This is a genomic window from Nocardiopsis codii (genome assembly GCF_036327455.1).
Lineage (GTDB): Bacteria > Actinomycetota > Actinomycetes > Streptosporangiales > Streptosporangiaceae > Nocardiopsis > Nocardiopsis codii.
Genome location: NZ_JAUZMY010000006.1, coordinates 56807 through 238748 on the forward strand (window position 1 = coordinate 56807; position 181942 = coordinate 238748).

Below are 181942 nucleotides of genomic sequence, written 5' to 3' on the forward strand. Positions count from 1 at the left end.
GTGCGACCGTTCCTGGAGCCGCCCGGCGAGCCCGGCCGGAGGCACTGAACCCGCGTCCCGCCCCCCGCCCGGCCCTGTCCGGCAGCGCCGGACAGCGCCGGGCGGAGGAACCGCGGGGCGTCCTCACCGCCCGCGCCGGTGGAGCGGCCGCGCCGCCGAACCGGGCGGGGCTCAGCTGCCGTTCCACCCGCGGGGCGCGGATCCCCGGGTCCACACCGGCCAGCCCGGGTCGCCGGTCCGGACGAACTCCACCCAGGCTCCGTGCACCGCCCCGGCGAGGTCCTGGGGTGCTCCCGGCCCCGTCAGCGCCTCGGCGTCCGCCGTGCCCAACCGGTCGAACACGAACGGCAGCTCCATGCAGTGGGCCGCGCCGAGCCCCGCCGCCGATCCGCGCCAGCCGAACTCGTACACGTGCGTGGCCGCGCCCCGTCGTGCCCGCGCGTCCGCCACCCGCCGCGTGGGCCGCTCCAGCAGCACCTCGCCCAGGACGGCTCCCACCAGCATGCCCGTGCTCATCCCGGGACGCCGGGCGCGCAGCCGTCGCAGGGTCCCGGGACCGATGCCGAAGCGGACCGCGACCGCCGCCAGGACGGGCCGGCGCAGGGCGCGGTCCATCCCGGTCGGGGCCATCCACAGGCGGTGCTCCTCCGAGGTGGCACCCATGAGCAGGTCGAGGTGGTCGGCGGCGCCCGCGCGCAGCGCGTCATAGGGCGACCGGGGCACCAGGTCGCCGTCCACGGCGAGGGAGAAGGCCGGTCCGCCCGTGAGCGGACCGGCCCCGGACGCGACCCGGTGCTGGGCGGCCACCAGGTCCTCGGGGGCGGTCGCGGCGAACGCCTCCCGTGTGGCCGTGATCCCCAGCTCCTCGGCGACCATCCGGGTGATGCGGCCCGCCTTCTCCGGGGCGGCGGCGAGGAGCGGGCCGCTCTGGAGGATCGCGCGCCGCATCAGCCGCCCACCCTCGGGGTGCACGGCCAGCGCGGCGGTGGTGCTCGCCCCGGCCGACTGGCCCCCCGCGGTCACCCGGCCGGGGTCCCCGCCGAACGCCGCGATCTCCCGGCTCACCCAGCGCAGCGCCGCGAGCTGGTCCGCCAGGCCGAGGTTGAGCGGAGCCCCGTCCAGGACGGAGAAGCCCTCGCTGCCCAAGCGGTAGTTGACGGCGACGAACACCACCCCGTCACGGGCGAACGCCGTCCCGTCGTAGGCGGCCAGGGCGTTGGCGCCGCGGGTGAGGGCGCCGCCGTGGAACCACACCAGTACCGGCAGGGAACCGGGTGCGGCCCCCTCCGGCGCCCACACGTTGACGTGCAGGAAGTCCTCGCCCGGGATGACCACGGACGGCAGGATCTCACCGACCGCGCCCTCGTACGGCAGCTGTGGGGCGGTCGGTCCCGGTGAGACGGCTTCACGGACCCCTTCCCAGGGCTCGGGGGGCTCGGGGTGCGCGAACCTGCGCCGACCGGTCGGCGCGGCAGCGTAGGGAACTCCCAGGAAGCGGGCGACGCCGGAGCGGGCCGCGCCGCGCAGGCGCCCGGTGCTCACGCGCGCGGTGACCGCGGCGTCGTCGGCGGTCCGTTCTGTCATGGCGGGTCTCCAAGGGGGCGGTGTGGCCGGAGGGAGATCGTAGGGGAACCCGCCGGTGGCGGCCCCACGCGCCCCGGCCGGTCGGCGGGCCGCACCGGTGGTGGCGCGGTCGTCCGACCGTGCCCGCGCGTGCCGCAGTCCGGCGCAGCCCCCGCGCACCCGCCTCCCGCGCACCCGGGCCGGGCCGTCACCGGGCCCGCGCGGGCCGCCGGGAGGAGCGCGGTCCGTGGACGGCCGCGAACGGGCCCCGCCGCCGCACACAGGCCGCCCGCGCCGGGCCGGGAACGCCGGAGGGCGACCGTGCCGTGCGGCTCCGGTCGCCCTCCGGGGGAGTCGGGCGGGGAGCGTGTCGGCCCCCGCCGTCGGCCCCTGCCTACTCGTCCTTCTTGGATCCGAACATGATCTCGTCCCACGACGGGACGGAGGCGCGGCGGCCGCGGCCCTTGCGCTTGGCCGCGGCGCGGTCTCCGGCCCCGTTGGCGGCGGCCGGGACCGCCGCCGGGCTCGCCGGCGGCTGGTCCGCGGCGCGACGCGGGGTCCCCGTGTCGTTGAGGTCCATGGTGGCGCGACGACGGCGCGCGCCGGGGCGCGGCTGGACCGGGGGCTCGGCGGCGGGCGGCGCACCGTCGGGCTCCCCGGCGCGTGCAGCACGGTCGTCCAGCGGCCACTCGGGCGCCGGACGCCGCTCGGGGCGTCGGTGACGCTCCTCCGGGCCGGGGTCCGCGTACGCGGCGGGCGCCGGCGGTTCGGGTGCGGGACGCCGCTCGGGCTCGGGGCGCCTGCGGAACGGCTCGGGCTCGGCGCGCGGCGCCTCGAAGGAGGGCTCGGGGCGCTGCCCGCCCCGCCGTTCGGTGCGCTCGTCCCGCTCCCACCCGCGTTCGGTGGGCAGGCGCTCCCCGGGACGGCGCCCCGCGGGGCGCTCATCGGGGGAACGGTTCCCGAAGGGACGGTGCTCCTCCTCGTGGCGCCGGTCCGCGGGGTGCGCGTGGGCGGAGCGGTGCTCCTCCGAGCGGTACCGCGCCCCGGGGGCCAGGCCGTGGTCCCGTTCCGGGACGCCGTTCCGGTCGCGCTCCTCGGGGCCGGGCCCCTGGCGGTGGCGTTCGGCCTGCTCCGTGCCGGGGGCGTCGAAGCGCCGCCGACGGTCGTCGCGGACGGGATCGCCGAACCGGTCGGTCTCGGCCCGTGCGGCGGCCGTGGCCTGGCGCAGGGGTTCGTCCAGGGGGTCGTCCTGGACGGCCCGGCGGGGAGGGGCGTGGTCGGGGCGGCGCTCCGCCGCCGACTGCGCGTCCATGCGGGGCAGGTGCGTGGTGGCCTCGCTCCGGCGCGGGGCGAAGGGCGTCACGTTCGCACCGGGGGAGGAGAGCGGCTCCGGGTCCGGGGAGGAGAACCGCGCGGCCTCCTCGTCCGCGGGCGTGACGCTGTTGTGTCTGGGCTCGTACAGCCAGTGGGCGACGCGTTCCTCGCCGCCGTGCACGAACACGAGCTTGAGCTGCCACGAGCGGTCCTCGCGCTTCCACGAGTCCCACGCGGCGTCGCCGGTCTCCAGCTGGTGGGCGCCGATCCGCTTGGTGACCAGGTCCCCGAGAGAGGTCCCGGACGCGGCGTCGCCGTGCGCCCGCACGGTCGCGCGCTGTGCCTGCTGGGCGATGTACTCGCGTTCCTGGAGGACGGGTCCCTCGAACCAGCGGACCCGTTCGATCGGTATGCCGGAGATCTCGGAGATGGCCTCCGCGGTCTCGCCGGACCGGATGCGGGCCTGGATTTCCTTGGGGCGCAACGGATTCTCCACTTCGATCTCGTACTGGCCGAGCCGGGAGAACTGGCCGCGGACTGCGGCGCGGAGACGGTCGTCGACGGGCAGCGTGAAACGGGTTCCACGGCCGGTGCTGGCGAGCACCAGGTAGGTGCCGTCCTCGCTCACGGCCACGAGGCGAAGCTCGTGCATCGCCCTCCCTTTCGCGTCCCGTCGAGGGTAGGTCCCGCGACACGGCCCCCGCGTTCTCCAAGTCTGGTCGGCCGACAACTGTTCGGCCAGTACCGCGCCCGGCATGTCCGAACTGTGTGCCCGCCTCCCGTTCCGTGGCACTGGCCACGGTGGGAGCTGCCCCGGACACCCGGGGTACTCACGGTCGCTTCCGCTGCCAATCTTGGCACGATGACCCTTCGGCGACCGGGAGCGATCGGGGGGAATGTCGCCGATCCCGTGCGAAGGCTCCGCCGTGATGGTATCCCGGGCCTCCCGAATCCCCCCAGGTATAAGAAAAACTCCGATCTCGGGCCGATCTCAGTCCGGATGGATCCTCTCCGGGGCAAACCGACACGCCGAGGTCTATCGGAGAGTGACGCTTCTTATGTCTTGGCGTTACCGGAACTCTGCTGCCCTTAGGCTGAGTTATCCATCTATGAGCGAAATGTGATGTTTGGTGACTATGGGGCTGTATGCCCCACCACACGCGCATCCCGCGAGCACGAGTTCCCGTCGCGCCCCGCGCGGCCGACGAAGGGGGGACGACCGGATGGGTCGGACCGGACACGACGATGACGACGAGACGGAGGAGGGGGGCGGGAAGAAGCGGATCGAGCTGAGCGTCTCCCAGGTCGCGGGAGCGGGAGCCGCCACACTCGCGGCGGCCACCGCCGCCTCCTACCTCAACGTGTACGGCACGGTCGTCGGAGCCGCCGTCATGGCCACGCTCAGCACCCTCGTCAGCCCGCTCCTCCAGCACTGGTTCTCCCGCAGCGGCGAACAGGCCAGGCAGCTGGCGGGGAAGGCGGTCGGGCACACCGACGTCGCCCCGCCCGGGACCCCTGTGGCCCCGGGGGCGCCCGTGGCACCGTTCCCGGAGGAGATCTCCGAGTCCGGACTGCTGCGGGAGGTGTCCGAGGCGAGCTCTCCGACCGTCGTCCCCGACGACTTCGACGCCACCCGCACGATGGTCATGCCCTCGCTGGGAGTGTCCGACGACAGGGCCGGCGCACTCGGCGGCCCCGTGGGCCCCCCGCGGCGGATCGGCGCCCCGGACGGGACCACCCGGCTGCCGTCGGCGGACACCGGGACCGGCGGTTCCGGCGGAGCGGACGGGCGGGAGCGCCGCCCCGCCCGGCGCGGATGGCGCTCGGCGGTGATCCCGGCGGTGGCGGTGTTCGCACTGGTCATGATGGTGATCCTGCTGTTCGAGTTGTTCACGGGGCGGTCACTGACCGCCTGGACGCAGGGCACGGAGGAGCACACGTCCCCCACCCTGCTCGGCGGCTCCAGCTCGGGTCCTCCGGCGCAGGAGAGCGACCCCGAGACCCCTGACACCACGGAGGACGACACCGGGAGCACCGGCCAGGAGCCGGAGACCGGGACGCCGGGGACCCCGCAGCCCGACGACCCCGCGACCGAGGCGCCCGACGACGGCGCCGGTGACGGCGGCACGGGCGGCGACGGCGGCACCGGGGGGACGACCGAGCCCACCGACCCGCCGGTCGAGGAGGAGGACCCCCAGGACCCGGGCACCGAGCAGCCCGCACCCGGGACCGGTGAGGGAGGCGGACAGAACGGGGAGAACCCCGTCCCCGCCCCCGCGCCCCCGGCGGGCTGACCGCCGCGGGCGGAGAGCACGGACGGGCCCCGCGTCGACGCGGGGCCCGTCGGCGGTCCGGGAGTGACAACGCCGTCCGCCCGGGAGCGCCCGGGACGGGCGGCGCACGAACGCTCCCCCCGGGCGCGCGCCCGCGCTGAGCGCCCGCCGCCGCGCGGGCGGCCGGGGCCCGGGCCGTCAGCCGAAGACCCGGTCCAGGTAGTCGTTGCCGAACCGCCGCCGCGGGTCCACGCGGTCGCGCACCGCCACGGCCTCGCCCAGGCGCGGGTAGGCCTTCTCCAGGTAGGAACGGTCGCGCGTGTGCATCTTGCCCCAGTGCGGGCGCCCTCCCACGGACGTGAACACCGCCTCCAGGTCTGCGAAGTACGCCTCGTACGGCGTCCCCTTGTACATGTGCACCGCGACGTACGCCGTGTCCCGCCCGTAGGCGGTCGACAGCCACACGTCGTCGGCCGGGGCGAACCGCACCTCCACGGGGAAGCTGACCCGGTGGTCGCCCCGGTCCACGATCCGCCGGGCCTCGCGCAGCACGTCCACCAGGTGCTCGGCGGGGATCGCGTACTCCATCTCGACGAACCGCACGTCGCGCACCGACGCGAACACCTTGTGCGAGGTGTCCGTGTAACTGCGCGCCGACAGCGCCCGCGAGCTGATCTGGTTCACGGCCGGGACGGCCCCGGGGAACCGGCGGCACACGCGGTTCACCCCCTCGAAGACCGTGTTGGACAGGAAGTCGTCGTCCAGCCACGCCCTGAACCCGGACAGGGGGCGCGACGGGCCCTCCGCGGTGTTGTTGCGCTTGGTGTTGGTGTTCCCGGTGTGCGGGAACCAGAAGAACTCGAAGTGCTCGTTGGCCTCCCGTAGTTCCGGGAGCCTCTCCAGCACCTCGTCCAACGGCATAGGCTTCTCGCGCGCGTGCAGCAGGAACGCCGGGCGCACCGCCATCGTCAGCGCGGTGACCACTCCGAACGCCCCCAGGCCCACCCGGGCGGAGTGGAACAGCTCCGGATCCCGGTCCGCGGAGCACTCCACCACCGAACCGTCGGCGAGCACCATCTCCAGCCCGACCACCTGCGAGGCCAGCCCGCCCGCGTCCCGGCCGGTCCCGTGGGTGCCGGTCTGCACGGCGCCCGCCATGGTCTGCACGGCGATGTCGCCCATGTTGGCCAGGGCCACACCGTGCCCGGCCAGGACGTCGTTGAAGTCGCACAGGGGCAGCCCCGCCTCGACGGTGGCCGTGCCGGCCGCCGGGTCGACCGAACGCACACCGGTCAGGGAGGTGGGGGAGAGGAGGAGGCCGTCGGTGACGGCCACGTCGGTGAAGGAGTGCCCCGAACCGACCATGCGGACCCGCAGGTCCTCGGCGGCGGCCGAGGTGACCGCCGCGGAGACCGCCGCCGTTCCGCCGGGGGCCGCCGTACGTCGCGGGCGCGCCTGGTAGGTGCCCGACCATGTGTGCCAGATCACATCTGTCATGCGGCGACATTACCCACCGGTCACTTGTGCCGCCAGGGGTGCTTCCCGCGGAGGCCCCCCTGCCCCCGGCGAGGTGGGGCCGGGGAGGCCAAGACCACAGGGCGCTGACCCCGGGGGTCGCGCGAGCGGGGCCCGGGGAGCTGGTTTCATAAGGTCCATGAGGCCTTACGACGCGTTTCTGCTGATCTCCTTCGGTGGCCCGGAGGGCGAGGACGAGGTCATCCCGTTCCTGGAGAACGTCACCCGCGGACGCAACATCCCCCGCGAGCGGCTCGCCGAGGTCGGAGAGCACTACTTCCTCTTCGGGGGTGTGAGCCCGATCAACCAGCAGTGCCGGGACCTGATCGCCGCGATCACCGACGACTTCTCCTCCAACGGCATCGACCTGCCCGTCTACTGGGGCAACCGGTTCTGGGCGCCGATGCTCGCCGACACCCTCGCCGCGATGCGGGACGACGGCGTGCGCCGGGTACTCGCCCTGCCCACCTCCGCGTACTGCAACTGGTCGAGCCGCACCGCCTACGAGGAGGACATCGCCCGCGCCCGCGCGGCGCTGGGGGAGGACGCCCCCGAAGTCGACCTGATCCGTCCCTTCTACGACCACCCCGGGTTCGTCGAACCACTGGTGGAGCACACCCTCGCGGCCCTGGACGCCCTGCCCGACGACCAGCGACGGGGAGCGCACCTGCTCTTCTCCGCGCACTCCATCCCCATGTCGATGGCGCAGGAGAGCGGGGGACCGGGGCAGGAGTTCGGCCCCGAGGGCGCCTACGGGGCCCAGTTGGCCGAGGTGGCCCGCCTGGTGGTGGAACGCCTCGACCGCGACCACCCCTTCGAGGTCGTCTACCAGAGCCGCAGCGGCCCGCCCAGCCAGCCCTGGCTGGAGCCCGACGTCAACGACCGCATGGAGGAGCTCGCCGCGGAGGGCGTGCCCGCCGTGGTCGTCGTCCCGCACGGCTTCGTCTCCGACCACATGGAGGTCAAGTTCGACCTCGACGTCGAGGCGCGCGAGACCGCCCAGAAGCTCGGCATCGGCTACGAGCGCACGCTCAGCCCCGGCACGCACCCCGCGTTCGTGTCCATGGTGACCGGCCTGGTCCGCGAGTACACCGGCGAGTCGGCGCCCCGGCGGCTGGGCTCTCTCCCGCGCTGCCACGGCTGCGACTGCTGACCCGCGCGGCCCGCGGGGACGACGCGGACAGGCCCCGGAACCCCGAACGGCTCGCGGGGGCGCGGACGCCGCCCCGCCGCGCGGAGGGGCCTCCCGGGCGCCGACGGCCGCGGCCGTCCACAGCTCCCGGAGGGGCCTTCCCACCGCCACTGCGCCGGGCGCATCCTGGAGTCGGGCCCCGTCGCGCGGTCGCGCCGGGGCCGGGGACGAGCACGGTCGCGGGGCACGCCGGTAGGTTGGGTAAACGCTGCTGACTCCGCCCGTCCGCGGGCCGCCCGCACCAGTGGCCGCCCAGGATCTGCCCGATAGGGTCTCCCCAGATCACGAGTCGACCTTCAGGAGTATGTGTCTTGGTTCGTTCCTGGTATGAGCTGCCGGAGTACGTCCGACTTCGCCGCGTCAACGGTCTGCGCCTCTCACCCGACGGCACCCGTCTGGTCGCACCCGTCAGCGGCCTCGCCCCCGACGACAAGTCCTTCCGCAGCGCCCTGTGGGAGATCGACGTCAACCCCGAGTCCGAGGGCGGGCACGCCCCCAGGCGCCTCACCCGCTCCGCCGCGGGCGAGAGCGGCGTCGGCTTCCTCCCCGACGGGTCGATGCTCTTCACCACCGGCAGACCCGACCCCGAGGCCAAGGCCGAGGACAAGGCGAAGGCCGCCCTGTGGCTCCTCCCCGCCGACGGCGGCGAGGCCCGCCAGGTGGCCTCCCGCCCCGGGGGCGTCGGCCCCTTCACCGTCGCCCGGGACTCCGGACTGGTCGCCTTCACCTCCGACGTCCTGCCGCGCAGCGAGGACGACGAGGAGGAGAAGGAGGCCCGCAAGGCCCGGGCGGAGGCCGGGGTCACGGCCATCCTGCACGAGGATCTCCCCGTGCGGGCCTGGGACAGCGACATCGGCCCCGACCACCCCCGCTACTTCGTCGCCGCGCCGCCTGCCGACGACGACGCCCGGCTCGGCGACCCCCGCGACCTCACCCCGGACGCGGGCATGGCGCTCCTGGGCGCGGGAGGCTCCCTCAGCCCCGACGGCACCACCCTGTACACCGAGTGGCGGGTCCCCGTCGGCAAGGGCGCCCACCGCACCGATGTCGTCGCCGTCGACACCGCCACGGGTGAGCGGCGCACCCTCGCCACCGACCCCGCGTACGACTTCGGGCGCCCGCAGGTCTCGCCGGACGGCGGACACCTCCTCCTCGTCCGCAGCCACGAGGGCGAGTACGACGGCGGGCCGCGCGACGAGACCGTGTGGCTGGTCGACCTGGCCACCGGGGAGGGCCGCGACCTGCTCCCCGAGCACGAGTTGTGGCCGCGCGAACTCGCCTGGGCCGCAGACTCGGACGCCGTGTTCATCGCCGCGGACGAGAACGGCCGCCGCCCCCTGTTCCGCATCGACACGGCCACCGGGGCGGTCACCCGGCTCACCGGTGACCACGGCGCCTACAGCGGACTCAACCCGTCCCCCGACGGCCGGTACGTGTACGCGCTGCGCGACGCCTGGGACGCCCCGCCCGCGCCCGTGCGCCTGGCCTCGGACACCGGGGACGGACAGCCCGTGTACCTGCGCACCCCCGGTTCCGAGCTGACCATGCCCGGCACCCTGACCGAGGTCGAGACCACCGCCGACGACGGCACCAGGATCCGTTCCTGGCTCGTCCTGCCGGAGGAGGCCTCCGCCGAGTCCCCCGCACCGCTCATGCTGTGGGTGCACGGCGGCCCGTACATGAGCTTCAACGGCTGGTCCTGGCGCTGGAACCCGTGGCTGCTCGCCGCGCGCGGCTACGCCGTCCTGCTGCCCGACCCGGCGCTGTCCACCGGCTACGGGCAGGAGATGGTCGGCCGCGCCTGGGGCAAGTGGGGACCGCGCACGTACGCCGACGTCATGTCCGCCACGGACGCCGTCGAGGCCCGTGACGACATCGACGCCGAGCACACGGCCATGATGGGCGGCTCCTTCGGCGGCTACATGGCCAACTGGATCGCCGGGCACACCGACCGGTTCAAGGCGATCATCTCGCACGCCTCCCTGTGGGGCCTGGACGGCTTCAACGGGACCACCGACTACCCGCCGGTGTGGGAGCAGGAGTTCGGCACCCCGCTGGACCGGCCCGAGCGCTACATCCTCAACTCGCCGCACCTGCACGCGGCGGAGATCCGCACCCCCATGCTCGTCATCCACGGCGACAAGGACTACCGGGTGCCCATCTCCGAGGGGTTGCGCCTGTGGCGGGACCTGCTGCTCCACGAGGTGGACGCCAAGTTCCTGTACTTCCCGGACGAGAACCACTGGATCCTCACACCGGGGAACGCCCAGATCTGGTACGAGACCATCTACGCCTTCCTCGACCACCACGTGCACGGCAAGGAGTGGGTCAAGCCCGAACTGCTCTAGTGCTGTGACCGGGGAGGTTCACCGGGTTGGCCCACCCCGCCCGACCCACGCGAAGAGGGCCTCCGGCGCCGGTGTGGAGGGGGACGTCCACCACCGGACCGGAAGGCCCTCGACGCCCCGCGCCACCCGCGCCGACGCCGACGGCCCCGCAGGCGTCCGGGGCGGGCGGGAGCTCCGGGCCGCCCGCCCGGGCACGGCGAGGGAACCGGACGGCCGCGCGGCTGTGCCCCGTCCGGGACGGGCGGGGCACCCGGGGATTCCTGCCCCACCTGCCCGCGGGCGGCGGCGACCCGCGGGCCGCGCCGGTGAGGCCAGGCGGAGCAAGGCCGTCAGGCGACCGTCACGAGAAGCGCGGTCCACTCACCGTGGGGGAACTCCAGGTGCCCCCTGCCCCGGTTGCGGGAGTCGCGGACGGCCGTGGTCGTGCCCTCGGACACCTCGACGCAGTTGGTGACGCCCTGGCTGTAGCTGGATGTGTGCCATGTTCGCTGGTCCTGCTCTCGACGACGCATGACGGGTACCCCTTTCTCTTCGCGGTGCCCCGATGCCGGGGGCCGGTGTGCTCGTGGACTCCCGGGGCGCGGAGATCCGCCGCCGTCGAGCGGTCCCGGAGCGGTGCGGAACATCCGTCGGGTGACGGGGTTCCGCGCGGGCCGGAGCCCCGCGGCGCTGCCGGTCTCCGTGCGTTCTTGTGCGTCTCCGGCCCGTGCGGTGTGCCCGGGCGGTGCGGGGGCCGGGCACCGGGGCACGGCCACTCGTTCGTTCTCATGCCTCCTCCGGAACGAACCGTGCCCGATACGGACGAGGTGATGCGCTCCGCCGCCGGAACAGTGCGGCGTACCGCTGGTCGGTACCGGGTACCGGGTACCGCCCCGGCCGTGCGGCCGGCGGTGAGGGCCGGGCGCGGTGGCCTCCGCTCCGGGGGCCGGCCGGGTACGGCCCGGGGGGCCTGTCCGCGTCCGGGCCGTGCCTGCTCCGGTCCCGGCCCGCGCCTGCTCCGCCCCCGCCCCGTGCCTGCTCCGGTCCGCACCGGAATCCGCGCGGGCCGCCTCCGGCCTCCGGGCGTAGAGTGCGGTTGCGGGTTCCTCGCGGGCGTCGGTGACGCCCCGGACCCGCACCAGCATGCGTACCGGGTACCCGGGCGGACCCGCGTCCGGGCGGAGCCGCCCGGGGCCACGCCACGACGGGGAGAACCACCAGTGAGTACCACCCACGCCGCACCCGACCGCGAGAGCCTGCGCGACCTCGCCGTGAGAGTGGCGGCGGAGGCGGGCGACCTCGCCGCCGAGGGCCAGGCGGGCATCACCGTGCTCGACACCAAGTCCAGCCCCACCGACGTCGTCACCGAGATGGACCGCGCCACCGAGGACCTCATCCGGGCCCGCCTGCTCGCCGAGCGCCCGGGTGACGCCGTCCTGGGGGAGGAGGGCGGTGACGACGAGGGCACCAGCGGTGTCCGCTGGGTCGTCGACCCGATCGACGGCACCGTCAACTACCTCTACGGAAGCCCGGACTGGGGAGTGGCCATCGCGGCCGAGGTCGACGGCGTGGTGGTCGCCTCCGCGGTCAACGTCCCCGCGCGCGGGGAGATGTTCGAGGCGGTCCTGGGAGGCGGCTCCCGCCGCAACGGCGAGACCCTCCAGGCTCCTCCCGCGGTCCCCCTGAACCTCGCCCTGGTCGCCACCGGCTTCGGCTACTTCCCCGAGCGGCGGGTCCAGCAGGCGAGGGTCCTCCTGGAGGTCGTGCCGCACATCCGCGACATCCGGCGCGGGGGATCGGCGGCCGTGGACCTGACGGGTCTCGCCACCGGCCGCTACAACGCGTACTACGAGCGCGGACTCCACGCGTGGGACTGGTCCGCGCCGGGCCTGGTCGCCTCCGAGGCGGGTGTCCGCGTGGGCGGGCTCCGGGGCGGGCCCCCCAGCAACGACCTCGTCATCGCGGGTCGGCCGGAGCTCTACGACGCCCTCGACGCCCTCCTGGCGCCTCTGGGCGCCGACACCGACGGCTGACCCCGGATACACGGAAGGCGCGGTGGGAGCCCGATGCCCCACCGCGCCGCGGTGCCGTCAGCCGTCCCGGTCCGGAGGGATCCGGGCGGCTGTCGTCAGTCGACCTGCAGGCCCCGGGGCCTAGACGCCGGTGTCGAGACCGTTGCGAGCCGCGATGCGGCGCAGGTCCTCCAGTTCCGACGCATGCGTGTCGGCGAGGAAGTCGTCTCCGGCGGCCTGCGCCGCCCGGTACGAACTGTTGGTCTCGTTGATACGGACCGTGATCTCCGCGAGGAACTCGCCCATTGCACCTCTTCCAGGGGTAGGCACCGGGGCACGCCGGTGCGCCGGTGCGGATCCGTTCGCGGACGCCGGAGGCGTCCGCGGACCCAAGTGGTCACGACCCTGTGACACGCGTGCGCGCCGCGGTCCGACCCTCGGGTCGGTGGTCCGTGCGCGCATCCCTTACGTGTACCGCACTGTGACCCGGGTCAAACCACCGCCACCCGTACGTGATGTTTCCGTAATCCGCTCCGGTGTCCGGGTCGTGCTCCGCAGGGTGGGAACGACTCCGTGGAGGGGAGTCCGGGGCGAGGGCCCGGCGGTGCCCGTCCGGCCATGGTCAAGGCCGGGGCAAAGGTGTCCCACGACACATTTCCCTCCGGGGTCTTGCGCTTACTTGGTCCTTATTCTTCATGTGTCAGATTCAAGATGTGCGGGGTTGGGTCGCTGCCGACGGTTGGGGGATTCGTCGGCGGCGGCTCCCCGTGCGCGAGGGGGCTGTAAAGCTCCCGGCTCAGCGCCCGTGGTCACACGGGGGTGAGGTGGGCGGCCGGTTCGCGAAACCGCCGCGACGGGTTTACCGTCTCCTTACCCCGGCTGTGAAAGAACGGATGACGCGGCCGGGACCAAGAACGCCGCTGCCGGTGTGTTGGGGGATGCGCCGGCAGCGGCCCCTTTTTTTCCAGGTACCAACGCTTCAGAGGAACAACGTGCGCGTACTCGTGGTCGAAGACGAACGAGTCCTGGCCGACGCTGTGGCGGTCGGACTGCGCCGCGAGGCGATGGCCGTGGACGTGGTCTACGACGGTGACACCGCCCTGGAGCACACGGCCGTCAACGACTACGACGTCGTCGTGCTGGACCGGGACCTTCCGGGCACCCACGGCGACGACGTCGCCCGCACCCTCGTCAACGAGAGCTACAACGGCCGCATCCTGATGCTCACCGCCTCCGGCGGTGTCCAGGACAAGGTCGAGGGACTCACCATCGGAGCGGACGACTACCTGGCCAAGCCCTTCGCCTTCGCGGAGCTCATCGCCCGCGTACGCGCGCTCAGCCGCCGCTCCGCGCCGCCGCTCCCGCCCGTCCTGGAGCGCCACGACATCACCCTCGACCCGGCCAACCACCGCGTGTACCGCGGCGACCGGGAGATCCCCCTCACGCCCAAGGAGTTCGCCGTGCTCCAGGTGCTCATGCGCGCCCAGGGGACCGTGGTCAGCGCCGAGGGGCTGCTGGAGAAGGCCTGGGACGAGAACGCCGACCCCTTCACGAACGTCGTCCGCGTCACCGTCATGACGCTGCGCAAGAAGCTCGGCGACCCGCCCGTGATCCAGACCGTGCCCGGTGCGGGGTACCGGTTGTGAGACCGGGGGAGCGTCCCGAGCCCGGGCAGGTGGAACCCACCAGCCCGGGTGACACCGGGACGTGGCGCCGACTGCACTCCACCTCGCCCAAGGGCGAGGCCGTGGAGCGCTCCGCGGCCGCCGACCGGGTCCACCGCTTCACCGACAACATCAGCCTGCGCGCGCGGCTCACCCTCATCTACGGGATGCTGTTCTTCGCCGCGGGCTCCGTGCTGGTCCTGGTCAACTACCTGGTCGTGGCGGTCCTGCTCAACGCGCTCCTCGCGGAGGAGACCGCCTCCGAGCTGCTCGCCCACAGCTACCTCATCGAGGAGGTCCTCACCCACGTCACGCGGTTCTCGCTGCTGGCGCTGTTCCTGGTGGGGCTCCTGGCGGTGGCCCTGGGGTACGCGGTGGCGGGGCGGGCCCTGTCGCCGCTGCAGAAGATCACCCGCATCGCGCGCAGGCTCTCGGAGCGGTCCCTGCACGAGCGGATCGCCCTGTCTGGCCCCGACGACGAGATCCGCGAGCTGGCGGACACCTTCGACGGCATGCTGGAGCGCCTGGACCGGGCCTTCGACGGCCAGCGGCGCTTCGTCGCCAACGCCTCCCACGAGCTGCGTACACCCCTGGCGATCAACCGGACCCTCCTGGAGGTGGCGCTCAGCGCCCCGGACGTCTCCGCCGACCTCAAGAGCGTCGGCCAGACCCTCCTGGAGACCAACGCCCGCCACGAACGGCTCATCGACGGCCTGCTCTTCCTCGCCAAGAGCGACCGCGAACTGGACGTCCGGGCCAGGGTCGACCTCGGTGAGGTCGCCGGGACGGTGCTCAGCCAGCTCGGCGGCGACCTGTCCGGTTCCGGCCTGTCCCTGCGCCAGGACCTGCGTCCCGCGCCGGTGGTCGGCGACCCCGTGCTGCTGGAGCGGCTCGTCGGCAACCTGGTGGAGAACGCCCTCAAGTACAACGTCGAGGAAGGCGAGATCACCGTCCGCAGCGGCATGTACGAGGGGATGCCCGCCGTCCAGGTGGAGAACTCCGGCAAGGTCATCCCCGCCTACGAGATCGAGGGGCTGTTCGAGCCGTTCCGACGTGGCTCCAGCGACAGGGTCGGCTCCGGCCGCAGCGCCGGTCTGGGCCTGTCCATCGTCCGGTCTGTGGTGCGCGCCCACGAGGGCGTGGTCACCGCGTGGCCGCGTGCGGGCGGAGGGCTGGTCGTCACCGTGTGCCTGCCGGTCGTGCCCGGGGAATCGGGCGAGCGGCGCTGATCCGCGCCCGGAACCGCCCTCGAACCCCTGTGGCGCCGACTGTTCCGGCCCGCGCCGGGGTCCGGGCGCCGCCCCCCGGAGAATCCCGACGGGGCCGGGGGTCGGGGCCAAGCTGCGTTCGGGCGGACTTCGTGGTATCTATACGTGTCCGAAGACACGCCCACCCGTGTCACGAGCGTCGCGCTCGGGTGGGTATGCTTCCCCGGGCGTGGACACGGAGGGAATCCCTCCTGACGTGGGCATGTCTTGGCTTTCGCCCGCCCCTGGGGGAGTGCTTCGCGCTTTGTCCGGAATGGGCGGAAGCGAGTTTTCCAGGTCTACGAGGCGCTCGACGTTGGGTAGTACACAGGGGGCCGACCCTTGGCGCAGCCGTCACATGTGGCCGCCATCGGTCACGATCCCGTGAAATCACTGCTCACCTGTGGACAGTGGCCCGGGAGGGGACACGGTTCACCGACATCGGGAAAACTCATCGGCAGATCCGGGCACAACGAAGGTCTCTCAAGCGTTACACCCGCGCGACGAGGCACTGAACGAGGGGGATGGAGTTAGCAGAGATGGCCACCGACTACGACAGCCCGCGCAAGACTGACGAGGACATCAACGAGGACAGCCTCCAGGAGCTGCAGGCGCGGCGCGTGGACAAGGGCACCGGCACGATCGACGTCGACCCCGACGAGGTCGCGGAGGGCATGGAACTGCCCGGTGCCGACCTGTCGGGCGAGGAGCTCGCGGTGCGCGTGCTCCCGCGTCAGGCCGACGAGTTCACCTGCTCGCGTTGCTTCCTTGTGCACCACCGCAGCCAGCTCGCCGAGCAGCGCGCCGGTCAGTTGGTCTGCAAGGAGTGCACCTGAGTCGACGGGGCGGCCGCTGAACCGTCCCGTCCGAGGGGACTCCCGGTCCGTGACGAGCGGACCCCGCCGCGACTCGACGCGTCCCTCACCGGGGGCGCGTCGCGCGTACCGCCCGGACGCTCCCCGCCCGTCCGGACGCGCGGCCACCGGGAGAACGACGGCGGACGGCCGACCACACACATGGGTGGTGCGGTCGGCCGCCCGCCGCCGTCACGGGGCGCCGGGCGCCCTGGGCCTCAGGGCTCCAACTCCTTGGGGCCGGCGCCGACCAGCTTCGCCCGGGCGGCCCGCACGGCCAGCACCCGGGCCACCTCCACGCCCACGCCGGCCATCACGGCCCAGCTGAGGGCGCGGCCGAGGCTCACGTCGGGGGACTCCAGGTCCGTGGGCGGTTCCTCGCCGGTCACGCGGGTCCAGGCGAAGTTCAGGGCCTTGCGCATCACGAACTCCGCCGCGATCCCGGCCGCGAACCCGACGAGCGCGGGACCGACGTCACCGCCGTCCTTCTTAGACATGTGAATCGTCCACCGTTTCCGTTGGGTGTACGAGGGGGTGCGACGGGCGCACGTCCCTCATGTGCGTACGGGGTGATCCTTTCATGCGGACCCCCTGAGGACAGGATACCCCCGGGGGGTGTTTTTCTCCCGTTGTGACGTCCGGAAACCCGGAGCGATCACGGCCACGGGAGCACTACCATTGCCCCATGACCAACCGCTCTCATTCCTTCCGCATGCCCGACAAGCCTTCGCTGGACGGTATCGAGGCGAAGTGGGTCGACGTATGGGATGAGTCCGGCGTCTACCACTTCGACCGCACCCGCAGCCGCGAGGACGTCTTCTCCATCGACACCCCGCCGCCCACGGTCTCGGGGTCGCTGCACATCGGCCACGTGTTCTCCTACACGCACACCGACACCGTCGCGCGCTTCCAGCGCATGAACGGCAAGGCCGTCTTCTACCCGATGGGCTGGGACGACAACGGCCTGCCCACCGAGCGCCGCGTCCAGAACTACTACGGTGTCCGCTGCGACCCGTCGATCCCCTACGACCCGGAGTTCGTGCCGCCGGCCAAGCCCGACCCCAAGCGGCAGGTCCCCGTCTCCCGGCGCAACTTCATCGAGCTGTGCGACACGCTCACCGCCGAGGACGAGAAGGTCTTCGAGTCCATCTGGCGCACGCTCGGACTGAGCGTCGACTGGCGGCACACCTACGCCACCATCGACGACAACTCGCGCGGCACCGCCCAGCGCGCCTTCCTGCGCAACCTGGCCCGCGGCGAGGCCTACATGTCCGAGGCGCCCACCCTGTGGGACGTCACCTTCCGGACGGCCGTCGCCCAGGCCGAACTGGAGGACCGCGAGCGCCCCAGCGCCTACCACAAGGTCGCGTTCCACAAGCCCGACGGCACCCCGGTCCACATCGAGACCACCCGCCCCGAGCTCCTGGCCGCCTGTGTCGCCCTGGTGGCCCACCCCGACGACGAGCGCTACCAGGACCTGTTCGGCACCACCGTGCGCACCCCGGTCTTCGGCGTCGAGGTCCCGGTCCGCGCCCACCGCCTCGCCGACCCCGAGAAGGGGTCCGGCATCGCGATGATCTGCACCTTCGGTGACACCACCGACGTCACCTGGTGGCGTGAGCTCCAGCTGGAGACCCGGCCCATCATCGGCTGGGACGGCCGCATCATCGCCGACCCGCCCCGCGGCCTGGAGTCCGGCGCCGCCCGCGAGGCCTACGACTCGCTCGTCGGCGCCACCGTCCACACGGCGCGCGAGCGCACCGTCGAGCTGCTCCGCGCGAGCGGCGACCTGGTCGGCGACCCCAAGGCCATCACCCACCCGGTGAAGTTCTACGAGAAGGGCGACAAGCCCCTCGAGATCGTCACCACCCGCCAGTGGTACATCCGCAACGGCGGCCGGGACGAGGACCTCCGCGAGCAGCTGATCGCACGCGGTCGCGAACTCTCCTGGCACCCCGAGCACATGCGGGCCCGCTACGAGAACTGGGTCGGCGGCCTCAACGGCGACTGGCTGGTCAGCCGCCAGCGCTTCTTCGGCGTGCCCTTCCCCGTCTGGTATCCGCTGGACGCCGACGGCAACCCGCGCTACGACGAGCCGATCCTCCCCTCGGAGGACCAGCTGCCGGTCGACCCCAGCTCCGAGGCCCCCGCGGGCTACACGGAGGACCAGCGCGGCCGTGCCGACGGTTTCATGGGCGACCCCGACGTCATGGACACCTGGGCCACCTCGTCCCTGTCCCCGCAGATCGCCTCCGGGTGGGAACGCGACCAGGACCTGTTCGAGCGCGTCTTCCCGATGGACTACCGCCCGCAGGGCCAGGACATCATCCGCACCTGGCTGTTCGCCACCGTCGTCCGCGCCAACTTCGAGAACGGCACCCTGCCCTGGAACACGGCCGGCATCTCCGGCTGGATCCTGGACCCGGACCGCAAGAAGATGTCCAAGTCCAAGGGCAACGTCGTCACGCCGCTGGCGCTGCTGGAGAAGTACAGCTCGGACGCGGTCCGGTACTGGGCGGCGAGCGGTCGCCTGGGCACCGACACCGCCCTGGACGAGGGCCAGATGAAGGTCGGCCGGCGGCTGTCCATCAAGATCCTCAACGCCAGCAAGTTCGTCATGTCCGTCGCCGGTGACGGCGCCACGGCCGACCCGGCCCAGGTGACCGAGCCGCTCGACCGGGCGATGCTGGCCGCGCTCGCCGAGGTCGTGGAGGACGCCACCGCCGCGTTCGCCGCCTACGACCACACCCGGGCCCTGGAGCGCACTGAGCGCTTCTTCTGGGACTTCTGCGACGACTACCTGGAACTCGTCAAGACCCGCGCCTACGACACCGGATCCGCCGAGGGCGCCTCCGCGCGCGCCGCGCTCCTCGTCGCGCTGGGAGCCCTGCACAAGCTGTTCGCGCCCTTCGTCCCCTTCGTCGCCGAAGAGGTCTGGAGCTGGTGGCAGGAGGGCTCGGTGCACGCCCAGGCCTGGCCGGACGCCGCCGCCTACCGGGCCGCGGCCGCCGACGGCGACCCGGTGGTCCTCGCCGCCACCGCCGAGGTCCTGCGCGCCATCCGCAAGGCCAAGTCCGAGGCCAAGCTGTCCATGCGCGCCGAGGTCGAGCACGTCCGGGTGTCCGGCAAGCGGGTCGAGTCCGCCCGTGCCGCCACCGGTGACATCGCCGCGGCGGGCCGTGCCGCGGGGATCGACTTCCAGGCCACCGACGACACCGACCTCACCGTCGAGGTGACCCTGTCGGAGGCTTCCGAGGGGTAGTGGCGGAGCCGCGGCCGAGCGTCGCGGAACCCGGGCGCGACGCAGCCCGGGCACAGGGGCGGGGCCGGAGTCGATCCGGCCCCGCCCCGTCGTCGCGGCACCCCGGCGCGTCGTGCGCGAACCGGCGGCGCCGAACACCGGGGCAACGCCCGGAGGGCGATAGGCTCGATCGATGTGAGTACCACTGCCCCGGAAGGCGGCCGGATCCCGATCACGGTCCACCGCCTGGACCCCGGCCTCCCCCTGCCCGCGTACGCGCGTCCCGGTGACGGAGGGGCCGACCTGTACACCGCGGTCGACGTCGTCCTCGCCCCCGGCGAGCGCGCGACGGTCCCCACGGGTCTGGCGATCGCCCTCCCCGACGGGTACGCGGCCTTCGTGCACCCGCGCTCCGGCCTCGCGGCGCGCAGCGGCGTCACCATGGTCAACGCGCCGGGCACGATCGACGCCGGGTACCGCGGTGAGATCAAGGTGATCCTGCTCAACACGGACAGGGACACCCCGGTGAAACTGACCCGGGGCGACCGGATCGCACAGCTGGTCGTCCAGCGGGTGGAGCATGCCGTGTTCGTCGAGGCCGACTCCCTTCCGGAGTCCGCCCGGGGGACGGACGGTTTCGGTTCGACCGGGGGCCACGCCGCACAGCGGTGACGGCGCCCACCAACCCCGGTGCGATCCCGGGACCAACGGAATCGGAGAGGTGAAGGCGTGTTTGGACGCCGCCGCAAGAAGCGGGACAACGAGACCGACAGAAGGGGAACGGAGGCCGGTCCCACCAGGGGCGGGGCCGCCGGAGACGTCTCCTTCGGCAACGAGGTCGAGCCGGAGGGCCCACGGGACCAGCCGGCCAAGGACGCGGACCGCTACCGTGCCACCGGCCCGTGGGACTCCACCGAGAACGCCCCCGAGGCCGGCCGTATGGACCTGGGCAGCATCCGGCTGCCCATGGAACAGGGCACCGAGATCCAGGTGAACGTCGCCCAGGATGGCAAGGGCAAGCAGAAGATCATCGGTGTGACCCTGGTGCGCGGCAAGAGCGCGCTCCAGGTGCAGCCCTTCGCCGCCCCCAAGTCCTCCGGACTGTGGGACGAGATGCGCGAGGAGCTGCGCGAGCAGGTCGTCAAGCAGGGCGGCAAGGTCGAGGACCACGACGGCACCTTCGGCCCCGAGCTCAAGGCCCTCGTCCCCGTCAAGGGGCGCACGACCGAGGACGGCAAGCAGCTCGCCCAGCGGGTGCGCTTCATCGGCGTGGACGGTCCGCGCTGGGTGCTGCGCGGTGTGATCCGCGGAGACGGCGCCTCCAAGCCCGAGGTGATGGCCGAGATCGAACAGCTCTTCGCCAACATCGTCGTGGTGCGCGGAGACCAGCCGGTTCCGCCGAACGAACTGCTCCAGATCACCGTGCCCAAGGAGATCCAGGACCAGATGGCCCGGGCCGCCAAGACGCGCGCCGCCCAGCAGGCCGCCCAGCACGGCAACGCCGGGCGCTCGCCCAACGGCGCCGCGCCGGACACGGCCGGGCCCGCCGTCCCCGGCGACGCCCCGAAGGGCTCCGGGGAGTCCTGACCCCGACCCCGCGGAGAGGTGCCGGGGACGCCCCGTAGTCTTTGCCCCATGACAGAGACGACGGAGAAGAGCGTTCCCCGGCCGCTCCCGGAGGACTGGGACCGGGTCCTCGCGGTGGTCGCGCACCCCGACGACCTGGAGTTCGGCAGTTCGTCGGCGCTCGCCCGTTGGACCGGGCAGGGCAAGGACGTCGTCGAGCTTCTGGTCACGAAGGGTGAGGCTGGTATCGACGGCCTCGCCCCCGAGGAGTGCGCGCCGCTGCGCATGGCCGAGCAGCACGCCTCCGCCGCCGCGGTGGGGGCGTCCACGGTCGAGTTCCTCGACTTCCCCGACGGCACCCTGGAGTACGGGCTGCCCCTGAGGAGGGCCGTCGCCGCGGCGGTCAGGCGGTACCGGCCCGAGGCGATCGTCTCCATCAACTTCCGCGACCACTTCGCGGGCGGCGGCGGCTTCAACCACGCCGACCACCGGGTCCTCGGCCCCGCACTGCTGGACGCGGTCCGCGACGCCGCCAACCGGTGGGTGTTCCCCGAGCTGAAGGAGGAGGGCCTCGACCCCTGGTCGGGGGTCCGCTTCGTGGCCTTCGGCGCCTCGCCGCGCGCCACCCACTACGTGGAGCTGAGCGAGGCCGACCTGGCCGCAGGGGTCGCCTCACTGGACGCGCACGCCGTCTACCTGTCCAACCTGGACGGGTTCGACCAGAAGTCGTTCCTGCCCGAGGCAGCGGCCCGGGCGGGCGCGTGGGCCGGGGTGCCGCTCGCCACCGCCTTCGAGGTCTTCGAGGTCTAGGGAGCGCCTTCCGGAAGGCTCCCGAGGTGGTGGGGGCCTTCCGGGCGGTCTCCCGCAGGACACCGTGCGACGCACGGCCGGGCGGTGCCGCACGAGCGCGGAGCCGCCGCGGGAGGAGGTCCGGCGGACGCGGTCCCGGATGCGGCCGCCACGCCCCGGGCGCTACGGTCCGGCCTCCGGCGGGCGGACACCCCCGGTGCTCCGCACACGCCCTCCGCGACCCCGTCGGTCCCCGGACGGGCAGCGGGGTTCCGACCGGCGCCGGTTCCGGTACCGGGTTTCCCGGCCGTGCCGCCGAACGGCGGGTTCCCGGCGCGGCTCGCGGTGAGCCGACGCCACCAGCACAACGACAGCGCGTGTCGCAGGACACGCACGCCCGGTCCCCCGGGCGCGAGCCCGAGGAGGGGCACGACGTGACCAAGGAAGTACAGCACCCGCCCCGGCGGCGCCGCTGGTGGGTGGTGGCCGCAGGGCTCCTGGTCGTGCTGCTCGCGGCCTGCGCGGCCTTCCTCGGATGGGCGCTCTCCCCGTACCCGGCCGAACCCGCGCCCCTGGCCGCCGCGGAGGAGAACCCGGACGTACGGGTACGCGACGCCGGGGACGCGGTGGTCCTCGAACCTGCCCGGGACGCCACGGACACCGGTGTCGTGTTCTACCCCGGCGCCAGGGTGGAACCGGAGGCCTACGTCGCCTCGTGGGCTCCGGTGGTCGCCGACACCGGGGTCACCGTCGTCATCCCCCGGCTGCGCCTGAACCTGGCCGTGTTCGACGCGAACCGGGCCGACTCCGCCGTGGACGCGGCCCCGGACGTGGAGACCTGGTACGTGGGCGGGCACTCCCTGGGCGGGGCGATGGCGGCGACCTACACGGGCGGCGACCCCGCGCCCGAGGTGGCAGGACTGATCCTGTGGGCGTCCTACGCCACCGAGTCGGCCGGTCTGGACACCCGGGACGACCTCCGTGTCCTGGCGGTCGCGGGCGGCAGGGACGGGCTCACCACCCCCGCGGAGTTCGAGGAGAACGGCCGGCACCTGCCCGAGTCCGCCGAGTCGGTGGAGGTGGAGGGGATGAACCACGCCCAGTTCGGCGCCTACGGCCCCCAGAGCGGGGACGGCGAGGCCGTGCTGTCGGACGAGGCGGCGCGCGCGGAGCTGGCCGAGGTCACCGGCGCGTTCCTGGCCGCCGGCACGGATCCGCGGTAGCCGCGACCGGGGCCGCCCGGCCCCGGAGCCCGTCCCCGCTCCCGGGGGTCGCCCGGTGCGGGCACTCCGCGCCTTCCCGGCCCGCCCGTGTCACCGCGCTCCCACGGCCGTCCGGTGGCGCAGCCCCCTGGGCCCGACGCAGGTCCGCCCGTGGCCCGCCCGACCGGCCGCGCCACCCCGCGGGCGCCCGCGGCGGTCCACCGCGGGCGGCCGACCGGGCTGCGCCGGGGGAGCGGGCGTCAGGAGGCGGGGCCGGGGTCGACCGGGTCCGCGATCCGCCCGAGGAACAGGATCGACTCGCCGCGGCGCAGCACGAACACGAACGGCCGGTCCACGGTGAACCTGATCGGTCGGAGGGGGACGGACGCCGCACGCAGCATCATCACGGCCGTGGCGGCGGCGCCCTCCGCGCCCTTCTCGTCCACCTTCAGCACCGACTGGTGCAGGATCTCGTCCACCCGGAGGGGTTCCTCGCTGATCCCGTCGAATCGGGCCTCGTCCGTGACCATGTGGCGCACGCCCACGGAGCCCAGGGGCTCCAGCAGGGAGGTGTCGGTCTCCACGGCGAACCGGGGCAGGGCCAGCTCGACCTGTTGGGACGAACGGCCCCGGTAGAGGTCGGCCAGAGCGGACGCCGACAGCGGGGGAGGGGTGTCCGCGGCCTCGTCGGGGAGCAGCACGTCCAGGGTGAGGCCGTGGTCGCCCTCCAGACCGACCATGCTCCACCCCTGCGCCCGCGCGTGGGGCAGACGGGCCGACCGGTGCATGGTGGGGACGTCGCGCTTTCCGCCCGGGGCGTGGAACGGCCGGTCCCGGGTCAGGCCGGCCTCGAACGGGTCGGACCAGACCACCTTGACCCACAGGGCGTTGACCAGGAGCAGGCGCACGTCCGCGCTGATGCTGCCCGCGGGCAGCAGCTCGTCGATCAGGCCGTGCGTCACGTCGGCGACCTTGCCGTTGACCCTGGTGCGTACGCCCTCGGCGTCGTTCTCGAAGTCGGCGCCCTCCACCTCCGCACTGGGGCGTTCGCCCACCCGCGCCCGGAACTCCGCCCGGACGGGGAGGTCGGCGGGCACGTACAGGCCGTTCAGCGTGGCCAGGTCCGGGCCGCCGTCCGCGGCCACCGCGGCGTCCAGGGCGTCCAACAGCCCCTTGGCGTCGGTGCCGAGGAGGGACTCCAGCTCGGCCAGGGTGCGGCCCGCGGCCCCGGTGGCGAGCAGCGCCAGCACCGTCCCCACCGAGTGCGGTGACCACACGTGCGAGGCGCCGGGCCGGACCAGCACGCGGTCGAGGGCGGCGGCGAACTCCAGGTGGTCCGTCCGAGGGGGCGTGCTCTGCTGCATGGTGTTCCTCGCGTAGGCGCTCCGGGTGCTCTGGCCGCCAGCGTACGTAGTCGCGCCGACACCCGCCAGCGCCCGCGGGTCCGCCCGGACCGGCCGGCGCGCGGGGAGACCGCGGAGTCCGCCGTCCGCGAAGGGCCCGCGGTGAGAAGTCGCACGTGACAAGCCCGCGCCAAGCATGACAAAGGCGGACGGGGCGTGGAGGGCAGGCGGGGCGTCCGGCCCCGGAGGCCGTGACGCGTCCAATAGTGTGGGAGACCATGGCCGGCGGAGCCGCGCGGGAGAGGCCCCGCGGAGCGAAGGCCACCGAGGACAGACCGGACCGGGAGCAGGATGACTGAGCAGCAGCGGGCAGCCGGGGAGGCCGCCCCGGCGGCCGGGGCGGACGACACGACGGAGGCGCCCGCACGGGACGGCTCCGCCTCGGGCGCGTCGGTGCCCGAGGCGGCCGGTGAACCCGCGGCGCCGGAGGCCCCGGCCGTCACCGAGGACACGGTCGAGGCGCTCGTCCGCTCCCAGCTGTCCAAGGCACTGGGCGGGAAGCGCGGCATGGTCGAGGCGGCGATGCCCACGCTGACCTTCACGCTCTCCTACGTCATCGCCTCCGACCTGAGGCTGTCGATCACCCTCGGTGTGGTCGCCGCGCTGATCCTGGGCGTGGTCCGGCTCGTCCAGCGCTCGTCGGTGCAGTTCGTGGTCACCAGCCTGTTCGGCATCGGCATCGCCGCGGTGTTCGCGATGCGCAGCGGCAACGCCGCCGACGCCTTCCTGCCCGGGATCATCTACAACGCGGTCTACTCCGTGGTGCTGAGCCTGTCGGTCCTGGTCCGCTGGCCCGCGATCGGCCTGATGATCGGGCCGTTCATCGGGAACAAGGAGGACTTCACCTCCTGGCGTGCCAACCCCGCGGTCGTCAAGCTGGCCTCACGCCTCACCTGGCTGCTGGTGCTGCCCTGCGTGGTCCGCGTGCTCGTGCAGTACCCGCTGTGGATGGCCGACACCTACGGGTGGGCCGACACGTTCGGCCTCCTCGGGCTCTCCAAGATCGCCATGGGCTGGCCGCTCCAGGTGGCCGCGTTCGCGGGCATGGTGTGGGTCCTGGCGCGCGGCCGGACGCCGCTGGAGGACTCGGAGGCGGGCGCGGCCGAGGGCGGCGTGCGCGAGGCCGGCGCGTAGTCACGGCGGTCCCGGCGGCCCGCGGCCCGCACCTGTGGTGTGCGCGGCGCGGGCCACCGACGGTTCCCAGTGGTCTCCCCGAAGGGCCGCTCCCCCGGGGTCAGGCGTTCCCGGGGTCGTCCACCGGACCCAGCAGGGTCTCCAGGGGGCCCAGCGCCTCGGGGTCGGCCAGGAACACCACCGTGTTGCCCACCGACAGGGTCCGGCCCGGGTCCGGAGGGCGCACCCCGCCGGGGCCGAGGACCGCCACCAGCGCGACGCCCTCCGGCAGCGCCCCGGTCAGCTCCGCCTCCGAGGCGCCCGCGAAGGGGCTGGCGGCGTGCAGCACCGACTCGGCGATCTCCGCGCCGGGCAGCGGCGGCAGCGTCCCCTCCTCGTCCGGGTCGTCGGGGACTCCCTCGACCAGATCGGCGATCAGCCTCGGCGGTGACACCGCGAGGTCCACGCCCCACGTCTCGTTGAACAGCCACTCGTTCTCGGGGTCGTTGATACGGGCGATCACCCGGTCCACGTCGAACTCGGTCTTGGCCAGCAGGGACACCACCAGGTTGACCTTGTCGTCGCTGCTGGCCGCGACGACCACGTCGAAGTCGCCCAGACGGGCGTCCTCCAGGGTCGCGAGCTCGCACGCGTCGGCGAGCAGCCACTCCACCTGGGGCAGGTCGTCCAGCCCGATGGCCCGGGTGTCCCGGTCGATCAGCAGCACGTCGTGGCCGCTGCCCGCCAGCTCCTTGGCGATGGAGCGGCCCACGCTCCCGGCGCCCGCGATGGCGATCCGCATCTCAGCCACGCCCCGTCTCGTCGTCCGGCGCTTCCGGTGGGCCGGCCTGCCGTTCGGGCAGGGCGACCGGGTCGCGGCCGTACCCGACCACGTGCAGGACGTCGCCCTCCTCCAGGCGGTCGCCGGTCGCGGCGAGCACGATCCTGCCCCGGCGGGCCAGGTACACGACCCGCGCCGAGGCGGCCTCCTCCAGCTCGCCGACCCTGCCGCCCGACCACCCCGGCGGAAGGGGCACCTCGTTCATGGCCAGCGTCCCGGACGCGTCCTGCCACTCGGGGCCCGCGGCGAGCTGGTCGTCGCCCGGCACCATCCGGCGCAGGAAGGCGTCCGCCGTCCACCGCACCGTGGCGACGGTGGGGATGCCCAGCCGCTGGTAGACCTCCGCGCGGCGCGGGTCGTAGATCCGCGCCACCACGTTCTCGACCCCGAACGCCTCGCGGGCCACCCGGGCCGCGATGATGTTCGAGTTGTCGCCGTTGCTGACTGCGGCGAACGCCCCCGCGCGGTCGATCCCGGCGGACTGCAGGACCTCCCGGTCGTGCCCCACGCCGCGTACCGCGTACTTGGAGACGGAGCCGCGCAGCCGCCGGAACGCCTCGGGGTCCTGGTCGATCACCGCAACGGTGTGCCCCAGGTCCACCAGTGTGTGCGCCAGCGTGGATCCCACGCGGCCGCACCCCATGATCACGATGTGCACCTCGCCCGCACTCCCGTCGAGACAGCCGCACGCTGTGGTCCCGCGTGCCCTCACAGTCACACCTTGGCACACATCGGTCCGACGCGTGCGAGGGCCCCGGCCCCCGCGCACGCGCCTGAACAGCGCGGGCGGTACCCGGAGACGGGTAGATTGGGGACGCTTGGTGGCTGTGCGTGCAGGGTCACCCGGAACGTGACCCGACCCGACCACCCAAGGACGTAGCGATGACCCGCGTGGGCAATGAGTTCGAGCTGACAGTAGACGACGTGGCGCACGGGGGCTGGTGTGTGGGCCGCCACAACGACCAGGTCGTCTTCGTCCGGCACGCCCTTCCCGGGGAGCACGTCCGCGTCCGCGTCACCGAGGAGACCACGCGGTTCCTGCGCGGCGAGGCGGTCGAGGTGCTCAGCGCCTCCCCCGACCGGGTCGAGGCCCCCTGTGTGTTCTCCGGCCCCGGCAAGTGCGGCGGTTGCGACTGGCAGCACGCCTCCCTGGAGGCGCAGCGCCGGCTCAAGGGCACGGTCGTCGCCGAGCAGCTGCGCCACATCGCCGGCATCGAGCGGGACGTCGTCGTCGAGGAGCTTCCGGGCACCCCCGACGGCCTGGGCTGGCGTACGAGGGTCCGCTTCTCCGTGGACACCGACGGACACGCCGGACTGCGCCGCCACCGCTCCCACGACATCGAGCCGATCGACCGCTGCCTCATCGCCCACCCGGGCGTGGCCGAACTGGGCGTCACCGACGTGACGTGGGAGGACACCAAGGACGTCGAGGCCGTGGCCTCGTCCAGCTGTGCCGACCGCGCCGTCGTCGTCACGCCCACCAAGGCCAGGCTGAGCACGATGCCCGACCTCAAGGCGTCCAGCGCGGTGCTCCGCCGCTTCAAGGGCGGGCGCGTCCAGCAGGTGCGCGGACGCCGAGGCGTGCGCGAGACCGTCAACGGCCGCGAGTTCCGCGTCAGCGCGGGCGGCTTCTGGCAGGTCCACCCGGCGGCGGGCGAGACCCTCACCGACGCCGTCCTGGCCGCCCTGGAGCCCAAGCCCGGTGAGACCGCCATGGACCTGTACTGCGGCGCGGGGCTCTTCACCGGAGCCCTGGGCGACGCGGTAGGTCCGGAGGGCCGCGTCCTGGGCGTGGAGAGCGGCGCCGAGGCCGTGCGCGACGCCCGCTACAACCTCAAGGACCTGGAGCAGGTCCGCGTCGAGCAGAACGACGTGGCCGCGCAGCTGCGCGAGTGGGCGGACGTCCGGGCCGACGTGGTGGCCCTGGACCCGCCCCGGGCGGGTGCGGGGACCAAGGTGGTCCGGTCCATCGCCGGGACGCGGCCCCGCAAGGTCGCCTACGTCTCCTGCGACCCCTCCACGCTCGCCCGCGACCTCGCCGAGTTCGTGCGGTCCGGGTACAAGCTGGTGGACCTCCGGGCGTTCGACGCCTTCCCGATGACCCACCACGTGGAGTGCCTGGCGGTGCTGGAGCCCGTCAACCCGGCGCGCCGCCACCGCGAGGAGCAGTAGGCCCCGCGGCCCGCGCCAGCCGGGTTCCCGCTCGGGGGCCCTGCGCCCGTGAAGCACGACCCGGCCGGACGCCGCCCGCCGACACGGAAGCCCTCGGAGACACTCCGGGGGCTTCCGCGCGTCCGTCGTACAGTGAGGGCGGTAACGCGGTCGGAACGAAGGGATGGCACGGGCCATGGCACACGACACGAGGGTCCCCGGGCCCGACCACCCGATCACCGTCGAGCCCACCGCGTCGCGGGTCGTGGTGCGCGTCGGCGGGCTGGTCGTCGCCGACACCACCGCGGCGCTGACCCTGCGCGAGGCGGACTACGGCCCCGTCCAGTACGTTCCGCTCGCCGACATCGAGCCCTCGCTCCTGCGGCGCACGCAGACCTCCACCTACTGCCCCTTCAAGGGGACCGCCGCCTACTACACGATCGCCGTGCCGGGCGGTGACGAGCTCACCGACGCCGTGTGGACGTACGAGGAGCCGTACCCGGCGGTCGCGGAGATCGGCTCGCACGCCGCCTTCTACCCCGGCCGTGTCGAGATCCTGGTCGACGGCCGGGCCTGAGGACCGCGTGCCGGGGGCCCGGAGCGCACCGCTCCGGCCCCCCGGCACCCTTTCGGGTCGGGGCGCCGGGACGGTTCCGTCCCTGATGGTCGTCCCGGGCCCGTCGAACAGCGGGTGCCGTCCCTGGGCGCCCCTCAGCCGCGGCGGCGGCCGGGCGCGCGCAGGACGGCCAGTCCCAGGGCGAGAACGGCCAGCCCGGTCCAGGAGACCGCCGACAGCCGCTCACCGACCACCAGCACCCCCAGAAGGGCGGCCACGGCCGGCTCGGCCAGGGTCAGCGTGGTGGCCACCGACGCGGTCGTGTGCCGCAGCCCGTGACCGAACAGGCGGTAGGCGAGGAACACGGTGAACACCGCCAGGTGGAGGGCGACCAGCGCGCCGTTCACCGTGGCCAGCCACGCCGTTCCGGTCGCCAGCACCACGGGCAGGACGGCGATTCCGCCGCCGGCGAACAGAGTGCCCATCACGGCGGGGGAGGAGTGGCCCCTGCGGATCAGGCGTTCGGCGACGAGCGCGTAGGCGGAGTACGAGAACCCGGCGGCCAGCGCCAGCAGCACCCCCGACGGGCGCACCGCCGACCCGCCCCCGCCGAGCTCCGAGCCCAGCACGAGGACCGCGCACCCCAGGACGGCGGCGGCCGTCGCGACCGTCCACCGGGCCGTGGGCCGGCTCCGGCCGGTCAGCCAGGCCAGCAGCCCCGAGAAGACCGGTGCGCTGCCGAGGGTGATCACCGTGGCGACGGCGACCCCCGCGTTCGCCACGGCCGGGTAGAAGGACAGCGGGTACCCGGCGACGGCGACGGCGCCCAGCGCGAGGGTCCAGCGGGTGGACCGGTCGCTGCGCGTCAGGAGGGCGACGGAGCCCCGGCCGGTGAGGAACAGCAGGAGCCCGCCCAGGACCAGGCCCGCCGCGCCGACGGCGGCGGCGGGGGCGCTCGCCGGGGCGAAGGAGCCGGCGGTCCCGGTGGTGCCCCACAGGACCGCCGCGGCGAGGATCGGCAGGGGCCCCTGGGTCAGGGGGGTGCGGGCGGCGGGGGCGGAGCCGCGGGTCGGGGACCCGGACAGGGGGAGGGAGCGTTCTGGCACGGTGGATCCTTCGTCGTCGTGTGTTTCGGCGGTGGCGAAACGGGCGCACGACGGTCGGCGCCCCGGGTGCGTTCACCGGGGGTCGCCGTTCGGGCTCTCCGACGGGGTCAGGAAGAGGGGTGTGTGCGCCCGGTCAGGCGCACAGCGGCGGAAGCACGACGTGCCAGTAGGGGTTCTTCACGGTGCCATGCTAGGACGTCGCCCGCCCCGGACCACGGGCGGGGTGTCCCTGCCGTGGTCCGGGAGCCGTCCTAGACCTCGCCCGAGCCGTCGTCACCCGTGTCGCCGGGGCCGTCACCGTGCTTGCCGCGACGGGCGAGGTACAGGGCGGCGCCGCCCCCGCCCAGGGCGAGGATCCCGGCGGTGACCAGGCCGGTCAGGGCTCCGCCCGTGAGGGGCAGCCCCGCGGGGCCGCTGTCGCCGGCGTCGCCGCCCTCCGGGCTCTCGGCCGCCGCCGGCTCGTCGGCGCCGGTGGTCCGGCCCCCGTCGTCGGGGGCGTCCTCGGCTCGGACGTCCGTGTCCTCGGTGCTCTCCGTGCCGTCCGCGCCTCCCTCGGCGCGCTCGCCGCCGCCGGAGTCGTCACGGCGTTCGTCCGGACGGGACCCGGAACCGTCCTCCCGGCCGGCGGAGTCGTCGCCGTCGTCACCGGCTCCCTCCCCTTCCCCGGTCGCGGTGGACTCCCCGCCTGCGTCGGAGCAGTCCACGGCGAGGGCGCCGAGCGTCAGTTCGAACAGGGCGGCGCCGTTCTCGGTCGCCCTGACGACGGTGGACACCTCTCCCCGGCCCTCGGAGGAGTCGTCGGGCTCGTGGGTCAGGACGGTGACGTCGGCGGTCGTGTCGCGGCCGGGGAGGTCGACGGTGGCGTTCACCTCGGGGGCGTCGGCCGTGACCGGTGTGCCGAAGACGCTGATGACGCGGTCGTCCCCGGTGGAGCTCCCGATCCGGTTCTCCCAGGTGAGGTCGCCGGAGAAGTCGCACCTGAGGGAGTTGTCCAGGGTGGAGAACCGGACGGCGGGCTCGTCGTAGCCGGGCAGGTCCAGTGTGAAACCGCCGCTGACGGCCGCGGTCGCCTCGGCGCGCCCGCCCCCGTCCGCCGTCGTGTTGACGCGCGACTCGACCGGCCCGTCGAGCCCCAGGAGCGCGCTGACTCCGCGGGTGTCCGCCGAGAAGTCGGCGGAGGGGTAGTCGTCGCCCACGTCCGACCCCACGTAGATCCTGCCCCAGGACCCCTCCGTGACGGTGTCGCCCCCGTCGTGGGTCAGGCTGACGAGGGTGCTGCCCGCAGCGGCGGGGAACGCCTCGTCGGCGTGGGCGGGGACGGTCGAGCCGAGGGCCAGAAGGGCCGCTCCGGCGACGGCCGCGGGGCGTGCGAGACGCGTGAGAGAACGGGGAACAGACAAGGGACGCACCTTGCTCGTGGGAGAGAACAACCCCAAAGGGAAAGAGTCCACGAAAGCTGACAAACATCAACAATTCGGACATTCGCGAGTGTAGTCGGCCCCCGCAACCACGCGAAGCGCATCACGGATTTTGTGGTGCGGTTAATAATCCCTGGTCAGATTGGGTGTGGCGCGGTAGGCGGTGACCGAGGCGCACCGGTCACGCACATGTCGTTCCGTCGGTCGTGAAGGCGTAGTAGCCACGTTCCAGTTCGGGGAACATCCGGTCCCAGTCCGCGGTCGTCGGGATCCTGTGCGCGGATCCGCGCAGCGGGATGTCCAGGAGTTCCGCCAGGTCCTCCGTGCGCCCCCGGGGGGAGGACAGCGGTTCCCAGTGGTCCTGGAGGACCGCGAACACCCGCTCCTCGGGCAGTGCCAGGAGCGCGAAGAGCACCTCCAGGTCCTGCTGCGAGGGGGCGTACTCGCCGATGAGCGTCCCGCTCCAGGTCAGCCGGTCGACTCTCTCCGCCTCCGCGTCGAGCCCGGCCATCCACGCGGCCAGCAGAAGCCTCGACTGCCCGTCGGCCCGGCACATCCTCTCCCAGAGGGGATCCAGGCCGAAGAGGGCGAGGGAGGCCTGGGACAGCATCTCCAGGCGCCACCACGGCTCGTCGGTGAAGCGGAAGTCGTAGACCACGACCCTCGACGCCGGAAGCCCGGACGGGTCGCGGTCGAACCGCGAGCTGTCCTGCCACACCACGGGGATGTCGTCCGCCGCGGACTCCGGGAGAGCGGTCACGACGGGGCCGAGGACGGAGTGCCAGTGGTCCACCCACGGTTCGTAGCCGGGCATCGGGCAGTAGGTGATCCCCTCCCGCGTGCGGCACGAGGCCGCGTCCGCGCCGTACAGGAGGCGGTCGGGCACGTGGTCGTCCCACGTGTAGGTGCTCATCCCGTACCCGGCGGTTCCCGCCGCCCCGGCGAGCAGTACCAGCGCCACGCCGGAGGTCGCCGCCCTCGACGCCCTGCGCCGGGTTCCGGCCAGGGCCAGCACCAGCAGGCCCAGGACGAGCAGCCCCGCGTACCCCGCGTACAGGTGGACCAGGACGGAGACGGTGGGGGAGTGGAGCGGGAAGGGGTCGACGGCCATGAGGGCCAGCGACTGCACCCTGGCGAAGACCCTGTCCACGCTCTGCGCCGTGTCGAACGCCGTGATCGAGTACAGGCTGAAGGTGGGTACGGCCAGTGCGATCAGGAGCAGGGGCGCGTACGAGCGGGTCCAGGCCACGAGCAGCATCGATCCCGCGGGGCCGATCAGGACAACGACGAACGGTGTCACGTGGGAGAACGGGTGGACCAGTCCCACCGGCGTCTCGGGGTACTGCCACGCGCCGAACGCCATGATCGCCGCCACGCACGCCCAGCCCGCCAGAGCGCTCCCCGCCCCCACCGCCAGGTAGCGGCCCACCGGCCCCACCGGGCCGACGGGGCTCTGCCCGTAGCGGATCTCGCGGATGGCGGGGAAGGTGACCGCGGCGAACAGCCCCACGGCCACGATCAGCGCCGACGCCACGCGGGAGTCGTACAGGTCGGGCACGGTGTGCTCGATCGGCTGGCTCGTGGTCGAGACGGTCAGGACGGCGGTCAGGGCCAGGGCCACGAGCAGGAAGGGGTTGAGGAGCAGCCGCAGCGCCGTGAACCACGCCAGCCGTCCGAAGGTGGCGGCGAGCCGGGCGGCGGACGGGGCCCGGCCGATCAGGGGGGCCTGCGCGGCGGCTCCACCGCCCGGACGGCCCGTGCCGCCGGGCTCCGCTTCGGGCGTGCCGGTGGGGGCTCCGCTCATCGGGTGCCCTGCTCCAGCCCGAGGCCCTGGTCCACACCGGTCAGCAGCAGGTAGGCGTCCTCCAGGGTGGGCTCGACCGGGACGAGCGACGCGTCACCGGACGCCGCGCCCGCGCCCCCCGGCGGCCGGTCGGCACCCGCCACGGTGAGCACCCGGTACCGGCCGTCGGCCAGCCGCCAGGCGGTGTACCCCTCGCCGGGGTGCCCTCTCCTCTCCCAGACGTGGCCCCGCGCGCGGTCGACCAGCTGCCCCGGGGTGCCGTCGAAGATGATCCGGCCGCCGTCCAGGCAGAGCACGCGCTGGCACAGGGCTGCCACGTCCTCGATCTGGTGGGTGGACAGCACCACGGTGCTGTGCACCGCCAGTTCCGAGACCAGGCCGCGGAACCTGATGCGCTGCTCCGGGTCCAGGCCGATGGTCGGCTCGTCCAGCAGGAGGAGCTCGGGGTCGCCGAGCAGGGCCGAGGCCAGGCCGAGCCGCTGGCGCATGCCGCCCGACAGACGGCGCACGCGGCTGTGGCGGCGGTCGTAGAGCCCGACCCTCCGCAGTCCGCGCCTCACCTCGTCGTGGCGCGCCCTGCGCCCGCCCAGCTCCTTGAGCACCGCCATGTAGTCCAGCAGGCCGAACGCGGTGAAGTACGGGTAGAACTCCGGGTTCTGCGGCAGGTAGCCGAGCCGGCGCCGGATCTCGGTGCGCCCGGCGGCGCGCTCGGGGCTGCGGCCGAGCACGCTCACCTCGCCGCGGGTGGCCTCCAGGTCCGTGGCCAGGCACCGCAGCAGCGTCGTCTTGCCCGCCCCGTTGCGACCGAGCAGGCCGGTCACCCCGGGTCCCAGGTCCAGGTCCACGCCGTCCAGCGCGGTGCGGGCGCCGTACCGGCGTACCAGGCCCCGGATCCGGACGGTGGGGGAGCCGGCGCCCCCCGCTGCGGAGGTGCTCATGCCGTTCTCACACGCACGAGGATCGCGCCGAGCAGTGCCGCCAGCGCCGCCGCCCACCATGCCTGCGCCTGCGGGGCGAGCAGTTGGAGGGGCGTCGCGTGCTCGGAGACGATCATGGCCCCCAGGGCGATCAGCCACGCCAGTCCGACGACGGCGCTGGCCGCGCTCAGGTGCACCCAGCGGCTGAGCACGAGGGAGCCGGCGACCAGGGTCAGTGACGGCAGGAGCCAGAACGCCGCGGTCCACGGAGTGGAGGCCGAGGGGAGCATGAGCGCCGCCGCGGCGCACAACGTCAGCGAGGGCACCAGGACCGCGCAGGTGCGCAGGAACAGCAGCCGCTGGCCCGCCATGGGCGTGACGGAGGTGAGGGTGTGGGCCGGGTCCACGCCGCGCCCGTAGGCCAGCGCCACGCCCACCAGGGGCACGATCGGGGCGGTGAAGGTGAAGACCAGCGATCCCCGCGGCAGGTGGTGCGCGGCGAACAGGGCGGCGACGAGGACGACGACCGAGGCCAGGAGCCAGGCCCGGTACAGGCTCGGTGTGGCCGCGAGCAGCTTGGCGGTGCCCTCGCGCAGCCCCAGTGAGGCCAGGAGGGTCTCGACCAGGCCGCGCCGGGGGCGGTCCACGACGTCGCGCAGCCCCGCCCAGCTGTCGGCCAGCCAGGCCTCGTCGCCGGGAAGCAGGTTCCGGCAGGGTGCGCAGTGCATGATGTGGGCCTCCACGGACATGGCCGTGACGTCGTCTGCTCGGTGGGTCGCGTACTCGTGTGCTTGGGCAGGGGTCAGGTGCCAGCTCATGTCAGTGCCTCCCGTAGGCGCGCCTTGGCGCGCATGACCCGTGTCTTGACGGTTCCCTCGGGGATCTGGAGGATCTGCGCGGCCTCCCGGACGGTGAGCCCGTCCAGCACGGTGGCCTGGATGGCGGAGCGCAGTTCGGGCGAGAGGGAGTGCAGGGCGGCGCCCAGGGGCCCGTGCTCGATGTTCAGCAGCACGGTGTCCTCCGCCGAGGCGTCGCCGATGGTCTCGTAGGGTTCGGTGTCGCTGTCCGAGATCCACCTGTTGGCGCGTTTGCGCAGTTGGGAGATGAGCTGACGGATCGCGATCGTCCACAGCCAGGCCCCCGCGTCGGTGTCGCCGGGGCGGGGCGTGAACGACCCCGCGTTCCTCCACACCGCCAGGAAGGTCTCCTGGAGCGCGGCGTCCAGCTGGTCGGTGTCGGAGCACCGGTAGCGCAACCGTGCCCTCAGCCAGGGCGCGTGTCTGCGGTGCAGGATCTCCAGGGCCTCGGTCTCGCCCAGGGCGATGGCGGCCAGGAGCACCGGGTCGGTGCTCTCGGGGCCGTAGGAGGGGGCGCGGCGGCGCGCGCGGCGGAGCAGCTTCACGTGGAGGGCTATCGCGGTGGGGGTGCGGATCGGTTCTGCGGTGCGGGAACGGGCCCGGACACGCCATTTCGACGGTACCCGCGCGGCGGCTTCGGTCTGGTCCCCGGAGTGGGAGAAAATGGGGCGTATGCGCCTGAGGATCTTCCTTGAGCCCCAACAGGGGGCCACCTACGAGGATCAGCTCGCCGTCGCCAAGGCCGCGGAGGACCTTGGTTTCGACGCTCTGTTCCGATCCGACCACTATCTGCACATGGGTGACCGTGCCGGAGGCCTCCCCGGGCCCACCGACGCCTGGATCACCCTGGCGGGCCTGGCCCGGGACACCTCCCGTATCCGGCTGGGCACGCTGATGACCGCCGCGACCTTCCGCTACCCCGGCCCCCTCGCCATCACCGTCGCCCAGGTCGACCGCATGAGCGGCGGCCGTGTGGAGTTCGGCTTCGGCGCGGGCTGGTTCGAGGAGGAGCACGCGGTCTACGGAATCCCCTTCCCCGCCTCCGGCCGCGAGCGCTTCGACCGCTACGAGGAGCAGCTGGACATCATCACCGGCCTGTGGTCCACGCCGGTGGGCGACACCTTCCGCTACGAGGGCAAGCACTACCGCCTGGCGGAGGGGCCCGCCCTGCCCAAGCCGCTGCAGGGGCCGAGGCCCCCGGTGCTGATCGGCGGCACCGGCCCCAAGCGCACGCCGCGCCTGGCGGCCAAGTACGCCGACGAGTACAACGTCCCGTTCTCGCCGCTGGAGGACACCGAGGCCGCCTTCGAGCGGACCCGTGCGGCGGTGCGCGACTCCGGCCGGACCGCGCCGATGGTCTACTCGGCCGCCCAGGTGCTGTGCGTCGGCCGGGACGAGGCGGAGATCTCGCGCCGCGCCGGGCGGATCGGTCGCGAGGTCCCGGAGCTGCGGGAGAACGGCCTGGCGGGGTCGCCCGGCGAGCTGGTGGACCGGATCGGCCGCTTCGGTGCGGCCGGTGCCGAGCGCATGTACCTCCAGGTCCTCGACATGGCCGACCTCGACCACCTGGAGCTGGTCGCGTCGCAGGTGGTGCCGCAGCTGGACTGAGAGGATGGGGCTCGTCGGGGGGTGGTCGCCCTGCCTGGACCCGCACCCGATAACTTGATATCGAGATACAAGTTAGATACCTTGACATCAAGATAACAGCGGGGGTCCCCCCGACCCGCAGCAGGTTCCGGACGTCCGCGTCGGCGTGTGATGTCAGCCGCTCGGCGGCGTCCGGCCCGGAACATCGAGGGCGCCCGCGGCAGGCGGGCCGCCTGGCCGGTGGCGAGTGGTGTCGCTGCAGGTCACGGTGGTCCTGATGGAAGCCGGAGACAACGGAGGTCACCCCCGCGGTCCTCCGCTCCCGGGTATCCGGTCAGGGCGGCCTCAACAGGTCCCGCACCCGCCCGATGAGGCAGGATGCTGGGGACAAAGTGGCGAGATCAGGAGGCAGACACCGTGTCCACGAACAGCTTCGGCGCCCGTGACACGTTGCGCGTTGGCGACGAGTCGTACGAGATCTTCCGTCTGGAGGCCGTGGAGGGCTACCAGCGGCTTCCCTACAGCCTGAAGGTGCTGCTGGAGAACCTCCTGCGCACCGAGGACGGTGCGAACGTCACCGCCGAGCACATCAGGGCCCTGGGCGGCTGGGACGCCAAGGCCCAGCCCAGCCAGGAGATCCAGTTCACCCCCGCGCGGGTGATCATGCAGGACTTCACCGGCGTTCCCTGCGTCGTCGACCTCGCCACCATGCGCGAGGCCGTCCGCGACCTGGGCGGCGACCCGGACAAGATCAACCCGCTCGCTCCCGCCGAGCTCGTGATCGACCACTCCGTGGTCGTCGACCTGTTCGGAAGCCCCGACGCCTTCGAGCGCAACGTCGAGATCGAGTACGAGCGCAACTACGAGCGCTACAAGTTCCTGCGCTGGGGCCAGACCGCCTTCGACGAGTTCAAGGTCGTCCCGCCCGGCACCGGCATCGTGCACCAGGCCAACATCGAGCACCTGGCGCGCGTCACGATGAACCGCGGCGGCCAGGCCTACCCCGACACGTGCGTCGGTACGGACTCGCACACCACCATGCAGAACGGCCTGGGCATCCTGGGCTGGGGCGTGGGCGGCATCGAGGCCGAGGCCGCCATGCTCGGCCAGCCGATCTCCATGCTCATCCCGCGCGTGGTCGGCTTCAAGCTGACGGGCCAGCTCAAGCCCGGCACCACCGCCACCGACCTCGTGCTCACCATCACCGAGCAGCTGCGCCAGCACGGCGTGGTCGGCAAGTTCGTCGAGTTCTACGGCGAGGGCGTCTCCTCGGTGCCGCTGGCCAACCGCGCCACCATCGGCAACATGAGCCCGGAGTTCGGCTCCACCGCCGCGATCTTCCCGGTCGACGACGAGACCATCCGCTACATGCGCCTGACCGGCCGCTCCGAGCAGCAGGTCGCCCTGACCGAGGCCTACGCCAAGGCCAACGGCTTCTGGCACGACCCGTCCGTCGAGCCCGAGTACTCCGAGTACCTGGAGCTCGACCTCGGCGACGTCGTCCCGTCCATCGCCGGGCCCAAGCGCCCGCAGGACCGCATCGCGCTGTCCGACGCCAAGACCACCTGGCGCCACGACATCCGCAACTACGTCCAGGACGGCGCCGACGAGGCGGGCGAGGAGTCCTTCCCGGCCTCCGACGCCCCGGCCCAGACCGCCAACGGCGCCCGGCCGCACAAGTCCGTCAAGGTCACCATGGCCGACGGCACCGAGACCGAGATCGACCACGGCGCCGTCGTGATCGCCGCGATCACCTCCTGCACCAACACCTCCAACCCCTCGGTCATGCTGGGCGCCGCCCTGCTGGCCAAGAAGGCGGTGGAGAAGGGCCTGTCCCGCAAGCCGTGGGTCAAGACCTCCATGGCCCCCGGCTCCAAGGTCGTCACCGACTACTACGAGCGCTCCGGCCTGACCCCGTACCTGGACAAGCTGGGCTTCAACCTGGTCGGCTACGGCTGCACCACGTGCATCGGCAACTCCGGCCCGCTGCCGGAGGAGATCTCCCAGGCGGTCCAGGAGAACGACCTCGCGGTCTCCGCGGTCCTGTCCGGCAACCGCAACTTCGAGGGCCGGATCAACCCGGACGTCAAGATGAACTACCTGGCGTCGCCGCCCCTGGTGGTCGCCTACGCCCTGGCCGGCTCGCTCGACGTCGACATCACCACCGAGCCCCTGGGCATCGGCAACGACGGCGAGCCCGTCTACCTGGCCGACGTGTGGCCGACCGCCGAGGAGATCCAGCAGGTCATGGACTCCGCGATCGCCTCCGACATGTACGAGTCCGCGTACTCGGACGTGTTCGCCGGTGACGACCGCTGGCGCTCGCTGCCCACGCCGACCGGCAACACCTTCGAGTGGGAGGCCGAGTCGACGTACGTGCGCAAGCCCCCGTACTTCGACGGCATGGACACCACCCCGTCCCCGGTCACCGACATCTCCGGCGCCCGCGTGCTGGCCAAGCTGGGGGACTCGGTCACCACCGACCACATCTCCCCGGCCGGCGCCATCAAGCCGGGCACCCCGGCGGCCGAGTACCTGAAGTCCAACGGCGTCGAGCGCCGCGACTTCAACTCCTACGGCTCCCGCCGCGGCAACCACGAGGTGATGATCCGCGGCACGTTCGCCAACATCCGCCTGCGCAACCAGATCGCGCCGGGCACCGAGGGCGGCTACACCCGCGACTTCACCCAGGCCGACGGCCCGGTGTCGTTCATCTACGACGCCGCGCAGAACTACGCCGCGCAGGGCACCCCGCTGGTCGTCCTGGGCGGCAAGGAGTACGGCTCCGGCTCGTCCCGCGACTGGGCGGCCAAGGGCACCAGCCTGCTGGGCGTCCGCGCGGTCATCACCGAGTCCTACGAGCGCATCCACCGCTCCAACCTGATCGGCATGGGCGTCCTGCCCCTCCAGTTCCCGGAGGGCCAGTCCGCGGACTCCCTCGGCCTGACCGGTGAGGAGACCTTCTCGGTCACCGGCGTGACCGAGCTGAACGAGGGGCGCGTGCCGAGCACGGTCAAGGTCACCACCGACACCGGAGTGGAGTTCGACGCCGTCCTGCGGATCGACACCCCCGGCGAGGCCGACTACTACCGCAACGGCGGCATCCTCCAGTACGTGCTGCGCCAGCTGATCGCCAAGTAGGGATCGGCGCCCGGGCCGCCGCCGGCGCCCACCAGGCGCACAGGGCGGGCCAACGGGGCCGCCACCGTCCGACCGACGGTGGCGGCCCCGCCTGCGTTCGGGAGGGCCTTCGCGGGGGCGCGGTGACGTGACTCACGAATTTTTTCCCGGGGCGCGGCCGGTTCCGCGGCCTTCCAGGTCACGGCGCCTCCAGGGTTCCCCCCGGGGGGTGTCGTGCGCGCCGCTCCGCGGCGCCGGAGGGGCGTCGCCCATGATTGCGGCGCGGAGAGCCGGGTAGCGCCCTCGTCGAGGACGAACCGCAATCTATTGCGAAGGACTCGATAGGCAATGTCGGACATCATGGAGACGGTGGAGGTCGACGTCCCGGTGGCGGTGGCGTACGCCCAGTGGACCAGGTTCGAGGAGTTCCCCTCGTTCATGGAGGGCGTGTCCCAGGTCAGGCGCACCGGCGAGACGAGTATGCGCTGGACCGTCGAGATCGCCGGTCAGCAACGCGACTTCGACGCCGTGGTCACCGAACAGATCCCGGGGGAGCGGATCGCCTGGAGGACCACCGACGGCGTGACCCACGCGGGCGTGGTGACCTTCCACCACCTCGCGGAGGCGCGCACCCGGATCACCCTCCAGCTCAAGACCGTTCCGGAGGGCGCCGTCGAGCAGCTCGGTGACAAGTCGGGACTCGTCAAGGCCCGTGCCAAGGGGGACATGAAGCGTTTCAAGGCCTTCGTCGAACCCACCCGGTCCGCGGTCTGACCGTCGCCCCGGGCCCACGGGGCCCGGCGGTGAGGCATCCCGAGGCCCCCGCGCCGCCCACGGGCGGTGCGGGGGCCTCGGCCGTGTCACCTGCCCTCGGACGGTCGTCGGCGAAGGTCCGGACAGAGGGGTGACCGAAACCTCCCGATATGATCCCCGCATGCCCGTCCTCCCCCGGCGCCACCGGCTCCTCCTCGTCCCGGCCGTGCTCGCCGCCCTCGCCGCCACGGGCGCCCCCGCCCTCGCCGAGCCGGGCCCCGCGTCGTACGAGACCCGTGTGACCCCCGCCGAGCACTACGCCTCCCGGATGGCGGACCTGCCCGAGGGCGCGGCCGTGGTCGTGGACGACGCCCTGGCGGGAGAGTACGACCTCGCCGTACTGGAGGCCGACATCCACCGCTCCTTCGGTGAGGTGGGCGTGCCCTACCACGTCGTCGCCGGCCCGTTCCCCGAGTCCCTCGAGTCCCTGTGGGAGCCGGACATGCTGACGGCCCTGCACGACCGGGTCGGCGCCGACGGTCTCTACGTCCACCTCCGCCCCGACAGCGGTGTGGCCGGAGCGCAGGCCTACGGCGTGGACCTCCCGGTGGACCTGGCGGACCAGGTGACCCGCGGGGAACTGGAGTACGGGACCCCGCTCGGGGAGGTGGCGGCCGCGTTCGCCGACGCGCTGACCGCGCCCGAGGCCGACCTCCTGACCAGGAGCGACGCGGTCGTCGCGGCGAGGGAAGCGGGAGAGGACACGCCCTCGGGCTGGGAGGAGTTCGTGGACGACCTCGACCCGGCGCGGTCGGTCGGGCCGGAGAACCTGGGCCTCGTCGTCGGGGGCCCCGCCGGGGCGCTGGTCACGATGGGCGCGGTGTGGGCGATCCTGCGGGTGCGGCGGGGCGCGGGCGCCCGCTCGACGGTGCTCGTGGCGGCCCTCGTGACGCTCGTGCCGTCAGCCGCGGCCGTGGCCTGGGCCCTGGCGCACCTGAACGGGGCGCCCCCGGGACCCCAGGAACTGCCCGACCCCCTGGAGGAGGTCCGCGCCGAGGCGCCGTACGTGGCCTCCACCGCTCGGATCGAGCGCATCGTCCGGGAGATGGGGGACGACCGCCTCTACGTCGACCCGCTCACGCCCCTCCCGCGCGACGGCCTGGCGGAGGCCGCCACACGTCTGGAGGAGGCGTCCCCGCCCGTGCGCGCCGTCGTCCTGCCGATGGCCGAGAGCGACGAGTCCGCCGGCGACCCGTACGTGTTCCTGCACGCCTGGCACCACACCCTGGGGGAGGACGGCGTCTACGCCGTGGTCGGACACGACTTCGAGGCGGTGTCCGTGGACCTCCTCGCCTTCGGGGTGCCCGTCGACGGCTACTCCCTCCAGGCGCAGGTCCGGGAGGAGGAGGCCCCCGACCCCGCCGCCGCGCTGGACACGCTCCTGCGCGAGGTCGAGCGCGGTCACCCCGCCGACGAGGACGCCTCCCCCGCTCCACCCGCGGTCGAGTCCACGCTCCTGGAACCACGGCTCCCGCGCTTCACCGAGAGCCTCCTCCTCGCCCTCCTGCTCGTGGGGCCGGTGGTCGGCGCGTTCGCCGCGGGGATCGTCTGGTGCGTCGCCGCGCTGCTGGGGCGCCCCGGAGCGTCCGCCGGCGGACGGGTCGCCACCGCGTCCCTCCGTCGACGGGCGGAGCGGGAGGTGGCGGCCCTGGCCGGGGAGCTCTCCGCCGGCGGCGCCCTGCCGGACGGGCTGATGCCCCAGGCCGAGGCGGCCCTGATGGTGATGGAGGGGGAGCCGGACGCCCTCGACCTCGTCGGTGTGCTCGTCCTGGCCCGCCGTGCCCGCGCCGCCCTGGCCGACCCCGGAGCCCCCGTCCACGGCGCCCCGTGCAGGGTCGACCCCCTGCACGGTCCCGGTACCGCCGACGCACCCGCCACGTCGGGCCTCGCGCGGGGGCGCGACGGGGCGCGGGCCGAGCGGACGGCGCTCTGCGAGGCCTGTGCCGCCCTCCCCGACGACCGCCGGATGCTCGGACTGCTGCACCTGCGGGGTCCGGACGGGGTGTGGCGCCCGTACCTGCACCGGAGCGATCGGGTGTGGATCCGCCACCGCTTCGGCGCGCACGACCCCGCTCGCATGACCGAGGCCCTGCTGGGCGAGGTGGAGAGGGGGCGGGCGGGGTAGGGGAGTGTCCGAAACTCCCCGATATGATCACCCCATGCCCGGTCCCTCCCGTCTCCGTGCCCGGCTCCCCACCGCGCTCGTCACCCTCCCCGCCCTGCTGGTGATCCCGTTCGCGGCGTCCCCCGCCGCGGCCGAACCCGCCCCGGAGCCGAGCGCGTTCGAGACGCGGGTGACCCCCGCCGAGTACTACGCGGACCTGATGGCCGACGAGCCCGAGGGCGCCGCCGTCGTGGTGGACCCGGCCGTGTCCGGCCTCCACGACCCGGAGGACCTCGAAGCCGACCTCCGCGAGGCCTTCGACGCGCTGGGGGAGCCGTACCACGTCGTCGTCAGCCCCTTTCCCGGGACGGGGCCGGAGTGGGGAGGCCAACTGCTGCCCGCCCTGCACGACCGGCTCGGCGCCGACGGCCTCTACGTGCACCTGCGCCCCGAGACCGCCCTGTTCGACGCGGAGGCGTACGGCGTCCCCCTACCCGTGGACGACGCCCGCAGCGCCCTGATGTCCGACCCGGACATCGACTACGACGCCCCCGTCGACCAGGTCGCCGAGAGGTTCGTCCTGGCTCTGACCGGTTCCGGTGACGGAGGCGCCGCGGCCCCGGCCCCGTACGGGGAGCCCTCGGCGGGCGACCGCTTCGCCGAGGGGTGGCGGGACTTCCTCGACGACCTCGACCCCACCAGCCACAACGGGCCGGGGAACACGGGCTTCCTCGCCGGAACGCTCGGCGGCTTCGTGCTCGGCGGTGGCGGTTACCTCGTCTGGCTCCGCGTCCGACGGGGCGCGCTCGGGGTGTCCGGCGCCGCGGTCGCCGGCGGCACCGCGACGGTGACCCTCGTCCTGGCCGCCGCGGTGTCCCTCGGCCCGCTCACCCACGTCGTCGGCGTCCCGGAGGGCGGCGCCGAGGTCACCTCCCCCCGGGAGGAGGCGTTCGCGTCCCCGCCCTACGTCGTGTCCACGGTCAGGGTGGAGCAGATCGCCCGGGAACTGGAGGAGAACCCCGGGCCCCTCTACGTCGACCCGCGCACCCCGCTGCCCCTGGCCGGCCTGGCGGCGACGGCCGCGCGCCTCGACGACGCGCCGGTACCGGTGCGCGCGCTGGTCCTGCCCCTCGACCCCGCCGACGAGTTCAGCGGAGACCCCGAGGTCCTGGCCTACTCCCTGGCCGCGGTCAGCGGCGAGGACGCCGTCCACCTCGTCGTCGACCACCGGTTCTCCGAGGCGGGGGTACGCGTCTCCGCGTCCGCCGTCGGCCTCGGGAACGTGGACGCCTACGACCTGTGGAACGCCACCAGCGAGATCGAGGAGCCGACCCCGGCCCTGGCCCTGGACGCCGCGCTCGACGCCCTGGAGGGCGTCGAGCTGCGCGAGGGCGCGAACGCGGGGGAGCCCTACTTCATGGACTCCGGCATCGACCCCCCGGGGCCGCGCGTGCCGCGCTACTTCTCCGAGGGCTTCCCCGCGGGGCTGCTGTTCCTCGGTCCGCTGGCCTTCCTGTCCCTGCTCGGCCTGGCCGCCCTCGCGCGGCTGCTCCTCAGCGGGGCAGGGAAGCGCGGGACCAGGGCGGTCGGGTCGCACGCCCTGCGCCGCACGGCACGGCGGGAGAGCCGCAGGCTCCGCGCGGTCCTGGGCTCGGGCCGGGCGGACGGCATCCCCGACGAGCTGATGCCCCAGGCGGAGGCGGTCCTGATCGCCATGGCCCACGACCCGGACGACCTCGACCACGTCGGCGCCATCGTCGTCTCCCGGCGGGTCCTGGCCGCCCTGAAGGATCCCGAAGGGGCGGCGGGCCGACCCCCCTGCCTGGTCAACCCGCTGCACGGGCCGTCCACCACGTCCCTCCGGTCACGGGTGGCCAAGGGGAGGGTGCCCATGTGCGCCTCCTGCGCGCGGGCGGGCGAGGCGGCGCGGGCCGCGAGAGTCCTGCGTGTGCGGGACCGCCTGGGCGGAGAGCTGCGCTACCTGTCGATGGACGACCGCGTGTGGGTCCAGCACCACTTCGGGACGGAACGCCCCACGCGCATGGCCGAGAGACTCCTGGAGGAGATCGATGCCCGCTGAGTTCCCGACCGCTCGGTACACGGTGCGGCTCCTGGCCGCCCTGGCCTGCGCGGGACTGTCCCTGGCCCCTCTGTCCGGAGCGCTCGCCCAGACGGTGGGCGACGCCCCCGCGGCCGAGTCCACCGCGGCGAACCGCTCCCAGGAGATCGCCGACGCCCTGGACGAGTCACCCGTGTACGTCGACCCGGCCTACGCCAACGCCATTCCCGAGGCCGAACAGGAGCGTCTTGCCGGACTCATCACCGAGTCCGACCTCGACCTGTACGTGATCGCGGTCCCCCTGGTGGAGGCCGACACGTGGAACGGCGACGTGGAGGCCCTGGTCTCGGTGGTCCACGACCGCCGGGGAGCGGCGGCCGGCCACTACCTCGCGGTGGACGACGACGTCCACGGCGAGGACTTCGGCGGCGGCTTCACTGCCCACTACGCCGCGCTCGCCTCCTCCTACGGCACCGATTTCGACGGACCGGTGCTCGCCCAGCTGGACGCGGCGGTGGAGGCGGCCCTGTCGGGCGACGCGGAGGCCGCCTACGACGAGGCCGTGGCCGACTACCAGGAGCGCGGGGACACGGACTGGGAAGCGGGGGGCTCCGTGCCGCCCGGCGCCGCGGGCGGCTGGCTGGTCGCGGGCCTCGTCGTCGGCGGCGCGGTCCTCCTGGCGGTGGCCTCGTACGCCCTGTACCGCCGCACGTCCGGGACCCTGGTGAGACGGCGCTCGCGCGCGATCACCCAGCACGCGGCGTTCGCCAACGCGGAGCGCGCGCAGCTGGACGCCCTGGTCGAGCAGGGCGCGCAGGACCTCATCGAGGTCGGCGAGCGCCTGAGCCGCCTGGAGTCCGGCACCGCCCTGGGGGAGAGGGCTCGGCAGCACCTGCGCACCGCACTGGACTCCCGCTCCGCCGCGGCGAGCGTCCACGACCGGATGTCGGGAGGCGGCGCCACCCTGCCCGACGCCGTGGGCGTGCTCGTGCTCCTGGACATGGCGGAGGACGCCATCGACAACGCGGCCAGGGGCCCGCGGGCGTCCGCCGCCCGGCGCCGCCACTGCTACGCCAACCCCTTGCACGGAACCCTGACCAAGGTGACGGCCTGGCGCGAGTTCGGCGGTACCCGCACCATCCGCGTCCCGTTGTGCGAGGAGTGCGCCAAGGCCGTCCGCGGCCGGGTCCGCCCCGTCGTCCTGCCCGCCGAGCACGGGGGCCGGACCGTCCCCTACTACGAGGTGCCCGCGAACGACAGCGTGTGGGCCGCCACCGGTTACGGCACCCTCACGGACGACCTGGTCGAACGCATCCAGCGAGGCGACCACACGCGCAACGTCAGGTCACGCTGACCCCGCCCGCCCCACCCCGCGGAGCCGGGGCGAACGTGCCCGACGGGTCCCGGCCGGAGCCCCGGAACAGGACGGCGAGCGGATTCGGGACAGCCGGAACCTGGCTATAGTTCCCACGTGCCCGTCACGGGCCACCCAGGGGGAACACGACGACGAATCGAGGGCTGGACGGTGGACGACCTCCAGGACCAGGGCGGGGGCGCCGTGGCCGGCCGTACCGCCGGGAACTACCGCCTCGTGCGCTCGTTGGGGCGCGGAGGGTTCGGGGAGGTGTTCCTCGGGGAGGCGCCCGACGGGAGCCGTGCGGCCGTGAAGCTGCTGCACGCCAGCTGGGCGGGCGACCCGGAGATGCGGCGCCGCTTCACCACCGAGGTCGAGCAGGCCCGCCGGGTGAGCGGTTTCTGTATCGCGGCGATCCTGGACGCCGACCCGGACGCGGCGGAGCCGTGGATCGCGACCGAGTTCATCGACGGCCCCACACTCCAGGCCGCCGTCGCCCACGACGGCCCCCGCCGCGGTGTGGAGCTGCACCGGCTGGCGATCTCCACCGCCACCGCGCTGGCGGCCATCCACGCGGCGGGTGTCGTGCACCGGGACCTCAAGCCGGACAACATCATGCTCGCCCCGGACGGGCCGCGGGTCATCGACTTCGGTATCGCCCGCGCCGTCGAGACCACCTCCGTGACCGCCAGCGGCGTGGTCGGCACGATCGGCTACATGGCCCCCGAGCAGCTGGAGGGGGCCAGGCTCACCTCGGCCGTGGACATCTTCTCGTGGGGGTCGGTGATGGTCTACGCGGCCACCGGCAGGGAGGCCTTCCCCGGCCCCACCCAGGCCTCCCGCATCGCCCGCATCCTGGGCGGGGAACCCGACGTCCGCGCCCTGGACGAACCGCTGGCCGGCATCGTCCGCTCCTGCCTGGACAAGGACCCCGACCGGCGGCCCGACGCCACCACCCTCCTCAACCGGCTGATCTCCGCCCCCGCGAACGGAGGACCGGCACCCGCCGACGGTCAGCCCCCCGCGGGAGGGACGGGGCCCAGCGGTGTGGCGCCGGCCGGGCCCACGCGGGTCGCCCCCGACGGGAGCACCCGCGTCGGATGGGACCACACCAGGGTCGCCGGGGACACGCCCCCGCAGGTGGACCCCACGAGGGTGGCCCCGCAGGCCCCCGTGGACCCGACCCGTGCCTACACCCGCATGGCCCCGCCCGCTTCCGGCCCGCACGCGTCCGGACACGCCTCCGGCGCCCACGGGACCCCGCCGCCCTACACGCCGCCCGGCACGCTCTCCCCGCCTCCGTACCCCCCGCCCCACCACCAGGGGCCGGCGACCGGCGCGTCCGGCGCCTTCGCACCGGTGCCGTACCGCGACGGCGGGGTGCCCCCCTACCACTTCCACGGCGTCCGCTTCACCGACCCGCGCGACCTCGCGGAGGCCATGCAGCAGAACTGGAGCTCCGCCGTCCAGGTCTTCCAGGACCCGGCCCAGCGCGCCGCACTGGGCGCCTGGCTCGTCGACGACCTCGGCGACACCGTGCTGGACCGGTCCCTGTTCCGCGGCCACGTCAACAACGACGCCAACCTGGCGCTCGCCTCGTTCATCGCCCAACTGCGCCCCGACCTGCCGCCGGTCTTCCGGGGGCGGGGCGCCACCGTGGCCGAGCTGGGCGAGATGTTCACCGACCCGCGCCCCCTGCTCACCGGTGCGCCCCTGGCCAACGAGATGGTGCTCATGGCCCGGCCGAGCGTGCTCAGGATCCTGGGGTCCCACCACGGGGACGACTCCGGTGCGTTGACCCGCCTCGCCGACCAGCTCGACGGGGCCGAGCGCGCGGGCAACGCCTTCCACGGGCAGCTCACCTCCGAGCTGGACGGATGGCGCTCGGCGCGTGTGAGCGTCAGCGCCGCCCTGATCCTCGCTTTCCTGCTGCACCCGGAGCGGTTGGTGCCGCCCGGTGACGGCGGCGACCGGGGCGTGGGGGAGTGGGTGGACATCCTCTGGGGGCGGGTCCAGAACGCGTCCGCGCCCGCCGACGCCGGGTACGCGGCCGTGGTCTACGGCGCCCTGCCCACGCTGCGGGCGCTGTCCGAGCAGCGCAGGCACTGGGAGGGCCGCCACAGCACGGTGAGCGCCCAGCACGACGGGCTGCGGCGCAAGGTGGACCTCCAGGAGAAGCTGGTGCTCGCGCTGAGGATCTGCCGGTTCGCGCTCCTCGGCCTCCCGGCCGGGCTCGTCGCCGAACTGGCCTCGGTCGGCGACGCCGTGACGGGCCTCCTGGTGTTCGTCGGAGTCGTGGGACTGGCAGGCGCGATCTGTCTGGGGATCGCGGTCCGCGTCGTCTCGGGCGGTCCCGCGCGGCGGCACCAGCGCTACCAGGAACTGAACGGGGTGGCGGTGCAGCTGCCGCAGCTGACGACGGGCGTCACCCGCATCAACGCCGACCTGAGGAAAGCGCGCGCGATCTGCGGGGTGTGACCGGGTCCGCGCCGTCCAGGCTGACACAACAGGAGAGGGACAACCGTGGACGACCCGGGTCGTACCGCCGGGAACTACCGCCTCGTGCGCTCGTTGGGGCGCGGGGGCTTCGGGGAGGTGTTCCTCGGGGAGGCGCCCGACGGGAGCCGTGCGGCCGTGAAGCTGCTGCACGCCAGGTGGGCGGGGGATCCCGAGATGCGGCGCCGCTTCACCACCGAGGTCGAGCAGGCCCGCCGGGTGGACGACTTCTGTATCGCGGCGATCCTGGACGCCGACCCGGACGGGGAGGCCCCGTGGATCGCGACCGAGTTCATCGACGGTCCCACACTCCAGGTCGCCGTGGCGGAGGGCGGGCCGCGCGTGGGTACCGAGCTCCAGCGCCTCGCCGTGGGCACGGCGACCGCCCTGGCCGCGATCCACTCGGCCGGTGTCGTGCACCGGGACCTGAAACCGGACAACATCATGCTCGCCCCGGACGGGCCGCGGGTGATCGACTTCGGCATCGCCCGCGCCCTGGAGACCACCTCCGTGACCGCCAGCGGGATCATCGGCACGGTCGGCTACATGGCCCCCGAGCAGTTGGAGGGGGAACGCCTCACCTCGGCGGTCGACGTCTTCTCGTGGGGGTCGGTGATGGTCTACGCGGCCACCGGCAGGGAGGCCTTCCCCGGTCCCACCCAGGCCTCCCGCATCGCCCGTGTCCTGGCCGGCGAGCCCGACCTCGACGGCGTGCCCGAGCCGCTCAGGGACACCCTCCGGACCTGCCTGCTCAGGAGACCGGAGGACAGACCCGACGCCAAGGTCCTGCTCGACCACCTCATCACGGGCGGCCCCCTGGCCCTCGCCCCCGCCCTCCCCGCCCCGTCGCAGCCGGTCCCCCCTGCCCCGCGGGCCGGCTCCGTGGAACCGGTGGACGGCGCCGTGCACGCCGCTCCGGCGTCCTCGGCGCTGTTGTCCCGCTTCCGCGGCATCGAGGACCTGCGGAAGCTCTTCAACGACCCCAGGCCGCTACTCGCGGGAGACGCCGGGGTCGCCGAGTTCCTGCCGCTGGCCCGCCCCTCGGAACTGCGACTGATGGCGGGGCAGGCGGAGGACGCGGCGCTGTTCGCCCTGGCCAGGGACCTGGAGGAGGGCGAACGCGTCGGAAACGGCTTCGTCCGGGAGCTGACCGGGAGCCTGAGCGGCTGGAAGGGCGACCTCCACCGGGTGGACCCCGCCCTGATCCTGACCTTCCTGCTCAACCCGGGCCTGGCGGTCCCGCCGGTCGCGGGAGGGCTGCAGGGGGTCGGGGAGTGGACGCGCATCCTGTGGACCCGTGTGGAGTACGCCTCCGGTCCCACCCGTGCCGGGTACGCGGCCGCGGTCTACGCGGTGATCCCCACGGTGCTCCGGGTGGCCCGCCGGCACGACCTGTGGAGGGAGCGCACCACGGCGGTGCGGGGTGAGGCCGCCAGCCTGCGGGCGACGGTGCGCAGGCAGGAGGCCTACGCGTTCGGCAAGGGCGTCCTGGGCGTCCTCGGGGTGGCGCTTGCCCTCGCGTCCCTCGTCCTCGCGGGCTGGGGCACGGTCGTCGGGCCGGGCATCCTGCTGCTGGCGGCCGCGGGCTGCGGGATGGGATGGCTGGTGCTGTTCGGCCTCGACGCCCGCGCGCACGGGGTGAGGGAGGAGCGCAGGGCGAGGGTGCGCCGCTTCGCGGACCTGCCGCTGCCCGCCCTCCGTGCCGGCCTGCGGGCCATGGAGGGCGACCTGCGCAGGGCCAGGCAGATCTGCGCGGCCCGGCCGGGGGCGTCCGGCAGGTGACCGCGGCGGCGCACGCCTGAACGCTCCCGGAGCGGCGCCGGTGCAGGTGTGGGACACCGTGCCATAGTGGGCCGGTGCGCAGACGCGGTCCGTTCGGGGGGCGTCCCGTGAACCTCGGGTCGTTCCTGGCGTTCGTGGTCCTCCTCCAGTTCGGCTACCCGGTCACCTTCCACGGCGCCGGCTGGACGGCCCTGTACCTGTTCGCCTACGTGGGGGTCGTCCTGTTCGGGGTGCTCCTGGTGCGCGGGGAGGACGACAGGGCGGCCCCCGAGGTGGTCGCGGGCGCGGCCCTGCTGCTCTGCGCCGGGTGGGCCGGGGCCAGCCGGGGCGACGGGACCGCGATGGTGTGCGTCTTCGTCTCCGCCGGGGCCTTCCAGGTGGTGATCGTGTCCTCGCTCCTGAGGTTCGTCTACCGCCGCAGCCGGACGCACGAGCTGGAACTCATCCTGGCGGCCGTGTGCGTCTACCTGCTCCTCGGCGGCTTCTTCGCCGTGGTGTTCGGGGCGCTGGAGAGCGTGTCGCCGGGCAGTTTCACCGCCCGGGACGGCGGAATCGCCTGGCAGCAGTTGACGTACTTCTCCTACGTCACCCTCGCGACGCTGGGGTACGGGGACGTGGTGCCCGTCTCGCCGTGGGCGCGCACGGCGGCCACGGCGGAGGCCGTCACCGGGACGCTGTTCCTGATCACGATCGTGGGCCGCCTGGTGGGCGCCTACATCGGGGTGCACGTGGACCGGGACCGCGGGGAGAGCGGGTCCTGGGCTGCTCCTCCCGGCGGTCCCGCGGGCCGCGGGCGGTCGTCCGCGGGAGGGCGTGCGGCGCTCGGCCCTGTGTCGCCTCACGGGTGCAGGCGCCGGAGGGGCCAGGCGGACGCGAGCCCGGGGCGCGGAACAGGCCCCGCGCCCGTCGGGGTTCAGGCGGTCGGGGCGGTGGAGCCGGAGGTCCAGGGCCTCGGGGCCTCCGGGGTCGCCAGGGCCTCCAGCCTGGCGGTGACGGCGGTGCGCGCCATCGCGTAGGGGGCGTCCCTGTCGTCCTCCAGGAGGGAGACCGCGTTGGCGGTGTCCAGGAACGCGCGCAACTCGAAGGCGAGCAGGGCGGGATCGGCCCCGGAGGTGAGCTCGCCCAGCTGGCGGGCGTCCTCGGCGGTCCGGGTGAGCAGGTCGCGCCACTCGCGGTGGGTCTCCACGAGGGCGTCCCGGACCCTGCCCGGGCGGGACTCGAACTCGGCTGTGACGGTGTAGAAGAAGCACCCTCCGGAGAAGACCCGGCTCCGGGAGTAGACGATCCAGTCCTCGCACAACCGCCACAGGCGTTCGACGCCGGGACGGGTCCTCAGCGCCTCGCGCACCACATGGCGGACGAAGACCTTCCTTCCCGCCTCGACGGCGGCGAGCTGGAGCTCCTCCTTGGACCCGAAGTGGGCGAACACCCCGCTCTTGCTGATCCGCAGCTCCCGGGACAGCCGTCCGAGGGAGAGCCCGTCCAGGCCCTCCACCGACGCGATGTCCACCGCGCGGTCCAGTACCGCCCGCCGGGTCTGGTCGCCCCGTTGCAGTCGGCCGTCGGTCTGGGTCGTCATGCGGCTTCCTCGGCTGGGCTCGTCCTGCGGGCTGAGTGTGAACGGTCGGTCGAGTACATGACGATCCTACTTGCCCCTTGACGTGAGCGTCGTGCCAAACAAATAATACGATCGTTCGTAAAGTTTTCTGGACGCGGGCCACCGCGCGGAGGAGAGACCACAGTGAACACTGCCCGACTCGTGGGCGCGGCCGTCAACGCCCTCGCCCTGCCCGCCCCCGGCCTCGCGGGAACCCTGGCGCGGCGCCTGTGGGCCGATCCCCGGGGCCTGCGCCCGGTCGCCGCGCAGGACCGCGAACTCCACGGGAGCGCCCGGACGGAGCCCCTCGGGGTCGGGCGGTGGAAGGTCGCCACCTACGCCTGGGGCGACGGCGCCCGCCCCGTCCTGCTCGCCCACGGCTGGCGCTCCCGGGCGGCGCGCTTCGCGCCCGTGATCCGCCGCCTGCTCGAACTCGGCTACAGCCCCGTCTCCTGGGACGCCCCGGGCCACGGCTCGACGGGCGGCCCGGTGGGCACCGTCCTCGACGCCCGGGAGGTCATGCGCCGGCTCCAGGACAGGCACGGACCCTTCGCGGCGGTGATCGGCCACTCCATGGGCGCGCTCTTCGCCGTCCACGCCCTGCGCGAGGGGCTCCGGGCCGACCGGGTGGTCCTGGTCTCGGGGGTGTCGGACTTCGGTTTCCTCGTCGACTACTTCTCGGGTGCCCTCGGACTGCGGCCCCGGGCCGTTGCGGCACTGCGCCGGGCCGTCGAGCGCCGCTACTTCGACGGCGACCCGACCGTGTGGACGCGCTTCTCGGCCACGCACGCCCCGGAGACGCTCACCCAGCCCTTCCTGCTCCTGCACGGAGAGGACGACTCCTACGTCCCGTTCGGCCAGTCGCTGCGCACGGCGTCCGCGCTCGGGGGCCGGGCCCGCCTGGTGCGGACCCGCGGACTCGGCCACAGCGGCATCCTCGCCGACGGGGCCACCCTCGACCTGGTGGCCGGATTCCTGCAGGGTGTTCCCGCACCCGCACCCGCACCCGGCCCGGGCGTTCCCGCCCCGGCCCCGCTCCAGGGCGGCTGAGGAGGGCAGCCGGACACCACGGCTCCTCCGACGGGGCGCGTATCGGTGGGGACCGGAAGACGCGCGCCCCGGCGGAGGCGACCGGACCGGCGGCCGGTCACCGGGCGGGGTTGCCGATCACCAGGTCGGCGTGCTCCAGGGGGCGGTTGCGCTCGTAGAACGCCTCCTCCTGCTCCGCCCACACGCGCCTGAAGGGCGCGTACGACGACGCGTCCCCGCGAGCGTCCAACCGCCGGGAGCGATCGTCGTCGGACGCGGCCACCCAGACCAGCAGGTCCAGGAGGCCGCGTCCGGCGGCGGAGCCCGAGCCGCACCCCTCCACGACGAGGACCCCGCCCGCGGCCACGTCCCCGGGCAGGAGCGTCCACTCCCGGGCGAAGGCGCCCCGTTCCCAGTCGTAGCGCCGCCACGCCGCCGGATCCCCCCGGGACAGCGGCTCCAGGACCCACTCCCGCAGCAGTCCCGGCGCCTCGGCCAACCCCTCCCACCCCGGGTAGAGGTCCTCCATGGGCAGCACGGCCACCGGCCGCCCCCGCCGCGCGAGCGCCGCGCGCAGCCGTGCGGCCACCGTGCTCTTGCCCGAGCCGGAGCGCCCCTCGACCCCGACGACCCGCGGTCGACCTGCGGGGTCGTCGGAGGGGACCGCTCCCGCCAGCGCGTCCTCCCAGCCGTCGTCGGCTGTGCTGATGCGTGGTCCTGTCACGTTCGGACCCTAACGGGCGCGGGAGTGAAGTTCCCGCTTGCGTTCAATGCTTGTAGCATTCCTCGCAACAGCGCCGACGCGCCGAGAGAGTACCGACCACACGGGGGCCACTGGTGACCGACGCCGCAGCGACGCCGGGATCTCAGTCCGCCCTGCGCCAGGCCAACGAACGCCGGGTCGTGGACGTGCTGCGGCGCGACGGCACGCTCACCCAGGCCGAGCTGGCCCGGACCACCGGCCTGTCGGCCGCCAGCGTCTCCAACATCGTGCGCGGCCTGCGCGCCGCCGGGACGGTCTCGGTGCGCGACACCTCCTCCAACGGGCGGCGAGCGCGGGCCGTCACCCTCCTGCGGCCGCCCGGCACCGTCGTGGGGGTCGACTTCACCGCGGACCGCGTCCGCGTCGCGGTGGGCGACAGCGAGGGCAACATGCTGGCCCGCGAGGAGATCGACTACGACGTGGGCTCGGACGCCGACCGGGCGGTGCGCCGCGCGGCCTGGCTGGCCGAGACCACCCTCCAGCGGGCCCGGATCGACCTGGGCACGGTCTCCTCCGTGGTCGCCTCGGTGCCTGGTCCGATCGACCCGGGCACCGGCGCGGTGGGCCACATCTCCTGTGTCCCCCGCTGGGCGGGGTTCCATCCGGCCAAGGCCCTCACCGAGCGGCTGGGCCTGGAGGTCCTGGCCGAGAACGACGCCAACCTCTCCGTCCTCGCCGAGCAGCACCGCGGGGCGGGCATGGGCGCCGAGCACGTCATCCACCTGGTCATCAGCGACGGGGTGGGCGCGGGCATCATGATGTCCGGACGGCTCTTCCGCGGCGCCGGCGGCACGGCCGGGGAGATCGGGCACATCGCGCTGGACCCGCGCGGGCAGGTCTGCAGGTGCGGCAACCGGGGGTGCCTGGAGACCTTCGTCGGCGCGAACTACCTGCTGGACATGCTTCCGCAGCACACCGACGTGGCCCGTGGGCCGGGGCCGGTGCGGGTGGGGGACCTGGTGGAGGCGGCCAGGGAGGGCGATCCCGGCAGCCGCCGGATCATCGCGGAGGCGGGCACCGCGCTCGGCCAGGGGGCCGCGATCATGGCCAACCTGTTCAACCCCGACCGGGTGATCGTCGGCGGGGACCTGGCCGAGGCCGGTGAACTGCTGCTGGAGCCGATGAGCCGGGCGATGGAGCTGGGCTCGCTGGGCAGCGCGCTGGAGAGGCTGTCGCTGGTGCGCGGCGAGCTGGGACGTGACGCGGCCCTGTACGGGGCGCTGCGCATGGCCTCACAGCACGCGAACTGACCCTCCGGGAGGCGCGCCTCCCACCCCGCTGCCCCGCCATCCCGCGACCGGGCCGCGTCCGGCACGCGCGGAAGCGGTGCCGACGCGTCCACCGGTGGTCGGGGCCCCGCCGCGCAGGTCCGCCGGGCCGCCCGATCCGGGGCGATCGGAAGGTGACGGGACGGTGAACCGCGAGGTCACCGCCTGCGGTGGGCCGGTCACGGGTAAAACCCGAAACTTCCTCACGTGGCGCCCCGTGTCCGGGTTGCCGCTCTGGCCTGGGTTTTTGATTCCTTCAGTTCGTGAACTCAAGACTCGTGATGTTTCGGTTATGTGTTCAGGAGTTGACGCCAAGGTGGCGGCGGGGTTTGACTGCACAGCACCACTCGCGAGTTCTTCATTGTGAATCCCCCCGTCATGAGAGGCACCAGCGTTGAGTACACGACGCTTCGCACCGCACCGCAAGGCCACCGCAGGCCTGGCGGCCACCACCGCCGCACTCGCCCTCCTCGTCTCCGGCTGCTCCGGCCTCACCACCACCGGTGGGGAGGGGGAGCAGGAGACCCAGAGCGTGGAGGACGGCTTCCACGTCGGACTCCTCCTCCCCGAACTCCAGACCGCCCGCTACGAGGCCTTCGACAAGCCCTACTTCGAAGAGGCGCTCAACGAGCTCTGCCCCGCGTGCGAGCTCTCCTACGCCAACGCCGACCAGGATGTCGACGAGCAGCAGACCCAGGCCCAGGCCATGCTGACCGACGGGGTGGACGTCCTGGTCCTCGACGCCGTCGACTCCGCCGCGGCGGCCGGCACCGTCAACGAGGCCAGGTCCCAGGGCGTCCCGGTCGTGGCCTACGACCGCCTCGCCGAGGGCGGCGTCGACATGTACGTCTCCTTCGACAACTTCCGGGTCGGCCAGGTCCAGGGCGAGGCCCTGCTCGCGGCCCTGGAGGAGGACGGCAACGAGGACGGCCAGATCGTCATGATCAACGGCTCGCCCACCGACCCGAACGCCGCCGACTTCAAGGCCGGCGCCCACGACGTCCTCGACGGCGCGGTCGAGATCGGCCAGGAGTTCGATACCCCCGACTGGTCGCCCGACCAGGCCAACAGCCAGATGGAGGGCGCCATCACCTCCCTGGGCGTCGACGAGATCGCCGGCGTGTACTCCGCCAACGACGGCATGGCCTCGGGCGTCATCTCGGCCCTGCGCAGCGCCGGGGTCCCGGTCGAGGACCTCCCGCCCGTGACCGGCCAGGACGCCGAGCTCGCCGGAATCCAGCGCGTCGTCGCCGGTGAGCAGCACATGACCGTCTACAAGGAGATCCGCCCCGAGGCCGAGGTCGCCGCCGCCATGGCGGTCGCCCTGGGCACCGGCGAGGACCTCCAGCTCGACGGCTACGAGATCAGCGAGGTCGAGGACGCCAACGGCGAGGCCGTCACCGCGGTCCTCCTGGACGTCATCGTCGTGACCGAGGACAACGTCCTCGACACCGTGGTGGCCGACGAGGTCTACAGCGTCGAGGAGATCTGCACCGACGACTACGCCGACACCGACTTCTGCCAGGAAAACCTCTAGGGCGTGTTCCGTGGATGCTTTCGGTTGACTCGGCGCTTGCGCCGATCGACGCGAGCGGCTTCCGGGCCATCTCTCGCAAGAGGAGTAGCGCAGGTCAGCCCGGGTTCGGCTGTCCAAGCGCAGTCGGTGCAGCGAGAGGCAGCCCGGGGGACGCGAGCCCGGAACGATCCGCGGAACGCGGCCCAGCAGCGGCGCGAAGTCCCCAGTGCGCGGGGGCGGGCGGGAGGAACCCGTACCGCCCCCGGCAGGGACGAGGAGAGAGAAACGAGCGCATGAGCACACCCGTCCTGGAACTGTCCGGGATCTCCAAGACCTTCGGGGCCGTCAGGGCCCTCAGCGAGGTCGACTTCCAGGTCCGGCCCGGCGAGGTCGTCGCCCTGCTCGGCGACAACGGAGCCGGCAAGTCCACACTGGTCAAGGTCATCGCCGGTGTCCACCCCGCGGACAGCGGCGGGGCCATCGAGTGGGACGGACAGCCGGTCGGCATCTCCGCCCCCGCCGACGCCCAGCGGCTCGGGATCGCCACGATCTACCAGGACCTCGCCCTGTGCGACAACCTGGACATCGTCGGCAACCTGTTCCTGGGCAACGAGAAGCTGCACTTCCCGGGCACCCTCGACGAGGTCGAGATGGAGAGCCGGGCCAGGGAACTCCTCGACTCCCTGTCGGTGAGCATCCCCGACCTGCGCGTCCCGGTGGCCTCCCTCTCCGGCGGGCAGAGGCAGATCATCGCGATCGCCCGCTCCCTGCTGGGGCAGCCGCGCGTGGTCATGCTCGACGAGCCGACCGCAGCCCTGGGCGTCGCCCAGACCGCGCAGGTCCTCGACCTCATCGAGCGCCTCCGCGACCAGGGGCTCGGGGTGGTGCTCATCAGCCACAACATGGCCGACGTCCGCGCGGTCGCCGACCGTGCCGTGGTGCTGCGCCTGGGCCGCAACGCGGGGGACTTCCCCATCGCGGAGACCAGCTACGAGGAGATCGTGGCCGCCATCACCGGGGCCGCCGACAACCCGGTCAGCAGACGCTCCGACCGCACCGGCTCCTCGGCCCTGGAGACGGAGGACAACCGATGACACAGCAGACCCACCTCTCCCACGACTCCGGTGACGGGGCGCCCGAGTCCGGCGAGGCCAAGCGCGACCCCCGCCTGCTCGTCACGGCGGCCTCCCCCCGCGGATGGCTCCAGGCGCTCCGCCGCAACCTCAGGGGCGGCGAGCTCGGCCCGCTCCCGGTCGTGGTCGGACTGCTGCTGATCGGCATCGTCTTCCAGTCGATGAACGACCGGTTCCTGTCCCCGCAGAACCTGTCCAACCTGACCGTGCAGATCGCCGCCGTCGGCCTGATGACCACCGGCGTCATCATGGTGCTGCTCCTCGGTGAGATCGACCTGTCGATCGGCTCCGTCTCCGGGCTGTCCGCGGCGGTCCTGGCGGTCCTGGCGGTGAAGTCGGGCCTCCCCGAGTGGGGCGCCATCGTCGCCGCTGTCGGGGTCGGCCTCCTGATCGGACTGCTCCACGGCGTCATCTTCGCCAAACTGGGAGTACCGGCCTTCGTGGTCACCCTCGCCGGCCTCCTGGGCTGGCAGGGCGTGCACCTCTACCTGATGGGCGCCGACGGCACCATCAACACCAGCCCCAGCGGCTCCATCGCGATGCTCACGCAGACCTACTTCGTCCCCTTCATGGGATGGGCCATCGCGGGCATCGTCATCGTCCTCTACCTTCTCGCGGTGTTCACCGTCGAGAGGCGCCGGCGCCAGGCGGGGCTGCCCTACAAGCCCCTGGAGGAGATCCTCTTCCGCGCCGCGCTGCTCACGGTGCCGATCGTCGGCGGCGTCTGGGTGCTCAACCAGTACAAGGGTGTGCCCCTGGCCTTCCTCATCTTCGTGGGCTTCGTGGTCCTCCTGGACCTCGTGCTGCGCAAGACCCGCTACGGGCGGATGGTCTACGCCGTCGGCGGCAACTCCGAGGCGGCCCGCCGTGCGGGCATCAACGTCGACCTGATCCGGATCTCGGTGTTCGGGATCGCGTCCACCCTGGCCGCGCTCGGCGGCATCATGCTGGTCTCCCGCAACTTCGCCGCCAGCGTCTCGACCGGCGGCGGCGCCGAGCTCATGATGGCCATCGCCGCGGCCGTCATCGGCGGAACCAGCCTCTTCGGCGGTCGCGGCAACGCCTACTCCGCCCTCCTGGGCGGCCTGGTCCTGGGCGCGATCACCTCCGGTCTCCTGCTGCTCCAGATGGACACCTCGGTGCGCTTCATGATCACCGCGGCCGTCCTGCTGATCGCGGTCATCCTCGACGCGGTCTCGCGCCGGGGCCGAAAGACCCACGCCCGGGGCGGCGCCTAGCCCTCCTGGGAACCCCTCCCCGTCCGATCCGGCCCGGTCCGGCGCCCCAGGTGCCGGGCCGGGCCCCCGCCGTCCCCGGCTCCCCGGGGCGGCACAGCCCCCGGTGGCGCCGGGACCGCCGGGCCCGGACGCCCTGTGACATGCGTCGCTCCCGTTCCCCGAGACCCGACCGCCGCCCTCCCGGGGCGCGATCGCGCAGGCGGCCGGGCCGCGGCCAGTGAGCCCCGCCCCGGCGCGTCACCGCCCCCGGCGGCACCGCCTCGCGGGTCACCGGGCGTGAGCTGCGCGAACGGCGGCGGAGACCGCCGCGGCCGGGTGCGCGGCAGCCGGCCCCGGGCCGGTTCCGGGCCGGCCGACGGCGCAGAGTCGCAGGTCCCGGCCCTGCGGGGTCGAAGGTCCCACTCCCGGGGGCGGAATCGGCACCCCGCGGGGCGCTGCTAGTTTCGCGGCGCAAGCAACCGGCCGTCGCGGGGCGGGCGCACCACGTGTGCTCCCGCCCCCGCTCCGCCGTGCCCGGACCACGCCGGGGGCGGATCCGCGACCGCGACGGCCCGACCAGCCCGCCCCCGCCGCCACGCCCGCCCCGGAGCCCCCTCCGGCCGTCGGGCCGGGCGGCGGGAGCGTACCCGGGAGAGACATGCGCACGATCCTCGTCGTCGGAGGCGGACAGTCAGGTCTGCAACTCGCCCTCGGCCTTCTGGCCGAGGGCTACGGCGTGACACTGGTCAGCCCGGCCGGGGCGGAGGAGGTCCGCGCAGGCCGGGTGACGTCCGCCCAGTGCCTCTTCGGACCGGCCCTGCGGCGCGAGCGCCGACACGGACTCGCCCTCTGGGACGACCGCGCACCCGCAGTCCGGGGCGTCGGCGTCCACGTCGCGGACCCCGGTGCGGAGACCTCGGAAGCGTTCGCCCGCGGGGCCCACCGCACGGCCGCGCGGACGGGCGGGCGGGGAACCGCGCCCGCGACCTCCTGGGTCGGCAGGCTGGACGAGCCGGCCCAGTCGGTGGACCAGCGGCTCAAGATGTCGGCCTGGCTCGACCTGTTCGTCCGGAGCGGCGGCGACCACGTCAGGCGCCGCGTGGACACAGGGGATCTGGAGCGGTTCGCCTCCGACCGGGACCACGACCTCGTGGTCGTCGCCGCGGGAAGGGGCGAACTCGCCGAGCTCTTCCCCCGCGATCCGCAGCGCTCGCACTTCGACGCACCGCAGCGCTCCCTCTCCCTCGCCTACGTCACCGGCGCCGAACCGCACCCGTCCGGTCCGATCCTCAGCCGGAGCGCCGTCGCCCGCGCGGGGGAGGTGTTCTCCCTGCCCACCTACTCCCTCGCGGGGGTCTGTGACGCCGTCATGGTGGAGGCGGTCCCCGGCGGTCCCATGGACCGCGCCCTGCCGCCCGGCGCCTCCGGGGAGGAGGTCCTCGACGGACTCCTCGACGTGCTGCGCCGTTCCGCCCCGTGGGAGTACGAGCGCTTCGCCCGCGCCCGCCTCGCCGACCCCCGGGCCGCCCTGCGCGGCGCCTACGCACCCGTGGTGCGCGAACCCGTCGCCCGCCTCTCCAACGGGGGCCTGGTCCTGGGCATGGCCGACGCCGTGGTCGCCAACGACCCCATCACCGCGCAGGGCGCCAACATGGCGTCCCTGTGCGCGGACGTCTACCGGCGCGCGATCGTGGACCACGGCACGCGCCCCTTCGACGAGGCGTTCATGCGCTCGGCGTTCGCGGCCTACTGGCGGCAGGCCCGGCAGGTGACCGCCTGGAGCAGGGTCATGCTGTCCGGCCCGCCGCACGTGTGGGAGCTGTTCCGCCTCGCCGCCGGCCACCAGGGGACGGCCGACCGCTTCGCCAACTCCTTCGGCGACCCGGGCGGTCTGATCGAGTGGTTCCTGCACCCCGAGCGGGCGACGGAGTACGCCGACGCCGTCCGGCGCACCACCCCTGCCGAGCCGTCCGGGGCCGCCGTTCCGCCCCGGCGGCCCGCGGCGTTCCGGCGCGGACCGGACCCCCGCTCCACCTGGTCGTCCCATGCTCCTATCTCCTAATCCCGATAGGGATGAGTGAGATGTAACGTCGCTCGGCGTGCCCGTAGAAATCTCAGCAGTCCCGGCCCTCCTGGCCCACCAGGTCTCCGCCTCGGCCGTGCCCCCGGCCGTCGCCCCGGTGCTCGCGGAGTACTTCTCGCCCACCGGCCACGGCCTGCTCGGCGAGTCGGACCTGTGGACGTTCGTCCTGGTGTCCGTCCTCGCGGTCGTGGTCGGGGCGGCGGTCCAGAGCACCGTCGGCCTCGGCCTCGGCCTGGTCGCCGCCCCCGTCATCTCCTTCCTCGACCCCACGCTGATGCCGGGGTCCCTGCTGGTGACGGTCATCGTCCTGCCGGTGCTGACCCTCCTCCAGGAGTGGCGGCACGTCGACTGGCGGGGTATCGCCTGGGGCCTGCCCGCGCGCCTGCCCGGGACGGTGCTGGGGGTGTGGGTGGTCGCCGTCCTGGAGCCCCGCGCCCTCGCCGGGGCGGTCGGCGTCATGGTGCTCGTCGCGGTTGCCCTGTCGGTCCTCTCCCTGCGCGTGCGCATCACCCCGGCGTCGCTCGTCGCGGCGGGTGCCCTGTCGGGTTTCGCGGGCACCGCCACCTCGGTCGGGGGACCCCCCATGGCCCTGCTCTACCAGCACGAGGCGCCCTCCCGGGTGCGCGCGACCCTCGCTGCGTTCTTCCTGTTCGGCGGCGCGTTCTCCCTGGCGGCGTTGACCGTCGGCGGCCAGATGGACGTCCGGACCGCCGTGGTCGGCGCCGCAGCCGTCCCCTTCGTGGTCCTCGGGTTCCTGCTGGGCGGCGTCCTGCGCCGACGGGTCGACGCCGGGTGGCTGCGCGTGGCGATGCTGAGCGTGGTGAGCGTCTCCGCCGCGGGTCTGCTCGCGCAGGCCGCCCTCGGGTGAGCCCGGGCCGTCCGGCGGCGGCCTCGGACCCACGGGCCGTCCGGGGCCTGCCTCGGATACCCTCGGGCCGGGTAGCTGGGCCAACAGTGAGCTCGAAACCGAGTAATGTACGCCAAAACCCGCGATGCGGGTGGCGTTCCGCGCGGCCCGCGCCGTCTGACGGGGGGTCCGCCGTGCGCAGGCCGCCTCCGGGGGCCGCGGCCACGGCAGGGCTGGGCGGGACCCGTGGACGCACACCCATAAACTCGGGTATGTATACCTGCCGGTAGCCAAATCCGGCCCACGTCAGGGGCCCGGGCTGGCAAACTCAACGGACACGCTGGACGAGGGGACTGACGAGACAGTGGCACTGTTCGAGTCGATACACAATCCGGAAGCGCTCAAGAAGCTTCCGGCCGACCAGCTCCCGGCTCTGGCACAGGAGATCCGGGACTTCCTGGTCGACTCCTGCTCCCAGACCGGCGGGCACCTCGGTCCCAGCCTCGGAGTGGTCGAGCTGACCATCGCGCTGCACAGGGTCTTCGACTCCCCGAAGGACCCCATCCTCTTCGACACGGGCCACCAGGCCTACGCGCACAAGGTCCTCACCGGCCGACACGACTTCTCCCTCCTGAAGTCGGAGGGCGGGCTCTCCGGCTACCCCTCCCGTTCCGAGTCCGAGCACGACTTCATCGAGAACTCCCACGCCTCCACCGCGCTCTCCTACGCGGACGGCATGGCCAAGGCCAACGAGGTGCGGGGCCGCAGGGACCGCACCGTGGTCGCGGTCATCGGCGACGGCGCCCTCACCGGCGGCATGGCCTGGGAGGCGCTCAACAACATCGCCGAGCGCAAGGACCGCCGCCTCGTCATCGTCGTCAACGACAACGGCCGCTCCTACTCGCCCACCAGAGGCGGGCTCGCCGACCACCTCGCGTCGCTGCGCATGGCCCCCGGCTACGAGCAGGCCCTGGACCTGGCCAAGTCCACCCTCAACCGCACCCCGGTCGTGGGTCAGCCCATATACGAGGCGCTGCACGGCCTCAAGAAGGGCATCAAGGACGCCATCCAGCCGCAGATGATGTTCGAGGACCTGGGCCTGAAGTACCTCGGTCCCATCGACGGCCACGACGAGCAGGGCCTGGAGAAGGCGCTGCGCCGCGCCCGCGACTTCGGCGGCCCGGTGATCGTGCACTGCATCACCCAGAAGGGCAAGGGCTACGCCCCGGCGGAGAACCACGACGAGGACCAGTTCCACGCACCCGGCCCCTTCGACGTCGCCACCGGCCGGGCCAAGCCCGGTTCCAAGGCCGTCAAGTGGACCTCGGTCTTCGCCGACGCCATGGTGGAGATCGGCGCGGAGCGCGAGGACGTGGTGGCCATCACCGCCGCCATGCTCCACCCCACGGGCCTCAACAAGTTCGCGGACGCCTACCCGGAGCGCATCTTCGACGTGGGCATCGCCGAGCAGCACGCCGCCACCGCCGCCACCGGTATGGCCATGAACGGCCTGCACCCGGTGGTCGCGGTCTACGCCACGTTCCTCAACCGCTGCTTCGACCAGGTGCTCATGGACGCCGCCCTGCACCGCCAGGGCGTCACCTTCTGCCTGGACCGCGCCGGGGTCACCGGCAACGACGGCGCCAGCCACAACGGCATGTGGGACATGTCCATCCTCCAGGTGGTCCCCGGACTCCGCCTGGCGGCCCCCCGTGACGCCGAACGCCTTCGCGTCCTGCTCAACGAGGCCGTCGCCGTCGACGACGCCCCGACCGTCGTCCGCTACCCCAAGGGCGCGGTCGCCGAGCAGGTGGACGCGGTCGGCAAGGTCGGCTCCATGGACCTGCTCCGCCGCGCCGCCGACGACGGCCACGCCAAGGACCTGCTCATCGTCGGAGCGGGCACCATGGCCCAGGTCGCCTGCGAGGTCGCCGACAGGATGGCCGCCCAGGGCATCGGCGTCACCGTCGTCGACCCGCTGTGGGTCAAGCCGCTGGACGACGCCCTGGTCGGCGAGGCCGCCGAGCACAGCGTCGTCGCCGTCATCGAGGACAACGGCCGCACCGGAGCCGTGGGCGACGCGGTGGCGCGCCTGCTGCGCGACCACGACGTGGACGTGCCGGTGCGCACGTTCGGCATCGCGCAGGAGTTCCTGGACCACGCCAAGCGCGACGACATCCTCCGGGAGCAGGGGCTGACGCCCCAGGAGCTGTCCCGCAAGCTCACCGAGACGGTCTCCCGGTACACGGAGTCGCGCAAGTCCGCCGAGGAGCTGGCCGACGAGAACGCCTGAGCGGACACGCGCCGGGCGGCCCCCGCGGGACCGCCCGGCCGCGTCCCGCACGCCGCGGACACCCGGCGATCCGCCCCCCGGACTGTCAGAATGGGGGCATGACCTCTCCCGAGCCCGACCAGCAGGGTCCCGAGGACACCGACGCGCTCCGTGTGGCCGTGATCGGCTCAGGTCCGGCGGGCGTGTACACCGCCGACGCGCTCACCCGGCAGCAGCGGGTCCCGGTCCGTGTGGACGTGATGGACCGCCTGCCCACCCCCTACGGACTGGTGCGCTACGGCGTGGCCCCCGACCACACCAAGATCAAGGGCGTGGCCGGCGCCCTGCGCAGGGTGCTGGAACACCCCGCCGTGCGCTTCGTCGGCGGGGTCGAGTTCGGCTCCGCGCTCACCCGGGCCGACCTGGCCCGCGCCTACCACGGAGTCGTCTACGCCACCGGAGCCCCCGTGGACCGACGCATGGACGTGCCGGGGGAGGACCTCCCCGGCAGCGTCGCCGCGACCGACTTCGTCAACTGGTACTGCGGGCACCCCGACAGCGAGCTGGCGGGGTTCGTGCTCGACGCCGAGGAGACCGTCGTGGTGGGGGCGGGCAACGTCGCCCTGGACGTCGCCCGCATCCTGGCCAAGACCGCCGACGAGCTGCGGCACACCGACATCCCGCAGCCCGTCCTGGACGTGCTCGCCGCCAGCCGCGTGCGCACTGTGCACCTGCTGTCCCGGCGGGGCCCCCTCCAGGCCAAGTTCACCGCGCCGGAGCTGCGCGACCTGCTGGCCCTGCCCGGAGCCGACGTGGTGGTGCCCGCCGACCAGGTGGACGTCGACCCCACCGCCGTGGGCACCGGGACACACGAACTGCGCATGGTCGCCCGGGCCGCCCGCACCAACCTCAGGCTCCTCCAGGAACACGCGCGGAGCGCCCCGGCGGGGCGTGCGCGTACCGTTCGCCTGCACTTCTGGGCCCGCCCCCAGGAGGTCCTCGGAGAGGACCGCGTCACCGGTGTGCGGGTCGAGCACACGCGTCTGGACGACGACGGACGCCTCGTCGGGACGGGGCGGACGACGGACCTGGACGCCGGGATGGTGCTGCGCTCGGTCGGCTACGCGGGCGCCCCGCTTCCGGGGGTGCCGTTCGACACCCGGGGGCGCACGGTGCCGCAGGAGGACGGCCGCGTCCTGGACGGCGGGGGCCGGGTGGTCCGCGGGGACTACGTCGCGGGGTGGATCAAGCGGGGGGCCACCGGGGTGATCGGCACCAACAAGTCCGACGCCGCGGGAACGGTCAGGGCACTGTTGCAGGACGCCCCCGCGCTGCGCGAGGCGGCCCCGGCCCTGGTGCCGCTGGAGCAGGTCCTGGACGAGCGCGGGATCGCGCACAGCGACTACGACGACTGGCTGCGCATCGACGAGGCCGAGGCCCGCCAGGGAGCGGAGCTGGACCGCGGCGAGCGGGTCAAGCTCCACGGCTGGGACGCCTACCGCAAGATCGTCGACGGCTGATCAGGTGACCTCGCCCGGTGCGGCGCCGTAGGTGTTGCAACCGTCCACGGTCTCCTCGGACCAGCCCTGTTCGAGCCAGAACGCCCGGTTGCTCGCGCTGCCGTGGGTGTCGAGGTCCCCGCCGCCGTTGAAGTTGGCGTTGACCGTCTCCAGCGCGTCCTCGTCGCCGCCGGTGATCCCGCGCAGCCCGATCCCGGCCATGCACTCCGCCTGGAGTTCGGTGCGCCGGAGGGTGTCCAGCTCGTCCTCCTCGCTCCCGGCGTTCCAGCGCATGTCGTGCGAGACGTTGAGGATCCCGGTGGCGAACTGCACGTGGTGGCCGTACTCGTGCCCCATCAGCGCGATCCAGACGTTCTCGCGTTCGTCCACGGGGATCTGGGCGCTGAGCTGGCGGACGTTGGGCAGGACCACGGTGATGCGGTTCCAGTCGCTCTCGTAGTACGCGAGCGTGTAGCCCTCCTCCTCGCCTGTGTCGGGGGACTCCCGGGTGACGGTGATCTCCGGGCTCCGGGAGGACAGGCCGAGGTCGTCCATCACCGGCGCCCAGAGCGTGTCCAGGCACTCGCCGGTGGTCGTCGCGAACTCCTGCCACGACTCGTCCGAGCCGATGTCCAGCGCGGGGGTGTCGCAGTCGACCGTGCCGGGCGCCGGGGCGTCGTAGAGGGGGTGGTCGGCGATGTCGATCTCGACGGCGTTGGGCCGGGCGGCCAGCCCCTCGTCGTAGGAGGCGGACAGGTCGGTGCCGGTCGGCGGCGGCTCCTCCTGCGGCGCGGTGGAGACCATGACGATGCTGACGACGAGGGCGCCGACGGCGATCGTGCCCGCCACGGACGAGCCGACCAGGACGCCGAGGCCGCGGCGGCGCTGCCGGGGCTGCTCCCACTGCTGCTGTTGCGGCCACGCGCCGGGCCCGCCGGGCTGTGCGTAGGGGGCCGCGGGTCCGTAGGGCGCGTACTGGACCGGCGGGGCGTGGGGCGGCCGGGCGAGGTTCTGCCCCGCCTGCGGATACTGCTGCCCCGGTGCTCCGTACGGGGCGGGCGCCCCGGGCCGGTGGAAGGCGTGGGTGGTTCCCGGACCCGGCTGGTGCGCGCCGTGGAGCCCCGGTGGACCCTGGTGGGCCTGCGGCCATGACGAGGTCTGCGGCCCCTGCGGCCGCGCCCCCCGGAAGGGGAGGGGCGGCACGTGTGGACCGGTGGTGAGGGGGCCCTGGGCGGGCCGCTCCTCCGAGGGGGAGGGCGGTCGGCCGGTGTCGGCGCCCGGCGCCCGGGCGTCCGCGGGGGGCCCTGCGGCTCCGGGGGCCGCGGACCGGGGCGGGGCCGCGTCGGCCCCGTCCTGTCCCTGGCGGTGTGACGGCGGCTCCTGCCCCTGGAAGGAAACCGGCGGGCCGGGGTCCACCCTGTCGGGGGCCCCGTGGGGAGGGGGGTCTGCGGGGCCGGGCTGGTCGGATCTGGGGGCGTCGTCCCCCTGCAGCTCACCGCCGGGTCGGTTCTCCACGGGTCCGTCCTCGCTAGGGTGCCGGCGCCCACCGGGCCGGGGCGGATCAGCCTGGGCGAATCCGACAAGTTACACAGACGTCCAGTATGGGGCCTAAGAGGGCGTACCGATGGTAGCCGACGTGCTGCTCTCCGGTGGCCGGTACCGGACCCCCAGGCCCGTCAACAGGTTCTGAAGCTCGGACTCGAAGAGTGGTTCCATGTCGTGCATCACGAAATCGAGGTGCTGGAACACCTCCATGCACACGACTCCGTACAGGCGCACCCAGCAGCTGCTCAGCACCATGATCGCCTCCACCGGGATGTGCGGAGCCGAGAAGCCGCAGCTGTCGGCGAAGGCGCGCAGTTCACGGGCGAGCTCGGGGGTGATGCGGTCCCCGTCGGGCAGAGGGAAGCGCTCCTCCGACAGCAGGCGGTCGAAGAGCGTGTAGAACGTGGCGCCGAACCTGCGCCCCGCCTCCAGCGCCGGAGCCGGGTCGGCCTCCGGGTCCAGTCGGGCGCGCGGGCCGAACATGGTGGCGAACTCGGCGGTGTGGTGGATCGCCCAGGATCGGAACGCCCGCAGCGAGGTGAGGATGCGCAGGTCCGTCTCCTCGTCGGGCACGCTGGCGTCGGCCTCGGCCACCGCGTCGGCGAGCTCCGTGAACATGTCCGCGGTGATCAGGATGAGCAGGGAGTCGATGCCGGACACGTAGCGGTACAGCCCGGGTGCGGTCATGCCCATCTCGCGGGCGATGGCCCGCAGGGAGACGCCCGAGGTCCCGTTCTCGACCAGGTGTCGGCGGGCGATCCCCTTGATCTCGGACAGTGTGGCCTCGCGCACACGCTCGCGGCGGGTCGGTCGGCCGATCCCCCGGTCCAGCTGGGATTTCGTCATGTACTGCGGTACACCCCGTCTCGGGCGCCAGGTCAGGGCGCTGTCGGTCCTCGTTGACGATATTGACAGCGTAACGGTCGCACGCTTTAGTGAACGCCGTTAGCAAACACCGTTGACGGACTTGTGGACCGTTCGCTGAGAGGGCGGCGTATGCCGACACACACCGGGCTTTTCGGGCGCATCGGCCTGGGGGCGCACCGCTGGCGCTGGGCCGTCCTGACCGCCACCGCACTCTTCGCCGTCTTCGCGGCCGTGTGGGGGTCGGGCGTCTTCTCCGACGTGAGCGAGAGCGGGTTCGAGGACCCGGGATCGGAGTCCTCCGAGGCCACACGCGTCCTGGAGGACGAACTGGGCCACGACGACGTCGACATCGTCGCCGTCTACCGCAGCGACGAGATCCAGGTGGACAACCCCACCTTCGCCGCCGCCGTGCAGCGTATCGCCGACGGCATGCCCGACGCCGTCGCCGACTTCGACGTGTACCTCGACGAGGAACTCGCCGAGACCGAGCGCGGCATGCTCGTCTCCGAGGACATGCAGGCCACGTACATCCCCGTGACCCTCACCGGGGAGACCCACGCCGACCGCCTCCACCAGTACGAGGAGGTCGCCGAACACCTGGAGTCCAGCCCGCTGGAGGTCCACCTGGGCGGCCCCGTCGCGGTCGAGCACGAGCTCTCCGAGACGGCGGAGACCGACATCGTCCGCGCCGAGCTCGTCACCCTTCCTGTGCTGCTGCTCCTGCTCGTCCTGATCTTCGGCGGCCTCATCGCGGGCCTGGTGCCGCTCGCCGTCGGCGGACTGGCCATCCTCGGTTCCCTCACCGTCCTGCGCGCCCTGACCTACGTGACCGACGTGTCGGTGTTCGCGGTCAACGTCGCCACCATCCTCGGCCTGGGGCTGGCGATCGACTACGGCCTGTTCATGGTCAGCCGGTTCCGCGAGGAGCTGGGGCGCGGGCGGGAGATCGGCGACGCCGTCCGCCGTACCGTCGACACGGCCGGGCGCACCGTGGCCTTCTCCGGTATCACCGTGGGCATCGCCTTCGCCGGCCTGCTGTTCTTCCCCCAGCCCATCCTCCAGTCGATCGGCTGGGGCGGCATCGCCGTCGTCCTGTTCGACCTGCTGGCCGCCCTGGTCTTCCTGCCCGCCCTGCTGGCGGTGGTCGGCCGGCGGATCAACAGCCTCAGGATCCCCCTGCCCCGACGCACCGTGACCGGGACCGTCCACGAGAACGCGGGCGCCTGGGCGCGCCTGGCCAGGACCGTGATGCGCGGCCCGGCCGTGTCCCTGGTCGCGGTCGGCGCCGTCCTGCTGGTCTTCAGCTCCGGTCTGGCCTCGACCCAGCTCGGCTCCACGGACCAGCGCTACCTGCCGGGGGATGCGGGGAGCCGGATCGCCACCGAGTCGGTCGCCGAGGACTTCCCGGCGGGCGGCCTCGGCCGCCTCAACATCGCGGTGGTCGGGGACACGACCGACCAGGCCCTGGAGGACTACACCGAGCGCCTGGAGGCGCTGCCGGAGGCCTCGCTGTCCCGTGTCGAGCGCACCGGGGACGGCATCGCCCACGTCCTGGTCGCCTACCAGGGGGAGTCGGACTCCCCGGAGGTGGCGCAGCTGGTGCGCGACGTGCGCGCCGAGCCCGCCCCCGAGGGTGCCGGGAGGGCTCTGGTCGGCGGGGTGGCGGCCATGCAGCAGGACAACGTGTCCGCGATCGTCGACTCCGTGCCGACGACCGTCGGATTCGTCGCCGCCGCGACCCTGTTCCTGCTGTTCCTCGCCTTCGGGTCGATCGTCCTGCCGCTCAAGGCGGTGATGATGGGGGCCCTGTCGCTGGGCGCCTCCCTGGGCATCGCGGTCTGGGGCTTCCAGGAGGGCGGGTTCGCGGGGCTGCTCGGCTTCGACGCCGTCGGCACGATCGACCCCACCTATCTGGTGCTCATCACCATCGTCTCCTTCGGGCTGGCGATGGACTACGAGCTGTTCCTGCTCAGCAGGGTCCGCGAGGAGTACCTGCGCACGGGGGACAACACCCGTTCGGTGGCGGCGGGCCTGCAGCACACCGGCCAGATCATCACCAGCGCGGCGATCCTGCTCATGGTGGTGCTGCTGGCGATGGGCACCTCCGGCCTGCTGTTCCTGAAGATCATCGGAATCGGCCTGGCCATCGCGGTGTTCGTGGACGCGACCCTGGTCCGCGCGGTCATGGTGCCGGCCACCATGCGCCTGCTCGGCGACGCCAACTGGTGGCTCCCGCGCCCGCTGCGCTGGGTGCACGACCGTATCGGGATCTCCGAGGGCGGGGACGAGGAGGACGGGTCCGCGCCGGGGTCCCCGTCGCGGGACGAGGAGCGGGTGCCCGCCCGGGTCTGACCCGTGCACCGCTCCCCGGCGGCACGCTGCCGGGGAGCGGTGCACGGGACCGCCCGCGCCGAGTGGGCCCGGGCTCGGCGGGGCGGCCGTCACGTGTCACTGAAGCCGTCGGTGCGGGGCAGGGGGATGCACAGGGGGCGGACGGGCCCGGGTCCGGGTCAGACGTGCGGGGCGGGGATCGGCGCGTGGCGCCGGATGGCGTGGTACAGGTCGTTCAGCTCGGGGCGGGGCGGCATGTTCAGCTCTCCCAGCATCCGGGAGGACAGCCGCTGGTAGACGCGTATCGCCTCGGCCGTCCGCCCCGCCTTGTACAGGGCCAGGATCAGCAGCCTGGCCAGGTTCTCCTCCAGGGGGTGGCTGCGCAGGGTGGTGCGCAGCATCCCCACCACGTCGTTGTGGCGGCCGACCTGGATGCTCAGTGCGGCGTACTCCTCCAGTACCACCAGGCGGACGGTCTCCATGAAGTCGCGCTCGTCGTCGAAGGCGATTCCGGGCAGCTCGCCGAGGAGGGGGCCCCGCCACAGGCCGAGCGCCTCCCCGAACATCTCCGCCGCGCGCCCCGGCTCCCCGTGCTCACGGAGGTCGCGCGCGGCTTCGACGTGGATGTGGAACAGCGTCAGGTCCAGCTGGTCCAGCCTGGCGACGAGCCGGTAGCCGTCGGACCCGCTCTCGATGCGGACCTGCCGGTGGGCCGGCAGGCCGGCCAGCGCCCGGCGCAGGCCGGACACGTACTTGTGCACCAGGTTGTTGGCGTAGGCCGGGTAGGTCGATCCCCAGACCATGCCGATGATGCGCTGTGTGGTCAGTGACTGGTTGACGTTGATGGCCAGTGCGGCGAGTACCGCACGCTGCCGGGGGGCTCCCAGGGGGAGGAAGACGGTGCCGTCGGTGACCGCCAGCTCGCCCAGTACTGCCAGGGTCGTGGTCTCAGGCTGTGTTCTGTGCATTCAGGAGCCTTTCCAGCTGACTCTTCCTCGCGTTGACGTGCTCCTGCTTCTTCCGGTTCTCCGGTCCCTTGTTCCTTGTTCCGGCGCCGGAAGACCTCCAGGGCCTGCGGGATCGAACAGCGCTCCCAGCTGTCTTCGTGCCGCCGGGGGCGCGGCGACTCGATCATAAACACGCAGGCCATGCCTGTAAGTAATGGATAAGTTCCGCTCCGGCGTTGACCGCGGCGGCTTCGCAGCCCCGGGGGTTGCGGACAAGGCCCAGGCCATCTCTTGTGTTGATAGTCACAATCCAATGATGATCATGGAACTTGATCAATTGCGCGTGCATCGACGCAGGTCGACGTGGCGTGCACGGAAAAATGCGAACTTTTTTCGCGATTCGCCTTCAGGTCTTGTTCAGGGCTGCTTCAGGGCGCGTCCTGATACTCGGACCTTGTACGGAGGCGGCCCGTGGCCCGCCCGCCCCCGACACGGGAACCACCCTTCTTTGCCGTTCCGAACCTCGTCCCCCGACACGGAGAGACCTCCCGCCTGGGGAACGTGAACGAAAGGGAAGCACATGAACCAGACATCGACCAGCACGCAGCCGACCGCCGTAGCCACCGGGACCACCGACCGCGACACCCTCGCCGGGCTCGACCCCGAGATCACCGGCATCCGCGAACTCGACTACGACTCGACGGTGCCTCGGGGGCTCGTCCACCGCAACGCCGTCTCCGAGGTGTTCGTCACCGACTCCCAGCAGACGGGGGAGAGCAGCTTCGACGTCGCCGCCCAGCTCCCCCGCGGCCACGTCATGCTGGAGTCGCCCGCCTACGACCTGCCCCTGATCCTGGAGGCGTGCCGCCAGACCGGTGTGCTGATCTCCCACCGCCACCTGAACGTCCCCATGGACCGGGCGTTCATCATGCACCGCATGTCGCTGGACATCACCGACCTCGACGGGCTGCGCCAGAACTCCGAGCCCGCCCGCCTGCTGATCCGCGCCAGCGCCGACCTCTACCGCAACCAGGCCGGCAAGCTGCGCGGCTACGACTTCCGGGGCGACGTCCTGCTGAACGGCACCGAGGTGGCCAAGGCCACCGGCGCGCTCATCTTCGTCAGCAAGCTCGCCTACCAGGCGCTGCGCAACAAGGGCCGGGACGCACTGGACTGGAGCAAGGGCCCCGCGCCCAGGGCGGTTCCGGCACGGCCCTCGGTCGTGGGCAGGCGCGACCCGCGCAACGTCGTCATCACCGAGCCGGTACAGCGCGGAGAGGACGGCTGGAAGGCCACCGTGGTCCCCGACCACAGCCACCCGCACCTGTTCGACCACCCGCTGGACCACCTGCCCGGCAACCTGCTCATCGAGGCCGCGCGCCAGCTGGCGGTGGCCGCCGTGGCCCGCTCCAGCGGACTGGACCCCGCCACCCTCGCCCCCGTCGCGGTGGAGGCCTCGTTCTCCTCGTTCTCCGAGAACGACCTCCCCTCCGTCGTGGAGGCCGACCTGACCCCGTTCCGCAGCGACGCGCGGTTCGGCCCGGTCATGGGCGCGGACGTCCGCGTCATCCAGCAGGGCGTCGCGGGCAGCACCTTCCGGATCGAGGTGGCCCAGTGGTCCTGAAGCGCATCGAGGCCGTCGTGTGCGACTACGGCGGCGTGCTCACCAACCCGCTCATCGAGACCCTGGAGCACTTCGCCAGGACCGCCGGTCTGACCCCCGACGCCATCCTCACCGCGATGGGGGCCGCAGCCGAGCACAACGGCGCCGACCCCATGGCGCTGCTGGAGGTCGGGGCGATCACGGAGGCCGACCTCGTCTCCCAGATCACCGCCGAGCTGCCGGAGGGGGGATGGGCGCTGCCCGAGGGCCGGACCTTCGGAGAGACCTGGTTCGCCGGGCGCACCGGCAACCACGAGTTCGCGGAGTTCCTGGGCGGACTCGGCGCCGACGGCTACCGCATCGCCCTCCTCACCAACAACGTCATCGAGTGGGAGGAGCTGTGGCGGGCCACCGTCCCCGCCGACGAGCTCTTCGAGGTCGTGGTGAACTCCGCGCACGAGGGTGTGCGCAAACCCGACACCGAGATCTACGAGCGGCTCCTGGCGAGGCTCGGCCTGGCGCCGGACCGCTGCCTGTTCGTGGACGACCTGGAGGCGAACCTGGAGCCCGCCGCGAAGCTGGGCATGGCAACGGTCCGCTTCCGGGACAACGCCCAGGCCATCGCCGACGTGACCGCCCTGCTCGACGGGGCGGTTCAGCCGGTGCGGGCTGCCGAGGGGGTCCTGTGAGCCTCCCCGGCCCCCACCCGCCGGTCCTGGTGGTCGGCGCCGGCCCCACCGGGCTCGCCGCCGCGTGCACCCTGCTCCAGAACGGCGTCCCCTGCCGCGTGGTCGAACGCCGCGCCGGGATCGCCGAGGAGCCCAAGGCGCTCATCCTGTGGAGCGGGGCCCTGGAGGTCCTGCGCAGGCTCGGTGTCCACGAGAGGGTGATCGGCCAATCCCTCCCGCTGGCGTCGGCGTCCTACTTCTCCAGCGGCCGCAGGATCGGCGGGGTGCGCTTCGGCGGCCTGGAGGGGACCGCGTTCCCCGGGCCGGTCTGCCTGCCCCAGCCCGGTACCGAGCAGGCGCTCCACGACCGCCTCCTCGAACTCGGCGGGTCCGTGGAGTGGTCCACCCAGGTCCACTCTGTGGCCCCGGCGGGGGAGGGGATGCGGGTCGTCCTCGGTCCCTCCGGGGACCCGGACACCCGGGAGGAGTCCACCGTCCCCTGGGTGGTGGCCGCGGACGGCAGCCGCAGCGCGGTCCGCGAGTCGCTGGGCGTGGCCTTCGAGGGCGACACCTACGACCGCGTGTTCCTGCTCAGCGACGGGGTCGTGAGCGGTCCCGTGCCGGAGCGGGAGGCCCAGTACCACCTCACCCCCGACGGGGTGCTGGTGATCGTGCCGCTGCCGGGCGGCGGCCACCGGGTCTTCTTCGACACGGCCCCGGACGGGGAGACCGAGCCGCCCGGCGACGAGCTGCTCGCCCGGCTGCTCGCCGAGCGGGGACCCGGCGGGCTGCGCATCGAGAGCGTGTGGTGGCGCAGCCGCTTCCGGGTCCACGCTCGGGTGGCGCGCGAGTTCCGGCGCGGGCGCGTCCTCATCGCCGGGGACGCGGCCCACCTGCACAGCCCGGCGGGCGGCCAGGGACTCAACACCGGTATCCAGGACGGCTTCGACCTGGGCTGGAAACTGGCCTCCGTGCTCCGGGGAGCTCCGGAGTCGCTGCTGGACAGCTACCCGCTCGAACGCCGCCCCACGGCCCAGACGGTGGTGCGCAGCGCGGACCAGCAGACCCGCACGTGGATGGTGCGGGCGCCTCTGGCCCGCCTGGTCCGCGACACGCTCATGCGCGTGCTCTCGGCGTCGGGTCTGTTGGAGAAGCGCCTGGTGCCGCAACTGGCCCAGATCTCCCCGGACCTGCGGGAGAGCCCCGCCGTCACCGCGCCACCGCCCGGATGGCGGGCGCGAGACGCGGTGGGGGGAGCGCTGCCCGGCCGGCGGATCGGCGACGCGCCCCTCGTCCCCGTGGCCGGGACGGAGGCCGACAGCCTCCACGCCTACCTGGCCTCCGGGCGGCAGGCGCTGCTGGTCGGCGGCTCCTCCCGCAGGGCGGCCGACGCGGCGGCGGAGCTGCGGGACGCGGTTCCGGCGGACGTGGACGTGCTGCTGCTGACCGGGCGCGAAGGCGGGGCCCCGGACTCCCCGGGCCACGACGTGGCCCGGCTGGGGCCGTCGAAGGCGGCGGCCGGTGCCGGGTGGGTGGTGCACGTGCGCCCCGACGCGGTGGTGGCGTCGGTCGCCGTCCTGGACGCCGGCTGGCGTGCGCGGGACTTCCTCGACGCCGCGCCGCTGCCCGGAGCCGAGCGCTCCCTCAAGTAAACGATATGTGAACCCTATTGTTTAGGTGAATGATCGTCGCATGTTTATACGATACTGTGGCGACGACGGTACACGCCGTGGCGGTCGGAGCACTCCGACCGCCACCGGCGGTCCCGCGCGCACAAGACGAACGGGGGTGACACGATGCTCGACGCGTTGACCGGGCTGACCACGCGCAGACCCTGGTGGGTGCTGGTCGCCGCCCTGCTGGCCGTGGTCGGGGCCGTGGTCCTCGGATCCGGTGTCGCGGACCGCCTCCGCGCGGGCCAGGGCACCGAGGACCCCTCCTCCGAGTCGGCCCTGGCGGGCGACGTCCTGGAGGAGCACTTCCCGGACAGCAGGCCCAACCTGATCCTCCTGGTCGAGGCGGAGGAGGGGGTGGACGACCGCGAGGCCGCCGGCACAGCCCTCGGCCTGGCCGAGGGACTCGCCTACGAGGACTCCGTCGCCGGAGTCACCTCCTACTGGCAGACCGGCTCCGAGGAGCTCAAGTCCGACGACGGCTCCCGAGCCCTCATCGCCGCCCACGTCAGCGGTACGGAGGACGTGGCGGGGCCCGCCGTCGCCGAGATCGCCGAGGAGTACGGCGGGGAGCACGGCCCCCTCACCGTCAGCGTCGGCGGACAGACCGCCGTCCTGAACGACATCGAGTCGACCATCGCCGACGACCTGCTGCGCTCGGAGCTGATCGCCCTCCCCCTCACCCTGCTCATCCTGGTGTGGGTCTACGGCAGCGTCGTCTCGGCGGTCCTGCCCCTGCTGGTCGGTGTGGTCGCCATCATCGGGACCAACGCCGTCCTGTACGTGATCGCCGGGTTCACCGACGTGTCGGTCTTCGCGCAGAGCCTCACCATCGCCCTCGGACTCGGCCTGGCGATCGACTACGCCCTGCTCATGGTGCGCCGGTTCCGGGCGGAACTGGCCGCGGGGGCCGACCCGCGCACCGCCACCGCCGTCACCGTCCGCACGGCCGGACGCACGGTGGTGTTCTCCGCGCTGGCCATCTCCGCGGCCCTGGCCGCGATGCTGCTCTTCCCCCTCTACTTCCTGCGGTCCTTCGCCTACGCGGGTGTGACGGTGGTGACGCTGGCCGCCCTCGCCTCGCTGGTGGTGCTCCCGGCCCTGCTCACCCTCCTCGGCCACAGGGTCAACTCCCTGGACCCGCGCCGCCTGCTCCGCCGCCATGACGGCGCGGCCGAACCCCTCTCCCCGGAGGACGCCGCCGACCGGCGCTGGCAGCGGCTCACCCGCCTCGTCATGCGGCGCGCGCCCCTCTTCGCCGTGGTGGCGCTCATCGTCCTGGTCGTCGCCGGGCTGCCGTTCCTCCGGGTGGAGTTCGGCATGGCCGACGACCGCCAGCTGCCCTCCGGAACCGAGTCGCGCCAGGTCATGGACGTCATCCGCGACGACTTCGGATCGACCGCGACCGGGGCCGTCGACGTGCTCGTCCACAGCCCCCCGGAGGACACCGACACCGACGACCTCGAGGCCTACGCGTCCGCGCTGTCGTCCCTGGACAACGTCGAGGAGGTCCGCTCGCCCCTGGGCGTCCACACCGACGGCGCCAACACCCGAGCCCGCACCCCCGTGGACGCCCTGCGCGAGTCCGAGGACCTCGCCTACCTCCAGGTGATGCCCGCTCCCGGGGTGGAGGACATCTCACCCCAGAGCCAGGACCTGGTCCGCGACATCCGCGCGGTCGACACCCCGCTGGAGACGTCCGTCTCCGGGCAGGCCGCGGCCGTCGTGGACGCGCAGGCCGCCATCGCCGAGCAGCTCCCGCTCGCGCTGACGGCCGTCGTCGCGAGCATGCTCGTCCTCGTCTACCTGCTCACCGGAAGCCTGGTCCTGCCGCTGCTGTCGGTGCTCTTCAACGGGCTCAGCCTCACCGCCATGTTCGGAGCCGTGGTCTGGGTCTTCCAGGACGGCAACCTGAGCGGGCCGCTCGGCTTCACCCCCACGGGGTTCATCGACACGGCCCTGCCGGTCCTCATGTTCTGCATCGCCTTCGGCCTGTCCATGGACTACGGCGTCTTCCTGCTGTCCCGGATGCGCGAGGAGTACGACCGCGTGGGCGACCACCGCGCGGCCGTCGAACTCGGATTGCGGCGCACCGGCGGCATCATCACCGCGGCGGCCGTCACCCTGGCCGTCGTCCTGGTCGCCATCGGAGCCTCCAGCGTCACCAACACGATGATGCTCGGCTGGGGCGTGGCCCTGGCCGTGGTCGCCGACGCCACCGTCGTCCGCTGCCTCCTGGTCCCCTCGGTGCTGCGCCTGACCGGGCGGGCCACCTGGTGGGCTCCCGCACCCCTGCGCCGTTTCTACCGGGCCTTCGACGCCACCCTCGGGGAGGGCGCGGCCGAACCCGTCCGGCGGGACCGGCCCACCGGAGACGCCCCCGCGCACCCCGACACCGCCGCGACCGGCCGTCCCGCGACCCCGGAGGCCGGATCCGGGCCCACCGGAAGCACGGGGCACGACAGGAAGAACACCGAGGTGGCCCATGCCCGGGACTAGAAGGGCTCTCATCGCCGGGGCGGGTGCCGCGGCCGTCGCCGCAGCCGTCCTCGTCCTCCTGCCCGCCGGCGGTTCGGAGACCGCGGCGGAGCCGGCGCCCACGGCCGAGGAGCGTGCCGAGGCCACCGCCCGACGGATGGCCGCCGCCGACATCGTCGACGTCCCCGTCTCCTTCACCGTCACCAACGGCAACGACTCCCGTCTGCCGTGCAACAGCGACGGCGGGGAGTACACCGTCCGCGGCCACCTGACCGCGCCGGCGTCCGTGCTCGGGGAGGAGGAGCCCGCCGTCACCGTCTACCAGCACGGGCAGGCGGCGGGGGAGTGGTTCTGGCGCCTGGACGAGCCCGGGCTGCACCACACCGAGGAGATGGCCCTGCTGGGCCAGGCCTCCCTCACCCTGGACCGGCTCGGCTACGGCGCCAGCGACCGCCCCGACGGGATGGCCCTGTGCCTGGGCAGCCAGGCCGACATGACGTCGCAGGTCATCGCCCAGGTCCGAGAGGGCGACTACACGGTCGGGGACGCCCCGGCCCTGGAGGGCGGCGTCCCCGCCTTCGACCACGTCACCCTCGCCGGACACCACAGCGGCGCCCAGATCTCCCAGATCACCGCCTACTCCTTCGAGGGCGCGGAGGCGCCCGACGCCCTCGTCCTGATGGCCTGGAGCGGCACCGGCGTCACCGACCGCGCCAACGCGCGCTTCTTCGGGGGCCTGGCCTCCTGCATGCAGGGCGGGGTCCCCGCCGACGCAGGGGCGGGGCCGCCCGACCCCGACGGGGAGGACCCCGCCGGATACACCTACGTCGACGTCGGGGACACGTCCTTCACCAGGGCCAACTTCCACGACACCTCCACCTCGGCCGCGGCGCTCGCCGCCCCCCTCCAGGACCGCACCCCCTGCGGCGACCTGGGGACCCAGGTGGAGGCGCTCTCCACGGACATGCGCCGCGTGGACCGGATCGACGTGCCCGTCCTCTTCGCCTTCGCCGACGGCGACACGCGGGTCGGGGAGGGCGCCTCGCACGCCGCGCTCTTCACGGGAGCGCCCGAGAGCGAGACCGTCACGGTCGCCGACGCCGGCCACTTCCTCGTCCTCGAACCGGGCGCCGCAGCCCTGCGCGAGGACCTCGCCGCATGGCTGGAGGAACGGTGAACCGCACGGGACCCCGACGGACCGGCCCCCACGCACGCCAAGGAGCACCCATGTCCCGCCCCCTCGGACGTGCCGTACGCGTCGCGGCCGCCGTCGCCGCGCTCCTGACGGTCGCGGCCACCACGGCCGCGACCCCCGGCCCCCTCCCCGGGAGCTCGTACGCAGCCCCGGGCGGGGACGTCCCCGCCACGGCGTCCGCCTCCGCTCCCACCGCCACCGCGGCACTGCCCGAGGGGGTGGTGGACCTCCCGGTGGAGTTCACCGTCGACAACGTCAACCGCACCCGCGGCCAGTGCTCCGCCGACGGCGGGGAGTACACCGTGCGCGGCCACCTCACCGCGCCGGCGGAGGTGTTGGAGGCCGACGCCCCGGCCGTGTCCCTGCTGGTCCACGGCACCAACACCGGCGAGTGGATCTGGCGTCTGGACGTCGAGGGGCGCAACTACGTCAACGAGCTGGCCGCCCGCGGGCACGCCTCGGTCACCATCGACCGCCTCGGCTACGGCTCCAGCGACATCCCCGACGGCTTCGCCAGTTGCAGCGGCGCCCACGCCGACATCGCGAACCAGGTGGTCGAGCAGCTGCGCGGGGGCGGGTACGAGGTGGACGGGGGTGAGCCCACGGCCTTCGACACCGTGGTCATGGGGGGCCACTCCAGCGGCGCCCTGGTCGCGGAGACCGCCTCCGTCTCCTTCGGCAACGTGGACGGCCTGCTCCTCACCGGCTGGGCCGCCGTCGGCATCACCGACGACACCAACCGGCGCTTCCTGAGCGCGTACCAGACCTGCCTGGAGGGCGGGGAGGAGCACAGCGGCCCCGGGGACCCCCTCGGATACGTCCACTTCGACCCCACGCTGGAGGACTTCCGCGAAGGGGGGCTCGGCGCCGACGCCGACCCCGCCGTGCTCGCCGAGGTCGAGGAGCACTGGGGCCGCAACCCGTGCGGCGTCATGATCTCCGAACCCATGGCGATCCTCTACGACCTGGACCTCGTCGGCGGGATCGACGTCCCCGTCCACCTGGTCTTCGGCGCCCACGACGTCCTCCGCCAGGGCGTGGAGGGCTACCCCGGGCTGTTCACCTCCAGCCCCGACGTCACCTCCACCACCCTGGACGACGCCGGCCACTTCGTCACGGTCGACGCCGGCTCCGAGCTCCTGTACGACACGGCTGCCGCGTGGTTGGAGCGGCACGCCCCCACCTCCTGACCCTGGAAGGCGAACACCACCATGGCCACGTCACCGACGACCACCTCACCACCGAGTACCGAAGGGGCGCCACCGGGGCGGCCCCCGTTCCTGACCCGGCTCGGAGAGGGACTGGCCCGGCGCCCCGGCCGGGTGATCCTGGCCTGCATCGCGCTGGCCCTGATCAGCATCGTCCTGGCGGCCGGGACGATGGACCGGCTGCTCCTCAGCCGATTCGAGAGCCCCGGCTCGGAGTCGGAGCGCGTCGAGCAGCTGCTGGACGAGGGCTTCGGCACGGGCAAGCACCACTTCCTGCTGCTGGTCACCGCGCAACAGGGCGACGTGGACTCCCCGGAGGTCGTCGAGGCGGCCACCGCGATGGAGAGGGACCTGGCCTCCCGCGAGGAGGTCGCCGAGACGGCGTCCTACTGGGGGCGCGGGGACTCTCCCGCGATGCGCTCCGAGGACGGCACCCAGGCGCTGATCACCGTGCGGATGGAGGGCAGTGTCACCGAGGCGCGCACGGCCCTCGGCGAGATCTCGCCGGAGTTCACGCGTGACGACGAGGTCCTGCGCGTGGAGGTGGGCGGAGGCGACGAGATCTTCCGCCAGGCCGCCCAGCAGGCGCAGGCCGACTTCGTGCGGGCCGAGCTGATCATCTTCCCGCTGGTGTTCGTCCTCCTGCTCGTCCTCTACCGCCGGGTCTCCGTCGCCGCGCTGACCCTGGCCATGGGGCTCTTCTCGGTGATCGCCACGCTCGCCCTGCTGCGGGGCGTCACCTACTTCACGGACGTGTCCACGTTCGCCGCCAACCTCACGCTCGTCATGGGTGTGGGACTCGGCGTCGACTACAGCCTGTTCGTCATCAACCGCTTCCGGGAGGAGCTCGCGCGGGGCAGGGAGGTCTCCGAGGCGGTCACGCTGGCGGTGTCCAAGGCAGGGCGCACCGTCGCCTTCAGCGGACTGACCGTCGCGGTCGCCCTGTCCTGCCTGATGCTGTTCCCGTTCCCCTTCCTCCAGTCCTTCGCCTACTCGGGTGTGGGCGCGGTGGTGACGTCCGTGTTCGCGGCGCTGGTCATCCTGCCCGCCGCCCTCGCCAAGGTCGGACACCGGGTGCGCCCCAAGCGCGAGCCGGACCCCGACAGCGGGTGGTGGCACTCGACCGCGTTGCGGATGATGCGCCGACCGATCCTGTGGGGCGTGCCCGCGCTGGCCCTGGTGCTCCTCCTCGCCGTCCCGGCCGCCGGTCTCGACTTCGGACTGCCCGACGCGCGGGTGCTGCCCCAGGGCAACTCCAGCCGCGACGTCCAGGACCAGATCGAGTCCAACTTCGTCCAGGAGGAGATGGACGCGGTGCAGGTCCTGGTGGACACCCCGGGGCAGGGGGCCGACACGGCCGCCCTCGGCGCCTACGCCGAGGACCTGTCCCAGGTGGAGGGTGTCTACCAGGTGGACGCGCTCACGGGGCGCTACACCGGGGGCCAGGAGGTCGCCGGGCCCGAGCCCGGGGCCGACGAGCGATTCGGCTCCGCCGACGCCACCTGGTTCTCCGTGGTGCCCAGCGCGGACGCCCTCACCGACGTCGAGGACCTGATCGAGCGCATCCGGGACGTGCCCGCGCCCGGCGACACGCAGATCGGCGGCTACCCGGCCGACCTGACCGACTTCCGTGAGGCCCTGCTGGGCCAGGTGCCGCTGGTGTTCGGGCTCATCCTCGCGATCACCTTCGTCATCCTGTTCCTGATGACCGGGAGCATCCTGCTGCCCGCCAAGGCGATCGTGCTCAACGTGCTCAGCCTCGCGGTGATGTTCGGGGTCCTGGTGTGGATCTTCCAGGAGGGCAACCTGTCCGGGGTGCTCGGCTTCACTGCCAACGGCACGCTGGAGACGACGTTCCCGATCCTGATGTTCTGCATCGCGTTCGGGCTGTCGATGGACTACGAGGTGTTCATGATGTCCCGGATCAAGGAGGAGTACGACCTGACCGGGGACAACACGAGGGCGGTCGCGGCCGGGCTCCAGCGCAGCGGCCCGCTCGTCACGGCGGCCGCGGTCATCCTCGCCGCGTCCTTCGCCACCTACGCCGTCTCCGACGTCCTCTACCTGATGATGCTGGGCATCGGCATGGCGGTGGTGATCCTGGTGGACGCGACCCTCATCCGGGGCGTCCTGGTGCCGGTGTTCATGCGGTTGGCCGGACGCGCCAACTGGTGGGCCCCGGCGCCCCTGAAGCGCCTGCACGCGCGCTTCGGGATCTCCGAGTAGCCGTGGGTCGGGGGCCGCGCGCGGCCCCCGACACCACCTCCCCGGCTACTCCTGCTTGGTCACCCGGGGATGGGTGGAGAGCAGACGCCCCGACAGCTCGTGCAGGGTCCTGACCTCCTGTTCCGACAGCGTGGCGAAGAACTCCGCCTCGGCGTTGGCGACGGATTCGCGCGCCTCCTCCAGGACGCGCGCGGCCTTCTCCGTCGTGGTCACGATGTAGCGCCTCCGGTCCCGGGGGTTGCGCTCCCGTGTGGCCAGCCCCTGCTCCTCCAACCGGTCGACCAGTCCCACCATCACGTTGGGGTCCACGCCGAGAACCCGGCTGAGCTCCTTCTGGGAGGGGTTGGGCATCGACGCGGCGGCGGACAGGACGTGGAACTCGCGGGAGGAGATCTGCTGGGGTCCGAAGATCGACGCGGTGGTCGCCTGCACCAGCTCGCCCAGCTTGATCAGCCGGAAACCGGTCGTGTGCCACAGGGGGGTGTCCCACTCGGCCGCGTTCTCCATAACTCGGTCACCCTCACTCCATAAATAATCACGAGTAATGATTATAGATCAACTATATAATATTTGGGATGTGAAACCATGGCGGACACCCACACCACACCGCTCCCGGCCAGGGAGAGGGCCCTGGTCACCGGTGCGACAGGGCTCCTGGGCAGCAACATCGTGCGACTCCTGCTGAAGCAGGACCAGGAGGTCGTCGCCCTGGTCCGCGACCTGGACCGCGCCCGTACGTTACTCCCCGCCGACCCCCGCCTGCGCCTGGTCCCCGGCGACGTCACCGATCCCGACTCCTACCGGCCCCTCTTCGACGGAGTGGACGAGGTCTTCCACACCGCCGCCTACTTCCGCGAGTACTTCCAGGACCCCTCCCTCACCGAGCCCCTGGAGAGGGTCAACGTGACGGCGACACGACGCGTCCTGGGCGAGGCGGCCGAGGCCGGGGTGCCGGTGTTCGTCCACACCAGCTCCATCAACACGCTGGCGCTGCGCGGGCCGGAACAGCCCGCGGACGAGACGACCCCGCCGCCGGAGAAGTACGCGCGGCTCCGGGTCTCCGAGTGCTACCCCTCCAGCAAGGTCCGCGCCGAGCGGGCGGTGGACGACATGATCCGGTCCGGGAGCACCGGGTCCACCCGTGTCGCGGTGGTCCTGCCCGGGTGGATGTGGGGGCCCGGTGACGCCGGCCCCACCTCCTCGGGACGGCTCTTCCTCGGTGTGGCCAAGGGGGCGGTCAAGGCGGTGCCCAGGCTGTCCAACTACGTGGTGGACGCCCGCGACGTGGCGTACGCGTGCGTGGCCGCGGCCCGGGTGGGCAGGCACGACCGCTACGTGGTGGCCGGGGTCAAGAGGTCCGTGCCGGGGCTGACCGGGGCGGTCGCCGCCGAGACGGGCGTGCGCGCGCCCCGGGCGGTCCCGGCCGGACTGGCGCTGGCCGCCGCGTCGCTGATGGAGCTGCAGGCCCGGCTGAGCGGCGGTGAGCCCACGGCGACCCGCGCGGGCGTGCGCGTCCTGCGCGAGGGCGACGACCGGCACATCACCTCGGGCCTGGCCGAACGCGACCTGGGGGTGGAGTTCCGCTCCGTCGCCGACACCGTCGCCGCGACGGGCGCCTGGTACCGGCAGCAGGGAACGCTTCCCGCCGGCCCGGTCCGGGCGGCCACCGTCGGCTGAACCGCGAAGGGCCCGACCGCCCCGGTCTCGGGAGCTGGTCGGGCCCGTCGCGGTCCCGGTGAGGGGCCCTCGCCCTAGAAGGCCTTCGGGTCGCCCTCGTGGAACCGCTTGCCGTTCACGGCCTCGGACACGCCGACCTTGTCCAGGTACGGGGTGATGCCGCCGGTGTGGAACGGCCAGCCCGCACCGGTGAGCAGGCACAGGTCGATGTCGGCGGCCTCGGCCACGACGCCCTCGTCCAGCATCAGCCGGACCTCCCTGGCCAGTGCGCGCAGCGCCCGGTCCAGGATCTCGCTCTCCTCGGACGGCTTGTCGCCGCCGGAGAACAGCTCCTTCACCTCGGGGTCGATGGTGAAGTCCGGGTCGTAGACGGCCGTCTTGCCCGCCTTGACGATCTCGGCCAGCCCCGCGGAGACCGCGAAGCGCTCGGGGAACGCCTCGTGCAGGGTCTCGGACACGTGCAGCGCGACCGCGGGGCCGACCAGCTGGAGCAGCAGGAGCGGCGACATCGGCAGGCCCAGGGGCGCGACCGCGCGGTCAGCGGTCTCGGGCTCGGTGCCCTCGCCCACGGCGGCCAGGACCTCGCCCATGAACAGGGTGAGCAGGCGGTTGACCACGAACGCCGGGGCGTCCTTGCACAGGACGGCGGTCTTCTTCAGCTTCCTGGCCGTGGCGAACGCCGTGGCCAGGGCGGGGTCGTCGGTCTTCTCGCCGCGGACGATCTCCAGCAGCGGAAGGACGGCGACCGGGTTGAAGAAGTGGAAGCCCACGACCCGCTCGGGGTGGCGCAGCTTCGAGGCCATCTCGGTGATCGACAGCGACGAGGTGTTGGTCGCGAGGATCGCCTCGGGGGAGACCACGGCCTCCACCTCGGCGAACACCTGCTGCTTGACCTCCATGTCCTCGAACACGGCCTCGATGACGAAGTCGGCGTCCGCGAACGCGTCCTTGGTCAGCGAACCGCTGACCAGGGCCTTGAGGTGGTTGGCCTTGTCGTTGCCGACCCGCCCCTTCTTCAGGAGCTTGTCGATCTCGCCGTGGACGTAGGCGACGCCCTTGTCCAACCGCGCCTGGTCCAGGTCGGTCATGACGACGGGGACGTCCAGGCGGCGGGCGAACAGCAGCGCCAGCTGCCCGGCCATCAGCCCGGCGCCGACGACACCGACCTTGGTGACCTTGCGGGCGAGCGACTTGTCCGGGGCCCCGGCGGGACGCTTGGCGCGCTTCTGCACCAGGTCGAACGCGTACAGGCCGGCCTTGAGCTCGTCGCTCATGATGAGGTCGGCGAGCGCCTCGTCCTCGGCGGCGAAGCCCTCGTCACGCGTGCGCGTCCTGGCCTGGGCGACCAGCTCGACGGCGCGGGCCGGGGCCGGGGCGGCGCCGTGCAGCTTGCCCTCGACCGTGAACCGGGACATGTTGACGGCGTTGTCCCAGGCCTCGCCCTTGTCGACCTCGGGACGCTCGACGACGACGTCGCCCTTGAGGACCTTCGCGACCCAGCGCAGGGACTCCTCGACGAAGTCGGCGGGCTCGAAGATCGCGTCGGCGATGCCCATCTCGAAGGCCTGGGGGCCCTTGAGCATCTTGTTCTGGGCGAGCGGGTTGTCGATGATGACCTTGAGGGCCTTCTCGGCGCCGATCAGGTTCGGCAGCAGGTACGTGCCGCCCCAGCCGGGCACCAGGCCGAGGAAGGCCTCGGGCAGCGCCAGCGCGGGGACGCCCGAGGAGATGGTGCGGTACGTGCAGTGCAGCGCCACCTCGACGCCGCCGCCCATGGCCGCGCCGTTGACCAGTGCGAAGGTCGGCACGTCCATCTCGCCGAGCTTGCGGAACACGTCGTGCCCCAGCTTGCCGATGGCCAGCGCCTGCTCGCGGGTCCGGATCGCCGGGACGCCGGTCAGGTCCGCGCCGACGGCGAAGATGAACGGCTTGCCGGTGACGGCCACGGCCACGATGTCGGTGCGCGCACGGGCCGCCTCGATCGCGGCGTCGAGGCTGAGCAGGCCGCCGGGGCCGAAGGTGTTGGGCTTGGTGTGGTCGTGCCCGTTGTCCAGGGTGATCAGGACCGCGGTGCCCGCGCCGTGGGGGAGCTCGACGTCACGGGAGATCGCGTTGGTGACGACCTCGTCCTTGAACAGTTCCCGTGCCTGCTCGATCGCGGTGCTCACTTGCCCCCCTCGTAGTTGGTGTTCTCCCACAGGATGGTCCCGCCCATGCCGAGGCCCACGCACATGGTGGTGAGGCCGTAGCGGACGTCGGGACGCTCGGCGAACTGGCGCGCGAGCTGCATCATCAGGCGCACGCCGGAGGAGGCGAGCGGGTGGCCGATGGCGATGGCGCCGCCCCACGGGTTGACGCGGGCGTCGTCGTCGGCGAGGCCGAAGTGCTCGAGGAAGGAGAGCACCTGGACGGCGAAGGCCTCGTTGATCTCGATGAGGCCGACGTCGTCGATCGTGATGCCCTGGCGGGCGAACAGCTTCTCGGTGGCCGGGACGGGACCGACACCCATGACCTCGGGCTCGACGCCGGCGAAGGAGAAGTCGACCAGGCGCATCCGGGCGTCGAGGCCGAGCTCCTCGGCGACGTCCTCGGCGGCCAGCAGGGCGCCGGTGGCGCCGTCGTTGAGGCCCGCGGCGTTGCCGGGGGTCACGTTGCCGTGCGAGCGGAACGGGGTCTTGAGGCCGGCGAGCGACTCCATGGTCGTGCCGGGGCGCGGCGGCTCGTCCCGGGTGGCCAGGCCGTAGCCCTTCTCCAGGGAGCGGACCAGCATCTCGACCAGGTCGGGCTGGATCTTGCCGTCGGCGTAGGCCTTGGCGACCTTCTCCTGGCTGCGCACCGCGTAGGCGTCGGCGCGCTCCTTGGTGATGCTCGGGTACCGGTCGTGCAGGTTCTCCGCGGTGTTGCCCATGACCAGGGCGGACGGGTCGACCAGCTTCTCGGAGACGATCCTCGGGTTGGGGTCGACCCCCTCACCCATGGGGTGGCGGCCCATGTGCTCCACACCGCCCGCGATCACCACGTCGTAGGCGCCGAAGGCGATGCCCGCGCCGGAGGTGGTGACGGCGGTGAGCGCTCCGGCGCACATCCGGTCGACGGAGTAGCCGGGAACGCTGCGCGGCAGCCCGGCGAGGATCGCGGCGGTGCGCCCGATCGTGAGGCCCTGGTCGCCGATCTGGGTGGTGGCGGCGATGGCGACCTCGTCGACGCGCTCCGGCGGCAGGCCGGGGTTGCGGCGCATCAGTTCGCGGATGACGCGGACGACCATGTCGTCGGCGCGCGTCTCGGCGTAGAGGCCCTTGCCTGACTTGCCGAACGGGGTGCGGACCCCGTCGACAAACACGACATCGCGGGCAGTTCGCGGCACGATGGGCCCTCCTTCTCCAAGGGTGAGTGGACTTGTTGCGCCCATGCTACTCGTCAGTAACAAATTGTGCGAGCGGCGGGGCCGATGACTTCGCGGCGCGGCGGAACCAGGGGCGATCCATGACCTTCGAGGGTTGTCGCCGCCCCCGCGGCGCGCTTGGCTGGACGCGGATCAGGAACAGAAACCTACACAGGGGGCAGAACGTGGGAAGTCCTGACGTACGGGGCGCGGAACACAGGGCGATGCTCCGCGCCGCCCCCAAGGCGCCCGTGCGCCGGCTGTGGGAGCACGCCCGGCCCCACTGGCGCGTGCTCGTCCTCGGAGGAGGGCTGAGCTTCCTCGGGGGCGTCACCAGTCTGGCGCAGCCGCTCATGGCCAAGTACGTCATCGACGAGCTCGGCGCGGGAGGCTCCATCCTCGGCCCTGTCCTCGCCCTGACCGGCGTCATCGTCGGCGGCGCGGTGATCGGCGCCGTCGGCGCCTTCCTCCTGGAGCGCACCGGCCAGAGCGTCGTCCTCGGCGTGCGGCGCACCCTGGTCGGCAGCCTGGTCCGGCTGCGTGTCGCCGAGGTCGACCGGCTCAAGCCCGGCGACCTCGTCGCCCGCCTGACCGCCGACACCACCCTGCTGCGCACCGTCGCCACCAGCGGCATCACCAACCTCTTCACCAGCAGCGTGCTCCTGGTGGGCGGCGTCGTCGTCATGGCGGTGCTCGACCGGACGCTGTTCCTGGTCGCCGCCGGGATGATCGTCGTGGTCGGCCTGCTGATGGGCGTGGTCCTGCCGCGCATCGGCGCCGCGACCAGGGCCGCCCAGGTGGCGCTCGGTGAGATGGGCTCCCACCTGGAACGCGTCTTCGGGGCGTTCCGCACCGTGAAGGCGTCCTCCGCGGAGGACGCCGAGATCGCCCGCCTGGACACCGCCGCCGTCGAGTCCTGGCGCAGGGGGGTGGCGGTCGCCGGGTGGACCGCGGTCTCGGGGACCGCGACCTGGCTGGCGGTCAACGTCGCCTTCCTGACCGTGCTCGCCGTGGGCGGCGGGCTCGTCGCCGCCGGCAACCTGCCCGTCTCCTCGCTCATCGCCTTCCTGCTGCTGCTCTTCTACCTCATGGAGCCGATCAGCACCCTGGTGCAGTCGCTGACCGAGATCCAGACCGGCCTGGCGGCCGTCCGCCGCATCGACGAGGTCTCCGACCTGGACCAGGAGGACACCACTGCCGGTGCGGCCCCCGCCGTCGCCCCCGACCGCCCCGCGTCGGTCGCCTTCGAGGACGTCGCCTTCCGCTACCGCCCGGACCTGCCCCTGATCCACCACGGAGTGGACTTCGAGGCCGGGGGAGCCGGTCTCACCGCCCTGGTCGGGCCCTCCGGAGCAGGGAAGACCACCGTGTTCTCCCTGGTGGAGAGGTTCTACGACGCCACCTCGGGGACCGTCCGCCTGGACGGGACGGACGTGCGGGACTGGCCCCTGGACGCGCTGCGGGCGCACATCGGCTACGTCGAACAGGACGCCCCCGTCCTGGACGGAACCCTGCGCGAGAACCTGCTGATGGCCGCGCCGCACGCCACGGGGGACGACGTCGCCGAGATCGTGCTCCGGGCGCGCCTCACCGAGCTCGTCTCCCGCCTGCCCGACGGGCTGGACAGCGCCATCGGCCACCGCGGGGTGACGATCTCCGGGGGTGAGCGACAGCGGGTGGCGATCGCCCGGGCCCTGCTCCGGCGCCCCCGGCTGCTGCTGATGGACGAGGCCACGTCACAGCTGGACGCCGCCAACGAGAGCGCGCTCAAGGAGGTCATGCTGGAGGCCGCGCGGACCACCAACGTCATCGTGGTGGCGCACCGCCTGTCCACGGTGACCAGCGCCGACCGGATCGTGGTCATGGACGCCGGTCGGGTGCGCGCCGTGGGCACACACGAGGAGCTGGTGGCGGCCGACGAGCTCTACCGCGACCTCGCCGCGGGACAGCTGCTCACCGGTGAGGACCCCTCCGCACGGAGCCCCGCCGGGGCCGCCTGACGGCCGGCCCCGCGAGAGGGCGGGACCTGGACACGCGCGGGGCCGGGGGAACGCGTCCCCCGGCCCCGCGCCGCACGGCCGTCAGAGCAGAGCGTTGGCCTCGCGGTAGCGCCCGGCGGCGTTGTAGGCGCCCGCCAGGTCGCGGCGCAGCCGCAGGGTCAGACGCCGCACCTCCGGGTCGCCGGAGGAGTTCAGCGCCACCCGGTAGGCCTCGCGCAGGGTCTCCACCGCTTCGTCGGTACGGCCCGCCTGGGTGTAGGCGCGGCCTATCCGGTGGTGCACCACCAGGGTGTCCAGGTGGCCCTTGCCCAGGCGTCGCCGCCGCGCGGCCAGGACCATGCGCAGCTGGTTGATCGCCTCGTCGTAGCGCCCGGACATGTTGTGCGCCGCGCTCAGCCCGAGTCGCAGCTCCTCGCGCCGCTCGGTCGAGGCCACGTCCTCGATCGCCCGCTGGTAGTGCGCGACGGCGGCGTCCAGGCGGCCGCTGCGCCGGTAGCACACGGCCAGGCGCATGCGCGCCTCCACCGTGTCCTCGTCCGCGGCGCCGAACTGGCGCTCGCGCTCGCGCAGCAGCAGCTCCCACTGGCCGGAGGCGTCCGCGGGGCGCCCCGCGTCCTCGTACGCCCAGGCCAGGTTCTCCCGGATGATCTCGGTGCGAGGGTGCTCGTCCCCGAAGACCTCGACCGCCTCGGAGAGTGCCAGCTCGAACTGCTGGACCGCCGCCTGGCGGCGCCCCATCTGCGCGTACTTGGTCGCGAGGTTGTTACGTGCGGTGATCGTGTCGGGGTGCTCGGTGCCCAGCCGCTCCACGAGGGCGCGCAGGGTCCGCTCGAGGGAGGCCGCCCGCATGCCCGACGTGGGTGCGGGGGCCCCGCCCGTGTCGGCCTCGGCGCGCTCCTCCGCGAGGGACAGCGTCTCGACGCCTCCGACGGCGACCGGAGCGGGGCTCGGCAGGGCGACCTCCGCCGGTCGCGCCGCTGGTTGTTCCTCGCGCGTGGGTACGGCACTGGCGGTATCAGCGGACCGTGTCCTGGTCGCACCCGTCAACCCGGTCTCGCGCAGCAACGCACGCCAGAACGACAGCAGACTCACCACATTTCCCTGATCGCGCACCGCGGCCTCGCGGCCGTCGGTCGTTACACCCGTAAGAGGTCAAGAAGCCCTGATATTCCAAGGCACGTTTCTATAACTTAATCGGACAGGGGGCTACGGAACAGGCATCAAACACCCCTAGGGGGCGGTGACTTCGATCACGCTTGGATTGAGTAGGTGAGAATCGGGTAAACGTCAGCTTTCCTCGGCGCTCCGCAGAGCTGTGGCCAGGGACTCCGCGGTCAGCCCCACCTGCCATTCTCGGGCCCCGCGCTCGCGCAGGAAAGCCCCTACGGAGTCGGGATCCACGGTCTTCGGCGGTGCCCACGCGAGCCGGCGGACCGCGTCCGGCAGCAGCAGGTTCTCCGTCGGCATCACGATGTCCTCGGCTATGCCCGTGACCGTGGCGCGCGCGGCGTCCAGACGCCGCGCGGCCTCCGGCGCCCGGTCCGCCCAGCGGTTCACCGGCGGCGGTCCGTCACCCGGCGCGTTGGGCCGGGGCAGGTCGGTCTGCGCCATGTCGCGGGCGCGGTTGACGGCCTTGATCCACGTCGTCAGGTAGCGCCGCGCGAGCTTGATCCCGAACTGCCGGATCTTCGCCAGGTCGGTGGTGGAGCGCGGCATCGTCGTCGCCGCCTCCACGATCGCCGCGTCCGGGAGCACCCTCCCGGGCGAGATGTCCCGTTCCTGGGCGATGCGGTCGCGTTCGTACCAGAGCTCGCGCACGGCGGCCAGCGCGCGTTGGTTGCGCACCCGGTGGATGCCCGACGTGCGGCGCCAGGGGTCGGTGCGCGGCTCCTTGGGCGGAGCGGCCAGGACCGCGGCGAACTCCTCGCGCGCCCAGCCGATCTTGCCGGTCTCCTCCAGCTCGACCTCCAGGGAGTCGCGGAGCTCGATGAGGATCTCCACGTCCAGGGCCGCGTACCGCAGCCAGTCCTCGGGAAGGGGGCGCTGCGACCAGTCCACCGCCGAGTGCTCCTTGGCGAGCCTGATGTCGAGCATCCGCTCCACCATGAAGCCCAGGCCGACCCGCGGGTAGCCCAGGAGCCGTCCCGCCAGCTCGGTGTCGAACAGCTGCTTCGGGCGCAGGTTGACCTCGGACAGGCACGGCAGGTCCTGGTGCGCGGCGTGCAGCACCACCTCGGCCTCGCCCACCGCCGTGTCGAGGCCGCTCAGGTCGGGGCACGCGATGGGGTCGATCAGGGCCGACCCCGCCCCGTTGCGGCGCAACTGGACCAGGTACGCCCGCTGTCCGTACCGGTACCCGGAGGCGCGCTCGGCGTCCACCGCCACGGGGCCCGTGCCCGCGGACAGCGCCGCGACCACACCGGCCAGTGCGTCGGCGTCGGCGGTGACCTCTGGCAGGCCCTCCCGGGGCTCCCGCAGCAGCGGCGCCCTCTCAGCGTCGTCGTCGCCTGGTTCGCGGGGTTCTGTCTTGGAGTTCAACGCGTTCGCCACACCACTACGGTATGCGCTGTCGCCACCGGACGTGGAAATCGGGTGGTCCGCACACCGCCCGGAACCCCGCCGTGCGCCGTCCGCGCGCCCGGTCCGGACCCCCGCCTCCGATCGGTGCGGGCACGGAGAAGGGCCGCCGGGCGCGTACCAGCCTCCCCGGCGGCCTCCGTCCCCGAGCTCAGGGCCGCGGGCGCTGGCGGGCGATGTCCGCGACGTCCAGCGGAGGCAGCCCCGCCGCGGACGCGAGCAGCGCCGTCCAGGCGTTGGCGTGCACGGAGAGGTCGTCCGACTGCGGGGTCCACGAGGCGCGCATCTCGACCTCGGTGGTGGCCCCCTGGTCCGCCTTCGTGCCGAAACCCTCGGTGGTGGCGCGGGTGACGGTGCCGCTCAGCGTGTGGTGCGTGGCCTCGGTGGCCTCCAGGGCGTCGGTGAGCCAGCTCCACGCGACCGGTCCGAGAAGCGGATCGGTCGCGATGTCCGACTCCAGTTCGGAGTTGACCTGGCAGACCACCCGGAAGGGGCCGGGCCAGTCGCGGGTGTTCTCGGGGTCGTACAGCACGATGAGACGGCCCCAGGCGATCTCCTCGCCGTCCACCGTCACCTCGGCGGACACGGCGGCGGAGTGGGGGGCCAACCGCTGGGGGGCGGGAATCTCCCCGACGGTGATCTCGGGGCGGTGGAGGGGTGAGTGCAGGGCCTCGACCGCTCGCCGGAACGTCTCATGCGCGTCCTCGGCGCTACCGACATCGGGCATGGTGGAAACGTCAGCCTTCATTCTGTGGTGATCACGCACCGGCGGGTGTCGTCTGAACGTGCTCCGCCGTCCCGCCAGAGGCGGGGGGAGGGGCACGCACCCGACCGTGGCACGAGTCACTGTCCGGGAGTCGGAGTTGGCCCGGCGTGTCGGTGTTTTGTGATGATCTTGGGACCGGTTCGCCTTCTACGGCGTCGGTTCGGGACCTTCGGCCACCCGGGGGACCCGCGGTCGCGGCCCCGCTCGGGCGATCCGAGTGAGAGCACCGGGGCGGGCATGGCACGATCGAGGGGTGACGCTGCAAGAATCTCCTTTCCTCCGTGCCTGCCGGCGCCTTCCCGTGAGCCACACGCCGGTGTGGTTCATGCGCCAGGCCGGGCGCTCCCTGCCCGAGTACCGACGGGTGCGCGCCGATGTGCCGATGCTTGAGGCGTGCGCTCGTCCCGACATGATCACCGAGATCACGATGCAACCGGTCCGCCGGTACGACGTCGACGCCGCGATCTTCTTCAGCGACATCGTCGTCCCGCTCAAGGCCATCGGCATCGACCTCGACATCAAGCCCGGGGTCGGTCCCGTGGTCGCCGACCCGATCCGGGACGCGAGCGGGGTCAAGCGGCTCCGCGAGATCGAGCCCGACGACCTGACCTACGTGACCGAGGCGGTCGGCCAGCTCCTCGGCGAGCTGGGCGACAAGCCGCTCATCGGTTTCGCGGGCGCCCCGTTCACCCTGGCCTCGTACCTCATCGAGGGAGGCCCGTCGAAGAACCACGAGCACACCAAGGCGCTCATGTACGGCGAGCCCGAGCTGTGGGACGAGCTGATGCGCCGCCTGGCCACCATCACGCTGGGCTTCCTGCGCACCCAGATCGAGGCGGGCGCCAGTGCCGTCCAGCTCTTCGACTCCTGGGTCGGCGCGCTCAGCGCCGAGGACTACCGCACCTCCGTGCTTCCGTACACCTCGTGGATCTTCGGCCAGCTCAGCGAGTACGAGGTTCCGCGCATCCACTTCGGTGTGGGCACCGGCGAGCTGCTCGGTCTGCTCAGCGAGGCGGGAGCCGACGTCGTGGGCGTGGACTGGCGCGTGCCGCTCGACAAGGCCGCCCAGCGCGTCCAGCCGGGTACCGCGCTCCAGGGCAACCTGGACCCCGCGACCCTGTTCGCGCCGTGGGAGGTCGTCGCCGAGCGCACCCGCGACATCCTCTCCCGCGGGCGTGCCGCCGACGGCCACGTCTTCAACCTGGGCCACGGCGTGCTGCCGAGCACCGACCCGGACATGCTCCAGCGCCTCACGGCGTTCGTGCACGAGGAGACGGCCGTCTAGATCGGTTCCCGGCGCGCCCCGCGCTCGCGGGGCACGGCCGGGCCGAACGCCGCGCGCCGGCTCCTGCGGGAGACCGCCCGCACGGACGCCCGGAGCACCGGGGACACACGACACGCATCGGCGGCGCCCGCCCCTCGGGGGACGGGCGCCGCCGCGCACGGTCAACCGGCGGAGTCGGCGTCGCCGTCCGTCGCCTCGGGGCCGCGCCCGGCGCCCTTCTCACCGGAGGCCGCGCCGGTCACGGGCGGTGCGGCCTCGGCGGTGGCGCCACCGGTCGCCCGGTCCCGCCCCTCGTCTGCCGGCGCCCCCGCGGGTGCGGCCCGTCCGCGCCCGGAGGCCGCGCCGCGTCGGCGCGAGCGGTACCACCACAGCGGGCCGGCGCCCAGCACGGCGGCCAGGACCAGGAACGGCAGCAGCCAGCCCACGGCCACGGCGACGCCCCCGCCGAGGGACGCCAGCGCGCGCCACCCGCGCTCCAACCCGCCGAGGAAGCCGATGCTCTCCTCTGAGGGTTCCTCCAGATAGGTCTGCGGCGGAGTGAGCTGGAGGTTCACCGTCGAGTACGCGGTCTGGTTCGTCAGCGACTCCAGGCGTGCCTGGAAGGCCTCCAGCTCCGACTGCCGGGTCTGGATCTCGCTCTCCACCCGCAGCAGGTCGTCGACGTCCTCGGCCTCCTCCAGGTAGCCGCGCAGCGTCTCCAGCGAAGCCTCGGAGGACGCGATGCGGCTCTCGACGTCCGCGACCTCCTCGGTGACGTCCTCCACGGAGCGCTCCAGGTGCGACCGGTCGCCCAGCTCGGCCAGGGCGTCCAGCGCCCCCTCGTACCCGTCGTTGGGGACGCGCAGGGTCAGGAAGCCCTCAGGGGTGCCGCTGGAGGGAGTGGAGAGACTCTCCGAGGCGACGTAGCCGCCCGCCCCGATCGTGAGCTCCTTGGCCAGCTCGGAGGCCTCAGGGACGTCGTCCACCCGCACGGTCAGGTCGGCGGTGTGGATGAGGTCGCGCTCGCCGACCTCCACGTCGGCGCCGACCGAGGAGGAGGCGCTCTCCTCCTCCACGGCCTCGCCGCCGCTGTCGGCGCTCTCGACGAGCTCCTCGGACCTGGCCGGGGCGTCCTCGGCGGCCCCGCCCGCGAAGCCGGCGTCGCCGGAGGACTGAACGGCCCCGCAGGCCGTGAGGAGGAGGGCCGTGAGGCCCACGGAGAACGCCGCCCCGACGACACGACGCGCCGGGGGGACCGCTGAAGTAGCCATGCACCTTCGACGCCTCCCCGTCGGCGCCCGTTGCGGACCTTCGGTAACGACCCCGCAACGGGGTCGGCGCGTCCGTTCCGGGGCCCGCGACCGACGGCGCCCCCGGGGTTGCCGAGCCCCCTGCGCCCCGAGGGGGACCGATGTCACCGTGGGTCAGGAGGTATGGCGGAGCACTGTGACCCACACCATCTGGGAAGCTGGAGACATGTCTGAAGCACCGCACGTCGTCGTGGTCGGCGGAGGAGTCTCCGGACTCACCGCCGCGCACCGCCTCCGTGGTCTCGGCGCCACCGTCACCGTGGTCGAGTCCGCCGACCGCCCCGGGGGTAAGCTCCGCGCCTCCCCGGTGGCGGGAGTGCCCATGGACGCGGGCGCCGAGGCGGTCCTCGCCCGCCGCCCCGAGGCCCTCGACCTGTTCTCCGAGCTGGGACTGGACGACCGGGTGGTGCACCCCGGGCCCGGATCCGCCGCCGTGTACAGCCGCGGCCGCGTGAGACCCCTCCCCGGTGGGCAGCTCATGGGCGTGCCCGGGGACCTGCGTGCCCTCGCCCGCAGCGGGGTGCTGTCGTGGACCGGAACCCTGCGCGCCGGACTCGACCTGGTGCGACCGCGCACACCCGTGCCCGGTGACGTGTCCGTCGCCGCCTACGTCGGCGCGCGCATGGGCCACGAGGTCGTCGACCGCCTCGTCGAACCCCTCCTGGGCGGCGTGTACGCGGGGCGCGCCGACCGCCTCTCCCTGGACTCCACCCTGCCGCAGATCGCGCCGATGGCCCGCCGCGACCGCTCCCTGTCGCGCGCGGTGCACACCAGCCTGCGCGGACGCGGAGCCGCTCCCACCAAGGCCGGGCCGGTGTTCGCGTCCCTGCGCGGGGGCGTCGCCGAGCTCGTCGGCGCGCTCGCCGAGCGCCACGCCGCCGATCTGAGGACGGGGACCCGGGCCGGCTCCCTCGAACGGCTTCCCGGGGGCTGGCGGGTGCACCTGGACGGCGGTGAGCCGATCGCCTGCGACGGCGTCCTCCTGGCGTGCCCCGCCCCGGACGCCTCCCGCCTGCTCGACGGGCACGCGCCCGGCGCCGCGCGCGACCTGGGCGGGGTGCGCTACGCCGACATGGCGCTCGTGACCCTCGTCCTGCCCGCGGACGCCTTCCCGAGGCCGCTGACCGGGACCGGCTTCCTGGTCCCCGCGGGGGAGGGGCTCACCGTCAAGGCGGCCACCTTCTCCAGCAACAAGTGGCCCTGGCTGGCCGAGGCCCTGGCCGCGGCCAACCCCGGCGACGACCTGGTCGCCGTGCGCTGCTCCATCGGCCGGTTCGGCGACGACGCCGTCCTGGAGCGCTCCGACGAGGAGCTGGAGGCTGCCGCGCGCGAGGACCTCGCCCGGGTCACCGGCATGACCGGCCGCCCGGTGGAGAGCCGGGTCACCCGTTGGAACCACGGTCTGCCCCAGTACGCGGTCGGCCACGCCGACCTCGTCACACGCGTCCGCACCGACGTGCACCGGATCCGAGGCCTGGGGGTGTGCGGCGCGGTCTACGGCGGCGTGGGCATCCCCGCCTGCATCGCCGACGCCGACCAGCAGGCGGAACGCCTGTTCGGCGACCTCTCGACCAACGGCCACGGCGGCGGCCAAGACGCCGCCGGAACGAACCAGCAAGGAGTCAACCCGTGACGGGCCAGCAGAACGAAGCCGTCGGCCAGGACGGCACCGACCTCAACAAGCTCATCCGCTACACCATGTGGTCGGTCTTCAAGGTCGACCGCCTCGACGGCGTCGACCGGGGTGCGGCCGCGGACGAGCTGCAGACGCTCCTGGACAAGGCCGCCGAGGGCGGCGTCACCACCCGGGGCAGCTACGACGTGCAGGGCTTCCGCGCCGACGCCGACATCATGTTCTGGTGGGTGGCGGACACCCCCGAGCAGCTCCAGGACGTCTACACGGCGTTCCTCCGCACCGAGGTCGGCCGCGTCGCCACCGCCGTGTGGTCGGTCATGGGCCTGCACCGCCCCGCCGAGTTCAACAGGGGGCACGTCCCCGCCTTCCTCGCCGGGGAGGAGCCGCGCGACAACATCTGCGTGTACCCGTTCGTGCGCTCCTACGAGTGGTACCTGCTGCCGGACGACGAGCGCCGCGCGATGCTCGCCGAGCACGGCCGCATGGCGGCCCCCTACCCGGACGTGCGCGCCAACACCGTGTCCTCGTTCGGCCTCAACGACTACGAGTGGCTGCTCGCCTTCGAGGCCGACGAGCTGTACCGCATCGTGGACCTGATGCGCCACCTCCGGGGCGCCAAGGCGCGCCTGCATACCCGCGAGGAGCTGCCGTTCTACACGGGCCGCCGCAAGAGCGTCGCCGAGCTGGTCGACGCCCTGCCCTAGCGGCGTCCGGGACCGCCCTCCCGGACGCGGACCGGGCACACACGGAGCGCCCCTGCCGCAGGACCAGCCTGCGGCAGGGGCGCTCCGTGTCGCGTGCGGGCCTCAGCCCCGGGCGGAGGAGGACCTCCGCGTGGCCAGGACGTAGAAGGGGATCGTCACGATGAAGCCCAGGACGGCGGCGCTCATCAGGTAGATGAGCGACTGCCCGGCGGGGAGCCCCATGCCCCACGCGGCCATGAGGGCGACGCCGAAGCCGAGCACGCCCAGGACCGCGTAGGCCTTGCGCCCGCGGGGCTTGGGGTACTCCATGCGGCTCACCATCAGCCAGGAGATGAGCAGCACCGCGGCGACACCGGCGAGCAGGGGCGGGTCGAGCAGGACCACCGTCACCACCGCCATCGCGCCGAACGGGCAGGGCAGACCGGTGAAGTAGTCCGTTCCCGGCGCCTGGCAGGAGAACCGGGCCAGCCGCACGATGACCGCGAGCAGCACCGCGCCGCCGGCGGCCACCGGCAGCAGGCCGGCGTCCCCGGCCTGCATCGCCCACACGACGAAGAAGAACGCCGGGGCGAACCCGAAGCTGATCACGTCGGCGAGGTTGTCCAGTTCGGCGCCCATGCCGCTGCCGCCCAGCTTGCGGGCGACCCGGCCGTCGAGCACGTCCAGCGCGGCGGCGACCATCAGCAGGCCCACGACCGTGGCCATCGCGGTGCGCGGCAGCGGGCCGACCGCTCCGGCTGCCGCGTGGGCGGTCTGGGCGACGACCAGCGCCCACACGGCCAGGAAGCCGCACAGGGCGTTGCCCAGGGTCAGGTAGTCGGCCAGGCCCAGACGGAGCAGGGGAGCCGCCTCGGCGGTGCCCGCGTGCCTCTCCGCCGAGGCCACGCCCTCCGCGCTGTCAGTCGGCGTCAAGACGGGTTTCTCCGGAGCGGACCTTCTGGCCGATCTCCACCGCCGGGGTGATCCCGGCCGGAAGGTAGACGTCGACCCGGGACCCGAACCGAATGAGACCGATCCTCTCGCCTTGTTCGACCTTCTGCCCCGCAGCGAGATACGGGACGATACGCCTGACCATCGCGCCGGCGATTTGAACGACCGTGATCTCACCGATCTCGGTTTCAAGGGTCCAGATGACGCGCTCATTACGCTCGCTGTCCTTGTCGAATGCGGGGCGGAAGCCCCCGGGGCGGTGCTCGACACCGGTCACCACACCGGCGAGGGGGGCACGGTTGACGTGCACGTTGAGGGGGTTCATGAACACCGCGACCCGGATGCGCCCGTCGGGCTGGAGGTCGAGGCTCTGCACGACGCCGTCGGCCGCGGACAGCACCCGCCCGGTCGCCGGGCCCCGCTCGGGATCACGGAAGAACCAGGTCATCCCTGCCGCGAGGGCGATCACCGGGACGGCGAGCGCCGTGCGCGCCCGGGAGCCCCGGGCCGCCAGCGCGGCGGCCCCGGCGGCTCCGAGAGCGGGCAGCAGCCAGGGGGCGGACCCCTGGGCCATGCCGAACCGGGGGCGGGCGGGAGGGCGGTGGGAGACTGATGAGGAAGGTGAGTCGTCGGTCATCGAGCGCTTTCGTCGCGGGTCGGTCGGTTCGCCCGCACATCGGTGGCCGCTGTGAGGGGTCGGCCCGGTGTCGGCGGGCCGGCTGGTACGCGCATGGCCCGGTGTGGTCCTGGCCTTCGCGCCGCGCCTCGCGGGCAGCCGAGGGAGGCCGACCGTTGACGCGCTGGATGCGATTATCCCTGATCCCGTCGCGGGTGGGTCGCGGCGCACGATGATACGCGCGTCGGCTGCTCCGGACCACACGTCCGAAACCAGGCGGGAGTGCTGGGGCGTTCTTCAGGGGGTTCCCGTGGCGGCGGGAGGTCGGCCGGTCGATCTCCCGCGCCGCGCTGTGCGGCGTTCGGCCTGGTCGTACCCCGCGGGCGCGGAGGCGCTGCGCGGTGAGCCCCGGCGGACGAGAGCCCCGAAGGACGCGGAGAGCACGGCCTAGTCCGTCGGTTCGAGGGTGAGCGCGACGGAGTTGATGCAGTACCGGGCGTCGGTCGGGGTGGCGTAGCCCTCCCCGTGGAAGACGTGGCCGAGGTGGGAGTCACAGGTGGCGCACCGGACCTCGGTCCGCACGGTGCCCAGGGACGCGTCCTCGTGCAGGGTGACGGCATCGGAGTCGGCCGGGTCGAAGAAGCTGGGCCAGCCGCAGTGGGAGTCGAACTTCTCGTCGGAGCGGAAGAGCTCGGCCCCGCAACCCCGGCAGCGGTAGACGCCGCTGGTCTTGGTGTCGACGTAGGCGCCGGTCCAGGCGCGCTCGGTGGCGGAGCGGCGGAGCACGGCGTACTCCTGGGCGTTGAGCCGGTCGCGCCACTCCTGGTCGGTCTGGGGAAGTCCTGCGGTCCCGTCGCCGATGTGCGGGTCCTGGTCCGGTGAGTCAGCCATGTGACGACGCTACCCCGAATCGTGTCCTGGTGCCGCCTCGGCTCATAGTGCCTTTGGTGCGGGTAAATCATTCTTCGGGGCTATATACCCCTAACTTCACCTTTCGCGACGTTCGGTAGTCGATGCGACGGGTACGGCAACCAGTCAGTGGTCGAACGGTACATGTGAGGCGGGTGACATGGCGGTTGCAACGCAACAGGTACTCGGAGTGAACCGACAGCCGCTGCGTGTGGGCCGGATCCGATACGGGATGTGGTGCCTGGAGCAGTCCACCTCCGGGGTGCGGGGGCGGGCGCGGGCCGTCACCGGTGGCACCGCCACCGCGGGCCGCGAACTGCTGTGGGCCACGGAGCTGAGTCTTCGCGCCATGACGAGGCAGGCCGAGCTGGCCAGGCCCGAGCCCTGGAGCGACGGCAAGCTCCTGGCCTCCATCACGGTGTTCGCGGTGTGCGCGCTCGTCGTCGCGACCGTCCTGGGGATCGGTGTGGCCCGGTGGGCGATGACCGAGTCGAACTCCCTGCTCTTCGCAGCCGCCGGGGCACTGGCGGTGGGACTCGTGTTCCTGCCGCTGGCGTACCTGGTGTTCGCCTCCAAGGGGGGCAACCGCTGAGCCGGAGCCGCGGCGGGCGGCCCCGGGGCGGGGTCAGGCGTCGAAGTCGTACTGGAGCACGTACGCCGAGCCGTCCATCGTGATCTCGTTGAACTCCACCGGGCGGTGCTCGGAGGTGAGCGCCGTCCGGGCGACCTCCAGAACCGGTGTCCCGGGACCCAGCCTCAGCTCCGCGCTCTCCTCCGGGGTGGGCATGCGCACCCGGATCTCCTCGGTGAAGTGGGCGGGCGCCTGTCCCAGCTCGGCCAGGCGCGCGTAGATCCCGCCGGGCCCGCTGTCGTGCTCACGGACGCGCCGCGCCGCGGCGGAGTCCACCAGCACCGTCAGGGGAAGGTACGAGACCGCTCGCTGGACCGGCCTCCCCTGCACGAGGTAGCGGCGCGAGCGCCGGAGCACCCCGCCCCCCTCCGTGAGCTGCAGCGCGCGGGCCACGTGCTCTTCGGCCACGGTCTCGTCCACGCACAGGCCGTCCACCTCGTATCCCCGCTCCTCTCCGTCGGTCTGCCAGATCGCCCGTCCGTGGGCCCACAGCTCCTTGGACAGGCGGCGGGCACCGTGTCTTCGCACCGGCCGGAACGAGCGAACGTAGATGCCCGAGCCGCGCACGGCCACGGCCAGGCCCTCGTTGATCAGTACGGAGAGCGCCTGCCGGGCGGTCGCCCGCGCGACGCCGTGACGCTCCATGAGGGTGTTCTCCCCGGGAAGGCGGTCGCCGTCGGCGTACCGTCCGGAGCGGATCTGCCCGCGTAGTTCCTCGGCTATCTCCCGGTAGACCGGAGGGGACCCGTTTTCGGACGTCGGCACTACGTTCATCCTCTCGGCCGGGGGCCAAGCCGGTAAGCCCCGTCAATGCGGTGTGTCCCGTGGGGGTGATTCCAGTGGAGGGCACACATCGGGTATGTCCGATTCCGGGATGTTTCATGCGTTGTTGTGGGGCGACCGAAACGGAGCGGTTACAGTCGCGTTCCCGCGAGACGCCCTAGTCCCTGACGTAACGCGCGAACAGATTCCCCTCCGCCTCCAACAGGTGCGCGATGCGCACGGGCGTGCTCCGGAGGGGCCCCGTCGCCGGCGCCCCCGGGGTGTCCGGGCCGCCCGCCACGATGCGCGGGGACCCCGACCCCAGGAGGTGCGGGCTCAGGGTCAGGCACAGCTCGTCCAGGAGGCCGGCGGCGACGAACTCGGCCAGGAGGTGGGGACCCCCCTCGGTCAGGACACGGTGCATCCCGCGCTCGGCCAGCCCGTCCACCACGTGCGCGGGCGTCACCGACTCCCCGTCGACCTCCACGACGTCCGCGTACCGGCCCACCCGCCGCCGGCGCTCCGCCGGTGCGTGCCGGGTGGTGAAGACCAGGGTGCGGGCGTCCTCGGGAGCCTCCGTCAGCAGGGTGTCGGGCAGGTCGAGGGAGCGGGAGACCACGGCCACGGCGGGGGTCGGCGCGCGCCCCGCGCGCAGGCCCTCCCAGGCCTTCCTGCCGCGGACCGGACCGTACGCCTCCTTGCGCGCCGTCCCCGCGCCGACCAGCACCACGTCGCACAGGCCGCGCAGCACGCCCATCACCCTGCGGTCGGGAGCCGAGGACAGGTCGCGGCTGCGGCCGGAGGGGCCCACCGCGCCCCCGTCCGCGCTCGCCACCATGTTGGCGCGCACCCAGGGGCGGTCCGGGTCCGTCGGGTAGGCGTAGGCGTCGGCCAGGTCGACGTCCGCGGCGCCCGGTGAGGGCAGGAGTTCGCGGAACACGACGGGATCGGGGGTACCGGCGCCGCCGGCGGGTGCAGTCGACATGGTCACTCAGCGTAGCGGGCGGGCGGGGTGTGCCGTCCGGGGAGGGGTGGAGGGAGACCCCCGCCCCTCCCCGGACGGGTGATCAGGTGTGCCTGTGCGACACGCGGCGCAGCAGCACCAGGGCCCGGTCGATCACGCGCACCGGACCGGACGCGGCCACGTACGGCCGTCCCGCCACGTCCGGTTCGGCGGTGTCCAGGACGGTCTCCCACGCCATCCCGTACTCGGTCCCCGGGACGGTGAAGTCCACCGCGTCCGCCCCGCTGTTGAGCAGGAGCAGGAAGGAGGTGTCCCGGATGCGCCTTCCGCGCGGGTCGGGCTCGGTGATGGCGTCCCCGTTGAGGAACACCCCCAGCGCCTGCCCGGTCGAGTTCCAGTCGTCACCGGACATCGGCTTGCCGTCCGGCCGCAGCCACGCGATGTCGGTCAGGCCGTCCTTCCCGGCCGTGGTCTCCTCCACCGGGCCGCCGCGGAAGAAGCGGCGCCGCCGGAACACGGGGTGCTCGCGGCGCAGGCGCGCCAGCTCGCGCACGTAGTCCAGCAGGTCGTTGTCGGGCTCGTCGTCCTCTCCCAGCCCCGCGCTCTTCCAGTCGATCCAGGCGATCTCGTTGTCCTGGCAGTACGCGTTGTTGTTGCCCCCCTGGGTGCGCCCCACCTCGTCGCCGTGGGAGAGCATCACCACCCCCTGCGACATGTACAGGGTGGTGAGGAAGTTGCGCACCTGGCGGCGGCGCAGCGTGATGATCGCCGGGTCCTCGGTCTCCCCCTCCACACCGTGGTTCCAGGACCGGTTGTCGTCGGTGCCGTCGCGGTTGCCCTCGCCGTTGGCCTCGTTGTGCTTGTGGTCGTAGGACACCAGGTCGGCCAGGGTGAAGCCGTCATGGCAGGTGATGAAGTTGATCGAGGCCACGGGGCGGCGCCCGTCGTCCTGGTAGAGGTCGCTCGACCCGGCCAGGCGGGAGGCGAGTTCGCCCATGACGGGCTCGCCCCTCCAGTAGTCGCGGACCGTGTCGCGGTACTTGCCGTTCCACTCGGTCCACAGCGGCGGGAAGTTGCCCACCTGGTACCCGCCCGGCCCCACGTCCCAGGGTTCGGCGATCAGTTTGACCTGGGAGATCACCGGGTCCTGCTGGACGATGTCGAAGAACGTGCTCAGCCGGTCCACGTCGTGGAACTCCCGGGCCAGGGCCGAGGCGAGGTCGAACCGGAACCCGTCCACGTGCATCTCCAGGACCCAGTAGCGCAGCGAGTCCATGATGAGCTGCAACGAGTGCGGGTGGCGCACGTTCAGGCTGTTGCCGCACCCGGTGTAGTCGAGGTAGTAGCGCTGGTCCTCGTCGCTCACCCGGTAGTAGCTGAGGTTGTCGATGCCGCGCAGGGACAGCGTGGGTCCCATGTGGTCGCCCTCGGCGGTGTGGTTGTACACCACGTCGAGCAGGACCTCGATGCCCGCCTCGTGCAGCGACTTCACCATCGCCTTGAACTCCTGGACCTGCTGGCCGCGGGAGTCGCGCGCCGCGTACCCGCTGTGCGGGGCCAGGAAGGCCAGGGTGTTGTACCCCCAGTAGTTGGTCAGTCCCCTCGCCACCATGGCGTGCTCGGGCACGAAGTGGTGGACGGGCATGAGCTCGACCGCCGTCACCCCCAGGGAGGTGAGGTAGTCGATCACCACCGGGTGGGCCAGCCCCGAGTAGGTGCCCCTCTGGTGCTCGGGGATACCCGGGTGTCGCATGGTCAGGCCGCGCACATGGGCCTCGTAGATCACCGTCCGGTGGTACGGGGTGCGCGGGCGGGACTCGTTCCCCCAGTCGAAGAACGGACTGACCACCACGCACTTGGGCACGTAGGAGGCGCTGTCGTCGGTGTTCTTCCGGGCGGGGTCGGCGAAGTGGTAGCTGAACAGTGATTCGTGCCAGGTGAGATTGCCGTTCAGTGCTTTCGCGTAGGGGTCGGTGAGCAGTTTGTTGGGATTGCACCGCAAACCGTGCTCCGGCGCGTAGGGGCCGTGCACCCGGTAGCCGTACTGCTGCCCCGGGCCGATTCCGGGAAGGTACCCGTGCCAGACGAATCCGTCGTATTCGGTCAGCGGTACACGCGTCTCCTCGCCGTCGTCGTCGAACAGACACAGGTCCACCCGTTCGGCGGCTTCGGAGAACAGGGAGAAATTGGTGCCGGACCCGTCGTAGGTCGCACCGAGCGGATAGGAACTACCTGGCCAGACTTCCACCATAGGATCTGTCGGTCTCTTGGTGTCAGGGCCTTCGGGGGCCGGGCGGGACGGCGCGAATCCGTTCCCGGTCGGAAGCGTCGTCGTCCGTCCCGCCCCTGTCCGAAAGCGGGCGGTCGTGTTTTGTGACGACTTCTTTCTTCCGCTCCGGAAGCCGAAGTATGCCGCCCCCGGACGATGATCATTGAGGGGGTGTCCGCTTTTGGTGCCTGTTGTGGGAATTGTCGTCCCCCGCTTCGGCGGAGAACCTCCGGGTTATCCGTTCCCCGTGAGAATCGCCGGCGTCCTCGGGGCACTCCGCCCGCCGCCCGGGACCGTACCCGCCCGGGGCCGCGCACGGCCCCGGGCGGCAGGCTCAACGGCGCGGCCGGGCCCGGTCGAGGATCAGCTCGGTGTCCGTCCCGCGCGGCAGCGTCCCGAACACGTGCCCCCACTCGCCGCCCAGCCGCGACACGGTGAAGGCCTCCGCGACCGGGGTCGGCGCGTACCGCAGCAGGACCGACGCCTGGAGGGTCAGGGCCATCAGCTCCACCACCGAACGGGCACGGAACTGGATCTCGTCCAGGTCGCCCAGGGAGTTCTCCAGGCGCTTGACGGCCGCGTCGTAGTGGTCGTCCACACCTGCGGCGGTACCCAGCTCCCCGAGGAAGGCCTCCACCGACTCCGGGCTGCGGCCCATCGCGCGCAGCACGTCCAGGGCCGCCACGTTGCCCGAACCCTCCCAGATCGAATTGAGCGGCGAGTCGCGGAACAGGCGCGGCATGCCCGACTCCTCCACGTACCCGTTGCCGCCCAGGCACTCCAGCGCCTCTGCCGCGTGGGCGGGCTGGCGCTTGGTCACCCAGAACTTGCCCACGGCCACGCCCAGGCGCCGGAACGCCGACTCCGCCTCGTCGCCGCGCACCGAGCGGTCCACCGCGCCGGCCAGGCGCGTCATCAGCGCCGTCGCCGCCTCGGACTCCAGGGCCAGGTCGGCGAGCACGTTGCGCATCAGCGGCTGGTCCACCAGCGCCGTGCCGAACGTCCTGCGGTGCTCGGCGTGGTGGAGCGCCTGCACCACGGCGGCGCGCATACCCGACGCCGAGCCGATCACGCAGTCCAGCCGCGTGCTGTTGACCATCTCGATGATGGTGGGCACACCCCGGCCGGGCTCGCCGACCAGGTGTGCCACGGCCCCGTCGTACTCCAGCTCGGCCGAGGCGTTGGACCTGTTGCCCAGCTTGTCCTTGAGCCGCTGGATGTACAGGGCGTTGCGGCTGCCGTCCTCCAGGACCCGGGGCACCAGGAAGCAGGTGAGCCCCTCGGGGGCCTGCGCGAGGGTGAGGAAGACGTCGCTCATCGGCGCCGACGTGAACCACTTGTGCCCGGTGAGCAGGTAGTGCCCCTCGGGGGCGGGCACCGCGCGCGTGGTGTTGGCGCGCACGTCCGAGCCGCCCTGCTTCTCGGTCATCGACATGCCCGCGATCAGCCCGCGCTTGGTGTGCGGGGCCCGCAGGCCGAAGTCGTAGGTGCGCGCCGTGAGCAGCGGCTCGTACCTCTCCGCCAGCTCCGGGGAGCGGCGCAGGGCGGGGACCGCGGCGTAGGTCATCGACACGGGGCAGCCGTGACCGCTCTCCGGCTGGGACCACAGGAAGAACTTGGCCGCACGGGCCACGTGCGCGCCCGGCCGGTCCTCCGCCCACGGCGCCGCGTGCATGCCGTGCTCGACGGCCTGGTCCACGAGCACGTGGTACGCGGGCTGGTAGTCGACCTCGTCCACGCGGTGGCCGTAGCGGTCGTGCGTGCGCAGCACCGGGGGATAGGCGTTGGCGGACTCGCCCCAGGCGCGCACCCGCTCCGAGCCCGCGGCGTCGCCGACCGCCCTCACGTCGGCCTCGGCCCATTCGGCGCCCTCGCGCCGCAGCCCCTCGAGGAGGGCGGGGTCCTCCCCGGCGCTGTAGTCGCCGAGCGGTGCGGCCTGGTTGAACACCTCGTGTGTCGGGGGCATCGACTTACCGTCCTTCTGGCTCGGTGTTCGGGGAGTTCCGGCATCCTACCCGCGCCCGGCACGCCGGTCGGAACAGGATTCGGTCACGCTGTGGGAACTCCGTCCCGGGGTTTCCTGCCTGTTCAGGCCCGTCGTGCGGGGCACGGGCCATGGGAGCCCTCCCATGCGGTCAGGGCCAGAGCAGACCGCGTTCCCAGGTCCCGCCCGGGCCCGTACGGGAGTAGCGCAGGCGCGTGTGGCGCCGGTCCGGGTCGGCCTGCCAGAACTCGACCTCGGCGGGGGAGACCGCGTACAGGCCCCAGTCCCCGGGGACCAGCCCCGGCTCGCGCTCCAGGAGCTCCCTGCTCCGGTCCGCGGTCCGGTCGACCTCGGCGGGGTCCGCCAGCGGTTCGCTCTGCCTGCCGTGCAGCCCGGCCACCCTCCCCTCCAGGGAGCGCGCGAGGTAGTCCGACGCGCACAGGTCGGGGTCGGCCAGCTCCGCCGTCCCCCGCACCCGCACCTGGCGGCCCTGCCGCCCCCAGTAGAAGAGCAGCGCCACCGCGGGGTTCGCGGCCAGCTCCCGGCCCTTGCGGGAGGTCGTCGTGGTGGCGAACCACCACCCGTGCGGGGTGAAGTCCCTCATGATCACCACCCGCGCCGACGGGGCGCCCCGACCATCCGCGCTGGCCACCGTCATCGCGTGCGGTTCGGGCACACCGTCCCGCAGCGCGGCCGTGAACCACTCCAGGAACAGCTCCGACGGGTCCTCGGGCGCCGTGGCGGGGTCGAACCCCGGCAGCGGCCCCGCGAACACCGGCAGGCCCCTCAGCAGATCCCGGATCCCGCCCTCCACGGACCTCCGGTCCCCCGACGGCCCCCACGCCCCTGACGGGCTCTGGTCCCCTGACACGGCTACCCCCACGACTCGATCGACCGGCGGAGCCCGGACCGGGCTCCGCCGGTTCCGATTCTTCTCGCCCGGGCCACCCGGGACAAGGGACGCCCCCCACCTGTGGACGGCCGTGTCGGACGGCGTCCGCGCCGGTCGGGGCCCCGCCCGCCGCCGACCGGACCGGGCCCCCTCCGTTCTGTCGGCCCCGTCGTGCAGCATCGGGGGACCGGATCCCGGAGACGAACGGACACCACCATGGCGATCACCAACCGGAGCGCGGCGGGGCACGCGTTCCTGCGGGGGCTCTATGAGGACCCCTACTTCCCCGACCACGTCGTCGACCGGGGCCGGGACGTCCTGCTCGGGCTGTGCGAGCGGATCGAGGCCGAGCGCCCCGCGGACCTGGCGGCGCTGTACGCGCTCACCGCGGCGGCGACGCTGGAGTTCAACGCGCTGGAGGCGGAGTTCGAGGCGGCGGGCAGCGAGATCGAGACCGTCGCGCGCGAGGAGATCGGCGAGGACTTCTGGTTCGTGGCCACGGCCTACGGGTTCGCCGACGCCGACGCGGAGGAGCTGATCGCGGCCCGGGAGTGGTGACGGCTCGGCGGTGCGGGGCGCGAGGGGCGGGCCCCGCGTCGCAGGACCCGCCCCGTCGGGCCTCTCAGGCCCGGACCACCGCGTGCCGTGCCGCGACCGCCGCGTCGTACCGGTCCAGGGCCACGCGTGCCAGCTCAGGCACGTCGCCCAGGGCCTCGGAGACCACGGAGGCCCCGGCGGCCAGTGACCGCGTGCGGATCCGGTCGGCGAAGAAGCCCGGGGCCAGCAGGTAGGTGGACACCGCGACCCGCCGTGCCCCCCGCCCGAGCAGGTCGGCGACCGCCTCACCCGGGGAGGGACGGGCCGCCGAGGCGAAGGCCGCCACCACCTCGCGCCACGGACCGCGCTCCGCCAGCCGTGCCGCCATCGCGGCGACGGTCGCGTTGGCCTCCGGATCGCTGGACCCCGCTGACGCGAGCACCAGCGCGGTCTCCGGCCCGGCGGTCGCGCCCGCGTCGGACAGGCGCCGCTCCACCGCGTCCGACAGCAGGGGATGCGGCCCCAGGGTGTCGGCGTGGTGCACCCGCAGCCAGGGGCTGCGCTCACGCGCGGCGGCGACCACCTTCGGCAGGTCCACCTTGCTGTGATAGGCGGCGGTCAGCAGCGCGGGCAGCACCACGACCTCGCCCGCGCCTCCCGCGGCCAACTCCTCCAGGGCGTCCTCCGCTCCCGGCGCCGCGTGGTCCAGGTAGGACACGCGCACGTCGAGCCCCGGGCGCAGCGCGCGCACCCGGTCGAAGACCGCGGCGACCGCCTCGGCCGCCCTCGGGTCCCGGCTGCCGTGGGCGACCGCGAGCAGGGGCGCCGAAGGACGCCACCCCGGCGTCCCGGCGCTCATACGTGGATCCCGCACTCGGTCTTGCCCGTCCCGGCCCACCGGCCGCTGCGCGGGTCCTCGCCCGGCTCCACGCGCCGCGTGCACGGCTCGCAGCCGATCGAGGGGTAGCCGTCGTACTGGAGGGGGTTGACCATCACCCCGTTGTCGGCCATGTAGGAGTCCACCTCCTCCTGGGTCCAGCGGGCGATGGGGTTCACCTTGGTCATCCGGCGCCGCTTGTCCCACTGCACGACGGGGGTGTCGCGGCGGGTCACCGAGTCCTCGCGGCGCAGCCCGGTCAGCCACGCGGTGTAGGGGGCCAGGGCCCTCTGGAGGGGTTCCACCTTGCGCAGGTGGCAGCAGATCCCGGGGTCGCGGCCGTGCAGGCGCGGCCCCAGGGCCAGGTCCTGCTCGGCCACCGTGCGGACGGGTTCGACGGTGATGAGGTTGATGTCGTACACCGAGGCGACGGCGTCGCGGGTGCCCAGGGTCTCAGGGAAGTGGTATCCGGTGTCCAGGAAGATCACGTCGATACCGGGAGCGGCCTTCGATGCCAGGTCGACCATGAGCGCGTCGGCCATGGACGAGGTCATGCACAGCTGGTCCCCGAAGGTCTCGGCGGCCCAGGCGATGATCTCCTGGGCGGAGGCCTCCTCCAGCTCGCGTGCGGCGCGCACGGCGAGCTCGGGACCGCCCGCGGCGGTGATGGTGGAGTTCATGAGTTCCCTTCCGTCGGTCTGGAGGGGGCGTCCGCGGAGAACGACGCGGAGCGCAACCCGACGTACTTGACGCGGAACACGCGGGCGCAGGACAGGCAGGCCCAGGGGTAGCCCTCGCCCTTGACGGCTGCCCCCTCCTCGGGGACCAGGTCCTCGTCACCGCAGTAGGGGCAGTAGTGGGGCGCGGCCCTCTCGGACATGGCGCACCTCTTCCTTGGTCGTGTTCCTCAGGTGCGGCCGGGGCGGGCCCCTGCGGGTCCCGTCCCCGGCCGGGGACGTGCGGTTGCTACTTGAGGTCGGCGTCGTCCGCGCGGCCGACCCAGGACGCGAAGGACTCCCCGTCCTTCTTCTGGTCCTGGAAGCGGCGCAGCACCCGCTCGACGTAGTCGGGCAGTTCGTCGGCGGTGGTCTTCAGGCCGCGGATCTTCTTGCCGAAGGACTGGGTCAGCCCCATACCGCCGCCCAGGTGGATCTGGTAGCCCTCCACCTGCTCGCCCGCGGCGTTCATCACCAGCTGGCCCTTGAGGCCGATGTCGGCGACCTGGATGCGGGCGCACGAGTTGGGGCAGCCGTTGAGGTTGATGGTCAGCGGCTCACCGAAGTCCGGCAGCCGCTTCTCCAGCTCGTCGATCAGGGTGGAGGCGCGGGCCTTGGTCTCCACGATCGCGAGCTTGCAGAACTCGATGCCGGTGCACGCCATCGTCTGGCGGCGGAACACGCTCGGCTCGACCTGGAGGTCCTCCGCGCCCAGGGCGGCGCTGATCGCATCGATCCGCTCCTCCTCGACGTCCAGGATCACCAGCTTCTGGTCGGCGGTCGTGCGGATGCGATCCGATCCGTGCTCCTCCGCGATCTCGGCGATACGCAGCAGGGAGGTGCCCGAGACGCGGCCGACCCGCGGCGCGAAACCGACGTAGAACCGTCCGTCGTTCTGGCGGTGCACGCCCACATGGTCCCGCTCCAGCCCGGGGTCCAGCTCCGGCTCGGGGCCGTCCGGCAGCGCGTACCCCAGGTACTTCTCCTCCAGCACCTCCCGGAACTTCTCGGCTCCCCAGTCCTTGATGAGGAACTTGATCCGGGCGCGCGTGCGCAGGCGCCGGTAGCCGTAGTCGCGGAAGATCCCGCAGACGCCCGCCCACACCTCGCTGACCTGGTCCGGGCGGACGAACGCCCCCAGGCGCTGGGCGAACATCGGGTTGGTGGACAGGCCGCCGCCGACGAACAGGTCGTAGCCCGCCTCGCCGGCCTCGTCGCGCACGCCCACGAACGCGACATCGTTGATCTCGTGGTTGACGCAGTGCGAGGCGCAACCGGAGAGCGACGTCTTGAACTTGCGGGGCAGGTTGGAGTACAGCGGGCTGCCGATGTGCTCGTCGTAGATCTGGCGGATCTGCGGTGTGGGGTCGATGACCTCGTGCTCGGCGACGCCGGCCAGCGGACAGCCCAGGATCACCCGGGGGGTGTCGCCGCAGGCCTCCATGGTGGAGAGCCCGACGGACTCCAGCTTGTCCCAGATCGCGGGCACGTCCTCGACCCGGATCCAGTGGAACTGGACGTTCTGGCGGTCGGTGATGTCGGCGGTGTCGCGCCCGTGGTCGCGGGAGATCTCACCGATGGCGCGCAGCTGGGCCGCGGACAGCTGGCCCCCGTCGATCCGCACGCGCAGCATGAAGTAGCTGTCGTCCAGCTCCTCCGGCTCCAGGACGGCGGTCTTGCCGCCGTCGATCCCCGGCGCCCGCTGGGTGTACAGCCCGAACCAGCGGAAACGCCCGCGCAGGTCGGCCGGGTCGATCGAGTCGAACCCGCGCTTGGAGTAGATGTTGATGATCCGATCGCGGACGTTCAGTCCGTCGTCGTTCTTCTTGTTCTCCTCATTCTTGTTCAGCGGCTCGCGGTAGCCGAGGGCCCACTGGCCCTCGCCACGGCGGCGTCGCGGCGAGGCCGCGGTCGCTGTCCTGCCGGGCTGCGCGGAAGAGGGAGGCATCGCGGGTGTCTCCGATGGGGTCGCGGGGTGCTCACAGTCCCGGCGCCCGCACCGCTGGCCCGTACGCGCCGCACATCGTCGTGTCGGGCGTCACGGGTGGAATCCGCGTGTGGGGAATCGAAGAAGAGGGGAGAGCGCCGGTGCCGCGCGCACCCCTGGGGTGCGTCAAAAAGGCGGCTGGATCAACCGACGCTGCAACAGATGGCACTGCGGACCCGAAGGAAGTCCACGTGGCGGCGCACGCAGAGCATGGGGTCCAGGGCAGCGATCATGCAATGAGAATGTCACGGGGATCCGGGCTTTGTCCAGACGCGTCCGACGGCCCCGAACGTGAGTCACATCACTCGCCGGACCGCCCCGTGGGCGCCCGGGTCCCCCGCGCCCGCTAACGTTTCCACGTGGTGGGATTCTGGGAGGCGTTGTGGCACGCCGTCGACGCGTGGCTGCGGCGGCGCCCCCTCGTACGCGGCGGGACCCTGCTCGTCCTGCGCACCGTGCGCGCGTTCGCGCGCGACCGGGTGGTCGGCCTCGCCGCCGAGTCGGCGTTCTTCACCCTCATATCGCTGCCGGCGCTGCTGCTGTGCCTGCTGGGGGCGCTGGGGCCGTTGGCCACCGTGCTGGGCGACGACATCGTGGAGGAGATCCGGGTCTGGATCCTCGACCTCGCCGCGCGGGTGCTCACACCGGGCACGGTGGACAGCGTCGTCAGACCGCTCGTCGACGACTTCCTCGGCGGGGCCCAGGGCGGGCTCCTGTCGGTGACGTTCCTGGTGTCGCTGTGGTCGGGGTCGCGGGCCATGAACGTCTTCATCCGCTCCATCACCATCTCCTACGGGCTGGACGAGATGCGGGGCTGGATCCGCCAGCGGGTCCTCGCCTTCGTCGCCTACCTCGGCGGGCTGCTGTTCGCGGTCCTGGTCCTGCCGGTCCTGGTGGCCGGGCCCGACCTGGTGCACGCGCTCCTGCCGATCACCGTCGGACGCCTCAACCTCCTCTACTGGCCGACCGTGGCGCTGCTCGTCATCGCCGCCGTCACCCTGCTGTACGCGCTGAGCGTGCCGGTGCGCACCCCGCTGTGGCGGCACCTGCCCGGGGCGCTGCTGGCCACGCTGGTACTGATCGGGGGGTCCGTCGCCCTGCGCGCCTACCTGGACGCCTCCCTGGGCCAGGTGACCATCTACGGTTCGCTGGCGGCGCCGATCGCCATCCTGGCCTGGCTGTACGTGATGGCCGTCGCCGTCCTGGTGGGCTCGTCGTTCAACTCCGGGATCGACGCCATGTGGCCGACCGTCCGCACCGCCGCGGCCAGGGCCGAGCTCGCGAACCGGCGCCTCGAACGCGCGGACCGGCTCTTCCAGCGCCGCGAACAGGCGGTCCTCGACACGATCGTGGAGCACAACGGCCGCTGACCCGTGCCGGCCACCCGTGTGCCCCGACGTCCCGGGGGCCGGGGTCGGACCCCGTCGGTAGCATCGCGGTAGCCGCCCGGCGGGCGGGCCGCGGTCCCGCCGCCCCCGAGCCCGGTCGACACACCCTGAGGGGTCGCCCCCATGACCGTCCCCCCGTCGCGCGCCGACGCCCGGCCCCGCTCCGCAGCTCCTGGCCGGAGGAGCGGAAGATGAGGGCGTCGCCCCTGCTCGCGACCTGTGCGCTCCTGGGCGCCGTGGCCTGCGTCCTCATCGCCCCGTGGACACGGATCACCGGAAACCCCGTGCCGGTGGCCGCCGGGATCTTCCTCGCCGTCCTCCTCGGATGCGCCGTCGCCTACGGCACGATGTTCTCCCACGTGGAGACGACCCCGTCGGAGAGGAGCCGGTGGGCGGACGGGAACCACCTCTTCTCCACGATGACCCGGGTGAACATGGCCCTGTCCGTCCTGCAGATCCTCTTCGCCGGGGTGCAGATCGTCCGCAGCTCCGCCTGGACGCTGCTGCCCCTGATGGCGGTCGCCTGTGCTGCCCTCGCCCTGGCCTGGGGCCACTGGAGGAGGGAGCGGGCGGGACGGCGCGAGGCGGCGGCGGAGTCCGCGTTCACCGGGCCGAAGATCATCGGTCTTCGCCGTCCGGAGGAGGTACCGCGGGGCTGGGTGCCGCTGGTGGTCCACCGGCCGCACGCCGGTGCGAGGGACAGCCTCGTCGACTACCGCGTCCACGTGGACGGGGACAGGGTCGGAACGGTCGGTCCCGGCGAGAGCCTCGTCGTGGGGCTCCCTCCGGGGCCGCACAGCGTCCAGTGCAGGTTCCAGAGGTTCTCCAGCGCCCCGGTGTCCCTCGTGGCGGTCCCGGGCGTCCCGGTGGACCTCGTGGGCGGGCCGGGTGGAACGGCCGCCGCCGCCGCGTCCGACCAGCGGTCCCGCCCCGAGGAGTACATCAGGCTCGCCCCGGCGGGGGACGGGGGAGGCCACGAGCGGCCGGGCGGTGCAGCACCCGGTGACGCCGTCCCCGTCGATCCCCGGGGACCGGTCCCGACGCCCCCGGGCCGGGCCGTGGTGGTCGTGCACCGTCCGGGGCACCACTACCAGGACAGCCTGCGGGGGTACCGGGTCCGCCTGGACGGGGTCGAGGTGGGCGCGGTGAGGCCCGGTGGGACCCTGGTCATCGGCACGGCCCCCGGAGCGCACCGGCTCGAGGGGCGGATCGACTGGTGCTCCAGCCCGTCGGTCGCCGTCGCGGTGGAGGAGGGACGCCCCGCCCACTTCGTCCTGGAACCGAACGGAACGGTCCTCGGAACCGTGGCGGCCCTCGCGGTGTCGCCCGGCACGTACCTGAGGCTGACGCGGGCCCCTGCCCCGTGGCCCGGCAGCCGAGCCGGATGACCAGGGGGTGGCGGCGGACGGCGGGGGGCATGGCCGGATCCGGCCAATTTCGGTGTGAACCTCACGACGGGTCGGAGGGTCCACAACAGGGGTGGGACAGTGCGGGAGACTCGTCCCAGATCCCACGTCGGGACGAATTACCAGTTCAGGGGAGGGGCAACGGAAACACGGTCGGGAGTTCCGCAGCGGAGGTCCGGTTCCCCGGTCCCTGGCCGGAATAGGTCCGGCGAGCGACCATCAGTATCATCTCGTGCAGCATCGACTACGCGTGTGCCGACACCACCGCTCGGTGACCACCCAGGCCGCGACCTCACGTCACCGCTGACCGAGGTCCCCCGCAGCCCGTACACGAACAGGTCCACGTTCCCCATGCCTTCGGAGGCACCATGAGCCGGGCGTCCCGACCGGGGCAGTCCCGGCCCACCGCCGTCATCGTCATCGCACCCGACGAACGCAGCGCAGAGATCGTCGTCGAGGGGCACCGCCAGGTCGTCACCGGGCTCTCCCCGAAGGAGACTCGGCGCGCGGCCCTGGACGTCGCCACCGGCTACGCGGCCAGAATCGGGCAGCCGGTCCTCGTCGACGCCCGCGACGTCAACGGTGTCTGGCGGCTGGTCGCCACGCCCGACGGTGTGGTCCAGGCCGCCGAACAGCCCGCGCCCGTCCAGGCCCCGGCGCCGGCGGCCCCTCCGACCCCGGCACAGCCCTCGGGCTCCGGCGGCAAGCGGGTCCTGGTCATCGTCGGGGCGGCCGTTCTGGCCCTGGTCCTGCTCGTCGGTGCGGGAGCGGTCGTGATGCGCTTCCTGCCGGGCTCCGGCACGGCCCCCGCGGACCAGGCCACCGCCGACGCCACCACCCTGAACCACCCGGCGCCGCCCCACTTCTCGGAGACCGTCGACTTCAGTGAGGCGCTCGCGACGGGAAGCGCGCCGGGCGTCAGCCGTGAGGGCGACCTCCTCACCTTCGTCGACCCCGACGACCGCCTCAACCTGTTCGACGCGGACGGCTCCCGGCTCTGGGATGTCGAGCTGCCGATGGGCTCCGGCGAACTCCTGGGAGCCCCCCGGTTCGTGCAGTACGGCGGCGAGCCCGCGATCGTCGCGGAGACGGCGGGGACCCTCTGGTTCTGGCCCGCCGAGGGCGGCGCCGCGGTCGAGATCCCGATTCCGGCCAACGCCTCCGCCCAGTACGTGGGCAGTTCCGTGCTCGTGCGGAGCGAGGAGGAGGCCTTCGTCCCGGTCGGGGACGCGCTGGAGCCGGTCGAGATCCCCGGGAGCGCCGCCCCGATGCTGGCCGAGGGGGAGAACGTCCTCGCCGCGGTCCTCAGCGGACCGTGGACGTGGGTCGGACCGGACGGTGATCCCGTCGAGGTCAACGCGGAGCGCCCGGACGACGCGGGCGACATGGAGTCGGTGGTCACCGCCCTGCGCGACTACGTCATCGTGCGCTGGGAGCCCCGCCGGGGCGACGACACGATCCTGGCCTTCCACGACAGCGAGGACGGCAGCGTCATCGGCGCGGCGGCCGTCGACCCCGCCCTCCTGGAGGACGTCCGCCACCGGTCCGGTCCCATCGGAACCGACCTGGTCGCCTACGGCCCCATGGTCCTGGACCCGGCGACCGGTGAGTCCGCCGTGGTCCCCGGTTTCACGCCCGAGATCGCGGTCGGCCCGCGCGTCTTCGGTCAGCTCGAGGGCGCCCTGGTCGCCGTCGACGCCTCCGGCGAGCCCGTCGAGGCCCCCGACGGCGCCGTCCAGCCCAACGGCCTGCTCGGTGAGCGGGCCGTCGTGGTCCACAACGACCACCTCTATGCCATCCCCCCTGAGTAGATCTCTCCCCCTGAGCAGATCACTCTCCAAGAAGAGAAAGGAGTGGGATGTCCCCCAAGAAGCGCGTTCTGACCGTGACCGCGGCCAGTCTGTTCATGGCCGGTTTCTCCGTCAGTCCGGCGTTCGCCGTGACCGGTGACGAGACCATCCCCGACGTCGCCCCCGAGGTGACCGAGACGGTCGAGGCTCCGGTCGTCGATGCTCTGCCGGCCCTTCCGGCCATCGAGGTTCCGGAGATCAACCTGGACTTCGACCTGGACCCGTTCCCGCCGGACGACCCGGGTGAAGGTGAGGACCCCGGTGACCCCGGTGACCCGGATCCCGGTGACCCGGGTGACGGTGAGACGCCGGGACCCGACCCGGATCCGGACCCCGATCCGGACCCGGATCCCGACCCGGACCCGGACCCGGATCCCGACCCGGACCCGGACCCGGATCCCGACCCGGATCCCGACCCCGATCCGGACCCGGATCCCGACCCCGACCCGGGCCCCGACCCGGACCCGGGCGAGGGCACCGACCCCGGTGACGACGGTGACGAGAGCCAGGCGCCCGGCGGCACCACCCCCGGTGGTACCACCACGCCCGAGGCTCCTGCTCCCGTCAGCAGCGGCGCCGACGAGACCCTCGCCCAGACCGGCGTCGACATGCAGGGCTTCGTGCTCGGTGGCGCCGTCGTGACGGGTATCGGCGTTCTGGCCCTGTGGGCCAGCGCCCGGCGCCCGTCCCCGGTCGCGTAGCAGGACCCGCATCCCGCGGTCGTCCGACCGCGCATGCACCAGGGCCCCCGGTCGTGTCCCACGACCGGGGGCCCTGCCCGTGCGCCGAGGGCCGGGACGGTACCCCGACCTCAGCCCCCGGACGTCACTCGCGCGGGCGCAGCGCCGAAGCCAGCAGGAACGCGGTGACGCCCGCACCGGCGATCACCCACAGGGCCGTCCCCAGACTGAACGAGTCGGCGAGGAAGCCGATCAGGGGCGGGAAACCCAGGAAGCCCGCACGCCCCAGCCAACCGACGACGGTCACCCCGTCGCCGGTGCGCACCCCCGGCACGTTCCCGGCGGCGGCCAGGGTGAGCGGGAACAGTGTGGCCACCCCCAGGCCCATCACGCCGAAGCCGATCACGGTGGTCACGGGGTGCGGCAGGAGCAGGGCGAACGCGATCCCGCCTCCCGCGAGCAGTCCGCTGGCCCGGCCCACGGCCACCGGGCCGAACCGGTCGGTCACCCGGTCGCCGGCGAGCCGTCCCAGCGTCATCATCGCCTGGCAGGCCACGAACGGGAGGGCGGCGAGGAACAGCGACGCGTCCAGTTCCGAGGTCATGTACACCGCACCCCAGGACGCGGCCGAGTCCTCGATGCCGCCGGCGAACATCAGCAGCACGCCGAGTCCGACCAGGAGGAGCACCGCACGGCCGGGGACGCGCAGCCGCCGTCCGTCCTCGCCGCTGGTCCCGTCCTCGCGCTCGCTGCTGTCCGGTCCGGGCAGCAGCATCCGGCTCACCACGAGGTTCACCACCAGCAGCACGGCGGAGACGAGGCCCAGGTGCCACAGGAGGGGGACCCCGAGCCCGGCCATCGTCGCGCCCAACAGCCCCCCGGAGACCGCCGCCAGGCTCCACACGGCGTGGAAGGTGTTGATGATGCTGCGCCTGTAGCGCCGTTGGACGCGCAGTCCGTGCGAGTTCTGGGCGGAGTCGGTCCAGGCGTCGGCGCTGCCCAGGACGAAGAGCGCGGCGGCGAGCATCCACCAGCTCTGCGCCAGCGCGATGAATGGGAGCGCTCCCAAAGAGATCAGGCTGGTCCCGACCGCCGCCCGGCCGCTGCCGAACCAGTGGATCAGCGGTCCCGCCAGCATCCCGGTGAGGATCGCACCGGTCGGCATCGCCGCGATCGCCAGGCCCAGTTCGGCGTTGGTCAGCCCCAGCTGCGCCTTGATCACCGGCAGCCACGGAACCGCGTTGGTGTAGGTGAACCCGTTGACGAAGAAGAGGGTGGAGACCGCGACCCTGGCCCTGCGGGCCTCCGGGGGTGGTGCGTCGGTCTTCTCGGCGGACATGCTCAAGGCGGCTCCCACGTGGACTGTTCGGTGCGAGCAGATGCTATCCAGTCCGCTCATGGGACGACAGACGTTTTCGGCGACCGATCCGGCCGGGCTTGCCATAGGGCGCGGTCGCGATTTACATAGGGGGTCCGCTCCGTATCCGAGAGGCTCCCTCCCCGGGACCGCTCGGCCACCACCGCGACCCAGGGCCCCTGTCCCGGCCCGCCCCGCGGCCCGCTCGCGCGCAGGGCACCCCCAGCCTGCTGTCCGCCGACTCCCCCCTACCGGCAACCGTCTCGCGCGGTGCCCGGACGGAACCGGAAGATCTCATGATCAACACGAGCGCGCTGAGAGCAAAGCCCACCCTCACCGGGGAACGGGTCCACCTGGTCCCGCTGGGACCGGAGCACACCGACGCCTACTTCTCAGCCGGCCTCGACACGGAGGTCCGCAGACTCACCGGCACCCACCGACACCTCACCTACGCGGAGGCGAGGGAGTGGTGCGCGACCCGTGCGGGCCGCACCGACCGCCTGGACCTGGCCATCATCGCCCCCAAGGACGGGCGCTACCTGGGTGAGCTGTCCATCTACGCCGTGGCCGCGGAGAACGAGAGCGCCGGGTACCGCATCGCCCTGTCCGCCATCGAGTTCACCGGTCAGGGCCTGGGCCGCGAGGCCACCCAACTCGTGCTGGAGTACGCCTTCGAGAGCATCGGCCTCCACCGGGTCTGGCTCTACGTCTACGCCTTCAACATGCGCGCCATCGCCGTCTACCGCTCCTGCGGGTTCGCCGTCGAGGGCCGGCTGCGCGACTCGCTGCTCTGGGAGGGGCGCCGACACGACGCGCTCCTGATGGGGGTGCTCAGGAGCGGGCTCCGCCGGACCTGAGCCACACGGTTTTTGCTCGGCTGCGGGGTTGGGACCGCCGCGTCGGGGGGTATGCCGGTAGCACTTTCCAGCGGCTCACTCCACACAGCCGAGAGGAGCGGTGTCGGGGCTCCGGTCCCTGCACCGGTGAGGACATGAACCCGGTACCCGTTTCACTGCCCTTCGCCGACCGGTCCGAAGCGGGGCGACGCCTCGCCGAGCGGGTGCGCCCCCTCGCGGTCAACGATCCCCTCGTCCTGGCCCTGCCGCGCGGCGGGGTCCCGGTCGGGGCCGAACTCGCCCGACGCCTGGACGCCGACTTCGACGTGCTCATGGTCCGCAAGATCGGGCTGCCCGGCCGGCCCGAGACGGGGGTGGGGGCGATAGCCGAGGACGGGCGCGTGCTCTTCGACGACCGCGCCCTGGCACGGATGCAGGTGCCCCGCCAGGCCCTGTCCGACACCGTCGCCGCCGAGCGGGACGAACTCGACCGCAGACGCCGCGTCTACCGGGGCGACAGGTCGGGGCCGCGCATCGCCGGACGCGACTGCGTGATCGTGGACGACGGCGTCGCGACGGGCGGCACCGCACGCGCCGCACTGCGGATGGTGCGCGAGGCGGGCCCCTCACGGCTGATCCTGGCGGTGCCGGTCGCGGCGCCCGAGGCCGTGGAGGCGCTGCGGGAGGACGTCGACGAACTGGTGGTGCTCAGCGCGCCGGACAACTTCCACTCCGTGGGTGAGTGGTACCGCGACTTCGACCAGCTCTCCGACGGACACGTCACCGCGATCCTCGCCGAGCAGGGCCGGGTCCACCCCAGGTCCGACGCGGCCCGCGGGGTGCGGGTGCGCGCGGGCCGGGTCTACCTCGACGGCGATCTCACCGTGCCCGCCGTCCTGCGCGGCGCGGTGGTGCTGGCCGCGGGGGAGGGGCGCTCCGACCCGCGCTGGCAGGCGATCTCGTCGGCCATGCAGCAGGCCGGGTACGCGACCCTCCTCCTGGACCTGCTGACCGTCCAGGAGCAGGAGTCGGGTTCGGGCGGCGCCGACACGGCCGTGATGGGCGAGCGGCTGAGTGCCGCCGTCACCTGGCTGCGCCGCGCGACCGACGCGGCGAACGAGCCCCTGGGGGTGCTGGGTTCGGGAAGCGCGGCTCCGGCGGCTCTGGTCACGGCCGCCGAACGCCCGGAGGACGTGGCCGCGGTGGTGGTCCACGGGGGGCGGATCGACCTGGCCGAACCGAGCCTGCCCGAGGTCCGGGCACCGGTCCTGGTCCTGCTGGAGAGCAGGGACTCCTTCGTGCGCGAGCTGGGTGAGTGGGCGCGGGGCCGCATGGGCGGACCGACCGACCTGCGTGTCATGTCGGGCGCTGAGCAACTGCTCCACGGTGCGAAGGAGTGGCGCCAGGTCGCGGGGGAGACCCTGGACTGGTTCGACCGGCACCTCGCGGGCCGCAGGGAGTGAACCCGCCGGGTCCGGAGTGCGGAAACCGGGGCTTCCACGGCCCCTCGGGGCATGAGAAAACCCGCGGCGCCCTCGACGTCGAACGTCGGGGCGCCGCGGGTTGATCGGGGGCCGGGGCCACCGGGGGAGATCCGCTGTGCCGTGGTTCGGGAACCTCGGTCAGGCAGCGTTGGCGCGGCGCATACGGCGACGGCGCTCGGAGGCGCGCTCGTCCTCGTTCAGGCCACCCCAGGTACCGTACTTCTCCGGACGCGAGATCGCGTAGTCCAGGCAGTCGGTTCGCACAGGGCAGGCCGCACAGATCTCCTTGGCCTTGCGCTCCCGAATCTCCCGCTCCGGCTGGCGTTCGCCATCCGGGCCGAAGAAGAGCACAAGGTCCTCGCCCCGGCACGCGGCGGCATCCTGCCACCCCCAGCTCGGGCGGGGGCGCAGCGCGGCCTGCCGACGTACCTGAGACATGCTTGAACCACCTCTACTGAAATCACTAGTAAGCTGTCGGAAAAAGCTTCAGTCACCAAAAGTTGGTCATGCGGCGTGAGTCACCCCGCACGACGCAAACGCCGAACGGTGCAGACGATGTTCCCCGGTGTGGCTGAGACCACGAGAAGCACAGACCATGCGGCAGGGTTTGCTGAAGACGGAGTGCTCTCACGCGAACGGCTGCGGAGGCGGTGACGGCCTCCGTCCGAGCCGGTACGTAATCATGCCATCCCCACTCCCGATCCTGCACGGGGGGTGGGGAAATTACTCGCCCAACCGTTACCGAAACCTGATGTCTACTGACTGGTCTTCGGTCGTTTGTCCGAGTTTGTCGTAAATCACAAGATCTACGGTCTTGAGCAGGACACAGCACATCGTATGGTGCGATGTCCCTCCTGCCTAGGGGGTTCTCCTGATACACCGATCACATTGTGGTCTGTGTGGAGCTCCGAGATTTGGCGTGACCGTATGTCCTCACCCTGCGTCGCGTCCGCCGGGGTGCACGGCGCGGGGTGACGGCCCCGGCGGACCGGGTCGATATCCTCCCCGGGCACGCCGCGACGCACCGTCCCGCACGCCCCCTCGGGGCCCGGCGCGCGTACGCCTCCCCACCCCTAGGGGAAGGACCGGGGGAACCGCCCGGAACGGGTCATGGTGCGGCGGCGTCCCAGACGATAGAAAGCAACGGGTGCGGCCCCGTCCACGCGGGATCGCGCGCACCCGCGGACGCGGAACCCAATCCGAGGAGACGAAACACCGTGGCCCTCTTGCGGCTCATCCTGAACATCATCTGGCTCTTCGTCGCCGGCTTCTGGCTGGCGGTCGGCTACGTCGTCGCCGGAGTCATCTGCTGCATCCTGATCGTCACCATCCCGTTCGGGATCGCCTCCTTCCGCATGGCCAGCTACGCGATCTGGCCCTTCGGCAGGGAGCTGGTCCGCAGGCAGGGGGCCGGCGGCGGCAGTACCTTCCTCAACGTCATCTGGCTGATCGTCGCCGGTTGGTGGCTGACGATCGGCCATATCGCCACCGCGCTCGGCCTCGCCGTCACTATCATCGGGATCCCGCTGGCCTGGGCCTCGCTGAAGATGATCCCCGTGGCGCTGGCGCCTTTCGGCAACGAGATCGTGCACAGTGGCCGCCCCAGGGAACCCTGGCAGTTCTGACGCCGTTGATTTCCCGACGGGCACGGGAGAACCAGGACCCTCGTCCGCGCATCCCCCCGGTACCACCTCCGCGTGCCCGTCGCCTCCCGTGCGGGCACCACGCAGCATCCTGAGAATGGAGTTCATGTGCAAGCCCAACGGCCGGGAGTGTGGGCGCTCCTGAACAAATGGCTCACGGCCCGCAGGGCCAGAGCCGAGCGCCTCGCCCAGTTGGAGGCCCGGAACGAGCCCTCCGAGCCCGAACCCCAGGACCCGGCGCAGGGCCCGGCCGAGCAGGACGACGTCGGAGCGGGCGACATCCTGAAGTCGGTCAGCGACGTCGCCTGGCGCTTCCTCCTGATCGGGGTCGTGGCCGGCCTGCTCCTCTACGGCCTCGTCTACCTGTCGGTCGTCACCCTGCCGATGATCCTCGCGGTGTTCATCACCGCCCTGCTCATGCCGCTCGCCAACCTGCTGCGGCGCAAGGGCCTGGGCCGGGGGTCGTCGACGGCGATCTCGATCCTGGTCGGACTCGTCATCTTCGGCGGCGTGATCTCGATGATCGTCACGCCCGCCGTACAGGGTTTCGGCCCCCTGGTCGACAGCGTCACCAGCGCGGTCAGTGAACTTCAGGACATCGAGGTGCCCTTCGGGCTCGACCCGGCGCTGTTCACCGACATGATCGACGACGCCTGGGTGCAGATCCAGGCCATGATCTCCGAGAACCAGGACCAGCTGCTCAGCGGTGCCTGGACCGCGGGCGCCGCCGTGATCTCGGTGCTGGTGGGCATCGTCCTCATCATCGCCCTGACCGTGTACTTCGTGCACTCGGGCGACCAGCTCATGGACTGGTTCCTCACCCTGTTCCCGCCGCGCTCCCGTCCGGGCCTGCGCCACGCGGGCGACGTCGCCTACGGCGTCATGGGGCGCTACGTGCGCGGTGTGGCCGCGGTCGGGTTCTTCGACGCCGTCGGCATCGGCATCGCCCTGGTCTTCCTGATCGACATCAACCTTGCCATCCCGCTGATCGTGCTGACCTTCGTCGGCGCGTTCCTGCCGATCATCGGCGCCTTCCTGACGGGCCTCCTGGCCGCGATGGTCGCGTTCGTCACCGAGGGCTGGATCGTCGCGCTCGTCGTCGTCGGCGCCGTGGTCCTGGTGCAGCAGCTGGAGAGCAACGTCTTCGCACCGCGCATCTACGGTGCGTCGCTCGACCTGCCGTCGCCCGTCGTGCTGATCGCGATCTCCGTGGGCGCCGTGGTCGGGAACATCCCCGGTATGTTCCTGGCCACGCCGGTGGCCGCGGTCCTGGCGGCCCTGCTGCGCAACCGTCCGCCGAGCCATCACGACGACTCGGCGGACGAACCGCCGGCGGCCCCCGACGGGAAGCAACCCGTGGCGGCGACAGCGGTCGTCGTGGCCAAGGTCCCCAAGGAGAGGGAGACCGCGGCCAGGACGCCCGGGGACGCGGAGACCGAGGGCACGGACTCCGCCGCCAAGGAGGAGTAGGGCCTCGCGGGCGCCGGAGTGACCGGCGACGCCCGACCGAGGGGAATGCGCGGTGCCCCCGCCCCCGTTGACCGGTGGGCGGGGGCACAGCCGTGTCCGGCTGCTTCCGGGAAAACGGATCGCCGCATCCCCCGTCCGTGCCGTTAGGCTGGGTCGGTCGGCCCGATGGCCACCACCCCCACCGACGCGGAGGAGCCACCGCTCCCGTTCACCGCGGGTGCGCGTCCGGCCGAACCGAACCGTCCCACCACCTCGTAGGAAGCCCCACCATGCTGATCGCCACCGACCTCGAACTGCGTGTCGGTCCTCGACTCCTGTTGGAGCCGACCACCTTCCGCGTCGCCGCCGGGGACCGGATCGGACTGGTCGGCCGCAACGGTGCGGGCAAGACGACCATGACCAAGGTGCTGGCGGGCGAGGGCCTGCCCACCGGCGGTACGGTCACATCCTCCGGCACCATCGGCTATCTGCCTCAGGACCCGCGCACGGGCGACCCGGACGTCATCGCCCAGGACCGCGTGCTGTCCGCCCGCGGCATCGACGAGGCCCTGCGCGGTATGCGCGAGGCCGAGAAGAAGATGGCCAGTACCGACAACAAGACCCGTAACAAGGGTGTGCGCGCCTACTCCCGGTGGGAGGAGCGCCTGCACGTGCTGGGCGGGTACGCCGCCGAGTCCGAGGCCGCCGCCATCGCCTCCAGCCTGGGCCTGCCCGACAAGGTGCTCTCCCAGCCCCTGCACACGCTCTCCGGCGGTCAGCGCCGCCGCATCGAGCTGGCGCGCATCCTGTTCAGCGGCGCCGACACGCTGCTGCTGGACGAGCCCACCAACCACCTGGACGCCGACTCCATCGTCTGGCTGCGCGACTTCCTCAAGTCGCACCAGGGCGGACTCATCGTGATCAGCCACGACGTCGACCTGGTCGAGCACGTGGTGAACAAGGTGTTCTACCTGGACGCCAACCGCAGCGTCATCGACATCTACAACATGGGCTGGAAGCTGTACCTGGAGCAGCGCGAGGCCGACGAGCGCCGGCGCAAGCGCGAGCTGGCCAACGCCGAGAAGCAGGCCGACACCCTGCGCAAGCAGGCGGACAGGTTCCGGGCCAAGGCGTCCAAGGCGCGGGCGGCCCAGCAGATGCTCAACCGGGCCGACCGGCTCCTGGACGGCGTGCAGGGCGTGCGCAAGTCCGACAAGGTGGCCAAGCTGCGCTTCCCCGACCCGGCGCCCAGCGGACGCACGCCGCTGATGGCGGAGGGGCTGTCCAAGTCCTACGGCTCGCTGGAGATCTTCACCGGCGTGGACCTGGCGATCGACCGGGGCAGCCGCGTGGTGATCCTGGGCCTCAACGGCGCCGGCAAGACCACGCTGCTGCGGCTTCTCGGCGGGGTCGAGGAGCCCGACTTCGGCTCCGTGGTTCCCGGGCACGGGCTCAAGCTCGGCTACTACGCCCAGGAGCACGAGACCCTGGACGTGGGCCGCAGCGTCCTGGAGAACATGATGAGCGCGGCCCCGCACCTCCCGGAGGTGGAGGCGCGGCGCACGCTGGGCTCGTTCCTGTTCACCGGCGACGACGTCGACAAGCCGGCGGGCGTGCTCTCCGGCGGGGAGAAGACCCGGCTGGCCCTGGCCACGCTGGTCGTCTCCAGCGCCAACGTGCTGCTGCTGGACGAGCCCACCAACAACCTGGACCCGGCCAGCCGCGAGGAGATCCTGGCGGCGCTGCGCAACTACAAGGGTGCGATCGTGCTGGTGACACACGACGAGGGCGCGGTCGACGCGCTCCAGCCCGAACGGGTCATCCTGCTGCCGGACGGTGTCGAGGACGTGTGGAACGCCGAGTTCGAGGACCTGATCTCGCTGGCGTGAGACGGGGGCCGTGAGGGCCCGCGGTGACGGAGGTGGACGCCCAGCGTGCTGGGAGGTTCACCTCCGTCTTTTTCGGTTGGTGTTTGCGGCGTTCCGAAACCTGGGTCGGGGCGGGGGTGCGCGGCGCGGCGCGAGGTGAATGTGGCGGGGCGTGAGCGCCATGCCGGATCATGGCAGGGATTCCAGAAGCGGTTGACCGGACGACTCGGAGGAGTGAACTGTGGACGATGCGCTGAGGAAGGGCACCCGGGTGGCGGGGACGGACCGTTCCGAGCTCGCGGCCCAGCTCAAGCGGCGCTACGACTCGGGCGAGAGCATCCGCATGCTGGCGGCGGCCACCGGGCGTTCCTACGGTTTCGTCCACCGGCTGCTCAGTGAGGCAGGAGCCGAGCTGCGCGGGCGCGGCGGGGCCACGCGCAAGGCCTGAGGCCCCGTACGTGCGACCGGTGGTTACCGATGAGTAATATCGGGGGTGACACCGAGCACGACGGAGGAACCCATGGCACAGGCGTCGAACGGGCCCGGGCAGCTGCCCACGGAAGCGGAGCTGACCCGGGCCGGGCTCAGGCTGGCCGTGGACGGCCAGGTCGCCCGCATCACCATCAGCCGCCCCGAACGGCGCAACGCCATGACCGGCCGCACCTGGACCACCTTGGCCCACATCGGCCAGACCCTCCCGGCCGATGTCCGAATCGTCGTGCTCGCGGGGGAAGGTGACATCTTCTCCGCCGGCATCGACCTCAACATGTTCACCCCCGAGGGTGTGGACGGCGAGCGCTCCATGGTCGCGGGCATCCTCGACGGCACCTCCACCAAGGCCGACGTCGAGGCGTACATCGCCGGCCTCCAGGAGGGCTTCCTCTGGCTGCGCCGCCCCGACCTCGTCACCGTCGCCGCCGTACGCGGCCACGCCATCGGCGCGGGCTTTCAGCTGGCGCTCTCCTGCGACCTGCGCATCCTCGCCGACGACGCCAACTTCTGCATGAAGGAGCCCGCCCTCGGGCTGGTCCCCGACCTCACCGGAACCAAGCCGCTCGTGGACATCGTCGGTGTCCACCGCGCCGTCGAGATCTGCCTGACCGCCCGCCGCGTCGGCGCGCAGGAGGCCCGCGAACTCGGACTGGCCGAACTCGTCGTCCCCGCAGACGAGCTCTCCGCCGCCGTGGACGACGTCGTCGCCGCGCTGCTCGCCACCGACGCCGAGGCCGCGGCCGCCACCAAGGCCCTCCTCCAACAGGCCGCGGGCAACACACTCGGGGAACAGGCCGAGGCCGAGCGCCGCGCCCAGGTCGGCCGCCTCACCGCGCTGGCCCGGACGATGTCCTCCTAGACGCGGCGCGACACCCGGGAAGGGGTGGGGGAGACCCGTATCACCGGTGAAAAACCCCCATCCCGTCCCCGATTCCGGACGATGTCTAGTACGCTTCTGCAAGCGGTCGTCCAGTAATGCCGCGCGCATCCGAGCGCGCCGAGGCCGCACAAGACGCGGAGAGCGTGTCGACCCCGTCGGCGCCACTCTTGCCCGAAGAGTTGCTCGTACCCACGCAGTGGGATGCACCGAGCGCAGGAGCCCCAAGAATCGAAGGGGTCCGCTTCCGCGTGTGATCAGGCGCGTTTGTGTGATTTCTTCGCTGGGTCCGCTGTGGCCGTGTGGAGCCTTCCTCGAAACGCCGCCAAACGATGAGGAAGGTACACGTCACTTGACGACGGACACTGCCGTAATGCCCGCTTTCGACTCCCTGGGGCTTCCCCAGGACATCGTCGACGAGCTGGCCAAGAACGGTGTGACCACCCCGTTCCCGATCCAGGCCGCCACCATCCCCGACGCCATCGAGGGCCGCGACGTCCTCGGCTGCGGTCGCACCGGATCGGGCAAGACCCTGGCCTTCGGCCTGCCGGTCCTGATGCGCGCCGCGGAGCGCCGCGCCGCCGCCAACCGCCCCCGGGCCCTGATCCTGGTGCCCACCCGCGAACTCGCCCACCAGGTGCGCGACGCCCTGCGCGGTTACTCCCGCGTCGTGGGTGTGCGCGTCGGCGACGTCGTCGGCGGTAGCTCCTACACCCGCCAGATCAACGAACTCCGCCGCGGCGTCGAGGTCCTCGTCGCCACGCCGGGCCGTCTCACCGACCTCATCGACCAGGGCGCCTGCGACCTGAGCGACGTCGAGGTCTCGGTGCTGGACGAGGCCGACCAGATGTGCGACATGGGCTTCATGCCGCAGGTCACCGAGCTCCTCGACCAGGTGCACCCCGACGGTCAGACCCTGCTGTTCTCGGCCACGCTCGACGGCGATGTCGACAAGCTGGTCCGCAAGTACATGAAGGACCCGCAGACCCACTCCGTGGACCCGCCGGTCTCCCAGGTCACCGCCATGGAGCACCACCTGCTCAAGGTGCTGCCCCGTGACAAGAACAAGATCATCACCCAGATCGCCGCGCGCGACGGCCGCACGATCCTGTTCGTGCGCAGCAAGTACCGCGCGGACGCCATCAGCGAGCAGCTGGCGGCGGCGGGCGTGCCCTGCGCGTCCCTGCACGGCGGCAAGACGCAGAGCGTGCGCACCCGCACCCTCGCCAAGTTCCGCGAGGGCAAGATCCAGGCGCTGGTCGCCACCGACGTCGCCGCCCGCGGCATCCACGTCGACGGCATCGACATGGTCGTCAACATCGACCTGCCCACCGGGCACAAGGACTACCTGCACCGCGGCGGCCGTACCGCGCGCGCCGGCGCCTCCGGCCTGGTCGTCTCCCTGGTCGCGCCCAACCAGCGCCGCATGGCGCGCCGCCTGCTCAGTGACGCCGGCGTCGACGCCAAGCAGCACCTGGTCAACCCGGGCGACGAGCTGCTCACCGAGGTGACCGGGGCCAAGGAGCCCTCCTGGGAGCCGTGGATCGAGCCGCCCGAGCCCGTGCGCGAGCGCCGCGGACGCGGTGGCCCCCGTCGCAGTGGCGGCGGCTACGGCGGTGGCGGCGGCTACCGCGGCGGTTACCGTGGCGGCGACAACCGCGGCGGTGGCGGCGGCTACCGCGGCGGCAGCGGTGGCGGCGGCTACCGGGGCGACCGCCCCGAGGGCGGCGGCTTCCGTGACGGCGAGCGCCGCAACGACCGCGGCGAGGGCGGCGGCTACCGCGGCGGCGAGCGCCGTGAGTACGCCCCGCGCGGCGAGGGCGGCTACCGCGGCGGCGAGAACCGCGGCGGTGGCGGCGGCTACCGCGGTGGCGACAACCGCGGCGGTGGCGGCGGTTACCGTGGCGGCGAGAACCGCGGCGGTGGCGGCGGCTACCGCGGCGGCAGCGGTGGCGGCGGCTACCGGGGCGACCGTCCCCGCACCGACCGCTACGACTCCGCCCCGCAGCACTAGGGTGTGAACGGACTCGGGCCCGGCAGGTTCTCCTGCCGGGCCCGAGCCCTTTTCCGGGGTTACCCTCTTCTCTCGGACACCGGCACCTCGCGCAGGTCGCGACCCCGGGTCTCCCGGGACAGGGCGACGGCCAGGAGGGTGATCGCGCCCATCGCCGCCACGTACAGCGAGATGGGGAGGCTGGTGCCGAACCGCATCAGCAGGGCGGTCGCGATGAGGGGGGCCAGGCCCCCGGCCACGATCGAGGCCAGCTGGTAGCCGACCGACGCTCCCGAGTAGCGCACACGGGTGCTGAACAGCTCGGAGAAGAACGCCGCCTGCGGGCCGTACATCGCCCCGTGCATCACCAGTCCCACCGTCGCCGCCAGCGTCACCGACCAGAAGGAACCCAGGTCGATGAGGGGGAAGAACGCGAAAGCCCACACGGCGACCCCCACCGCACCGATCGCCGTCACCGGACGGCGGCCGAACCGGTCCGACAGGGCTCCCCAGGCGGGGATCGTCACCAGGTGCACCGCCGAGGCGATCAGGACCGCGTTGAGGACCTGGCCGTTGGGCATGTTCACCTGCTGGGTCGCGTAGACCAGGATGAACGCGGTGACCACGTAGTACGAGACGTTCTCGGCCATGCGCACGCCCATCGCGACCAGTGCCTCGCGCCAGTGGTCGCGGAGCACGCCCAGGATCGGGGCGCGCTCGGGACCGGACGAGGCCGCGGCCCGCTCGTGCGCCTCGCGGAACACCGGGGACTCGCTCACCGCGAGGCGGATCCACAGGCCCAGGAGGACCAGGACGCCCGAGAGCAGGAACGGGATGCGCCACCCCCAGTCGAGGAACACCGCGTCGCTCATCACCACCGCGAGGACCGCCAGGACCGCGGTGGCCAGCAGGTTGCCGCCCGGTGCGCCCGCCTGGGGCCAGGAGGCCCAGAAGCCCCGGTGCCTGGGCTGTCCGTGCTCGGCGACCAGCAGGACCGCCCCTCCCCACTCGCCGCCCAGCGCGAATCCCTGGACGACCCGCAGCAGGGTCAGCAGGAGCGGCGCTGCCACGCCGATCGCCGCGTAGGTCGGCAGCAGCCCGATCGCGAAGGTCGCGCCGCCCATCATGAGCAGGCTGATGATCAACAGCTGTTTTCGGCCGACCCGGTCGCCGAAGTGGCCGAAGACCAGCCCTCCGAGCGGGCGGGCGACGAACCCGACCGCGTAGGTGGTGAACGCCAGCATCGTGCCGACCAGGGGGTCGGACTCGGGGAAGAAGACGTGGTTGAAGACCAGGGCGGCCGCGGCGCCGTAGAGGAAGAAGTCGTACCACTCGATGGTCGTGCCGACCAGGCTGGCGGTGACCACGCGGAGGAAGGGCTTCCCCGGTTTCCGGGTCTCGGGTGCGGACGGGGGTTCGGGGGAGGAGTTCTGTTCCATGCCGGAACGGTAGGAAGGGCGCGCCCGGCTGACCATGGGCGGCGCCCCCACAGGTCGGACCCCGATCATGTGTCCGGCCGGGGTTGTTGACCCATTACGGTCCTTTACCGCCCCTTCGCGTGTCCGAATCGCCCGAAACCGGAGGTGGCCTGGACAGTTGCGGGACAGCCCCGATGTCGTACTCGGGACCACCACGCCGCCTGAAGGGGAACGCGTGAACGTCCTCAACGTCCTACTCGTCACCGTCAACGACTTCTTCTGGAGCTACCTCCTCATCCCGCTCCTGGTCGTTCTCGCCTTGTACTTCACGGTGCGTTCGGGGCTCGTGCAGCTGCGGCTGTTCCCCGAGATGTTCCGGGTGCTGAGGAGCAGCCCGGGAACCGCGCCCGACGGAGGCAGGGAGATCTCGGCTTTCCAGGCCTTCGCCATCTCCGCCGCATCCCGGGTGGGGACCGGGAACATCGTCGGCGTGGCGACCGCGATCATGCTGGGCGGGCCCGGAGCGGTCTTCTGGATGTGGGCGATGGCCTGTGTCCTGGGCGCGGCGGCGTTCGTGGAGTCGACGCTGGCCCAGCTGTACAAGGTGCGCACCAGCACGGGGTTCCGAGGCGGGCCCGCGTACTACATGCTGCTCGGGCTGGGGCAGCGGTGGATGGGCGCCCTCTTCGCGGTCCTCATCACCGTCACCTTCAGCCTCGTCTTCAACTCGGTGCAGGCGAACAGCATCACCGGGGCCATCTCCACCTCCGCGCACGAACTGGGCTCGCCCACCGGCTGGTTCCTGAACCTGCTGGTCGGACTGGCGCTGGTCGGGCTGACCGCCGCCGTCATCTTCGGCGGGGTGCGCCGCATCGCCACCGTCGCCCAGACGCTCGTGCCCCTCATGGCGATCCTCTACATCCTGCTCGGCGCGGCAGTGGTGATCCTCAACATCGGCGAGCTGCCCCGGGTCGTCGCCGACATCTTCGCCTCGGCGTTCGGGCTGCGCGAGGCCGCCGCCGGCGGCGTGGGCGCCGCGATCGTGCAGGGCATGCGGCGCGGCATGTTCTCCAACGAGGCGGGACTGGGGTCCGCCCCCAACGCCGGTGCCACCGCGTCGGTCTCCCACCCGGCCAAGCAGGGGCTCGTGCAGACCCTGGGCGTGTACTTCGACACCTGGCTGGTGTGCTCGGTGACCGCCTTCATCATCCTCGTGTACAACCCGGACTTCGGCGTGGAGACCGGAGCGGAGGTCACCCAGCGGGCCCTCCAGTACTCCCTGGGCGACTGGTCCGTGCACGCGCTGACGGTGATCCTGTTCCTGCTGGCCTTCACCTCCGTCCTGGGGAACTACTACTACGGCGAGTCCAACCTCCGGTTCCTGGACGCCGACCCGCAGCACATGACCTACTTCCGCTACGCGGTGCTGGCCGCGGTGTTCATCGGCTCCGTGGCGCCGCTGACCCTGGTGTGGAACCTGGCCGACATCGCCATGGGTGCCATGGCCACCGTCAACCTCGTGGCACTGGCGCCGCTGTCGGCCGTCGCCTTCCGGCTGCTGGCCGACTACAGCCGACAGCTCCGCAACGGGCTCGACCCGCAGTTCACGCTGTCCAAGATGCCCGACCTCCGGAACGTGGAGTGCTGGGGTCCCGCCTCCGGCTCCCTCCCCGACGACGTCCAGCGCGGGGAGGGGGACGCCCCGAGCGACCCGGCCACGGCCCTGGCGGAGCGGGACGCGAACGACGGTGGAACCGGCGGCTCCCACGCGGACCCCGGTGCCGAGGAGGACGGCCCGGGCGACGACGGCCCGGACGAGGGGCCGGACCAGGGTCCGCAGGAGCGCTAGGGCGTGTTCTGTGGATGCTTTCGGTTGACTCGGCGCTTGCGCCGATCGACGCGAGCGGCTTCCAGGCCATCTCTCGCAAGACGGGTAGTGCAGGTCAGCCCGGGTTTGGCTGTCCGAGCGCAGTCGGTGCGGCGAGAGGCAGCCTGGGGGACGCGAGCCCGGAATGACCCGCGGAACACGCCCTAGCGGGCCCGCCGGGCGCCGCGGCGCCGACACCGGGCGGTGTGCGAGGCCCCCGCTGCGGGGCTCCTCCCCGCCCCGCGGAGGACGGTCGTCCACAGGGGGCGTCGGCCCGTCCCGGACGAAAACGATTTTCGGTACTATGCGTGGAGACCCCGCCCGACCACCACGGAGACCGCCGTGCCCGACCGGACCTCACCGGCCGCCGAACCCATCCAGCCCCCGCCGGCCTCCCTCGGCGACTCCCTCGCCGGGGGGTGGTCGGAGCGCGGCGACGAGCTTCCCCCCGAGGACTGGGGGCGTGAACGGGGCCGCCGCAGGACCGGAACGGTCTGGCTGTTCGCCCTGTTCATCACCGCGATGGCGCTGGGGCACGCCTGGATCTCCGACGAGCTGACCAGCCAGGCGTTCCTGGCGTGGGCCACCATCTTCACCGCGATCAGCTTCCAGGCGCTGCCCTTCCTGGTGTTCGGGGTGGCGCTGTCCGCCGCGCTCACCGCGTTCGTGCCGCCCTCGGCCTACCAGCGGTTCATCCCGTCCAAGCCGAGCCGGGCCGTGCCGATCGCCGGGGCCTCCGGGGCCCTGCTGCCCGGCTGCGAGTGCGCCTCGGTGCCCATCGCCGGAAGCCTGATCAAGGGCGGGGTCGCCCCGGCGGCCGCGCTCACCTTCCTGCTGGCGGCGCCCTCCATCAACCCGGTCGTCATGATCGCCACGGCGGTGGCCTTCGCCGGACAGCCCGAGATGATCCTGGCGCGGTTCGTGGCCTCGCTGCTCGCGTCCGTGGTCATCGGGTGGATCTGGGTGCGCTTCGGCCGCGCCGACTGGCTCCGCCTGCCCACGCACACGCACGCCCCCGGAAGCTCCCGGTGGCAGGTCTTCCGCGAGTCGATGCTGCACGACATGATGCACGCGGGCGGCTACCTGGTGGTCGGAGGTCTGGCCGCGGCCACCCTCAACATCATGGTGCCGCGCGAGTGGCTGCTGGCGGTCGCCGGGATGCCGGTGGTCTCGGTCCTCGTGCTCGCCCTCCTCGCCATCCTGCTGTCCATCTGCTCCGAGGCCGACGCGTTCGTCGCGGTCAGCCTCACCGACTTCTCGCCCACCGCCAAGCTCGCGTTCATGGTGATCGGACCGATCGTCGACCTCAAGCTCCTCGCGATGCAGGCGGGCGTCTTCGGCTGGCGCTTCGTGGCCCGCTTCGCGCCGCTGTGCCTGGTGGTCGGGCTGCTCAGCACTTTCCTGATCGGAGGACTGCTCCTGTGAACCGCATCGCCCAGGGACTCACCCTCGTCCTGCTCGGCGCGGCCGCGCTGACCAGCACGATCCCCACCGACCTCTACCTCAACTGGGTCAAGGCGGGCTTCGGTCCCTTCCTCATCGCCGCAGGCGTGGTGATGGTCCTGCTCGGCGTGCTCGTCATCGCCGCCGAGATCCGCGGCGAGAACGAGGCGCTGGAGGAGCGGCACGAGCAGGAGGAGCCCGCCGCCGTCCGCGCGGAGGGCGCGGCCGCCGTGGAGAGGGACTACGAGGAAGCGTACGGCCGCGGTCGCGGCCACGACGCACACGACCACTCCCGGGCCCCCGGCGTGGCGTGGCTGCTCCTGCTCCCGGTGCTCGCCGTGTTCGTCGTCGCCCCGCCCGCCCTGGGCTCCTACACGGTGGAGGCCACCTCCGGTTCCTCCGGACCGCCGCCCGAGGACCGGCGCTCGGGGGTGTTCGACGACGGGATCGAGGAGGCCTCTCCGGGCGAGGTCGTCACCCTGGACATCCGGCAGTTCGTGATGCGCGCCTGGATCGACGAGGACCGCCTGCTGGCCGGGCAGGAGGTCGAGCTGACCGGGTTCGCGGTGCCCGAGAGGGACGGGGACGGGTGGTACCTCGCACGCCTGCAGATGGCCTGCTGCGCCGCCGACGCCGTCGTCAACAAGGTGTACATCTCCAACGAGCCCGCGCCCGAGGCCGACACGTGGTGGACGGTGCGGGGCACCTGGGTCGAGCCCGAGGGTGAGATCTTCGAGGTCAGCGAACACGAGATCACGGCCCTGGAGGTCCGTGAGGTCACCGATCCGCCGGACCCCTACGAGTAGGGGCCCGCGGGCCGCCCACCCTCTCCCGGCCGTCGCCGCCTCCACGGCGCACTCTGCGCCACACCGTTCACCATTCGCCGGATTATGGTCGCGATGGGTGACAATGGGCGGGTGTCAGAGCGGAGCAGCGGACGCGGGGGAGTGTGGGGCCGACTGCGCCCCCGGTCGATCCGTGCCAGGGTCACCGTCGGGGCGGTCGTCGCCCTGATCCTGGTCACCGGCCTGTCACTCTTCCTCAGCAGCTACCTCATCCGGGAGATAGCGCTGACCCAGGCCAGGGACCAGGCGGACGACGAGGCCCGCAGGGTCTCCGAGCAGATCGTCACCGAACGTTACGAAGGGCCCATCCCCAACGGCGAGACGATCCTGCGCATACAGATCGTCGACTGGGAGACCGACCAGGTGGTCGCCGCCTCCAGCGCGGTGCAGGGCCAGCCCCCGATCACGGACATGCGCCCGGCCGCGGGGGACTTCCGCCTCGAGACCACCGTCTGCGGCGTGATCGCGGGTCCCGCACCCAACGACTGCCTGCTCGTGGTCGGGTACGCCGTCCACGAGTCCGTGTACGGCGAGGTCGTCGTCCTGACGGCGACGAGGGCGCCCAACATCCTGGGTTCGGGACTGATCGAGCTGGTGCTGCTGGGGACGTCCGTGGTCCTCCTCGTCATCACCACGATCATCATCTGGTTCGGGGTCGGCCGCGCCCTGCGGCCGGTGGAGAGGATCAGCGAGCAGCTCGACACGCTCTCCGCCAGCGACCTGAACCGCAGGCTCCCGGTCCCCCGCAGCGACGACGAGATCGCCCACCTGGCCCGCACCGCCAACGCGAGCCTGGCCCGGCTGGACGAGGCCGTCACCCGGCAGCGGCGGTTCGTCTCCGACGCCTCACACGAGCTGCGCAACCCCATCGCCGGAATGCGCACCAAGCTGGAGGTCGAGCTCTCCGACCCCGAACCGGACACCCGCTCGCGCGAACTCCTGCTCACCGGCCTGCTCTCGGACACCGAGCGGTTGGAGAACATCGTCTCGGACCTGCTCGAACTCGCCCGCCTGGACACCGACGTGGCCACCCAGCGGGAGCCGGTCGACCTGACGGCGGTCATCACGGGGGAGTTCGTGGACAAACGGCGCCACCCCGCACTGAGGGTGCACGCCTCCGGCCCGGTCCACGTGACCATCAACAGGCTCCGCCTGGTCCGCGTCCTCACCAACCTGATCGCCAACGCCGAACGCCACGCCCGCTCCCGGATCGACATCATCGTCGAGCGCGACGGAGACGCGTCGGTGGTGGAGGTCCACGACGACGGGGCGGGGATCCCCGCCATGGACCGCGAACGGATCTTCGAGCGGTTCGCGCGCCTCAAGGAGTCGCGCGAGCGGGACCCGGGCGGCAGCGGTCTGGGCCTGCCCATCTCGCGCGCGATCGTACGGGCCAGCGGAGGAAGCCTCACGGCCGGGCACAGCGACCTGCTCGGCGGCGCGGTGTTCACCTTGCGCATCCCCGACACCACCGAGTAGCGGGAGGCAGCGGACATGTCACCGGGAAGCCATGCGGTCGCACTGCCCGACGGCGGGGACGGCCCCCAGCGCCCCAACTACTTCCTCCTCGGGTTCGTCGGCGCCCTGGGCGTGCTCACCGCCTGGCTGCTCGTCCAGGCACTCGTCGGCGCCCGCGCGGTCCTGGTGTACATCCTCGTCGCGCTCTTCCTCGCGGTCGGGCTCAATCCCGTGATCGAGGGGCTGCGCAGTCGCGCCCGCATGCCGCGATGGGGGGCCATCCTCACGGTGTGCCTGACGATGGTGCTCTTCCTCGTCGTGTTCTTCTGGACGATCGTGCCCCCGCTCACCGAGCAGGTGACGAGCTTCGCCACGAACCTGCCGGACACCCTGAACGACCTCCAGAACACGCCCTTCTTCGCCGACCTCGAACGGCGCTACGACCTCCTGGACAAGTTCGAGGGACTGGTCACCGCGCCCGACTTCGGGCAGCAGCTCTTCGGAGGGCTGGTCGGTGTCGGGCAGGTCGTGTTCAACTCCCTGTTCGCCACGTTCACGGTGTTGATCCTGACCCTGTTCTTCATGGCGTCGCTGCCCGGGATCCTGGACGTGTCCTACCGGCTCGTGCCCCGCTCCAGCCGCGACGGCGTGCGCCGGATCGGCGACGAGATCGTCCGGCGCATCGGCGCGTTCATCGCGGGCCAGCTGGTGGTGGCGGCCCTGGGCGGAGTGGTGGCGTTCCTGTTCCTGTGGGCGATCGGCTCGGCCTACGCTCTCACCCTGGCCCTGGTCGTGGGTGTGACAGCGCTCATCCCCCTGGTGGGCACCACCATCGGGGCGCTGGTGGCCTCCCTGGCGGTGGCCCTGGGCAGTCCGTTGCTGGGGCTGGTCACGCTGGTGTTCTTCCTGATCTACCAGCAGATCGAGAGCTACGTGATCGCGCCGCGGGTGATGCGCCACGCGGTGGACGTCACGCCGACCGTCAACATCACCGCGGCGCTCGTCGGCGGGGCACTGATGGGGCTCGTGGGCGCCCTGCTGGCGATCCCGACGGCGGCGGCGCTCACGCTCATCCTGAAGCAGGTGGTGTTCCCCCGCCTGGAGCGCCGCTGACGCCGACCGGCATAGGCTGCCGGGATGGTGGAGGAGCCGCCCGGCGGCGGAGGAGGACGCGGCGGTCGGCTGTCACGGGCCGTGCTGCTTGCGGCCTGGGTCGCGGTACTGGTTCTGGCGCTGTTCCACGGGCCGGGCCCGGCCGCCCTGCGGAGCTGGGTGGAGGGCGCGGGCGCGTCCGGTCCCGCGGTCTATCTCGCCGTCTACGTCGTGGCGGTGTTCGCCCTGGTGCCGCGGCCCGCCCTGAACGCCCTCGCGGGACTGCTGTTCGGGGTTCCGCTCGGGCTCGTCCTGGCACTGGCGGGAGGGGTGGGCGCCGCGCTGGCCCAGTTCGCGGTGGCCCGGCACGTGGCGGGGGACGCGGTGGCGCGGCGGTTGCCCGAGGGGATCCGCGAACGGCTGGACGCCCTGGCGGGTGGGCGCGCGTTCCTGGCGGTGCTCCAGTTGCGGCTGCTGCCGGTGGTTCCGTACCAGGCGGTGAACTACGGCCTCGGGCTGACTCGGATGGGCGTGTGGCCGTTCGCCTCGGGCACGTTCGCGGGAGCCGTCCCGGCGACGGCGGCGCTGGTGCTGGTCGGGGACGGGGGAGCCGACCTCGGCGGACCGGTCGCGGTGGCGGGGACTCTGCTCACTGTGGTGATCGGTGCGGTGTGGTGGCTGCGGAGCCGGTCCGCGGCGGCGGCCGGGGCCGGGGGGCGGCGGGGCTGATCCGGCGCCCGCCGCCGCGGGCCGCCCCTACCCGCCCGCCGGGCCGAAGAGGGGCACCTCGTCCGGGGTGGGGCGTTCCAGATCGAAGGGGAGGATCTCCCCGCCGGCGCTGTCGGTGACCATCGGCTCCTGGAGGACCTCGGGTTCCTCACCCGCCCTGTTCTGTACCACCATGACGCCGGAGTAGCCGCTGTGGTCGTCCTCGGTGGCCGCGAACGGGACGAGCCCGGGGCCGGCCCACTCGTGCGCGTGCAGGGTGTCGATCAGGTTCTGCCGGGTCAGGTCGGGGCCGACCTCCATCAGCACCTGGGCGAACAGGGTCGCCTGCACCATGCCGTACACGGTCGTGTCGGTGAACGGGGTGCCCTCGTTGTACTCCTCGTGGATCTCCAGGAAGAACTCGGTCCACGGGTCCTCGCGCTGGGCGGCCATCGGCAGGAACGCGGTGATGATCAGGCCGTCGGTGAAGCTCTCCGGCGGGACGTCCTCCGCGTCGGTGCCCTCGGCGTACTCGTCGATGAGCCCGTTGACGATCTCCACGTCGCCGCCGAAGCTGGGGGCGATCCACTGCGGGGTGTACCCGATGGCGGCCGCCTCCATGATGGCCATGCCCAGGAACGCGGGGATGCAGTGGCAGACCGCGATGTCGGCGCCGGACGCCTTCATCTCGGCGACCTGGCCCTCGAGTTCGGGGACGCCCGGGTCGTAGGACTCCCAGGCCACGATCTCCTCGGTGAGGTACTGCTCGATCCCGGCGTGGGAGGAGGGGCCGACGTCGTCGTTCTGGTACAGCAGGCCCACGTCGTCACCGGGGAAGTTCTCCGCGATGAAGTTGCCCTGGACCTTGGCCTCCTTGGAGTAGTCGACCTGGAATCCGTAGCTGTAGGGGTAGACCTCCGGCTGGTCCCAGGCCAGGGCGCCGGACGAGACGAAGAGGTCGGGGACGCCCTCCTCGTTGAGGTCGTCGATCACCGCTTCGTGGGTCGGGGTCCCCAGGCCGCCGAGCATCGCGAAGATCTCGTGGTCGTCGATGAGGGACTCGGTGGCCTCCACGGTCTGCGCGGGGTTGAACGAGTCGTCCTGGACCTGGTACTCGATCCGGCGCCCGTGGATGCCGCCGTTGTCGTTGATGTGGTCGAACACCGCGCGGGCGCCGGTGGACACGTGGCGGAATCCGGGGGAGGCCGGTCCGGTGAGGGGCTGGTGTGTGCCGATGACGACGGCGTCGTCACCGACCCCCCGGATGTCGGCCTCGAGGGCCGCGGCCTCGTCGTCCGCGGCTCGGCCGTCGGAGCAGGAGGAGACGAGAACCGCGACGGCCAGTGCCGAGGCGAGGGTGCTCAGTGGTCGCATGATGGGTGTCCTGGACTAGGTCGCGCCTGATCAGACTGGGTGTGTGGCCCCTGGGTGAGTAGTTCGCGGGCATGGAACCGGAGGCGGGGAGAAACCCTACTCACGGGTACGTTACTTGCGAGTAAACACCATGCGCGTGTCGCACGCCACCGCGACCCGGGCGGGTGCGGCACGTGCTGTGAGGGTGGGGTCGGGGCAGGAGCGCCCTGCCGGCCTTCGTTCTCCGGTGGCCGGGAACCGGTGTTCGCCGCGCCGGAGGGAGGCCTGGGGCGCCTGCGAACCAGGGCACGGGCCACCGGGCGCGAGTGGTGGGGCGCCGGGCGGGGGAGGAGTCGTCCCGACGCGGGCGGGAGGCGGTGGTGCGGGGCAGCCGCGGGGGTCGGGCCACATGCGCGACCGGGCTCGTCCCTGTCCCGCCGCACGCCGGTCCGGGGGCTATCCGCCGCCTGTGGCGGCACGGTCGGCCGTCGGTCGGGCTCGCCGCCCGAGGGTCAGGCCGGTGTCTGGGAGTGGCCTGTGACGGGGACGACGCCGTCGGCGGAGGCGGGGGCGACCGGACCGGTCGCCCCCGCGGACCTGGGCGTCCCCCGCAGGATCTCGCGCGCCAGCCGCGCGATGCCGTCGGAGGCCTGGTGCACCGCGCTGTCGCGCCGCCAGACCAGGAGGTGCCGCAACTGGATGGGTGCGCCCTCCAGGGGGCGGATCACCACGCCCTTCCCGGTGTCGAAGTCCGACTGGCAGGGGGCGATCGCCCTGCGGTCGGCGATGAGGTCGCGGATCTCCGACCGGTCGTACAGCCGGTAGGGCACCTCGGGCGTGAACCCCGCGCGCTGGCATGCCAGGTAGAAGCACTCGGGCCAGCCGGTGCCGTCCGGCGGGGTCAGCGCCCACGGGCACTCCGCCAGGTCGCCCAGTCGGATCAGGGGCTGGTGAGCGCGCGGGTGGTCCGCCCACAGGGCCACGTGCAGCGGTTCCACCGACAGCATCGCCCAGGAGAGCGGGCCGTCCGTGGACAGGTCGCGGTCCACGTAGTCGATGGTGGTCCCCAGGTCCAGGCGTCCGGCGCGCACCAGGTCGGTGACCAGTTTGGGGGAGTACTCGGTGCGCACGTGCACGGGGACGTTCGGGAAGACCTCCGGCAGCCGCGCCGAGAGTTCTATGGTCAGCGGTCCGACACCGCCCACCCGGAGTGTGGTGGGAGAGGCCCCTCGCGCGGTGATGTCGTGCAGCAGGTCGTCCATGGACAGCAGGACCGAGCGTGCGCGGACCAGGACGAACTCTCCCAGCTCGGTCGGGCGGACCCCCGAGCGCCCCCGGTGGAAGAGCGGGCCTCCGACCTCCCGTTCGATCCGCTGCAGCTGGGTCGTGAGGGCGGGCTGGGAGGTGGAGAGCGCGGCTGCCGCCTTGGTCACGCTGCCGGTGTCGGCCAGGAGGCAGATGGTCCGCAGGTGGCGGAGTTCGAGGTCCATGCGTGGAATCTAGGACGGTGAAGGGGTCTGTGTACAGCCGTATTGTCCCGGAGGTTGCTGTGAGTCGTGGTGTCGATGCGATCGGGGGTACGCTTCCCCGCTGTCAAGGGACCGGCGACCCGGTCCGCGTGCGCGCGCGTCCCCTGGGATAGGGTGCCGCTCGTCACCATATAGTTGGACGTCCTACTACATCCACGTGGTGGATGGGGCCGGCGCGGAACCGTGGGAGAGGCTCATGGCGGTCGAACGAACGCTGTACACACCAGAGGCGGAACAGCTCCTCGAACTGACCGGGGAGATCGTCGACAAGGAGCTCGCCCCCCGCGCCTCACAGGACGAGGAGGAGGGGGTCTTCCCCCGCGAGGTCTTCCGGGTCCTGGGCGCGGCGGGCCTGCTCGGGCTCCCGTACCCCGGCGAGTACGGCGGCGGCGAGCAGCCCTACGAGGTCTACCTCCAGGTGGTGGAGGAACTCGCCCGCGGATGGCTCGCGGTGGGGTTGGGCGTCAGCGTCCACACCCTGTCCTGCTACCCGGTGGCAGCCTTCGGCAGCGAGGAGCAGAAGGCCGCCCACCTGCCCGGCATGCTCGGCGGCGACCTCCTCGGCGCCTACTGCCTGTCGGAGACCACGTCCGGTTCCGACGCCGCAGCCCTGACCACCCGCGCCGAGCGCGTGGACGGCGGCGGGTACCGGGTCAACGGCGCCAAGGCCTGGATCACCCACGGGGGCGAGGCCGACTACTACTCCGTCTTCGCCCGCACCGGCGCCCCGGACTCGGGGGCTCGCGGCATCAGCTGTCTCCACGTCCCGGACGGGACCCCCGGCCTGGGCTCGGCCCCGCCCGAGCGCAAGATGGGCATGCGCTCCTCACCGACGGCCGCGGTCCTCCTCGACGACGTCCGGCTCGGCCCCGACGCCCTGATCGGCGAGGAGGGCAAGGGTTTCGGCATCGCCCTGTCCGCACTCGACTCCGGCCGCCTGGGCATCGCCGCCTGCGCCGTGGGCGTCGCCCAGGCCGCGCTGGACGCCGCGGTGGCCTACTCCCGGGAGCGCCGCCAGTTCGGCAGCGCGATCGGTGACTTCCAGGGCGTCGGCTTCATGCTCGCGGACATGGCCACCCAGATCGCCGCCTCCCGCGCCCTCTACCTGTCCGCGGCCCGGCTGCGTGACGCCGGACGGCCCTTCGGCCGGCAGGCGGCCATGGCCAAGCTGATGGCCACCGACACCGCGATGCGCGTCACCACCGACGCGGTCCAGGTCTTCGGCGGCTACGGCTACACCCGTGACTTCCCGGTCGAGCGCTACATGCGCGAGGCCAAGGTGCTCCAGATCGTCGAGGGCACCAACCAGGTGCAGCGCCTCGTGATCAGCCGCCACCTGGCGTGCGAGGGGAACTGACCGCAGGACGGATCCCCGGCCCGTGCCCGGCACGGGCCGGGGACCGGGCGCCCCCGACGGTGCGGTGTCAGTGGCGGAGCAGCCCGTCCGTGTCCCCGGGGGTGCGCACCACCGGCTCCAGGGGGCCCGGCGCCAGCGCCGCCAGCGCCGACCGGTACCCCTCGGCGCACGCCAGGTCGGTCAGGGCCGCGGTCTCCGGGCCGCCGCCGCCCTCCCACGAGACCAGGGCCGCGTCGTCGTGGGGCGGGCTCACCAGGACCCTGCGCAGCCCGCCCGACAGGCCCAGCCCGGTCGCCTTGAGGAGGGCCTCCTTGCGTGCCCAGTACCGGAAGAAGGCGCCGACCCGGTCGGCGGGCGCGAGGCGCTCCCAGACCACGTGTTCGGGCGCGGCCAGCGTGTACCCCGCCAGCCCCTCCAGGTCGCGGGCCTCCGCGACCCGCTCGACGTCGACCCCGACGGGGACGCCCTCGGCCACGGCGAGCACGACCCACTCACCCGAGTGGCTGACGGAGATCTCCCAGCCCTGGGCGGGGCCGGAGGGGTGCGGCTTGCCGTGCGGGGCGTCGTCCCCGGGGCTGGCCCCGGTGCGTTCCTTCTCCTCGCAGGAGCGGCAGCGCAGGTCGAAGGTGACCTTCTCGGGAGGGCACCCCGCCCGGTCCGCCAGCACCAGGCGGGCCATCGAACGGCCCAGGAGGTGCCGGTCGCGGTCGGCCTGGTGGCGGAAGCGGACGTTGCGGGCGCGCTCGTCCTCGTCCAGCAGGCGGAGCAGGCGGTCGTCGGCGGTGGAGGTGTGGGCCCACCAGACCTCGTAGGCCGGGGGCGCTGGGTCGAACGTCATGCTCCTCATTGTCACCTGACTTTCCCCGGGTTGGGTGGTGTGAGGTCAACCCAAACCGGGAATTCGGTTATTGGCAGGTCAGCCCGTCCCCTGGGAGGCCCGAATGTCTGTCGTCGTGTTGTTCGGAGCGGGAGCGCTCATCGGTCTGGTCGCGCTGACGGCGGTCATCATCATCACCCTCCTGACGGAGAAGCCCGGGCCGGACCACCCCGTCGGCCGGGACCGGTCCGTACTCTAGAGCGGTGCGGGACCACGCCCGTGCGAGGGCACGGGTGAAGGTGGGTCACATGGCCGAGGAAAGCCGTCCGGCGTTCGCCGCCGAGCGCCGGGAGCGCATTCTCGAACTCGTGCGCGCCCACGGCACCATGTCCCTGCGCGACATCGCCGTGAAGGTCCGCGCCTCGGAGGTCACCATCCGCCGCGACGTGCGGGCGCTGGAGGCCGAGGGGGTCGTCGACCGGCGGCGCGGCGGGGTCGCCCTGCCCGGCCGGATCGGCCACGAGCAGAGCTACTCCGGCAAGAGCGGCCAGTGCGCCGCCGAGAAGGCCGCCATCGCGGGCGCCGCCGCACGGCTGGTCCGCCCCGGCGACGCCGTCAGCATCGGTCCCGGCAGCACCGCGGAGGCCTTCGCCCGCGCGCTCCTCACGCGCAGCGACCTGACCGTGGTCACCAACTCCCTGCGCGTCGCCGACGTCCTCGCCGACGCCACGGGGGTCGAGGTGGTGGTGACAGGGGGCACCCTCCACGGGCCGATACGGGCCCTGGTCGGGGCCGCGGCTGAGGAGAGCCTGGCGGGGCTCCGCGTCAACCGGGCCTTCCTCTCCGGTAACGGGGTCAGCGCCGACCGCGGGCTGAGCACCCCCAACCCCGCGGTGGCCAGTGTGGACCGGGCGCTGGCGGCCTGTGCGGAGGAGACCATCGTCCTGGCCGACCACACCAAGATCGGCGCCGACACCATGGTGCCCACCGTCGCCCCGGAGGAGATCGCCCACCTGGTCACCGACAGCAGCGCCGACCCCGAGGTGCTGATGACCCTGGAGGAACTGGGTGCGCTCGTCCACGTCGCCGTGGTCGCCGACGAGCGGGGCCAGTAGTATGCGCCCCCGCTTCGACCGGTCGCCGGGACCGCGTACCCTACCGTTCACGCGCCTTGCGCGGTGAGCGCCCGATCGTGATCCCGGGCCCGCCTCCGAGCCGTCCCCACGTCCGACCGCCGCCCACACGCAGGAGTCGCCGCGCATGCCCTCCCAGCCGACGCCCCAACAGGTCCCGTCCGAACCGGTGCGCGTCACCCCCGAGCCGGTGGCCCTCCCCGAGCCCTGGGCGGCCTCGCGCCTGACGGTCGTCGTCCCCACCTACGACGAGGCGGGCAACCTCCCCGTCCTGGTCGGGCAGCTCATGAGCCTGGACCTGCCGGCCCTGCGGGTCGTGGTCGTGGACGACAACTCCCCGGACGGCACCGGCGAGATCGCGGACAAGCTCGCCATCGAGCACGCCGGGCGGATCAGCGTCCTGCACCGCACCACCAAGGACGGCCTCGGCCGCGCCTACGTGGAGGGCATGACCCGGGCCCTGGAGGACGGCGCCGACTACGTCGTGCAGATGGACGCCGACCTCAGCCATCCCGTGGGCTACGTCCCGCAGCTCCTGGGCACCCTGCACTCCACCAACGCCGGCGTGGTCATCGGCAGCCGCTACGTGCCGGGGGGGAGCCTGTCCGAGCAGTGGGGGACGGGCCGCCGACTCCTCAGCGGGTGGGCCAACACCTACGTCAAGGCCGTGCTGTCCATCCCCGTCCGCGACGTCACCGCCGGATTCAAGATCTGGCGGGCGTCGGCGCTGCGCGCCCTGGACCTGCCCGGCATCGAGAGCACCGGGTACGCCTTCCAGGTGGAGATGCACTACCGGGCCTACCGGCGCGGACAGAAGATGATGGAGATCCCCATCCACTTCGAGGACCGCGTCGCCGGTCAGAGCAAGCTCGACGGCGCCGTCGCCCTCGAGGCGGCTCTGCGACCGCTGCGCCTGCGCCGCGCGGAGCGGTCCCGCCGCTAGCCGCGGCCCGCCTTCCTTCCCATCCCCGGGGCGAACTGCGATCATCGAGGGACGACAGAGAAGGGAGAGGCATCGTGAGCGAGCCCTACGAAGTCGACTCCGACATGGGGGACGACCCCCAGGAGAGCGAGATCGCCGAGGCCGAGAGTCGTATGGACGCGGGCGACGAGGTCCGCGACTACTCCTTCGAGGACGACGACAGCCGGGGCGAGATCGGCATCGACGAGGAGGTCCGGGAGGAGCGTCCGAGCCGCCTGCCGACCGAGGACTGGCAGCCGGACGAGCCCCCGGCCGAGGACGAGGCCCTGAGCGAGGTCGACGAGGACGGGAGGCGGTTGCCGTGAGCGACCAGCCCTACGAAGTCGACCTCGACATGGGTGACGATCCGCAGGCCAGCGAGGTCGCCGAGCGCGAGATGACGATCGAGCCCTTCGCGGACGACGTCAACCACACCTTCCGGGAGAGCGACAGCCCCGGCGACTGGGGCATCACCGACGAGGTGCGGGCCGAACGGCGCGACGCCGTCCCCCGCCAGCGGTGGGGCGGGGACCGCAGCGCCGAGGAGGAGGCCCTCAGCGTGGTCTCCGAACCCGAGGCCGACACCGACGGCGACCCCGACGCGAGGCCCGGTTCCGACACCTGACCCCGTGACGCGCCGGAGCGCCCCGACACAGGGGCCTCGCGGACCGACCGTCCGCCGGACGTGGCGCGCGCCGAGGCCGTGACCCCGATCCGGGTCCCGCGCCCCTCAGGCGGGGGGCGCCCCCGGAGACTGTCCGGGGTGGTCGGAGATCTCCCCCGCGGTCGACCCCGGGCACGAGCGCAACGGCGGCCCCGACACACCGCAGAACCGCAACGGCTGGTCGTCGACGCGCGGCGCCACGGCACTGGCCTCCGCGGGCATCGCACCGCGCTCCGCGGCCTCGGAGGCCTCCGGCATCCGCCCGCGGGGCAGCGCCAGCGCGCACAGTGCCGCCAGGACGCACAACCCCGCCAGGATCAGCATCGCCGGACCGAACCCCTGGGCGATCTCCGTCGATGTGGTGCCCCCTCCCGACCCCTGTCCGCCGGAACCGCCGATCCCCGCCACGACGGGCACCGCGGCGACACCGATGAGCTGGGCGCTGCGCGCGAACGTGTTGTTCACCCCCGACGCCAGGCCCGCGTGCCGTTCGGTGACCGACGCCAGGACCGTCGCCGTCAACGGCGCCACCGTCGTCGACAGGCCCATCGCCACCAGGAGGACCCCGGGGAGCACCCCCGTCAGGTAGGGCGCGTCCTCGCCCAGACGGGACAGCAGCACGAAACCCGCGGCCAGCAGCAGCGGCCCCGCCACCAGCTGGGTGCGCGGGCCGATCCGGGCCGCGAGCTTGCCCGACCGGGCCGACAGGGCGAGCATCAGGACCGTGATCGGCAGCGACGCCGCACCCGCCGCGACCGGGGAGTAGCCGCCGACCTCCTGGAGGTAGATGACCAGCAGGAAGAGGAGAGGCCCCAGGGAACCGTAGATCAGCACCGTCGCCGTGTTCGTCACGCTGAACGCCGTGGAGGAGAAGATCCCCAGGGGCAGCATGGGGTTGGGCGTGCGCGCCTCCACGGCCAGGAACGCGCCCAGGGCCAGCACACCGATCACCACACCGGTCCACACGGCCGGCGTGCCGCCCACCGCGCCCCACTGGATGAGCGCGTACGTGATCCCGCCCAGCGCCACGACACCCAGCAGCGCCCCCGGGTAGTCCAGGCGCCGGGGCGCCCGGACGTCGAGCGACTCCGGCACCTTGAACCAGGCGATCGCCAGCACCGCCACCGCCATCGGCAGGTTGATGAGGAAGATGAGCCGCCAGTCGCCGATCTGCACCAGCCAGCCGCCCACGAACGGCCCCACCGCGGAGGCCACACCGGTCAGGCCCGACCACGCGCCGATCGCCCGGGCGCGGTCCTGTTCACGGAACCCCGCCTGGAGGATCGCCAGGCTCCCCGGGGTCAGCAGGGCGCCGCCCAGCCCCTGCACCACGCGCCCCGCGATCAGCCACTCCAGAGTCGGCGCGAACGTGCACAGCGCCGACGCCAGGGCGAACACGGCCACGCCCGCCATGAACAGCCGGACCCTGCCGAACCGGTCGGACAGGGAGCCGCTGAGCAGGATCAGCGCGGAGAGCGTCACCATGTAGCCGTTGACGATCCACTGCAACCCGGACAGCCCCGTGTGGAGGTCGTCCTGGATGGCGGGCAGCGCCACCGTCACCACCGTCGAGTCCAGGAACGCCATCCCCGAGCCGAGCACGGTGGCGGTCAGCATCCACCGGGCGGCCGGTGTTCCCCAGGCCACCCCTCCCGCCGCCACCGGTACCGAAGCAGATCCACTCACAGCACACCCCCTCAGCCACCGTACGGCGCGGACCCCCGCCGCAAGGCGGGGGTCCGCGTCTCTTGTCCCCGAGTTGTGCAGGATGTGACCTGGCCTTACTCGCTGGCGAGAGCCCCGGTGATGGAGGCCCCCGCGGCCCGGCGGGCGGGCAGCACCGACGCCAGCAGGCCCGCGAGCACGGCCACGGCGATGAACACCGCGATCTGTCCGGCCGGAACGGTGAGCACCATGTCGGGCAGGGTCGCCGCGCCCGCCGCCCAGCCGAACACCACGCCCAGGACGATGCCGATCCCTGCGCCGATCAGGCACAGCAGGACGGCCTCGACGCCCAGCATCCGGCGCAGCTGCCCCTTGCCCAGGCCCAGGGCCCGCAGCAGCGCGGACTCGCGGGTGCGCTCCAGCACCGACAGCGCCATGGTGTTGGAGATGCCGAACACCGCGATGACGATCGCCAGGCCCAGCATCGCCGCGATGGTGTAGAAGGCGATGTCCATCATGTCCGAGAACTGGTTCTTCATCTCGGCCACCGACATGACCTGCATGGTCGGGTGGTCCTCCACCGCGGTGTAGACGGCGTCGCGCACCTCGGAGGCGTCGGCGCCCTCGACCGCGCGGACGTAGACCATCTCGCTGCCGGTGGTGTCGGGGAACAGCGTGGCGAAGTCCTCCGGGGAGACGACCGCGCCCCACAGGGTCTGGGCGTCGGCCAGGACCGCGGCGATCTCCAGGTCGACCTCGCCGTCCGGGGACGGCAGGGTGAGGGTGTCGCCCACGCCCAGGCCGTCGGCGAACCCCTCGGAGACCAGCACCTCGCCGGGACCGAAACCGGAGATCTCGCCCTCGACGGTCTCGCCGGTGAGGTCGACGCCGAGCTCGGCGCCGTCGTAGGTGCTGACGGGGAGCGAGCCCGACGCTGCGGCCTCGTGGTCCTCGATGCTCCCGCGGCGCTGGGCGATCACCTTGTCCAGGAGAGGGCTCTCCGCGAGGGCGTGCTCGACCTCGGTGGGCACGAGGGGCATGCCGGTCCCGTCGGACGCGGACGTGTCGGCGCCCTCCTCCGGGGAGCCCTCCCCGGCTCCGGTGTCGTCGGCTGCGGCGTCGACCGCGCCGCCCTCGCCCGGCTCCGTGTCCTGGGCGTCTTCGGGAAGGGGGCCCACGGTACCCTCTGCGGGGGCGCCGTCCGCCCCCTCGGTCCCGTCCCCGGCCGGCTCCTCGGCGCCGGGCCCGTCCTCGGAGGAGCCGTCCTCCGCGGGGGCTTCCTCGGCGGCGGTGTCGCCGCCGGAGGCGCCGTCCATCGAGTATTGCGCGCTGACCTGGTAGTCCACCGGGAACTGCTCGTCGAGCATTCGGGTCATGGTGGACTCCAGGGAGGCGCTGACCACCGAGTAGCCGGTGATGAGCGTGGCGCCCACCGTCAAGGCGATCATCGCGGTGGCAGCCCTGCGCGGGCTGCGGGTGGAGTTGTCCACCGCCAGCATGCTCGGCACGCCGACCCTGCGCAGCGGGACGCCGACCAGGCGGACGATGCCGCGCACCAGAAGCGGGCCCAGCACCACCACGCCCACGAAGGCGATCAGGGCGGCCGCCGTCACGATGACCGGTCCCATCTGGTTCGGGCCGGACACCTGCGTCAGGGCCACCAGCGCGGCCGAGACGAGGAAGGTCAGCAGGCCGAACACGACGCGCACCCAGCCTGTGCCCTTCTCCAGGCCGCCCGCGGTCGCGCTGGTGCGCAGCGCGGCCAGCGGCGGGACCCGGGTGGCGTGCGTGGCCGGGACCAGGGCGGAGCAGACGGTCACCACGGTGCCGACCGCCAGGCCCACGATCACGGCGAGGGGCGTGATCACCACGGGGACCGAACCGCCCATGCCCAGCAGCGGGCCGCCGAACGCCGCACCGGCCATGCCGATGCCGACGCCCGCCAGGACGCCGAGGGCGGAGGCGATCAGCCCCACCGCCACCGACTCCAGCAGGACGGACCGGAACACCTGGCCGCGCTTGGCACCGACGCAGCGCAGGAGGGCCATCTCCCGCTGACGCTGGGCGATGAGGATGGCGAAGGTGTTGTAGATGACGATTCCCGCCACGAACATGGCGATGAACGCGAACAGCAGCAGGGCGGTCCGCATCATCGCGGTGTCGCCGCCGGCGGACTCGGCCATCTCCAGGCCGAAGGCCTCACCCGTCCGCACGTCCGCGCGGTCGCCCAGCAGGGCCGCGACGGCCTCGGCCGCCTGCTCGTCGGTGTGGCCCTCCGAGGCGAGCACGTCGATCTCGGTGTAGCCGGTGGCGCCGGTCATCTCCCCGACGGTGTCGGGGGCGAAGACGAGCGCGCCGCCGAGGCTGTAGCCCGGGTCCACGCCGAAGTCGACCAGGCCGGTCACGGTGAACTCGCGCTCCTCCTGCGCGGGGTCGAGCACCGTCACCGTGTCGCCGACCTCGAAGCCGGCCTGCTCGGCGGTGGAACTGGCCAGGGCCAGCTCGTCGGGGCCCCCGGGCAGCTCGCCCTCGGCCGCGGAGAAGCGGCTGGGCTCCCCGATGGAGATGGCGGCGGGCGGCATGAAGCCGAACGCGCGGCCGTCACGGTCCAGGAGCACGGCCTGTCCGCTGACGATGCCGTCGGCCCCGGCCACCTCGGGCAGGGCCCGGACACCGTCCAGCTGGGCGTCGGTCAGCGGTTCCGGCTCCGAGGGCTCCGCCGGGTCCGTCGGCTCCTCGGCGGTGGGGACCGCGATCGCGTCGACACTGGTCGCGGAGCCCATGACGGACTTCTCGTAGTTGGCGTTCAGCGTGTCGGCGAACACCATCGTGCCGGAGACGAACATGACGCCGAGCAGGATGGCCATCACCGTGGTGACGTACCGGGACTTGTGCATCCGCAGCCCGGCGAGTGTGGTGCGCAGCATGGATCAGACCTCTTCCAGCTTCAGCAGCCGCGCGGAGACCAGTTCGGCGGTGGGCTCGACGACCTCGTCCACCAGTCGGCCGTCGCGGAGGAACACCACGCGGTCGGCGTAGGAGGCCGCGACGGGGTCGTGGGTGACCATGACGATGGTCTGGTGCAGGTCGCGGGCCGAGCCGCGCAGGAAGGCCAGGACCTCCGCGCCCGAACGCGAGTCCAGGTTGCCGGTGGGCTCGTCGGCGTAGACCACCTCGGGGGCGTTGAGCAGGGCACGGGCGACGGCCACGCGCTGCTGCTGTCCGCCGGAGAGCTTCGCGGGCAGGTGGTGGAGCCGGTCGCGCAGGCCGACCACGTCGATGATGTGTTCGAAGCGCTCCTTGTCGACCGCGCGCTTGGCGATCTGGGAGGGCAGCAGGATGTTCTGCTCGGCCGTGAGCATCGGCAGCAGGTTGAACGACTGGAAGATGAACCCGATCCGGTCGCGGCGCAGCAGGGTCAGCTCGGCGTCGCGCAGACCGGTGATCTGGGTGCGGCCCAGGTGCACGGTGCCGGACGTCGCCACGTCCAGCCCGGCCAGGCAGTGCATCAGCGTGGACTTGCCGGAGCCGGAGGGGCCCATGATCGCGGTGAACGCGCCCCGGTGGAACTCCACGTCGACCCCGGCCAGGGCGTGGACCTTGCTGTCGCCGGTGTCGTAGGTCTTGGTGAGGCCCCGCGCGACCACGACCGGTGGTGAGGCGACCGGGGGGACGGTTTTCACAGTGGACTCGGTCACGACAGACAGCTCCAGAGAAGGTGGGACGACGGATGTGCGGGGAGTGGTTGATCGGTGTTGCCCGCCGGGGGACCTCTCGTCCGGCCCGGCACACCACAACGCTAGGCCCGCGGGGATCGCCCGGGCGTCCACCGCTGGGCCGATCCCGGGGTCGGCCGAAGGAGGGGTGCGCGCCGGGTTCGGGACTCCTTCGTCTGGCCGACCCGCCGACTTTCGTCGGGGGTGGATTCGTCACCTTCCGTGTCGATCGGCTGGAATGGTGGTCCTGAACTGCGATGACGCGAAAGTTGGGTGGCCGGGGCGGCGTGGTGGGACGGCCGTCGGACGCGGGGGACCGGCGGTGGCCGCCCGTAGAATCCGCACCATGAGGACCTGGGTCAACGACAGGGGGCGGTCCGTCGGCGCCCGGTGGAGGAACAACTGGCAGTGGTGGTGGGACCGCAGGCTCCGCATCGCCGACTGGCTCTACGCGCTGGGGACCCTGCCGCTGAGCCTGCTTCTCCAGGTGGGCGTCAACGGCGTCTTCAGCGGTGCGCTCGACGCCGGATCCGCCGCCCTCTCTCGCTCCGGGTCCGTGAGCGCGATGATCGCGCTGCTCGGCTTCGCCGTCCTCTTCTCCGTGGTCCCGGCCTTCGTGGCGGCCGCCGCCATACTGTTCCGCCGCACCCGGCCCAAGTGGCTGCTCCTGATCGCGGTCGTCCTCCTGGCGGGCTTCGGCAACTTCGTCCCGGCCTCGATCGCCATCTACTCGTACGCGGTCTACTCCAACGACCGCAGGCTCGTCGCCGCGTGGTTCGGCCTGCTGTGCCTGGCGGCCGGCGGGGGATACGGGACCAACGGCCTCACGTACGTGATCGCCGTGGTGTTCTTCCTCGTCGTCCCGGTCACGGCGGGCCTGTGGATCGGGACCAGGCGCCAGCTCATCGACCGCCTCCACGAGCGGGCCGAACGCCTCGAACGCGAACAGCACCTGATGGCCGAGCAGGCCCTCACGACCGAGCGCACCCGTATCGCGCGGGAGATGCACGACGTGGTCGCCCACAGGGTCAGCCTCATGGTGCTGCACGCGGGCGGGCTGGAGGTGTCCTCGGAGGACTCCCGGACGGTGGAGGCCGCGGGGCTGATCCGCACCACGGGCCGGGAGGCGCTGTCCGAGCTGCGCGGCATCCTCGGAGTGCTGCGCGACGAGACGACCGCCGCCGCGCCCACGGCGCCCCAGCCCGTCCTCGCGGACCTGGACCGGCTGGTCGGGGAGTGGAACACGGCGGGGATGGTCATCCGCCGGGAGGAGACCGGCCAGGCGCGCCCCCTGGCGTCGGGCGTCGAGCGCACCGCCTACCGGATCATCCAGGAGGGGCTGACCAACGCGGCCAAGCACGCACCCGGCGCGGAGGTCACCGTGCGCCTGCACCACGGCCTCCACCAGGTGGAGGTGGAGGTCGCCAACGAGCCCGTGCCCGCGCCGTCGGTCCCCATGCCGCAGAGCGGGTTCGGGCTGACCGGCCTCCACGAACGCGTGGTGCTGGCCGGGGGCAGCCTCAGTGCCGGGGTGTGCCCCGACGGGGGATGGCGCCTGCGCGCTATCTTGCGAACCGACGGCAGACCTTCCGAGGACGAGGGCCGACCGGTCGGGGAGGACGCCCGCCAGGCCGAGGACGGGGCCTGACCGTCGTGGAGGACGTCCGCCCGTCCGGCGACCGCTCCCCGGCGGTGTGCGCACCGGTGGGGTTCCGGGGCCCGCGGGGGCCCGGGAACTGGTCCGGGGCCTCGGTCCCGGGGCCGACGGCGGTCGCCGCCGCAGTAGCAGTCGTTGTTGTCTTCGCACGTGAACACGAGAGGGCCCGCACGGTGATCCGCACGCTCCTGGTCGATGACGAACTCCTGGTCAGGTCCGGGCTGAGGATGATCCTGGACTCCGCGCCCGACATCGAGGTCGTGGGGGAGGGGGGAGACGGGGAGGAGGCCGTACGCCTGGCGGAGGAGCTCCGCCCGGACGTGGTGCTGCTGGACATCCGCATGCCCGGCACCGACGGGATCACCGCGGCAGGCCGCCTCACGGCGCTGCCCGAACCGCCCCGCGTGGTCCTGCTGACCACCTTCGACCTGGACGAGTACGTGCACAGCGCCCTGCGGGCGGGGGCGGTGGGCTTCCTGCTCAAGGACACGCCGCCGCGCGACCTCATCGCCGCGGTGCGCACCGTGCACGAGGGCCACGCCATGCTCGCCCCCAGCGTCACGAAGCGCATGCTCGAACGCTTCGCGTCGCCCGCGCCGGCCGACTCGGCCGCGGGACGGGCGGAGGCGGCCCGCCGCCTGTCGGTGCTGAGCGAGCGGGAGCGGGCGGTGCTCGTGGCGATCGCCCAGGGCATGTCCAACGCCGAGGCCGGCCGCGACCTGGGGATGCGGGAGGCCACGGTCAAGGCCCACGTCAGCCGCATCCTGGCCAAGATGGGCATGTCCAACCGGGTGCAGGCCGCCATTCTCGCCCACGACGCGGGCTGGGCCTAGGTCGTGTTCTGTGGACGCTTTCGGTTGACTCGGCGCTTGCGCCGATCGACGCGAGCGGCTTCCAGGCCATCTCTCGCAAGACGGGTAGCGCAGTTCAGCCCGGGGTTGGCTGTCCAAGCGCAGTCGGTGCGGCGAGAGGCAGCCCGGGGGACGCGAGCCCGGAATGATCCGCGGAACGCGGCCTAGGAGCGGTCCCCGCCTCACGCGACGCCGTTCCGGGCCGGGGCGCCGTCACCGCCCTGTGCCTCCTCCCCGCGCCTATGTCCTTCACCACACCGGACGGCGGATCCGGGGCCGGGGGCCGCCGCGGGCCCTGCGGGGCGGGAGGGTTCGCGGCTCCGCGCGGGAGGGGCGCGGCGTGCCGGCCCGCTCCCCGACGCGGCGACGGCCCCCGCGGCCCACGGGCGCGGGCGCCGAACTCCCTGCTCGGCGCGGATGCCCCGCGCCCGGCACCGCGGTACGGGGCGGGCGCCGTGCGGGGCCCGGGTTGCGGGAGCCCGTCCGGTTCGGTGAGGTATGCGGCGGGATGCCGTTCTCCGCCTCGGTTGCGTCTACCCGCCGGTAGCTCGGTACGCTGCAATGCGATCCCACCCCCGGAACATCACGTCGTGGCTGATCACAGCAGCCGCAGGAGAAGAGGAGCCCCTATGTCGCGCTCGGTACTGGTCACCGGCGGCAATCGCGGAATCGGCCTGGCCATCGCTCGTGAGCTGGCCGCGGGTGGAGACGCCGTCGCGGTGACCTACCGTTCCGGCGAGCCGCCGGAGGGCCTGCTCGGCGTCCGCTGCGACATCACCGACTCCGCCCAGGTGGACGCCGCCTTCAAGGAGGTCGAGGAGGTCCAGGGGCCCGTCGAGGTGCTCGTCGCCAACGCCGGGATCACCAAGGACCAGCTTCTCGCCCTGATGAGCGAGGACGACTTCTCGTCCGTCCTGGACACCAACCTCACCGGCTCGTTCCGCGTCACCAAGCGCGCGGTGCGCGGCATGATGCGCAAGCGCTCCGGCCGCATCATCCTGATCTCCTCGGTGGTGGGCCTCATGGGCTCCGGCGGACAGGCCAACTACGCCGCGTCCAAGGCCGGCCTGGTCGGTTTCGGCCGCTCCCTCGCCCGCGAGCTCGGTTCGCGCAACATCACGGTCAACGTCGTCGCGCCCGGCTTCGTCGGGACCGACATGACCGCGGCCCTGAGCGAGGACCGCCAGGCGGAGATCAAGAAGAACGTCCCGCTGGGGCGCATCGGCTCCACCGACGACATCGCCAGGGCCGTGGGCTTCCTCGCCGGACCGGGCGGGGAGTACATCACCGGCGCCGTCATCCCCGTCGACGGCGGCCTGGGCATGGGGCACTGAGCCGGTCCCCGGCCACCAGCCCTCCCCCGGCCCGCAGCGGTCGGACCACCCTTCCGCGACAGCAAGACAGGACGGACCACCCGAACCATGGGAATCCTCGAAGGTAAGCGCATCCTCGTCACCGGGGTGCTCACCGACTCCTCCATCGCCTTCCACGTGGCGCGCATCGCCCAGGAGCAGGGCGCCACGGTCGTGCTCACCGGCTACGGCCGGATGAGCCTGGTGGAGCGCATCGCCAAGCGCCTGCCCGAGACGCCCCCGGTCCTGGAGCTCGACGTCACCGACGACGAGCAGCTCGGCACCCTCGCGGCCCGCGTCGGCGAGCACGTGGACGGCCTCGACGGCATCGTCCACTCCATCGGGTTCACCCCGCAGGACGCCCTGGGCGGCAACTTCCTCAACACCGAGTGGTCGGACGTGGCCACCGCCATGCACACGTCCACGTTCTCCCTGAAGTCCCTGACCACCTCGCTGGTGCCGCTGATGGGCGACGGCGGCTCGGTCGTCGCCCTCGACTTCGACAACAGCGTGTCCTACCCCACCTACGACTGGATGGGCGTCGCGAAGTCCGCGCTCACCTCCACCGCGCGCTACCTGGCCCGCTACCTCGGCGACCAGGACATCCGGGTCAACCTGGTCTCCGCCGGCCCGCTGAGCACGATGGCCGCGCGCAGCATCCCCGGGTTCACCGAGCTGGCCTCGAACTGGCCGGAGCGCGCCCCGCTGGGCTGGGACATCAGCGACCCGGAGCCCGCCGCGAAGGCGGTCGTGGCGCTGCTGTCCGACTGGTTCCCGGCGACGACCGGCGAGATCGTCCACGTCGACGGCGGCTTCCACTCCACCGGAGCCTGACCCCGGACACCGGGGGGCCGCACGTCCGTGCGGTAGGTTGACGCGGCCGGGTACCCCGAGGGGGACCCGGCCGCGAGCCGTTGCGGGGCCGGTCGCGGCGTGTGCATCCGTGCGCCCGGTGCGTCTCGTGTGACCCTGGTGGACGGCCGCTAAATCCTGAGAAGTGCGAGTGCGTCGAAGGGTACGGACGTATGGATCTGGGACTGTCAGGGGCACGGGTGATCGTGACCGGAGCGAGCAGGGGGATCGGCCGCGCCATCGCCCAGGCGTTCGCCGAGGAGGGCGCGGACCTCGCCGTCTGCGCCCGCAGCCCCGAGCCCCTCGCCAGGGCGGCCAGGGAGCTCTGCGAGACGGGCGCGAAGGTGTTCTCCCGCGACCTGGACGTCACGGACCACGACGCGCTGCCGTCGTTCGTCGACGAGGCGGCCACGGCGCTCGGCGGGCTGGACGTGCTGGTGTCCAACGTGTCCGGCGGCAGCGCCGCCACCGCGGACCAGTGGGAGCGGGGGTTCAACGCGGACCTGATGCCGTTCGTGCGGCTGACCGAGTCGGCCAGGCCCCACCTCTTCGCCTCCGAGCGCGGCGGCTCCGTCGTGCTGGTCTCCACCACCTCCGCGCTGCACACCACCACGCCCGCCGGGCCGCGGTCCTACGGCGCCGTCAAGGCGGCACTCAACCACCACGCGTCCTCGCTGGCCCGAGCGTGGGCGCCGGACGGTGTGCGGGTCAACGCCGTCTCGCCCGGCCCCACCGAGTTCCCGGGCGGAGGGTGGGAGCGCCGGCGCGAGAGCGACCCCGAGTTCTACGAGGGCATCCGCGAACGCATCCCCTACGGGCGGCTCGGCCGCCCCGAGGAGGTCGCCCGTTCGGTGGTCTTCCTCGCCAGCCCGGCGGCGGCGTACGTCACCGGCCAGAACCTGGTGGTCGACGGAGGGTTCCTCGACCAGGTCTGACCCGGTCCTGCACGTGGCGGCGGCCGTGCGGGACCGCGTCCGCGCGGCTCCGCACGACCGCCCCACCATGGCCGTATGAGAATACGTTTATCGTCGTATTCTGGTACGGTTTTCCGGTGCCCAGAACCGCAGACCACGCCCACAGGCGCGCACAGATCACCGGAGCCGTGTGCGAGCTGATCGCCGACAGCGGCCTCGGCGCCGTCACCGTGGCGCGGACCGCGGCCCGCGCCGGGATCTCGGTCGGACTGGTGCAGCACTACTTCCCGTCCAAGGACGACATGCTGCTCCACGCGTTCGAGCGGGTCAGCGCCGACGCCGCCGCCCGCGTCGCGGACATCGTCCGGACGGGGGCCCGGCACGAGCGGTCCATCGCCGAGATCCTGCACGCGGCGCTCTCCGAGCACCTGCCGCTGGACGGGCCCCGCCGTGCGGAGTACCGCGTCACCCGGACCTTCGCCGGCCGGGCGCTGGACAACCCCGCCCTGGCCGAGGTGGACGCCCGCGCCGCCGCCGCGATGCACGCCGAACTCGTCCGCGCCGTGGGCAACGGCGTCGAGTGCGGAGAGGTCGGGCCCGACCTGGACGCCGACGCGGCGGCTGCCCGTCTGGGCGCCGTCACGGAGGGCCTGGCCACCCGGGTGCACAGGGGCGCTCCGGGCGCCGCCGACCTGGCCGAGGCCGTGCTGAGGGCCGAACTCGCCGCCGTCTTCACGGGCGAGTGCCGCCAGTACGCCCGCTGACGGCCCCCACGCGACGGGACGGCTGAGGACAGCCGGTCGGCAGGGACGCCGCCCCGGGAAGGCCGGCCCCGGCCGCCTACCCCTCGCGGAGGATCCGGACGAGCAGGGTCGTGCGCTCCAGGGCGGCGTTGTCCCGCACACCCGTCTCCAGCGCTCCCGCGGTGGCGTCCACGACCGACACGTGCCGCGTCGCCCGCGTCAGCGCCGTGTACACCTGCGGGCGCGACACGGGCGCCTCGGGCGGGAACACCGCCACCACGGCGGGCCAGAGGCCGCCGTGCCCGGCGGCCACCGTCACCGCCCAGCCGTGGCGCAGCGCCGCGGGGTCGGCGACCTCGACGCGGGCGCCTCCGGCGAGCTCCACCACGGCGCCCCCGCCGACCTCGCGCAGGTAACCGGTGTCGCCGGGGCCGAAGCCGGCCCCCCGCGCCGCCAGCACCACGCGGTCGCCGACGTCGAAGCCGCCGTGAGCGCCCGGCCCGGGGTTCAACCGCGCCTTGCATGCGGCGTTGAGCGAGCGCGTCCCCGCCGGTCCGTCCTCGCGGGCGGCCACCACCTGGACGTCCTCAGGCCCGATGCCCAGTGCTCGCGGAATCGAGTCGGTCACGAGCTGTACCACCCGATGGGCGGCCTCCTCGGCGGAGGAGGCCGGAACCCGCACGACCTCGCGCCCCGGGGCCTCGACGTCGGGGACCCCGCCGTCGGCCACCGCGGACGCGAGCTCCGCGAGAGGCCCGGGCGTGCCGGTGTCGGCGATCGCGGCCACGTGGGCGGTCCGCGAGTTGGCGACGTCGAGCACCACCTGTCCGGGCGCGCCGGACGGGGCCTGGTTCGGGTCGGCGACGAGCACCAGGTGGGCGCCGTCCGGGCACGCGGCGGCCAGCTCGGCGGCGCGGGCCACGCCCACCGACATCGCCTCGTACAGCACGACCAGGCCGGTGGTCAGCGGGGCCCTGTCCGTCAGGGCGGCCAGGGAGAGGACCCGCAGGGGGGCGGCCACGGAGGCCTGCTCCCCGGCGGCGTCCCCGGGGTTCTCGCCCGCCGCGTCCCCTGGCGCACCGGGGTCCGCGGGCTCGTCCGTCTCCGCGGTCGCGTCCGCCCCGGGGGTCTCGGAGGGGCCGGGGTCCGCCGGGGCGTTCTCCTCGCCGGCGGTGTCCTTCTCCTCGGCGCCGTCCCCGGGGCCGGGGTCCGCCCCGCGGATCCGCGCGATCTCGGAGTCCAGTGCCGCCGCGGCTTGCGCGGTGGGCGCCGCCACGGTGATCCCCACCTGGCTTTCGGTGGCGATCTTGTGCAGGCACAGCAGCGCCCGCGCGATCTCCCCGGCGTCGCCGGGCCCGTGGCTCAGCACCGTGACCGGGCGAAGGGCCGCGGTGACCACGGCCTCGCGGGTGCTGTCGGAGATCGCGAACCCGCCCCGCACTGCGGCGGCCTCCACCGTCTCCCCGGCGGTCGTCGTGTCCATGATGGGGTCGTTGCCGCTGATCAGCCGCAACAGCTCCTCGCCCAGGCGCTGTTCGGCGCGGCCCACGTCCGCTGCCGCGTAGTAGCGGTCGGAGTCCTCGGGAACCTCCGGGACCCCGCCCTCCTCGAAGTCGAAGTCGGTGTCGGGCTCGTCGGTGCTCTCCAGCACCACGGCGCTCCCGTCGGCCTCGGCCGCCTCCAGGGCCGCCGCGGGGGCGGCCACCCCCAGCTTGCCGACCGCCGTCGCGAGCCGCTTCTCCTCCACGACCGTGTTCCCTCGGCGCGCGGACAGCCGCAGCACGTGGGCGGTCAACGCCGCCAGGCGGCGGGGGTCGTCGGGGCGTGCGGCCCCGCCCAGGTGCCTGCGCGCGCAGAAGTCGGCCTGTTCCACGGTCACCTGCGAGAGGCGCAGCAGCAGCCAGGGGTTCGCGTCCAGGTCCGCGGCGGCGTTCGGCCCCAGCGCGGCCAGCAGCCGGGGCGCCAGGGCGCCGGGGGCGCCCATCCGGTCAAGGACGGCGTTGACCTGTTCGACAGCCTCGGACACCTCGGGTGGTTCCCCTCGTCACGCGGTTCGTGGACTCTGGGAGCCTATCGACTCGCGACGACGTTCCGGTCCCGCGCCGACCTGCCGGGGGGCTGTCGGTGTGCGGACGGGGGCGCGGTACGTGGTCCGGCGGAGGGTCAGGCACCGCGCCGTGCGCGTCCGCCCCCGCGGCCGCCGTGTGCCCCGGCGCCGCCGCTCGCCGGCCCGGGCTCGGCGCCCGCGACCTCGCGCACCGCGGCGCACGGGTCGGTGGTGGGGGAGGACTCCTGGATGGCGGTCGCCGCACGCAGGGCGCTCGCGCGGAACAGGGCGCGGGACGGCTCGTCCATCCCGGCCAGCACCCGCTCCTCGACGTGGTCCACCCGGGTGCGGGCGCCGGCCAGTACCTCGCGTCCGCGCTCCGTGGCGCACACGCGGCGGACCCGCCGGTCGCCGGGGTCGACCCGGCGGCGCACCAGGCCGGCCGACTCCAGGTCGTCGAGCAGGTAGGTCATCACGCTGCGGTCGATCAGCAGGCGCTCGGCCAGGGCCGCCTGCGTGGGCGGCTCGGCCTGCACGGCGGCGGTGAGCACGTGGTAGCCCCGGCTGCCGTGCGGGATGTCGGTGAGCGAGGACTCCGTGAGCTCGTGCCAGCGGCGCAGCACCACGGCCAGGGACCACCCCAGGGTCGTGTCCGCTACGCCGTCCGGAGTGGTGGTCGTCATGGTCCGAGACTACCAGGAATACGTGGTGACTAAGATAAGTTGTTGCCAACATCATTTGTTGGACAAACTAGTTTTGGCCCCCGAGGAGAAGCTCCCATGCCCGACTACGGACACGCGCTGGAGTTCGGCACGTTCGTCACGCCCGCGGCGCAGGACCCCGACCGGTCCGCCACGCTGGCCGAACTCACCGAGAAGGCGGGCCTGGACCTGGTCACCTACCAGGACCACCCCTACAACCCCGGGTTCCTCGACACCTGGACCCTGCTCACCTGGGTCGCGGCCCGCACCACCCGCATCAAGGTGTCCGGCAACGTCCTCAACCTGCCCCTGCGCGGGCCCGCGATGCTGGCCCGCTCCGCGGCCAGCCTCGACCTGCTCTCCCACGGCCGCTTCGAGCTCGGTCTCGGCGCCGGTGCGTTCTGGGACGGCATCGAGGCCATGGGCGCGGCCCGCCTCACCCCGCCCCAGTCCGTCGACGCGCTCAGCGAGGGCATCGACATCATCCGGGCCGTCTGGGACACCGACGCCCGCGGCGGAGTCCGCCTCGACGGCGAGCACCACACCGTCCGGGGCATGAAGCGCGGGCCCGCCCCCGCCCACGACATCGGCATCCACCTCGGCGCCTACAAACCCCGCATGCTCCGACTGGTCGGCGCCAAGGCAGACGGCTGGCTGCCCAGCCTCGGCTACCTCCGCCCCGAGGACATGGCCGCGTCCCACCGGACCATCGACGAGGCCGCCGAGGCCGCCGGACGCGACCCCCGCCAGATCCGCCGGATGCTCAACCTGCCCCAGCACGCCTTCCTGCCCACCAACCGCGGCTTCCTCCAGGGCCCGCCCGAGCAGTGGGTGGAGGAACTCCTGCCGTTCGTCCTCGAACACGGCTTCTCCACGTTCATCGCCGCCTCCGACGCCCCCCGCACCATCCAGACCCTCGGAGCCGAGGTCGCCCCCGCCCTGCGGGAGGCCGTCGCCGCCGAGCGCGCCGACGCGGGCACCCCCACGGGACCGGTCCGCCCCGTCGCCGCCCTGGCGGCACGCCGCCCCGGCATCGACTACGACGCCGTCCCCGACACCCTGCGCGCCCACGCCGTCGAGCCGGGCGACAAGGGCTACGCCGGGGTCCGCCACGGCTACATGCAGCACGGCCGCCCCGGACTGGTCCTGCGGCCGGACGACGCCCGGGAGGTGGCCGAAGCCCTCGCCTACGCGCGGGCCCAGGACGCCGACCTCCACGTCCGCAGCGGCGGACACGGCATCAGCGGCCGCTCCACCGGCGACGGGGGCGTCGTCGTCGACCTGTCCCGGATGAACGAGGTCCGCGTCCTGGACGCCGGCGCCGGCCGGGTACGGCTCGGCGCCGGAGCCCGCTGGGGAGCCGTCGCCGCCGCCCTGGCCCCCCACGGCCTCGCACTCAGCTCCGGCGACCACGGGGGCGTCGGGGTCGGCGGCCTCGCCACCACCGGCGGACTCGGCTACCTGGCCCGTGCCCACGGCCTGACCATCGACAACGTCACCGCCGTCGAGGTCGTCACCGCCGACGGCGCCCTCGTGCGCGCCGACGCCGACCACCACCCCGACCTGTTCTGGGCGATGCGCGGCGCGGGCGCCAACTTCGGGGTCCTCACCGCGGTCGAGGCCACGGCGGCCCCGGTCGGCGACGTCGTGCTCGGGCAGTTCGCCTACGACGCGAGCGACACCGCCGGGTTCCTCCGGGCGTGGGGCGAGATCGCCGAGGCCGCGCCCCGCGAGGTCACCGCCTTCCTCACCACCGGCCCCGGCCGCGGGAGCGGCGGGCCCGTCGCGCAGGCCATGGTGGTCTACGCCGGGGACGACACCGACCTGGCGGTGCGGGCCCTCGAACCGTTCCTCCAGGCGGGACCGGTGCTCGACCAGCGCGCCCAGGTCGCGCCCTACCCGGCGATCGTGCCCTTCGACGACGGACCGCACCAGGGCCACGGGCTGCCCGAGGCGAGATCTGGGCTGCTGACACACGTCACCCCCGAGCTGGCCCACGGGATGGGGGAGATGCTCGCCTCCGGCGACGTCTACTTCATGCAGCTCCGGCAGGTCGGCGGAGCGGTCAACGACCTCCCCGCCGACGCCACCGCCTACGCCCACCGGTCCCAGAACTTCTGCCTGGCCGCGATGTCGTCCGGGGCGCGGGTTCCGCGCATGGACGGGCACTGGGCGGCCCTGGAGGAGCACCTGGACGGGATGTACCTCAGCTTCGACACCAGGACCGGACCCGGTGTCCTCTCACAGGCCTTCCCCGAGCCCGCCCTCGGCAGGCTGCGCGCGCTCAAGGCGCAGTACGACCCGGAGAACCTGTTCGACAAGAACTTCCCGATCACACCCGCGAACGGCGGCTGACCCGGGGGGCGGGCGGGGCAGCCCCCCGTGGGGAACCCGCAGACCGGGGCCGGCCCCAGGGGGGGAACCCGCCGACCGGGGGGTCAGCGCTCGGAACGCGCCGTGGCGTCGTCGAGGGCGTCGCGGATCTTGGGGGGCAGCTCCACACCCTCCACCCCCAGGACCTCCTCCAACTGGGAGAGGGTACGCGGGCCGACGACCGCCGCGGCCACGCCCTCCTGGTCGCGCGCCCAGCTCAACGCGACCGCCAGCGGAGGCACGCCCAACCCCTCGGCGGCCGTGCACACCGACTCCACGACGCGGCGGCTGCGGTCGTCCATGTACGGCTCCACGTACGGCGCCATGTGCGGGAACGCCGCCCGCGAGTCCGGCGGCGTCCCGTTGCGGTACTTGGCGCTGAGCACCCCCCGACCCAGCGGCGACCACGCGATCAGGTGGGCGCCCGCGGCGGCCGCCGCGGGCCGCAGCCCCCGGTCGGCCCCCCGGTTGAGCAGGGAGTACTCGGCCCCCACACTCACCAGCGGCACGCGCCCCGGCTGCGCCCTCTGCCAGGTGGCCATGGTGGCGAACTGCCAGGCCTCCAGGTTCCCCGCGCCCACGTACCGGGCCTTCCCAGCCGCCACCGCGGTCTCCATCGCGGCCAGGGACTCCTCCGGAGGGGTGGCCGGGTCGAACACGTGGAGCTGCCACAGGTCGACGTAGTCGGTCTGCAGCCGTCGCAGCGAGGCGTCCAGGGAGGCCAGCAGGTGCCGCCTGGAGGCGTCCACCGGCCGGTACCCCTCGGGGGTGTGACCGGTCTTGGTGGCCACCACCACGTCGTCCCGGCGCACGGCCGCGCCCAGCAGCCGCCCCAGGATGCGCTCGCTCTGGCCGCCCGTGTAGATGTCGGCGGTGTCCACGAGCGTGCCGCCCGCGTCGACGAACGCGGTGAGCTGCTGCCCGGCCTCCTCCTCGGAGGTGTCCTGGCCCCAGGTCATCGTCCCGAGGGCGGTACGGGACACCCAGAGCCCTGATCGGCCCACCTGTCGCTGTTCCATGCGGCGGAGAGTACCGTGTTCATCCGGAGTCGGCCCCGAGTACACCCTTGCCGCGTAGTCTCAGCGCAACCCGGACCGGCGACGTTCGCCACGACCGCGGCGCGAACACGGCGGGGACCGAACCCTTCCGTCCCTCGGGCGGCACCGCCCGCCCCCTCCGCGCACGCGCTTCCCGGCCGGGCCTTTCCCCAGCAGTGCTCCGGCGCCCCCTGACGCCGGACCTTCACGAAAGTCCGAAACCGCGTGTCCATCTTCGAGGCGGTCGTTCTCGGCCTCATCCAAGGACTCACCGAGTTCCTGCCTGTGTCCTCCAGCGCCCACCTGCGTGTGTTCGCGGCCTTCTTCAACTGGCCCGACCCCGGTGCGGCCTTCACCGCCGTCAGCCAGATCGGCACCGAACTGGCGGTGGTCGTCTACTTCCGCCGGCGCATCTGGGCGGTCATCACCACCTGGTGCCGCTCCCTGGCCGACCGCGACCTGCGCGGTGACGTCAACGCCCGCATGGGCTGGTACGTCATCATCGCCAGCATCCCCATCGGGGTGCTGGGCCTCCTCCTGGAGGAGCAGATCGACGGCGTGTTCCGCGACCTGCGGCTGATCGCCCTCTCCCTCATCGTTTTCGGCGTCATCCTCGGCGCCGTCGACCACTACGCCCGCCGCCAGAACGAGCTGGAGGACCTCACCCTCGGCCGGGGCCTGGTCTTCGGCCTGTTCCAGTGCCTGGCCCTCGTGCCGGGCGTCTCCCGCTCCGGCGCGACCATCACCGGCGGACGGCTGCTGGGCTTCACCCGGCCGGCGGCCGCGGAGTTCGCGTTCCTGATCGCGATGCCCGCCGTGTTCGCGTCCGGCCTCTACAAGATGCTGGACATCGGCGGCAACGAGTACGCGGGATGGGGCGCCACGATCGTCGGCACCCTGGTCGCGTTCGTCGTCGGCTACGTGGTGATCGCCTGGCTGATGAGGTTCATCTCCACGCACAGCTTCATGCCGTTCGTGGTTTACCGGATCATCCTGGGCATCGTCATCCTCGCCCTGGTCTACTTCGGCGTGCTCTCCCCGCAGGGCGGCGCCGGGGTCGACTGACCCGGGGGTCCGGGGGCCGTGCCGCGCCGCAGCGGGGCGCGGCCCCCGAACTCCGGCCCCGCGGCCCCGCACGGGCCTACCCTGGTGCGCATGGCGACACCCGCAGCACCAGCACCCCACGACACCCCGCCCGCGCCCGAGGCGGTCACGCTCATCCTCGTCCGGCACGGGATGACCGACGCCACGGGGCCCCGCCTCGCAGGGCGTGCCGCAGGACTCCACCTCAACGACACCGGCCGCGCCCAGGCGGCCGACCTGGCGGCCCGGCTCGCCGGGCTCCGACCCGCGGCGCTGATCTCCAGCCCGCTCGAACGCTGCCAGGAGACGGCCGGGGCCGTCGCCGAACGGCTCGGAGCCCCCGTCACCACCGACGAGCGCTTCATCGAGTGCGACTACGGCTCCTGGACCGGGCGCGGCCTCGTCGAGCTCTCGAGCGAACCCCTGTGGAGGGTCGTGCAGGACCACCCCAGCGCCGCACGCTTCCCCGGCGGGGAGTCGCTCTCCGCCGCCTCCGCCCGCGCGGTCGAGGCCGTCCGCGACTGGAACACCCGCCTGCTGCTGCCGTCCGCGCCACACGCCGGGCACCCCGCACCGGACCCCGCCGCGGGCCGGGACGCGCCACCGCCGTCCGCGCCCTCCCCGCAGGCCCCGTCCGCGCCGCCCGTGTACGTGGTGTGCAGCCACGGCGACATCATCAAGGCGATCGTCGCCGACGCCCTCGGCATGCACCTGGACCTCTTCCAACGCCTGCGCGTGGACCCCTGCTCGGTCACCTCCATCACCTACACGCGCACCCGCCCCTTCCTCAACAAGCTCAACGACACGGGGGAGGGCCTGGCGGCCAGCCTGCCCACCCGGGCGGAGGCCGACGGGGACGCGGCCGTGGGCGGCGGCGCCGGAGCCCGCGGGCCCGCCGCGGGCACCGCCTGAGCGGACGCCGTCCCGGCCGGGGCCCCGGCCGGGCGGGACATCACCCAAGCGGGCCGCCCTGCGCTCCCGCGACCGGGACGAAGGCGTCGCTCCCGGGCGGCCCCGCCGACTACCTCAACTATGATTGAGGCACATGGCCCGCGGTGGGGAGGGCGTGCCGCGGGGCCCCGCGTCCGGGGTCCGGCGCCGCGCCGCTCCCGGCCGCGTCGCGTCAGCGCGTCCGGAGTGTTGAACGCAGGGCCGCCGGTATCCCTTAAGGTTCTTTCCATGCCCGTCTTTCAGTTCAATCCGCCGGAGCGGTTCGTCGCCGGAACCGTGGGCCAGCCGGGAGACCGCACCTTCTTCCTCCAAGCGGTGGGAGAGGGGCGCATCACCAGCGTCGTGCTGGAGAAGGCGCAGGTCGAAGCGCTCGCGACCCGCATCGAGGAACTACTGGAAGAAGTGCACCGGCGCTTCGGATCCCCGCCGGACGACGTCGCCTCACCCGAGGACGACGGACCCCTAGAACAACCCATCGAGCAGGACTTCCGGGTGGGGACCCTCGCCCTGGCCTGGGACGCCGAGGCCGCCCGCGTCATCATCGAGGCGCAGGAGGTCGACGAGACCGCCACCGAGGACCTGGTCGAGGACGACGAGGAGGAGCTGGAGGTCTTCGCCGAGGAGGCCCCCGCCCACCGCGACGTCCTGCGCGTCTACCTCACCCCCGGCGCCGCCCGCGCCTTCGCGGGGCGCGCCATGAAGGTCGTCGCCGCCGGACGCCCCGACTGCCCGCTGTGCGGACGCCCGCTCGACCCCAACGGCCACATCTGCGCACGTCAGAACGGCTACCGGCCGGACCGCCTCGTCTGACGTCGCCGATGACACCACCGGCGGTCCCGCCACACCCGCTCCCGACCCCCGGAGGGACGACATGAGGGACACCGCCGACGCCTTCGACGGCCTCAGCCCCTCACTCGGGCTCGATCTCCTCCACCACGGGGAGATCACCGTGGAGGGGCGCCTGACCGCGGCCTCCAACGCCACCCTGTACTGCACGGTCTCCGACGGGGTCCGCTCCGCCGCGTGCGTGTACAAGCCGGTGGCGGGGGAGCGGCCCCTGTGGGACTTCCCCGACGGCACCCTGGCCGGTCGCGAGGTCTCCGCCTACGCCGTCTCCGAGGCCCTGGGCTGGGAGGTCGTCCCGCCCACGGTCCACCGCGACGGCCCCTTCGGCGAGGGCATGGTGCAGCTGTGGGTGCACGGCGACACGACGGTCGACCTGGTCGCCCTGTCGCGGGAGACCGACAACGCGGGCCTGCGCCGCATGGCGGTGTACGACGCCGTGATCAACAACTCCGACCGCAAGATCGGCCACCTGCTGCCCACCCCCGGGGGGCACCTGTACGGCTGCGACCACGGGGTCAGTTTCGCCGAGGACTACAAGCTGCGCACCGTGCTGTGGCAGTGGCAGGGGCAGCCCCTGCCCGAGGACGTCCTGGAGCGGCTGGTCGAGGTGGGCGAACAGCTCGCGGACGCCGACAGCGCCCTCTCCCGGGTCCTGGACCGCCACCTGACCGGGCCGGAGGCCTACGCGGTGCGCAGCCGGGTCGAACTGCTCGTCCACCACCGCATCCACCCCTTCCCGGCCCCGGACTGGCCTGCGGTCCCCTGGCCCCCGGTCTGAACCGCGTCGCGGGTCCGGGGCTCGGAACGCGGCCCGCGGAGGGCCCCGACCAGGGCGCCCAGCTGTGAGCCGTGTCAACTACCGGGGGGTAGGAATGGTGCACCGTGCACCATGGGAGGCACAATGGGGCACGTGAGCAACGAGTGGAACTACCTTTTCGACATGGACGGTGTCCTCGTACGCGAGGAACACCTGATCACCGGCGCGGACACGCTGATCGCGGAGCTTCGCGAACACGGGACCCCGTTCATGGTGTTGACCAACAACTCCATGTACACCCCGCGTGACCTGCGCGCGCGTTTGCTCAACACGGGCCTGGACATCCCGGAGGAGTCCATCTGGACGTCGGCGCTGGCCACGGCGCAGTTCCTCCAGACCCAGCGCCCCAACGGCTCCGCCTACGTCGTCGGCGAGTCGGGCCTGACCACCGCCCTGCACAACGTCGGCTACGTGATGACCGAGCGCGATCCCGACTACGTGGTCCTGGGCGAGACGCGCACCTACAGCTTCGAGGCCATCACCCGCGCGATCCGCCTGGTCCGCGGCGGAGCCCGGTTCATCGCCACCAACCCCGACGAGACGGGCCCGAGCGCGGAGGGGCCGCTGCCCGCCACGGGCGCGGTCGCCGCGCTCATCGAGAAGGCCACGGGGAGGCGCCCCTACTTCGTGGGCAAGCCCAACCCGCTGATGATGCGGTCGGCGCTGCGCCGGATCGGCGCCCACTCGGAGAACACGCTGATGGTCGGCGACCGGATGGACACCGACGTGCTCAGCGGTCTGGAGGCGGGCCTCCAGACCGTCCTGGTGCTGACGGGCATCTCCGGCCGCGACACCGCCGAGCAGTTCCCCTACCGCCCCACGCGGGTGATCGAGTCGGTCAAGGACCTGGTCGGCCACACGCAGGACCCCTTCAACCGAGAGGGCTAGGTCCTCCTGGGGGACCCGGTACGTACACGGGCCGAAGCGGGCGGGGCGCGAAAGGGCGCCGCCCGCGGGGATCCGGGCGCACACGGAGAAAGTGAAGCACTTTCGCGTTCTGTGGTTCCGGTGCCATTTCCGGCCGTTCTCACGCGGGGTGCGGTACACGCGACGGGGGCGGTTGACTCGTCGTCCACCGCCCCCGTGTGCCGGATCTCGGTCATGTGAAGCACTTTCGCGTTCTGTGGTTCCGGTGCCATTTCCCGCTGTTCTCACGCGGGGTGCGGCAGACGCGACGGGGGCGGTGGACTCGTCGTCCACCGCCCCCGTGTGTCGCTGTCGGTCAGACGCCCTGCCGTTGCTTGGCGAGTTCCTCGACCTTGGCCGCCTCCTCGCGGCGGTGTGCGCGCAGCAGTGCCAGGCGCTCGGCGAGGACCTCTTCCAGGTCCTCCATGCTCCGGCGCTCCAGCAGCATGTCCCAGTGGGTGCGTACCGGCTTGGCGTTCTTGGGCTCTTCGCCGTTGCCGTCCCGCCGCAGGGCGCGGTCGCCGCAGAAACGGCACTCCCATTCGACGGGGATCTCAGCCTCGGTCGCGAAGGTGACCGAGAAGCGGTGGCCGCGGGTGCAGTCGTAGGTGACTTCCTGCCGCGGAGCCAGGTCGGTGTTGCGGTCGTTCTCGTAGCTCGTCGCCCCGAGCCGGGTGCCGCGAAGTGCTCGCTCGGCCATCGTGTGGTTGCCTCCAGGCGCTTGTGCGGTCTCGCGGGGTGTAACGCGACGGTCCACGTCAAGATTCCCCACTGACCTGAGGTCGAACCCCCTCGGAGGGGTGCGGTGCCGTGGCCGCGGGGCGTCGGGGACCGTGTGCGGGGACGCCGCCGTGGTGGGGGGCGGTGTGCTCGGAAGCAGAAAACCCGCGTCCGTGACAAAGGCCGGAAATCCCGTTGAACACAAGCCCGTCGGGAACTGTGATCTCCCGAACGGTGTCACTACTGGTGCGTAACGTCTGGCCATTCGGGGCCTTGGTGGTAAGTTGGCGCCTCAAGTGAGAAAAGTGCCCTTAGGGACTAACGTCCTGTTGATGTGCCCCCGTGAACCGACCTCCCCTGCCGCGCCCGTCCTCCGACGTCCCCGCGCGACCCGACGTGGAGCCCGATGACCGACACCCCCAGCCCCCGCGGCGCCGTGGCCGCGTGGGCCGCAGTGCCCCGTTGGCTCTACCTTCCCCTGCTGGCCCTCCCCGCCTGGATCTGGGCGCTCCTGGAGGTCCCGGGCGCCGCCACGGCGCCCGCCGTGACCGCCGCGGTCGCGGCGATGGTCCTGCTGGTCACCCTCGCGCTGCTGCTCGACCTGCGCGAGCGCGAGCTGCGCCGCATGCGCGCCCGCCTGGACCGGGTGCGCCACGACACCGCCGCCCTGTCCCGGCATCACCTGCCGGAGCTCGCCCGCATGCTCCGCGCCGGCGACTCCGCGGGGACCGCCCTGCAGCGCCTGGACATGCCCGAGGCCACCGCCGTCCAGGACGTGCTGCACGCCGTCGCCGCCGAGGTCGCCTCCTCCGAGCGGCGCCGCTCGGCGGCTATGGTCGCCTGTGCCACCGCAGCCGGCCGGGTGCAGGCGCTCACCACCACCATGCTCGCGGACCTGCGCCGCATGCAGGACCGGTACGGCGACGGAGCCGCCGACGGCGAGATCCTCGGCGACCTGATGCATCTGGACCACACCACCGCCCAGGCCGGGCGCGTGGCCGACAGCATCGCCATCCTCACCGGCGCCCGCTCGGGCCGCCGCTGGGGCCGCGCCATCCCGTTGGAGAGCGTCGTGCGCGGCGCCATGGGGCGCATCGGCGCCTACCGGCGCGTCAGGGTGCACAACGTCCCGGACCAGGCCGTGGCCGGCTTCGCGGCCGAGGGCGTCATCCACGCCTTGGCCGAGCTGCTGGACAACGCCGCCAAGTTCTCCCCGCCCACCGCCGAGGTCCACGTCCACGTCGAGCAGGTCCAGGCGGGTGTGGCCCTCATGGTCGAGGACGGCGGGCTGGTCATGGGCGAGGACGCCCTGAGCCGGGCCCACCAGGCGGTGGACAGCGGCCTGGAGCTGGCGGCGATGTCGGGCACCCGCCTGGGCCTGTCGGTGGTCGGCCAGCTCGCCCGCCGCTACGGCCTGACGGTGTCCTTCCGCTCCTCCTCCCGGGGCGGGACGGCGGTCGTGCTCCTGCTGCCGCAGAAGCTCGTCAAGCCGATGCCCGAACCGGTCGTCCCCGCCACGAGGCCGCGCCACGCCCGCCCCCCGGCCGCGGCCGTGCCGGCCACAGCATCGGGGCCGGAGCAGACCCCCGCCCCCCGTAAGGCCTCCCGCTCCACCGACGGGCTGCCCCAGCGACGCCGCGGACAGACCCTGGCCGCGACGCAGAGTACCCGTGAGTCCGCCCCCCGCACCGGTGAGCGCACCGCCCCGACCAAGGGGTTCGGCGACTTCCGCAGTGCGGTGCGCGGTCAGGCCGCGGGTGAAGAACCAGCGAAGGACACATGATGGACCTGGACAGGCTGACCTGGCTGATCGAAGGGCTTCTGGAGCGCACGCCCGGGGGCCGCCACGCCCTGGTGCTCTCCCGCGACGGCCTCAAGCTGTGCCACAGCTCCGGCCTCAAGGCCGACAGCGCCGACCACCTGGCCGCCATCGCCGCCGGGGTGCAGAGCCTCGCGCACAGCGCCTCGGTGGAGTTCGGCGACGGCGCCGGCGGCGTCCGCCAGGCGATGGCCGAGTTCTACGGGGGACTGCTGTTCATCGTCGAGGCCGGGCACGGCGCCCACCTCGCGGTGATCACCTCGGAGGAGACCGAGCCCGGAGTGGTCGGCCACAACATGAACGAACTCGTCGAGCAGATGGGCGAGTACCTGTCCGCGCCGCCCCGCACCCCGACCGGAGCGCCATGAGCGATACCTACCGCTACGAAGGGCCCGACCGCCTCTACGTCATCACCTCCGGGCGCAGCGGCGGAGCCGACGGCTCCCTCGACGCGGTGACCCTCATCGTCGCCGAGGACGAGCCGGGGCCGGGCCTGCAGTCCGAGCACGCCAGGATCCTGCGCCTGTGCCGCAGCCCCATGGCGGTGGTCGAGATCGCCGCGCACCTGCGCCTGCCCGTCGCTGTCGTACGCATCCTGCTCACCGACCTGCTCGACACCGGACGCGTCACCGCACGCCATCCCCGGCCGGCTCCGTCGCCGGCCCACCCCCTCGCCTCCCCGGACGTGTTGGAGAAGGTGCTCGTTGCACTCCACAACCTCTGATCCGCAGACGTCGGCGCCCTCGGCGTCCGACGCACCCCTGCCCGACACCGCGGAGCAGGCACTGAAGATCGCCGTCGTCGGAGGGTTCGGCGTCGGCAAGACCACCCTGGTGCGCTCCGTCAGCGAGATCCGCCCCCTCGACACCGAGGAGACGATGACCCGAGCCGGGGCCGGGGTGGACGACCTGGAGGGCGTCGAGGACAAGCGCACCACCACCGTCGCCTTCGACTTCGGCCGCATCACCCTGGACGCCACCTCGGTCCTCTACGTGTTCGGCGCCCCCGGCCAGGAGCGGTTCTGGTTCCTGTGGGACCGGCTCTTCTCCGGCTCCCTGGGCGCGGTCGTGCTGGTCGACACCCGGCGCCTTGAAGACTCCTGGTACGCCATCGACCGCCTGGAGGCCCAGGGCACGCCCTTCGTCGTCGCCCACAACGACTTCGGTGAGACCGAGCACGACCTCGACGAGATCCGCTCCGCCCTGGACCTGGACCCGGCGGTTCCGCTCGTGCGCTGCGACGCCCGTGACCGCGGGTCCGCCAAGGGCGTGCTCATCACCCTGGTCGAGCACGTGCGCACCCTGCTCACGGGAGGCTCCCGGTGATCAACACCAACCCCATCCCCCTCTACGGTGACCGCTTCCAGACCGACCCGGTCGGCCTGTACCGCGAGATGCGGGAGACCCACGGCCCCGTCGTGCCGATCCTGCTGGCGGGGAACGTCCCCGCCTGGCTGGTCATCGGCTACCGCGAACTCCACCAGGTGGCCACCAACTCCGACGTGTTCGCCCGCAGCACCCGCCACTGGAACGCCTGGGGCCGGGTGCCCGAGGGGTGGCCCATGACCCCGATCATCAACCAGATCCCCAGCATCCTGTACTCCGACGGCGAGGAGCACCGCAGGCGCGCCCGCGCGATCAGCGCGGCACTGGAGGCCGTGGACCGCCACGAGCTGCGCACGGTCACCACCCGCATGGCCGACCGCCTCGTCGACGGCTTCTGCACCTCCACCGGGGCCGACCTGCGCCAGGTCTACACCAGCCGCCTGGCCGGGCTGGTCGTGGGCTGGACCTTCGGCCTGGACGACGCCGAGGGGGAGCGCCTCTCCTCCCTGATCACCGCCCTGGTCGACGCGGACGAGGACTCCGCGAAGGCCCAGGGCGAGACGTTCGCCCTCCTGAGCGAGCTGGCGGCCTCGCGTGCCGCCCGGCCCGGACACGACGTGCCCTCGCGGATGTTCGCCCACCCCGCCGGCTACACGCCCCAGGAGATCGTGGAGGACCTGCTCGTCGTCCTGGCCGCGGCCACCCAGAACGTGGGCGAGTGGCTGGGCAACTCCCTGCGCCTGGTGCTCACCGACGACCGCTTCGCCGCCTCGGTGTTCGGCGCCCGCAGCAGCGTGCGCGAGGCCCTCAACGAGGTCCTGTGGGAGGACACCCCCTGCCAGGTGCAGCCCGCGCGCTTCCCCACCCAGGACGTGGAGCTGGGCGGCAAGCTCCTGCGCCGCGGCGACATGGTCCTGCTCGGCCTGGCCGGGGCCAACCACGACCGCCAGGTCCACCAGGGGGCCGCCGCCTCGCACGGGGGCAACCACGCCCACCTGTCCTTCTCGCGCGGCGAGCACGGCTGCCCCTACCCGGCCCAGGAGATCGCCGAGATCATCACCACGGTCGGTGTGGAGGTGCTCATGGACCGCCTGCCCGACATCGAGCTGGCGGTGGCCCCCGACGAGGTGCGCTGGAGGCACTCCCCGTGGATGCGGGGCGTGGTGTCCCTGCCGGTGCACTTCAGCCCGGCGCCCCGCATGGGAGAGGTCTAGGGCCTGTTTTTTGGAAGTGGGAGTGGAGCAGGGCCTGTCCTGGCAGGCTTGGTGAACGTGCCAGGCCGTCATGAACGCACCGAGGCCGAGTGGGCCCTGCTCGCCCCACTCATGCCCACCGATGCGCCCAAAGGCAAGAAGTGGGCCGACCACCGCAAGATCATCAACGCCATCCTGCTTGCGCACCCGCACCGGCATCCCCTGGCATGATGTGCCCGAACGCTACGGGCCCTGGGAGACCGCCGCCGGCCGCCACCGCCGCTGGTGCATCGACGGCACCTGGCAGAGAATCGCCGACCGGCTCAGGATCGATGCCTCCAGCGGCGAGGAACTCATCGCGAGCGTGGACTCAACCACGGTGCGAGCCCACTCCCACGCCGCCGGAGCAGCGAAAAAGGGGACCAGGTCCGGGACGAACCGGACGGGGTCGAAGCACTCGGGCGCTCCCGGGGCGGGCTGACCACCAAGATCCACCTGCTCGCGGACCAGCACCGGCGCCCGCTGGTACTGGCCACCAGCCCCGGCCAGCGCGGGGACAGCCCGATGTTCGAACCCCTGATGGGCGCCCTGCGACTGCCCAGGGGCACGGGGCTGTGGGGTGGCAAGGCCTACTCCAGCCGGGCCGATCGAGAGCACCTGAGGTGCCGCGGGATCAAGGCGACGATCGCTCAGCCCCGTGACCAGCGCGAGCACCGCAGACGCAAGGGGTCCGTGGGCGGTAGGCCCCCGGCTTTCGACCAGGTCACCTACAGCTGTGCAGCTACAGAAAGGAACTCCTGGGTAGTGTCTCACTCTGCGGGGCCGACAATATAGTTCATCGAATAGGTCCCCGTGTCCTCCGTGGTGAATTCTCCGTCCTCGCCCATGAGAGAGACGGTCAGGCTGACACTCCATTCCTCATTAACAAACCGGTAAATGCCCCCCGCGCTCATTACCGTCTCCTGGTCCGTGGTGAAGCCGTTGGGCTCGAACTCCCCGAGTATGGCCTGGACCTCCTCCTCAGGCACTCCCAGAACCTGGGCACCGTGGTAATCGTTGATGGCTGTGCTGGGGCCGTCATCAGCAGCTCCTACGTCCAGCGTGATCTCGTATCCGACGGGGAATGGGATCTCTGGTGGCCATCCCTCGGGGAGCCCATCCTGGCCCTGCGTCTCCTCTCCGGACGTGTCGGTGACGGGGGCATCAGAGGGGGCCGCCTGCTCCGGGGCATTTTCCGTCTGGCCGGAGCACGCGGTCAACAGGGCCATGCAGAACAGACCAGCGGCAAGCGTGGTGGGGCGGAACATCGGAGCGTCCTTCCGATCGTTAGGGTCATTGCAGGCAAGGGCTCAGCGCTGGCTACGTCATCGTCTCCGGCCATTCCACCGCTCAGCCAGTATGTCTCGATGGTCGTCCCGCCCCGGGCCTACGCGACTTCGTATCCGGGCGGGACGACGGACAAGAGTTGGTCAGTAGTACCGCGTCACGATCGCCTCTCGGACAACCGAAGCAGCAGCCATGGTTCCATGGCCGCGGCTGGTTCGGGGCGGCGAGTCCAAACGAGAGGCCGGATGTCCGATTCCGGCCACGTTCTGCAGCGGAGGGGCATGGGTCGCTACGGTCGTTTTCGCGCACAACCCTAGGCGAGGAATCGAGGCAGAAAAGTGGGAAGCCGAAACCGAAGAAAGGGACGTTCACGTAGGAAGAACAGACCGGCCACTGCGGCTTCCCCCCACGGCGACCGAGACGAACGTGACCCTGGCCGGCCCCAGCCCAGACCCAAGGCAGGTTCGTGGTCGCTTGCCCTGCGTCGAATGAGCGCACGCTGGTGGGTGCCCGGCACGCAATACAGGCGGGCCCGGGAGCGAAAGGATACGGAGCAGCCGACCACGTTCGATGTCCTGCAGAAGAGGTTCTTCCCCGAGGGCCAAAGTGCATCGCGCCGGGTCCGGATCTCAGCTTGGGCGATCACCACCGTGGTGGCCCTTCTCATCGCTGCGGGAGGATTCGCCGGGACCTACGCCTACGACCTGTGGTCCACCGAGGCGCGAATGCGCGAAGAGCGGGCAGCTCAGACGGCGATCGACCAGGGGAACACTCCATTCACCAATTCCGTCGCGTATGAGACCTCCCCCCAAGAAGGCTCCCAAGTGGTCTTAGACCGACCCTTGACCACAGACGAGGCCGAAGAGCTAGTAACCCTTGACAACACCGAAGCCGGCATCTTCCTGGCCAGTCTGGGAGGGCGCCTGATCTCAGAGACCTCTGTTGTTGGAGGCATCACCCCGCCGAGTGGATGGTCGTGGGAGGGATCACCAGCACCCATCCGAGTCGGCTCGGCCGTGTTCACGATGACTGTACTGTCAGCGCGCACCTCCCAGGTGAGTATCGTGGATATGAACCCCACCAACGTCTCCTGCACGGAACCGACTGCCACGACCGTCGTGGAATTCCCATCAGCCGGTCAAGCCATCTACCCTGGCGTACTCGTGGACCTGACCCACAACGATCCGACACTGCTGATCTCCGATGAGGGAACCGATCAAGGTCAGCCCTACTTCAATCGCAGGCGTATTGACCTCGGTGGCGGGCTGGAACCGGGTGGGCTCCGTGTGCAGGCAGTGACAGCGGGACAGAGCTGTGAATGGGAGATCCAGGCGCATTATGTCGATGCCCGCCAGAACTCTGGTGAGGTCGTCCTACGCAACGGTGATGAGCCCTTTTTCGTGGAAGCTGCGCCTGCGCGACCCGAACAGTACTGGATCTTGACACCGGGACCGGGCGTCGTGGCCTGCCACGAAACGCCGGAACTGCCGGGATGCCCGAACGCTGGATGAGACGCATCACACCGCGCCCGGCCTACCACCGTCATGTGACCGGACGAGAGCTTCCCCTGCTCGTGGAAGCGTCCACCGCACTGGCGATGGTGTCGCCGTCCTGGTACTCGACCTCGTCCACGAACGAGTTTTTGCCGTCCGTGTACGCCCACCGGGGGTCGGGTTCTGCCAGTCGACCTCTTGACCGTTGGAAGCGATGATCTCGAAGGTGCTCGCGGGTTCTCCTGTCAGGGGTTGTGCGGCCGAGGGGTGTAGACAGCACTTGAGTACCGTTGAAGGGTTGGCCGCGGGGTTGTGGTGGTGACGGTCCCGGGCGGGTCCGATATCCGCCCGGGGTGTCGGAGGGCGGCCCGGTGAGCCGCCCCCCGGGACGGACCCGCCGGCCAGCTCAGCGCCGACGGCGCCGAGCACCGGCGCCCGCGCAACCTCGCAGGCCGTCCGCCCTGGGCGGCGCACCCATCCCACACGAACTCCTTACGTTGCCAAACCCCCACATTGACGACATCGAGTCATAAACTCGGCAGGTCGTGGGTTCTCGCGGAGAACACGGGGGAAACGTCAATGGCGTCGTCGATCCGACTGGCCGCCGCAGCGGCCGTCATCCTGCTCGGTGTCACGGCCGTCGGCTGTGGCGCCACCGGCGACCGGGCCCCGGTCCGGTCCGTCGGCGGGCGGGAGTCCACCGCCCCCGCGTTGCGGGCGCCGGAGGCGCCGGACCCCTCGGCCGAGACGCTCTCCGGGGAGGCCGAACCCCACCCCGCTCCCGGCGCCGACCTCGGTGCCGACCCCGCCGGCGAGCCGCTGTCCACGCCCGGCCCGGCCGCCGAGGAACCCGCGCCCGGAACCCGGGAGACGGCAGCGGAGGCGCCGGAGGGTGCCGTGACGGCGTACGTGCGGGCCCTCGCCTCGGGCGACCCCGCCCGGATGGTCGAGGGGCTGGAGCACGCGGCCGAGGGCTCCGTCGCCCACGACTACCTCACGCACCAAGCGTCCGTCGCCCGCGCCCGGGTCGACGCGGGCCTCCCCGTCGCGGCGGCCGAGACGGAGCACACCGCAGACGGCTACGAACTGTGCACCGCGGACGACCCCCGGGGCGATCCGACCTGCTCCTCCCACGGAGGATTCACAGGGGCGGACGGGCTGGTCGGCGGCCTGCTCGTGGACGGCGGCGACCCCGGACCCGGCCTGCTGGTCCCCGGACCCGACGAGCGCCCCGAGGTGAAGTCCGAGGGGGTGACCGCCACCCTGCTGACCGCCTACCGGTCCGCCGCGGACAAGACCCTGGTGGTGACGGTCGGCTTCGACACGCGGGAGAACGTCGACCTCGACCTGCACGGAACCGCCTACCAGGGCAGGAACGGGCACGAGAGCGCGGTGCGGGCCGCGGTGGGACGCCACGAACTCGACGCGGGGACCCGTGCCCGCGCGGCGTTCTTCCTGTCCGGGGCCGCTCCCGGCGGCAACCTCCGCGTGGGCGGCTGTCTGGAGGAGTGCTCCTCGTTCGTCTTCCTGGGGGTGCCCGTGGAGTGAGCCGAGGTCACACGCCCTACCGGCAGAGCGCCGATTTCCACACCGTCAGGGCTGTCGCCCCGGGGACACCCCGGTGGTAGATTGTGGCGCCACACGGCACATTTCGTGCGAAAGCGATGAGGACCCCGGGTTCGCACCCCAGGTCCGAACACCGCGGGCGACCGGATCCGCGGCTCCGTGACGGAGCCGGACCCAGCGCCGGGTCGCCGCGCAGACGGGCCGGGTCGCTCCCCCTACCCCCCGGGGGAGCGGCCCGGCCTCCCACCCCGGCGCCTACCTCACGCGGCGCACCCGCGCCTCGTCCCACACCGGCTCCGGGGCCTCGTACACGCCCCCGTCCGCCCCGAACACCACGTACCGGTCGAACCCGCGGGCGAACCAGCGGTCGTGTGTGACCGCCAGGATCGTTCCCTGGTAGGCGTCTAGCGCCGACTCCAGCGCCTCGGCCGACACCACGTCCAGGTTGTCCGTCGGCTCGTCCAGCAGCAGCATCGTCGTGCCCGACAACTCCAGCAGCAGGACCTGGAACCGCGCCTGCTGTCCGCCCGACAGCGTGTCGAACGCCTGCTCGGCCGCGAGCGCCAGCTCGTAGCGGTCCAGCGCCCGCCCCGACTCCTCCCGGGGCAGCCCCCTCCGGGACCCCTCGCCCCGGTGGAGGATGTCCAGGAGCGTGCGGCCCGCGAACTCCGGGTGCTCGTGGGTCTGCGCGAACCACCCCGGCAGCACGCGCGCGCCCAGCCGGGCCGACCCGGTGTGCTCCACGGAGGGCACCCGTGCCCGCTCCTCCCCGGACAGCGGCGACGACTCCGGGTCGCTGCCGCCCCCGGCCAGCAGCCGCAGGAAGTGCGACTTCCCCGACCCGTTCGAGCCCAGCACGGCCACCCGCTCGCCGAACCAGACCTCCAGGTCGAACGGGCGCATCAGCCCGCTCAGCTCCAGGCCCTCGCACACCAGGGCCCTCTTGCCGGTACGGCCCCCGCGCAACCGCATCCGCAGGTTCTGCTCCCGGGGCAGCTTCTCCGGCGGGCCGGCGTCCTCGAACCGCCGCAGCCGGGTGCGCGCCGACTGGTACCGCGAGGCCATGTCCGAGTTGTAGGACGCCTTCTGCTTGTAGGTCGTGACCAGCGCCCTCAGTTTGGCGTGCTCGTCGTCCCAGCGCCGCCGCAGCTCGTCCAGGCGCTCGAACCGCTCCCGGCGCGCGTCGTGGTAGGTGTCGAAGGCGCCGCCGTGCGTCCACGCCGTGTTGCCCGCGGCGCCCAGTTCGACCGTGACGATGCGGTCCGGGACCCGGCTCAGGAGCTCGCGGTCGTGGGAGACGAACAGCACGGTCTTGGGTGAGGCCCGCAGCGCCTCCTCCAGCCACCGCTTGCCCGGCACGTCCAGGTAGTTGTCGGGCTCGTCCAGCAGCAGGACCGGAGCCGGCCCTCGCAGAAGGGCCTCGATGACCAGGCGCTTCTGCTCACCGCCCGAGAGGGTGCGCACCTCGCGCCACCGGCAGCGCTCGTAGGGGACGCCCAGCGCGGCCGTGCAGCACTGGTCCCACACGACCTCCGCCTCGTAGCCCCCGGCGTCCCCGTAGCGGGCGATCGCCCCGGCGTAGCGCATCTGCGTCTTCTCGCCGTCGTCGACCATCATCGCCGCCTCGGCCGCCTCCACGTCGGCGTGCGCCTCGCGCACCGCCGCCGGGGACACCGACACCAGCAGTTCGTGCACGGTCGTCTCGTCGCGCACATGGCCGATGAACTGCGGCATCACCCCCAGTTCGCCGTCCAGGGTGACGGCGCCCGCCTCCGGGCGCTGCTCACCGCGCACGATCCGCAGCAGGGTGCTCTTGCCCGCGCCGTTGGCCCCCACCAGCGCCGTCTTGGAACCCTCGCCCACCCGGAACGACACCGCGTCCAACAGGACCCGGCCGTCGGGGAGGGTGTGACTGACCTGGTTGACGTCGATGTAGCCCAAGACCGCTCTCCACGTGGGGTTCTGCCGCGAGCGCGCGGGGGTGGCCCGGCGCGTCCCGGAAGGCTTCCACGCCCCGCTCCGCCCCCGCAACCCGTTTTTCCTGGTGGTGCACTGCGGACGGGCCAGTGGCAGGTGCTCCCGACCGCCTGTGTGTCGGAGCGCCCCCCGGGGTGCGGGCGGTAGTTGTATGGGAACACAGGGTGAAAAATCGGGAATCGGGCGAAGTGCGGGCGCCGACTCGGGCGTCATCGGTGCCGGGCCGGGAAGTGCGCTGTGGCCGGCCCACCGCCGAACAGGGGGACGCATGCAGATCGGGTACAAGCTGGCGACCGAGGCCTTCGGGCCCGAGGAACTCATCCGCCAGGCGGAGCTGGCCGAGCGCGCCGGGTTCGACTTCGTGGAGATCAGCGACCACTACCACCCGTGGCTCGACAACCAGGGCCACTCGCCGTTCACCTGGACCGTGCTCGGCGCCATCGCGGCCAGGACCGAGCGGATCGGACTCGTGACCGGGGTGACCTGCCCGACGGTGCGCTACCACCCGGCGATCATCGCCCAGGCCGCCGCGACCCTGGCCCTGGTCTCCGGAGGGCGCTTCGTCCTCGGCGTCGGCTCGGGGGAGCGGCTCAACGAGCACGTCGTCGGCCAGGAGTTCCCCGACTCCGTCCAGGTGCGCCACGACATGCTGCGCGAGGCCCTGGAGATCATCCGCCTGCTCTGGGGCGGCGGCTACCAGTCCTACGAGGGCGACCACCTGCGCCTGGAGGACGCCCGGGTCTTCGACCTGCCCGAGACCGCGCCGCTGATCGCCGTCGCGGCCAGCGGAGGGGAGTCGGCCAGGATCGCCGCCGAATACGGCGACGGGCTGTTCGCCACGGAGGCCAAGCACCAGATCGTGCGCGACTACCGCGCCGCCGGCGGCGACGGGCCGGGCTACGCCGAGGTGCCCCTGGCCTGGGCGCACGACGAGCGCACCGCCGCCCGGGCCGCCCTGGAGACGTCCCGATGGGCCCTGACGGGCTGGAAGGTCATGAGCGAGCTGCCCAACCCGGTCAACTTCGAGGCCGCCACGACCACGGTCCGGGAGGAGGACGTCCTGGGGCACTTCGCCTGCGGCCCCGATCCGGAGCGCCACGTCGAGGCCGCCCGGAAGTACGTCGACGCGGGCTTCGACCGCCTGGTCATGCAGAACGCCGGTCCGGACCCCGACGGGTTCATCGACTTCTACCAGCGGGAACTGGACGGACGCCTGCGCGCTCTCTCCCCGTCCTGAGCCGCGCCGCCCGCCGACCGCCCGGCCCGGCGCTCCTGGGAGAGCGGGAGCGCCGAGCCGTTCAGGCCCGCGGGGGCACCGGCACCTCGACGCCGCCCATCCACCGCGCCAGTCCGTCCCGGTCCACCAGGACCATGTGCTCCCCGCCCGCGCGGGCCGCGGCCTCGGTGAACCCGTTGGAGGCGACGAACATCCCCTGGTAGCCGTCGTAGCCGCTGTTCAGGGTGCCGATGAAGGCCCGTACGTCGTTCGGGGGCACGCGATGGCGCCACCGCTTGCACTGGACCACCACCGCCTGCCCCCGCGGGGAGCGCGCGAGGATGTCCGCCCCGCCGTCCTCGGCTCCGCCGACCACGGTGACCGCGGAATAGCCGTGCACCTGCATCAGGCCCGCGACGTGCTCCTCGAACTCCGTGCCGGACATCAGGTCCAACTCGGACAGGTCCGTCCGCGCGATCGCCCGCCTCCGCGCGGTCAGGCGCATCCGGCCCACCGCCCACCAGGACAGGACGGCCACCGCCACCGCCGCAGCGACCCACAGCAGCGGTCGCGGCGCGCTCCGCGCCACCCACGCGCCGACCATCAGCGCCACCACGGCGGCCAGCACGGCGGCGTGCCGGTGGCGCCACACGAATCCTCGTTCCCTCGACCGGGCGTCCACGTTCCTCCTGGGGGCGGGGGCGTTCTCCGTAGGTCCCCTTCCCCGAGAACGCCGGTCCTCACGGGGATCCGCGCCGTCGGCCTGTGGCGGTTCCCACGGCACCGGGCGGCGCGCACCGGTCGGCCCACGCGCCCGTCCCCGGCCGTACCTCCGTCACCTGGTCGGACCGCGAGCACCCCGCATGAAACATGCAGGAAACCAGCGGACTACCATGGCCGCGCGGTGTCGACCTGCACGGCGGCAACCGCTCGGGGACAGTACCCACCGCCCCCGGGGCACACATGGAAGTAGTCCGATGACGGTTATCAAGAACATCGCCGACTTCGTCGGCCGGTGGTTCGCCCTGCTGGTCCTCGCCGGAGCGGTCGTGGGCCTCGTGGCCCCCGACCAGGCCGCGCTCGTCGCCCCGCACGTCTCCCTCCTCCTCGGCGTCATCATGTTCGGGGTGATCATGCCGGTGGGGTACTTTGCCAGTTCAGGGCGGCTATCTACACCAGATTATACCCCGCGTGGGGCACTTATGGGGCAGTTTTAGCCACTACTTTGCCCGC

The 181942-nt window shown here is 72.7% G+C and carries 151 protein-coding genes and 1 pseudogene (1 of these 152 only partly in view); 97 read left to right on the forward strand and 55 right to left on the reverse strand.

Going from position 1 to position 181942, the window contains the following annotated elements; genetic code table 11:
• Nucleotides 1-48 carry the 3' portion of a PH domain-containing protein gene (locus Q8791_RS08110; protein WP_407941973.1) on the forward strand. The gene continues 1839 nt to the left of window position 1, outside the view, so the window shows 48 of its 1887 coding nt (coding positions 1840-1887); its start codon lies beyond the left edge, outside the window; its stop codon occupies nt 46-48.
• A 123-nt stretch (nt 49-171) separates the two neighbouring features.
• Here Q8791_RS08110 and Q8791_RS08115 read toward each other — a convergent pair whose 3' ends face one another.
• Both Q8791_RS08115 and sepH read right to left on the reverse strand, forming a co-directional pair.
• Nucleotides 172-1584 carry a carboxylesterase/lipase family protein gene (locus Q8791_RS08115; protein ID WP_330090984.1) on the reverse strand — a complete coding sequence of 471 codons (1413 nt, stop codon included), beginning with the start codon at nt 1582-1584 and terminating at the stop codon, nt 172-174.
• 373 nt (nt 1585-1957) lie between these two features.
• A complete protein-coding gene (gene sepH, locus Q8791_RS08120; RefSeq protein ID WP_330090985.1) occupies nt 1958-3529 on the reverse strand; it encodes a septation protein SepH in 1572 nt (523 codons plus the stop codon).
• 571 nt (nt 3530-4100) lie between these two features.
• Here sepH and Q8791_RS08125 point away from each other — a divergent pair.
• Nucleotides 4101-5171: a hypothetical protein gene (locus Q8791_RS08125; RefSeq protein WP_330090986.1), complete on the forward strand. Its 1071-nt coding sequence runs from the start codon at nt 4101-4103 to the stop codon at nt 5169-5171.
• Between the two features lie 177 nt (nt 5172-5348).
• On the opposite strand, the gene Q8791_RS08130 is transcribed toward Q8791_RS08125, so the two are convergent.
• On the reverse strand, nt 5349-6647 hold the full coding sequence (locus Q8791_RS08130; protein WP_330090987.1) for a D-arabinono-1,4-lactone oxidase: 1299 nt from the start codon (nt 6645-6647) through the stop codon (nt 5349-5351).
• Nucleotides 6648-6804: 157 nt separating this feature from the next.
• Here Q8791_RS08130 and Q8791_RS08135 point away from each other — a divergent pair, with 157 nt between their 5' ends.
• Both Q8791_RS08135 and Q8791_RS08140 read left to right on the forward strand, forming a co-directional pair.
• Nucleotides 6805-7818: a ferrochelatase gene (locus tag Q8791_RS08135; RefSeq protein WP_330090988.1), complete on the forward strand. Its 1014-nt coding sequence runs from the start codon at nt 6805-6807 to the stop codon at nt 7816-7818.
• Between the two features lie 350 nt (nt 7819-8168).
• A complete protein-coding gene (locus Q8791_RS08140) occupies nt 8169-10205 on the forward strand; it encodes a S9 family peptidase (RefSeq protein WP_330090989.1) in 2037 nt (678 codons plus the stop codon).
• Between the two features lie 329 nt (nt 10206-10534).
• Here the strand turns inward: Q8791_RS08140 and Q8791_RS08145 are convergent, their stop codons facing one another.
• The gene (locus Q8791_RS08145; RefSeq protein WP_330090990.1) at nt 10535-10717 is read right to left on the reverse strand and encodes a DUF397 domain-containing protein; all 183 of its coding nucleotides are present in this window, start codon (nt 10715-10717) and stop codon (nt 10535-10537) included.
• A gap of 687 nt (nt 10718-11404) precedes the next feature.
• Here Q8791_RS08145 and Q8791_RS08150 point away from each other — a divergent pair.
• The gene (locus tag Q8791_RS08150; protein ID WP_330090991.1) at nt 11405-12217 is read left to right on the forward strand and encodes an inositol monophosphatase family protein; all 813 of its coding nucleotides are present in this window, start codon (nt 11405-11407) and stop codon (nt 12215-12217) included.
• A 120-nt stretch (nt 12218-12337) separates the two neighbouring features.
• Here Q8791_RS08150 and Q8791_RS08155 read toward each other — a convergent pair whose 3' ends face one another.
• The gene (locus Q8791_RS08155) at nt 12338-12502 is read right to left on the reverse strand and encodes a hypothetical protein (RefSeq protein ID WP_330090992.1); all 165 of its coding nucleotides are present in this window, start codon (nt 12500-12502) and stop codon (nt 12338-12340) included.
• Nucleotides 12503-13188: 686 nt separating this feature from the next.
• Here Q8791_RS08155 and Q8791_RS08160 point away from each other — a divergent pair.
• From Q8791_RS08160 to Q8791_RS08170, 3 genes are all read left to right on the forward strand, one after another.
• Nucleotides 13189-13842 carry a response regulator transcription factor gene (locus Q8791_RS08160; protein WP_330090993.1) on the forward strand — a complete coding sequence of 218 codons (654 nt, stop codon included), beginning with the start codon at nt 13189-13191 and terminating at the stop codon, nt 13840-13842.
• Nucleotides 13839-15089: a sensor histidine kinase gene (locus Q8791_RS08165; RefSeq protein WP_330090994.1), complete on the forward strand. Its 1251-nt coding sequence runs from the start codon at nt 13839-13841 to the stop codon at nt 15087-15089. The genes Q8791_RS08160 and Q8791_RS08165 overlap by 4 nt, the downstream gene beginning before the upstream one ends.
• Nucleotides 15090-15646: 557 nt before the next feature.
• Nucleotides 15647-15943 (forward strand): DUF4193 domain-containing protein, encoded by a 297-nt coding sequence (locus Q8791_RS08170; protein ID WP_087100666.1) that lies wholly within the window; start codon nt 15647-15649, stop codon nt 15941-15943.
• A 236-nt stretch (nt 15944-16179) separates the two neighbouring features.
• On the opposite strand, the gene Q8791_RS08175 is transcribed toward Q8791_RS08170, so the two are convergent.
• Nucleotides 16180-16458: a DUF4235 domain-containing protein gene (locus tag Q8791_RS08175; RefSeq protein WP_330090995.1), complete on the reverse strand. Its 279-nt coding sequence runs from the start codon at nt 16456-16458 to the stop codon at nt 16180-16182.
• A gap of 188 nt (nt 16459-16646) precedes the next feature.
• Here Q8791_RS08175 and valS point away from each other — a divergent pair, with 188 nt between their 5' ends.
• The 5 genes from valS (at nt 16647) to Q8791_RS08200 (ending at nt 22780) form a co-directional block, all read left to right on the forward strand.
• Nucleotides 16647-19223, forward strand: a complete 2577-nt coding sequence (gene valS, locus Q8791_RS08180) for a valine--tRNA ligase (RefSeq protein WP_330090996.1) — start codon at nt 16647-16649, stop codon at nt 19221-19223.
• A gap of 174 nt (nt 19224-19397) precedes the next feature.
• Nucleotides 19398-19874 carry a dUTP diphosphatase gene (gene dut, locus Q8791_RS08185; protein WP_330090997.1) on the forward strand — a complete coding sequence of 159 codons (477 nt, stop codon included), beginning with the start codon at nt 19398-19400 and terminating at the stop codon, nt 19872-19874.
• Nucleotides 19875-19931: 57 nt separating this feature from the next.
• On the forward strand, nt 19932-20789 hold the full coding sequence (locus Q8791_RS08190; protein WP_330090998.1) for a DUF3710 domain-containing protein: 858 nt from the start codon (nt 19932-19934) through the stop codon (nt 20787-20789).
• Nucleotides 20790-20837: 48 nt separating this feature from the next.
• On the forward strand, nt 20838-21578 hold the full coding sequence (locus Q8791_RS08195; protein WP_330090999.1) for a PIG-L deacetylase family protein: 741 nt from the start codon (nt 20838-20840) through the stop codon (nt 21576-21578).
• 413 nt (nt 21579-21991) lie between these two features.
• Nucleotides 21992-22780 (forward strand): alpha/beta hydrolase, encoded by a 789-nt coding sequence (locus Q8791_RS08200; RefSeq protein ID WP_330091000.1) that lies wholly within the window; start codon nt 21992-21994, stop codon nt 22778-22780.
• 239 nt (nt 22781-23019) lie between these two features.
• Here Q8791_RS08200 and Q8791_RS08205 read toward each other — a convergent pair whose 3' ends face one another.
• Nucleotides 23020-24123: a serpin family protein gene (locus Q8791_RS08205; RefSeq protein ID WP_330091001.1), complete on the reverse strand. Its 1104-nt coding sequence runs from the start codon at nt 24121-24123 to the stop codon at nt 23020-23022.
• 330 nt (nt 24124-24453) lie between these two features.
• On the opposite strand from Q8791_RS08205, the gene Q8791_RS08210 reads away from it, so the two are divergent.
• Nucleotides 24454-25296 (forward strand): DUF3159 domain-containing protein, encoded by an 843-nt coding sequence (locus tag Q8791_RS08210; RefSeq protein WP_330091002.1) that lies wholly within the window; start codon nt 24454-24456, stop codon nt 25294-25296.
• A 100-nt stretch (nt 25297-25396) separates the two neighbouring features.
• On the opposite strand, the gene Q8791_RS08215 is transcribed toward Q8791_RS08210, so the two are convergent.
• Both Q8791_RS08215 and Q8791_RS08220 read right to left on the reverse strand, forming a co-directional pair.
• A complete protein-coding gene (locus Q8791_RS08215) occupies nt 25397-26086 on the reverse strand; it encodes a potassium channel family protein (protein ID WP_330091003.1) in 690 nt (229 codons plus the stop codon).
• The gene (locus Q8791_RS08220; protein WP_330091004.1) at nt 26079-26774 is read right to left on the reverse strand and encodes a potassium channel family protein; all 696 of its coding nucleotides are present in this window, start codon (nt 26772-26774) and stop codon (nt 26079-26081) included. Before Q8791_RS08220 ends, Q8791_RS08215 begins: the two co-directional genes overlap by 8 nt.
• 224 nt (nt 26775-26998) lie before the next feature.
• Here Q8791_RS08220 and Q8791_RS08225 point away from each other — a divergent pair, with 224 nt between their 5' ends.
• Nucleotides 26999-28288 (forward strand): class I SAM-dependent RNA methyltransferase, encoded by a 1290-nt coding sequence (locus tag Q8791_RS08225; RefSeq protein WP_330091005.1) that lies wholly within the window; start codon nt 26999-27001, stop codon nt 28286-28288.
• Nucleotides 28289-28463: 175 nt separating this feature from the next.
• Complete coding sequence (locus tag Q8791_RS08230) at nt 28464-28844, forward strand: DUF427 domain-containing protein (RefSeq protein ID WP_330091006.1); 381 nt, start codon at nt 28464-28466, stop codon at nt 28842-28844.
• 134 nt (nt 28845-28978) lie between these two features.
• Here Q8791_RS08230 and Q8791_RS08235 read toward each other — a convergent pair whose 3' ends face one another.
• The 6 genes from Q8791_RS08235 to Q8791_RS08260 all read right to left on the reverse strand — a co-directional run bounded on the left by Q8791_RS08235 (nt 28979) and on the right by Q8791_RS08260 (nt 35470).
• Complete coding sequence (locus Q8791_RS08235) at nt 28979-29908, reverse strand: EamA family transporter (RefSeq protein ID WP_330091121.1); 930 nt, start codon at nt 29906-29908, stop codon at nt 28979-28981.
• A 272-nt stretch (nt 29909-30180) separates the two neighbouring features.
• On the reverse strand, nt 30181-31329 hold the full coding sequence (locus Q8791_RS08240; protein ID WP_330091007.1) for a hypothetical protein: 1149 nt from the start codon (nt 31327-31329) through the stop codon (nt 30181-30183).
• A 199-nt stretch (nt 31330-31528) separates the two neighbouring features.
• Nucleotides 31529-33151: a hypothetical protein gene (locus Q8791_RS08245; RefSeq protein ID WP_330091008.1), complete on the reverse strand. Its 1623-nt coding sequence runs from the start codon at nt 33149-33151 to the stop codon at nt 31529-31531.
• Nucleotides 33148-34089 carry an ATP-binding cassette domain-containing protein gene (locus tag Q8791_RS08250; RefSeq protein ID WP_330091009.1) on the reverse strand — a complete coding sequence of 314 codons (942 nt, stop codon included), beginning with the start codon at nt 34087-34089 and terminating at the stop codon, nt 33148-33150. Before Q8791_RS08250 ends, Q8791_RS08245 begins: the two co-directional genes overlap by 4 nt.
• Nucleotides 34086-34886: a zf-HC2 domain-containing protein gene (locus Q8791_RS08255; protein ID WP_330091010.1), complete on the reverse strand. Its 801-nt coding sequence runs from the start codon at nt 34884-34886 to the stop codon at nt 34086-34088. The genes Q8791_RS08250 and Q8791_RS08255 overlap by 4 nt, the downstream gene beginning before the upstream one ends.
• The gene (locus tag Q8791_RS08260; RefSeq protein ID WP_330091011.1) at nt 34883-35470 is read right to left on the reverse strand and encodes an RNA polymerase sigma factor; all 588 of its coding nucleotides are present in this window, start codon (nt 35468-35470) and stop codon (nt 34883-34885) included. The genes Q8791_RS08255 and Q8791_RS08260 overlap by 4 nt, the downstream gene beginning before the upstream one ends.
• A gap of 127 nt (nt 35471-35597) precedes the next feature.
• Between Q8791_RS08260 and Q8791_RS08265 the strand changes: the two genes are divergently transcribed.
• From Q8791_RS08265 to Q8791_RS08305, 9 genes are all read left to right on the forward strand, one after another.
• Nucleotides 35598-36533 (forward strand): LLM class F420-dependent oxidoreductase, encoded by a 936-nt coding sequence (locus Q8791_RS08265; protein WP_330091012.1) that lies wholly within the window; start codon nt 35598-35600, stop codon nt 36531-36533.
• 396 nt (nt 36534-36929) lie between these two features.
• Complete coding sequence (acnA, locus tag Q8791_RS08270; protein WP_330091013.1) at nt 36930-39653, forward strand: aconitate hydratase AcnA; 2724 nt, start codon at nt 36930-36932, stop codon at nt 39651-39653.
• A gap of 327 nt (nt 39654-39980) precedes the next feature.
• The gene (locus Q8791_RS08275) at nt 39981-40406 is read left to right on the forward strand and encodes an SRPBCC family protein (protein ID WP_330091014.1); all 426 of its coding nucleotides are present in this window, start codon (nt 39981-39983) and stop codon (nt 40404-40406) included.
• A gap of 160 nt (nt 40407-40566) precedes the next feature.
• A complete protein-coding gene (locus Q8791_RS08280) occupies nt 40567-42570 on the forward strand; it encodes a hypothetical protein (RefSeq protein WP_330091015.1) in 2004 nt (667 codons plus the stop codon).
• A 34-nt stretch (nt 42571-42604) separates the two neighbouring features.
• Nucleotides 42605-44629 carry a hypothetical protein gene (locus Q8791_RS08285; protein WP_330091016.1) on the forward strand — a complete coding sequence of 675 codons (2025 nt, stop codon included), beginning with the start codon at nt 42605-42607 and terminating at the stop codon, nt 44627-44629.
• A complete protein-coding gene (locus tag Q8791_RS08290; protein WP_330091017.1) occupies nt 44619-45962 on the forward strand; it encodes a hypothetical protein in 1344 nt (447 codons plus the stop codon). The genes Q8791_RS08285 and Q8791_RS08290 overlap by 11 nt, the downstream gene beginning before the upstream one ends.
• 171 nt (nt 45963-46133) lie before the next feature.
• Nucleotides 46134-48440 (forward strand): serine/threonine-protein kinase, encoded by a 2307-nt coding sequence (locus Q8791_RS08295; RefSeq protein ID WP_330091018.1) that lies wholly within the window; start codon nt 46134-46136, stop codon nt 48438-48440.
• Between the two features lie 45 nt (nt 48441-48485).
• Nucleotides 48486-50240 carry a serine/threonine protein kinase gene (locus tag Q8791_RS08300; RefSeq protein WP_330091019.1) on the forward strand — a complete coding sequence of 585 codons (1755 nt, stop codon included), beginning with the start codon at nt 48486-48488 and terminating at the stop codon, nt 50238-50240.
• A 74-nt stretch (nt 50241-50314) separates the two neighbouring features.
• Nucleotides 50315-51256 carry a potassium channel family protein gene (locus Q8791_RS08305; protein WP_330091020.1) on the forward strand — a complete coding sequence of 314 codons (942 nt, stop codon included), beginning with the start codon at nt 50315-50317 and terminating at the stop codon, nt 51254-51256.
• On the opposite strand, the gene Q8791_RS08310 is transcribed toward Q8791_RS08305, so the two are convergent.
• On the reverse strand, nt 51154-51819 hold the full coding sequence (locus Q8791_RS08310) for a TetR/AcrR family transcriptional regulator (RefSeq protein WP_330091021.1): 666 nt from the start codon (nt 51817-51819) through the stop codon (nt 51154-51156). The genes Q8791_RS08305 and Q8791_RS08310 overlap by 103 nt on opposite strands.
• Nucleotides 51820-51981: 162 nt before the next feature.
• On the opposite strand from Q8791_RS08310, the gene Q8791_RS08315 reads away from it, so the two are divergent.
• On the forward strand, nt 51982-52887 hold the full coding sequence (locus Q8791_RS08315) for an alpha/beta fold hydrolase (protein ID WP_330091022.1): 906 nt from the start codon (nt 51982-51984) through the stop codon (nt 52885-52887).
• A gap of 97 nt (nt 52888-52984) precedes the next feature.
• Here the strand turns inward: Q8791_RS08315 and Q8791_RS08320 are convergent, their stop codons facing one another.
• Entirely contained in the window at nt 52985-53590 is a 606-nt protein-coding gene (locus Q8791_RS08320; protein WP_330091023.1) for a uridine kinase family protein, read from the reverse strand.
• A gap of 113 nt (nt 53591-53703) precedes the next feature.
• On the opposite strand from Q8791_RS08320, the gene Q8791_RS08325 reads away from it, so the two are divergent.
• The 8 genes from Q8791_RS08325 (at nt 53704) to Q8791_RS08360 (ending at nt 65485) form a co-directional block, all read left to right on the forward strand.
• Nucleotides 53704-54879, forward strand: a complete 1176-nt coding sequence (locus Q8791_RS08325; protein ID WP_330091024.1) for an ROK family transcriptional regulator — start codon at nt 53704-53706, stop codon at nt 54877-54879.
• Between the two features lie 412 nt (nt 54880-55291).
• The gene (locus tag Q8791_RS08330; RefSeq protein WP_330091025.1) at nt 55292-56434 is read left to right on the forward strand and encodes a substrate-binding domain-containing protein; all 1143 of its coding nucleotides are present in this window, start codon (nt 55292-55294) and stop codon (nt 56432-56434) included.
• Nucleotides 56435-56706: 272 nt separating this feature from the next.
• Nucleotides 56707-57507, forward strand: a complete 801-nt coding sequence (locus Q8791_RS08335; RefSeq protein WP_330091026.1) for an ATP-binding cassette domain-containing protein — start codon at nt 56707-56709, stop codon at nt 57505-57507.
• Nucleotides 57504-58784, forward strand: a complete 1281-nt coding sequence (locus tag Q8791_RS08340) for a sugar ABC transporter permease (protein ID WP_330091027.1) — start codon at nt 57504-57506, stop codon at nt 58782-58784. Before Q8791_RS08335 ends, Q8791_RS08340 begins: the two co-directional genes overlap by 4 nt.
• Before the next feature lie 637 nt (nt 58785-59421).
• Nucleotides 59422-60825 (forward strand): styrene monooxygenase/indole monooxygenase family protein, encoded by a 1404-nt coding sequence (locus tag Q8791_RS08345; protein ID WP_330091028.1) that lies wholly within the window; start codon nt 59422-59424, stop codon nt 60823-60825.
• A 118-nt stretch (nt 60826-60943) separates the two neighbouring features.
• On the forward strand, nt 60944-61714 hold the full coding sequence (locus Q8791_RS08350; RefSeq protein ID WP_330091122.1) for a sulfite exporter TauE/SafE family protein: 771 nt from the start codon (nt 60944-60946) through the stop codon (nt 61712-61714).
• A gap of 343 nt (nt 61715-62057) precedes the next feature.
• Entirely contained in the window at nt 62058-63986 is a 1929-nt protein-coding gene (gene dxs / locus Q8791_RS08355; RefSeq protein ID WP_330091029.1) for a 1-deoxy-D-xylulose-5-phosphate synthase, read from the forward strand.
• 98 nt (nt 63987-64084) lie between these two features.
• A complete protein-coding gene (locus tag Q8791_RS08360) occupies nt 64085-65485 on the forward strand; it encodes an FAD-dependent oxidoreductase (RefSeq protein WP_330091030.1) in 1401 nt (466 codons plus the stop codon).
• Here Q8791_RS08360 and Q8791_RS08365 read toward each other — a convergent pair whose 3' ends face one another.
• Both Q8791_RS08365 and Q8791_RS08370 read right to left on the reverse strand, forming a co-directional pair.
• Nucleotides 65486-66979 (reverse strand): neutral zinc metallopeptidase, encoded by a 1494-nt coding sequence (locus Q8791_RS08365; protein WP_330091031.1) that lies wholly within the window; start codon nt 66977-66979, stop codon nt 65486-65488.
• 93 nt (nt 66980-67072) lie between these two features.
• Nucleotides 67073-67855, reverse strand: a complete 783-nt coding sequence (locus Q8791_RS08370) for a TetR/AcrR family transcriptional regulator (RefSeq protein ID WP_330091032.1) — start codon at nt 67853-67855, stop codon at nt 67073-67075.
• Nucleotides 67856-68005: 150 nt separating this feature from the next.
• On the opposite strand from Q8791_RS08370, the gene Q8791_RS08375 reads away from it, so the two are divergent.
• Nucleotides 68006-70228 carry an MMPL family transporter gene (locus Q8791_RS08375; RefSeq protein WP_330091033.1) on the forward strand — a complete coding sequence of 741 codons (2223 nt, stop codon included), beginning with the start codon at nt 68006-68008 and terminating at the stop codon, nt 70226-70228.
• 158 nt (nt 70229-70386) lie between these two features.
• Here Q8791_RS08375 and Q8791_RS08380 read toward each other — a convergent pair whose 3' ends face one another.
• Nucleotides 70387-71175: an AfsR/SARP family transcriptional regulator gene (locus tag Q8791_RS08380; RefSeq protein ID WP_330091034.1), complete on the reverse strand. Its 789-nt coding sequence runs from the start codon at nt 71173-71175 to the stop codon at nt 70387-70389.
• A gap of 559 nt (nt 71176-71734) precedes the next feature.
• Here Q8791_RS08380 and Q8791_RS08385 point away from each other — a divergent pair.
• The 7 genes from Q8791_RS08385 to Q8791_RS08415 all read left to right on the forward strand — a co-directional run bounded on the left by Q8791_RS08385 (nt 71735) and on the right by Q8791_RS08415 (nt 82205).
• The gene (locus Q8791_RS08385; RefSeq protein WP_330091035.1) at nt 71735-72778 is read left to right on the forward strand and encodes a ScbA/BarX family gamma-butyrolactone biosynthesis protein; all 1044 of its coding nucleotides are present in this window, start codon (nt 71735-71737) and stop codon (nt 72776-72778) included.
• On the forward strand, nt 72769-73446 hold the full coding sequence (locus tag Q8791_RS08390; protein ID WP_330091036.1) for an HAD family hydrolase: 678 nt from the start codon (nt 72769-72771) through the stop codon (nt 73444-73446). Before Q8791_RS08385 ends, Q8791_RS08390 begins: the two co-directional genes overlap by 10 nt.
• The gene (locus Q8791_RS08395; RefSeq protein ID WP_330091037.1) at nt 73443-75077 is read left to right on the forward strand and encodes an FAD-dependent monooxygenase; all 1635 of its coding nucleotides are present in this window, start codon (nt 73443-73445) and stop codon (nt 75075-75077) included. The genes Q8791_RS08390 and Q8791_RS08395 overlap by 4 nt, the downstream gene beginning before the upstream one ends.
• Nucleotides 75078-75221: 144 nt before the next feature.
• Complete coding sequence (locus Q8791_RS08400) at nt 75222-77597, forward strand: MMPL family transporter (RefSeq protein ID WP_330091038.1); 2376 nt, start codon at nt 75222-75224, stop codon at nt 77595-77597.
• A complete protein-coding gene (locus Q8791_RS08405) occupies nt 77584-78753 on the forward strand; it encodes an alpha/beta hydrolase (RefSeq protein ID WP_330091039.1) in 1170 nt (389 codons plus the stop codon). Before Q8791_RS08400 ends, Q8791_RS08405 begins: the two co-directional genes overlap by 14 nt.
• Nucleotides 78754-78803: 50 nt before the next feature.
• Nucleotides 78804-79961, forward strand: coding sequence for an alpha/beta hydrolase (locus tag Q8791_RS08410; RefSeq protein ID WP_330091040.1), 1158 nt, complete (start codon nt 78804-78806; stop codon nt 79959-79961).
• Between the two features lie 21 nt (nt 79962-79982).
• The gene (locus Q8791_RS08415) at nt 79983-82205 is read left to right on the forward strand and encodes an MMPL family transporter (RefSeq protein WP_330091041.1); all 2223 of its coding nucleotides are present in this window, start codon (nt 79983-79985) and stop codon (nt 82203-82205) included.
• A gap of 45 nt (nt 82206-82250) precedes the next feature.
• Here the strand turns inward: Q8791_RS08415 and Q8791_RS08420 are convergent, their stop codons facing one another.
• On the reverse strand, nt 82251-82712 hold the full coding sequence (locus Q8791_RS08420) for a MarR family winged helix-turn-helix transcriptional regulator (RefSeq protein WP_330091042.1): 462 nt from the start codon (nt 82710-82712) through the stop codon (nt 82251-82253).
• Nucleotides 82713-82790: 78 nt separating this feature from the next.
• Here Q8791_RS08420 and Q8791_RS08425 point away from each other — a divergent pair, with 78 nt between their 5' ends.
• A complete protein-coding gene (locus Q8791_RS08425; RefSeq protein WP_330091043.1) occupies nt 82791-83882 on the forward strand; it encodes an NAD-dependent epimerase/dehydratase family protein in 1092 nt (363 codons plus the stop codon).
• A 74-nt stretch (nt 83883-83956) separates the two neighbouring features.
• Here the strand turns inward: Q8791_RS08425 and Q8791_RS08430 are convergent, their stop codons facing one another.
• Complete coding sequence (locus Q8791_RS08430; RefSeq protein ID WP_330091044.1) at nt 83957-86050, reverse strand: 3-hydroxyacyl-CoA dehydrogenase NAD-binding domain-containing protein; 2094 nt, start codon at nt 86048-86050, stop codon at nt 83957-83959.
• Complete coding sequence (locus Q8791_RS08435; RefSeq protein ID WP_330091045.1) at nt 86047-87246, reverse strand: thiolase family protein; 1200 nt, start codon at nt 87244-87246, stop codon at nt 86047-86049. Before Q8791_RS08435 ends, Q8791_RS08430 begins: the two co-directional genes overlap by 4 nt.
• Nucleotides 87247-87488: 242 nt before the next feature.
• On the opposite strand from Q8791_RS08435, the gene Q8791_RS08440 reads away from it, so the two are divergent.
• A complete protein-coding gene (locus Q8791_RS08440; protein WP_330091123.1) occupies nt 87489-89264 on the forward strand; it encodes an ABC transporter ATP-binding protein in 1776 nt (591 codons plus the stop codon).
• 81 nt (nt 89265-89345) lie between these two features.
• Here the strand turns inward: Q8791_RS08440 and Q8791_RS08445 are convergent, their stop codons facing one another.
• The 3 genes from Q8791_RS08445 to Q8791_RS08455 form a co-directional block, all read right to left on the reverse strand.
• The gene (locus tag Q8791_RS08445) at nt 89346-90350 is read right to left on the reverse strand and encodes a tetratricopeptide repeat protein (protein ID WP_407941974.1); all 1005 of its coding nucleotides are present in this window, start codon (nt 90348-90350) and stop codon (nt 89346-89348) included.
• Nucleotides 90351-90551: 201 nt separating this feature from the next.
• Nucleotides 90552-91802 carry a ribonuclease D gene (locus Q8791_RS08450; RefSeq protein ID WP_330091125.1) on the reverse strand — a complete coding sequence of 417 codons (1251 nt, stop codon included), beginning with the start codon at nt 91800-91802 and terminating at the stop codon, nt 90552-90554.
• Nucleotides 91803-91992: 190 nt separating this feature from the next.
• Nucleotides 91993-92568 carry a DUF3000 domain-containing protein gene (locus Q8791_RS08455; protein ID WP_330091046.1) on the reverse strand — a complete coding sequence of 192 codons (576 nt, stop codon included), beginning with the start codon at nt 92566-92568 and terminating at the stop codon, nt 91993-91995.
• A gap of 298 nt (nt 92569-92866) precedes the next feature.
• On the opposite strand from Q8791_RS08455, the gene hemE reads away from it, so the two are divergent.
• Entirely contained in the window at nt 92867-93892 is a 1026-nt protein-coding gene (hemE, locus tag Q8791_RS08460) for a uroporphyrinogen decarboxylase (protein WP_330091126.1), read from the forward strand.
• 161 nt (nt 93893-94053) lie between these two features.
• Here hemE and Q8791_RS08465 read toward each other — a convergent pair whose 3' ends face one another.
• A complete protein-coding gene (locus tag Q8791_RS08465; RefSeq protein ID WP_330091047.1) occupies nt 94054-95142 on the reverse strand; it encodes a DUF4349 domain-containing protein in 1089 nt (362 codons plus the stop codon).
• A gap of 175 nt (nt 95143-95317) precedes the next feature.
• Here Q8791_RS08465 and hemG point away from each other — a divergent pair, with 175 nt between their 5' ends.
• Nucleotides 95318-96814, forward strand: a complete 1497-nt coding sequence (gene hemG / locus Q8791_RS08470; protein WP_330091048.1) for a protoporphyrinogen oxidase — start codon at nt 95318-95320, stop codon at nt 96812-96814.
• Entirely contained in the window at nt 96811-97521 is a 711-nt protein-coding gene (hemQ, locus tag Q8791_RS08475) for a hydrogen peroxide-dependent heme synthase (protein ID WP_330091049.1), read from the forward strand. The genes hemG and hemQ overlap by 4 nt, the downstream gene beginning before the upstream one ends.
• A gap of 102 nt (nt 97522-97623) precedes the next feature.
• On the opposite strand, the gene Q8791_RS08480 is transcribed toward hemQ, so the two are convergent.
• From Q8791_RS08480 to msrB, 3 genes are all read right to left on the reverse strand, one after another.
• Nucleotides 97624-98433 (reverse strand): CDP-alcohol phosphatidyltransferase family protein, encoded by an 810-nt coding sequence (locus Q8791_RS08480; RefSeq protein WP_330091050.1) that lies wholly within the window; start codon nt 98431-98433, stop codon nt 97624-97626.
• Nucleotides 98420-99088 (reverse strand): phosphatidylserine decarboxylase, encoded by a 669-nt coding sequence (locus Q8791_RS08485; RefSeq protein ID WP_330091051.1) that lies wholly within the window; start codon nt 99086-99088, stop codon nt 98420-98422. Before Q8791_RS08485 ends, Q8791_RS08480 begins: the two co-directional genes overlap by 14 nt.
• Nucleotides 99089-99514: 426 nt before the next feature.
• Nucleotides 99515-99958 (reverse strand): peptide-methionine (R)-S-oxide reductase MsrB, encoded by a 444-nt coding sequence (gene msrB / locus Q8791_RS08490; RefSeq protein ID WP_330091052.1) that lies wholly within the window; start codon nt 99956-99958, stop codon nt 99515-99517.
• Between the two features lie 229 nt (nt 99959-100187).
• Between msrB and Q8791_RS08495 the strand changes: the two genes are divergently transcribed.
• The gene (locus tag Q8791_RS08495) at nt 100188-100568 is read left to right on the forward strand and encodes a hypothetical protein (RefSeq protein ID WP_330091127.1); all 381 of its coding nucleotides are present in this window, start codon (nt 100188-100190) and stop codon (nt 100566-100568) included.
• A gap of 33 nt (nt 100569-100601) precedes the next feature.
• Here Q8791_RS08495 and Q8791_RS08500 read toward each other — a convergent pair whose 3' ends face one another.
• The 5 genes from Q8791_RS08500 to Q8791_RS08520 all read right to left on the reverse strand — a co-directional run bounded on the left by Q8791_RS08500 (nt 100602) and on the right by Q8791_RS08520 (nt 107400).
• Nucleotides 100602-101381 (reverse strand): GntR family transcriptional regulator, encoded by a 780-nt coding sequence (locus Q8791_RS08500; RefSeq protein WP_330091053.1) that lies wholly within the window; start codon nt 101379-101381, stop codon nt 100602-100604.
• 166 nt (nt 101382-101547) lie between these two features.
• Nucleotides 101548-102354, reverse strand: coding sequence for a pyrimidine reductase family protein (locus Q8791_RS08505; RefSeq protein WP_330091054.1), 807 nt, complete (start codon nt 102352-102354; stop codon nt 101548-101550).
• Nucleotides 102355-102436: 82 nt separating this feature from the next.
• Nucleotides 102437-104584, reverse strand: coding sequence for a glycogen debranching protein GlgX (gene glgX / locus Q8791_RS08510; protein ID WP_330091055.1), 2148 nt, complete (start codon nt 104582-104584; stop codon nt 102437-102439).
• A 352-nt stretch (nt 104585-104936) separates the two neighbouring features.
• Entirely contained in the window at nt 104937-106568 is a 1632-nt protein-coding gene (locus Q8791_RS08515) for an acyl-CoA dehydrogenase family protein (RefSeq protein WP_330091056.1), read from the reverse strand.
• Between the two features lie 169 nt (nt 106569-106737).
• Nucleotides 106738-107400, reverse strand: coding sequence for a pyridoxine/pyridoxamine 5'-phosphate oxidase (locus Q8791_RS08520; protein ID WP_330091057.1), 663 nt, complete (start codon nt 107398-107400; stop codon nt 106738-106740).
• Between the two features lie 294 nt (nt 107401-107694).
• On the opposite strand from Q8791_RS08520, the gene Q8791_RS08525 reads away from it, so the two are divergent.
• Nucleotides 107695-108036, forward strand: a complete 342-nt coding sequence (locus Q8791_RS08525; RefSeq protein WP_330091058.1) for a DUF5713 family protein — start codon at nt 107695-107697, stop codon at nt 108034-108036.
• Between the two features lie 64 nt (nt 108037-108100).
• Here the strand turns inward: Q8791_RS08525 and Q8791_RS08530 are convergent, their stop codons facing one another.
• From Q8791_RS08530 to Q8791_RS08545, 4 genes are all read right to left on the reverse strand, one after another.
• Nucleotides 108101-108874, reverse strand: a complete 774-nt coding sequence (locus Q8791_RS08530; protein ID WP_330091059.1) for a sirohydrochlorin chelatase — start codon at nt 108872-108874, stop codon at nt 108101-108103.
• Nucleotides 108871-109572, reverse strand: coding sequence for a phosphoadenylyl-sulfate reductase (locus tag Q8791_RS08535; protein WP_330091060.1), 702 nt, complete (start codon nt 109570-109572; stop codon nt 108871-108873). The genes Q8791_RS08530 and Q8791_RS08535 overlap by 4 nt, the downstream gene beginning before the upstream one ends.
• Complete coding sequence (locus tag Q8791_RS08540) at nt 109569-109772, reverse strand: hypothetical protein (RefSeq protein WP_330091061.1); 204 nt, start codon at nt 109770-109772, stop codon at nt 109569-109571. Before Q8791_RS08540 ends, Q8791_RS08535 begins: the two co-directional genes overlap by 4 nt.
• A gap of 86 nt (nt 109773-109858) precedes the next feature.
• Nucleotides 109859-111556, reverse strand: a complete 1698-nt coding sequence (locus Q8791_RS08545; protein WP_330091062.1) for a nitrite/sulfite reductase — start codon at nt 111554-111556, stop codon at nt 109859-109861.
• Nucleotides 111557-111954: 398 nt separating this feature from the next.
• Between Q8791_RS08545 and Q8791_RS08550 the strand changes: the two genes are divergently transcribed.
• From Q8791_RS08550 to Q8791_RS08565, 4 genes are all read left to right on the forward strand, one after another.
• Nucleotides 111955-112965: a YihY/virulence factor BrkB family protein gene (locus Q8791_RS08550; RefSeq protein ID WP_330091063.1), complete on the forward strand. Its 1011-nt coding sequence runs from the start codon at nt 111955-111957 to the stop codon at nt 112963-112965.
• A 209-nt stretch (nt 112966-113174) separates the two neighbouring features.
• Nucleotides 113175-114371, forward strand: coding sequence for a hypothetical protein (locus Q8791_RS08555; RefSeq protein WP_330091064.1), 1197 nt, complete (start codon nt 113175-113177; stop codon nt 114369-114371).
• A gap of 386 nt (nt 114372-114757) precedes the next feature.
• On the forward strand, nt 114758-116200 hold the full coding sequence (locus tag Q8791_RS08560) for a hypothetical protein (protein ID WP_330091065.1): 1443 nt from the start codon (nt 114758-114760) through the stop codon (nt 116198-116200).
• Nucleotides 116201-116247: 47 nt separating this feature from the next.
• Nucleotides 116248-116940, forward strand: coding sequence for a DNA primase (locus Q8791_RS08565; RefSeq protein WP_330091066.1), 693 nt, complete (start codon nt 116248-116250; stop codon nt 116938-116940).
• A gap of 124 nt (nt 116941-117064) precedes the next feature.
• Here the strand turns inward: Q8791_RS08565 and Q8791_RS08570 are convergent, their stop codons facing one another.
• Complete coding sequence (locus Q8791_RS08570) at nt 117065-118258, reverse strand: MFS transporter (RefSeq protein ID WP_330091128.1); 1194 nt, start codon at nt 118256-118258, stop codon at nt 117065-117067.
• A gap of 314 nt (nt 118259-118572) precedes the next feature.
• Here Q8791_RS08570 and Q8791_RS08575 point away from each other — a divergent pair, with 314 nt between their 5' ends.
• The gene (locus Q8791_RS08575) at nt 118573-119133 is read left to right on the forward strand and encodes a GNAT family N-acetyltransferase (protein WP_330091067.1); all 561 of its coding nucleotides are present in this window, start codon (nt 118573-118575) and stop codon (nt 119131-119133) included.
• Between the two features lie 134 nt (nt 119134-119267).
• On the forward strand, nt 119268-120575 hold the full coding sequence (locus Q8791_RS08580; protein ID WP_330091068.1) for a phosphoribosyltransferase family protein: 1308 nt from the start codon (nt 119268-119270) through the stop codon (nt 120573-120575).
• A gap of 159 nt (nt 120576-120734) precedes the next feature.
• Here Q8791_RS08580 and Q8791_RS08585 read toward each other — a convergent pair whose 3' ends face one another.
• The gene (locus Q8791_RS08585; protein ID WP_017588640.1) at nt 120735-121034 is read right to left on the reverse strand and encodes a WhiB family transcriptional regulator; all 300 of its coding nucleotides are present in this window, start codon (nt 121032-121034) and stop codon (nt 120735-120737) included.
• A 779-nt stretch (nt 121035-121813) separates the two neighbouring features.
• On the opposite strand from Q8791_RS08585, the gene Q8791_RS08590 reads away from it, so the two are divergent.
• From Q8791_RS08590 to Q8791_RS08615, 6 genes are all read left to right on the forward strand, one after another.
• Nucleotides 121814-122221, forward strand: a complete 408-nt coding sequence (locus Q8791_RS08590) for a YccF domain-containing protein (RefSeq protein ID WP_330091069.1) — start codon at nt 121814-121816, stop codon at nt 122219-122221.
• A gap of 126 nt (nt 122222-122347) precedes the next feature.
• Nucleotides 122348-123709: an AI-2E family transporter gene (locus Q8791_RS08595; RefSeq protein WP_407941969.1), complete on the forward strand. Its 1362-nt coding sequence runs from the start codon at nt 122348-122350 to the stop codon at nt 123707-123709.
• Nucleotides 123710-123978: 269 nt separating this feature from the next.
• Entirely contained in the window at nt 123979-125577 is a 1599-nt protein-coding gene (locus tag Q8791_RS08600; protein ID WP_330091070.1) for an ABC-F family ATP-binding cassette domain-containing protein, read from the forward strand.
• 220 nt (nt 125578-125797) lie between these two features.
• On the forward strand, nt 125798-126004 hold the full coding sequence (locus Q8791_RS08605) for a helix-turn-helix domain-containing protein (RefSeq protein WP_267949208.1): 207 nt from the start codon (nt 125798-125800) through the stop codon (nt 126002-126004).
• 72 nt (nt 126005-126076) lie between these two features.
• Nucleotides 126077-126907 carry an enoyl-CoA hydratase/isomerase family protein gene (locus Q8791_RS08610; RefSeq protein ID WP_330091071.1) on the forward strand — a complete coding sequence of 277 codons (831 nt, stop codon included), beginning with the start codon at nt 126077-126079 and terminating at the stop codon, nt 126905-126907.
• A gap of 391 nt (nt 126908-127298) precedes the next feature.
• Nucleotides 127299-128939, forward strand: a complete 1641-nt coding sequence (locus Q8791_RS08615; protein WP_330091072.1) for a DEAD/DEAH box helicase — start codon at nt 127299-127301, stop codon at nt 128937-128939.
• 59 nt (nt 128940-128998) lie between these two features.
• Here Q8791_RS08615 and Q8791_RS08620 read toward each other — a convergent pair whose 3' ends face one another.
• Nucleotides 128999-130357: an MFS transporter gene (locus Q8791_RS08620; protein WP_330091073.1), complete on the reverse strand. Its 1359-nt coding sequence runs from the start codon at nt 130355-130357 to the stop codon at nt 128999-129001.
• A 214-nt stretch (nt 130358-130571) separates the two neighbouring features.
• Between Q8791_RS08620 and Q8791_RS08625 the strand changes: the two genes are divergently transcribed.
• The 6 genes from Q8791_RS08625 to Q8791_RS08650 all read left to right on the forward strand — a co-directional run bounded on the left by Q8791_RS08625 (nt 130572) and on the right by Q8791_RS08650 (nt 137770).
• Entirely contained in the window at nt 130572-132185 is a 1614-nt protein-coding gene (locus Q8791_RS08625) for an alanine/glycine:cation symporter family protein (protein WP_330091074.1), read from the forward strand.
• Nucleotides 132186-132545: 360 nt separating this feature from the next.
• Nucleotides 132546-133628, forward strand: coding sequence for a permease (locus Q8791_RS08630; RefSeq protein ID WP_330091075.1), 1083 nt, complete (start codon nt 132546-132548; stop codon nt 133626-133628).
• Complete coding sequence (locus Q8791_RS08635) at nt 133625-134452, forward strand: TIGR03943 family putative permease subunit (RefSeq protein ID WP_330091076.1); 828 nt, start codon at nt 133625-133627, stop codon at nt 134450-134452. The genes Q8791_RS08630 and Q8791_RS08635 overlap by 4 nt, the downstream gene beginning before the upstream one ends.
• A 111-nt stretch (nt 134453-134563) precedes the next feature.
• Nucleotides 134564-135970 (forward strand): sensor histidine kinase, encoded by a 1407-nt coding sequence (locus Q8791_RS08640; RefSeq protein WP_330091077.1) that lies wholly within the window; start codon nt 134564-134566, stop codon nt 135968-135970.
• A 15-nt stretch (nt 135971-135985) separates the two neighbouring features.
• Nucleotides 135986-137062 (forward strand): AI-2E family transporter, encoded by a 1077-nt coding sequence (locus Q8791_RS08645; protein WP_330091078.1) that lies wholly within the window; start codon nt 135986-135988, stop codon nt 137060-137062.
• A gap of 24 nt (nt 137063-137086) precedes the next feature.
• Nucleotides 137087-137770, forward strand: a complete 684-nt coding sequence (locus Q8791_RS08650) for a TVP38/TMEM64 family protein (protein WP_330091079.1) — start codon at nt 137087-137089, stop codon at nt 137768-137770.
• A gap of 27 nt (nt 137771-137797) precedes the next feature.
• On the opposite strand, the gene Q8791_RS08655 is transcribed toward Q8791_RS08650, so the two are convergent.
• Nucleotides 137798-139123: an ABC transporter substrate-binding protein gene (locus Q8791_RS08655; protein WP_330091080.1), complete on the reverse strand. Its 1326-nt coding sequence runs from the start codon at nt 139121-139123 to the stop codon at nt 137798-137800.
• Between the two features lie 491 nt (nt 139124-139614).
• Nucleotides 139615-140592, reverse strand: a complete 978-nt coding sequence (locus Q8791_RS08660) for a LysR family transcriptional regulator (protein WP_330091081.1) — start codon at nt 140590-140592, stop codon at nt 139615-139617.
• Nucleotides 140593-140827: 235 nt separating this feature from the next.
• Here Q8791_RS08660 and Q8791_RS08665 point away from each other — a divergent pair, with 235 nt between their 5' ends.
• Entirely contained in the window at nt 140828-141988 is a 1161-nt protein-coding gene (locus Q8791_RS08665) for an acyl-CoA dehydrogenase family protein (RefSeq protein WP_330091082.1), read from the forward strand.
• A gap of 67 nt (nt 141989-142055) precedes the next feature.
• On the opposite strand, the gene Q8791_RS08670 is transcribed toward Q8791_RS08665, so the two are convergent.
• Nucleotides 142056-142835 (reverse strand): 4'-phosphopantetheinyl transferase family protein, encoded by a 780-nt coding sequence (locus Q8791_RS08670; protein ID WP_330091130.1) that lies wholly within the window; start codon nt 142833-142835, stop codon nt 142056-142058.
• A gap of 94 nt (nt 142836-142929) precedes the next feature.
• Here Q8791_RS08670 and Q8791_RS08675 point away from each other — a divergent pair, with 94 nt between their 5' ends.
• The 5 genes from Q8791_RS08675 to Q8791_RS08695 all read left to right on the forward strand — a co-directional run bounded on the left by Q8791_RS08675 (nt 142930) and on the right by Q8791_RS08695 (nt 145524).
• Nucleotides 142930-143064 (forward strand): hypothetical protein, encoded by a 135-nt coding sequence (locus Q8791_RS08675; protein ID WP_330091083.1) that lies wholly within the window; start codon nt 142930-142932, stop codon nt 143062-143064.
• A 49-nt stretch (nt 143065-143113) separates the two neighbouring features.
• Complete coding sequence (locus Q8791_RS08680) at nt 143114-143920, forward strand: DeoR/GlpR family DNA-binding transcription regulator (RefSeq protein ID WP_330091084.1); 807 nt, start codon at nt 143114-143116, stop codon at nt 143918-143920.
• Nucleotides 143921-144065: 145 nt separating this feature from the next.
• Nucleotides 144066-144881 carry a polyprenol monophosphomannose synthase gene (locus Q8791_RS08685; RefSeq protein ID WP_330091085.1) on the forward strand — a complete coding sequence of 272 codons (816 nt, stop codon included), beginning with the start codon at nt 144066-144068 and terminating at the stop codon, nt 144879-144881.
• 74 nt (nt 144882-144955) lie between these two features.
• Complete coding sequence (locus Q8791_RS08690) at nt 144956-145225, forward strand: hypothetical protein (RefSeq protein WP_330091086.1); 270 nt, start codon at nt 144956-144958, stop codon at nt 145223-145225.
• Entirely contained in the window at nt 145222-145524 is a 303-nt protein-coding gene (locus tag Q8791_RS08695; protein WP_330091087.1) for a hypothetical protein, read from the forward strand. Before Q8791_RS08690 ends, Q8791_RS08695 begins: the two co-directional genes overlap by 4 nt.
• A 105-nt stretch (nt 145525-145629) precedes the next feature.
• Here the strand turns inward: Q8791_RS08695 and Q8791_RS08700 are convergent, their stop codons facing one another.
• The 3 genes from Q8791_RS08700 to Q8791_RS08710 form a co-directional block, all read right to left on the reverse strand.
• The gene (locus Q8791_RS08700; RefSeq protein ID WP_330091088.1) at nt 145630-147249 is read right to left on the reverse strand and encodes an MFS transporter; all 1620 of its coding nucleotides are present in this window, start codon (nt 147247-147249) and stop codon (nt 145630-145632) included.
• 95 nt (nt 147250-147344) lie between these two features.
• Nucleotides 147345-150155 carry an FtsX-like permease family protein gene (locus Q8791_RS08705; RefSeq protein ID WP_330091089.1) on the reverse strand — a complete coding sequence of 937 codons (2811 nt, stop codon included), beginning with the start codon at nt 150153-150155 and terminating at the stop codon, nt 147345-147347.
• 3 nt (nt 150156-150158) lie between these two features.
• Nucleotides 150159-150926 (reverse strand): ABC transporter ATP-binding protein, encoded by a 768-nt coding sequence (locus tag Q8791_RS08710; protein ID WP_330091090.1) that lies wholly within the window; start codon nt 150924-150926, stop codon nt 150159-150161.
• A 364-nt stretch (nt 150927-151290) separates the two neighbouring features.
• Here Q8791_RS08710 and Q8791_RS08715 point away from each other — a divergent pair, with 364 nt between their 5' ends.
• The 6 genes from Q8791_RS08715 (at nt 151291) to Q8791_RS08740 (ending at nt 157334) form a co-directional block, all read left to right on the forward strand.
• Nucleotides 151291-152592 (forward strand): sensor histidine kinase, encoded by a 1302-nt coding sequence (locus Q8791_RS08715; RefSeq protein WP_330091091.1) that lies wholly within the window; start codon nt 151291-151293, stop codon nt 152590-152592.
• A gap of 182 nt (nt 152593-152774) precedes the next feature.
• Nucleotides 152775-153434, forward strand: a complete 660-nt coding sequence (locus Q8791_RS08720) for a response regulator transcription factor (protein ID WP_330091092.1) — start codon at nt 152775-152777, stop codon at nt 153432-153434.
• Between the two features lie 647 nt (nt 153435-154081).
• Nucleotides 154082-154786, forward strand: coding sequence for a beta-ketoacyl-ACP reductase (locus Q8791_RS08725; protein WP_330091093.1), 705 nt, complete (start codon nt 154082-154084; stop codon nt 154784-154786).
• An 87-nt stretch (nt 154787-154873) separates the two neighbouring features.
• Nucleotides 154874-155638, forward strand: a complete 765-nt coding sequence (gene fabI / locus Q8791_RS08730) for an enoyl-ACP reductase FabI (RefSeq protein ID WP_330091094.1) — start codon at nt 154874-154876, stop codon at nt 155636-155638.
• A gap of 191 nt (nt 155639-155829) precedes the next feature.
• Entirely contained in the window at nt 155830-156591 is a 762-nt protein-coding gene (locus tag Q8791_RS08735; protein ID WP_330091095.1) for an SDR family NAD(P)-dependent oxidoreductase, read from the forward strand.
• Between the two features lie 116 nt (nt 156592-156707).
• On the forward strand, nt 156708-157334 hold the full coding sequence (locus tag Q8791_RS08740) for a TetR/AcrR family transcriptional regulator (protein WP_330091096.1): 627 nt from the start codon (nt 156708-156710) through the stop codon (nt 157332-157334).
• Nucleotides 157335-157410: 76 nt separating this feature from the next.
• Here the strand turns inward: Q8791_RS08740 and Q8791_RS08745 are convergent, their stop codons facing one another.
• A complete protein-coding gene (locus tag Q8791_RS08745; protein WP_330091097.1) occupies nt 157411-159339 on the reverse strand; it encodes a helix-hairpin-helix domain-containing protein in 1929 nt (642 codons plus the stop codon).
• Nucleotides 159340-159476: 137 nt separating this feature from the next.
• Nucleotides 159477-160043, reverse strand: a complete 567-nt coding sequence (locus Q8791_RS08750) for a MarR family winged helix-turn-helix transcriptional regulator (RefSeq protein ID WP_330091098.1) — start codon at nt 160041-160043, stop codon at nt 159477-159479.
• Nucleotides 160044-160139: 96 nt separating this feature from the next.
• Between Q8791_RS08750 and Q8791_RS08755 the strand changes: the two genes are divergently transcribed.
• A complete protein-coding gene (locus tag Q8791_RS08755) occupies nt 160140-162416 on the forward strand; it encodes an LLM class flavin-dependent oxidoreductase (RefSeq protein WP_330091099.1) in 2277 nt (758 codons plus the stop codon).
• A gap of 83 nt (nt 162417-162499) precedes the next feature.
• On the opposite strand, the gene Q8791_RS08760 is transcribed toward Q8791_RS08755, so the two are convergent.
• The gene (locus Q8791_RS08760) at nt 162500-163453 is read right to left on the reverse strand and encodes an aldo/keto reductase (RefSeq protein WP_330091100.1); all 954 of its coding nucleotides are present in this window, start codon (nt 163451-163453) and stop codon (nt 162500-162502) included.
• Between the two features lie 243 nt (nt 163454-163696).
• Here Q8791_RS08760 and Q8791_RS08765 point away from each other — a divergent pair, with 243 nt between their 5' ends.
• The 5 genes from Q8791_RS08765 to Q8791_RS08785 all read left to right on the forward strand — a co-directional run bounded on the left by Q8791_RS08765 (nt 163697) and on the right by Q8791_RS08785 (nt 168056).
• A complete protein-coding gene (locus Q8791_RS08765) occupies nt 163697-164536 on the forward strand; it encodes an undecaprenyl-diphosphate phosphatase (protein ID WP_330091101.1) in 840 nt (279 codons plus the stop codon).
• 90 nt (nt 164537-164626) lie between these two features.
• Nucleotides 164627-165466, forward strand: a complete 840-nt coding sequence (locus Q8791_RS08770) for a histidine phosphatase family protein (protein ID WP_330091102.1) — start codon at nt 164627-164629, stop codon at nt 165464-165466.
• A gap of 267 nt (nt 165467-165733) precedes the next feature.
• Complete coding sequence (locus Q8791_RS08775; RefSeq protein ID WP_330091103.1) at nt 165734-166315, forward strand: DUF3090 domain-containing protein; 582 nt, start codon at nt 165734-165736, stop codon at nt 166313-166315.
• Between the two features lie 61 nt (nt 166316-166376).
• Nucleotides 166377-167129, forward strand: a complete 753-nt coding sequence (locus Q8791_RS08780) for an SCO1664 family protein (protein ID WP_330091104.1) — start codon at nt 166377-166379, stop codon at nt 167127-167129.
• A 123-nt stretch (nt 167130-167252) separates the two neighbouring features.
• The gene (locus tag Q8791_RS08785; RefSeq protein WP_330091105.1) at nt 167253-168056 is read left to right on the forward strand and encodes an HAD-IIA family hydrolase; all 804 of its coding nucleotides are present in this window, start codon (nt 167253-167255) and stop codon (nt 168054-168056) included.
• 334 nt (nt 168057-168390) lie between these two features.
• On the opposite strand, the gene Q8791_RS08790 is transcribed toward Q8791_RS08785, so the two are convergent.
• Nucleotides 168391-168774 (reverse strand): RNA polymerase-binding protein RbpA, encoded by a 384-nt coding sequence (locus Q8791_RS08790; protein WP_330091106.1) that lies wholly within the window; start codon nt 168772-168774, stop codon nt 168391-168393.
• 426 nt (nt 168775-169200) lie between these two features.
• Here Q8791_RS08790 and Q8791_RS08795 point away from each other — a divergent pair, with 426 nt between their 5' ends.
• Genes Q8791_RS08795 through Q8791_RS31815 form a run of 8 tightly spaced genes read left to right on the forward strand, consistent with a single transcriptional unit; the run spans nt 169201 to nt 173965 of the window.
• On the forward strand, nt 169201-170577 hold the full coding sequence (locus tag Q8791_RS08795; protein ID WP_330091107.1) for an ATP-binding protein: 1377 nt from the start codon (nt 169201-169203) through the stop codon (nt 170575-170577).
• Entirely contained in the window at nt 170577-170981 is a 405-nt protein-coding gene (locus tag Q8791_RS08800; RefSeq protein WP_330091108.1) for a roadblock/LC7 domain-containing protein, read from the forward strand. Before Q8791_RS08795 ends, Q8791_RS08800 begins: the two co-directional genes overlap by 1 nt.
• Complete coding sequence (locus Q8791_RS08805) at nt 170978-171337, forward strand: DUF742 domain-containing protein (protein WP_330091109.1); 360 nt, start codon at nt 170978-170980, stop codon at nt 171335-171337. The genes Q8791_RS08800 and Q8791_RS08805 overlap by 4 nt, the downstream gene beginning before the upstream one ends.
• Complete coding sequence (locus Q8791_RS08810) at nt 171318-171938, forward strand: GTP-binding protein (RefSeq protein ID WP_330091110.1); 621 nt, start codon at nt 171318-171320, stop codon at nt 171936-171938. The genes Q8791_RS08805 and Q8791_RS08810 overlap by 20 nt, the downstream gene beginning before the upstream one ends.
• Nucleotides 171938-173152, forward strand: a complete 1215-nt coding sequence (locus Q8791_RS08815; RefSeq protein ID WP_407941975.1) for a cytochrome P450 — start codon at nt 171938-171940, stop codon at nt 173150-173152. The genes Q8791_RS08810 and Q8791_RS08815 overlap by 1 nt, the downstream gene beginning before the upstream one ends.
• A 57-nt stretch (nt 173153-173209) precedes the next feature.
• Entirely contained in the window at nt 173210-173362 is a 153-nt protein-coding gene (locus Q8791_RS08820; protein WP_330091112.1) for a hypothetical protein, read from the forward strand.
• A gap of 1 nt (nt 173363) precedes the next feature.
• On the forward strand, nt 173364-173612 hold the full coding sequence (locus Q8791_RS31810) for a hypothetical protein (RefSeq protein WP_407941970.1): 249 nt from the start codon (nt 173364-173366) through the stop codon (nt 173610-173612).
• Complete coding sequence (locus tag Q8791_RS31815) at nt 173609-173965, forward strand: transposase (RefSeq protein ID WP_407941976.1); 357 nt, start codon at nt 173609-173611, stop codon at nt 173963-173965. The genes Q8791_RS31810 and Q8791_RS31815 overlap by 4 nt, the downstream gene beginning before the upstream one ends.
• On the opposite strand, the gene Q8791_RS08825 is transcribed toward Q8791_RS31815, so the two are convergent.
• The gene (locus Q8791_RS08825) at nt 173941-174438 is read right to left on the reverse strand and encodes a hypothetical protein (RefSeq protein ID WP_330091113.1); all 498 of its coding nucleotides are present in this window, start codon (nt 174436-174438) and stop codon (nt 173941-173943) included. The two genes, Q8791_RS31815 and Q8791_RS08825, sit on opposite strands and share 25 nt — an antisense overlap.
• A 507-nt stretch (nt 174439-174945) precedes the next feature.
• On the opposite strand from Q8791_RS08825, the gene Q8791_RS08830 reads away from it, so the two are divergent.
• Entirely contained in the window at nt 174946-175968 is a 1023-nt protein-coding gene (locus tag Q8791_RS08830) for a hypothetical protein (protein WP_330091114.1), read from the forward strand.
• A 561-nt stretch (nt 175969-176529) separates the two neighbouring features.
• The gene (locus tag Q8791_RS08835) at nt 176530-177498 is read left to right on the forward strand and encodes a hypothetical protein (RefSeq protein WP_330091115.1); all 969 of its coding nucleotides are present in this window, start codon (nt 176530-176532) and stop codon (nt 177496-177498) included.
• Nucleotides 177499-177771: 273 nt separating this feature from the next.
• Here Q8791_RS08835 and Q8791_RS08840 read toward each other — a convergent pair whose 3' ends face one another.
• The gene (locus Q8791_RS08840) at nt 177772-179457 is read right to left on the reverse strand and encodes an ABC-F family ATP-binding cassette domain-containing protein (RefSeq protein WP_330091116.1); all 1686 of its coding nucleotides are present in this window, start codon (nt 179455-179457) and stop codon (nt 177772-177774) included.
• Between the two features lie 304 nt (nt 179458-179761).
• Here Q8791_RS08840 and Q8791_RS08845 point away from each other — a divergent pair, with 304 nt between their 5' ends.
• Nucleotides 179762-180730: a TIGR03557 family F420-dependent LLM class oxidoreductase gene (locus Q8791_RS08845; protein ID WP_330091117.1), complete on the forward strand. Its 969-nt coding sequence runs from the start codon at nt 179762-179764 to the stop codon at nt 180728-180730.
• 61 nt (nt 180731-180791) lie between these two features.
• On the opposite strand, the gene Q8791_RS08850 is transcribed toward Q8791_RS08845, so the two are convergent.
• Nucleotides 180792-181391 (reverse strand): restriction endonuclease, encoded by a 600-nt coding sequence (locus tag Q8791_RS08850; RefSeq protein WP_407941971.1) that lies wholly within the window; start codon nt 181389-181391, stop codon nt 180792-180794.
• A gap of 295 nt (nt 181392-181686) precedes the next feature.
• On the opposite strand from Q8791_RS08850, the pseudogene Q8791_RS08855 reads away from it, so the two are divergent.
• Nucleotides 181687-181839: pseudogene (locus Q8791_RS08855) on the forward strand (bile acid:sodium symporter family protein); the annotation flags it as partial.
• Nucleotides 181840-181942 lie beyond the last annotated feature (103 nt).

Bases quoted from the DNA above. Each gene is read 5' to 3' on its own strand.
- Q8791_RS08115 (WP_330090984.1), bottom strand. From the start codon at position 1,584: ATGACAGAACGGACCGCCGACGACGCCGCGGTCACCGCGCGCGTGAGC.
- sepH (WP_330090985.1), bottom strand. From the start codon at position 3,529: ATGCACGAGCTTCGCCTCGTGGCCGTGAGCGAGGACGGCACCTACCTG.
- Q8791_RS08125 (WP_330090986.1), top strand. From the start codon at position 4,101: ATGGGTCGGACCGGACACGACGATGACGACGAGACGGAGGAGGGGGGC.
- Q8791_RS08130 (WP_330090987.1), bottom strand. From the start codon at position 6,647: ATGACAGATGTGATCTGGCACACATGGTCGGGCACCTACCAGGCGCGC.
- Q8791_RS08135 (WP_330090988.1), top strand. From the start codon at position 6,805: ATGAGGCCTTACGACGCGTTTCTGCTGATCTCCTTCGGTGGCCCGGAG.
- Q8791_RS08145 (WP_330090990.1), bottom strand. From the start codon at position 10,717: ATGCGTCGTCGAGAGCAGGACCAGCGAACATGGCACACATCCAGCTAC.
- Q8791_RS08155 (WP_330090992.1), bottom strand. From the start codon at position 12,502: ATGGGCGAGTTCCTCGCGGAGATCACGGTCCGTATCAACGAGACCAAC.
- Q8791_RS08170 (WP_087100666.1), top strand. From the start codon at position 15,647: ATGGCCACCGACTACGACAGCCCGCGCAAGACTGACGAGGACATCAAC.
- Q8791_RS08175 (WP_330090995.1), bottom strand. From the start codon at position 16,458: ATGTCTAAGAAGGACGGCGGTGACGTCGGTCCCGCGCTCGTCGGGTTC.
- valS (WP_330090996.1), top strand. From the start codon at position 16,647: ATGACCAACCGCTCTCATTCCTTCCGCATGCCCGACAAGCCTTCGCTG.
- Q8791_RS08195 (WP_330090999.1), top strand. From the start codon at position 20,838: ATGACAGAGACGACGGAGAAGAGCGTTCCCCGGCCGCTCCCGGAGGAC.
- Q8791_RS08205 (WP_330091001.1), bottom strand. From the start codon at position 24,123: ATGCAGCAGAGCACGCCCCCTCGGACGGACCACCTGGAGTTCGCCGCC.
- Q8791_RS08210 (WP_330091002.1), top strand. From the start codon at position 24,454: ATGACTGAGCAGCAGCGGGCAGCCGGGGAGGCCGCCCCGGCGGCCGGG.
- Q8791_RS08225 (WP_330091005.1), top strand. From the start codon at position 26,999: ATGACCCGCGTGGGCAATGAGTTCGAGCTGACAGTAGACGACGTGGCG.
- Q8791_RS08230 (WP_330091006.1), top strand. From the start codon at position 28,464: ATGGCACACGACACGAGGGTCCCCGGGCCCGACCACCCGATCACCGTC.
- Q8791_RS08245 (WP_330091008.1), bottom strand. From the start codon at position 33,151: ATGAGCGGAGCCCCCACCGGCACGCCCGAAGCGGAGCCCGGCGGCACG.
- Q8791_RS08250 (WP_330091009.1), bottom strand. From the start codon at position 34,089: ATGAGCACCTCCGCAGCGGGGGGCGCCGGCTCCCCCACCGTCCGGATC.
- Q8791_RS08255 (WP_330091010.1), bottom strand. From the start codon at position 34,886: ATGAGCTGGCACCTGACCCCTGCCCAAGCACACGAGTACGCGACCCAC.
- Q8791_RS08265 (WP_330091012.1), top strand. From the start codon at position 35,598: ATGCGCCTGAGGATCTTCCTTGAGCCCCAACAGGGGGCCACCTACGAG.
- Q8791_RS08275 (WP_330091014.1), top strand. From the start codon at position 39,981: ATGTCGGACATCATGGAGACGGTGGAGGTCGACGTCCCGGTGGCGGTG.
- Q8791_RS08280 (WP_330091015.1), top strand. From the start codon at position 40,567: ATGCCCGTCCTCCCCCGGCGCCACCGGCTCCTCCTCGTCCCGGCCGTG.
- Q8791_RS08285 (WP_330091016.1), top strand. From the start codon at position 42,605: ATGCCCGGTCCCTCCCGTCTCCGTGCCCGGCTCCCCACCGCGCTCGTC.
- Q8791_RS08290 (WP_330091017.1), top strand. From the start codon at position 44,619: ATGCCCGCTGAGTTCCCGACCGCTCGGTACACGGTGCGGCTCCTGGCC.
- Q8791_RS08310 (WP_330091021.1), bottom strand. From the start codon at position 51,819: ATGACGACCCAGACCGACGGCCGACTGCAACGGGGCGACCAGACCCGG.
- Q8791_RS08335 (WP_330091026.1), top strand. From the start codon at position 56,707: ATGAGCACACCCGTCCTGGAACTGTCCGGGATCTCCAAGACCTTCGGG.
- Q8791_RS08340 (WP_330091027.1), top strand. From the start codon at position 57,504: ATGACACAGCAGACCCACCTCTCCCACGACTCCGGTGACGGGGCGCCC.
- Q8791_RS08345 (WP_330091028.1), top strand. From the start codon at position 59,422: ATGCGCACGATCCTCGTCGTCGGAGGCGGACAGTCAGGTCTGCAACTC.
- Q8791_RS08360 (WP_330091030.1), top strand. From the start codon at position 64,085: ATGACCTCTCCCGAGCCCGACCAGCAGGGTCCCGAGGACACCGACGCG.
- Q8791_RS08370 (WP_330091032.1), bottom strand. From the start codon at position 67,855: ATGACGAAATCCCAGCTGGACCGGGGGATCGGCCGACCGACCCGCCGC.
- Q8791_RS08375 (WP_330091033.1), top strand. From the start codon at position 68,006: ATGCCGACACACACCGGGCTTTTCGGGCGCATCGGCCTGGGGGCGCAC.
- Q8791_RS08380 (WP_330091034.1), bottom strand. From the start codon at position 71,175: ATGCACAGAACACAGCCTGAGACCACGACCCTGGCAGTACTGGGCGAG.
- Q8791_RS08385 (WP_330091035.1), top strand. From the start codon at position 71,735: ATGAACCAGACATCGACCAGCACGCAGCCGACCGCCGTAGCCACCGGG.
- Q8791_RS08400 (WP_330091038.1), top strand. From the start codon at position 75,222: ATGCTCGACGCGTTGACCGGGCTGACCACGCGCAGACCCTGGTGGGTG.
- Q8791_RS08405 (WP_330091039.1), top strand. From the start codon at position 77,584: ATGCCCGGGACTAGAAGGGCTCTCATCGCCGGGGCGGGTGCCGCGGCC.
- Q8791_RS08410 (WP_330091040.1), top strand. From the start codon at position 78,804: ATGTCCCGCCCCCTCGGACGTGCCGTACGCGTCGCGGCCGCCGTCGCC.
- Q8791_RS08415 (WP_330091041.1), top strand. From the start codon at position 79,983: ATGGCCACGTCACCGACGACCACCTCACCACCGAGTACCGAAGGGGCG.
- Q8791_RS08420 (WP_330091042.1), bottom strand. From the start codon at position 82,712: ATGGAGAACGCGGCCGAGTGGGACACCCCCCTGTGGCACACGACCGGT.
- Q8791_RS08425 (WP_330091043.1), top strand. From the start codon at position 82,791: ATGGCGGACACCCACACCACACCGCTCCCGGCCAGGGAGAGGGCCCTG.
- Q8791_RS08440 (WP_330091123.1), top strand. From the start codon at position 87,489: ATGCTCCGCGCCGCCCCCAAGGCGCCCGTGCGCCGGCTGTGGGAGCAC.
- Q8791_RS08455 (WP_330091046.1), bottom strand. From the start codon at position 92,568: ATGCCCGATGTCGGTAGCGCCGAGGACGCGCATGAGACGTTCCGGCGA.
- Q8791_RS08465 (WP_330091047.1), bottom strand. From the start codon at position 95,142: ATGGCTACTTCAGCGGTCCCCCCGGCGCGTCGTGTCGTCGGGGCGGCG.
- Q8791_RS08485 (WP_330091051.1), bottom strand. From the start codon at position 99,088: ATGACCGACGACTCACCTTCCTCATCAGTCTCCCACCGCCCTCCCGCC.
- msrB (WP_330091052.1), bottom strand. From the start codon at position 99,958: ATGGCTGACTCACCGGACCAGGACCCGCACATCGGCGACGGGACCGCA.
- Q8791_RS08500 (WP_330091053.1), bottom strand. From the start codon at position 101,381: ATGAACGTAGTGCCGACGTCCGAAAACGGGTCCCCTCCGGTCTACCGG.
- Q8791_RS08505 (WP_330091054.1), bottom strand. From the start codon at position 102,354: ATGTCGACTGCACCCGCCGGCGGCGCCGGTACCCCCGATCCCGTCGTG.
- glgX (WP_330091055.1), bottom strand. From the start codon at position 104,584: ATGGTGGAAGTCTGGCCAGGTAGTTCCTATCCGCTCGGTGCGACCTAC.
- Q8791_RS08515 (WP_330091056.1), bottom strand. From the start codon at position 106,568: ATGCCCCCGACACACGAGGTGTTCAACCAGGCCGCACCGCTCGGCGAC.
- Q8791_RS08525 (WP_330091058.1), top strand. From the start codon at position 107,695: ATGGCGATCACCAACCGGAGCGCGGCGGGGCACGCGTTCCTGCGGGGG.
- Q8791_RS08530 (WP_330091059.1), bottom strand. From the start codon at position 108,874: ATGAGCGCCGGGACGCCGGGGTGGCGTCCTTCGGCGCCCCTGCTCGCG.
- Q8791_RS08535 (WP_330091060.1), bottom strand. From the start codon at position 109,572: ATGAACTCCACCATCACCGCCGCGGGCGGTCCCGAGCTCGCCGTGCGC.
- Q8791_RS08540 (WP_330091061.1), bottom strand. From the start codon at position 109,772: ATGTCCGAGAGGGCCGCGCCCCACTACTGCCCCTACTGCGGTGACGAG.
- Q8791_RS08545 (WP_330091062.1), bottom strand. From the start codon at position 111,556: ATGCCTCCCTCTTCCGCGCAGCCCGGCAGGACAGCGACCGCGGCCTCG.
- Q8791_RS08555 (WP_330091064.1), top strand. From the start codon at position 113,175: ATGAGGGCGTCGCCCCTGCTCGCGACCTGTGCGCTCCTGGGCGCCGTG.
- Q8791_RS08560 (WP_330091065.1), top strand. From the start codon at position 114,758: ATGAGCCGGGCGTCCCGACCGGGGCAGTCCCGGCCCACCGCCGTCATC.
- Q8791_RS08565 (WP_330091066.1), top strand. From the start codon at position 116,248: ATGTCCCCCAAGAAGCGCGTTCTGACCGTGACCGCGGCCAGTCTGTTC.
- Q8791_RS08570 (WP_330091128.1), bottom strand. From the start codon at position 118,258: ATGTCCGCCGAGAAGACCGACGCACCACCCCCGGAGGCCCGCAGGGCC.
- Q8791_RS08575 (WP_330091067.1), top strand. From the start codon at position 118,573: ATGATCAACACGAGCGCGCTGAGAGCAAAGCCCACCCTCACCGGGGAA.
- Q8791_RS08580 (WP_330091068.1), top strand. From the start codon at position 119,268: ATGAACCCGGTACCCGTTTCACTGCCCTTCGCCGACCGGTCCGAAGCG.
- Q8791_RS08585 (WP_017588640.1), bottom strand. From the start codon at position 121,034: ATGTCTCAGGTACGTCGGCAGGCCGCGCTGCGCCCCCGCCCGAGCTGG.
- Q8791_RS08600 (WP_330091070.1), top strand. From the start codon at position 123,979: ATGCTGATCGCCACCGACCTCGAACTGCGTGTCGGTCCTCGACTCCTG.
- Q8791_RS08610 (WP_330091071.1), top strand. From the start codon at position 126,077: ATGGCACAGGCGTCGAACGGGCCCGGGCAGCTGCCCACGGAAGCGGAG.
- Q8791_RS08615 (WP_330091072.1), top strand. From the start codon at position 127,299: ATGCCCGCTTTCGACTCCCTGGGGCTTCCCCAGGACATCGTCGACGAG.
- Q8791_RS08620 (WP_330091073.1), bottom strand. From the start codon at position 130,357: ATGGAACAGAACTCCTCCCCCGAACCCCCGTCCGCACCCGAGACCCGG.
- Q8791_RS08645 (WP_330091078.1), top strand. From the start codon at position 135,986: ATGTCACCGGGAAGCCATGCGGTCGCACTGCCCGACGGCGGGGACGGC.
- Q8791_RS08650 (WP_330091079.1), top strand. From the start codon at position 137,087: ATGGTGGAGGAGCCGCCCGGCGGCGGAGGAGGACGCGGCGGTCGGCTG.
- Q8791_RS08655 (WP_330091080.1), bottom strand. From the start codon at position 139,123: ATGCGACCACTGAGCACCCTCGCCTCGGCACTGGCCGTCGCGGTTCTC.
- Q8791_RS08660 (WP_330091081.1), bottom strand. From the start codon at position 140,592: ATGGACCTCGAACTCCGCCACCTGCGGACCATCTGCCTCCTGGCCGAC.
- Q8791_RS08665 (WP_330091082.1), top strand. From the start codon at position 140,828: ATGGCGGTCGAACGAACGCTGTACACACCAGAGGCGGAACAGCTCCTC.
- Q8791_RS08670 (WP_330091130.1), bottom strand. From the start codon at position 142,835: ATGAGGAGCATGACGTTCGACCCAGCGCCCCCGGCCTACGAGGTCTGG.
- Q8791_RS08675 (WP_330091083.1), top strand. From the start codon at position 142,930: ATGTCTGTCGTCGTGTTGTTCGGAGCGGGAGCGCTCATCGGTCTGGTC.
- Q8791_RS08680 (WP_330091084.1), top strand. From the start codon at position 143,114: ATGGCCGAGGAAAGCCGTCCGGCGTTCGCCGCCGAGCGCCGGGAGCGC.
- Q8791_RS08685 (WP_330091085.1), top strand. From the start codon at position 144,066: ATGCCCTCCCAGCCGACGCCCCAACAGGTCCCGTCCGAACCGGTGCGC.
- Q8791_RS08705 (WP_330091089.1), bottom strand. From the start codon at position 150,155: ATGCTGCGCACCACACTCGCCGGGCTGCGGATGCACAAGTCCCGGTAC.
- Q8791_RS08715 (WP_330091091.1), top strand. From the start codon at position 151,291: ATGAGGACCTGGGTCAACGACAGGGGGCGGTCCGTCGGCGCCCGGTGG.
- Q8791_RS08725 (WP_330091093.1), top strand. From the start codon at position 154,082: ATGTCGCGCTCGGTACTGGTCACCGGCGGCAATCGCGGAATCGGCCTG.
- fabI (WP_330091094.1), top strand. From the start codon at position 154,874: ATGGGAATCCTCGAAGGTAAGCGCATCCTCGTCACCGGGGTGCTCACC.
- Q8791_RS08735 (WP_330091095.1), top strand. From the start codon at position 155,830: ATGGATCTGGGACTGTCAGGGGCACGGGTGATCGTGACCGGAGCGAGC.
- Q8791_RS08750 (WP_330091098.1), bottom strand. From the start codon at position 160,043: ATGACGACCACCACTCCGGACGGCGTAGCGGACACGACCCTGGGGTGG.
- Q8791_RS08755 (WP_330091099.1), top strand. From the start codon at position 160,140: ATGCCCGACTACGGACACGCGCTGGAGTTCGGCACGTTCGTCACGCCC.
- Q8791_RS08760 (WP_330091100.1), bottom strand. From the start codon at position 163,453: ATGGAACAGCGACAGGTGGGCCGATCAGGGCTCTGGGTGTCCCGTACC.
- Q8791_RS08770 (WP_330091102.1), top strand. From the start codon at position 164,627: ATGGCGACACCCGCAGCACCAGCACCCCACGACACCCCGCCCGCGCCC.
- Q8791_RS08775 (WP_330091103.1), top strand. From the start codon at position 165,734: ATGCCCGTCTTTCAGTTCAATCCGCCGGAGCGGTTCGTCGCCGGAACC.
- Q8791_RS08780 (WP_330091104.1), top strand. From the start codon at position 166,377: ATGAGGGACACCGCCGACGCCTTCGACGGCCTCAGCCCCTCACTCGGG.
- Q8791_RS08785 (WP_330091105.1), top strand. From the start codon at position 167,253: ATGGGGCACGTGAGCAACGAGTGGAACTACCTTTTCGACATGGACGGT.
- Q8791_RS08790 (WP_330091106.1), bottom strand. From the start codon at position 168,774: ATGGCCGAGCGAGCACTTCGCGGCACCCGGCTCGGGGCGACGAGCTAC.
- Q8791_RS08795 (WP_330091107.1), top strand. From the start codon at position 169,201: ATGACCGACACCCCCAGCCCCCGCGGCGCCGTGGCCGCGTGGGCCGCA.
- Q8791_RS08800 (WP_330091108.1), top strand. From the start codon at position 170,577: ATGGACCTGGACAGGCTGACCTGGCTGATCGAAGGGCTTCTGGAGCGC.
- Q8791_RS08805 (WP_330091109.1), top strand. From the start codon at position 170,978: ATGAGCGATACCTACCGCTACGAAGGGCCCGACCGCCTCTACGTCATC.
- Q8791_RS08825 (WP_330091113.1), bottom strand. From the start codon at position 174,438: ATGTTCCGCCCCACCACGCTTGCCGCTGGTCTGTTCTGCATGGCCCTG.
- Q8791_RS08830 (WP_330091114.1), top strand. From the start codon at position 174,946: ATGAGCGCACGCTGGTGGGTGCCCGGCACGCAATACAGGCGGGCCCGG.
- Q8791_RS08835 (WP_330091115.1), top strand. From the start codon at position 176,530: ATGGCGTCGTCGATCCGACTGGCCGCCGCAGCGGCCGTCATCCTGCTC.
- Q8791_RS08845 (WP_330091117.1), top strand. From the start codon at position 179,762: ATGCAGATCGGGTACAAGCTGGCGACCGAGGCCTTCGGGCCCGAGGAA.